This window comes from Thermofilum sp., from assembly GCF_038871435.1.
Classification (GTDB): domain Archaea; phylum Thermoproteota; class Thermoprotei; order Thermofilales; family Thermofilaceae; genus Thermofilum; species Thermofilum adornatum.
Window position 1 is genome coordinate 113,244 of the sequence record NZ_JAVZIC010000001.1, and the last position, 225,374, is coordinate 338,617.

General features: G+C 46.7%; 242 protein-coding genes, 6 tRNA genes, 1 rRNA gene and 1 pseudogene (2 of these 250 cut by a window edge). 105 read left to right on the forward strand and 145 right to left on the reverse strand.

The genetic code is table 11. The features are described 5' to 3' along the window. The 3 genes in view from QXT17_RS00610 to QXT17_RS00620 are tightly spaced (at most 28 nt apart) and all read left to right on the forward strand, a layout consistent with a single transcriptional unit that may run on beyond the window. Nucleotides 1–957: the 3' portion of a hypothetical protein gene (locus tag QXT17_RS00610; protein ID WP_148682085.1), read on the forward strand. Its footprint begins 930 nt before the window's first position; 957 of the gene's 1,887 nt are visible here — the last part of the coding sequence; its start codon lies beyond the left edge, outside the window; it ends in the stop codon at nt 955–957. Between the two features lie 5 nt (nt 958–962). Beyond that, nucleotides 963–1,592, forward strand: a complete 630-nt coding sequence (locus QXT17_RS00615; protein ID WP_020962740.1) for a hypothetical protein — start codon at nt 963–965, stop codon at nt 1,590–1,592. A gap of 28 nt (nt 1,593–1,620) precedes the next feature. Next, a complete protein-coding gene (locus tag QXT17_RS00620) occupies nt 1,621–2,745 on the forward strand; it encodes an NAD(P)/FAD-dependent oxidoreductase (RefSeq protein ID WP_020962739.1) in 1,125 nt (374 codons plus the stop codon). On the opposite strand, the gene QXT17_RS00625 is transcribed toward QXT17_RS00620, so the two are convergent. Together QXT17_RS00625 and iorA are read right to left on the reverse strand one after the other, a co-directional pair. Then, a complete protein-coding gene (locus tag QXT17_RS00625) occupies nt 2,726–3,316 on the reverse strand; it encodes an indolepyruvate oxidoreductase subunit beta (RefSeq protein ID WP_020962738.1) in 591 nt (196 codons plus the stop codon). The two genes, QXT17_RS00620 and QXT17_RS00625, sit on opposite strands and share 20 nt — an antisense overlap. Nucleotides 3,317–3,322: 6 nt before the next feature. After that, on the reverse strand, nt 3,323–5,194 hold the full coding sequence (gene iorA / locus QXT17_RS00630; RefSeq protein WP_020962737.1) for an indolepyruvate ferredoxin oxidoreductase subunit alpha: 1,872 nt from the start codon (nt 5,192–5,194) through the stop codon (nt 3,323–3,325). Nucleotides 5,195–5,227: 33 nt separating this feature from the next. On the opposite strand from iorA, the gene QXT17_RS00635 reads away from it, so the two are divergent. From QXT17_RS00635 to QXT17_RS00655, 5 genes are all read left to right on the forward strand, one after another. Next, on the forward strand, nt 5,228–5,629 hold the full coding sequence (locus tag QXT17_RS00635) for a hypothetical protein (protein WP_020962736.1): 402 nt from the start codon (nt 5,228–5,230) through the stop codon (nt 5,627–5,629). A 29-nt stretch (nt 5,630–5,658) separates the two neighbouring features. Next, on the forward strand, nt 5,659–6,540 hold the full coding sequence (locus QXT17_RS00640; protein ID WP_020962735.1) for a hypothetical protein: 882 nt from the start codon (nt 5,659–5,661) through the stop codon (nt 6,538–6,540). A gap of 72 nt (nt 6,541–6,612) precedes the next feature. After that, nucleotides 6,613–8,091 carry an amidohydrolase gene (locus QXT17_RS00645; RefSeq protein ID WP_342783018.1) on the forward strand — a complete coding sequence of 493 codons (1,479 nt, stop codon included), beginning with the start codon at nt 6,613–6,615 and terminating at the stop codon, nt 8,089–8,091. 56 nt (nt 8,092–8,147) lie between these two features. After that, the gene (locus QXT17_RS00650) at nt 8,148–9,002 is read left to right on the forward strand and encodes a type II secretion system F family protein (RefSeq protein WP_020962733.1); all 855 of its coding nucleotides are present in this window, start codon (nt 8,148–8,150) and stop codon (nt 9,000–9,002) included. Nucleotides 9,003–9,067: 65 nt separating this feature from the next. Then, entirely contained in the window at nt 9,068–9,814 is a 747-nt protein-coding gene (locus tag QXT17_RS00655; RefSeq protein WP_240366719.1) for a helix-turn-helix domain-containing protein, read from the forward strand. A gap of 2 nt (nt 9,815–9,816) precedes the next feature. Here the strand turns inward: QXT17_RS00655 and QXT17_RS00660 are convergent, their stop codons facing one another. The 4 genes from QXT17_RS00660 to QXT17_RS00675 all read right to left on the reverse strand — a co-directional run bounded on the left by QXT17_RS00660 (nt 9,817) and on the right by QXT17_RS00675 (nt 12,955). Continuing rightward, nucleotides 9,817–10,248: an Hsp20/alpha crystallin family protein gene (locus QXT17_RS00660; protein WP_020962731.1), complete on the reverse strand. Its 432-nt coding sequence runs from the start codon at nt 10,246–10,248 to the stop codon at nt 9,817–9,819. Nucleotides 10,249–10,259: 11 nt separating this feature from the next. After that, nucleotides 10,260–11,021, reverse strand: coding sequence for a proteasome assembly chaperone family protein (locus tag QXT17_RS00665; protein ID WP_020962730.1), 762 nt, complete (start codon nt 11,019–11,021; stop codon nt 10,260–10,262). Between the two features lie 49 nt (nt 11,022–11,070). Continuing rightward, nucleotides 11,071–12,300: a phosphoglycerate kinase gene (locus tag QXT17_RS00670; RefSeq protein ID WP_020962729.1), complete on the reverse strand. Its 1,230-nt coding sequence runs from the start codon at nt 12,298–12,300 to the stop codon at nt 11,071–11,073. A gap of 106 nt (nt 12,301–12,406) precedes the next feature. After that, nucleotides 12,407–12,955 (reverse strand): hypothetical protein, encoded by a 549-nt coding sequence (locus QXT17_RS00675; protein ID WP_020962728.1) that lies wholly within the window; start codon nt 12,953–12,955, stop codon nt 12,407–12,409. 68 nt (nt 12,956–13,023) lie between these two features. On the opposite strand from QXT17_RS00675, the gene QXT17_RS00680 reads away from it, so the two are divergent. Continuing rightward, nucleotides 13,024–13,257 (forward strand): hypothetical protein, encoded by a 234-nt coding sequence (locus tag QXT17_RS00680; protein ID WP_020962727.1) that lies wholly within the window; start codon nt 13,024–13,026, stop codon nt 13,255–13,257. A gap of 59 nt (nt 13,258–13,316) precedes the next feature. Here QXT17_RS00680 and QXT17_RS00685 read toward each other — a convergent pair whose 3' ends face one another. Then, on the reverse strand, nt 13,317–14,060 hold the full coding sequence (locus tag QXT17_RS00685) for a hypothetical protein (RefSeq protein ID WP_020962726.1): 744 nt from the start codon (nt 14,058–14,060) through the stop codon (nt 13,317–13,319). 111 nt (nt 14,061–14,171) lie between these two features. Between QXT17_RS00685 and QXT17_RS00690 the strand changes: the two genes are divergently transcribed. Together QXT17_RS00690 and QXT17_RS00695 are read left to right on the forward strand one after the other, a co-directional pair. Beyond that, nucleotides 14,172–15,017 carry a helix-turn-helix domain-containing protein gene (locus QXT17_RS00690; RefSeq protein WP_020962725.1) on the forward strand — a complete coding sequence of 282 codons (846 nt, stop codon included), beginning with the start codon at nt 14,172–14,174 and terminating at the stop codon, nt 15,015–15,017. 2 nt (nt 15,018–15,019) lie between these two features. Next, entirely contained in the window at nt 15,020–16,363 is a 1,344-nt protein-coding gene (locus QXT17_RS00695; RefSeq protein WP_020962724.1) for an RsmB/NOP family class I SAM-dependent RNA methyltransferase, read from the forward strand. Here QXT17_RS00695 and QXT17_RS00700 read toward each other — a convergent pair. The 5 genes from QXT17_RS00700 to deoC are packed head-to-tail and all read right to left on the reverse strand — an operon-like array spanning nt 16,360 to nt 20,105. Then, entirely contained in the window at nt 16,360–16,686 is a 327-nt protein-coding gene (locus QXT17_RS00700) for a transcriptional regulator (protein ID WP_240366718.1), read from the reverse strand. The two genes, QXT17_RS00695 and QXT17_RS00700, sit on opposite strands and share 4 nt — an antisense overlap. Before the next feature lie 10 nt (nt 16,687–16,696). Further along, nucleotides 16,697–17,101: a Zn-ribbon domain-containing OB-fold protein gene (locus tag QXT17_RS00705; RefSeq protein WP_020962722.1), complete on the reverse strand. Its 405-nt coding sequence runs from the start codon at nt 17,099–17,101 to the stop codon at nt 16,697–16,699. Beyond that, nucleotides 17,102–18,271: a thiolase domain-containing protein gene (locus tag QXT17_RS00710; RefSeq protein WP_020962721.1), complete on the reverse strand. Its 1,170-nt coding sequence runs from the start codon at nt 18,269–18,271 to the stop codon at nt 17,102–17,104. It lies immediately after the preceding gene. Between the two features lie 5 nt (nt 18,272–18,276). Beyond that, complete coding sequence (locus tag QXT17_RS00715) at nt 18,277–19,338, reverse strand: hydroxymethylglutaryl-CoA synthase (protein ID WP_052885660.1); 1,062 nt, start codon at nt 19,336–19,338, stop codon at nt 18,277–18,279. A 38-nt stretch (nt 19,339–19,376) separates the two neighbouring features. After that, nucleotides 19,377–20,105 carry a deoxyribose-phosphate aldolase gene (gene deoC / locus QXT17_RS00720; protein ID WP_020962719.1) on the reverse strand — a complete coding sequence of 243 codons (729 nt, stop codon included), beginning with the start codon at nt 20,103–20,105 and terminating at the stop codon, nt 19,377–19,379. A gap of 46 nt (nt 20,106–20,151) precedes the next feature. Here deoC and uppS point away from each other — a divergent pair, with 46 nt between their 5' ends. From uppS to QXT17_RS00735, 3 genes are all read left to right on the forward strand, one after another. Next, a complete protein-coding gene (gene uppS / locus QXT17_RS00725) occupies nt 20,152–20,937 on the forward strand; it encodes a polyprenyl diphosphate synthase (protein WP_020962718.1) in 786 nt (261 codons plus the stop codon). A gap of 118 nt (nt 20,938–21,055) precedes the next feature. Further along, entirely contained in the window at nt 21,056–21,490 is a 435-nt protein-coding gene (locus QXT17_RS00730) for a hypothetical protein (RefSeq protein ID WP_020962717.1), read from the forward strand. 2 nt (nt 21,491–21,492) lie between these two features. Then, nucleotides 21,493–24,084, forward strand: coding sequence for a carboxypeptidase regulatory-like domain-containing protein (locus QXT17_RS00735; RefSeq protein ID WP_052886408.1), 2,592 nt, complete (start codon nt 21,493–21,495; stop codon nt 24,082–24,084). 37 nt (nt 24,085–24,121) lie between these two features. On the opposite strand, the gene QXT17_RS00740 is transcribed toward QXT17_RS00735, so the two are convergent. Next, nucleotides 24,122–24,826 carry a hypothetical protein gene (locus QXT17_RS00740; protein WP_020962714.1) on the reverse strand — a complete coding sequence of 235 codons (705 nt, stop codon included), beginning with the start codon at nt 24,824–24,826 and terminating at the stop codon, nt 24,122–24,124. After that, nucleotides 24,813–26,099 (reverse strand): metallophosphoesterase, encoded by a 1,287-nt coding sequence (locus QXT17_RS00745; protein WP_187146997.1) that lies wholly within the window; start codon nt 26,097–26,099, stop codon nt 24,813–24,815. Before QXT17_RS00745 ends, QXT17_RS00740 begins: the two co-directional genes overlap by 14 nt. Nucleotides 26,100–26,330: 231 nt before the next feature. Between QXT17_RS00745 and QXT17_RS00750 the strand changes: the two genes are divergently transcribed. Both QXT17_RS00750 and gap read left to right on the forward strand, forming a co-directional pair. Continuing rightward, nucleotides 26,331–26,440, forward strand: a tRNA-Glu gene (locus tag QXT17_RS00750). 314 nt (nt 26,441–26,754) lie between these two features. Continuing rightward, entirely contained in the window at nt 26,755–27,783 is a 1,029-nt protein-coding gene (gene gap, locus QXT17_RS00755; protein WP_020962711.1) for a type I glyceraldehyde-3-phosphate dehydrogenase, read from the forward strand. On the opposite strand, the gene QXT17_RS00760 is transcribed toward gap, so the two are convergent. After that, entirely contained in the window at nt 27,780–28,049 is a 270-nt protein-coding gene (locus tag QXT17_RS00760; RefSeq protein WP_020962710.1) for a DUF504 domain-containing protein, read from the reverse strand. The two genes, gap and QXT17_RS00760, sit on opposite strands and share 4 nt — an antisense overlap. A gap of 114 nt (nt 28,050–28,163) precedes the next feature. Between QXT17_RS00760 and cyoE the strand changes: the two genes are divergently transcribed. Then, nucleotides 28,164–29,021, forward strand: coding sequence for a heme o synthase (gene cyoE / locus QXT17_RS00765; protein ID WP_052885526.1), 858 nt, complete (start codon nt 28,164–28,166; stop codon nt 29,019–29,021). A gap of 8 nt (nt 29,022–29,029) precedes the next feature. Here the strand turns inward: cyoE and QXT17_RS00770 are convergent, their stop codons facing one another. Together QXT17_RS00770 and QXT17_RS00775 are read right to left on the reverse strand one after the other, a co-directional pair. Next, a complete protein-coding gene (locus QXT17_RS00770) occupies nt 29,030–29,488 on the reverse strand; it encodes an 8-oxo-dGTP diphosphatase (RefSeq protein WP_020962708.1) in 459 nt (152 codons plus the stop codon). Between the two features lie 22 nt (nt 29,489–29,510). Continuing rightward, nucleotides 29,511–30,413, reverse strand: coding sequence for a UbiA family prenyltransferase (locus QXT17_RS00775; protein WP_020962707.1), 903 nt, complete (start codon nt 30,411–30,413; stop codon nt 29,511–29,513). A gap of 107 nt (nt 30,414–30,520) precedes the next feature. On the opposite strand from QXT17_RS00775, the gene QXT17_RS00780 reads away from it, so the two are divergent. From QXT17_RS00780 to QXT17_RS00800, 5 genes are read left to right on the forward strand one after another with little or no spacing between them, the layout of a single operon-like run. Continuing rightward, nucleotides 30,521–31,129 carry an energy-coupling factor ABC transporter permease gene (locus tag QXT17_RS00780; RefSeq protein WP_020962706.1) on the forward strand — a complete coding sequence of 203 codons (609 nt, stop codon included), beginning with the start codon at nt 30,521–30,523 and terminating at the stop codon, nt 31,127–31,129. A gap of 4 nt (nt 31,130–31,133) precedes the next feature. Beyond that, nucleotides 31,134–31,427 carry a PDGLE domain-containing protein gene (locus QXT17_RS00785; protein ID WP_020962705.1) on the forward strand — a complete coding sequence of 98 codons (294 nt, stop codon included), beginning with the start codon at nt 31,134–31,136 and terminating at the stop codon, nt 31,425–31,427. A gap of 1 nt (nt 31,428) precedes the next feature. Then, nucleotides 31,429–32,166, forward strand: coding sequence for a hypothetical protein (locus QXT17_RS00790; RefSeq protein WP_052885525.1), 738 nt, complete (start codon nt 31,429–31,431; stop codon nt 32,164–32,166). Nucleotides 32,167–32,175: 9 nt separating this feature from the next. Further along, entirely contained in the window at nt 32,176–32,907 is a 732-nt protein-coding gene (locus QXT17_RS00795; RefSeq protein ID WP_020962703.1) for an energy-coupling factor ABC transporter ATP-binding protein, read from the forward strand. Nucleotides 32,908–32,951: 44 nt separating this feature from the next. Then, the gene (locus QXT17_RS00800) at nt 32,952–34,217 is read left to right on the forward strand and encodes an MFS transporter (protein ID WP_020962702.1); all 1,266 of its coding nucleotides are present in this window, start codon (nt 32,952–32,954) and stop codon (nt 34,215–34,217) included. Nucleotides 34,218–34,254: 37 nt separating this feature from the next. On the opposite strand, the gene QXT17_RS00805 is transcribed toward QXT17_RS00800, so the two are convergent. Continuing rightward, nucleotides 34,255–35,052: an NAD+ synthase gene (locus QXT17_RS00805; RefSeq protein ID WP_020962701.1), complete on the reverse strand. Its 798-nt coding sequence runs from the start codon at nt 35,050–35,052 to the stop codon at nt 34,255–34,257. A 210-nt stretch (nt 35,053–35,262) separates the two neighbouring features. Between QXT17_RS00805 and QXT17_RS00810 the strand changes: the two genes are divergently transcribed. After that, nucleotides 35,263–35,547, forward strand: coding sequence for a hypothetical protein (locus QXT17_RS00810; protein ID WP_020962700.1), 285 nt, complete (start codon nt 35,263–35,265; stop codon nt 35,545–35,547). Between the two features lie 49 nt (nt 35,548–35,596). Next, a complete protein-coding gene (locus QXT17_RS00815) occupies nt 35,597–36,871 on the forward strand; it encodes an alkaline phosphatase family protein (RefSeq protein WP_020962699.1) in 1,275 nt (424 codons plus the stop codon). Nucleotides 36,872–36,905: 34 nt separating this feature from the next. Here QXT17_RS00815 and QXT17_RS00820 read toward each other — a convergent pair whose 3' ends face one another. The 14 genes from QXT17_RS00820 to QXT17_RS00885 form a co-directional block, all read right to left on the reverse strand. Beyond that, on the reverse strand, nt 36,906–37,370 hold the full coding sequence (locus tag QXT17_RS00820) for a GbsR/MarR family transcriptional regulator (protein ID WP_020962698.1): 465 nt from the start codon (nt 37,368–37,370) through the stop codon (nt 36,906–36,908). A gap of 39 nt (nt 37,371–37,409) precedes the next feature. After that, entirely contained in the window at nt 37,410–38,018 is a 609-nt protein-coding gene (locus tag QXT17_RS00825; protein ID WP_020962697.1) for a DUF998 domain-containing protein, read from the reverse strand. 67 nt (nt 38,019–38,085) lie between these two features. Further along, nucleotides 38,086–38,871, reverse strand: coding sequence for a phosphate ABC transporter ATP-binding protein (locus QXT17_RS00830; RefSeq protein ID WP_020962696.1), 786 nt, complete (start codon nt 38,869–38,871; stop codon nt 38,086–38,088). Beyond that, nucleotides 38,871–39,710 (reverse strand): PstA family ABC transporter permease, encoded by an 840-nt coding sequence (locus tag QXT17_RS00835; protein WP_020962695.1) that lies wholly within the window; start codon nt 39,708–39,710, stop codon nt 38,871–38,873. The genes QXT17_RS00830 and QXT17_RS00835 overlap by 1 nt, the downstream gene beginning before the upstream one ends. After that, a complete protein-coding gene (gene pstC / locus QXT17_RS00840) occupies nt 39,710–40,600 on the reverse strand; it encodes a phosphate ABC transporter permease subunit PstC (protein WP_020962694.1) in 891 nt (296 codons plus the stop codon). Before pstC ends, QXT17_RS00835 begins: the two co-directional genes overlap by 1 nt. A gap of 96 nt (nt 40,601–40,696) precedes the next feature. Next, nucleotides 40,697–41,857: a phosphate ABC transporter substrate-binding protein PstS gene (gene pstS / locus QXT17_RS00845; RefSeq protein ID WP_020962693.1), complete on the reverse strand. Its 1,161-nt coding sequence runs from the start codon at nt 41,855–41,857 to the stop codon at nt 40,697–40,699. Between the two features lie 125 nt (nt 41,858–41,982). After that, nucleotides 41,983–43,929 carry a molybdopterin biosynthesis protein gene (locus tag QXT17_RS00850; protein ID WP_342783675.1) on the reverse strand — a complete coding sequence of 649 codons (1,947 nt, stop codon included), beginning with the start codon at nt 43,927–43,929 and terminating at the stop codon, nt 41,983–41,985. Further along, nucleotides 43,910–45,130, reverse strand: a complete 1,221-nt coding sequence (locus QXT17_RS00855; RefSeq protein WP_020962691.1) for a molybdopterin molybdotransferase MoeA — start codon at nt 45,128–45,130, stop codon at nt 43,910–43,912. The genes QXT17_RS00850 and QXT17_RS00855 overlap by 20 nt, the downstream gene beginning before the upstream one ends. Before the next feature lie 6 nt (nt 45,131–45,136). After that, nucleotides 45,137–45,418, reverse strand: a complete 282-nt coding sequence (locus QXT17_RS00860) for an acylphosphatase (protein ID WP_020962690.1) — start codon at nt 45,416–45,418, stop codon at nt 45,137–45,139. A gap of 39 nt (nt 45,419–45,457) precedes the next feature. Then, entirely contained in the window at nt 45,458–46,345 is an 888-nt protein-coding gene (locus QXT17_RS00865; protein ID WP_020962689.1) for a pantoate kinase, read from the reverse strand. Then, on the reverse strand, nt 46,342–47,061 hold the full coding sequence (locus QXT17_RS00870; protein WP_020962688.1) for a hypothetical protein: 720 nt from the start codon (nt 47,059–47,061) through the stop codon (nt 46,342–46,344). The genes QXT17_RS00865 and QXT17_RS00870 overlap by 4 nt, the downstream gene beginning before the upstream one ends. Nucleotides 47,062–47,186: 125 nt before the next feature. Further along, nucleotides 47,187–48,758 carry a glutamine-hydrolyzing GMP synthase gene (gene guaA / locus QXT17_RS00875; protein WP_020962687.1) on the reverse strand — a complete coding sequence of 524 codons (1,572 nt, stop codon included), beginning with the start codon at nt 48,756–48,758 and terminating at the stop codon, nt 47,187–47,189. Continuing rightward, on the reverse strand, nt 48,733–49,827 hold the full coding sequence (locus QXT17_RS00880; RefSeq protein WP_020962686.1) for an amidohydrolase family protein: 1,095 nt from the start codon (nt 49,825–49,827) through the stop codon (nt 48,733–48,735). Before QXT17_RS00880 ends, guaA begins: the two co-directional genes overlap by 26 nt. After that, nucleotides 49,827–50,876 (reverse strand): IMP dehydrogenase, encoded by a 1,050-nt coding sequence (locus QXT17_RS00885; RefSeq protein WP_020962685.1) that lies wholly within the window; start codon nt 50,874–50,876, stop codon nt 49,827–49,829. The genes QXT17_RS00880 and QXT17_RS00885 overlap by 1 nt, the downstream gene beginning before the upstream one ends. 81 nt (nt 50,877–50,957) lie before the next feature. On the opposite strand from QXT17_RS00885, the gene QXT17_RS00890 reads away from it, so the two are divergent. Together QXT17_RS00890 and QXT17_RS00895 are read left to right on the forward strand one after the other, a co-directional pair. Next, nucleotides 50,958–51,905: a phosphate uptake regulator PhoU gene (locus tag QXT17_RS00890; RefSeq protein WP_052886406.1), complete on the forward strand. Its 948-nt coding sequence runs from the start codon at nt 50,958–50,960 to the stop codon at nt 51,903–51,905. A 115-nt stretch (nt 51,906–52,020) separates the two neighbouring features. Continuing rightward, nucleotides 52,021–52,425 (forward strand): ParB N-terminal domain-containing protein, encoded by a 405-nt coding sequence (locus QXT17_RS00895; protein ID WP_187146995.1) that lies wholly within the window; start codon nt 52,021–52,023, stop codon nt 52,423–52,425. On the opposite strand, the gene QXT17_RS00900 is transcribed toward QXT17_RS00895, so the two are convergent. The 5 genes from QXT17_RS00900 to QXT17_RS00920 form a co-directional block, all read right to left on the reverse strand. Then, complete coding sequence (locus tag QXT17_RS00900; protein ID WP_020962682.1) at nt 52,422–52,853, reverse strand: hypothetical protein; 432 nt, start codon at nt 52,851–52,853, stop codon at nt 52,422–52,424. The genes QXT17_RS00895 and QXT17_RS00900 overlap by 4 nt on opposite strands. An 81-nt stretch (nt 52,854–52,934) precedes the next feature. Continuing rightward, a complete protein-coding gene (locus QXT17_RS00905) occupies nt 52,935–54,071 on the reverse strand; it encodes a radical SAM protein (protein WP_187148164.1) in 1,137 nt (378 codons plus the stop codon). A gap of 47 nt (nt 54,072–54,118) precedes the next feature. Next, entirely contained in the window at nt 54,119–55,945 is a 1,827-nt protein-coding gene (locus QXT17_RS00910) for a threonine--tRNA ligase (RefSeq protein ID WP_342784360.1), read from the reverse strand. Nucleotides 55,946–55,998: 53 nt separating this feature from the next. Beyond that, entirely contained in the window at nt 55,999–56,340 is a 342-nt protein-coding gene (locus tag QXT17_RS00915) for a hypothetical protein (protein ID WP_020962679.1), read from the reverse strand. Nucleotides 56,341–56,418: 78 nt separating this feature from the next. Next, a complete protein-coding gene (locus QXT17_RS00920; RefSeq protein ID WP_020962678.1) occupies nt 56,419–57,327 on the reverse strand; it encodes a carbohydrate kinase family protein in 909 nt (302 codons plus the stop codon). A gap of 68 nt (nt 57,328–57,395) precedes the next feature. Between QXT17_RS00920 and QXT17_RS00925 the strand changes: the two genes are divergently transcribed. Then, complete coding sequence (locus QXT17_RS00925; protein WP_342784358.1) at nt 57,396–57,959, forward strand: hypothetical protein; 564 nt, start codon at nt 57,396–57,398, stop codon at nt 57,957–57,959. A 37-nt stretch (nt 57,960–57,996) separates the two neighbouring features. On the opposite strand, the gene QXT17_RS00930 is transcribed toward QXT17_RS00925, so the two are convergent. The 9 genes and pseudogenes from QXT17_RS00930 to QXT17_RS00970 form a co-directional block, all read right to left on the reverse strand. Next, nucleotides 57,997–59,808, reverse strand: a complete 1,812-nt coding sequence (locus QXT17_RS00930) for an ATP-dependent DNA ligase (RefSeq protein ID WP_020962676.1) — start codon at nt 59,806–59,808, stop codon at nt 57,997–57,999. 58 nt (nt 59,809–59,866) lie between these two features. Further along, nucleotides 59,867–60,838 (reverse strand): hypothetical protein, encoded by a 972-nt coding sequence (locus QXT17_RS00935; RefSeq protein WP_148684520.1) that lies wholly within the window; start codon nt 60,836–60,838, stop codon nt 59,867–59,869. A gap of 91 nt (nt 60,839–60,929) precedes the next feature. Next, nucleotides 60,930–61,571, reverse strand: coding sequence for a TIGR00296 family protein (locus QXT17_RS00940; protein ID WP_020962674.1), 642 nt, complete (start codon nt 61,569–61,571; stop codon nt 60,930–60,932). Continuing rightward, nucleotides 61,552–62,046: a Mut7-C RNAse domain-containing protein gene (locus QXT17_RS00945; RefSeq protein WP_020962673.1), complete on the reverse strand. Its 495-nt coding sequence runs from the start codon at nt 62,044–62,046 to the stop codon at nt 61,552–61,554. The genes QXT17_RS00940 and QXT17_RS00945 overlap by 20 nt, the downstream gene beginning before the upstream one ends. After that, nucleotides 62,043–62,741: a hypothetical protein gene (locus tag QXT17_RS00950; protein WP_020962672.1), complete on the reverse strand. Its 699-nt coding sequence runs from the start codon at nt 62,739–62,741 to the stop codon at nt 62,043–62,045. The genes QXT17_RS00945 and QXT17_RS00950 overlap by 4 nt, the downstream gene beginning before the upstream one ends. After that, complete coding sequence (gene rqcH / locus QXT17_RS00955) at nt 62,723–64,558, reverse strand: ribosome rescue protein RqcH (RefSeq protein WP_052886402.1); 1,836 nt, start codon at nt 64,556–64,558, stop codon at nt 62,723–62,725. Before rqcH ends, QXT17_RS00950 begins: the two co-directional genes overlap by 19 nt. Next, nucleotides 64,545–65,087, reverse strand: coding sequence for a hypothetical protein (locus QXT17_RS00960; protein ID WP_020962670.1), 543 nt, complete (start codon nt 65,085–65,087; stop codon nt 64,545–64,547). The genes rqcH and QXT17_RS00960 overlap by 14 nt, the downstream gene beginning before the upstream one ends. After that, nucleotides 65,080–65,748: pseudogene (locus tag QXT17_RS00965) on the reverse strand (AAA family ATPase); the annotation flags it as partial. The gene QXT17_RS00960 and the pseudogene QXT17_RS00965, both read right to left, overlap by 8 nt. Nucleotides 65,749–65,949: 201 nt before the next feature. Beyond that, nucleotides 65,950–71,094, reverse strand: a complete 5,145-nt coding sequence (locus tag QXT17_RS00970; RefSeq protein ID WP_342814413.1) for a carboxypeptidase-like regulatory domain-containing protein — start codon at nt 71,092–71,094, stop codon at nt 65,950–65,952. Between the two features lie 180 nt (nt 71,095–71,274). Between QXT17_RS00970 and QXT17_RS00975 the strand changes: the two genes are divergently transcribed. The 6 genes from QXT17_RS00975 (at nt 71,275) to QXT17_RS01000 (ending at nt 76,254) form a co-directional block, all read left to right on the forward strand. Further along, a complete protein-coding gene (locus QXT17_RS00975) occupies nt 71,275–71,763 on the forward strand; it encodes a class I SAM-dependent methyltransferase (protein ID WP_187146993.1) in 489 nt (162 codons plus the stop codon). Next, entirely contained in the window at nt 71,764–72,486 is a 723-nt protein-coding gene (locus tag QXT17_RS00980; protein ID WP_020962666.1) for a metallophosphoesterase, read from the forward strand. 125 nt (nt 72,487–72,611) lie between these two features. Further along, complete coding sequence (locus QXT17_RS00985; RefSeq protein ID WP_020962665.1) at nt 72,612–72,815, forward strand: hypothetical protein; 204 nt, start codon at nt 72,612–72,614, stop codon at nt 72,813–72,815. A 27-nt stretch (nt 72,816–72,842) separates the two neighbouring features. Next, on the forward strand, nt 72,843–73,298 hold the full coding sequence (locus QXT17_RS00990; RefSeq protein WP_020962664.1) for a type II toxin-antitoxin system VapC family toxin: 456 nt from the start codon (nt 72,843–72,845) through the stop codon (nt 73,296–73,298). A gap of 65 nt (nt 73,299–73,363) precedes the next feature. Continuing rightward, nucleotides 73,364–74,263, forward strand: a complete 900-nt coding sequence (locus QXT17_RS00995; RefSeq protein WP_020962663.1) for an RIO1 family regulatory kinase/ATPase — start codon at nt 73,364–73,366, stop codon at nt 74,261–74,263. A 5-nt stretch (nt 74,264–74,268) separates the two neighbouring features. Beyond that, the gene (locus QXT17_RS01000; protein ID WP_020962662.1) at nt 74,269–76,254 is read left to right on the forward strand and encodes a DUF460 domain-containing protein; all 1,986 of its coding nucleotides are present in this window, start codon (nt 74,269–74,271) and stop codon (nt 76,252–76,254) included. Between the two features lie 52 nt (nt 76,255–76,306). On the opposite strand, the gene QXT17_RS01005 is transcribed toward QXT17_RS01000, so the two are convergent. Both QXT17_RS01005 and QXT17_RS01010 read right to left on the reverse strand, forming a co-directional pair. Beyond that, nucleotides 76,307–77,527 (reverse strand): methionine adenosyltransferase, encoded by a 1,221-nt coding sequence (locus tag QXT17_RS01005; protein ID WP_020962661.1) that lies wholly within the window; start codon nt 77,525–77,527, stop codon nt 76,307–76,309. A gap of 63 nt (nt 77,528–77,590) precedes the next feature. Then, entirely contained in the window at nt 77,591–77,932 is a 342-nt protein-coding gene (locus QXT17_RS01010; RefSeq protein WP_240366717.1) for an LSM domain-containing protein, read from the reverse strand. A gap of 66 nt (nt 77,933–77,998) precedes the next feature. Here QXT17_RS01010 and QXT17_RS01015 point away from each other — a divergent pair, with 66 nt between their 5' ends. Then, nucleotides 77,999–78,202, forward strand: a complete 204-nt coding sequence (locus tag QXT17_RS01015) for a TFIIB-type zinc finger domain-containing protein (RefSeq protein WP_020962659.1) — start codon at nt 77,999–78,001, stop codon at nt 78,200–78,202. A 9-nt stretch (nt 78,203–78,211) separates the two neighbouring features. Here QXT17_RS01015 and QXT17_RS01020 read toward each other — a convergent pair whose 3' ends face one another. The 3 genes from QXT17_RS01020 to QXT17_RS01030 form a co-directional block, all read right to left on the reverse strand. Continuing rightward, a complete protein-coding gene (locus QXT17_RS01020) occupies nt 78,212–78,685 on the reverse strand; it encodes a ribosomal protein L13e (protein WP_020962658.1) in 474 nt (157 codons plus the stop codon). A gap of 54 nt (nt 78,686–78,739) precedes the next feature. Continuing rightward, the gene (locus QXT17_RS01025) at nt 78,740–79,072 is read right to left on the reverse strand and encodes a hypothetical protein (RefSeq protein WP_020962657.1); all 333 of its coding nucleotides are present in this window, start codon (nt 79,070–79,072) and stop codon (nt 78,740–78,742) included. A gap of 66 nt (nt 79,073–79,138) precedes the next feature. Then, nucleotides 79,139–80,206: a hypothetical protein gene (locus QXT17_RS01030; RefSeq protein WP_148682079.1), complete on the reverse strand. Its 1,068-nt coding sequence runs from the start codon at nt 80,204–80,206 to the stop codon at nt 79,139–79,141. Between the two features lie 130 nt (nt 80,207–80,336). Here QXT17_RS01030 and QXT17_RS01035 point away from each other — a divergent pair, with 130 nt between their 5' ends. Continuing rightward, the gene (locus QXT17_RS01035; RefSeq protein WP_342784285.1) at nt 80,337–80,567 is read left to right on the forward strand and encodes a hypothetical protein; all 231 of its coding nucleotides are present in this window, start codon (nt 80,337–80,339) and stop codon (nt 80,565–80,567) included. Here the strand turns inward: QXT17_RS01035 and QXT17_RS01040 are convergent, their stop codons facing one another. Next, nucleotides 80,568–80,795 (reverse strand): hypothetical protein, encoded by a 228-nt coding sequence (locus QXT17_RS01040; protein ID WP_148682077.1) that lies wholly within the window; start codon nt 80,793–80,795, stop codon nt 80,568–80,570. 137 nt (nt 80,796–80,932) lie between these two features. On the opposite strand from QXT17_RS01040, the gene QXT17_RS01045 reads away from it, so the two are divergent. Together QXT17_RS01045 and QXT17_RS01050 are read left to right on the forward strand one after the other, a co-directional pair. Further along, a complete protein-coding gene (locus QXT17_RS01045; protein ID WP_148682076.1) occupies nt 80,933–81,715 on the forward strand; it encodes a hypothetical protein in 783 nt (260 codons plus the stop codon). A 1-nt stretch (nt 81,716) separates the two neighbouring features. Next, nucleotides 81,717–82,229: a hypothetical protein gene (locus tag QXT17_RS01050; protein ID WP_020962654.1), complete on the forward strand. Its 513-nt coding sequence runs from the start codon at nt 81,717–81,719 to the stop codon at nt 82,227–82,229. Between the two features lie 8 nt (nt 82,230–82,237). Here QXT17_RS01050 and QXT17_RS01055 read toward each other — a convergent pair whose 3' ends face one another. From QXT17_RS01055 to QXT17_RS01075, 5 genes are all read right to left on the reverse strand, one after another. Next, nucleotides 82,238–82,564: a hypothetical protein gene (locus QXT17_RS01055; RefSeq protein ID WP_148682075.1), complete on the reverse strand. Its 327-nt coding sequence runs from the start codon at nt 82,562–82,564 to the stop codon at nt 82,238–82,240. Between the two features lie 80 nt (nt 82,565–82,644). Next, nucleotides 82,645–84,054: a helicase C-terminal domain-containing protein gene (locus tag QXT17_RS01060; RefSeq protein ID WP_020962652.1), complete on the reverse strand. Its 1,410-nt coding sequence runs from the start codon at nt 84,052–84,054 to the stop codon at nt 82,645–82,647. Between the two features lie 4 nt (nt 84,055–84,058). Further along, complete coding sequence (locus tag QXT17_RS01065) at nt 84,059–85,213, reverse strand: ATPase, T2SS/T4P/T4SS family (protein WP_020962651.1); 1,155 nt, start codon at nt 85,211–85,213, stop codon at nt 84,059–84,061. 5 nt (nt 85,214–85,218) lie between these two features. After that, nucleotides 85,219–85,587: a hypothetical protein gene (locus QXT17_RS01070; RefSeq protein WP_020962650.1), complete on the reverse strand. Its 369-nt coding sequence runs from the start codon at nt 85,585–85,587 to the stop codon at nt 85,219–85,221. Further along, nucleotides 85,587–86,306: a MinD/ParA family protein gene (locus QXT17_RS01075; RefSeq protein WP_342784284.1), complete on the reverse strand. Its 720-nt coding sequence runs from the start codon at nt 86,304–86,306 to the stop codon at nt 85,587–85,589. The genes QXT17_RS01070 and QXT17_RS01075 overlap by 1 nt, the downstream gene beginning before the upstream one ends. Nucleotides 86,307–86,413: 107 nt before the next feature. On the opposite strand from QXT17_RS01075, the gene QXT17_RS01080 reads away from it, so the two are divergent. The 5 genes from QXT17_RS01080 to QXT17_RS01100 are packed head-to-tail and all read left to right on the forward strand — an operon-like array spanning nt 86,414 to nt 92,445. Beyond that, nucleotides 86,414–86,965: a hypothetical protein gene (locus tag QXT17_RS01080; RefSeq protein ID WP_020962648.1), complete on the forward strand. Its 552-nt coding sequence runs from the start codon at nt 86,414–86,416 to the stop codon at nt 86,963–86,965. Nucleotides 86,966–86,971: 6 nt separating this feature from the next. Then, complete coding sequence (locus QXT17_RS01085) at nt 86,972–87,745, forward strand: tetratricopeptide repeat protein (protein ID WP_342783164.1); 774 nt, start codon at nt 86,972–86,974, stop codon at nt 87,743–87,745. Next, a complete protein-coding gene (locus QXT17_RS01090) occupies nt 87,742–90,324 on the forward strand; it encodes a hypothetical protein (RefSeq protein WP_020962646.1) in 2,583 nt (860 codons plus the stop codon). Before QXT17_RS01085 ends, QXT17_RS01090 begins: the two co-directional genes overlap by 4 nt. Nucleotides 90,325–90,379: 55 nt before the next feature. Then, nucleotides 90,380–91,396, forward strand: a complete 1,017-nt coding sequence (locus QXT17_RS01095; protein WP_148682074.1) for a hypothetical protein — start codon at nt 90,380–90,382, stop codon at nt 91,394–91,396. Next, complete coding sequence (locus tag QXT17_RS01100; protein WP_020962644.1) at nt 91,393–92,445, forward strand: ATP-binding protein; 1,053 nt, start codon at nt 91,393–91,395, stop codon at nt 92,443–92,445. Before QXT17_RS01095 ends, QXT17_RS01100 begins: the two co-directional genes overlap by 4 nt. Here the strand turns inward: QXT17_RS01100 and QXT17_RS01105 are convergent. Continuing rightward, nucleotides 92,440–92,898 (reverse strand): helix-turn-helix domain-containing protein, encoded by a 459-nt coding sequence (locus QXT17_RS01105; RefSeq protein WP_020962643.1) that lies wholly within the window; start codon nt 92,896–92,898, stop codon nt 92,440–92,442. The two genes, QXT17_RS01100 and QXT17_RS01105, sit on opposite strands and share 6 nt — an antisense overlap. Before the next feature lie 61 nt (nt 92,899–92,959). Between QXT17_RS01105 and QXT17_RS01110 the strand changes: the two genes are divergently transcribed. The 3 genes from QXT17_RS01110 to QXT17_RS01120 all read left to right on the forward strand — a co-directional run bounded on the left by QXT17_RS01110 (nt 92,960) and on the right by QXT17_RS01120 (nt 95,467). After that, nucleotides 92,960–94,120: an NAD(P)/FAD-dependent oxidoreductase gene (locus QXT17_RS01110; protein ID WP_020962642.1), complete on the forward strand. Its 1,161-nt coding sequence runs from the start codon at nt 92,960–92,962 to the stop codon at nt 94,118–94,120. Between the two features lie 119 nt (nt 94,121–94,239). Next, nucleotides 94,240–94,356 (forward strand): 5S ribosomal RNA (gene rrf, locus QXT17_RS01115). 85 nt (nt 94,357–94,441) lie between these two features. Then, nucleotides 94,442–95,467, forward strand: a complete 1,026-nt coding sequence (locus tag QXT17_RS01120) for a Gfo/Idh/MocA family protein (protein ID WP_020962641.1) — start codon at nt 94,442–94,444, stop codon at nt 95,465–95,467. A 2-nt stretch (nt 95,468–95,469) separates the two neighbouring features. Here QXT17_RS01120 and QXT17_RS01125 read toward each other — a convergent pair whose 3' ends face one another. Continuing rightward, entirely contained in the window at nt 95,470–96,462 is a 993-nt protein-coding gene (locus QXT17_RS01125; protein ID WP_020962640.1) for a hypothetical protein, read from the reverse strand. Between the two features lie 38 nt (nt 96,463–96,500). Here QXT17_RS01125 and QXT17_RS01130 point away from each other — a divergent pair, with 38 nt between their 5' ends. The 4 genes from QXT17_RS01130 to QXT17_RS01145 are packed head-to-tail and all read left to right on the forward strand — an operon-like array spanning nt 96,501 to nt 100,144. Then, a complete protein-coding gene (locus QXT17_RS01130) occupies nt 96,501–97,700 on the forward strand; it encodes a redox-regulated ATPase YchF (RefSeq protein WP_052885521.1) in 1,200 nt (399 codons plus the stop codon). An 18-nt stretch (nt 97,701–97,718) separates the two neighbouring features. Beyond that, a complete protein-coding gene (locus tag QXT17_RS01135; protein ID WP_020962638.1) occupies nt 97,719–98,606 on the forward strand; it encodes an energy-coupling factor ABC transporter ATP-binding protein in 888 nt (295 codons plus the stop codon). Further along, the gene (locus QXT17_RS01140; protein ID WP_020962637.1) at nt 98,569–99,435 is read left to right on the forward strand and encodes an energy-coupling factor ABC transporter ATP-binding protein; all 867 of its coding nucleotides are present in this window, start codon (nt 98,569–98,571) and stop codon (nt 99,433–99,435) included. Before QXT17_RS01135 ends, QXT17_RS01140 begins: the two co-directional genes overlap by 38 nt. Beyond that, the gene (locus QXT17_RS01145) at nt 99,413–100,144 is read left to right on the forward strand and encodes an energy-coupling factor transporter transmembrane protein EcfT (RefSeq protein ID WP_020962636.1); all 732 of its coding nucleotides are present in this window, start codon (nt 99,413–99,415) and stop codon (nt 100,142–100,144) included. The genes QXT17_RS01140 and QXT17_RS01145 overlap by 23 nt, the downstream gene beginning before the upstream one ends. A 24-nt stretch (nt 100,145–100,168) precedes the next feature. On the opposite strand, the gene QXT17_RS01150 is transcribed toward QXT17_RS01145, so the two are convergent. The 5 genes from QXT17_RS01150 to QXT17_RS01170 all read right to left on the reverse strand — a co-directional run bounded on the left by QXT17_RS01150 (nt 100,169) and on the right by QXT17_RS01170 (nt 103,789). Beyond that, complete coding sequence (locus tag QXT17_RS01150; protein WP_020962635.1) at nt 100,169–100,810, reverse strand: sigma factor-like helix-turn-helix DNA-binding protein; 642 nt, start codon at nt 100,808–100,810, stop codon at nt 100,169–100,171. 100 nt (nt 100,811–100,910) lie between these two features. Next, the gene (locus tag QXT17_RS01155) at nt 100,911–101,426 is read right to left on the reverse strand and encodes a TFIIB-type zinc ribbon-containing protein (protein ID WP_020962634.1); all 516 of its coding nucleotides are present in this window, start codon (nt 101,424–101,426) and stop codon (nt 100,911–100,913) included. Next, the gene (locus QXT17_RS01160) at nt 101,423–101,977 is read right to left on the reverse strand and encodes a tRNA (cytidine(56)-2'-O)-methyltransferase (protein ID WP_020962633.1); all 555 of its coding nucleotides are present in this window, start codon (nt 101,975–101,977) and stop codon (nt 101,423–101,425) included. The genes QXT17_RS01155 and QXT17_RS01160 overlap by 4 nt, the downstream gene beginning before the upstream one ends. A 40-nt stretch (nt 101,978–102,017) precedes the next feature. Next, nucleotides 102,018–103,316 (reverse strand): GTPase HflX, encoded by a 1,299-nt coding sequence (gene hflX, locus QXT17_RS01165; protein ID WP_020962632.1) that lies wholly within the window; start codon nt 103,314–103,316, stop codon nt 102,018–102,020. 2 nt (nt 103,317–103,318) lie between these two features. After that, the gene (locus QXT17_RS01170; RefSeq protein ID WP_020962631.1) at nt 103,319–103,789 is read right to left on the reverse strand and encodes a multiprotein bridging factor aMBF1; all 471 of its coding nucleotides are present in this window, start codon (nt 103,787–103,789) and stop codon (nt 103,319–103,321) included. An 86-nt stretch (nt 103,790–103,875) separates the two neighbouring features. Here QXT17_RS01170 and QXT17_RS01175 point away from each other — a divergent pair, with 86 nt between their 5' ends. Continuing rightward, complete coding sequence (locus QXT17_RS01175) at nt 103,876–104,370, forward strand: PUA domain-containing protein (RefSeq protein WP_020962630.1); 495 nt, start codon at nt 103,876–103,878, stop codon at nt 104,368–104,370. Between the two features lie 36 nt (nt 104,371–104,406). Here QXT17_RS01175 and QXT17_RS01180 read toward each other — a convergent pair whose 3' ends face one another. From QXT17_RS01180 to QXT17_RS01195, 4 genes are all read right to left on the reverse strand, one after another. Next, on the reverse strand, nt 104,407–104,736 hold the full coding sequence (locus QXT17_RS01180; RefSeq protein WP_020962629.1) for a hypothetical protein: 330 nt from the start codon (nt 104,734–104,736) through the stop codon (nt 104,407–104,409). Nucleotides 104,737–104,886: 150 nt separating this feature from the next. Next, nucleotides 104,887–105,363, reverse strand: coding sequence for a hypothetical protein (locus tag QXT17_RS01185; protein WP_020962628.1), 477 nt, complete (start codon nt 105,361–105,363; stop codon nt 104,887–104,889). Nucleotides 105,364–105,377: 14 nt separating this feature from the next. After that, nucleotides 105,378–107,210 (reverse strand): tetraether lipid synthase Tes, encoded by a 1,833-nt coding sequence (tes, locus tag QXT17_RS01190; RefSeq protein ID WP_020962627.1) that lies wholly within the window; start codon nt 107,208–107,210, stop codon nt 105,378–105,380. A gap of 111 nt (nt 107,211–107,321) precedes the next feature. Continuing rightward, the gene (locus QXT17_RS01195) at nt 107,322–108,416 is read right to left on the reverse strand and encodes a DUF1512 domain-containing protein (protein ID WP_020962626.1); all 1,095 of its coding nucleotides are present in this window, start codon (nt 108,414–108,416) and stop codon (nt 107,322–107,324) included. A gap of 470 nt (nt 108,417–108,886) precedes the next feature. On the opposite strand from QXT17_RS01195, the gene QXT17_RS01200 reads away from it, so the two are divergent. The 5 genes from QXT17_RS01200 (at nt 108,887) to QXT17_RS01220 (ending at nt 113,298) form a co-directional block, all read left to right on the forward strand. Beyond that, nucleotides 108,887–110,251, forward strand: coding sequence for a hypothetical protein (locus QXT17_RS01200; RefSeq protein WP_342783162.1), 1,365 nt, complete (start codon nt 108,887–108,889; stop codon nt 110,249–110,251). A gap of 40 nt (nt 110,252–110,291) precedes the next feature. Then, nucleotides 110,292–110,849: a hypothetical protein gene (locus tag QXT17_RS01205; RefSeq protein WP_052886369.1), complete on the forward strand. Its 558-nt coding sequence runs from the start codon at nt 110,292–110,294 to the stop codon at nt 110,847–110,849. Nucleotides 110,850–111,445: 596 nt separating this feature from the next. Beyond that, nucleotides 111,446–111,751 (forward strand): hypothetical protein, encoded by a 306-nt coding sequence (locus tag QXT17_RS01210; protein WP_148682069.1) that lies wholly within the window; start codon nt 111,446–111,448, stop codon nt 111,749–111,751. Between the two features lie 39 nt (nt 111,752–111,790). Further along, entirely contained in the window at nt 111,791–113,089 is a 1,299-nt protein-coding gene (locus QXT17_RS01215; protein ID WP_342783160.1) for a hypothetical protein, read from the forward strand. Nucleotides 113,090–113,142: 53 nt separating this feature from the next. Next, nucleotides 113,143–113,298: transfer RNA gene (locus QXT17_RS01220), tRNA-Pro, on the forward strand. Between the two features lie 275 nt (nt 113,299–113,573). Here the strand turns inward: QXT17_RS01220 and QXT17_RS01225 are convergent. Beyond that, entirely contained in the window at nt 113,574–115,103 is a 1,530-nt protein-coding gene (locus QXT17_RS01225) for a hypothetical protein (RefSeq protein ID WP_020962621.1), read from the reverse strand. Nucleotides 115,104–115,304: 201 nt separating this feature from the next. Between QXT17_RS01225 and QXT17_RS01230 the strand changes: the two genes are divergently transcribed. Beyond that, nucleotides 115,305–115,381 (forward strand) — tRNA-Arg (locus tag QXT17_RS01230). Nucleotides 115,382–115,383: 2 nt separating this feature from the next. Here the strand turns inward: QXT17_RS01230 and QXT17_RS01235 are convergent. The 3 genes from QXT17_RS01235 to QXT17_RS01245 all read right to left on the reverse strand — a co-directional run bounded on the left by QXT17_RS01235 (nt 115,384) and on the right by QXT17_RS01245 (nt 116,830). After that, a complete protein-coding gene (locus tag QXT17_RS01235; RefSeq protein WP_020962620.1) occupies nt 115,384–115,980 on the reverse strand; it encodes a PRC-barrel domain-containing protein in 597 nt (198 codons plus the stop codon). A 234-nt stretch (nt 115,981–116,214) separates the two neighbouring features. Then, on the reverse strand, nt 116,215–116,490 hold the full coding sequence (locus QXT17_RS01240; protein WP_020962619.1) for an elongation factor 1-beta: 276 nt from the start codon (nt 116,488–116,490) through the stop codon (nt 116,215–116,217). A 100-nt stretch (nt 116,491–116,590) separates the two neighbouring features. After that, nucleotides 116,591–116,830, reverse strand: a complete 240-nt coding sequence (locus tag QXT17_RS01245) for a zinc finger domain-containing protein (RefSeq protein ID WP_405054509.1) — start codon at nt 116,828–116,830, stop codon at nt 116,591–116,593. A gap of 34 nt (nt 116,831–116,864) precedes the next feature. Here QXT17_RS01245 and QXT17_RS01250 point away from each other — a divergent pair, with 34 nt between their 5' ends. Next, complete coding sequence (locus QXT17_RS01250) at nt 116,865–117,290, forward strand: hypothetical protein (RefSeq protein WP_020962618.1); 426 nt, start codon at nt 116,865–116,867, stop codon at nt 117,288–117,290. Between the two features lie 62 nt (nt 117,291–117,352). On the opposite strand, the gene QXT17_RS01255 is transcribed toward QXT17_RS01250, so the two are convergent. Then, nucleotides 117,353–117,532 carry a hypothetical protein gene (locus QXT17_RS01255; RefSeq protein WP_020962617.1) on the reverse strand — a complete coding sequence of 60 codons (180 nt, stop codon included), beginning with the start codon at nt 117,530–117,532 and terminating at the stop codon, nt 117,353–117,355. A 115-nt stretch (nt 117,533–117,647) separates the two neighbouring features. Continuing rightward, nucleotides 117,648–119,477, reverse strand: coding sequence for a phosphoadenosine phosphosulfate reductase family protein (locus tag QXT17_RS01260; RefSeq protein ID WP_020962616.1), 1,830 nt, complete (start codon nt 119,475–119,477; stop codon nt 117,648–117,650). Between the two features lie 414 nt (nt 119,478–119,891). On the opposite strand from QXT17_RS01260, the gene QXT17_RS01265 reads away from it, so the two are divergent. Next, entirely contained in the window at nt 119,892–121,427 is a 1,536-nt protein-coding gene (locus tag QXT17_RS01265) for a DNA topoisomerase VI subunit B (protein WP_020962614.1), read from the forward strand. Further along, nucleotides 121,420–122,565, forward strand: coding sequence for a DNA topoisomerase IV subunit A (locus tag QXT17_RS01270; protein ID WP_020962613.1), 1,146 nt, complete (start codon nt 121,420–121,422; stop codon nt 122,563–122,565). The genes QXT17_RS01265 and QXT17_RS01270 overlap by 8 nt, the downstream gene beginning before the upstream one ends. A 5-nt stretch (nt 122,566–122,570) precedes the next feature. On the opposite strand, the gene QXT17_RS01275 is transcribed toward QXT17_RS01270, so the two are convergent. The 22 genes from QXT17_RS01275 to QXT17_RS01380 all read right to left on the reverse strand — a co-directional run bounded on the left by QXT17_RS01275 (nt 122,571) and on the right by QXT17_RS01380 (nt 146,447). After that, nucleotides 122,571–122,798, reverse strand: a complete 228-nt coding sequence (locus QXT17_RS01275) for an Lrp/AsnC ligand binding domain-containing protein (protein WP_020962612.1) — start codon at nt 122,796–122,798, stop codon at nt 122,571–122,573. An 83-nt stretch (nt 122,799–122,881) separates the two neighbouring features. Further along, nucleotides 122,882–123,022 carry a hypothetical protein gene (locus tag QXT17_RS01280; protein ID WP_187147071.1) on the reverse strand — a complete coding sequence of 47 codons (141 nt, stop codon included), beginning with the start codon at nt 123,020–123,022 and terminating at the stop codon, nt 122,882–122,884. 3 nt (nt 123,023–123,025) lie between these two features. Beyond that, nucleotides 123,026–123,424 (reverse strand): hypothetical protein, encoded by a 399-nt coding sequence (locus tag QXT17_RS01285; RefSeq protein ID WP_342784282.1) that lies wholly within the window; start codon nt 123,422–123,424, stop codon nt 123,026–123,028. A gap of 11 nt (nt 123,425–123,435) precedes the next feature. Next, nucleotides 123,436–124,707, reverse strand: coding sequence for a hypothetical protein (locus QXT17_RS01290; protein WP_342783678.1), 1,272 nt, complete (start codon nt 124,705–124,707; stop codon nt 123,436–123,438). A gap of 1,483 nt (nt 124,708–126,190) precedes the next feature. Continuing rightward, nucleotides 126,191–127,354 (reverse strand): hypothetical protein, encoded by a 1,164-nt coding sequence (locus QXT17_RS01295; protein ID WP_342783679.1) that lies wholly within the window; start codon nt 127,352–127,354, stop codon nt 126,191–126,193. Then, a complete protein-coding gene (locus QXT17_RS01300) occupies nt 127,335–131,891 on the reverse strand; it encodes a hypothetical protein (RefSeq protein WP_342783680.1) in 4,557 nt (1,518 codons plus the stop codon). The genes QXT17_RS01295 and QXT17_RS01300 overlap by 20 nt, the downstream gene beginning before the upstream one ends. Next, nucleotides 131,891–132,709, reverse strand: coding sequence for a hypothetical protein (locus QXT17_RS01305; RefSeq protein WP_342783681.1), 819 nt, complete (start codon nt 132,707–132,709; stop codon nt 131,891–131,893). The genes QXT17_RS01300 and QXT17_RS01305 overlap by 1 nt, the downstream gene beginning before the upstream one ends. Nucleotides 132,710–132,839: 130 nt before the next feature. Next, nucleotides 132,840–133,235, reverse strand: coding sequence for a hypothetical protein (locus tag QXT17_RS01310; protein WP_342783682.1), 396 nt, complete (start codon nt 133,233–133,235; stop codon nt 132,840–132,842). A 12-nt stretch (nt 133,236–133,247) separates the two neighbouring features. After that, the gene (locus QXT17_RS01315) at nt 133,248–133,598 is read right to left on the reverse strand and encodes a hypothetical protein (RefSeq protein ID WP_342783683.1); all 351 of its coding nucleotides are present in this window, start codon (nt 133,596–133,598) and stop codon (nt 133,248–133,250) included. Then, entirely contained in the window at nt 133,579–135,363 is a 1,785-nt protein-coding gene (locus QXT17_RS01320) for a helicase HerA domain-containing protein (RefSeq protein ID WP_342783684.1), read from the reverse strand. The genes QXT17_RS01315 and QXT17_RS01320 overlap by 20 nt, the downstream gene beginning before the upstream one ends. Before the next feature lie 266 nt (nt 135,364–135,629). Further along, nucleotides 135,630–137,015 carry a helicase C-terminal domain-containing protein gene (locus QXT17_RS01325; RefSeq protein WP_342783685.1) on the reverse strand — a complete coding sequence of 462 codons (1,386 nt, stop codon included), beginning with the start codon at nt 137,013–137,015 and terminating at the stop codon, nt 135,630–135,632. 43 nt (nt 137,016–137,058) lie between these two features. Further along, nucleotides 137,059–137,739, reverse strand: a complete 681-nt coding sequence (locus QXT17_RS01330; RefSeq protein WP_342783686.1) for a hypothetical protein — start codon at nt 137,737–137,739, stop codon at nt 137,059–137,061. Next, a complete protein-coding gene (locus tag QXT17_RS01335) occupies nt 137,724–138,188 on the reverse strand; it encodes a hypothetical protein (RefSeq protein WP_342783687.1) in 465 nt (154 codons plus the stop codon). The genes QXT17_RS01330 and QXT17_RS01335 overlap by 16 nt, the downstream gene beginning before the upstream one ends. Nucleotides 138,189–138,193: 5 nt before the next feature. Next, entirely contained in the window at nt 138,194–138,994 is an 801-nt protein-coding gene (locus QXT17_RS01340; RefSeq protein WP_342783688.1) for a helicase HerA domain-containing protein, read from the reverse strand. Between the two features lie 876 nt (nt 138,995–139,870). Continuing rightward, entirely contained in the window at nt 139,871–140,212 is a 342-nt protein-coding gene (locus tag QXT17_RS01345; protein ID WP_342783689.1) for a hypothetical protein, read from the reverse strand. A 57-nt stretch (nt 140,213–140,269) separates the two neighbouring features. Next, complete coding sequence (locus QXT17_RS01350; RefSeq protein WP_342783690.1) at nt 140,270–140,605, reverse strand: hypothetical protein; 336 nt, start codon at nt 140,603–140,605, stop codon at nt 140,270–140,272. A gap of 4 nt (nt 140,606–140,609) precedes the next feature. Further along, nucleotides 140,610–141,278 (reverse strand): hypothetical protein, encoded by a 669-nt coding sequence (locus QXT17_RS01355; RefSeq protein WP_342783691.1) that lies wholly within the window; start codon nt 141,276–141,278, stop codon nt 140,610–140,612. Continuing rightward, entirely contained in the window at nt 141,265–141,576 is a 312-nt protein-coding gene (locus QXT17_RS01360) for a hypothetical protein (RefSeq protein WP_342783692.1), read from the reverse strand. The genes QXT17_RS01355 and QXT17_RS01360 overlap by 14 nt, the downstream gene beginning before the upstream one ends. Beyond that, nucleotides 141,573–141,890: a hypothetical protein gene (locus tag QXT17_RS01365; protein ID WP_342783693.1), complete on the reverse strand. Its 318-nt coding sequence runs from the start codon at nt 141,888–141,890 to the stop codon at nt 141,573–141,575. Before QXT17_RS01365 ends, QXT17_RS01360 begins: the two co-directional genes overlap by 4 nt. Then, a complete protein-coding gene (locus QXT17_RS01370) occupies nt 141,878–142,420 on the reverse strand; it encodes a hypothetical protein (RefSeq protein ID WP_342783694.1) in 543 nt (180 codons plus the stop codon). Before QXT17_RS01370 ends, QXT17_RS01365 begins: the two co-directional genes overlap by 13 nt. A 45-nt stretch (nt 142,421–142,465) precedes the next feature. Next, nucleotides 142,466–145,252, reverse strand: coding sequence for a hypothetical protein (locus QXT17_RS01375; protein WP_342784280.1), 2,787 nt, complete (start codon nt 145,250–145,252; stop codon nt 142,466–142,468). 64 nt (nt 145,253–145,316) lie between these two features. After that, nucleotides 145,317–146,447, reverse strand: coding sequence for a hypothetical protein (locus QXT17_RS01380; protein WP_342784279.1), 1,131 nt, complete (start codon nt 146,445–146,447; stop codon nt 145,317–145,319). Nucleotides 146,448–146,587: 140 nt separating this feature from the next. On the opposite strand from QXT17_RS01380, the gene QXT17_RS01385 reads away from it, so the two are divergent. Further along, a complete protein-coding gene (locus QXT17_RS01385) occupies nt 146,588–146,941 on the forward strand; it encodes a hypothetical protein (protein WP_342783697.1) in 354 nt (117 codons plus the stop codon). Between the two features lie 250 nt (nt 146,942–147,191). Here the strand turns inward: QXT17_RS01385 and QXT17_RS01390 are convergent, their stop codons facing one another. From QXT17_RS01390 to QXT17_RS01410, 5 genes are read right to left on the reverse strand one after another with little or no spacing between them, the layout of a single operon-like run. Next, complete coding sequence (locus QXT17_RS01390) at nt 147,192–147,491, reverse strand: hypothetical protein (RefSeq protein ID WP_342784278.1); 300 nt, start codon at nt 147,489–147,491, stop codon at nt 147,192–147,194. A 22-nt stretch (nt 147,492–147,513) separates the two neighbouring features. Next, the gene (locus QXT17_RS01395; RefSeq protein ID WP_342783699.1) at nt 147,514–148,728 is read right to left on the reverse strand and encodes a hypothetical protein; all 1,215 of its coding nucleotides are present in this window, start codon (nt 148,726–148,728) and stop codon (nt 147,514–147,516) included. Between the two features lie 16 nt (nt 148,729–148,744). Next, entirely contained in the window at nt 148,745–149,161 is a 417-nt protein-coding gene (locus QXT17_RS01400) for a hypothetical protein (RefSeq protein ID WP_342784277.1), read from the reverse strand. Nucleotides 149,162–149,211: 50 nt separating this feature from the next. Then, nucleotides 149,212–149,661, reverse strand: coding sequence for a hypothetical protein (locus QXT17_RS01405; protein ID WP_342784276.1), 450 nt, complete (start codon nt 149,659–149,661; stop codon nt 149,212–149,214). Nucleotides 149,662–149,686: 25 nt separating this feature from the next. Further along, nucleotides 149,687–150,022 carry a hypothetical protein gene (locus QXT17_RS01410; RefSeq protein WP_342783702.1) on the reverse strand — a complete coding sequence of 112 codons (336 nt, stop codon included), beginning with the start codon at nt 150,020–150,022 and terminating at the stop codon, nt 149,687–149,689. 249 nt (nt 150,023–150,271) lie between these two features. On the opposite strand from QXT17_RS01410, the gene QXT17_RS01415 reads away from it, so the two are divergent. The 4 genes from QXT17_RS01415 to QXT17_RS01430 are packed head-to-tail and all read left to right on the forward strand — an operon-like array spanning nt 150,272 to nt 153,070. Continuing rightward, the gene (locus QXT17_RS01415; protein ID WP_342783703.1) at nt 150,272–150,997 is read left to right on the forward strand and encodes a hypothetical protein; all 726 of its coding nucleotides are present in this window, start codon (nt 150,272–150,274) and stop codon (nt 150,995–150,997) included. 35 nt (nt 150,998–151,032) lie between these two features. Then, complete coding sequence (locus tag QXT17_RS01420; RefSeq protein ID WP_342783704.1) at nt 151,033–151,482, forward strand: hypothetical protein; 450 nt, start codon at nt 151,033–151,035, stop codon at nt 151,480–151,482. 6 nt (nt 151,483–151,488) lie between these two features. Beyond that, nucleotides 151,489–152,886, forward strand: coding sequence for an ATPase, T2SS/T4P/T4SS family (locus tag QXT17_RS01425; RefSeq protein ID WP_342783705.1), 1,398 nt, complete (start codon nt 151,489–151,491; stop codon nt 152,884–152,886). After that, on the forward strand, nt 152,870–153,070 hold the full coding sequence (locus tag QXT17_RS01430; protein WP_342783706.1) for a hypothetical protein: 201 nt from the start codon (nt 152,870–152,872) through the stop codon (nt 153,068–153,070). The genes QXT17_RS01425 and QXT17_RS01430 overlap by 17 nt, the downstream gene beginning before the upstream one ends. 60 nt (nt 153,071–153,130) lie before the next feature. Here the strand turns inward: QXT17_RS01430 and QXT17_RS01435 are convergent, their stop codons facing one another. Next, nucleotides 153,131–154,045: a ParB N-terminal domain-containing protein gene (locus tag QXT17_RS01435; protein WP_342783707.1), complete on the reverse strand. Its 915-nt coding sequence runs from the start codon at nt 154,043–154,045 to the stop codon at nt 153,131–153,133. Nucleotides 154,046–154,151: 106 nt separating this feature from the next. Between QXT17_RS01435 and QXT17_RS01440 the strand changes: the two genes are divergently transcribed. The 3 genes from QXT17_RS01440 (at nt 154,152) to QXT17_RS01450 (ending at nt 155,466) form a co-directional block, all read left to right on the forward strand. Then, nucleotides 154,152–154,475, forward strand: coding sequence for a hypothetical protein (locus tag QXT17_RS01440; protein WP_342783708.1), 324 nt, complete (start codon nt 154,152–154,154; stop codon nt 154,473–154,475). A 77-nt stretch (nt 154,476–154,552) separates the two neighbouring features. Continuing rightward, nucleotides 154,553–154,702, forward strand: coding sequence for a hypothetical protein (locus QXT17_RS01445; protein WP_342783709.1), 150 nt, complete (start codon nt 154,553–154,555; stop codon nt 154,700–154,702). A 2-nt stretch (nt 154,703–154,704) separates the two neighbouring features. Then, nucleotides 154,705–155,466: a hypothetical protein gene (locus tag QXT17_RS01450; protein WP_342783710.1), complete on the forward strand. Its 762-nt coding sequence runs from the start codon at nt 154,705–154,707 to the stop codon at nt 155,464–155,466. Here the strand turns inward: QXT17_RS01450 and QXT17_RS01455 are convergent. From QXT17_RS01455 to crn3, 6 genes are all read right to left on the reverse strand, one after another. After that, nucleotides 155,463–156,014 carry a hypothetical protein gene (locus tag QXT17_RS01455; protein ID WP_342783711.1) on the reverse strand — a complete coding sequence of 184 codons (552 nt, stop codon included), beginning with the start codon at nt 156,012–156,014 and terminating at the stop codon, nt 155,463–155,465. The two genes, QXT17_RS01450 and QXT17_RS01455, sit on opposite strands and share 4 nt — an antisense overlap. Beyond that, on the reverse strand, nt 155,987–156,367 hold the full coding sequence (locus QXT17_RS01460; protein WP_342783712.1) for a C2H2-type zinc finger protein: 381 nt from the start codon (nt 156,365–156,367) through the stop codon (nt 155,987–155,989). Before QXT17_RS01460 ends, QXT17_RS01455 begins: the two co-directional genes overlap by 28 nt. Before the next feature lie 208 nt (nt 156,368–156,575). Next, entirely contained in the window at nt 156,576–156,848 is a 273-nt protein-coding gene (locus tag QXT17_RS01465) for a hypothetical protein (RefSeq protein WP_342783713.1), read from the reverse strand. A gap of 15 nt (nt 156,849–156,863) precedes the next feature. Then, complete coding sequence (locus QXT17_RS01470; protein WP_342783714.1) at nt 156,864–157,364, reverse strand: hypothetical protein; 501 nt, start codon at nt 157,362–157,364, stop codon at nt 156,864–156,866. After that, nucleotides 157,361–158,335 (reverse strand): ATPase domain-containing protein, encoded by a 975-nt coding sequence (locus QXT17_RS01475; RefSeq protein ID WP_342783715.1) that lies wholly within the window; start codon nt 158,333–158,335, stop codon nt 157,361–157,363. The genes QXT17_RS01470 and QXT17_RS01475 overlap by 4 nt, the downstream gene beginning before the upstream one ends. 114 nt (nt 158,336–158,449) lie before the next feature. Then, nucleotides 158,450–158,749, reverse strand: a complete 300-nt coding sequence (gene crn3 / locus QXT17_RS01480; RefSeq protein WP_342783716.1) for a CRISPR-associated ring nuclease Crn3/Csx3 — start codon at nt 158,747–158,749, stop codon at nt 158,450–158,452. Between the two features lie 255 nt (nt 158,750–159,004). Here crn3 and QXT17_RS01485 point away from each other — a divergent pair, with 255 nt between their 5' ends. Further along, on the forward strand, nt 159,005–159,922 hold the full coding sequence (locus QXT17_RS01485; protein WP_342783717.1) for a hypothetical protein: 918 nt from the start codon (nt 159,005–159,007) through the stop codon (nt 159,920–159,922). Here QXT17_RS01485 and QXT17_RS01490 read toward each other — a convergent pair. Then, nucleotides 159,919–162,057 (reverse strand): helicase HerA domain-containing protein, encoded by a 2,139-nt coding sequence (locus tag QXT17_RS01490; RefSeq protein ID WP_342783718.1) that lies wholly within the window; start codon nt 162,055–162,057, stop codon nt 159,919–159,921. The two genes, QXT17_RS01485 and QXT17_RS01490, sit on opposite strands and share 4 nt — an antisense overlap. Before the next feature lie 51 nt (nt 162,058–162,108). Between QXT17_RS01490 and QXT17_RS01495 the strand changes: the two genes are divergently transcribed. Genes QXT17_RS01495 through QXT17_RS01505 form a run of 3 tightly spaced genes read left to right on the forward strand, consistent with a single transcriptional unit; the run spans nt 162,109 to nt 163,619 of the window. After that, on the forward strand, nt 162,109–162,429 hold the full coding sequence (locus QXT17_RS01495; RefSeq protein ID WP_342783719.1) for a hypothetical protein: 321 nt from the start codon (nt 162,109–162,111) through the stop codon (nt 162,427–162,429). Then, nucleotides 162,374–163,219 (forward strand): hypothetical protein, encoded by an 846-nt coding sequence (locus QXT17_RS01500; RefSeq protein WP_342783720.1) that lies wholly within the window; start codon nt 162,374–162,376, stop codon nt 163,217–163,219. The genes QXT17_RS01495 and QXT17_RS01500 overlap by 56 nt, the downstream gene beginning before the upstream one ends. Further along, entirely contained in the window at nt 163,212–163,619 is a 408-nt protein-coding gene (locus tag QXT17_RS01505; RefSeq protein WP_342783721.1) for a hypothetical protein, read from the forward strand. The genes QXT17_RS01500 and QXT17_RS01505 overlap by 8 nt, the downstream gene beginning before the upstream one ends. Before the next feature lie 33 nt (nt 163,620–163,652). On the opposite strand, the gene QXT17_RS01510 is transcribed toward QXT17_RS01505, so the two are convergent. Together QXT17_RS01510 and QXT17_RS01515 are read right to left on the reverse strand one after the other, a co-directional pair. Next, nucleotides 163,653–163,856, reverse strand: coding sequence for a hypothetical protein (locus QXT17_RS01510; protein WP_342783722.1), 204 nt, complete (start codon nt 163,854–163,856; stop codon nt 163,653–163,655). 298 nt (nt 163,857–164,154) lie between these two features. Continuing rightward, entirely contained in the window at nt 164,155–165,666 is a 1,512-nt protein-coding gene (locus QXT17_RS01515) for a hypothetical protein (RefSeq protein WP_342783723.1), read from the reverse strand. A 1,087-nt stretch (nt 165,667–166,753) separates the two neighbouring features. Here QXT17_RS01515 and QXT17_RS01520 point away from each other — a divergent pair. The 3 genes from QXT17_RS01520 (at nt 166,754) to QXT17_RS01530 (ending at nt 168,745) form a co-directional block, all read left to right on the forward strand. Further along, on the forward strand, nt 166,754–166,933 hold the full coding sequence (locus QXT17_RS01520; RefSeq protein ID WP_342783724.1) for a hypothetical protein: 180 nt from the start codon (nt 166,754–166,756) through the stop codon (nt 166,931–166,933). Next, nucleotides 166,923–168,077, forward strand: a complete 1,155-nt coding sequence (locus tag QXT17_RS01525) for a zinc ribbon domain-containing protein (protein WP_342783725.1) — start codon at nt 166,923–166,925, stop codon at nt 168,075–168,077. Before QXT17_RS01520 ends, QXT17_RS01525 begins: the two co-directional genes overlap by 11 nt. Before the next feature lie 296 nt (nt 168,078–168,373). Continuing rightward, entirely contained in the window at nt 168,374–168,745 is a 372-nt protein-coding gene (locus QXT17_RS01530) for a hypothetical protein (protein ID WP_020962603.1), read from the forward strand. A gap of 5 nt (nt 168,746–168,750) precedes the next feature. Here QXT17_RS01530 and QXT17_RS01535 read toward each other — a convergent pair whose 3' ends face one another. Beyond that, nucleotides 168,751–169,845, reverse strand: coding sequence for a TGS domain-containing protein (locus QXT17_RS01535; RefSeq protein WP_020962602.1), 1,095 nt, complete (start codon nt 169,843–169,845; stop codon nt 168,751–168,753). Between the two features lie 151 nt (nt 169,846–169,996). Between QXT17_RS01535 and QXT17_RS01540 the strand changes: the two genes are divergently transcribed. Beyond that, a complete protein-coding gene (locus QXT17_RS01540; RefSeq protein WP_020962601.1) occupies nt 169,997–172,162 on the forward strand; it encodes a CDC48 family AAA ATPase in 2,166 nt (721 codons plus the stop codon). A gap of 215 nt (nt 172,163–172,377) precedes the next feature. After that, nucleotides 172,378–173,415 (forward strand): hypothetical protein, encoded by a 1,038-nt coding sequence (locus tag QXT17_RS01545; RefSeq protein ID WP_020962600.1) that lies wholly within the window; start codon nt 172,378–172,380, stop codon nt 173,413–173,415. Nucleotides 173,416–173,422: 7 nt separating this feature from the next. Here QXT17_RS01545 and QXT17_RS01550 read toward each other — a convergent pair whose 3' ends face one another. The 5 genes from QXT17_RS01550 to map are packed head-to-tail and all read right to left on the reverse strand — an operon-like array spanning nt 173,423 to nt 179,062. After that, nucleotides 173,423–175,816: a tRNA(Met) cytidine acetyltransferase TmcA gene (locus QXT17_RS01550; RefSeq protein ID WP_020962599.1), complete on the reverse strand. Its 2,394-nt coding sequence runs from the start codon at nt 175,814–175,816 to the stop codon at nt 173,423–173,425. 2 nt (nt 175,817–175,818) lie between these two features. Further along, entirely contained in the window at nt 175,819–177,159 is a 1,341-nt protein-coding gene (gene truD, locus QXT17_RS01555) for a tRNA pseudouridine(13) synthase TruD (protein WP_020962598.1), read from the reverse strand. A 21-nt stretch (nt 177,160–177,180) separates the two neighbouring features. After that, entirely contained in the window at nt 177,181–177,543 is a 363-nt protein-coding gene (pth2, locus tag QXT17_RS01560) for a peptidyl-tRNA hydrolase Pth2 (protein WP_020962597.1), read from the reverse strand. A gap of 47 nt (nt 177,544–177,590) precedes the next feature. Then, entirely contained in the window at nt 177,591–178,088 is a 498-nt protein-coding gene (locus QXT17_RS01565) for an adenosine-specific kinase (RefSeq protein WP_020962596.1), read from the reverse strand. 44 nt (nt 178,089–178,132) lie between these two features. Next, entirely contained in the window at nt 178,133–179,062 is a 930-nt protein-coding gene (gene map / locus QXT17_RS01570) for a type II methionyl aminopeptidase (protein WP_020962595.1), read from the reverse strand. 42 nt (nt 179,063–179,104) lie between these two features. On the opposite strand from map, the gene QXT17_RS01575 reads away from it, so the two are divergent. Together QXT17_RS01575 and QXT17_RS01580 are read left to right on the forward strand one after the other, a co-directional pair. Further along, nucleotides 179,105–179,752, forward strand: a complete 648-nt coding sequence (locus QXT17_RS01575) for a hypothetical protein (protein WP_020962594.1) — start codon at nt 179,105–179,107, stop codon at nt 179,750–179,752. Further along, complete coding sequence (locus QXT17_RS01580) at nt 179,734–180,414, forward strand: endonuclease V (protein WP_020962593.1); 681 nt, start codon at nt 179,734–179,736, stop codon at nt 180,412–180,414. The genes QXT17_RS01575 and QXT17_RS01580 overlap by 19 nt, the downstream gene beginning before the upstream one ends. Here the strand turns inward: QXT17_RS01580 and QXT17_RS01585 are convergent. The 4 genes from QXT17_RS01585 to QXT17_RS01600 form a co-directional block, all read right to left on the reverse strand. Further along, entirely contained in the window at nt 180,411–181,094 is a 684-nt protein-coding gene (locus QXT17_RS01585) for a DUF357 domain-containing protein (RefSeq protein ID WP_020962592.1), read from the reverse strand. The genes QXT17_RS01580 and QXT17_RS01585 overlap by 4 nt on opposite strands. Next, the gene (gene dph5 / locus QXT17_RS01590; protein WP_020962591.1) at nt 181,049–181,891 is read right to left on the reverse strand and encodes a diphthine synthase; all 843 of its coding nucleotides are present in this window, start codon (nt 181,889–181,891) and stop codon (nt 181,049–181,051) included. Before dph5 ends, QXT17_RS01585 begins: the two co-directional genes overlap by 46 nt. A 44-nt stretch (nt 181,892–181,935) precedes the next feature. Then, nucleotides 181,936–182,904 carry a transcription initiation factor IIB gene (locus tag QXT17_RS01595; RefSeq protein ID WP_020962590.1) on the reverse strand — a complete coding sequence of 323 codons (969 nt, stop codon included), beginning with the start codon at nt 182,902–182,904 and terminating at the stop codon, nt 181,936–181,938. 109 nt (nt 182,905–183,013) lie between these two features. Beyond that, nucleotides 183,014–183,424, reverse strand: coding sequence for a PIN domain-containing protein (locus QXT17_RS01600; RefSeq protein WP_020962589.1), 411 nt, complete (start codon nt 183,422–183,424; stop codon nt 183,014–183,016). A 222-nt stretch (nt 183,425–183,646) separates the two neighbouring features. On the opposite strand from QXT17_RS01600, the gene QXT17_RS01605 reads away from it, so the two are divergent. The 4 genes from QXT17_RS01605 (at nt 183,647) to QXT17_RS01620 (ending at nt 188,169) form a co-directional block, all read left to right on the forward strand. Continuing rightward, entirely contained in the window at nt 183,647–184,987 is a 1,341-nt protein-coding gene (locus tag QXT17_RS01605; RefSeq protein ID WP_020962588.1) for a cyclic 2,3-diphosphoglycerate synthase, read from the forward strand. 72 nt (nt 184,988–185,059) lie between these two features. Next, complete coding sequence (locus QXT17_RS01610; protein ID WP_187147070.1) at nt 185,060–186,139, forward strand: DUF373 family protein; 1,080 nt, start codon at nt 185,060–185,062, stop codon at nt 186,137–186,139. Beyond that, nucleotides 186,132–187,217, forward strand: a complete 1,086-nt coding sequence (locus QXT17_RS01615) for a TRM11 family methyltransferase (RefSeq protein ID WP_020962586.1) — start codon at nt 186,132–186,134, stop codon at nt 187,215–187,217. The genes QXT17_RS01610 and QXT17_RS01615 overlap by 8 nt, the downstream gene beginning before the upstream one ends. Next, a complete protein-coding gene (locus tag QXT17_RS01620; protein WP_020962585.1) occupies nt 187,210–188,169 on the forward strand; it encodes an MBL fold metallo-hydrolase in 960 nt (319 codons plus the stop codon). The genes QXT17_RS01615 and QXT17_RS01620 overlap by 8 nt, the downstream gene beginning before the upstream one ends. Here QXT17_RS01620 and QXT17_RS01625 read toward each other — a convergent pair. The 3 genes from QXT17_RS01625 to thsB all read right to left on the reverse strand — a co-directional run bounded on the left by QXT17_RS01625 (nt 188,159) and on the right by thsB (nt 190,910). Next, a complete protein-coding gene (locus QXT17_RS01625) occupies nt 188,159–188,605 on the reverse strand; it encodes an RNA-binding domain-containing protein (protein WP_020962584.1) in 447 nt (148 codons plus the stop codon). The genes QXT17_RS01620 and QXT17_RS01625 overlap by 11 nt on opposite strands. After that, nucleotides 188,602–189,186, reverse strand: a complete 585-nt coding sequence (locus QXT17_RS01630; RefSeq protein ID WP_020962583.1) for an AAA family ATPase — start codon at nt 189,184–189,186, stop codon at nt 188,602–188,604. The genes QXT17_RS01625 and QXT17_RS01630 overlap by 4 nt, the downstream gene beginning before the upstream one ends. A gap of 65 nt (nt 189,187–189,251) precedes the next feature. After that, nucleotides 189,252–190,910, reverse strand: a complete 1,659-nt coding sequence (gene thsB / locus QXT17_RS01635) for a thermosome subunit beta (protein ID WP_148682064.1) — start codon at nt 190,908–190,910, stop codon at nt 189,252–189,254. 801 nt (nt 190,911–191,711) lie between these two features. Here thsB and QXT17_RS01640 point away from each other — a divergent pair. Further along, a tRNA-Pro gene (locus QXT17_RS01640) sits at nt 191,712–191,819 on the forward strand. A gap of 52 nt (nt 191,820–191,871) precedes the next feature. On the opposite strand, the gene QXT17_RS01645 is transcribed toward QXT17_RS01640, so the two are convergent. The 5 genes from QXT17_RS01645 to QXT17_RS01665 form a co-directional block, all read right to left on the reverse strand. Beyond that, a tRNA-Leu gene (locus tag QXT17_RS01645) sits at nt 191,872–191,959 on the reverse strand. Nucleotides 191,960–192,024: 65 nt separating this feature from the next. Then, a complete protein-coding gene (locus QXT17_RS01650; protein ID WP_187147069.1) occupies nt 192,025–193,146 on the reverse strand; it encodes a bifunctional phosphoglucose/phosphomannose isomerase in 1,122 nt (373 codons plus the stop codon). 39 nt (nt 193,147–193,185) lie between these two features. After that, on the reverse strand, nt 193,186–194,466 hold the full coding sequence (gene hisS / locus QXT17_RS01655) for a histidine--tRNA ligase (protein ID WP_052885519.1): 1,281 nt from the start codon (nt 194,464–194,466) through the stop codon (nt 193,186–193,188). Nucleotides 194,467–194,483: 17 nt separating this feature from the next. After that, nucleotides 194,484–195,494 (reverse strand): radical SAM protein, encoded by a 1,011-nt coding sequence (locus QXT17_RS01660; protein ID WP_020962579.1) that lies wholly within the window; start codon nt 195,492–195,494, stop codon nt 194,484–194,486. Between the two features lie 21 nt (nt 195,495–195,515). Then, nucleotides 195,516–197,666 (reverse strand): hypothetical protein, encoded by a 2,151-nt coding sequence (locus tag QXT17_RS01665; protein ID WP_342783306.1) that lies wholly within the window; start codon nt 197,664–197,666, stop codon nt 195,516–195,518. A 161-nt stretch (nt 197,667–197,827) separates the two neighbouring features. Here QXT17_RS01665 and QXT17_RS01670 point away from each other — a divergent pair, with 161 nt between their 5' ends. From QXT17_RS01670 to QXT17_RS01680, 3 genes are read left to right on the forward strand one after another with little or no spacing between them, the layout of a single operon-like run. Then, entirely contained in the window at nt 197,828–198,166 is a 339-nt protein-coding gene (locus tag QXT17_RS01670) for a prefoldin subunit (RefSeq protein ID WP_052887290.1), read from the forward strand. Beyond that, nucleotides 198,166–198,474 (forward strand): hypothetical protein, encoded by a 309-nt coding sequence (locus QXT17_RS01675; RefSeq protein ID WP_020962576.1) that lies wholly within the window; start codon nt 198,166–198,168, stop codon nt 198,472–198,474. Before QXT17_RS01670 ends, QXT17_RS01675 begins: the two co-directional genes overlap by 1 nt. A 12-nt stretch (nt 198,475–198,486) precedes the next feature. Next, nucleotides 198,487–199,485, forward strand: a complete 999-nt coding sequence (locus QXT17_RS01680) for a bifunctional oligoribonuclease/PAP phosphatase NrnA (RefSeq protein WP_052887289.1) — start codon at nt 198,487–198,489, stop codon at nt 199,483–199,485. Between the two features lie 5 nt (nt 199,486–199,490). Here QXT17_RS01680 and QXT17_RS01685 read toward each other — a convergent pair whose 3' ends face one another. From QXT17_RS01685 to QXT17_RS01700, 4 genes are all read right to left on the reverse strand, one after another. Then, a complete protein-coding gene (locus tag QXT17_RS01685) occupies nt 199,491–200,111 on the reverse strand; it encodes a 30S ribosomal protein S3ae (RefSeq protein WP_052887288.1) in 621 nt (206 codons plus the stop codon). A 71-nt stretch (nt 200,112–200,182) separates the two neighbouring features. Next, complete coding sequence (locus QXT17_RS01690) at nt 200,183–202,063, reverse strand: DEAD/DEAH box helicase (RefSeq protein WP_148684736.1); 1,881 nt, start codon at nt 202,061–202,063, stop codon at nt 200,183–200,185. 74 nt (nt 202,064–202,137) lie between these two features. Beyond that, the gene (locus QXT17_RS01695) at nt 202,138–202,845 is read right to left on the reverse strand and encodes a nucleotidyltransferase domain-containing protein (RefSeq protein ID WP_020962572.1); all 708 of its coding nucleotides are present in this window, start codon (nt 202,843–202,845) and stop codon (nt 202,138–202,140) included. Then, entirely contained in the window at nt 202,823–203,209 is a 387-nt protein-coding gene (locus QXT17_RS01700) for an Sjogren's syndrome/scleroderma autoantigen 1 family protein (RefSeq protein WP_187148158.1), read from the reverse strand. The genes QXT17_RS01695 and QXT17_RS01700 overlap by 23 nt, the downstream gene beginning before the upstream one ends. A gap of 53 nt (nt 203,210–203,262) precedes the next feature. Between QXT17_RS01700 and QXT17_RS01705 the strand changes: the two genes are divergently transcribed. Further along, complete coding sequence (locus QXT17_RS01705) at nt 203,263–203,808, forward strand: ZPR1 zinc finger domain-containing protein (protein ID WP_052887285.1); 546 nt, start codon at nt 203,263–203,265, stop codon at nt 203,806–203,808. A 9-nt stretch (nt 203,809–203,817) separates the two neighbouring features. On the opposite strand, the gene QXT17_RS01710 is transcribed toward QXT17_RS01705, so the two are convergent. The 3 genes from QXT17_RS01710 to tuf all read right to left on the reverse strand — a co-directional run bounded on the left by QXT17_RS01710 (nt 203,818) and on the right by tuf (nt 205,703). Next, a tRNA-Arg gene (locus QXT17_RS01710) sits at nt 203,818–203,894 on the reverse strand. Nucleotides 203,895–204,023: 129 nt separating this feature from the next. Continuing rightward, nucleotides 204,024–204,332, reverse strand: coding sequence for a 30S ribosomal protein S10 (gene rpsJ / locus QXT17_RS01715; protein WP_020962569.1), 309 nt, complete (start codon nt 204,330–204,332; stop codon nt 204,024–204,026). A 69-nt stretch (nt 204,333–204,401) separates the two neighbouring features. After that, the gene (gene tuf / locus QXT17_RS01720) at nt 204,402–205,703 is read right to left on the reverse strand and encodes a translation elongation factor EF-1 subunit alpha (protein ID WP_020962568.1); all 1,302 of its coding nucleotides are present in this window, start codon (nt 205,701–205,703) and stop codon (nt 204,402–204,404) included. Nucleotides 205,704–205,838: 135 nt separating this feature from the next. Here tuf and QXT17_RS01725 point away from each other — a divergent pair, with 135 nt between their 5' ends. The 4 genes from QXT17_RS01725 to QXT17_RS01740 all read left to right on the forward strand — a co-directional run bounded on the left by QXT17_RS01725 (nt 205,839) and on the right by QXT17_RS01740 (nt 207,471). Then, nucleotides 205,839–206,126: a 50S ribosomal protein L44e gene (locus tag QXT17_RS01725; protein ID WP_052885654.1), complete on the forward strand. Its 288-nt coding sequence runs from the start codon at nt 205,839–205,841 to the stop codon at nt 206,124–206,126. Between the two features lies 1 nt (nt 206,127). After that, nucleotides 206,128–206,325, forward strand: coding sequence for a 30S ribosomal protein S27e (locus QXT17_RS01730; protein ID WP_148682061.1), 198 nt, complete (start codon nt 206,128–206,130; stop codon nt 206,323–206,325). A gap of 135 nt (nt 206,326–206,460) precedes the next feature. After that, on the forward strand, nt 206,461–207,261 hold the full coding sequence (locus tag QXT17_RS01735) for a translation initiation factor IF-2 subunit alpha (protein ID WP_052887367.1): 801 nt from the start codon (nt 206,461–206,463) through the stop codon (nt 207,259–207,261). A gap of 9 nt (nt 207,262–207,270) precedes the next feature. Beyond that, the gene (locus QXT17_RS01740) at nt 207,271–207,471 is read left to right on the forward strand and encodes an RNA-protein complex protein Nop10 (protein ID WP_148682060.1); all 201 of its coding nucleotides are present in this window, start codon (nt 207,271–207,273) and stop codon (nt 207,469–207,471) included. Between the two features lie 222 nt (nt 207,472–207,693). On the opposite strand, the gene QXT17_RS01745 is transcribed toward QXT17_RS01740, so the two are convergent. Further along, nucleotides 207,694–209,904 carry an STT3 domain-containing protein gene (locus tag QXT17_RS01745; RefSeq protein WP_052887284.1) on the reverse strand — a complete coding sequence of 737 codons (2,211 nt, stop codon included), beginning with the start codon at nt 209,902–209,904 and terminating at the stop codon, nt 207,694–207,696. Between the two features lie 41 nt (nt 209,905–209,945). Here QXT17_RS01745 and QXT17_RS01750 point away from each other — a divergent pair, with 41 nt between their 5' ends. The 4 genes from QXT17_RS01750 to QXT17_RS01765 are packed head-to-tail and all read left to right on the forward strand — an operon-like array spanning nt 209,946 to nt 211,798. Further along, nucleotides 209,946–210,173 carry a hypothetical protein gene (locus tag QXT17_RS01750; RefSeq protein ID WP_148684735.1) on the forward strand — a complete coding sequence of 76 codons (228 nt, stop codon included), beginning with the start codon at nt 209,946–209,948 and terminating at the stop codon, nt 210,171–210,173. A gap of 42 nt (nt 210,174–210,215) precedes the next feature. Beyond that, on the forward strand, nt 210,216–210,554 hold the full coding sequence (locus QXT17_RS01755) for a hypothetical protein (RefSeq protein WP_020962564.1): 339 nt from the start codon (nt 210,216–210,218) through the stop codon (nt 210,552–210,554). An 11-nt stretch (nt 210,555–210,565) separates the two neighbouring features. Next, entirely contained in the window at nt 210,566–211,189 is a 624-nt protein-coding gene (locus QXT17_RS01760; RefSeq protein ID WP_148684734.1) for a hypothetical protein, read from the forward strand. A 24-nt stretch (nt 211,190–211,213) separates the two neighbouring features. Continuing rightward, nucleotides 211,214–211,798, forward strand: coding sequence for a hypothetical protein (locus QXT17_RS01765; protein WP_020962562.1), 585 nt, complete (start codon nt 211,214–211,216; stop codon nt 211,796–211,798). On the opposite strand, the gene QXT17_RS01770 is transcribed toward QXT17_RS01765, so the two are convergent. After that, nucleotides 211,785–212,639, reverse strand: coding sequence for a UbiA family prenyltransferase (locus QXT17_RS01770; protein WP_052887282.1), 855 nt, complete (start codon nt 212,637–212,639; stop codon nt 211,785–211,787). The two genes, QXT17_RS01765 and QXT17_RS01770, sit on opposite strands and share 14 nt — an antisense overlap. Before the next feature lie 100 nt (nt 212,640–212,739). On the opposite strand from QXT17_RS01770, the gene QXT17_RS01775 reads away from it, so the two are divergent. Next, nucleotides 212,740–212,940 (forward strand): preprotein translocase subunit Sec61beta, encoded by a 201-nt coding sequence (locus QXT17_RS01775; protein ID WP_342783728.1) that lies wholly within the window; start codon nt 212,740–212,742, stop codon nt 212,938–212,940. A gap of 1 nt (nt 212,941) precedes the next feature. On the opposite strand, the gene QXT17_RS01780 is transcribed toward QXT17_RS01775, so the two are convergent. The 5 genes from QXT17_RS01780 to aspS are packed head-to-tail and all read right to left on the reverse strand — an operon-like array spanning nt 212,942 to nt 217,056. Continuing rightward, nucleotides 212,942–213,712, reverse strand: coding sequence for a geranylgeranylglyceryl/heptaprenylglyceryl phosphate synthase (locus tag QXT17_RS01780; RefSeq protein WP_052885518.1), 771 nt, complete (start codon nt 213,710–213,712; stop codon nt 212,942–212,944). Next, nucleotides 213,675–213,992 (reverse strand): hypothetical protein, encoded by a 318-nt coding sequence (locus tag QXT17_RS01785; RefSeq protein WP_020962558.1) that lies wholly within the window; start codon nt 213,990–213,992, stop codon nt 213,675–213,677. Before QXT17_RS01785 ends, QXT17_RS01780 begins: the two co-directional genes overlap by 38 nt. A gap of 43 nt (nt 213,993–214,035) precedes the next feature. Beyond that, complete coding sequence (locus QXT17_RS01790) at nt 214,036–215,421, reverse strand: DUF2240 family protein (protein ID WP_020962557.1); 1,386 nt, start codon at nt 215,419–215,421, stop codon at nt 214,036–214,038. Beyond that, a complete protein-coding gene (locus QXT17_RS01795; protein WP_020962556.1) occupies nt 215,418–215,774 on the reverse strand; it encodes an SWIM zinc finger family protein in 357 nt (118 codons plus the stop codon). The genes QXT17_RS01790 and QXT17_RS01795 overlap by 4 nt, the downstream gene beginning before the upstream one ends. 16 nt (nt 215,775–215,790) lie before the next feature. Further along, a complete protein-coding gene (aspS, locus tag QXT17_RS01800; protein ID WP_020962555.1) occupies nt 215,791–217,056 on the reverse strand; it encodes an aspartate--tRNA(Asn) ligase in 1,266 nt (421 codons plus the stop codon). Nucleotides 217,057–217,216: 160 nt separating this feature from the next. Between aspS and QXT17_RS01805 the strand changes: the two genes are divergently transcribed. The 6 genes from QXT17_RS01805 (at nt 217,217) to QXT17_RS01830 (ending at nt 221,531) form a co-directional block, all read left to right on the forward strand. Next, the gene (locus QXT17_RS01805) at nt 217,217–217,480 is read left to right on the forward strand and encodes a 50S ribosomal protein L34e (RefSeq protein ID WP_148682057.1); all 264 of its coding nucleotides are present in this window, start codon (nt 217,217–217,219) and stop codon (nt 217,478–217,480) included. 85 nt (nt 217,481–217,565) lie between these two features. Then, entirely contained in the window at nt 217,566–218,132 is a 567-nt protein-coding gene (gene cmk, locus QXT17_RS01810; RefSeq protein WP_052885517.1) for a (d)CMP kinase, read from the forward strand. Nucleotides 218,133–218,153: 21 nt separating this feature from the next. Beyond that, nucleotides 218,154–218,483, forward strand: a complete 330-nt coding sequence (locus QXT17_RS01815) for a transcription factor S (RefSeq protein ID WP_148682227.1) — start codon at nt 218,154–218,156, stop codon at nt 218,481–218,483. A 91-nt stretch (nt 218,484–218,574) separates the two neighbouring features. Then, the gene (gene pcn / locus QXT17_RS01820) at nt 218,575–219,315 is read left to right on the forward strand and encodes a proliferating cell nuclear antigen (pcna) (protein WP_020962552.1); all 741 of its coding nucleotides are present in this window, start codon (nt 218,575–218,577) and stop codon (nt 219,313–219,315) included. A 13-nt stretch (nt 219,316–219,328) separates the two neighbouring features. Beyond that, nucleotides 219,329–220,387 (forward strand): hypothetical protein, encoded by a 1,059-nt coding sequence (locus QXT17_RS01825; RefSeq protein ID WP_020962551.1) that lies wholly within the window; start codon nt 219,329–219,331, stop codon nt 220,385–220,387. Then, nucleotides 220,368–221,531 (forward strand): DNA primase small subunit domain-containing protein, encoded by a 1,164-nt coding sequence (locus QXT17_RS01830; protein ID WP_148682056.1) that lies wholly within the window; start codon nt 220,368–220,370, stop codon nt 221,529–221,531. Before QXT17_RS01825 ends, QXT17_RS01830 begins: the two co-directional genes overlap by 20 nt. 7 nt (nt 221,532–221,538) lie before the next feature. Here QXT17_RS01830 and QXT17_RS01835 read toward each other — a convergent pair whose 3' ends face one another. After that, nucleotides 221,539–222,498 (reverse strand): MBL fold metallo-hydrolase, encoded by a 960-nt coding sequence (locus QXT17_RS01835; protein ID WP_020962549.1) that lies wholly within the window; start codon nt 222,496–222,498, stop codon nt 221,539–221,541. A 51-nt stretch (nt 222,499–222,549) separates the two neighbouring features. Next, entirely contained in the window at nt 222,550–223,221 is a 672-nt protein-coding gene (locus QXT17_RS01840; protein ID WP_052887280.1) for a phosphoribosyltransferase, read from the reverse strand. Nucleotides 223,222–223,326: 105 nt separating this feature from the next. On the opposite strand from QXT17_RS01840, the gene endA reads away from it, so the two are divergent. The 3 genes from endA to QXT17_RS01855 all read left to right on the forward strand — a co-directional run. Further along, on the forward strand, nt 223,327–223,884 hold the full coding sequence (endA, locus tag QXT17_RS01845; RefSeq protein ID WP_020962547.1) for a tRNA-intron lyase: 558 nt from the start codon (nt 223,327–223,329) through the stop codon (nt 223,882–223,884). A gap of 79 nt (nt 223,885–223,963) precedes the next feature. Continuing rightward, the gene (locus tag QXT17_RS01850) at nt 223,964–224,752 is read left to right on the forward strand and encodes an S-methyl-5'-thioadenosine phosphorylase (RefSeq protein ID WP_342783318.1); all 789 of its coding nucleotides are present in this window, start codon (nt 223,964–223,966) and stop codon (nt 224,750–224,752) included. Between the two features lie 77 nt (nt 224,753–224,829). Next, nucleotides 224,830–225,374: the 5' end (the start) of an adenosylhomocysteinase gene (locus QXT17_RS01855; protein ID WP_052887278.1), read on the forward strand. 754 nt of this gene lie beyond the right edge of the window; only the first 545 of its 1,299 coding nucleotides appear in the window; its start codon is at nt 224,830–224,832; its stop codon lies beyond the right edge, outside the window.

Consider the following 225,374-nt stretch of genomic DNA (forward strand, 5'->3'; position numbering starts at 1 on the left):
TATCTAGGTGAAAACACCACCCTGACCGTTAGGTTCTTTTCAGGAGGAATCTCTATAGGCGACCTAATAATTTATTCGCCTCCCCCAAGCTTACTTGTGCAACCACCAATCTACTCGCTGGAAATAAGATTCCTGGACCTTATGGGGTATCCCGTGAATAATACATCTTTCATAATATACTCACGCGGAATACCAGTTTACAGGGGGTTTACGCCTAGTGGCAAGGCAGTGGTCTGTCCTCTGCCAAAGGGAAGCTATGATATAGTTGCTTATTTGAGCTCTGTAGCTATAGGTAAAGGCAAAGTAGATGTTTTTTCTGACCAGAGCATGGATGTGCGGACAAATACTTCCACGGTGAGGTTCCAATTTGTTAGGCAGGGAACGGGCGAGATCCTCAAAGACTATACAGCTATCCTGAGGGGATACGTAACTATGAGAACAAACAGTAGCATGGACGGTATTGTTGTTTACCATGGGGTGCCGCCGGGAAACTATAAGTTGGATGTTCTCTGGAATGGTACTTTGCTGGCAACATATGATGTGTCTATAGACCTTTCTTCGGCAGACAAGGTTTTATCCATTCAAGCCTACAAGCTACAAGTTCTCGTGAGAAATTTACTCGACCAGCCGGTTAAAAATATTCAGGTACTTCTTGAGGGAAGAGACTTTTCAAAATCGAGGTTGACTGATGAAATGGGCAGAGTAGATTTCGGTTTTGTTCCAGCGGGAAACTATACATTGATTGTTGAACAAGCCCTTCCACAGAAACTAGAGGTCAGCCAAGACACTTTCAAAGTAGTACAAATCGACGAAGTAGCCAAGATATATGGATTCACGATTACTGGAAAAATTCTTTCACTGGCTGTGGGACTTATCTTCGTCTTTACTATGATTTGGCTGATAGCTAAAATAGTTAAAAGATTTATACATCGCGGTAAAGGTATAGAAGAAGTGTAACTCATATGGCAATTGATTCGGAGCCAGCAACAGGAGGGCATACATGGAAAAAAGGGGTGCTTGAGAATTTCAGGCTTGGAAAGGTCTACGAGCCAAGGCTTGAAGACTATATACTTTTGTTGCTCTATCTTGACGGCAGAACACCGATCTATGGTGAGGAAGTCGTACATTTCATATTGACCATTTATCCTTATGCCGAAGTAGAACTTTCGCCATCCTTCTTTCTCCCCTACTCAGCCATAATTGAAAACAAGCTAGGAGAACTTATAGAAAAGAAGCTCGCTTATAGACTCAAACAGAACTATAGGGGAACCGAGAAAAACATTATCAAAATAACTGAGGGCGGGAGCGACGAGGCAAGAAGATTATTCAAGCTGTTCTCAGAGAGCTGGCTCCTTGTCCACAACATTGTACTGCGCCAGGGTTCGGAGGTTCTAAACGAACTGGAGGCCCTCAAGAAAACATATAACGGGAAAAGCGTGACCGAATTGATAGGATTGCTGGCTTCTAAGCTCGATGCAGAGGGCACATTCTTTATACAGCATCTTTCGGCAAACAGTCCAGGCTGGATGAACTACGTATATTACCTGGCAAGGCAGATCTCCAAGGAAAAACACAGCATCAACCCATTTTGACATTTTATAGGCGCCTACAATGAGTAATATGCAGAGAGACATTCACATCCTTGGTGCTGGACCAGCAGGATTACAAGTGGCTAGATTTCTCCTTAAAGGTCATAGTGGCGATGTCTATGTCTACGAGGAGCATGAAAAAATTGGGCGACCCATCCATTGTACCGGTCTCGTTAGCCTTGAAGGCTTGAGAAAAGATATCGGCATTATAGACGAAAACTTAATTATTAATACTTTTAGGGGGGCTATTTTCTTTTCTCCTTCGGGGAAAAAGCTGATTGTAGGGAGGCCAGAAACTGTCGCTGTGGTTGTTGACAGGGAGAGGCTTGAAGAAAGGCTTTACGAAGAAGTTTTATCGCTAGGTGCTCACGTCAAGCTTGGTAGTCATGTAAACATTGCTGATTTTTCTAAACTTGTTAGAAGTAAAAATAACTTTGGCATTGTCGCTGGAGGAACAAAGTACTTAGACGAAGATAAGAAAAAACATCTTTTGCCTGCACTCCAATATGATATAAAGGTAAAAGACAGCATAGGCATAACAACTCATGTTCTTATATTCATGGGAGAGAAATTTTCCAACGGACTCTTTGCATGGGCTATCCCGCTTGGAGACGAAACATACAAGGTGGGTGTCGCAACCAAGGGGAAAACACTAGTTAGAATGAAGTATGTCCTAAAGACGCTTGAAAGAATAGGGATAACTCCTCTACATGTCATTAAGACCTATGGCGGCACAGTGTATACGGGTGGATTAGTAAAACACCTTTTACGCGGCGATTTGCTCTATATAGGTGACTCGGCAGGTCAAACCAAACCCACGACTGGGGGAGGACTTGTCTACCTCTCTATTGCTGCCAGACTACTTGCGAGTGCTCTCATAAGAAATGATCCAACCTTATATGAGAAAAATGTCAGGGCAACACTAGGCCATGAGACAACTCTACAATTTGCCCTGAGGAAAGTCCTAAATAATTTAAGCGACCCCGAGCTCGACGAGATTTTCAGGACAGTAAAAGAGATGCATGGAGAAGAATTAATTAGTAGGATAGGCTCCATGGATAGACAGGCATTCTTAATAAGAGAAATTGGTTTTAAATATTTATTTGAAAAGCCAAGCCTAGTGTTTAAACTTTTATCTAAAGTCCTCCTTGACTAGTGACGTATTCGTATCCCATCCTCAATGCATTCATATTGATCTCCAAGGTTTTGCCCTTGAAGCGCTCACTGAGAACATTTGAAACATCTTCAAGTGTAAGATCTACCTTCCCGGATCCTACAAGGGCCCCCACCATCACTATGTTCGAAGCTATCTGGGAGCCTGCTTTGAGTGCCAGCTCGTTTGCATTAATGAAAACAGTCTTTGTTCCAATGCTTTTCAAGGCATCTTCAACATCCTTTCTGCTAAGTGGCTTACTAGCAGGTGGTGGCAGGAAAAACTCGTTAACTATTAGTAGCCCATCCCGAGATACAAGGGGAACCCTTCGCAGGCTCTCAATCATCTCTAGCCCTATCAAGGCGTCCGCCTCACCGGCTGTGACGATGGATGATGGAACCCCTTTCCCGTATTTAACAAAGACTACAACTGAGCCGCCTCTCTGGCTCAAACCATGTACCTCGCCTACTCTTACGTTGTAGCCCTTTCTGAGGAGGGCTTGCCCAAGAATCGTCCCTATTGTTATCTGCCCCTGCCCACCAATCCCCGTAACAACAATAGACCTTATACCCATAGCTTTTCACCCTTTAATACCCTTTACGGGCTTTATCGCCTTTGCTGGACAGATTTGTGCGCACACCCCGCATCCCACACATAGTTCAGGGATAATAACGATCCTGTCTCCTTCTCGAACAATGGCTGGACAAGAGAACTTGTCCACACATATTCCACACTTTATACATTTTTCTTGGTCTATGTAGTAGGGAACTATTTCCTCGTTTTGAACCCTCTTTCTCCTGAGCTCCATTAATGCACACGGTCTACGGGAAACAATTACTGCAGGCTTCTTTTTCTCCTTTATAAATTTCAAGGCTTTCTCAGTAGTGCTTCTCACGGCTTCTACGTCGTATGCATCCACTACTTCTACAAATTCTACGCCTACTGCTTTAGCAATGTCCTCGATTCTTATTACTGGCCTTGTCTCGCCAGTTGGGCCATAGCCAGAGCCAGGATGGGGCTGATGCCCAGTCATAGCCGTGATGCCGTTGTCCATAACTATTACTAGAAGAGGTATACCGTTGTAGACTGCATTTATCAGGCCGGGAATACCAGCATGGTAAAAAGTAGAGTCTCCTATGAATGCTATCACAGGCTCCTCGCTGAACTTTGCTATTCCCATGCCTATACCTATAGCAGATCCCATGCTCCAAGTGAAGTCTGCCATGTTGAAGGGCGGATAGAAGCCCAGCGTGTAGCATCCAATATCGTTTGCATAGACAGGTTTTACGCGTGCCCGCATAGCAGCCAGCTTTACCGCGTAATAGGTTGACCTGTGTCCACAGCCCGCACATAGAACTGGGGGCCTGGAGGGGAGCTCTAAATTAACCTTTGGAGCATTTGGTGGAGAATAAGATATACCTGCCAGCTTGCTTATTGCGGAGGCAACAATAGAAGTGTTAAGCTCGCCAACGCGCGGTATCAGGTTCTTTCCAAATATCTGTGTTTTTAGCCCCTCTTCATAAGCGATGACCTTGAGCTGGTTTTCAACTATAGGTTCTAGCTCTTCTACAACAAGAACCTTCCCATATTTCAAAGCCTCTAAGGCAAACTTTCTAGGCACAGGAAAAGTGCTCGACAGTTTAAAGATAGTCGGTTTGACTCCTAGTTTCTCAACTGCTTCCTTTACGTATGCATAGCTAACACCGCTAGCGATCACTGCGAAGTCGCTTGACCCTTCTTCTACCCAGTTATACTTGAAGCCAGCAAGGTCTGCTTCTAGTCTCTCAAGCTTGCCTAGGATCTCCCGGTGCTTAGCCAAGTTATAGGGAGGAAGTAGGGCCCACCTCTCAGGATCCCTATGGAAAACTGGTTTCCTTCCAAGATTTTGAACCTCGCCCAGCTTTACTTCTCCCCTGCTATGGGAAAGCCTAGTAGTTGACCTCAGGAATACGGCGATGGCATATTTCTCAGACAAGTCGAAGAGGTCTTTTGTCATGTCCTTTGCTTCTTGCGGCGAATATGGCTCAAAGACTGGTATATAAGAGTGGATCCCATAAATCCTATTGTCCTGCTCGTTTTGGCTTGAATGTGCATTTGGGTCATCAGCGGTTACGATTACTAGCCCACCGACGACACCTGTGTACCCTAGGCTCATCAAGGGGTCTGAAGCTACGTTCACGCCTACGTGCTTCATTGCCGTCAGTGCTCTGAGGCCCATCATAGAGGCTCCAATAGCCATTTCGAGTGCAACTTTTTCGTTTGTGCTCCACTCAACGTATACGCCGTATTTGTTCCCCACTTCTGCCAATGTTTCAATGATCTCTGTTGACGGTGTCCCCGGATAAGCAGTAGCTATCGACACGCCAGCCTCCAAGGCGCCACGGGCAATGGCTTCGTTACCCATTAGAAGCTTTACTTCGCCCGGCGTACCTTCAATAATATTTTTTGCCACAATATTTTAATCTCTCAACATATTAAAATTGTTGTGAAGATCTCGCTTACCTATACATATATCCATGCAGAAAAACTTTCAGAGCAAGCTGAGGCACAGCTAAACGTTAATATCCAGGTTACCTTCCCCGTCTCAACGAGTATAAGTGGCGATGAATTAGTAGCAGAGTTTCTTGCAAATGTATCAAGCCTGCCCGCATTCTTCACAGTCTCGCTTAAAGGCAAGGTTTCTATATCTGCTCCTCCAAGAGAGCTACAGGATCTCCATGAAAAACTTAAAACCGGTAAAACAGACCCACAGCTCCTACAGATGCTTACCTCAAATATCTTCTTCGAAACCATGTTGCTCCTAAGAGAACTAGGCATCCCGCCATCAATACCTGTTCCCCAACCACCCCAGACAAAGCCAGAAGACACAACCAAGTATCACGTATAACTCGGGTTACCAACTGCGAGGTATCGAGAGTGCAAAACCCCGAAACAAGGATAGAAATACACTACGGAGAATCTCACTGCGAACAAGATGCCTTTAGGATCACTAGGACATGCGACTCGAGGCCAAGCATATTTTCGCCAGAATATCTCCTAGCCCAGGCACTCTACAAGGATCGATACCTATCTTCCCCCCACGAGCTTACTTTGCTTTTAAAGACCTCTGAGGGGCCTAACAACCCGGTAAAGGCCGCTGGCGTGTCTCCCACAAACTGGGAGGGAATTTTGTACCTAGCTACATTCACAGACGAGACTCCTCTAAAAAGTAACTGTGCCTGTCTCTTGCCTTTCGCGCCAAACGTCTCAGCCCTCGCCGCCCTGGGAAAAGAAAAAGTATGCATAGAGGCAGAGAGCTTAGACCCCGAATTCCTATCCAGCCTAATCCACACGCTGATAGCCACGGGGACACGTGAAATTATACTACTCAATCCACCATACATTGATCAGTGGAACAAACTACAGCTCAAAGGCCTCAAGGGCTACAAGATAGCCACGGCCGAAAAATTCCCTAAAGCAATTAGGGCTCCTATACTCACAACCATAGATGCAAACCTAGAACACGAAGAAGTTTATCAAACAGACATGTATAATTATAGGCTCCCCGAGCCTCGAAAACCGCCAAACATGCTTAGCACGGTGTTCCCGGGAAACGATAACGTTGTAAGCGAAATCTTGCAAGAGCTCGAGTCCACGGGACACGTGATGAGCTACAGAAGCTTTCTCGACATAGCACGCGAAATGCTTCCCCAAAAAGCGCTGGACACCACGAGAAGACTCATCCTTTACGGCTACATACAGATACGACAAGGCCAAGTAGAACTAACACGCAAAGGTCTATATGTTTTGTCCACCTGAGCATGCGGTTATATTTGGCACCTACATTCGGCTGAAAACATTAAAATAAAGGGAGAGTAGTTAGATTTCCTAATGGAAATAGCCATTGTAAATGCCAATATCCCGTGGCAGATTGACGCCGATGCCTTGTTGTTCTCCTTTGAAAAAGGAATAATAGAAACTGGTAGCTCAAACAGAATCTTAAGCAGAAAACCTGCCAAACTGATTGACGCCGAAGGAAGAATCGTTATCCCAGGGCTCGTCGATGCACATATGCATCTCTATTCCACCGCACTAAGCTTCGGTAGGCTGGATCTGAGAGAAGTAGAGTCGATAGAGGAACTTAAGGAGAAAGTAAAAGAGGCTACATCGAAAGTGCCGCCAGGAGCCTGGGTCATTGGAAGGGGATGGGACCAAGAAAAATTTAGGGAAAAAAGGTATCCAACACGTTTTGACCTAGACGAGGCTTCGCCAGAGAATCCAGTAGTACTAGTCCGGATATGTGGACATGTAGCCGTTCTGAATACAAGGGCTATGGAAAAGCTAGGGTATCTCTCGCATGCAAACGAGCTCCCCAGCAACTTGTTTCAAAAAGAGGACGGCAGGCCCACAGGTTTGATCTTTGAGGAAGCTGTAGAGTCAACAATGTCGAGGCTTCCCCCACCTCCAACTGGACTCGTAAAGGAGTGGATAAAGGACGTTCTCAAGGAATATTTTTCGCTAGGTGTAACCGGGCTCTACTCTATGTCGGTCGAACTTGAAGAACTCAAGCTGATAAAAGAAGTACTATGGCAACCTGACACACCGACAATAGACTATTTTGCCTATGTCGATTCATCCCTTATGGAAGCCGATTTGGGAAGTTTCAGAGATCTAGTCAAAGGAGTAAAAATCTTCGCCGATGGAAGCTTTGGAGGAAGAACAGCTGCTCTGCGAGAAGACTACAACGACTCTCCCTCAAGGGGGATACTCAGGCTAAACAGCGAAGAAATATACAGAGTAGCCGTGAAAGCCTACGAAAAGGGCTGGCAGACCGCTATACATGCAATTGGGGACCGAGCTGTTCTAGAGGTGCTTAAAACAGTAGAAAGGCTACCCAAGGGCGCCGTGAGAATCGAGCACGGCTCATTGGTTCCGCCAGACCTGTTAGACTATGTATCGAAATTGAAGCCAGAAATCGCTGTACAGCCACACTTTATCCTCAGCGACACGTGGATAGAGGAAAGACTCGGAGAGAGAACCAAGTGGGTTTACCCCTTCAAGACCCTCATAGAGAGAGGCGCGACCCTTATGGGCTCATCAGATTCCCCGGTAGAACCAATTAACCCATGGCTTGGAATTTACGCGGCTGTCAACCGTGGATGCCCAGAGAAACTAGCTATATGCAAACATACTATACACGAAAAGCTTAGCTTCGAGCAAGCACTAGAGCTATATTATCGACCAGCAAAGAAACATCCATCCCTCGTAATCCTAAATGTCACGAGGCCCCCAGAAACAAAGAAAGAATTCGCAGAGATAAAAGCGACAAAAATTATAAGCAGAGGAAGAATCCACGAACCCGCACCGTGAAAAGAGAAAATAAAGCATAAAAGTCCCAAAAAGACACTATTCTTAGTGCCTCAGTGATGAACAATAAGACAAGACCCCTAGAAAGCTACCTAAAGCCACTTATAGACGCTTTAGAGTCCTACTATTTCAAGTCGGGCTTGTCGACACCTTTCCCTCTTTACATGAAATACCTGAAAATTACTCTCTCCGTGGTAGCTACGCTGTCTTTTTTCTTAAGTTTCTTTCTCCACACCGTTGTGCTGAGGTACTCAATACCTATCTCAATAATTGCATCCATTATCTTGTCCCTTATATTTACACTTGTAGTGCTATTTCTCTTATTATATTACCCGGTTTACAGGGGATACTCTCGACGAGTGGAAATAGAAAGAGACCTTCCCTTCACTGTGTCATACATGGGCGCCCTTTCATCCTCGGGAATGAGCCTCGAACGTCTTCTGGAAAGAGAAGGCCTCTACGAGACCAACACGCAGATAAAGAGAGAAATCCTTCTCATACTCAGAGACATAAAAGTCTATGGCCTTGACACATTAACTGCACTATCGAGAGCAGCTCTGCGATCGCCCAGCAGGATGCTTACCACCCTGTGGCTCGGGTTACGAGAAACCTATATCACCAGTGGAAACCTCAAAAGCTATCTTTCCCACTACTCCTCTGTTCTCTTATCCGACAAGACACAGAAACTGCGAAACATAACTAACTCTATATCCATGATCGCCGAAGTATATACCACTCTAATGGTGGCGGGACCCCTGATGTTTGTCACTATGCTGATGATTATGGATCTGTTAGGCGGAACTGTTTTTGGGCTTTCTCCCGGCCTCCTTGTACTGATTCTAACGTTTATAGTTATACCTTTCTCGGCGATAGGGGTATACATAGCCGTCGACGGTATACTCTCAAAAGCTTGAACTCCATATTTCGACGCCTGTGAAAAATTTATATAGCAATTGACGAAAATATTTACGTGATAAAAATGGCTGAAGAAAATTTGATGTCTGATCCAGCTATCAGAGAAATATTTTCAAAAATAGCCGGAGAAATCATAATGTCTGATAATCCCGGCGCCGAGATGAAAAAATGGAGGGAAAAATTCAACCTTACCCAAGTTGAGCTAGCACAGATCATGGGGGTCTCCGCCTCTGTAATCAGTGACTATGAGTCAGGGAGGAGAAAGTCTCCCGGAGCTAGGTTCATTAGAAAATTTGTTAAAAGCCTAGTACTCAAAGACATGGAAAGAGGAGGAATAGTCCTAAGTGGCCTTAGACGTATACTTCTCGGCTCAGATCTTCTGCGCGAAGCTGTTCTCGACATGAGAGAATTCAGCATCCCCATCTCTATCGCAAGGTTTTGCGAAGCCATAGAAGCTGATCTAATCGTTGGCCATGCATTCTCTGCGACACCTTTGCTTGGATACACCGTGGTAGACAGTGTAAAGCTTGTGTTAGACGTGCCTAGCTATGACTACATCAAGCTTTACGGGGCAACCACTCAGAGAGCCGCTATTTTCACAAGGGTGGCTTATGGCCGGAGCCCGCTTGTGGCAGTCAAGTCGATGCAGGCGGGTATGGGAGGACTCAGACCTGCCTTAGTTGTTCTTCATGGTGTCAAGAAGGTTGACGAGCTGGGGCTAGAGATAGCTAAGAGAGAAAATATACCTTTAGCCGTCTCAAGGATCGAAGGTATAGACGCCCTAATCGAGAAGCTGAGGAACATTAAATAGACTTATTCTACGTTGACCTTTACTCGGCGTATTTTGAGCGGTATTTCTACTTCTAGGATGCCTTTCTTGAAGGATGCTTTTATGTTGTCTGTGTCTGCATTGTCTGGTATGGGTACTTCCAGCCTGTATTTTGTTATTGGTTCACGTAGTAGTGTAAAGCCTTCGAAGCTTATTGGTCTGTGTAGTATTGCCTCTATTTTGAGCGTGCCGCCTTCCACTGTGACGTTTATGTCTTCCTTGCGTTTAACCCCTGCGAGGTCAGCACAGACCACTAGCTTGTCTGAGTACCTCTTGACCTCGTAGAGTGGGACTTGGAGCTTTTCTTCTATGGGGGTAGGCTTGAAGAACTCTTGTTCCAGTTTTGCCATTTCTTCGCGCATTTTTCTTATTTCTTTAAAGAATTGTTCGATTTCGTTCCTGATCCATTCCTCCATTTAGGTCACCCCTACACATAGAGAGCTGGAATGGTGTACTCGTATTCTTTTCCGGCTTTCTGCATTGTCTCCATTGTTCTTTTCATCATTTCGCGCATTTTTACCCTTATTTCTTCCTCTTGTTCGAGAAGAGCTTTTACGTCCACGTCGTGACCAGTAAGCTTTGATAGGGCTTGTAGGGCCGAGGCAGATGCTCCTGGGTCTGGGTAGTTTAGGAAGCACTCAGCAAGCAGGGCTATTACGCTGTAGTTTTTCTTTAGGCCCTCTTTTAGGAGCTGGGCGTATATGCCGGCGATGAAGCCCTCTTTTAGGGCCTCTATGCCTGCATTCTTTGCGGCGCTAAGAGACTCTGAGTCTATTGTTGCGGCGTAGGTTTTCGGGGTGTCTATGTTTAGCCTGTTTGGAACGGCGATTCCTCCAAGCAAGATTACTTTGCTTGCCATGTTTGTTTTCGCCGTGTCGATTAGCGTGGTTGCCAGGCTACTTATAGCCTCGGGTGGTATAGCTATGTCTGAGTGTAGAACCACAATGTAGTCGTTTTTCTTGTAACCGCCGTAAAGCCTGACTGGCAATAGTGGTTTTTCTTCGTGGTATAGTATGACGGGCGCAATCATTTCGGAGTCTAGGTAGCCTATTTCGTGTAAGTCCCACTGCTTGACGAGGTGGGACGTAGATATTGGACCTACGAGACCAACGTCTGGAAGCCCGACAATGAAAATGGAGCCTTTTGGTATCGGCTCTTTTGTGGAGAAGACCCATTCCTGTCTATTCATGATTTCTCGAAAAATAATAGAAAAAAGGTTGATTTTAAGGTTTGTGCATTTATTTCGAGTATTGCTTTAGGACTTCGATCACGGGTAGTGTTCCCTTTATGAGGTACTCGATAAGGGCTCCGCCACCAGTACTCACGTGTGAAATCTTGTCCAAGTATCCGAGCTTTGATGCACTTGCAATTGTGTGACCACCACCAATGAGTGTAAAGGCTTTTGACGCCGCCATGGCCTCGAAAACCAGTTTTGTTCCAAGGCTAAACTTTTCATCCTCGAAGATTCCCATCGGCCCGTTCATTACGACTGTCCTAGACTCCTTTATGATCTTAGAATATTCCTGTGCTGTCTTCACTCCTATGTCTTTTATTGGTAGATTGGGAACATTGTCAACTGGAACGTCAACCCTCTTCCCGTCGGACTCGACTGCGAGATCTATTGGTAATACTATTCTTCCGGGGTACTGTTTGAGAAGCTTCTGTAGCTCGGGCTCCAGCTCTAAGAAGCCTTTCTCTTCTAGTATCTTGACGTTTAGTTCTCCAATGTTTTTGCCGGCCGCGTGGAGCAACAGGTTTGCTGCTAGTCCGCCTGTCAGGATCTTGTCGGCAATATTGTTTCCGAGAACATTTGAAATTATTTCTGCCGTGTCTTCTGCCTTCGCGCCTCCTATAACGTATATGCATGGTCTTTCAGGGTTGTTCCTTACCTTGTAGAGTGCCCTCAGTTCTCTTTCCATGACCCTTCCGGCAACGAAGTGTTTTACGACGGGCGCGAATCCGACTAGGGAGGCGTGTGGCCTGTGTGCAGCTGAAAAAGCGTCTACAACGTAGACGTCAAATAGTGGGGCCAGGCTCTGTACCAGCGGTGTTTTTGCATGATCCTCGGGAGAGGCGCTCTTCGTTTCTCCGTCCCACATTCTTACATTTTCGAGGACGAGGACTTCTCCTGGCTTTAGACCCTTAATCTCGTTTATTGCTTTCTCGTCGAATATTGAGTCTACGAATTTTACCTTTGCCGGTAAGAACTTGGCAAGTATGCTGGCATGTTCGCTTAGGCTCGCAAAGTCTGGGTCACCTTTTCTTCCCTGGTGAGATATAACCACCACTTTTGCTTTTTTCTCGACTAGCTCCTTTAGTGTTGTTTCCGCGTGTGCACGTATCCTTGTGTCGTCAAGGATCTTTTTCGTAGCTGGATCAATTGGCGAGTTGAAGTCTACACGTACGCCGACAGTTTTGTTAGAAACATTCACATCGTCCAGTGTCTTGATGTTTAATCCTTCAATCATTTTTATTCAGGGTAATTAATACGGTTTCACTATTTTAAATTTTATAATTAATCCAGTGTATTTCTTGAGGCCTTCAAGAAAACATAAACCGCGTGCCATGAAAGACCTAAATTAGCGTGGCGACAATAGAGGCTACTAGGAAGATTAGTGATGCCTGGAGAAGTAGTATTGAAATTGTTTCGCTATAGTTAATTTTTTTCTTCCTAGCGTAAATATAGGAAAGCAATAATCCCTCAGCTGTGGCAAGTATTAACGTGAACGACTCGATATAATTAACGTAGGATGGGATATCTACCTGGAAGCTAGAAACATTTCCCGAAATCATATATGCTTTGTCCAGCGTTCCAGAAGCATAGGCAAGGTAAATGGAGAGAGCAGGCCCTAGGAAGGGCGTATTACATGCCAGGACAACTGAGTATTCGTCTAAAAAGATGCGAAGCACTTTAGAGTCCAGGCTAGGGAGACTCTTAAGGGTTGAAAGGTAGGACGTGTTGTCTTGTATTAGACTGTTGGCTTCTGACGGCGAAAGATTCGCGTTGAATCCGACTTGGTACGATACAATGAAAATGACAAGTGAAGCAACTATAAGTAGACCTCTGAGTTTCCAATACGACACAGGTTCTTGGGTTTTTAGGCTGTTGGTATTTGTCGACATCAGTTTTCAGCTTATACCTGTAGAAAAACCCTTTATATGTGTAGCCTATGAAAGACGAGGTTTAAGGTATGGGGGAGAGAGAAACACCTAGTAACGAGGATGATAGAGAAGAAGACATAAAAATAGAGGTGTCACAGAAGAGGGGCATCCTGGTTTGTCCCTTCTGCGGTAGTGCAGACCTGGTTTTGCTGGGAGTCGCGGGGCTAACACCGCCGCTTTATCTCTGCAGGAAATGTGGCCGCACAACGTACACACCCCTAGAAATTTTCCCAGAAAACGATACTAAAGAATCCGGTACTTAGTAAACAATTCCTGCGTGTTGCTCTAAGGCTATTTGTTTTTCTTCGTTTTTATGCGTGGATTAGATCTGTATTCTTTCATAGGTGTTTTTTATAAATTCTTTTAGAGCGAGAACTTCTTTTAGAAGGGTTGGGGTATCGACAAGGTCTGGGTTGTATTGGACTGTTATCGAGCCGTCGAATCCTTTCTCTAGAAGTGTCCTTATTAGAAGTGGATTGTTGTAGCGTTTTGGTGTCAGGAGGGATGCTGGTGCATTCTGTTCATCGTAATTCGTTATGGTGATATTGTGTGTTAGTCCGAGGAATCTTAGGGCTGATTCCAGCATTTCCTCAGTGGTGGCATAGTGTTCCTCTACGTGTGAGAAACCGAGGGCGCCGCCGATGAGCCTCTTGATATAACTGTATTGTCTCATGGCCTGTCTTTTTGATTGTGGCTCTAACAGTGCTCTGACCTTATAAGTGATACACATGTCAACGATTCTTTTTAGATCTTGGTAGGTGTGGTTGAGGGGTTCGCGAAAGATCACAGTTTTTCCTGCAGACTCTTCGGCAATCATCACAAGTTTTTCTAACGTAAAGGAGTCTATAGAGCCGTTCATTGGAACGTTTACCGACATTACTTCTATGCCCTCGTCGAGGAGTGGGTCTAATATGTCTCCCACGCCAAGAGATTCAATTATGGGCCAGTCTGTGTGTAGCTGAACAGCTATACTGTTTTTAGCTAACTCCCGGAGGAGTTGCACTTTGCTCTCAGAGTAGTTTTCATCAGTGACTCTGAGGACAACTGCGACAGATGGCTCAGACATCCATTGCTCTAGTTAAATGTTGCAGACCAGGTATTTATTAACCTTCGTGCTCTATCTTACACTACACGAAACATAATTATATCACAGGTCATGGTTATCACCAAGCATATTATGAGCAATGAGGAAGCTTCACAGAACATTGGCCAAGAAGTAGTATTCGAGATACTTAGCAACCCAGTTAAAAGGTCAATACTCAGGATTCTAGGTGAAAGGGGCGAGGTATCTTTTACCGAGCTAAAGACAGAGCTAAAAACCAGCACTGGCAACCTTTATTACAACCTGGACGGCATGGCGGGCTTCGTTACTAAAAACGAGAAACGCAAATACATGTTGACTGAGAAGGGGCTAAAACTGTACAGGTTTATGATCGACGAGGATGCACGTGTCCGCTCAATGCTAATGGAAAAGAAGGGTTTCCTTGCCTACATTGAGAAATATGTTTTACCCGTTCTCGTTCCCGAAAACATAGTTGCCGTTCTCTATAATGAAAAAACCCTAAGCCTCATAGTGCTGGTTGCGGCTTTTCTGGGAGGCCTCGTTTCGTCTGTGGCAACATATCGTGCAATATTCATGCTCGACCAGCTTTTTCTACCAGCTTCGATGCAACTGCTAGGCATAGCCATATATCTCATCGGAGTCGCCATGCTTGTCGGGGTAATCGAGCTTGCCCAACGCATCCTTGGTGGACACACCAAGTGGAGTCTAGAATACATAGCGGCAGTTTTTGTAGCCACACTGCCCCTGTCCCTCTTTAACCTGCTGGAATCATTGTTGCCATTGGACGTTTTTATTCTGAACATACTCTTCAGGATTATACAAATTTCTGCTATGGGCTTGCTAACAGCCACCCTTTCAGTCTTCAGGGGACTACCAAAGGACAGAGCATTCATATGCGTATTTGGCGCTTACTATAGTAGCTTCATGCTTTCGCTCGGACTGCAGAGGATGCTACCTTAGCCATGTCCAAGAAAGAAGATAGAGAAGAGATTATCGAGGGTTTGAGCCCTAGAACTTTCCGTGCAAGTGCACTTGTACTCGAGAAAATATCGAGGTGGAGGGCATCTCTAGAACATGTTTTCAACGAGGTACGTGAAGAATTTAATTTGTCTTCACAGGAGTCCAGGACAGTTTTTTATCTGTCCAGAATAGCATTGCTGGATGTCGGGCTATCCATCTATGTCTTAGAGAGAATAGGCAAACATACTCTTCCTCTCCGCCGCAAAAGCTCTTTCATGGTTGCCGTCTCCCTTGTTAATCGCTACCCCCACTTCGAGAAGAGAATAGAGGCATTGAGAGGTGGACTTCTCAGCAATACACTCCTCAGGTATATTTCTTATGATTTCCTTGAGAAAAAGAAAGAGGAAATGATAAGTCTTCCTTGCGTCGAAAAAGTATCGTATAAATACTCTATTCCCCCACTGTTGTCTAGACGCCTTGTTGAATACTTTGGCTGTAGCCGGGCTGAAAATGTTGCTGTCTCATTTATGCGTAGACATGTTTGGCTACGTGCAACCGGCCCCGAGAAAATTGAGAAGGTCGTAGAATTCTTGTCTTCAAGAGGCATAAAGTATAGAAGGGATCAAGATTTCGACTTTCTATTTGAACTCTTGTTGCCGGAATACGAGCCTCTGCCCAGCATAGACAGCTCGATAGGAGTATACCAGGATAAAGCCAGCATAGCCACTGTGGCCGAGCTTACAGGCGAACTCTCCGACATGGAGCTGTTTATTGATGCCGCCGCTGCTCCCTTCATGAAGACCTCGCTTCTATGTGGTTCCCCGACGGGTCCAAAAGAAATAATAGCTATTGATGTTTCCCCGGGCCGTATAAGGGACTCAATGCACAACCTTAGACAATGTATGTCCCCTACACATGTTGTGTGCGCAGACGCCAGAATTTTTTCCATACGTATAGGAAAGAGTTTCGATGGGGCCCTCGTTGACGCTCCGTGTACAAATAGTGGTGCACTGGGAGCAGACCCTGGTCTGCGTCTTTCTCTCTGGAACCTCAACACAGAAGAGGTTATAAAGTATTCTGCAAGGCAATCATCTATCCTGTTAAATGTTTTAGCAATGCTTAAACGCGGGAAGAAACTTGTGTATTCTACTTGTTCTCTTTTGCCCGAAGAAGGCGAAGAGGTTGTTGCAAGGATCCTGTCCGAGAAAAAGGCGGAACTTCTACGTCCAAAGCTGTTTTTCGAGCCCGGGTATCCAAAGTACGATTTCGCCAAGAATGTCACGAGGCTTTTTCCCGAGAAACAGAGGTCAGAGGCCTTCTTTATTTCTGTGATGAAGAAAGCCTAAGCTTTTTCTGTTAGTAAGAATATTGGTGGACTAATTCTTTCACTTCTACAAACCGGACACTTACTAGGCAATCTCGCTTTTTCCATATCCTTAAACACGTAGCCGCAGTTTTTGCAGATGGGTGGTTGCATTAGAAGCACGAGCCTTCCATTGGTCTTCCTGTAAATAGTTTTAGCCACATGGTTTATATCGTCCAGCACACGTTTGTAGTCTGATGGTTTTAGACCCAAGTGAGTAGTAAGCTCGTATAGACTAATTTCTCTATCTTTGTTTTCGAGGAAAAAAGTCAATATTTTTTCTCGTGTGGTGGATTCTTCTCCCAATTTTTTCATCCTATTTTACAGGTCTAAACTTTATTCCGTATTCTATGATGCCGTTTGGGCCCTGCTCCCTATATTTCCTGAATACAGCCTCGACCTCCATTCCCTCGTAGACCTCGTTTGGTTCTACGTCTGTTATTTGGGCAAGAACTTTTGTGCCGTCTTCTAGCTTCACTATGGCTAAGACGTATGGGGCATACTCCTTGAACTCTGTAGGAGGAGTTCTGACAATTGTAAAGTATTCAATTACGCCTTTTTCCGGAAGCTTTACCTGTTCAACGTTTGTTGATCCGCATACTGGACAGATCTGCCTGTAGGGATAGAAACTCTTGCCACAGTCTTTGCATTTTCCTCCTAACAGTTGGTACTTTATTTTTCTTTCCCTCCATGCTCTGGGGACACTTCTCATGTATGCCATCTATCTCACCCTCTTCAAAATGTTAACTGCAACCGTACCACCGACACCACCTACATTTTGGGTCAGTCCAACCTCCGCGCCATCTACTTGGTTCTTGCCGGCCTCCCCCCTAAGCTGTGTAACAACGTCGTATACTTGGTATACACCTGTCGCTCCGACTGGGTGACCCCTCGCCTTTAGCCCACCCATCGTGTTTGTAGGAATCTTTCCGTCTTTTTCTAGTTGTCCCTCCTTTAGAAGCTTCCATCCAGACCCTCTTTCGGCGAAACCTAGGTCTTCCAGGTGGATGACTCCTAGAACAGTGAAGGCATCGTGAACCTCTACCACATTTACGTTTTTAGGCTCAACGCCCGCCATCTGGAAAGCCTTCCTAGAAGCCTTAACTGTCGCACCGATACTTGTTAGGTCTGTCCTGTCATGTACGCTAAAGATCTCCGTGGACAGACTGCTACCAGCAAGCTCGACCAATACATCCCCGTTTTGCAGTTCTTTTAGTTTTTTCTCGGAGCATAAGACAAGTGCCGCGCTACCGTCGCCGAGCGGGGCGCTTTCAAGCAGCCTTACAGGGTCTGCAACCATTGGGGACTTCAGCACCTCTTCAAGTGTAATTGGCTTTGGATACTGGGCCAGCGGATTGTTGGCGGCATATTTATGGTCGTGTACCGCGAAAAGTGCGATGTCTTCCTGTTTTGCTTGGTACTTCTTCATGTAAGCCTTGTATACAAACGCATTGAGCGCGACAAAAGATGCACCCGTAAAGGCCACGTATTCCTGGTCCTCTGCCATGATCAACGCGTCAGTTGCATCGCTCGTAATGGCATCTGTCAGCTTTTCCACACCTACCACAAGGACGCAGTCATAGACCCCGGACTTTACAGCGAGGAAGGCATTGTGCACAGCCGCGCCGCCGCTTGCACACGCAGCTTCGACCTTGTTTGCGGCGACCCCAGGTATGCCCAGCCATGTTGCAAGTAGTGAGCCCAGATGTTCTTGTCCCTGCAGATAACCCGAAGACATGTTTCCAACAAAAATTGCCTCTATCTCTTTCTTTTCTATTCCTGCATCTTTAATAGCGTTAAGAGCCGCTTCAACCATTAAGTCTCTTATTCCTTTTTCCCAGTGTTCATCTATTTTTGTGGCCCCTATACCTGCAACATATACCTTACTCATAATTTTCACCTCAAAATGAACCCCTTATATTTCAGGTACACAGCGTAGTCTACCAATTTGTACCTATTGAGATAATAACTCGTTGGCCTTGCAAGCCCCTTCCGTTCCTCGATTCCATCCTCTACGACAATACTGAGAGCATCGCTTCCCGCGCCGCTTCCAAAAGATACTACGAGAATCCTTTCACCGGGCTTGGCATTGTCGAGTACATTTGTTAGACCCATAGGCGAGGCAGCGGCATAAGTGTTCCCTATCTCGTTGCTGAGTAGCCCAAGCTTCATTTGTTCAGGCTTGAACCCCAGCATTGCGCCCATTCTCTGTGGAAACTTTACGTTTGGCTGGTGAAATACAACATGGTTAAAATCTGATGGCTTTAGACCAGTCTCCTCCATCAATAGCTTTGCCGCATTCTCTATGTGGTGGAAGTATGCGGGCTCCCCAGTAAACCTAAACGTGTGCATAGGGAACTTTTCTCCTTCACGCCTCCAAAAATCTGGCGTGTCAGTCACATATGACACTGCATGCTCTATCGTGGCTGCCGCATCTTTACGTGTTTTTGATATGAGGAAGGCTGCTGCTCCTGCCGCTGCTGTGTATTCAAGCTCATCTCCCGGCCTTCCCTGGGCAGTGTCAGTACCGATAGCCATTCCATAGCTGATGATTCCTGAGTTGACGAGACCTACAACGCTTATCATTGCTGTAGTGCCTGCTTTGCATGCGAACTCCATGTCGATGCCGAACAGCTTCCTGCTAAAGCCTAGGGCCTCCGCTATAATTGTTGCAGAGGGCTTCACGGCGTAGGGTGGGCTTTCTGAGCCAATGTAGAGTGCTTCTACAAGCTTTGGATCGATCTTTGCCCTCTTGAGGGCGTTCTTTGCAGCTTCATACGCAATTGTGAGCGAGTCCTCGTCGGGTCCCGGTACGCTTTTACGCTGTACTGGGGCTTTTTCTCCTCCCTTTGTATGTATACGTGCTATCTCAGCGGTCTCTATTCTGTAGATGGGTATGTATGCTCCCCATCCTAGGATTGAAGCGAGGCCACTCATTTTTGTCAAAAGTTTTTCAATGGGTGTGGTAAATAAAGCTTTCACTAATTGTTTATCCTTTATTCGACATTAAACGAAGCCTCCAAATCCTTTACTATCTTGATACTGCTCGACGTGCCTATCCTGTCTACTCCCAGCAGGTAGAATAGCAACGCCTGCAGTCCTGTCCGTATTCCTCCGGCAGCTTTTACTTTGGTGGCTGTTCCTTGGACTGCCTTCTTAAGTATGAGTACGTCTTCGGGTGTTGCGCCTCGAGGACCAAAACCTGTACTTGTCTTTACGTAGTGTACGCCTATGTTTGAGAGTTCTCTTGCGATCCTGTATATCTCTGCTTCAGAGAAATAGCCTGTTTCTATGATTACTTTTAATACGCCGCCGTAGCTTTTCGATATATCAAGGATACGCTCCACCTCTTCTATTGCTTGAGAATATAGCCCAGACTTGAAGAGGGATATGTTTGCCACGACGTCGACCTCATCTGCCCCGTTGACGTATGCTGTTTCAACCTCTTTGACCTTGACTGTGGAAGCCATGTTGCCATGCGGGAAGCCAGCTACCGTCGCAATCTTTACTTGGCCCGCGAACTGTTTAGCGATATTCTCGACGTAAAAGTTCGGGATGCAACACGCATAGAAGCCATGTTCGACTGCCTCACGACAAGTAGATTCTAGGTCTTTTAGCGTAGCCTCGGGCTTGAGATTTGTATGGTCAATGATAGATGAAATTTCCTTTATTAGCTGATGGGGATCGGAGGGAAGCTCTCTCTTGAACATATTTTTTAAAGACATGATTTTATCATTTCATAGACGCGTAAAAACTTAGTGGCATGATACCATGTGGCGCAGAGTTGCAGAGATGCTTGGAGTCTATAAGGTTTACGAGTGGCTGCTTGATCGGGAAGTACGGAAAGGCTCTATCCCGAAGCATGTAGCATTCATTCTTGACGGTAATAGGCGATGGGCAAGACGCCGCGGGTTTCCCCCGTGGCTTGGCCACAGGTTTGGCGCAGACAGGGTGGAAGACGTCCTCGAGTGGTGCTATGATCTCGGCATAAACACTGTCACTCTCTATGTCTTGTCTACGGAGAATTTAAAGAACAGGTCAAAGGAGGAGCTAGAACACATATTTGACCTACTGGATCAGAAGCTAGATGAAGTAGAGTCTTCTGAGAAGATTAAGAAAAGAGAGGTCAGGATAAAAGTAATAGGCGACACTAGTCTTTTGCCTGAGAGGCTTAGAGAGAAAATTGCAAGAATTGAAAAGAATACTATCCACTATAATAAAAGGTTCCTAAACATTGCGCTTGCTTATGGCGGACGGAAGGAAATAGTAGATGCAGTAAAGAGAATTTCCAGCGAGGTATGCTCGGGGAAACTCTCAATAGATGATATCGACGAGAACTTGTTTTCCAGGTACCTGTATACGGGCGATATACCATATCCTGAGCCTGACTTGGTTATACGTACATCAGGAGAAGTTAGGATAAGCAATTTTCTGCTTTACCAGATAGCCTATTCTGAACTAGTGTTTCTCGACGTGTACTGGCCCGAGTTTCGCAAGATAGATCTGCTTCGAGCAGTGAGAACTTACCAGTCTAGGAAGAGGCGTTGGGGAGGATAGCCGTCGCGAAACTGCAAAATATATTTGTATTATTTTTATTACAATTTGTAATGTTCCACTGCTACTTTTTAGCTAAGTTTTTTAAATAGAAAAACAAATAGCTATTCAGGTGTGATAAGTGTCCTATAGCCTGTACCAGTTTAATAGTTTCGACGATCTTTTAAGGTACATTGACGCACAAATAGCTAATCTACAGAAGGTTATAAGCCAGCTGGAGCAGAGGTATGAAGCCGTAAAGGCTAGGGCTGAAAAAATGCGGATGATCGAGAAAGTTCTAGAAGACCTCATGGGTGAAAAGCTTACCACTCTAAACGAGATAGACTACATGGGGTTGAAGGTTGTTGTTAATGCCAGAGCAATTGACGAGCTAAACGTACTAGAAGAGACTCTAGAGTCACAGAAAGATACGCTGGAATCTCTGACAAGTGTTAGGGAGGCTATATACAAGCTCAGTAGTGCGCTGTCGTCTAGCTCTGAAACCGAGGGCTTACCTATTATTGTCCAGATGCTTAATGGTATTCCGGTAAGGATTCTCTTGAAGGAGACAGAATAAATATGCGGAAGGTCGTAGGCCTCGTAGCATTTCTGCTTATGTTAGTTTTGACGCTGAGCCCAGCGTATGCTCAGCCCAGCTATAATTTCATTCAAAAAGCCTTCTCAAAGAGAATAACTTCTATGGCGGCGCTTCCGGACAACAAGGCTGTTCTATGCTTCGGCGATGGGACGTGTAGCCTCATGGACAGTAGCGGAAACACCTTAGCAAATCGACTCATCAACCCAGACAAGGAAATTTTTTACATCAAATATGTGCCTCCCTCCCGTATTTTAGTCGGAGTTGACAGATCTGGAAACATCTATTTGCTGAATTCCTCGACACTAAACATAATAGATGCCTTTCTAGCAAGGAAAAACGATGAAGAATCTTTTCTCATGGCTTCGCTAAGTAGTGATGGCAGATACCTGGCTGTTAGTTCCAGGTATTATGTAACTGTAAGTGGTAAGCGTTATCCCGAGACAAGGCTTGTTGTTTTCGACACCCAGTCGAAGAGCAGGATATTTGAGCGAGACTTGGATACCAGCAATGATATCTTGGTTGATGTTTTTTCGCTTGATTTTTGGGGCTCTTATCTCATTGCCGAAACTATTGATACTAAGTGTGAACTATGTCAGCTGACGGATAACAAGATAGAAGTTTACAGAATTGATGGTCAGAATGTTAAGAAGGTTGCGTCTTTCCAGAGTGGTTTAACCTTGAAGAGTGTCGTTGGCAATTTTTTGGTTGCTCAACGCGTTCAGCAGAATTCCACTGGCAACTATTTGACCTATGTATTTAATTTGCCAGACCTAAACATCAAGGTAAAAAGAATGTTGGACAAGATCCAGAGTTTTATTCCTTTTACCAATGATACATTCCTCGCAATTTTCTCGGACGGAACACTGAGAAGGTGTAATTTAAATCTGGAATGCAACAACCTTGTTTCTGTCCCCCTGGGAAGAGTAGCTGTTGCAAGCGATGGCTCCTCTATTGCCATCTTTAAAATCGATGAAGTAGAGATATATTCTTATAATGGCGGACTTTCCAGGACTGCTTACTACCAGGTTTCCTGGGATATCGCACCAAGTCCGCCTAAAACAGCCGTCGCTTCTCGAGGAGGATTTTACAGTATATATGGCGACAATATGCTTGTCTCTGCCCTACAACTAACCACGATAAAACTAAGGTTGATTGTTGTAGATGACCAGGGACGGCCCGTCCCCGGCGCCGTAGTAGAAATAATTTCATCAGGAGGGACAAGCCAGTCTCTTATTACTAACAACAATGGTCCAATAATATTTGAAGTGCCGCCGGGAACATATAACATCAATGTTAAAAAGGAAGGCTTTTCGCCTAAATCTCTTACGCAGAGCTTCACAAGCGACACCCAGATCATGTTAAAACTTGACCGTAAAAAGGAAGAGAGGCGAGATATCCAAATAAACGTGCTTAGTCAAGATGACCAACCCTTGCCAGGGGCCAGGATAACAATTACTGGAAGAGAAAACATTACAACACTAACAAATGTGAATGGCAAGGTCTCCGTTAACCTACCACTCGGCAACTACACGATTCTCATAAGTGCCCCCAAGTATAAACAATTGCAGAGCACATTCGAGGTAAAAACAAACACAACCGAGGTGTACTTTAAGCTGGAGCCAGAAAAGGTCAACATAATTGTTGAAACATTAAACTTTACACCTGTAGGAATCAATGTTTCCTTGGCATCCATCACCACCAACAACACCCTTACCGTAAAACCAGGCGAAAATGTGTCCCTGCCTGTTGATGCCTACCAGGTACTCGTCAACGCGCCAAAGAACTACGAGTGCTCAGCTTCACCCCCAATAGTCAACGCACTAAATGGAACTACAAACGTCAACGTCAAAATCACATGCAAGCTAATAGTAACACGTGCGACCTCTATTTCAGACGTCATAGGCTTCCTAGAGAAAAAGATGATCCAGAATGTCAAGATGAACATGAGCGTTGATAAAACCTTGGGGAAGCTCCCCTCCATCAACATGTTAAACTCGTCAAAACTAGACCTCGATTTCCAGCAGAGAAACAAGATACTCGTCATTGAATTTTTCTATACTCAGTGTACCGGTTGCAAGTATCTTGTACCTGCCCTTAGAAATCTTTCAAGGCTTCCTGGAGTCACAGTTGTTTCCCTAACAGTGTCCCCAGTTGATACCCAGGCTGTTCTAGAGAGATATGTGAAAGAAAACAACATTACATGGATCGTTGCACGTGATGAAGAAAATCTCTTCTACAAACTTAACGTAACAGTGTTCCCAACCGTTGTTGTCATCAGTGATGGAAAAATTTTGTATAAGGGGGCTGGCGCTAGAGAAGAACTTGAACAAATGAACAATACACTACCTAGCATAGGTGGACTTCCCTCATTACAGAACGTTCCGTTGGGGTCATTACTCAGACCAGAAACACTAATATTTTTAGGCATGTTTCTAATCATGACTTGGCTAATGATTGGTGAGAAGAATGAAAAAAGCGACTCTGAAGAGGATAGCATCTATAATAATACTGTTACTTTTCCTGATTTCGGCAGTAGCCTACATAGCCCTGACTTTCAGACCATAGAAGAATAATGCTAAGTTTTTTTCTAAACATTGTGCTATTTGAATTTCAAAGAGGGGGTTTAAGGGGCATTCCTACAAAAAGGGCCGCTAGTGTTGTCACAAAGGGAACAGTTAGGTTATCTTCTGGAGAAATGTACTCAGTTATACAGGCAATAATTGATAGTAAGAAAGAGCTAAGAAGAGGGGAACCAACCAACACCAAGATAAAAAAGTATACTATAAGTGCGAGGAAAGAACCCCTGAGTGATTTCTGCCTATTGTTAAAAAAGAGGTCATGAAGTGCAGAAACAGTATCAACAGTTGCAAGCGCCAGTAAACCATACACAGTTGTCTCGGGAGAGACAAGTATACTTAGCGTGGCCCCAATCATCCCGTAAAGCAAACCGACATAGCCCTCCCGCTTCTCATAGTCTCTTTCAAGCATGGAAATTTGGGTGGAAATTATCTCCTGAAGCTTTGAGACGGCCTGCTCAACAAGGAATAATGGTTGTTTTAATTCTTTGTTTGTCTTCTCGATAATCCCTTCGATGTTTTCTCTGAATTTTTTAAGTTCGCCTAAAACTTTGCCTCTACGTGCAACAAGGCTGTTTATAAATGCCGCTAAGAAAAGCCCCGTTGCATAATAATTGTTCAGTGTAAGCGGCCAGGGTAAATGGATTAAGTATGGTAGAAGCAGGATAATAGTGAGTAGAATGTGTACCGATTTCCGGTAGAGTTCTTTTCCTATTAGATTCATTTTATTGTTGGACATGCTGGACAGGCTCTAGGCTATATGTTAAAACCTTGAATCCAGACTCGGCTAGCTGGCTTACTAAGAAGTTTAACGCTTGTGCAGGCTCGTTCTTAAAGAGTATGTATTGTTCAAGGGTTCTTTTACCTGTCTCTGAATCCTCTTTTATTTTCCATAGCACATGTGCCCTCTTATCTGCGGAAAACACACGCATAACTAGGCATAACTGCTTTCCACTAACTTTATCATTGCATGCGAAGAGATATTCGCTGAAGGGAGTCATTCTTTTATTGTTTACTTGGTTATAGAATTCAAGGACCTTATCTTTGGGAACCTCGACTACTCTCGAATTATCGCTTGAAAGCATGTTTCTCGCCTCTCTGAGCACCAATGCATCGAGGAACTCCTCGTACGTCGAGTAGTCCTTAAGCGTGTGGAAAGGTATTTTTACCTGTGGGGATGCAACTTGTAGACCACTTGTCAGGTCTCTGAATATAAGCTTTGCAACGTATGGTACCCCAGTGATCCTGGCGAACTTTAGTTCTGTGCGGTGTGCACATTTGCGGCATAGAGACCATTTGTCTGGTATGTGAACTATTCGGCCACAGCTTGTACATTTTTTCCAGGCGCCATTGATAAATCTCCATTCGACTTTTACTTCTCCCGTATCAGAAACATCTATTATTGCATAGTTTCCAATAGACTCTCCATTCTTCAGCAATCTGTCAAGCCTGGCCACATTTACATAGACGACCCCATTGTGTTCGACATCAAGCCCTCCGAAGCTGTGGCTGTGCCCAAAAATGTGTACCCGTGGCTTGTAGTAGTCAATGAGATAGTTAATATCAATGACTCCCGCATGGAGAGACCTATGATTGCTGTCTATCACTTTCCCCCTGTCAAGGATGCTGAAAGGAGGATAATGAGTGACTAGGACTGATACCCTAACTGTGCTTGGTATCTCGTAGGGCTCAGCTATTCTTCCGTGGCCAATGAGTGCAATGTTGCCAAAAATCAGCGGACCAGTATCGTCTAGATCCAAAACACTCTTGTCTCCACATGTCCCTTCAATGTCCCAATTACCCTTAACATAGTAGACGTTCTTCTTAAGTGTTAAAGAAATCTTTCGTAGAATTCTGCACATGCTTCCAGCGCGCTGCGGGTTCCCAATATCACCGGCTGCCACTATGAAGTCATATGCCAAGTTTTCTTTCTGCACCCACTCTAGGAACTTGTCCACCAGATCCTCTTTGCCGTGGACATCCGATATAGCCAGGAAACGTATCCTTGCCACTTCCCAATTCACCTGCTCGCCAAGCGTAGACAAGGACTTAACAGGCCTGAAATTATAAAACCTTTGCTTGAACAAAAGAAAACCTTTTTCAGAGAAAAAAGGCTTCCCAGCCCTGAGACAAGCTAAAAAATGCACAGTCTTCCTTCCTTTATTCCACCCAATGAAAAGTTTTTAAATCTAGATTCATTTTACATTTTGCACCTTTCCATCAAAGCCGTTAGCGCGCGCTAAGCCCCGGTCGTCTAGCCCGGTCAACCTGCACGAGCTGGAAGATGCAAGGCCGCAAGGATATCGGCCTCTCGAGCCGAAGATCCCGGGTTCAAATCCCGGCCGGGGCACCATATTTTGTTGCATAGGGGAGTCTTCGGGAATTAAGCCTAAAGAATTAAGGCTTTTATAGCCCTGAGTTTCGCAGAAGCTCGTGATAAATGATAATTAAATATTACGTGGCTAGAACCATGAAGTTTATATTTGTGGGCATGACTAGGTTTTTTGTAATGATGACGCTCGGAAGGACAGATATGTGAAGAGCTCGTGCAGGTCTGATACGTGAAGCTTCACTTCTTCCCAGAGAACAATTTAACAGGGTTTTGTAATATTGGGCTTTTTTAATCGGAATTTATATGTATAGGCAACATTATTAATAGTGACCAGTATGACCATAAAGGTTGGACTAAATGGTTTTGGAAGAATTGGCAGGAACTTTTTACGGGCAGCTCTGAAAAACGAAAAATTCTTCGACAAATTTGAGGTTGTAGCAATTAACGACCTAGGCTCTCCCCAGATGCTGGCCTACCTATTTAAATACGACTCTGTCTTTGGACGTCTCCCGTACAAAGTAGAAGTCAAGGACAACAAGCTCATAGTAGAAGGACACGAGATGCTCATTCTGAATGAAGCTAGCCCCGACAAGTTACCCTGGAAAGATCTAGGAGTAGACATAGCAATGGAGGCTACTGGCAGATTCACCGATAGAGACAAGGCCGCTCTTCACCTCAAAGCCGGTGCCAAGAAGGTTGTCGTAACCGCCCCCTCGAAAGGCGCAGACGTCACAATCGTGATGGGAGTAAACCACCACATGTACGACCCAACGAAACACCAAGTCATCTCAAATGCATCATGCACTACTAACTGTCTAGCGCCAGTTGTATATGTTCTCCTCAAAAACTTTGGTCTCGAATGGGGATTCATGACCACGGTCCACGCTTATACCAATGACCAGAGGATCCTAGACTTAATACATCCAGAAGACTTTAGGAGGACGCGTGCAGCTGCACTAAATATTATACCTACAACGACTGGAGCAGCTAGGGCATTGCACCTAGTGATTCCTGAGGTGAAGGGTAAGCTGGACGGAATGGCTATGCGTGTACCTGTGGCTGACGGCTCTGTTGTTGATCTGGTTGCTCAGCTAGGCAGAGAGGTTACAAAGGAGGAGCTAGATGCGGCTTTTAAAGAGGCTTCTGAGACCTACTTGAAGGGAATACTTGAATACGTGGATGACCCGATAGTCTCCTCGGACATCGTGGGGGACCCGCACTCCTCGATATATGACGCGCAGGCAAGCATGGTGCTTGGTGGGAAGAGCAACAAGGTAAAAGTCGTAGCTTGGTACGACAACGAGTGGGGCTTCAGCAACCGTCTCGTGGATCTTTTGCTCTACATGGCCGAGAAGGGTATCTAAACAAAATATTTTTCTTCTTTTTTGTTAAATACTGTTTTTCCCGAGTATGTTATCTCGAGTATCCTGTGGTAGGGAATATATTTTTCTGTACCGCTTTCTGTGAGTATAATTACTCCGTCGCGTGAGACCCGGACAACTTGTTCTCCAGTAAACATGTCTGTTTGCGTAGATGTTCCTCTAGACACGAATTTTACTTTGACCTGTTTCTTGTCTACTGTCTTGTCCCAGAGGAGTTTATTGAAGTATTCACGCATTGGGTTCTTCAAGCCGCTTTCACAGTTTCTATGTGTACGTGGAACTAAAAAGGTTTGGTTAGGAGACACAGTTTATGTACAAGTTTTGATAATAAAGATATAAGGGGCTCATTGGTCTCCTTTACGATGGGCAAATTAAAAGACTTCATGGAGGTTTTTAAGGTAAAGCAGACACTGCTATTGTTAATAACTGGGATTTGTTCATACCTGGAGGGACTTAGGATAGCTGGTAAACCTTTTGACGCGCTGAGTTTTCTAGCTGTCTCGTTGTCTATGTTTCTAACAATTTCTGGGACGACAGGAGTCAACATGGTTCTGGATGCAGACATAGATTCACTAATGTTTAGGACCAAGAATAGGCCAATCCCAATGAACAGGCTGACCAAGCGTGAAACGCTGGTGACCAGCATGCTATTGATTGTGACGGGTCTAGTATGTGGGCTCCTTGTAAATGTTTACGTTGCAACCTCGGGACTTCTAGGATTCCTCATAGACATAGGAGTGTATACATGGCTCCTCAAGAGGAAGAGCCCATGGAGTGTTGTCTTCGGCGGTTTCGCCGGCGGGATGCCTGCGCTGGGTGGATGGGCAGGAGCAACAGGCAGTTTTGGGCTGGGGGGAGTAATGCTTATGCTTCTCGTCGCGGTGTGGAGCTCGCTCCACATATGGACCCTGGCAACGTACTATGTTGACGATTATCGCAAAGCTAACGTCCCCATGTTGCCAGTGGTGTATGGCGAAAAAAGAGGTGTGCAGGGATCTTTCTTGGTAGCCCTCATTGTCCTCTTTATCTCTTCGGCAATTTACTACCTAGGCCTCATCTCTATTTGGGGCTACGTAATTTCAGTAATTCCTCTGCTCTTGGCAATTGTTTTCCTAGCTATGTCGTTACGCAGGGGCAACTATCGTGATGCATCGTTTAGAGCCTTTAAAATGGTCAACATGTTTATGGGCTTGTTCTTCTTGCTACTGGCACTCTCTTAGCAAAAACGTTACTGGTAGACATCTAATTTGTAGCTCAACATTTTTGAGTAATCTTTCTTAAACCAGAACCTTCCATAGATAGTTTTTCCAGCAAGCACGTGGGGTAGCCATATCTTGTCGTCTTCCCACATCAGGTCGAATGGTAGCTTATCAATTTTGAACCATTGTGGGATTGCTTCTTCAGAGGGCTTAGGGTCTCCCCTAAACCTTGTAGAAGTAAATACGTGGACAATTATGTCTGGGACATCCTCTTCGGCGTAAAATTCTAGTACTCCTTTATAGGTGACCTGGAGAAGCTCTAGTCCAACCTCTTCTTTGACCTCTCTCTTTACACCAGTCCACATGTCCTCGTTTGGCTCTATTTTGCCTCCAACCCCATTGTATTTGCCTGCGCCAAATCCTCTCCGCTTGTAGATAAGCAGTACTTCGCTACCTCTCATTGGGTAGCAAAGAGTTGCCGTCCACATGTGGAAGACCAATTGTCTCTGCTTAAAAAACTGGGCCTTGTTGGATGACTGCTCCAATCAATATGCCAACGACGTATAGTATTCCAAAGTTCTGTACAAGTGCGGCAGTCATTGGATCAGCTGTCTCCGGAACTTTTGTCTTGAACGTCTTGTACAGCTTATAGGCCTGAGGCAATGTTAGGTAGGCAACTAGTGACGCGATGGGGACAATGTTTAATAGTGCCAGTAGAGCTAGGGAGACATAGGCTAGTATGATTTCTCCAAAATAGAAGTAGAGCCCCCTCCCCCTGCCAAGAATCGCGACAAGTGTCTTGGCGCCTCTGCTTAAATCGAACTCTATGTCACGTAGATTGTTTGCAGTAAGGACAGCTGCAACAAGTAAACCAATCGGGGTTCCGGCTAGGGCTGGCAGGAGTGAAAGTTGACCCGTAAGCACATAGAAGGTTCCAATCCACATAAATACGCCCCAGCTTAGGAAAACACCTATTTCTCCCATGGCCTTGTATTTTAGCCCCGGGGGACCGGAATAAGTGAATAATAGAACAACTCCCACAAGAGCAAGTACAATAACCAATATCTGCCTAATTGCTATTAAAACAAAAGCACAAGCCAGTCCTGAAACCAGTAATACCAATCCAAAGTTCCTGACCTGCTTTGGAGTCATTATGCCAGCTATGACTGGATGCGGCCTGTAGAGGGTTGTGGGTGCTCCTGGAACATCTACTCCTCTGATTGTATCATAGTAGTCATTTAACACGTTTGCAGCCGCATGCAGTAGCGTCACGCCCAGCAGGGTCACAATGAAGAGGAGGAGATCAAAGGTATGCAGAGCCAGGTATGTATATGCCGCTGCACCAGTAATGGATATAATGGTCATAACAAACGACCATGGCCTTGTCACAATAAACAGTTCCTTGAGCTTCATACGTGGTTTTTCTGAGGCTGGCAATTAAAAGGTTTTTTTTAATACAAGATGATTGAAATATATTACTAGGCGAAATGCTTAAATAAAAAAGCCAATAATCTATTACTGTGCACATCCCAGACGGTTACCTGGATCCATACATTTGCATAGCAACGTACCTAGTCGCAGTAATTGTTGTAATTCTTTCCTTTAGGAAAATCAAAGATCTAAGCGACGAGAAGAAGACCTTAATTCCCGTCTTGGCGGCCGCGATATTTGTTGCACAAATGCTGAATTGGCCTATTCCGGGAGGCACCTCTTTACACCTCGTTGGGGGCGCGCTGGCAGCAATACTTGTGGGCCCCTGGGGAGGAAATATCGTCCTAACCCTTGTACTGCTGGTCCAGGCACTTGTGTTCCACGACGGGGGGATTACAACCCTAGGTGCAAACATACTCAATATGGGGATTGTGGCTGTCTGGACTGGCTGGCTAATCTATAAATATCTCCCGAACAAAAGACTCGCTACTTTTCTTGCTGGATGGCTAAGCATAACTTTTGCGGGTATCGTTGCAGGATTAGAGCTTGGATTATCCAAGCAGTTTCTCTATGGGCTTTCTATAACTATCCCGGTAATGGGCGGCTGGCATGCAGTACTCGGTATCATTGAGGGAATAATAACTATGGGTGTTTACATGTATCTGGCTAATAAATATCCAGGCCTGGTGAGCGGGTGATATAATGAAAGAAATTGTTCTTAGGTATAAAAAAGCCTTCATCTTAATACTTTTTCTCATAGTTATTAGTCCAATCTTCGGAGTAATACTAGCAAACCTCCTTGGTTACCACGAGCCCCTAGATATAGCGGCTGAGCTTCTAGGTCTCAACGAGACGACAGAAGAAACCAATTGGACGCCATTCCTAGATTACTCTGTGCCTGGACTTCCACCTGAAGTGGGATACATTGTTTCGGGTCTGCTTGGAGCCTTAGTGGTCCTCCTCCTTGGCTACATCATTATCAAGCTGAGGAAATGAAATGATGAAAAGCTTGGACAATATTTTAAATGATTATTTTTTTGAGCTGGGCGATGTTCTAGGTAAGCTTCTTGACTCTTCCCAGCCTAGGTTCACTCCCAGCATTGGCATTGTCCTATCCATGCTTGTAACGGGTATTGTTTCTTTTTCTCATACACTTCATACATTTATATTGGCGTTAATTTTCGCGTCCATCATTGCTTTTGCCACAAAGAAGACCAGGGAGTGGTTATATGTTACTTTTATCTCTATATTCTTTGCTCTTGTTGTTGCTCTACCTGTAATTTTGCTTGGGGAAACTAGAGAGCCAGTAGTGTTCATATTGAGAGTGGCGGCTTCCGCTTCATTGTTTACTTCTATGCTTGGCGGATTGGGCTGGTTGGGTGTAGTAAAGGGTCTAAATGCTCTCGGTTTTGTTGAATTGTCAAAACAGCTTGGCGTTTTGATCAGATATATTCCCGAGTTTATTAGGAAAGCCCAGACAAGCACCCTTGCCAGAGAGGCCAGAACATTTACTGTGTCAAGAAAGAATAGATGGATTATTGGTATGTCGTTGGTGGGGGACTTGATATATGAAGGCTTTAGAACCTCTTACTGGCTATCATTATCCACAAAGTCAAGATATTTTGGAGAGGCTACAACAAAGGGGAATAATGTCCTGCACTGGAGACCTACCCCCTTAGATTTGTTCGTACTATTTTCAACAATCTTATTAGCCTACACTGTGTATGCAGGCTAGGAGAGCACTATGCTGGAAGGTAGAAATCTTACATTTTCTTACCTTAAAGATGACTTGGTGCTTGAGAATGTATCTATCCAAGTAAAGACTGGAAGAATCCAAACTGTCTTGGGACCAAATGGTTCTGGCAAAACCACACTGTTACTGCTTGTTTCTGGTCTTCTGAGGCCGCTTTCTGGCGAGGTTCTACTTGATGGCAAAAATCTGTTTGAAATGTTGCCAGGCGCTAGGAGGTATATTGGTGTAATGTTCCAGAACCCAGATGACCATTTATTCAGCCCAACGGTCCGAGATGAGCTTCTCTTTACGTTAAGCCAGTTAGAATTGACACGCGGAGAAGTAGAGGCAAAGATCCAACTTGTAGCTAACATGCTCCATCTAGAACATTTGTTGAATAAACCTGTCCATGCGCTAAGCTTCGGTGAAAAAAGGAGAGTGGCGCTAGCAAGCATAATTATATACGACCCAACATATCTCCTCCTAGATGAGCCGTTTGCTAACCTTGATCCCAAGACCACTGCCCTCTTCCTCAAACTTTTATGCGACCTCAGAAAATCGAGGGGAATACTGCTGGCTAGCCAAGATGTAGCCCTGGCTGAGAAAATAAGTGACTATGTCTACATTCTTAGCAATAAGAAGATTATTTGGGAGGGAGAACCTCCCATCCCTAGGAACATTCTTGACGAGGCTGGTCTACAGACTGAGATAGCTCCATGCAGCTTCGGGCAGAGTACGCGTTAAGAATCCTAAAAAAGATTTAATTGTGTCCTGCTTTTTGCATCATTGTGGCTAAGTGGCTTGCAAAGGTAAAAGACTCCTTTACGAAAATCCCGAAAAACATACGGGTACTGGCATTCGGCTGGCTAGTTTGGTCACCTGTCCAGGCAATGGCCGGACCATATACACAGCTATATGTTAGCAAGCTAGGCGCTTCCCCAGAGGACATCTCGCTTGTGCAATCAGCCACACAGATCGCTAACTCTTTTTCAAGGCTTCTCGGCGGATTTCTCTCCGATAAGTATGGCAGAAAGAAGATTCTCTGGATTGGAACACTCTTAGTAGCTGGGACATACCTATTAATGGCGATAGCTCCAGACTGGCAAACATATGCTATCTCAAACGTCCTGAATGGCATCTCACTTTTTTACCAGCCGGCCCTTGAGGGGATACAGGCAGACTCTGTACCAATATCATTGAGGGGCAGGATGAACGCGATTCTCAGTCTAGTGCCTGGACTTGCCTCGTCGCTTTCACCGCTTGGCGGTGCCTACCTTGTGAATATATTTGGAATAGTTGAGGGCGTGAGGATAATCTTTTTCCTATCTTTTCTAACAGGCATCATCACGGCCCTTTCGCGTCTTTTCTGGATAGAAGAAACCATAACCACAAAAGACACAATAAACGCCAGTGGAAACTTTTTGTTCTCCTACATTGATGCCCTTAGAAAAATCAGCCATGAAACATACCTTTTGATGACTACCGATATTTTGCTCAATCTTGTAGGTGCAATGACTTTTCTTGGGAACTATTATATGTATTATTATCTAGAGGTTGACAAGAATGGTCTAGCTATCCTAGCTACAGTTGGAAGCGTTGTGAATCTATTGCTTCTTCTACCCGTTGGGAAGATTGTTGATACGCGTGGAAGAAACTTTTCTATAACACTAGGCTTTCTTCTAGGAACATTAAGCCAAGTAATCTTCGTTTTGGCTCCACCGTCTTCCTGGCTCACTCTTCCTCTATTGCTCCTGTCCACCACTATAGGCTCAGTTGCAGGCGTATTTTATGGCCTGGCTTATTCTTCTTTGAGGGCAGACCTTGTCCCAAAGGAGTATAGGGGGAGAGTCTATGCCCTCTGGGGGCTATTCCCGTCGTTTACGTGGAGTCTAGGAGCTCTGATAGGTGGCTGGATGTATAATAACCTGGGACCTACATCTCCTTTCGTTTCAAGCCTTCTTTTGAGGCTTCTTCTATCCCCTCTCCTTCTTTTTTGGTACCGCCAGCTAACCTATAAAGTGGACGAGGTAATTAGGAGCTTTGAGGGTAGCTAGAGCGAGAAGGCTTTCATCGAAAACGCAGAACTTTCTTTTAATGTCTGCTGACCCTGATTATTTTGGGTGGATTCCGTTTATGTTCACTCCTCTTGTAAAGCTCCATGACGCGATCTACGTATTTTTTCTCTATGTGAAGGTTTTCGGGGACTTTCTCAGGAGCTATACCCATCTCAAAGATACTGTAAAGGATCAGGTCAGCTATTTCATAGCTTAGCCCAAGTTCGCCCTCGGCGGTTTGTCCTGGCCACAGCCTGGGGCTACTAGGCTTAAACGCTATTCGTTCTGGAAGCCCTAAGAAAACTCCAAGTTTTCTGACCTGTGTCTTGTATAGATCTCCTATTGGCAATATATCTACTCCACCGTCACCATACTTTGTAAAGTATCCGAGAAGAAGCTCACTTTTATCCCCTGTCCCTATGACCAAGGCGTTTTTCCTATATGCTCTTTGGTGCAGAATGCACATTCTGACACGGGCTGCAAGGTTTCCTCTCTCCTCTTTGGTTAAATCTCCCAGGTTTTTCTCAAAGCTCTCCAAGATTGGTTCAATATTGATAACCTCTATGTTTTCCTTGGGGACCCTTGCCAATTCTAAGACAGAAAAAGCATCTTCAAGATCTTCTTTGGGTGTAGTCTTTGAAGGTAGAATCAATGCATGTACGTTTTGTGCTCCAATAGCCCGCACAGTTAATAGCAGTGTCACAGCGCTGTCGACCCCTCCGCTAACTCCAATTACTCCCCCGCTTTTACCTGCCTCTCGGACAATGTAATTCCGCAGTTCTCGAGCTATGTGTTCAGTTACAGCTTCCCAATTCATGTCTGGTATGGTTTGCATGATGGACCCCTTAAGTCTCGTTATTTTGATGGCTTTAAGTCTTAGCGTATTAGTCGTGTGTAAAAATTTAGAGCCATAAATTGGTCAGATTAAGGATATTTTTGAGAACCCTCCTAAAAAACAAAAACATGGATCGCCTTAAGAAAAAATATGTAAAACTTTTACTGATAAAAATGAAAGATTTATCTTTGTCTTTTTTACTAAACCCATGTGATAAGAGTTAGTATTGACAAGTTGAGGATGTTTACTTCGAAGGCGGGGCTTTACAGTTGGGACGAGTCAGGAGAGAAAGTTATTGTTGCTTTTTCTTCCTTGTCTCTCGAAGAAGTCCTGGGAGAAAATGCAGAGATAAGGATTATTGGGTCGAAGGAGGGAAGCGATCTTGTTGTTGAGAAGGTTATATTGAGTAGGGGAGGTGTCCGTGAAGAAGTTGACCCAAAGACTCTCGAGGGATGGTTTAAATATATCGAACAAAGCGAAGTAGCGAAAAAGTAATGAGCAATATATAGCAACGTTTTTATCACAAGATCCCTATACTTGACATGTGAAGCTGATTTATCTTGTACTAGATGGTGTTGCAGACAAGCCTGAAGATGGTCCTACATCTCTAGAGCTAGCAAACAAACCGTTTCTCGATAAGGTTGCTTCGCTCTCTAGATGCGGTTTAATGTATACTGTTGGAAAAGGCATTGCTCCCGAAAGCGACGCAGCTGTAATGTCAATCCTCGGATACGACCCACATAAAGAATATACTGGCCGTGGACCCGTTGAGGCTGTGGGTGCAGGGTTAGAGCTGAGAGAAGGTTACGAGGTTGCATTTAGGGCCAATTTTGCTACCATAGACCCAAAGACGAGAAAAATCCTTGATAGGAGATGCGGAAGAAACCTTTCTAGCGAAGAGGCCCACGAGCTTGCCAAGGCAGTAGACGGTTTGGAGCTAGGAGTCTACGATGGGTATGCACGTGTAGTTGCGACTGTTGGACATAGGGCTGTAGTGATTATCGGAAGCAAGACTCACAGGGTGTCAGACAATGTCAGCAATACAGATCCTGCTTATGAGAAGCATGGTTATGTCTCGATTGCAAAATCTTCATTTGAGCCCTACGTAGCAGAGGCAAAACCACTGGACGGAACAGAGGAGGCAAGAATCATGGCTACTCTCGTCAACAAGTTTACCGAGAAGATAATCCAGATACTTAAAGACCACCCAATCAACCAGGAAAGAATAAAGAACGGTAAGATGCCTGCAAACGTAATTTTACTGAGGGATTCTGGGGGAAGACTTCCAAGGCTAGAAGAAATAAACAAGAAATTTGGCTTAAGGTTTGGCGCTGTAGCCGAGATGCCTGTGGAAATAGGAATCGCGAGAATATTGAAAATGGACATGGAAAGTGTGCCGCCTCCTACAGAGGACAAAGCCGTGGATTACAAGATTAGGCTTGAAGCCACCATGAAGTTGTTGGAGCGAAACGATGTCGTCTATGTTCATCTAAAGGGGCCCGATGAGCCTGGACACGATGGAGACGTGAAAAGAAAAGTAGAATCTATAGAGCTAATTGATAGATACTATGTTGGTCCTCTCCTAGAACAAATTAGCGGCAAAGAAATTGCTTTGCTGGTTACAGCTGACCACGCCACTCCTTATACTCGTAAATCTCACACAGATGACCCAGTACCCGTAGTTTTAATGCTACCTAGAAACAAGCAGGACGGATTAAAAAGGCTTACAGAAAAGGAGTGCAGTCGAGGTTCGCTTGGAGTATTCCAGCACGGCTATGAACTCCTTCCAAGGATCCTTGAAATGATTAAAAGTCCTTAGAGTGTCTTGATTATTATTAGTATTTTTTCCGTGGCTACCTGTTAATTTTTGCGTTCATGCTTCTCATATTTTTCAGTGTATCTAATAGGAAAGTCTCCTGAAGCTTCTCGATAGCTTGGTTACATTCATCCATCAAAGACTGGATTTTTTCACGCTCTTTGGGGAGCTTTTCAAGTTCCCTTGCAAGAGGCTTCAGGTCTTTCTCAATCATTTTGCGGGCTATCTCTCCCAATAACTCGTCGATGCCCTTATCTGAAAAGTATAACTTTTTCCTTCCACTTTTAACAAAGGATACTAAGCCAACGCTGACAAGCAAGGAAAGTGCGGAGCTTACTTGGCTTAAACTGTATCCAGTCAGGTGGACAATTTCTGTCTGGGAAAGTGGAAACTCGGATAGAATAAGTGTTGCAAGAACCTTTGAGGCCGCTTCTCCTAGCTCAAGCCTTGATACAAGCCTAGACACCAAGTTGATAAGCGTCTGGGGAGGCGTTGAATGCATTGTGTGTCTATAATATATAAAAAACTATGCTTATATTCCTTATGTTGTTTTTGCTTTCACGATTCTAAGGAAATAGATTGATGCCGTCAAAGCGCTGGCTTCAATGAATAATGCCCCGGCGAGCTCCAGAACTGCAACGGAGGGCCACCCTATGGTTAATTGTATTAAGTAGCCGAGAGGTACTGGGAGAATACCCAAGAGAAACAATATTGAACCAAAAAGTTTCTCCTTCTTTGCGAGAAGCGCTAGACCGAGAAATGCTGAAGTCAGGAAGGACTGAAGGTAGAACCACGTGGATACAAATGTGTGGGGTTTTGTTCCGCTGGGATAATATCCTATTAGGAACAGAAATATGCCTGAGACAAAAAGGAGGCCGGAGGCGAAGCCTTCAAGCTTTGTTTCGACAGACCAAAGGATGCCTAGGGAATATAAGGCAATAATTGTTCCCATAGTCATAAGGCCAATATTAAATATCCATGGATTCGTGGCCCTAGGCGAGCCTAGGTCGCTAAATGCACCTTTAAAGAAATTCCACCACGGGTTACAAGAGGCTGCGAAATAGACTGTAACAAGGAAGACTAGGAAGCTGAGGGGACCAAGGACCAGTAACAGTGTTCTGAGTATCTTCAAAGCTTTCATTTTGATCATTTATAGGACGCAACAACACTCTTAAAATTTTAGTCTTAGTATACAGTCATAAAGTGAGAAAAATTATCTATCTTTTTTCCTGTAATGCTTCAATTATCATTCTCTCTTCCAGTGTTAGTTTTTGTATTAGGTCGTAGTAGGGGACAGCGAACAAGCTGTCGATAAAGTTTTCTTTTACTATTTTTCCTTTGAAGATAATTGCTCCTCTATTTGCGACTCTCTTGGCTTGTTCCGGGTCATGGGTAACAATTATTATTGTTGTTTCACGTGAAAGCTTTCGTATGAGTTCTTCTATTTTTGATTCATTAACGGGGTCTAAATTGGCTGTGGGCTCATCCATTAGTAGAACCGGCGGACGCAAGGCAAGCGCCCTTGCAATGCACAAGCGTTGTTGTTGTCCGCCACTAAGAGAAGTTGCCGGCTTTTTCAGTTTGTTTTTAACTTCTTCCCACAATCCTGCCTGTTCAAGGGCTTCTCTTACTATTTCATCTAGTTTTCTGCCTTTAGCTACTCCGTGTAGCCTTGGTCCCAGCGCTACGTTGTCATATATCGAGAGGTGAGGCAACGGGTTTGGCATTTGGAAAACCATTCCAGCTAGCCGTGCCACTTGTTCGCGGGGGAGCTCCCTGTAAACATCTATGCCCATTATCTCGACTTTTCCTTCAACTCTGGCCTCTGGTCTAAGCTCTATTAATCGATTTATCGTCCTTAGCAGGGTAGATTTTCCACATCCAGAGGGGCCCAATATGGCGTATACGCTGTTTCTTGGAACACTGAGGTTGATGTTAAAAAGAACTTGTTCATTTCCATAGTAAACATTTAAGTTTTGGATTCGGACAGCTGGATTTTCCATTAGAATCTCACCTCTTTTGTAGCTTTCCTAATAATGAGAGATAAGGAGATGCTAACAAGTGCAAGTATAGAGCTCGCGCCCCATGCCAGTTTTTGCCAGTTTTCATATGGTGTCTTTGCGAAGTTCCATACGAGGAGAGGCAATGTGCTTGAGGGGCCGTCTAATCCATAGAAGCCATAAAATGCTGCTCCAGCAGTGAAGAGCACAGGTGCTGTCTCGCTGAATGCCCTGAGAAAAGCTGAGAGAAGCCCGACAAGTATACCCCTCAAATTCATTGGAACAAGTACAAAGAAGACAGTCTTCCACCTAGGTAATCCTAAACTGTGTGCGGCCTCCCTATAAATGAAGGGGATAACTCTCAGAGATTCCCTCACCTGAACCACTGTATATGGAAGTATTGCCAAGGAAAGACTCAACGCACCGGCAATTAGCGATGTGTTCTTAGTCGCAAGAACGTATGTTGCATAAATAAATATGCCGAGGATTACACTCGGAACTTCGCTTAGGAAGTGTGATGCACTTTCTGCCAGTATTGCAAGTCTGGTCTGTGGATATTCATTTATGTATACACCTGTCAAGAAACCTATAGGAAAAGCGATGGCTACTGCTAGTGATATCATTACGAAACTACCTATGAGCGTATAATAGATTCCTCCGGGAGACCCTTCACCTGGAGCGGCAGGTGCCGTAGTAAAGAATGCTGGTCCTGCTTCGATTATCACTTTGAATCCAAGGATTAGGGGTACAATTATTAGGGAAAAAATCGCCAGTAGAATAAATCCAACAGATAAAACGATCAATAAGAAACCAATTTCATTTTTTATGGAGCGAAGATTCACTATTGCTCACCTCTAACAATTCTGACACTTCTGTTGGCCAGCCTTAATCCAATATAGGAAAAAAATGCGCTGGTAATCAAGAGAACGAGGGCTGCAAACATTAATGCACTATATTCGTACTTGTAATAGGTAGCCATTCCAAAATTATTAGCAATTAGGCTTGTAACAGTTGAAGCAGGTAAAAATGGATCCAAGGGCAACCTGTAGGCATTTCCTATTACTAAGGTAACTGCAGTGGTCTCTCCAACAGCTCTGCCAAAACCAAGGAGAAGAGATGATACTATGGCGGGAAAAATCATCTTTAAAACGATGATGGCCCGCTCGATCTTTGTAGCACCTAAACTAGCTATTGCCTCTATGTATGATAAAGGTACAGATGCATATACGGATTTAATTATCGCCGTGGAGTATGGAGCAATCATGATAGACAACACTAGTCCAGCCGTTACAATGCTCGCTCCTGTGACATTGACATATCCAAGCTTTACAGCTAGCTGTCTCACCAGTGGCACAATAAGTGTAAGACCCCACAAGCCGTAAAGAACTGTTGGAAAAGTAGACGCGACATTAATTAGTTCTTCAATTGCAAAACGCGCCCTGTACGGAAAAATTTCCTGGATAAAAATAGTTAGAGAAATCGAGAAAAATGCTGCAAACATGATCGCAAGAATAGCCACATACAGAGACCCAACTAGGGGAGGAATTATTCCATAAACTTCTTTTGCTGGATCTTCTGCTGCATTCCATTGAAATTCCGTGAATATGCGAAGTCCCTCGTAAGTGAGGACTGGGATAGATTCCTTGAAGAGAACAAGAATCAAAAGAATATCTATGCTCAATAGTAGAACTCCTGGTATAGATAGCATGATCCTTAACATGTCTCTATTCATAACTTACACTCACTAAGTATTTCGTAGCCAAGTATATATAGTTTATGTTTATGATAAACATGAAAAACAAAAATATATAGAAAGAAAATATTTTATTTATTTACCAAAAAGTTGAGATAGCTGAAGTATTTTCTGTGAAATACTTTGTGGTATTGGCGCATAACCTTCTGCAATATTTTCTGGCTTCTGACCGTCTGTAGCTATAAACTGTAACCATCTTGCAAGTGCCTTTCTCGTGTTTAGGTCGTAGTTGTCAGGAGACTTGAGAAACATGTAAGTTGGGGAAGAGATTGGATAGGCATCTGGATCTGTTGTTCCAAAGATCTTCGATAGAAGGTCTAAACTGTATATATCACTAGTAAAATCGACATCCAAGCTTTTAACGGCTAAACTGACCCTTTCAGGAGAAGGTTGTACGAATTTACCTGCATTGTTTCTTAAAGCTACCACACCCATTCCCTTCATATATGCCAGTTCGACATATCCCATGGAGTACGGTGTTTGCTGAACCATGCTTGCAACACCTGTATTTCCTTGTGCACCTTGTCCTCTTCCCATCGAGTCAAGAGGCCATTGAACCGTTTTCCCAGTTCCAACTTTTGTTTTCCATTCGCTCGAGACAAAGCTCAGGTAAGACGTGAAGACAGCTGTTGTTCCACTGCCGTCACTTCTATGAATAAAGTATATCTCTTTGTGCGGTAAGAGATTCGCGACTTCAGGGTTTAGTTCCTTTATCTTTGGGTCATCCCAATAATTTATTTTTCCGAGGAGGATGTCTACGAGAACTTCTGGTGTAAGCTTGAGTGGTTGTTTGTCTTTTAGCTCCGGTACATTGTACACTACCGCTATTCCTCCGAGAAGGTAGGGAACTTGATAAACAATCCCATATTTGTTTTTAGCCTGGTTCAGCTGTTCAATTGTCAGTGGAACATCCGAGCAACCAAAGGTCGTAAGACCATTAATGAAGTCGCTTACTCCTTGGCCACTACCTACAGCGCTGTATTCAATCTTTATATCTGTATTTGTAGAAGTAAAGACTTGTATCCATTTTCTGAGCTGGGCCTCGGGAAAAGTTGCACCACTTCCCTTTAGGAGCACTGGCTGAGAAGCTTGTTGTGATGATTGCTGGGATGGTTGCTGTTGAGAGGCTTGTTGTTGAGCAGGCTTGTTTGCAGAGAAGATGAATAGTCCAGCCAGTACTACTACTATCGCTATGGCGATTACTATTATTTTTTTATAGTTTTGTCTTTGACTCATACATGGTTACATAGAATTGGCTATCTTATGTACTTTTTGCTTATAACTATGTAATGAAATCGTAAAAACTATAATTCTATATATGATTTAATTAGTGCCTTCGTGTTTGATTGGTCCTTGTTCCTTTACAACTCTATTATTGTTCCAGTTTTCGTGTCCAAAGAATATCCTGCGGGTAGCGTCGCTTTGTCTAGGTTCCTGATTTTTTCTATTATTTGGCTCACTAATTTATTTGTATAGGCTTCTCTTCTTATCACGATGTCATATCTCTCGCTTGTGATAGGTTTAAACTCTAGACCATATCTCTCAGCAATATATTTTACACCTATTCCTACGTCAACTATTCCCCTGCTAATGAGGTAAGCTACTGCCTCGTGGGTTTTAACCTCAAAGGTATAGCCAGTAAGCCTTTTCTTCATCTCTTCAGGCGATATTCCTAGTTGACGTGATTCCTCTTCTAACATGTGATCAATGAGTACACGTGTACCGCTTCCGGGATTCCTGTTGACGAAGCGTAGATGTTTATCGACTATATCTTTAAATGAAGAAACTAGTTCTGTGTTTTTCCTATATATGAAGCCCTGTTCTCGCTTATAGCCTATGAGAACTAGTGCTTGTTTAATGTCGAGCTGTCTTATAATTGGTAAATTGTATTCTCCCGTAGCTGGGTCAAGTAGGTGTGTTCCAGCCATGTCTGCTACTCCGCTTTTTAGTGCTTGGAGCCCTGAGAGCGAGCCGACGTTGACCATGCGTACTTTGTCGTAGCCTGGCAGATTTGCAACTATGGATTGTAACAGTGGGTCATGGGAACCAATAATGTTTAGTTCATAGTTTTTCTGGAATGGGTTTAATAGCACGTCGACTTCTGTCCCTTCTGGAAGGTGTTCTGTGTCCTCTGGAACAATTATATAGCCGTCTAATAGTGACATTGCCGACACACGTCCGCTGTGACCCGTTAGGGGGTAAGCCTTCATTTCTCCGTTGTGCTTCAGGATTGCGGGCACAAATACCCTTATACCTGGTTCTCCACGGATAGGTGTCTCTATGCGTGCCTTTATTGTTGGGACCTCACTTTTAGGCGTGCCTTGAAGCTTTAGTATTACGGGAAGAAGGTAGAGGTTGACTGTTAGCAGACATGAAAGTGGGAAGCCGGGCAACGCGAAGACTATCTTGTCTCCGTGGACGGCTACAGCGAGGGGTCTGCCGGGCTTTTCTCTTACACCATGGAGTATGATTCCTGGTTCGAGCCTGCTTAGAACCCTGTAGGTTTTATCCTCTAGGCCGGCAGAGGTTCCGCCAATCGTTGCTACTATATCGTTTTCATTTAATGCCTTGTGTAGAGCTTCTTCTATTTCTTCAACTACATCGTGTACGCGGGGATATATCTTGGGCTCTGCTCCTATGGACTTTGCATAGGCATAGATCATTGTTGAGTTGGAGTCATAGATTTGTCCGTATTCGAGCTTTTCTCCTGGAGTTTTCAGTTCGTTGCCTGTGGGAATTATTCCTAGGCGAACCGGCCTATATACCCATACCTTGTCTATCCCTACAGCTGCTAATACTGAAACTAGAAGTGGGGTGACTATAGTCCCTTTCCACGCGACAACTTCTCCTTCAGCAATATCGGAACCAGCAATGTCAATGTTTTCACCTCTGGCTACCGAGCGGTAAAACTCTACTTCGCCATTCCTCGCGTGCGTATGCTCAATTAACACGACGGCATCTGCAGGATAGGGAACAACTGCGCCAGTAGAGACTTCTACACATTGTCCTCTTTCTAGTCTAAACAACTTGGTCTCTCCGGTAGCCACTTTCCCGACAAGCTTCAAGGTTTTTGGCCTATCCTCGTATACTCCCGCTAGGTCTTCACTTATTACAGCGTAGCCGTCTACTGTTGCCCTAGTGTATGGAGGATAATTGGAGGGTGAAAAAATGTTTCTGCTTAAGACCCGCCCTATTGCCTCCTTCAAGGAGACTTCTACTTCTCCTAGTGGATTAAGCGGCCTGTAAGACTCTATAAGTGGGATTACTTCGTCGACGCTTACCATTTTTCTAAATATTTTTCTCTCCAATATTTTCCACCTCTCGGTACAAATTAACCTCTACAGTTTCGCCTTCATCGTACCCCTCAACCCCTTCAGGCACTATGACGTAGCCGTTGCCCCTGAGGAGACTTGCCAAAGCACCAGACCCCCCTAGCATTACTGGTTCAGCATAGTACTCTTCGTTTTCCCGGTAAACACGCACCCTGGCAAAGCCTATAACACCCATTTTCACCGAGATGCGCCTTGTAAGTTTAGCCCTTATCGTGGGTAATAGCGGAACCTGCATCCCTAGCTTCCTAGCAAGAGGCCTAAAGAAAACCTCAAGAGTTGATAACGCAGCAACAGGAAGCCCACTAATAGCCAATATGAGCCTGCCGTCCTTCACAGCCACGCACGCAGTTTTCCCCGGCTGAAGGGCCAAGCCGTGAACAATGTATTCCGGCTCTAGCTTGTTTATAGCTTGCACTGTCAAGTCGTGTCCACCCATCGATGTCCCACCTATAAGTACGGTTAGCCACTCCTTCCTTTTCTTTAACCAGCTAACTATATGTTCCACAGAGTCCGGCGAGAAGTCTATTGAACTAACGTTCACGCCCAGGGTTTTTAGCCATGAGGCTACAAATATGTGCGTGTATGGTCTGAAGAATGTTTGGGAGATTATCTCGTCGCCTATGTTAAGTATACTGGCGCTGAAATCATAAACATTTACGGTTTCTTTTCCTTCCAACATGAGGCCTGCAACGCTGTGTGGCTGTATTCTTTCGCCCTGTCCCACTATCCTTATATCAGTATCGTATTCTTCGCCAGGCAAGGAGACATTTTCCCATTGGGCCAAACGTTTGTAGATATATACTCGATCCTCTTTTTCTACTACATCTTCAATAGGCACCACGGCGTCTGCGCCCTCTGGTAGAAGAGCTCCAGTTTCTATCTTGGCGGCGTAGCCTTCAGGCAGAACCATTTCCTCCTTAGAACTTGGCCTTATAACGCCCTCGATTTTCCTGAGCACTACTGGAGTGCTAGGTCCGGCGGCCTCTACATCGCGAGACCTAACCGCGTAACCGTCGACAACGGTTTTAGGTCTTGGGGGAAGCTTAAAGGATGAATAGACATCCTCGGCTGAGTATAGCCCAAGAGAGTCTGTTACGGGCACCTTGATAACGCTGGGTAACCTAAGGAACTTTAATGATTCTTCTATAACCCTGCCTACACTGTGAAGCTTCCTCAAAACTTATCACCAACGAATATAAAAGTCCCTAAACTCTCCCCTATAATCCTCCCACTTTACCTCAACATTTTCTACTCTTGCCATTGGGGGTCCACGCCAAGCCCATTCTATAAGTTTTTTTACGGCTTCCTCGTCTCCCTCGGCAACGGCTTCTACTCTCCCATCTGGTAGGTTACGTACCCAGCCAGTTACTCCCAGACTCCTTGCAACCTCCTGCATGGTTGCCCTATAGAAAACTCCCTGGACAAGGCCAGATACAATAATGTGAGCTCTTACAAGTCTAGTCATGTGGTAGATATGCACTAGAGGACTAAAAATGTTTACTGCCTAGACGAGTCTTGCGGGTTCCCAGCTTATCTCCGAAACAATAGTTTTTGCTTTGAGGTTATTTAAGACCTCTACTGCCTTATCTACTTGCTCGTCGTGCACTACGGTGAATACAGCGTCCCCTATCTGTGTCTGCCCTGCGTATGGTATTCCTGCCTCTTCTAGGGCATTGAAGGCTCTCTTAACGTTCTCAGTCGCTAGCCCTGTTTCCAGAGAAAATCTCTTGGAAACCTCAAGTAGTTTTTCTAACGATCTTTCACGAATAAGCTCGTCTATCAACCTCTTTCCAACGGCGTCTATTAAAGGTAAGCTAGCTGAAGACAAGATCTCCGGCTTGCTTCGGCTTCCAAAAAAGCCTATAATCGCTTTCATGTCCTTGTCAAAGAGGAGCCTATCTACTAGATCGTTTCCAGGCGCTCCTGGTCTAACAACAATAACAACGCCACCTGCAACAAGCCCCGAAACCGTTCCTAGTCCTGTCTTGCATTCCACCTCTGCAACATGTGCAATTTTTGCTAGATCTAGGTAGCTTAGCCTTAATCCTAGTAGCCGTCCCAGAGCGAGAGCCGTGGCTAGAGCACTTGCACCACTTGTGCCTAGTCCGCCACCAATTGGAACAGATACATCAACATAGATTTCGACTCCAAGCTGTCCAGGGAACATAGACAACAGCTTCTTCGCGACGGTACTGACTGTTGGGATTATCTTGCCGCCGTCACTAATACTGATTTTGACTCCTTGTTGCTCGCTTTCACAAGCTGTAACTGTGACACCCTTTTTCAGCGCTAATCCTGCACCTCTGGCCCCCGTTAACAATGGATCCTCGACTATGTGTGTCTCAAATATTCCGCTAAGGCCAGCCGGGCTCCAAGCAGAGGCACATCTCATTTTTCCTCGCCAAAAGTTATGCCTGAGCTTTTTAGAACCTTTACGACTGGGGGTGTTAGAATCGCGATAAAGGGTATCTCTGTCAGATATGTCCACAAGAACCAGACGAGGGCAGCCCAGCCTGGCAGATATGCTTGTCCACTGGGTAATGTAAAGAACTGGCTGAAAACCCAGACACCTATACCTATGTAGGCTGACCCAAGCATGAGTCCAGTAGATCCTGAAACCACTATTCTCCTATCTTCGCCCTTCAGTAGAATCGCTGGCAGGGCCGTTGCAATTATGGCTATAATTGCCGCGAATAGGAAAGAGTAATCTAGGAGATTGAAGTAGAGCAATGCAACAAGGATTAGAGTAGTTAGGAGGAGTTCTGAGAAAATAAGCATTATAATCTTTTTTTCGTCTCTCAGCTTCCTATAAAGGTAGCCTATTGTATAGAAGCCCAAGAAATTTGCTGGGACGCCTACGGTTAGACTCAACAGAGGATTCCCGTGAACAACCATGTCACTGATAAAAATTCCTATGGCTGCGCCAACCCCACCTATCATAGGCGAGAAAGCGATCGAGAATATTGCTGGCACAAATACGGAAGGCCAAAAGCGAACAGTGCTAAGGATAGGGGTAAATAGACCTAGGTAGGTAGCTATGCCGAGGGCCGCATAGAGCGCTGCGCATATTGCAATCAGTGTTATTTCTAGAGACCTTTGTATCTTCACGGGCTGTTCGAATTAGGGAAAATTTAAAATTTTTTAGTTTAACTAATTTAACAACTACATGAGTCAACATTCTTGACAAGACAATAAGGAGAAAACTGATTCATTTGGGATGAAAAAGCTGTCCCCTATTCGAATTCGATTGTAGCTGGCGGCTTATTAGTAATGTCGTAGAGAACTCTATTCACTCCTTCAACCTCATTTGTAATCCTGTGCGATATTCTGTCGAGAAGTTCCCATGGTAGCTTAACAAAGTTTGCAGTCATAGCGTCTTCGCTTTCAACGACTCTTAAAGCCACCACGTATTCATAGCTTCTGACGTCGCCCTTGACACCTACAGTCTTCAACGAAAGTAGAACAGGGAATGCCTGCCACACTTTACGGTACCATCCACTTTTCAGGAACTCTTCTTCAACGATTTTTGTCGCTTTCCTTAAAATGGAAAGTTTATCCTCGGTCACCTCGCCAATTATTCTTACTGCTAAACCAGGCCCAGGAAACGGGTGCTGGTACACTATCTCTTCCGGTATTCCTAGTTTAAGAGCAATTTTTCTGACCTCATCTTTATAGAAGTCTGCTAGGGGCTCTAGGATCTCTATGCCTGGGAGCTGGCCCATTACTACATTGTGGTGGCTCTTTATTTTCGCTGTTGCTCGGCTTGTTTTTCCACTTTCTACTCTGTCTGGATAAATTGTTCCTTGGGCCAGATAATTTATCTGGCCATATTTTTTCTCGACTTCCATGACTGTTGAAACAAAGATTTCACGAAATGTTTCCGCAATAATTTTTCTTTTCTCTTCTGGGTCCGTTACACCTTTTAGCCTTGAGAGAAACAATTTTTTGGCGTCAACAAAGTGGATGTGCTCAAAGCCAAGAGATTTTAGGGTTTTAAGTACCCTTTCAGGCTCACCTTCACGGAGTAAACCCGTATCTACGAAAACTATGTGAACACTGTTTGAACCAAAAACTCTTAACATTATTGTTGCCGTAGTTATTGAGTCTACTCCACCACTAACAGCGACTAGTACGTTTCCACGAGTTTTTTTCTTTAGCTCCTTTATTTTTTCTTCGACGACGTCTTCTACAAACCAGTTTGGCTGTGCCCCCGTTATTCTTGCTAAGAAGTTTCTCAGAATCGTCATTCCATGCTCGGTGTGCTTGACCTCTGGATGAAACTGGACACCGTATATAGGCTTAGCTATGTGTCTAAATGCCGCTACGTAGGAATAGTTTGTTTCAGCTAGTCTAATAGTGTCGGGCGGTAACCTTACAACGGCGTCCCTATGGGACATCCAAACGGTTTGCTCTTTTGGGGTCCCGCGGAAGAGTTCGTCGTCCTGCAACACATTCATTTTGCTTAAGCCATATTCCGCTTCATCTCGCCTTTGAACCTCTCCACCAAGCATGTCTGCCAACAGCTGGTGGCCGTAACATATCCCTAGAACTGGTACCTCTCCACTTAGGAGCCAATGCGAAACCTCTTTGCTTGGCTTTGGCGCGTTGGCCTCGTATATGCTTGCGGGTCCACCTGACAATATGACGGCGACGGGATTTAAACGCTGTATCTCTTCTAGGCTGGCATCGTACGGCAAAAGCAATGAGTGATAGTTTAGTTCACGGATTCTCCTGGCTATTAAGTGTGCATATTGCCCTCCAAAGTCTAGGACAACTACGCTATAATCCGTATTTTTCGAATGCATAATTGACCCTTTCCCTAACAATTCTCTCTACGTCTGTCCTGGATAAACCATACGGATCAATTATCTCGTCTTTTACTATAGGCTTGCTCTTTACGAAAACATATACAGGTCTAGATTCGCCCCTTAGCACTTTCTCAATAGGATCATCGAAGGTCACTAGGTCGCCTTCTGGCTTGATGTTGTATATTTCGTATCCTCCAAGAGTTGCCTTTGCAAGGAGATCCATAGTAGCGCCGTGCAACTTGACTGCATCCTGAAAAGTCCTAAAAAGGTTACCCGTTACTAGAGGCCAGTCACTACCAAGCGAGTCAAAATGTTCTATGCTTCCAAGAGTCCTGTTGTAAAGATATATGTTTGAAGTTGGACAATGTACAACTTTTAACCCCGCTTTACGACATTTCTCAGGAGAAGCTATACAGTGGACAGCTATTACCCTGTCTAGTTCTTTTCCAAGAGCCTCGACAAGTGCATCTACTTCGTCAATACCTTCAGAGAGATGCAACGCGAAGGGTAGGTGAAGTTTTCGGGAGATATTATAAGAGGCCCTGAGCATCGAAATATCTGCCTTTTTGATAGAGTGAACAAAAAATCCTAGAGAGAAATATCCATCCCACAGGAAACTATTTTCCACATACTTGACAAATATGTTTTCTGGGAGGCTCCAACCATCAAGATTCATTACGGTTGGCAAAAGTACGACCCTGGGAGTTGCTTTAAGTTTTTTAACAGCTTCGATATTACCCTCGAGGCTCCCGGTCAGTGAAAGCATTGTTACACCATCAATTATGGAGGAGAGGATTGTTGCCTCTGCAAGTAACGCTGAGAGCTCCTTGTCTTTTCTTATGGCTGCCTCGTTTACCCTCAGCTTTCTATTCTCAAGCCATTCATATGAGTCTCTCCAGTGTCCACCTTCCCCCACATCCACAACTTGTGGATGTGCGTGGGCGTCGCTGAAGCCAGGAGAAACAGCAGACTCGAAATACATATCTTCGGACGTTGATACCTCTAATCTAGCGTTCTCAATTAGCTTGCCATGTAAGACTAACTGTCCTATCTCTACTGTCCCCATTAGTATTTCACCTCGAAGAGGCCTCTAGCCTGGCTCTCGTGCAAGCCTGCATTAGTCAATCTAACAAACCTGGACTTTTTCTTCAATTCTTCTAGGTTTACGGCTCCAACGTAGCCCATCCCCTGCTTTAATCCATTAACTAGGAATTCGACTACGCCTTCTACTGGTCCCCTACATGGTACTAGTCCCTCTACACCTTCCGGAGCCTTCTTGAATTCTCCATAACGTTGCGATCCACTTTGGAGTGCCCCCCTGCTTCCCATGCCTCGGTAAACCTTGAAGCATTTGTCATCCCTCTTTACAATTTCTCCCGGTGCCTCGTCTGTTCCTGCAAGTAAGTATCCGAGCATTACTGCATCTGCACCTGCGGCTAGTGCCTTTACTATGTCTGCAGGCTTCTCGATTCCGCCGTCTGCAACCACCGTGACTCCATATTCTCTTGCCACATCTGCCACCTGTGCAATGGCAGAGAGCTGTGGATATCCCACTCCTGCAACTTCTCTGGTTACACATGCATGTCCCGGTCCGACCCCAACCCTAAGGGACGAGGCGCCTGCATGTATCAAGTCTAGGGCAGCTACTCCTGTAACTATGTTTCCAGCCATGACCTCTGCTCCGATGCTTGAATACCTTTTTGTTGCCTCGACAACGTTTTTGCTGTGCCCATGGGCAGTATCTATGACTATCAAACTCGCGCCTTTATCTAGAACCTTTGATACTCTCTCGTCGTCGAAGGGCCCAACAGCTACACCTATATTTATTCCTTCATCGGCAAGAGTCTTAACATACTGTAACAAGTTTTCTTCAGGGAGATTTCTGGGAAAAACGCCCAGTCCCCCCAACTGTCCAAGTTTTCGCGCCATCTCGATGCCTGTCACAGTGTCCATTGGACTCGAAACGATGGGTATTTTTAGTAAAAGTTTTCTAGTGAGCCTTGTAGAAACATCGATATCGCTGAGCTTTACGTCCGAATAGGCTGGAACGATTAAGACATCATCGAAGCTCAGTCCTATTTCTGTGTTTTTAATTTTCTCGACGTATATACCCATACAATGTCAAACAGTATCTAAAAATAAAACATTTTGTATAGACAGTTAATATTTTATACCAAGTGTATATACATTTAAAACATGCCTTTGGCAAGGAAACTAATAAGACTTGGAAAAGCAAGCCTAGCAGTCACGCTTCCATCAAAGTGGCTGAAGAAACATGACTTAAAGGAGGGCCAAGATGTTTACATTGAAGACAGAGACGACTACTTAGAGATATGGCCGAAACCCCGTGAGGCAGAAGAAATAAAGCAAGAAGCACAGGTAGAAATTGAGCCAGGCGAGGAAAAATCGGCCGAAAGAATAATTATCTCCTATTACTCAGCTGGATACACGAGCATTCGCATATCTTATCCTAAGAAGACAAACAAGACACTTCTAAAAGAAAATATTAGAAGAAGCTTACTCCGTCTAGTTGGACTAGAGGCATTTGAAGAAGAAGAAAACTACTTTTTGCTACAAATGATTGCAGACACTTCCACTATTAGCATTGAAAAGATTATATCCAGAATGGAGCTATTGTTGAAGAATAATCTTAGAGACCTAGAAGAATATGCACGCACAGGCCACATGCAGTACTTGAAAAGCATCATTGAGAGAGATGAGGAACTAGACAAATTCTATTTCCTGCTAAGCAGGCAGGTAGCATTATCACTAAAAAGCAGTAGCTATGCAGAAAAAGTAGGAATACCCCAGAGACCACTATTACTTCCATATTTCAATTATGCCAAAACTCTTGAGAGATTGGGCGACGTATTTGTGAGCCTTGCAAGAATTCTTCAAAGAGGTCAAACAGTCACAGAAGAACAAGTTGAAATTATAAAGAAAGCTGTGACCTGTGGGATAAATGCGTTTCAGAGAGGAGATAAAGTTAGCAAAAAGGAGCTGGGAAAGCTGTATTCCAGCTTTTTTACTCAAGGAAAAGAGTTGACCCTTATAACATATCTTATTGGAAATGTTCTTTCACTTTCGTTGGATCTCTTGGAGGCACGAGTAGACTTTGAGGCTCTGACACCTGTTCAAAAATAGTCAAAAAAGAAGATAAATTTATATTTATGAAATGTTTTGTTCATATATGCATAAATTTGTGACAAGGATAGCTATTGTTAATATTGGAGATATAAGACCTCATGAAGAAACTGATATGATGCATACATATGAACTGGTACGTGACATTTTAGCCAGGGGCGTCCTTGTAAAACCAATTGTGGTTGATGAAGCAAGCATGGTAATTCTTGATGGACACCATAGGTTCGAGGCACTGAAGATGATGGGTTTTAAAAGCATTCCTGTAGCTATGGTTGACTACTTTTCAGATGCAATCGTTGTTGAGTCTTGGAGAAACAATATTAGACCTACAAAGGCAGAAGTAATCGATCATGCCCGCAGTGGCATTCTATATCCATACAAGACGACTAGACACATGGTTATTCTCGATGGAAAGAGATATCATATTTCTGAAGTAGTTCCCGAAGTAAACTACAAGGTTGTTGCAAATGCCTCGAAGCCTGGTTCTGAAGTCGTAGAAAAACTGGTGAGAATAATTTAGGCAGAACTGGAACTTGTAATGCCTGGTTGCTTTATCAAATTTATAAGGGAAAGGGTATCGTACCAGGAACATCCACTTGTCCTCTCGATGTCAAAATTTCCCCTAATCTCTATCGAGATTTCCTCGTCCCGCAGTGGGAGGTTAAGTTTTACCTCTCTGTATGTATCTGAGGGTACCAGAACTATAGAGTACCATAAGCCGCCGAATGTTTTTACTCCTTCGAGCCCGCTTGGACCGTATTTTGCATGGATAACTAGGGTCCTTGTAAATTCTACTTCTCCGTCTCCCCCGTAGTCTCCTCTCGAGTTTTTGTCAACGAGGTTGCGTATCATTCGTCCATCGGAAATGATTACAAAGTATGCCCTGTATACGTTTCTACCTATCCTTTTCTTAGCAAACAATGTTCCGCTGATTTTGACCCGAGCCAAGCCTGTTCAGTGCATTCAGAAAAGACCTCGCTAATAAAACTTTCTTTCCATGGGAAAATCCAAAAGCTCATGCTGTTTATGTCAGCGTCTAAAGACGACCCTTCTACGGAAGCCTATTTCAAGCAAGTATCTTTGATGATCCTTAAGCCTGTCCTTCACACCATAAATAAAAATGTACTTGTCTTCTACCTCTATTTTTAGGTTTTTCATGTTAAGGAATTTCTCTACATATTCTTTTACCTCTCCTTCATCGACCTCTGTTTTCAACGCGGGACAATTCACTGGACAAACCGTACAGAAGTCTCCTTTGATGTAGTCGAGCCCTGGACAGGGTACCCTCTCTCCACTATAGAGGTAAGCCACATAGTTGCTGGCACAACAGGCAGACAAAAACGGTATGAGACCATTCTGTCTCGAGATTTGGATTGCCTGTTCCTTGTATTCTCTCATTGGAACAGAAACCTGCTTACCAGGCTGAAGAGACTTGTCCCTTATTCTGTCTTTTATTTCTCTCGTGTTTACTCCGAATTTCTCAAGACGTGTGAGTATTAGTGGGGTTACTCTTAGACTTCCTATGACGACTCCTTCGGCTCCATGGTTTTTTGCCTCCTTAATTATATCCTCTAGCTCTTCTGTCGTTGTGCCCGGAATTATTGGTCTTAGGAACAGCATGGGATGTAATCCGTGTTTCCTCATTTTTTTCATCGTGTCAAGCCTATCGTATGGGTCTGGGGCCTGTGTTTCCAGGATCTTTGCATGCTTCAGAGTCACTATCGTGATTAGTGGATTTATTGGTATTTTTCTTTTCGAGAGCCAGTTTATAACCTCCTCTGGAACTATGGCTTTTGTCGAAAACTGTATTGGGTTGCCGAGGTATCTCTCAAAGGAGGAGACGTACTCCATTGTTCTTTGGGCGCCCTGTGGGTCAACAAAGGGTTCGCCGACGCTCCCTATTGCGATAAGCGAGCCTTTCCGTGTAGGTAGAAAATACTTGTTTCTAAGGAGGGCATATGTGATTTCTTCCCCGTTTAATCCATAGATCTGTGGGACGGTTGTGCTGATACCCATGTCTGGGAGGTAGCAATAGGTACAGGCAAATCTACATCCAATAACAGTGTGGACGGTGAATCCGCATGGTCGTGGTGGCTTTTTTGCATGATAATCCGATGACGCCTTCGACTTGCTCTCTTGTCCGAGTTGCTGTTCGAGCTGATTCAATAAGAGGTACTTTTGGAAAAGAAGTTCTCTTAGAGACAATTTCATTTCTATGCACTATACCTGGGGCGCCTGCTTACATACCTCGGTAAGGACGTATATATCCGTGGGTATCCCTTAGTTTCCTCAAGGATCCTAGAGACAAGTTCATCAACCGTAAGCTCTACTTGACCTTTACCCCTTATTCTTACACTAAGCTTGCCTGACTCGACCTCTTTTTTGCCAAGAACAACAATGTAAGGTATCCATTTAACTTCCGCCTCGCGTATCCTCTTTGCTAGGCTCTCTTCTCGGTCGTCTATGTCCACTCTAATCAAGTTTTCTTCTAGTACCTGTGCTATTTCATCTGCCCTTTTGAGAAATTCTGCTGAGAAAGGTATTATTCTGACTTGGACAGGAGAGAGCCAAACTGGCAGGGAGGGTGTTTCTCCCTGTTTTGCCTTCTGGACAACGGTATCGAACACAGCGAAAATATAGCGCTCTAGAGAGCCGATGAGTGCTGTATGAATAATAACTGGGTACTTGCGTGTATTGTTCTCGTCAACATAGGTTATTCCGAATCTTTCAGCATTTCCTATATCTATCTGGAAGGTTCCTATTTCTCTCGGCCTCCCCAGCTCGTCAATTATGTTGTACTCTATGTTGAGAACCCAATAATATTTGCCTTCCGGAACAAAATGCAGTAGGACTGGTTTTTGTTCCTTCTCAAGGAGCTTCATAAGGTAATCTTTGTTCTTTTCTAGGAAAGACCGGGTCAAGTTGTATATGCTTACATAGCTTCTGCCCAGCTTCCCCATTTCCTCGTAGATCTTCTGGTGAACCTTGAAGGATATCTCCATTGCCTCCTGTAAGTCACGGCAGAAGATGTGTAGATCCGGCATGTGGAATTTTCTAAGTCTGAAACAGAGTAGTAGCTCTCCTGGCTGTTCAAACCGATAGCTGTCTGCAACCTCGAAAGCTCCGAATGGAAGATCTCTGTAGCTTATGTCCCAGTCCCTGACCATTGCAAACTGCTGGTGACAGGCCGCATATCTGAGTATAAGCTTCTTCTCGTCTACTTCGAGCTGGTATAAACGGTCTCCAAAGAGTTCTGCGTGTTGCTGTACAGGCTTAAATGACAAATTGAAGGTATTTGTCCCCCTAACCTTGTAGACAGGTATCCCTAGGCTTTTGGCACAGAGCCAGGCATATTCAGCTACAGCCTCCAGCATCACTGTTGCTTCGGGGCCATAACGCATGTGTCCAAGGTCGCTCATGGGCTCCCATTCAAACCCAAACTTCTTGCAGTACTCTAGGTACTTCGGTTCTCCCCCCTCACGCTTCGCCTTAAAAACTTCCGCCTCAAGGAGTGCTACAAAGTCCCTTGGCAACTCTTTTTCGTCGAGTTCCTCGATGCTCACTATCCTGCCATCTGGGAACATTACGGCGAAATCAGCGTAGCCCCGTTTAGGCTCTACTCCTGGCAAAATAGACCTAGATAACTCGGACAATGGGTGACCATAGCAATCAATTACAAACCTTTTGTACCATCCGAATGGCGCCCTTGAAACCTGAACCCCTTTCTCTGAGATTTTTTCTGCAACCTGGACGAGAACCCTTTTAGCTTCCTCCGGCGGGGCGAGGTTACTAGATAAATGTGCATATGGATACACTACAATGCCGGATGCGCCTACTTTGCCATAGACATCCAAGATGTCTGAGACAGCTTTCTCTACAACATCCGGTGAAGAGCCGTCGCCTTTTTCTACCGTGAGAAAGACAACGAGCACGTTTTGAAACTTTCCTGCTTTGTTTTCGCCGAGTTCCTCTGCAGCTTCTAAGGCTTTTTCTTTAGCTTCATATTCAAATGTTTTTGCATGGATCAGTAATATTCTCAAATAGACCCCCCTCGGTTTACATATTGTGACTCATAAATCAATCCATCGCTTTCTTATTCAATGTCATCAATCCTGGCTCCAAGCTTTTTAAGTTTGTCCTTGATCTTGCCATAGACCTGTTTTTCATAGACTTTTGCCTCTTCCTCTATGGAAAATTCCTCTTCCTCCTCCTTCTTGCCTGAAATCTTTTCGAGCTTAAACTTACATGTGCCATCTGGCAGAAGAGCATGCTTGGAGCACCCTGCAAACTGGCATTTCCAGCCTATACATGGCTCGCCTGTCCACGTGCAGAAGGCCTCGAGTCCACGTTTAGTCTTCCTGTAAATCAGCGCGTTCTTGTAGCAAGTGAAGGCGTGGAACGGACAAATAGGGGTACAGAACACGTCTTTTTGCATTTAATCCCCCAACGCGACAATCCATTCCGTCAAGCATTCAGTATTGTGAAACTAGTGGAATATATGTTTTTCTCTGGTTTAAGGTTTAAAAAGCCTTGCTAGATCTTCTCTTCCATTTTTTTCGAGGAATTCTGCGAGTTCGCTAGCAGTGGGAGACGAGTGCGCACCAAACCTTGTAACCTTTATTGCTCCGGCAGCATTGGCTATAACAAGGGATTCTTTTAGACCTATTTTCCTTTTCCAAGCAACGAGAAAAGCCGCGTCAAAAGCATCGCCTGCACCAGTAGCGTCTAAGGCTTTAACTCTGAATGCTTCAGCCTTTATCTTATACTGGGGCGCCTCAGAGCCTTCACTTCCTTTCTTGATAATAATCAAGGGCTTCTCAATGCTTGCCGGGTCGATTTTAAGGGCTTCATTCTCGCGTTCATTCAAAAACAGGACGTCCACGTATTGCAGAACATTCTTGATGCTTTTGAACCCCCTCAGACAGATGGTCATGCCTGGATCCCAGCTTGTCGAAATGCCCATCTTCTTCGCCTCCCTGAAAAACCAATATGAGTATTCCGGGCTCGTGCTACTTAGATGCAGGTGGTCAATGCCTCTGAGGGTTTCTTCTGGGTTAAAGGCTCCTGGTCTAAGCTCGCTGTTGGCGCCTCTATGTGCGATCATTGCTCTTCTACCTTCTTTGTCGAGGAGGACAATTACGCGTCCAGTCTGTTTGCTCGAAGACTTTACGTAGGCTACGTCTATTCCTCGTTGTTTAAGCTCGGATAAAACTTCTGTGGCCTCTGGGTCGCTTCCCACAAATCCAATAAATCTCGCGTAGTGACCAAGTTTAGATATGCCTGTAGCAATGTTTGTTGCCGCTCCTCCTAGGGATGTCCTGATCTCCAGTGCTTCCACTGCTTCGTCTGGCTGTGGTATTTTTTCGACAAAGTAGTATATGTCTATGTTTGCATTGCCTGAAACAGCGAATTTTAGAGTCATATGTGTTAGATGATTATCTCCGCTAAATAAATATGTAGGCGCTTCTTTCCTTTTATTAGTGGTAGGTTGTGGCAAATAGTACGAAGGAGCTGGCTGAGCTTAAAGCTTATTTGGAAAAGAAGCTAGAGGAATTGCGTCAAGAAGAAAAAATACTTGAAACAATGATAAAGCTTGTTAACGAGGCACTGGGATCCTCGAGCTTTGTCAAAGCTTCTGAGCTTGTACAAAGACATACCGAAAAAATGGAGCAGGAGAAGCCCGCTCCAAGCACTAGAGAAGAAAAACCAATCGAGGAATCACTAATAACGGCTATGCAGTCAGCTGAAAAGCTTGCCAGAGTCATTGTTTATCCGAAAAGAATAGAAATAGTTTTCTTGAAGGACTTTAACATAAATACTCCTCCTTTCCAGAACTTTTTCGTAAGGAGACTACTGGAGGGCTTTAAAAGACAGGACGAAGACCTAATAGCCAGAGGTGAGAAAAGCCCGGACGAGATAATTACCTATAATATTGAGGAAGAGGAGGGAACACTTAAACGGATTATTATTGAAAACTATGGCGACAAAGGCAGGATCCGAGAGATAAAAGGCTCCCTCAGATGGACCCTGAATAGGATGCTTGAAAGGACATAGAAACTGCATTTTTTAGTATGGGCACGGCGTAAGTAGTCTAGGACTGCTGGATTATTGTTTTTCTCTGGGACTTATACATCTCGATTAGCTCGGCCTCGGTTGTAGCTTGTTCTGGCTTCTTGTCAAACCTGTATCTACCAGTGAAGCGTGGAAACCTTATGGCTAGACCTACGCCTTCTTCTATTTTGTTTAATGCACAAGTATGTAATGGGCTTAGAGTTATTTCCGCGCCAATTATTTCAAGGACAACGGCTGGAACAAACCAGACGTCTGCCTCCATTTTGGAAAATACTCTTGGATGCCTATGCGGCAAGATGTATGGTTCAAGCATTTTAGGCAGGTTTGCTAGATCCTCATCTGTAAAGCCTGAACCAACCTTGCATACAGTCTTGAAGGTGTCTGTTTCAGGATCGTATGCTGCCATGAGCAACGCACCATAAGTCCCCGCTCTTTTGCCTCTTCCCTTGAAGGCGCCGACAACGACCAGGTCTACAGTGTCGGTCATCTCAAGCCTATAGTCCCGTTTGAATTTTATCCATAGCCAGCCTCTTGCACCCATCTGGTAGACGCTGTCCGGACCAATGGATTTACACATTATACCCTCGCATCCATCACTTATAGCCTGTTCAAAGAAGTGCAAAAGATCCTTGGAGTTGTCAATGATTTTAGCGCTACTTAACAAGAGGTTTTCCTGGCCTTCTGGAACTATTTTTTCAAGATTCTGTCTCCTGTCGGGAAGAGGTTCATCAATGAGTTCTCGTCCAGACAAGTAGACGATATCAAAGAGATAGACCCTTACAGGATACTCTTTCATGGCTTTGTCTACGTCGTATTTTCGTCTCCTGTGCATGAGTTCCTGGAAAGGTAGCATTTCGCCTGTGTCAGGGTTGTAGGCTACTATTTCTCCTTCAACTATCGCTTCGTCCGCTTTAAGTTGCTTCATATATTCTACGACGTCCGGATAGTGATGTGTAATGTTTTCTAGGCGTCTGCTGAACAGCCAGACCTTTTCGCCTTTTTTGTGGGCTTGGACTCTTTCCCCGTCATACTTGTACTCTGCAAGACATTTGCCGCCAAGCTTTTGCAGTATTTCGTCTGGGTCGCTTAGTCTCTCTGCCAGCATTGGTAGTATTGGGACACCTACTTCTATCTTGAGCGATGCCACCGCATCTATTCCCTGTGAGGCTAGCAACTTTGCTATGTAGCCGAGGTCGGGATGCTTAGTGTATGCCTTCTCGACTATGTCCCTGGTATTTTTAGACCCTGTAAAGGCTATTGCCAGTGCGTCAAGTATCGTCATGTCAGCTATGCCTAGCCTTAGTCTTCCCAGGACTGTTCGAAGAATATATCTTGCTTCTTTTGGCTTAGCATCCTTAAGCAAAGATACAAGCGTATTTATTTTTGTTTCCTGGGCTCCTTCACCGGTTGCCTGCGCAATTCTTAGGAGCGCGTTGTAGACTTGTGAAACTGTTAGCTCTTTTTTGGGCTCCATGGTTCCAATGAAGTCTAGTAGTCCACCGGTGCGGGAAGTAGACATGAGTTTTTCGGCGAGAAGCCCTATGTCCCCAGTTTGCTTATACATATCTTCTACGTCTTTCACATGTCTACCGGTGGCTCTTGCCAAAGCTCTTAGAGCCAGTTTCTCGGCTACTCCTAGCTCTACGCCCTCATAGTCTGGACGGAGCTGTCCCTGAGTCAGGTATATGACCTTGTCAATTATGCTGGGGGGTGTTTTCTTGAAAAGTGCAACAAGGTAATCTGTCATGGCAATCCTGCTGGTTATAGACTCGATTTTTTCGTAGAAGTCTGCTAGAACCGAATATGGTAAATCTTCTCCGGTTTGACTCATAAAATCCCCTGATCTATATGTTGTATAACGATGCTTATAAGCACTATTTTTCCTGCTACTATTTGGGTCTTCTCCTTCCGCAAGGTGGATTGTAGGGGTCTTGAACAGCGATGTGCAGGAGTTTGCATTTTGACTTATCCTTGTCATAGAAGAGACAGGTAAAGCATGTTCCCTTGAGGTCTTCTTGAACCGTTTGGGGTTTAGCTTGTTGCTGAACGGGAGGCTTAGGTAATGCTTCTTGTGGAGTTTTTGTTACGAGTGCTGGGGGCTTCTCGATAGGTTGAGGCAGTGTTGGAGGCGGAGGTAGAGTTGGAGCTACCTGTGGCTTTGGTTTCGCCTCTTGGGCAGCTTTTGGCGTAGGCCTAGCAGTGATTGGCGCTTCTTCTTGTGGCTGTTCTTCTTGGAGGGGCTCCTCTAGTTCTATTGGCGTGGAGATTTCTTCTGGTTGTCTTCTTTTGGACATAGCTGGCTCTCCAAGAAGTGGAACTTCGGGTTGCTTGGTCACAACTGGAGATTGGACCGGATGTTGCCGTGCAGGCTTTTCTGGAGTAACAGTTATTGGTTTGGGTGTTTCTGGTTCCTCGAGTTCTATTGGGAGGGTTATGGGTTCGGGCTCTTTTTTGGGCTGTGGTTTTGGCTGTGACGTTATTGGTGCTACTTGGGGTAGTTCTTCTTCTAGTGATACAGGGGGTGTTGGCCCTGCTTCTATTTTTACGGGTAATCCTAGGAGGTCTCTTATCTCCTCCTTGCTGAGATACTTGCCCTCAGATACTTTTTCGCCGTCGACGACAATAGCTGGCAATTTTTCGATGTTTAGCTTTTTAAATTCCAGTGTGTATACGCCCCCGTAGAGCTCTTCTAGTTGCTGGAGGAAGCTTGGAAAGTCTCTTGGGTCATTTATTTTTACTAGTTTTACCTTTAGCTTGGGCCTGTCAGGCTTTGGCAACAGATTCAACTCGCTTTGAAAATCTTGGAGCATCTTTTTTGACTGTTCGTCCCTGCATAGGTATAGCACGATTTCTTTGGGCAAAAGCCCCACCGTCTCTAATAATGGATTGATAAGCCACGTAATTAATTTATTGTTTTGGAGATGCTTGTTGAAGCTTTATAGGTAAAGCTGTTTAGACAGCTTCAAGAAGCCTCTCTACGACTTCGCCTTCTGGCGTTGCTTCAACAAATATCTGGGACTGGAATACGTAGACTTTTACGCGTCCTTTTCGCCACTCATCTTCTCGTAGACCTGCCTTGAGACATGCATAGCTTAGGAACTCTTCTGGCCCCCATTTCTCGTCCACAGCCACCTGTGGTAAAAGTAGGCCTCTAGCTATTCCCTGCTCTATTATTAGTCCATCCCTGCCAATCTTTATCTTTTCAGGGAGTTCTTCTGGTGACGTGTACTTAAGCTCTTGTGGCTTTGTTAGGATGCTTACCTCGAATACTACTCTGTCTAGCTCTTTAGGCGTCATCGGTGGGAATCGTGGATCCTCAGTGGCCGCCGCGATGGCGGATCTAATCGTGGCTTCAACCATTGGGAAAAATGGCTCTGGATACCCTATACAGCCCCTCAGCTCTCGCCTAGCCCTCCTTAATATAGGGTCTACAAATATTTCTTCTATTGTCACGAATACGCCTGCTTTTTCGAAGAGTTTCTCAGGTGTATCTGGGGGCGGCTGTATTATGCGTGCATTTTCTAGATATTCTTTGACGGCTTTCCTTGCTAGTTTAACCAGAAAGGTTCCCTCTTCAACACTCAACTTTACCATACATTATCAGCCTCACTTTTTCAATTGTTTTTTCTATTTCATAAAAATGTGTTCCACGCCAATAAACTTGTCCACAATTCATACATTTGTAGAACTCTTCGTATCTATCTAAGACACCCCTAGGAACCTCCTTTACCACTTCCTCTCGCGATACTCTCACAAGTTTTGACCCGCATAGGGGACACAAGGTGCGAGACATGTCTAATACGGGTTCGATGTCAAGCCTTTTGAGGACGAATGACAGTTGGTCCTCTATGGGGGCCTCCGGGACAAACAGGGCTGAATAGCCCATACTTATTGCATGTCTGTAAAGTTCTCTGTCCCGCGTTAACAAAACAGTCTGGGAGTGTTTCTCTAGTTCTCTCTCTATTTCATTGTCTGTGAGAGTTCCTGCATAGAGTGTTTTTATGCCCAAGATGCGGAGCCACTTGGATAATTTTCCAAGCATGCCATCTACGAGTATTATTGGTGTCATAGCATGTTTCCTGATATTCTTGCTATAAGGTACTTCCTAAGAGAAGATTCATCAATGAGGAATTCTTCGTTTCCTTGGATTAGTGCCGCACCATAACGTTTCAGAGCATCTGTGATGTTTGACGCTAGGTCTCTCGTATCTCTGATGACTATGGGTCTAACCCTAGAAACAGGCGTGTCGTCGAGTAAAATTTCACGGTTACAGTAGCCTTTTTCGAGGGAATAGTTGAGGAAATCAACTATTGTTAGAACCTTGGAAATTTTTCCTCTAACCCTTATGCCCACAGCTATTGAGTTGTTTTCATGCATCAACATGATAGTCTTTTTCACAGAGGTATTAGGAGCGACAACAACCGCCGGGAACCTTGCTAGCCTGTGCAAGGAAAAGGAAAAACGTATTCGACCAGTTGTGTTGAAATATAGAAGGATACTCCTATAGGTTACAGCCTTCATTTCTCTCTTGACGACGATATATCTGTCCTTTAGGAGCTCCTTTAGGGCTCTGTTGAGTCCCGGTCTAGAGGCTAAGAGGACTACCCGACGCCCCTTCCTGGTGAAACTAAATAATGAGTCGAGCGTGTAGAAATTGTCTCCAAGTGCATATACAAGCCCTATGCTTGGCTGATCAATTGTTGCCTTGACAATATCTTCTAGGCTGTCAACGTGGATTACTTCCTCTAGGTACTCGGAATCCATGGTCTCCACCTCTCAATGTGGAATCCTCCGTCCGGTAGCAGTTTGACTACATCTTCCTCTCTGGCCTTAAAGTTACATTCTCGTTTTAGGAATTCTATTATCTTCCTTGTTGCTAGGTCTTTTCTATAGGGACCGGGCGTAATCTTTAAGAAACAACCATCTGACGGGTTGCGTTCAGCAGGCAAAGCCAACAGTTCACCTTTCTCGCTAACACCTATCAGTAATTCGAGTTTAACGCCCCTAACATAGTTCTTTTTCCCATAAATCATGAAGCTTCCCTTTGCCAGGTATTCTCCGCTTGGGGCTTTAAGAGACACCTGGCTGGCTGGAACCCAGTAAACGTCTATCGTGTAGAGTCCCCCCCTCCAAGCAGACGAGTAGCATGCGGCGAACTGCGCCGCCTCTAATATGTCTTTTTCAGGGACATCTTTGCCGCCTGTCTTTACTACGACGGCAGCTGCCCCATGTATATCGGCGTGTAGAAAAATATCTTTGTCTTCCAGGTATCTCCGGACAAGAAGCTGGTTCTGTCCAGCCGATTTACCCGCAACCACTAGAAAGCCATTTGTAGTCCAGAAATAGCGGAACTGCGTGTACCAAGGCCCGGACGCGGCGATTTTCTGCTTGACTTGTTTCGGCTTTGCTTGTTCCTCTTTTGTCTTTGCTTCGCTTAGCCTTTTCCTGATAGACTTGATCTTGTCATAGTGTAGTTCTATGTTTGCATAAGCGTTCTTGCTTGGATCTATTTCTATTTCTATACCTTCGAGTTCGACTACGATGAGCGGGCTCGATGGGTCAACTTTTTTTATTGACGGGTATTTTTCTCTCAGCGTGGACTCTATAAGGCTCCAAGGCTTTTTGTCCTCCACCAGTGCCCTGTAATCATAGATTATCTGCTCTATCTGGGAAATGTTCTCTTCTAAAAGTTTCACTTTTCGCAAATAGTCTTCCAATGTTTTTTCAAGTACAGATGAAACTGTTTGCTCCCTTGGCGTAATATCAGCGATTATGCGCCTTAGTAATTCTTCTGGAAATGCTTTCTGGAATTCAACCTCAACAAAATCTGTAGTTACATGTGTCGGTTTAAACGAATAGACCCAGCCTCCGGCATGGTAACCCCTAGAAGGGTCCTTTAGGGACTCTAAAAAAATTTCGATTCCTTTCGTAGCTACTGATCTAAAATGGCTAAATAATAGAGAGCCGGCCTTCGCGTCGAGGCTTATTCCCTCCCTATACATGGCCTCAGCAACAAGATCTGGGGGTAGCGAGGTCACCAAGGAAAAGGCGACTATTGCTCCTCGTTTAGGCATGGACCTGAAAGACTCGTAAAGCTTCTCAATGTCTTCAGAAAATATATCTCCAAGCCTAGGTGGAGGCCTATACGTTTCACCTGGCTTCAGTGTCCTGTCACGCATCTCCTTGGGCTCCAATGCATATACGATTTTTGATTCGCCGTCGAGTAGGACCAAGTTTCCCTCCCGAACCCACTCAAGGACAACTTTTTCTTTCTCAAAGTCTAGACATACAACCCTGTCCCCCGCTATCTGGGCAACGCTCTCAAGCCTCTTGCCTTCTATCCTAGAAGACCACCTGGTTTTTCCAAACTCGACTGGAAAAACTGAGTCGCTTTCTGCGGGCACAAGCCCCCGCCTAGGTGAAAAAACAATTCCACCCTCGCGGAACCTGAAATAGAAGACGTTGCCGCGCTCCGACACCTTTTGAAGCCTGGTGCCCTCGAACTCTCTTATAAGAGGCCAGATCTTAGCAAGATCAAGGATGCTCATAGACTTGTCGTTGACGGCGCTAAAAACGGACATATGTTAACTCCTCCTCGAACGGATATATTAGTTTAGCCCTGACTCCCTCACTGTCTTCCTCGAGTGTAACCCTGTGAGTAAAATAGCTGGCAAAAATGTTTTCTCCAAAGCTTCGACCCCTCGAAGCATAATTTATCGCTATTAAGCCTCCCCCCTCCCTCGCAAACCTGAGACCCAAAGCGAGCAACGAGGCAACTATGCCCCACTTTTCCCTATATGTTTTCCCAAACCTCATAAAGAACCTTGGGATACTATCCAAAACAACGAAGTCGTGCTTCCCAGCTAAAAGTTGAAAAGCATCATCAACCGCTGTAGGCATGGTAAAAACAACTTTGTCCAAGAAAGATTCTTTGCGAGATAACTTGGAGGCCCTCCAAAAGGTCGACGCGTAGTCCATGTATACAGTATTGCTACCTTCTTTCACCAGCTTCGACAGGAGACTGAAAACATATACTCGTCTACCTGTCCCAGTCCTGCCAGAAACTTCTAAAGCAAACCCCCCGCGAAGCAAATCTACAAGGTCAGACATCTACGACCCCCTCCTCAGAGATCCTGTAATATGCAGTTCTACGGCTCCATGGACTACTTAGAGCCCTCGATTGCCAAACGTCGCCCTTCTTAGACAGGAACAACGATAGATGTGCAAAACCGTCGAAAACAACAGCCGAGGCTGGAATAATCCCATCGCTGTAAACAACTTGGCGAGTATAGACAACCGATATGCTGGACCTGGAAAACTCTTCGAGAAATGAGAGAAGCCTCGAGTATGCGGAAATCCTTTCTCCTGTCCTTAGGAACTCTGTCCTGAAGAGACGTGTAGCCTCATCAAGGATAATGAGGCCTATATCTCTCTTTACAGCTTCTAGCTTAGATCTCTCGAGAACCCTAAAAACATCTTCCACGCTGTATGCCCTTGCGTAGATTATGTTTTCTAGTGCCTTTTCTGGGTCTAGTTGTTTTGCTCTTGCTATTTGTATTATTCTCTCTGGCCTGAAGGTGCCCTCTGTGTCTATGTATAGTGCCCTAGCGTTGAGGCCTCCCTTCTCCTTCGGTAGCTGGACCATGACAGCTAGCTGGTGGCAAATCTGAGTCTTACCAGCACCAAACTCACCAATCAGCTCAGTAATACTACCAACCTCGACACCACCCTCCAACAAATCATCCAAACTATGAACACCAGTACTAAACCTTGTTACAGAAGACATACCAAGGGAGGGAACTATACCGGGACTTATTTCATAGAAGCCCAAGACTCCTAAGAGATATTCTAGACTCAGCATCTGGCTTCAAAAAGGAAATATAGAAAGAGAAATATAAAGATGTGTAAAGAGAAGAAGCACAAAAAAAGAAAAAAATATTATTTTTTGGCTTTTAGGCTTAATGTTCTCTGTTTATTTTACCTGTGTTCCTTCAGCTGGAGCAATGACTTTTGCGAGGCGGCGGCGTCTGTAGACAGCGTATTCGTGTGCAATTATGAAGAGGACGAGGACGAGTAGGACGAGGAGCAGTATGAGTCCGAGGAACTCGTTGCTACTCATCTCCCAGCCTGCGAGTGTCAGGAAGATGTCAAGCTTTAGCTCTGTCACGGTTTCTTTGCCGTCTGTTACAGTTGCAGTAGCGCTGGCAGTTCTTCCGCCCTTGCTTGCAGTTACGCCGTAGCTTCCGCTTGGGAGCTCGAGGCTTACAACGCCGCTAGCGTCAGTAGTGAATGTGCCGACCTTTTCGACTGCAACGGTTGCGCCGTCAATGCCTTGTCCTCTTGCGCCAAGCACTTTAACAGTGAGTTTGCCTATCTTCCTGACTTTTACTCCGATTTCGCCTGCACGTGCATCGCTACCGCTGAACTGGACTGGTAGACCGTTCCATTCCGCTACAGTGTACTGCAGGTTGCCTGGTGGTACTTCTTTTACAACTATGCTACCACTTGCGTCGAGAGTGTCAGAGACAGTGGTCCCGTCTGGCTTGGTTATTGTGACTTTTGCGTTGGCGAGAGGTGTGCCGAATGGAGACACGAAGGTCAGTTTGACATCGAAGATGTCGAGCCTTACTTCGAATATCTGTGTGCTTGTCTCGAACCTGCCCTTCTCGATCTTAATCGTCTGCTGTGCAAGTGTGCCTACTCCAGCAAGGTTGACTGTTACCTTGTAGGCGCCTAGTGGTGCCTGGCTTATGTCTCTTGGGTCTGTGTCTGGGCTCCTGTTTGCGCTTGCGTCGAGTGGCCATGACTTGGCGGTGTTCTTGTTGAGTATTATTGGTACTCTACCGTCGTTTTCTGGCTTGTGGGTTGTTACTACCTGGTCTGGCCACTGTATCTCTACAGTTATCTTGTTAAGTATGTCTGGTGAAAGGGCCTGTCCCTGGGCATTCTTGAGCATAACTATGCCTACGTAAACGAAGGTCTCAAGTGTTGTACCGCTTCCAGGCTTGTAAGTTCTTGGCGTGTCGTAGTCAGTTACAGTGTCAAAGATCACGATTTCTCTCGGAATCTGGCCGGCAAGCCTGAGCAAGTAGCTGTCACGCCAGTAGACGAGGAGCTGGTACTTGTTCTCCACGCTTGGTGGTACGTAGAGTATGACGCTTCCGTTTTCAGCTGTGAAGCCTGCTACGCTTGGTATTGCCTTTGCTCTTGGCTCCCTGAGTATAGCTGCGACCATCATATTCTTTAGTGGCTTGCCGCTCCAGTCGAAGACTGTTACCTTTATTGCATCCCACTTTAGGGTTACGCATGTGCCGCCTGGCATGTTGTTGTCAAGTGTGAATGATATCTTCTGTTCTAGAGTATCTGGGTCGAAGGCCTTGCCTGTGTCTAAGCCATAGTTCTTTAGGCCGAGCGCGGCGTCGAGGTTAAGTGTTGTTGAGCCTTCATAACTGAGGCCTGAGATTCCTAGGAAGACGAGTTTGCCTGTGAAGACTGTCTTGCTTCCGACTGGTGTGGCTACGGTTGAGCCCTTGTCTGGGTATACTGGGAATGTGCCGTCATTTCCAGTGCTGCCAGAGGCCACGGTGGCTGTGGCACCTGTACTGCCATATACTGTGAGGGTTACTGGCTGGTTTGCAAGTGGTATCATGTTGTCTCTGAAGTCTGGCCCGACTACCTGGAGGCATACGCCCTCCATGGCAGTGGTGTAGACTACTTTGGCTGCTCCGCTCCACAGTGTCATGTTCCAGTTGGCTCCGATCCACGCCTTTGGTCCGCGGAATGGTCCTACCCAGCTTCCGCCGTACTGCTTGTACCAGTCTGGGCTCTGGCTGACGTCGTTATAGCGCGCGCGCGCGCTCATGTTGTATGGCCCGACGTGGTAGCCATATAGCGTGCCTATGCCAGTAATTGTCATGTATGATGGTGTGTCTGGGACGCTTGGTGTACCGTACTTCTTGCCTGCAAGCACGTAGACGTTTGTGATGCTTGCTCCGAACTTTATGCCGCTAGGCCTGACGCTTGCCTTGGGCACCCATATTGCTATTGGTAGGCTTGCTTTGCCGTCCTGGCCAGTAACTGCGCTCCACGCGTAGCTCATACTGGCAGACTTGGTGTATTCAGTTGGCACTGTGATGTTGGCGTAGAGGTCGCCCTTTAGCTGTGTCTTCCAGTTTACTGCGTCGTTCCTGATTAGTGTGACGTTGAGTCCTGGGACTAGTCCTCCGCCTGCCTTCGTCAAGGTGTAGATGTCGAGGTTGACTACCCAGGTTACGAGCTGGAGCTTGTTGCTGTATTGGCCGCTGTATGCTGGTGCCGCGTAGAAGCGGACGATTGGGTGCTCGATTCTTCCGCCACTAGCGAGTAGCCATGTATAGGCAAGGCTGTCGGTCTTCTGTAGGGTCATCTTGCCGCTTGTCTCGTTGTAGAGTATAACCTGTGCAGTTATGACTTTACTGTAGTCGAGCATCTCGCTTGGCCTTGGTAGTGTGAAGTTGTAGTTGTAGACCATTACTCCTCCGTACCACACGACGAAGCTGTAGTTGGCTCCAGCAATGAATAGGTGTGGATAGTTGCTGTTTGCCCACTGTGTACCGGTGACCTTGAACCTGGCCTCGGACAGGCCGTTGTTCCATGGCCCTGCTGGGCCGGACTTAGTGGTGTTGAATATCTTGTAGTTTACGTTTATGAGTGGCCAGCAGAGGCAGCCGGGTCCACCCTGGCATACCTGTGTCACGTTGTACTGGTTCTTTGTGTAGGTGTCGTTTATGGCGACGATTACTGGTGCTGCGCCGTTGCTTGTTGGGAGCTCTTTGAGTATGTTGCCGTTGTGGTCTACTGCTTCAAGTGTGAAGCTGAAGACCCAGGTCGGCACGTCGATTGGCCCGACTGTGCATCCTGGACTGATTCCCTTCAGTAGGCCTGTAAGGTTCCATTTACCAATTAGTAGGCCATCGTCCTTCGGGTGGCGTATGTAGGGGGTGTATGGAGTTGTCTTTATGGTCACAGTTACGAGGTTGTTGGGTCCAACTACGAAGGGCACCTTTGTAAAGGTTACTTTGCCTTCACAGTCTGTGAGCTTTGGTCCCTCGTAGTATGTTCTAGCGCCGGCTTTAAAGTATTCGAGGAGCACTGAAACGTTAACGAGGGGTTCCTTGACGTCCCATGGGGTTATCCTCAAGATGAGGTCGCCGACAGGGAATGTGTAGGTGGCTTTGCTAATGTTTCCGATGTTCCCGCTAACGACTAGTGGGTTGGGTCCACTTACGGGATCCATTCTGACTCCTTTGAAGAAGAGGCTTACAGTAAATGTTCCTCCTGGGACGAAGGCCATGAATGTTGTTCCGTTGGGTCCGAGTCCTGCTGGGAAGTTAATGGTTGTCCCGTCGGTGGACTTGTAGGTTAGGATGAATGTGGCGTTGGGGTCGTCTGCGCTGGTGAGTGGGCGGCCGCATAGGTCGACTGCTTTAAAGTTGACAGCGTAAACCTTTGCGGATAGGTTGAAAGACTGTACTGAGCACTGTACAATGGCTTTGGTTAGGTTTAGTGGTATTGTGTTCTGGTCTGGAGTTACATCTACGAAGTTTTCTGTTCCTGGTAGTGCCCATAACACGTTAATAGTGTAGGTGTATAGTTTGCCTGTTGACCATAAACCATATGGGACTGGCAGGTAGCCTGGGGATGTGCCCTTCCTTGTGATTATTGGCGTGCCAGAGGTTGTTGTTCCGCCGCCAACTATCTGGAATGGCATTAGTGCTACTTGTCCGTTAGCGTCAGTATAGGTGTTGGGGTCGAAGACTCTTGGGCTTATCTGGACAATTGCTCCCTGGAGTGGCTGGACGGCTACGAGTCCACTGGTCTTGATGGTGATCTGGGTCTTGACTATGCTTGCCTTTATTGTTAATGTTACTATTCCATTGCTAGTTGATACTGTGAGCGGCTGGAAGGTGAATGGTTTATTGTATGTTACGCTTTGTGGTTTTGTTGTGTTGAAGGCTTCTGCAAATACCTGTATACCTCCTATTTCGGCAGCGATGCCCATTTTTTCATTGTAGAATAGGGATATGTTTGGTAACCAGAAGTAGTAGTGACCACTTAACTGGTATCCTTCTTCTGGAGCTGTCCCGTTCGGGAAGGCTTTTCCTACTCTGAGCTTACCATATGTTGGAGAAGTGAATTCGATACCTATTGGTGGGTATTCCCAGTTGGAGATCGGGTTGCCGCATGGGTCTGTGACAACTACTTGTGCTAGGAAGGTGTGTGCAACGTCGTTCAGTGGTTTTTTGCCCCAGTCGTTTACTATGTCGAAGGTCTGTGGAGATGTTGTGCCATCTGCCAGGTCTTTAACATTTGCAGTGAGGGTTGTTCCAGAAAGTGAGAATGTTACGTTCTCTTTGCCTACCATTATTTTCAGTTTTTGTCCTCCGCCCTGGTCGAGGAGCCAGTATACCTCCTTGTAGAGAGTCACGTTCTTTTGGCTTTCAATGTGGTAACAGTTAGGTGTAAGTGTCGGCTTTATGTTGACCTCAACTAGTGGAACTACAACACTTCCCTTTGAAATAGCATTGTTGTCTCCTTCTACTGCCAGGAGTTGTGGCCCGTTCTTGTTGTATAAGTATACCTGGAAGTAGGCAATGTCTTTCCTGCCAGAAACCTCTGGGTCAGCAAAGTATAGCGGAACCTGCTGACCGCCAATCGTTGTTAGAGCCTGGAAGGTGAAGTTCATCATGTTTGTAAGCTGAATGGTGGAGTTGAGTAGGTTGAGGGCGTTGGTGCGTGTTGAGTATACTAGGAATGTTTTGCCGTAGACTTGCCAGAATACTGACATGTTGTAGCTTGTGCCAGTGTTTGGAGTATTTATTACTCCTCCGGGCTGGGCAATTGTTAGGGTTATGTTTCCTGCAGAATTTGTTGTTCCAACAGCGTATGCGAGTAGACAGTTGCCTGTCTCGTTAAAGTAGACAATGATAACGTTTTGGTTCTTGAATGGCTGACCATTTGGATACTGTAGCACGTTCCATGCCCTGTGGGCTGGGAACGTAGGTGCAGCGTATGCTTGCAGTGTCAGTGCGAGTATTGCTACTAGGGCTATTATTCCTAATAGGTATTTTCTACTCATATGTTTGTTTCCCCCCTTTTCGGGGTCGGGGTTTGTGTTGGTGGCGGGGTATTTATCTGCGTTTTTTTCTGTTAATTAGAATTCGTTTTTGAACGGGTAATACGTCGACTTTGGGCTAATTTTTCCATTGATGTCGAATCTTGAGGCAGGTATATATTCTCACTTGTGAGGATAAAAAATGTGTCTATCGACTACGACACTATTGCAGAGAGGTATGACGAGCTTTATGGACTGGAGCAGTCAGGCAAGAACCTTGCGGCCTCGGCTTTCCTCTATGGGAAGGAAACTGTGCTTGACGCTGGCTGTGGCACTGGCTTGCTGTCGGTCTTCTTGAAGGGCTCTTACTACATTTGTCTTGACTTGAGCATTGGGATGCTAGAGGTTTTCAGGTCTAGGCGTAGGTGTCTGTGTGACGCTGTTATGGGTGACATAAATATGCTTCCCTTCCGCGACGAATGTGTGGACGGCTTGGCCTGTATAACCGTTATCCACGAGGCTCCCGGCTCGATCAGCGGCCTTGCCCGCGTCTTAAAGCTGGGCGGCGCAATGGTTTTAGGTGTGAAGGAGCGCCTGCTTAGAGAGCCCTTAAAGTTTCCCATGGAATTGCTTGTAGAAAAGATTTTAGAAAGCTCAGGAGATACCCTATACGTTTTGAGGAGGGTTGGGTAAGTGTCTACTGGGTCTCCCAGGGTTGTGGCTTTTGGCGATGTGCATGCACCCCTCTACGTGAATTATTTGTCGAGCTCTCTAGCTAAGCTACAGCCTGACGCCAAGCTTGTACTTGTAGCTGGCGACGTTGTGGCTAGGGGCGAGTGGAGGATGTGTAGGCAGGTCTCGGAACTGAGTGAGAAGTTTCTCCCAGAAGCGACAGTTGTAGGAGTTTTTGGAAACGAGGACTACGAGGAGGCTAGGGGAAGGATGAGGGAGGAGTGTAGCGGTTTCATGTGGCTTGAGGACGATGCTGTAGAGGTAGAGGTTTACGGCTTGAGGGTTAGGGTTGTAGGCTCGACTGGCGTCTTGGATGAGCCTACTCCTTGGCAGAAGCGTAATGTCCCGGGGATAGTGGAGACGTATAGGAGGAGGCTTGAAAGGCTGGGAGAGCTTTTGGATAAGAAGAGTGGGGATTTGACTATACTGCTTACGCATTATCCCCCCAGGTGCCGTACATTGATGGGGGAGGACGAGAGGTTTTGGAGGCAGATGTCTTCTGAGGGGCTGGCAGAATTAGTAAAGAAGAAGGGCGTCGACGTGGTTGTTCATGGCCACCTGCACAGGAGCACTGTTCACAGAGACTATATTGGTAGTACTCCTGTCTACAATGTTGCTCTACCTGCAACTAAAAGTGTAACAGTAATCGAGCTCAGGAGACAAGGGTTGTTGCAGTTCCTGTAGAATAATCAGCATTCGAGTCGCATCTTCACATTTCAAATGCGAGCTGCCTCATCATCCTTATATGTAATACAGTGCTTCCTTATATTTTTGGTTTTCATATTTATGATGAGATTTCGAGAGAGAATGTGGATAAAAAATGGTTTTTAAACAATAATTTTTATGATTTCGAGGAAAACAGACCAGTCCGCGAGATTGTTATTGAAGCTTTACTCGAGTATTTTTCTAAGCCTCGCAAAAGCGACAGGAATAGACTTATCCAACTTCTCACTACACCAATCGAGGGAGCCTCTGCGGAAGATTATAAGGAATACGAGTATGATGACATATAACCTTTCGGGGTCTTGTTCTTGAAGGCTATGATTGATACAGAGATAAGGTCTATAGCGAAGAAGAAGCCTTCAGTTAGCAGTTTTAGTTCGCAGGAGGATTATCTAAAAGCTTTAAGAATGCATGAGGAAGCGCTGAAATTCTTTCGTGAAAAATTCCCAGAGTTAGAAGTTTATATTTCTACCCATCAAATTGGAGAAATATATCACGTTTTAGCCTTTAGAGGTACTAAGGTACCAAAGGAAGAAGCCAAGAAAATCGTTTGGGCTATACTAGAAGATGATAAAATAATTAAGGTTCCACTGTTGCCTGGGCATCTAAAAGATGCACTCGAAGAAAGTGCAAAGACCGGTATACATATATGGGATTACCTCTGTTTTCTTCCAGTGAAAGATTACATTGACGTGGTCTTTTCATGTGACATTCATTTCCAAAAGATTGGAGTAGAATTAAATGTAGAGGTGATAAATCCTCTTGGAGGCTGATATTTCTTGTGATCTGTTTTGAAAGGTTTATTTTTGCTGGTTTTCTTTCCTGAATAGGTGTTGTTGTGAGCGCGCGGTTTGCTGTTGATGCCTTGAAGCAACTGGGGGAGGATGATTACAGGTTGTTGGTGGCTGTGGAGAGGGGGATGATTAATCATGAATATGTGGATGTAAAATTGGTTGCCAGTATTAGTGGCTTGGAGGAGGACTTTGTTAATGCTAGGTTGAAGAAGCTGAACAAGCTTGGGCTGGTTCAGAGGTTTAAGGGCGGGTTTGTAGGATTTGTCCTGACTACTAGGGGGTATGACTGCTTGGCGCTCTATGTTTTGGTGAAGAGGGGGACTTTGTCTCAGCTTTCTCTTACTCCGTATGGCGAGGGGAAGGAGAGCGAAGTATATCTCGGGAAGACTGAGGGGGACAGGATTGTGGTTGTCAAGTTTCACCGTGTTGGGAGGACGAGTTTTAGAAAGGTTAAGCTTGTAAGGGAATATGTAGCCGACAAGAGGCACTATTCCTGGCTGTATGCTGGGAGGCTTGCCGCCATGAGGGAGTTTGAGGCCCTGAAGATCTTGTGGAAGAGTGGTGTCGCGGTGCCAGAGCCCATTGACTGGAATAGGCACGTTATTGTTACTGGATACGTGGAGGGCGACGAGTTATACCTTCTCCCAGTGCTGACAGACCCAAAGGCTTTCTTTGAAAGTGTGTTGCAGGAAGTCGAGAAGAGTTTTAAGGCTGGCGTTGTTCACGGGGATCTCAGTGAGTATAACGTGTTGGTCGCTAGGGGCGAGAAGCCTGTCCTAATTGATTGGCCTCAGTGGGTTTCCAGCAGTCACCCTATGGCCTCGTTTTACCTGAAGAGGGACATAGTAAACATTGCTGGGTTTTTTGCCAAGAAGTATGGGGTAGACGTTGACCCAGAGCAGTTGGGGGAAGATTTTTTAAGCCGACTATCTGTTAATGGTTAGGACACGTGTTGCTAAGGAGAATACTTGGCCTTGACGTGTTGCCCGGAAGCTCGCCTCAGGGGGCTAGCCTCCTATTCGCGGCTGTCCTTGTAGTCGACGGGAAAGTTGTTGAAAAGTGGAGAGAAGTCAATTTGGATAAAATAGTTGAGATTGTCTCTGACAGAAACGTCGACGCTCTGGCTCTCGACAATGTATACGAGCTAGCAGCGAACATAGACGAGTTAAGCAGGTTTCTAAAGCGGTTCCCGAGGAGCCCCCGCATAATACAAGTAACATTCATAGATGGTGAAACAGTAAGTATCGAGGCACTCTGCGCCTTGACAGGGATTTGCAGCGGGAAGCTAGACCCCCTCCAAACAGCAGAGGTCTGCGCATTGCTTGCTTATAATGGCGTGGGTGCAGAGGCACTTGTATTTGAGGAAGAAACACTGATCCGTGTTGGCCGGGGAAGGGTTCCTGGCCAGGGTGGAATGAGCCGCGAGAGATTCAAGAGGAACATAGAGTTGCAGGTGAAGAGAAAGGTTCGAGAAATATCCGAAGCCCTGAGGAAAAATTCTCTCGACTATGACCTCTTCATCAGGAAGAGCGGCGAGGGGCTTACAGGTGCGACATTCATAGTTTATGCTCCACGAGAGAAGCTAAACGGTCTAGTAAAGAACGAGGATGGGCACGAGTTATTTGTTAGGATTGAGCCTGTCGGCCGCGAAAAAATAGAGTTTCAGCCCCTGGGGGCGAAGGTTTCCTATAAACCTTTGACAGAGAAATATCTAATCGTCGGCATTGATCCTGGGATGAGCACTGGCTACGCAGTTCTAGACTTGAATGGAAGGGTTCTTTCACTAGAGACTGGTAGGCTTCTGGGGAGGGGGGACCTTATGCGCAGGCTCTATTCGATCGGGAAGCCAGTAGTTATAGCTACGGACGTTAACCCTCCCCCAGCCTATGTTAGGAAAATAGCTGCAACGTTGGGGTGCCAGTTGTTTGTTCCTAGTAGGTCTTTAAGTATCGATGAGAAAAGGAGGCTGGCTTTAGAGGCTGCCGAGGCGAGGGGATTAAAGGTTAAAACTTCGCATGAAAGAGATTCCCTTGCGGCTGCATACAAGGCTTTCCTGTATTATAGACCCCTATTCGAAGAAGTCGAGAAAGAGGGTGAAAAGTATGATTTGCCTGTTCCAATAGATGAGGCAAAGCTTTTGGTGATTAGGGGTAAGCCTGTCTCAATTGCCATCCAAGAGGCAATGAGGAAGCATGTCGGGCTTAGGTTGCCTTTGGAACGGTTTGATAAGTTTTCGTCAGGCACAGAGATAGAAAAGATGCAGGGAGAATTAGAGTTCCTGAAAAGGGTTGTCGAGGAACTTGTCCATGAGAATACCCTGCTTAGGCATGAACTTAGGAAGGCAGAGGAAAGGGCTCAAAGAAGCGAGGAGACTCTAAAAAGGCTTCTGCAGTTAAGGGAACTTGGGAAAAGGCTGAATCCTGAATTCTCGAAGATGGAGGCTAGAATTGAGATGCTTCAGTCCGAGATTAATTCTTTGAAGAGCGTTCTCGAGAATACTATTCTAGAGGAGAAAAGGCTCAAGGAGACCATGTACTCAGTTGTTCTTGGTGAAAAAATCGCAGTTCTGAAGCTTTCGCGTTTACTAGACAAGTCTGGGTTAAGAGCCCAGTACTTATTTGTGGACAAGGAGCTACCTGAGGACTATTTGTTTAGGGTTCTAGGAGAAATTAAGCCTCCCAGCGCTAATCTATACGTGTTTTTCAGAAACCAACATGAGCTACAGAGGGTTAAAGGTAAACTGCCCATTGGGACTATTCCACTTTCGATTGACTGGGTCAATGGGGTTGAAGATATAGGCGACTTTGTTGTTTTGCCTATAGAGGAAATTGAGAAAGCTGTAAACAGGCAGAGCGAGGATGTGGAGAAGGAGAAGCTTAGAAGGCTCCTTGTGGATTATCGAGAAGAAAGGAGACGTAGCATGGGAAGAATTTGAGTTGTTATATGGTATGAATTTTAAGAATTTATTGAGAAAAATATCGCTTAGGCTAGAATATTGTGACTTCTCCTTTGAGGAACTTCTCCCAGAGAGTATTTATCTTGTCTAGGTGATTGGAGAGTATTTCTTCCGCTTGATGCTTTACGCGTGTAGCTACATCTTCTGGAGCATTTATAGCAATGTATGCCAGTAGAGGCTCATTGATGGGTTTTCCTATTTGGCTTATCAGTTTGATGTAGACTTCTCCGACGTGGTCCAGGGTGCATATTTCGTTTGCGGCTTGGAAGGCGACTACATTGTATAGTTTTCCTATGTGGCTTATAGGGTTTTTTCCTGCTGTGGCTTCTAGTGACATTGGTCTAAATGGTGTTATGAGTCCGTTGGTTCTGTTTCCTCTTCCTGTTGCGCCGTCGTCTCCATGTTCTGCCGAGGTTCCCGTAACTGTGAGATAGACTCCTCCTCTGTCTGCCCTGGATGGGTCGTCGCCTGTATTGACGTATATTTCTAGGTCTAGGTCTGCCAGGCTAGACGCATGTTCTCTTACTAGTTTCTTGACGTTTTCCTTGACGTCTAGGTATTCCTGAACATTGTGGACGAACCTTGATACGGCCGCCATTGCAATGGTAAGGGTTAGCTTGTTTCCCTTTCTTACACCCATAACTTTTATGTCTTCTCCTACTGCCGGTAGCTCGTTTTTCACCTTTGGAGAGTTTAGTAGTCTTTCTGTTTCGAATACTATTCTCTCTGTGGGGGAGAGAGGGGCATACCCTATACCCATGGACGTGTCGTTTGCACCTGGGTATTTGCTTTCTCTGGTATAGATATCTACTAGGTCAGCTGAGCCTTTCCCTATCCGGTAGTCGATGATTACATGTGTGTCTGGGTCCAGGAACCTCATGTTTTTCTTGATCCAGTCCCGGGTGGCTTTCAGGATAATTGGTCCTATCGGTATGTTTTCTTTGCCGCCCTGCGTCGTAACTTCTGTTGTGGCTCTCCCAGAAACAAGGATATATATTGGCTGAACCACCTCTCCGCCGCCGAATTTGGGGCTTGACTGTCCGCCTACAACTAGGACTTTGTCTAGGTTGTGGTGAAGTATGGCTCCATATCTTTCTAGGTAGTATTTTGATAATTCTCGGCTTGAGGCTTCCGAAATTGAGTCTGCAATGTAGTCTGGATGCCCTGTACCTTTACGCTCAACTATTTCTACTGGGAGCTGTGCAGGCGGTATATAGTTCGATTTTTCTATTATAATGTTCTTTCGAGCCATCAGGTAGAAGCTTTGGTCATATTGATTTATAATGTTTACTGAAAATTACTGCTAGTAATAATTTTACTCGTCATCATTTAGGTCTTTTGATTCTTCCTGCGGCTGAGTCTGTTGCTGCTGATTCTGCTCAAAGAACGTAACCTTTTCAGGCTCGATGGAGACAAACAATAGGTTGCTCCCCCTAATAAAGACCGTTCCTAGCTGTGCCACTAGCTTGTTGAGTTCTGTAACCATTTTGGTCTCGTCCATCACTAGGTTCATCGCGTTGTCTGTTAGGCGTAGTTTCCCTGAATACTCCGTTCCATCCTTGAGCTTTACGAAGACGTTCTTGCCAGTATAGTTTTTAAGGTAGTCTAGGGGCTGCATGTACCTTATTCCCTTCATAGTTTTGGGTTGTGTTGTCATCACTGCGTGTGCTTGCAGAAGCATATTTATGGTTTTCCATTGTTTATACCATTAGAAAAATAAAATATGGCCTCGAAAAAAGATGCAACAGGCACTACAGCGTCTAACACGGATTATGGTGAAAAGCCAAAGTGCAGTATATGTGGGAGTACAGATGTTGTGGCAAAGATCGAGGGCAAATACTATTGCTTTAGATGTGGCTCAAAAATTGTTCTAGAGCATTCGACCAAGATTGTTAGGGAATATGTCGAGAAATATATAACTGAATAGGGAGGTCTATTAGTCTCCTCCCTTGTGCCTTGTAGCTTCGTGTCTTCTTTTATGTATTCTTTCAAGCTGTTTTTTCTTCCATTTTCTGTGGTGAGTATGTCTATATTTTATGGCCAATAGGCCACGCATTTTTCTGCCGGACATGGTTTTTCCCTTGAAGACCCTGCCAGGGTCTGGCTTTGCCTGGAGGGTTAACGCGAATGCCGGCTTCGGCGGGGCTCCTCCAGCCTCCAGGTGCTCTTTTAGTTTTGCCAGCCAGGCTCGGAGCAAGTTTATGTTTTCTTCGTGTGTGGTTTTCCTGCGTGTGTCGACACGTATGCCAAGGAGTCTAGCCTCTTTCACTGTGAGCCCTAAAGCGTTTATCTCGCCAATGCTGAATCCTTTTCCAATCTTAGTTTCACGCGGTGGAACGCCTCCATATATTCTTAGCTTTACTGTGTTTACTGTGGGTGTAGGTGTCTGTAGAGGTTCTTGTCCGGACATAATTGCACCTATTCCTGGAGACTTGTTTTTTAGATAAATTTTTCGCAACGAGAATCATAATGCTGTTTTCAATGACTCGGTTGCCTTCTTGACTAGGATGCCGACGGCTATCAGGCCCCCTATCAGGCCTACTATTGTTGCTATGGGTGAAACACTGAGGGCAGAGGAGATAGAGTAGTCGTCTAGGGCTCTCCTCATGTAATATACCAGGATCAGCGAGGCGATAGATGTTAACAATAACAGCAGAGCTATGTATGTGTCGAGTCCAATGTGCTTTGAGAAAAAAATGTAGAGAGGCCAAATGAAAACAACGAGTGAATTTATTATTATGGCTTTAGCTAGGTAGCTCTGCGCAGCTCTAATGGCATCTTCACGTTTTACGAACATAGTTTTGCCCTAACCCAACATTGCTTCTAGATATAATTGTTTTGTTGACGAGAATGCTGAGAATTCTTAACCTACCAAGAGAATCTTAGAAATGATGCCTATCGCATAACCAAACAGGAAAAACCTAGCAATCTCACTATACATTTGACTGTGCCTTGATAGGACGAGGCGCGTTACAGACAGAAGCAATGCTAGAAGTAAAAGTGGGAGGGCTTCATTTCTGGGAACAAGGATCGATACAGCTAAGCCGAGCGGATGTAGAGAAAATAGTAGTGTTGGCTCTATTCTGCGCGGGATTCTGCCTTTCATTGACACTTGTTGTACTGTGGAATATATAAGTGCTAGTACAGGTATAAGGTAACTTATGAGAGAATAGCTAGTAGATATCGTAAGGGATGGAGGTGTTATTGTTATGTTTCCATAGAGTAATGCCGCCAAAACGAGGGGAACAAGCAAAAGAAGAGACTCGAAAAGTAGGGTTCCACATTCTTCATCTATGTGTCTGAGGGATATATCCAAGTATAGAGCTGAAACTATAAGCGGCGACGCCGACAGGATAAGAGGAAGGAGAGCATCGGTATAAATTGGTATTGAGCCATTTGTGAAAATTTGAGAAACAAAGAGAAGAAGATAGGGGGAAAGCGCTATACCTTTAGCCTCAAGTTCAGTTATTGCATAGCTCACTATGAGAATTAAGAAAGTTGCAGTAACAAGGTACATGGTAAATTGTGCACCGAAGAGAGTAAAGAATATAAGCAGAGAGACAAGGATGTAAACTCCTGTCCCAATTATGAGAGACGCTGGTCTGTAGGTACCAATTTTCCATAGTTTTCTCCAAATCTCGGCGTAGAGAATGAGAGAGATCGCTACAGCCATAGGGTTGAGACTTATGCCTATGATGGATAAAAGTAGTCCCATTAGTGTCGATGTCTGTAGTGGTAATGGAGCTAGCATTATAAAAGGGAGGACTGCTATTGTAGATGCAGATGCATTGTATAGGTAGGGGGATAGGATCCCTAGAGGTATCGCTAGGTAGGATACTTTGTATTGTGGCGGCTGGATGTATTCTTCGGCGAGAGTCTTGCCGCCTTCAAGAGTTAAGGCTTTTACTCCTGGAAGTACTAATGCCTTCACAAGGAGGTATGATGCTAAAGAGAATACTCCCGCTATTAAGAGTCCTACCGTTATAAAGCCGTTACCCGTTTTGTCCAATAGCTCTGCGATGAATGGTGAAGAATATTTTCCCTCTTTAGCGTAACTCTGGATGAGGCTTGCTGATATTACAAGTAGTAGGGGTGTAGAGAGGAAAAAAGGGGCTACCAAAGAAATTGTAAGGTGTGGATTGGTATGTTTTCTAAGGAGAGTTAAGAGTGTAAGGGGAAATATTATTATGGTGGAGATTACAGCTGGTGGAAGAAAAAAAGTATTTTGCCTGCTATATAAGATAAGGGATAAACCCGTTGCAAGGAAGATTTCCCCAAATGCGAGGAGATAGTCAGCCTTCTTTAAGCAGACCATTTGCACCTACCTTGAGGAAGCCGTTCTTCTGGGAGGATATTTTAAGCGAGATACTTGCTAGGATAGGGCATCCTGCCCCTCCTTGTCTGCAGAATTGCAGATACTTCTCCGACATAATTCGCCACTCCTTTACTCCTATGAAGATGCATCTTTGACCTCTAGATGTAGGTCTAAAGTAGCGGCATGCCATTTCTTTGCTAGACATGCAAACCCTATGTTGGGGAATTCAGGGTCTTGATTAAAGTTTTTTATGTTGTCGATTGTTGCCTTTTTCTCGATGAGGTATGTTTAGTAAAGCATACATATAAATTCGAGCTAGTAAGTATTTTCCATAGGTAAGGTATGTCGCGTGCAACTGTGTGTCCAGGCTTATACAAGGACGAGAAGGGCAAGTTTTACTGTAGGTTTGCAGACAACGCCGAGATTGACCCGGCTTTTATGCCGTGCCTGTTAGAATACTGGGAATGCCCGTTCTATATTAGGCACAAGCAGGCCGAAAAGGCTTTAGAAGTCGAGAAAGAAGAGATTAAACAGCAGGAAGCACCTCCAGCAACTGTCCCTACTGTTGAAATGCCAACCCTCATTGTTTCTCCGACAGAAGTCTCCGCGGAGCGCTTCACAGACGAGGTGGACAGGCTGATCGATAGGGCTAGCGAGCTCGCAAGGCTATGGGAAAGTTATGAAAGTGAAGCTAGGAGAGTCGTAGAGGAATGGGAAGAGCTTAGGGACAAGATAAAGCGGGAACTGGCAGGTCTAGAGGCCGTTATCAATGCATATATAAGTGAGAAGGGACGTCTAGAAAAATTACTCGATGAAGGAAAGATCAGCGAGGAAGAGTATATTGACTTAATCTCGAGATTAGAGAAAAAGCTGGCGGAAAAAAATAGCGAAAAGGAGGCCTTGACGAAGAAACTCGCGGATCTTGATAGAGTTGTTTTGCCGCATTATAAGCGTGTTAAGGTTGCAGAGGCGAAGCCAGAGTTGGCCAAACTGAGGCTTGCCTTGTCAAAACTAGAGGAAAGATTCAAGAGTGGGAGCATCTCTGAAGAAGTCTACATGAGGCTCAGGGCCGAGCTTGAGGATAAGATTCAACGTTTAGAGAAAATAAAGGAAGAGGTGGAGTGACATGGAACACTTACGTGAACAGTTGGAAAGATTTAGAGAGAGTTTTCTCAAAGCGGAGGAGCTCTGGAATAACTACTATACCTTTGTAAAGACTACTGTGCGTGAATGGGAGGCTTTCAGGATAGATTTACTGGATAGGCTTAGCGAGGTCAGGGTCAAACTAGAGACAGATCTGAGGACTACAGAGGAGCTAAGTCTCAAGCTTGATCTCGGCCTTTTAAGTGAAGAAAAAGTGAAAAAGAAGCTTGACGAACTACAGGAGGAGATAGCTAGACTCAAAGAAGAATATCAAACACTGTGGCTGGCCTACGAAGAAATAACCCTCATGTATATTACTCACTGCGTGAAATCTGGACTGCCAGTTAGTCTTTCAGCCGGGGACATAGAAGAGAAAAAGGAAGAACTAAAGAGTGCCGTAAATAAAAAGATGGTTAGCGAGGAAGTGGCCCAACAGCTAGAGAAGATACTCTCAGACGAGGCTTCAATGCTCCTACATCTACACGAAAAAGGGTAGAATCATCTCTACTTTTTTGTTTTCTTCGAGCTTTTTGAGCGGGCTTTTCTCCCTTTCTTGCTCTTTCCCTTTTTCTTGGTACCTTTTTCTTCCTCTTCTTTCTTCTTTTTGCTACGTGTCTTCCTGATTAATAGTTTTACTTTTCCATCTTCCATCTTTACAAGCTTTATCCTGGAAGGATATGCCGCCCCGCTTCTCTCTGCAACACGTGAAAGACGGCTGATAAGTCCCTTGAAATGCGTCCTGCAGAGCACTAGTTGCTGACCCTTCAGTTCTATGATTATGTCTGCCGCCGAGTTGCAACCCTGTATCATGCATTGCGTGGTCTCAGACATAGCAACCTTCCACTTTGTATCTAACCCCATTTATTAGTCTTTACATATAAGAAAAGTATAACCGGTTGCCACAGCAAATGTTAGCTTGGATGGGAAGCTTTGTATTTTTGTATCGCTTTATCTAACGAGTGTAGATCATCCGTCTCTATGTTTGTATAGTATCTATCTAGTGTGGGTTTCAGTTTTCGAAAACGATCGTCAGCTAGTATGATCAAAGGGTTGTTTTCAGGATGCCTTAAGGTGCGCCCAATATTCTGTATCGTCGTGATTGTTGCCACATCATCATGAGTTAAACCAAGTTTCTCTACGTGTATAAAAGGTGGAAGATATGGGGCTCCTGCTACGACAACAACTTCTGATTCTATATTTACTCCTTCACCTTTTTTACCACGGGAAAAAAGTAGAAATACACCTTTCCAATCACTGGGGGCTTCTTCCACGTAGTCCGCCCTTAGGCTACGAGCTACTCTTTTAGTAGCAAATACAACTATTCTTTGGAAATGTTTTCTGAGGAGAAAAATCAAATCATTATATTCCTTAGCCATCTTATAGTCCCATTCATGAAATCTAGTCGTCATCCACGTTGCAATGAGTGCTTCTGGTTTTCTCTGAACAGGTATTTCTAAAACAGGTATATTGTATATTTTTTGTAAAGGTTCTAGTGTTGCACTTACGAAAATCGTTCTTTTCCTTGGTCGAATAAATTTCAGAATGTGTATCTCTCCCTCCTCTCGCCAAATAAAGGTTCCCCTGGCAAGCATTGCTATTACTCTTCCCGCAATGAGTGGCATTTTTCCCTGTTCGAGTAGCTCTACGATCTTCATCTGGGCAGTCTCAATGAATGCTTGCTGGATTAGGTCTCCTGTGGGTTCGTAGTGAATATCCAATTCAGCTAAGGCTTCTCTAAGTTTTGCCTCAGGAATACTATAAACATCAAGTACCATATTATGTGCCTCATCAATTACCTCTAAGTTGACGTCGAATGACAAACCTAGACTATAGGGAATAATGTAGACGTGAGCTTGCTGATAGAGCTGAGCATAGTAAGGACAAATCTCTGTGCCCTTTAGCTTTCTTAACAACTGGTCATAGTCGACACTAAAAATGTTTTCTGGTTTGATACTTGACAAACCTTTAAAGAATGGACACTTAAATTTTAGAAACCTGCAAAAATAGTAGGTGTTTGATTTATATTCTTCTTTTAGAGGACAGAGTTTTTCGCGTCCAGCAGCTATATAGAATGGAAGTCCTAAGAGCGCGCAGTCATCAGAGACCCGTTTCGCTATGTCGAATGTTCGGACTCTCCAAGTTACTGGAAACGCGTCTGCAAGTGATATCGCGGCTAGAACTGTAATTGTTTTTCCGAAACCGGTGGGAGCCTGGAAGCCTACTGAACCTGTGTCGATCATTTCGGCGAGCTGTTTGGCTGCTTCTAGCTGTAGTGGTCTTGGTTTTAGTCCTGCTTTTCTGAAGAACTCTTCCGGGTTCAAGGTGCTATGTGACCTTTGCTTGGACTCTGTTGTCTACGTGGGTTTTTACGAGGTGCCTGAGGAGGGTTTCTTCTACTTGTTTTGTGTCGCCTATGTAGAGTTTGTCTGGGAGTGCTTTTTCGAGTAGTTTGTCGTCGACTGGTTGGCCGTCGAGGTATATTGGTAGTATTCTCTGTCCGTCTGAGATGTATATCGCGTTTACGAATCTTTTTACACCGTCAATGGTCACAAGTTTTTTTGTGTTTACTATTATGTCGAGGTATGTGTAGACGTTTGGAGAGCCCTTGAGATGTACCTGTAGCGCGTCGCTGAGAGTTCTTACGGCTTTTTCGACCGAGGGAGCATGGAAGGTAGTTAGTGTCGGGATGCCTGCTCTCGATGGCTCGAGGAGGCTCCAGAAGTCCTCGGCCATTATTTCTCCGACGACTAGTAGGTCTGGGCGGAGGTACCGCATTGAGTACCTGACTCCTTCGGCTATATCTTCGCTTACAACGTGTGAAAACCATCCTCCTTGAAAGTCGAGTTCCCTGTATTTTTCGACTATGGCTATGTGGAGCCAGGGGAATAGCTGACCTAGAGTCCCCACTATGCTACTTAGTAATGTTGTCTTTCCGCTTCCTGGGGGCCCACTAATAATAACTGTGCTAGGCCTTAAGATCAACAAGAGGAGTTTTACACTTATCTCTGGGGGAAGGATCTCCGTGATTGGCGGCACCTTTTTTATCTTTGTAGCTACAACGTGTAGTTGTCCGCCGGAGTGGAGCTGTATAGCTATCCTCCAGTTACCGTACTCGGCGACGCCGCGCGGGTTTCTAAAGGAAACATTTACACCTGTATGAGCAATTAGACGAGAAATTATGTCCTCGACCCGTATGTCGAGATTGTCTAGCGAGAGCTGTATTCGACCAAGATTACTGAGCGTCGCAATTATTTTGTCTTTGAATATCCAGGCTTCCTCAACCTTGTCGGATGCGAAGAGAGCTCCCAATGGGCCCCAAACGTCGTCATCCTTGAATGGAATCACAGACAGTGTGGAGTCCCGTATAAACAGGGCGCCCAAGGGATTTTTGTCTATAAGTATCGAGTCTCTTGGAATAGAGTCCTCTACTGGGATAAGTTCTTTTTCTTTTTTATCTTTGAATCTAAACTTTATCTTCATGTTTTTCAGCTTCTTATTTCTGAAAACATTTTGAGGAGTCTGGTCAGTTTCTCTTTGTCTGCTAGGAGCTTGTTTCTTTCCCTTTCTAGTGAATCTATTTTCTCGTTTATTTTCCTGATTTCCTCATCTATTGCAAAGTATTTTTCTTCTAGCTTTGAGGCTAGCGAAGAATCAAGCCCCAGAGACTGTAGAACCGCCTTGAAACCCTCTAGACCTTTTTGGACGAAGTCTCCACTTGTATTGCCGCCACTTCTGTCTGTCCTTGTTTGTAGAATTGCAGGTCTAGGCGTTGATAACTGTGGCTTGCTGGAGGTTTCTTCTCGAGGCTTCTCTTCTAGTTGACCTTCATTGACTAGGGGTCTTTTGTGGCTCATTATCCAGTCACCTTTAGGAGGGGCTTGTTTATTCTCTGTACAAGTAGCATGACCTCTTCCCTGGTTCTTTTACTTATTAGGCTGTAGGCTTCCTTTATTCTCTCTGTAAAAGTAAATGTCAAAGCCGGGTCAAAGCTTATGGGAAATACTACACCGTACTCCTCTCGCATCTTGTCCAGCCATTTGTGCAAGAGAGAGTGGTATTTGTTCAAAACAGGAATTTTTAAGATATTGTTTTTGGCAAAGGGACGCGTAGATATCCAGTTTTTTACAGCAAGTATAGAGAGCCTATCTGGGTTGGTTACAAGTACAATTATGTCTGCTAGCAACACTATGGGGTCAAGAAGTGTCCCTGGATAAGACGGCAGGTCGAGTATTACGTAGTCCACATATTTACTAGCGTTGTCCAGTAGGTATTCTAGGCTTTCCGCGTCTATTGGTCCTTGTTCCTTGGAGCTTGGAGCTATCCAGAGGTTGGACGAATAACTGCTTTCAACTATGACGTCTCTCCACGTGGCTTTTCCCCAAAAGAAATCTGACAAGTATGGGGGTCCGGGATCTTCCTCTAGGCAAAGGTTTGTGCTACTACCGTACTCGCCCAAGTCGACTAGCAGAACCTTTCTCCCATTCACAGCAAGCGTATATCCAACCAAACTCGATAGTACACTTTTTCCTGTTCCACCTTTATAGCCACTTCCAAAGGCAACAATATCGCTCATGATTTTTTACCCCTCAACCTTTACCTGAGGGAATATATAGCGATGCCAGAGGAGACTTCCAATTTGTGCCAACTTATATTGTTCCAGCAAAATCTTGCCAGAGAGTTATGAGTCGGCTAAAACTGATTCTTATCAGGGTGCTCTATGAGTATAATTTGAGGAGAATTGCTAAATTTGATAGAAAAAATTTTTCCGACAAGGAAACTTTCAGGAAAATAAAACTCGCTATAGAAGAGGCCTTGCATGACAACAAAAAGCGTCTAAAATCGTTGCTCCTGCTATTTTTCATTCAAATCGTTACTGTAGACACAAGAATAATTCTTGCACAGCCTTCAGACCTCATAACAAATATTTTTAAGCCATTTCGAGACGCTGTTGCACTTCTCTTTGCCATAGCTTTTGGCATTGGCTTGCTCGGCTTCTTCTTCATAGTTTTTGACGCAGTTGTTTCCTGGGTCACAGGTGGCAGTTTTGGGAGAAGTCTTGCCGTAAGCAAATTTTTAAGAGCAGTCGAAACACTCGCCATTATTCCCTTGCTTTTCCTACTCGTGAACATCATGAAAAATATTGGAATAAACGAAATATCTTCAATTGCCGAGATTTTTAATACTCTGCTGAACGAGGGCTGGAAAATTATTATTTCAGTATTCACGGGGTAGCTCCCAATGGATATATTCATAATTGCCTCCGGCATTGCAGCTTATCTGGCCCTTGGTTCTATTTACTGGAGCCTTGGACAGAGGCAGACAGCTTTGAAATATTTCGAAGATGCCACTGTATCCCTCGCCTTAATCTTTATCGTGCAACTGATTTTTTCTATAACCTCTGAATTAGCCAGCATGGCCGGGTTAAATATTAATCTCTGGAACAGTTTGGAAGTCAGCAATATATGCTCGACTGCCTCAGGAATTTTCTGGGATGCAAGCAGAAAAGCTGTAGACATGATCTTTTTTGTAGAGACCGAAAAAGCTATTCTCGCTAGTACACCACTAACGGCTCCTCTTGTCAGCGTATTGTCTGGAGCTACTGGCTGGAGCCTCTCAGAGCTAAGTCTAGTAGCAATATTCTACATGCATTTCTCGTTCGTTGCACAGGTATTTTCCATGGTCTCTTCTTACTTGTTTGCTCTTGGCACTACCTTGACACCTATACCAAGGCTTAGAAAAATTGGAATATCCCTGGTATCCCTCTATCTTTCTACCTCGCTTGCAATAGCTTTTTCCTCTCAGGTAACAGCCGAGGCACTCTCGAAGATAAGGGTACCTCAAGCCATCAATCCTACGGACTGGATAAATATTGCTGGAATCATTGGCGACGCCGCTGTTGAGCTTGGGCGTTCACTGACTCTTAGCATTTTTGCGTCTACTCTAGCAACGATTGGCGGGATAGGCTTGGCCTCGATATTTGACACGGTAATGATTAGCGTCTTGAGAACATGAACGAGGAACTTGTTTGGTTCGGGTTGGCTTTTTCTCTGGTCGTTGCCGAGGCTCTCTTCTACTGGTTTACTCAGAGACGGAAACAATCGCTAAACGTATTGTCGCAAAGAGTTGTAGAACTGATCCTCTATGCAGGAGTCGTTGTGATACTGCTAAGACTTTACTCACAATATGCAATGGTAAGCATAGATTGTTCTATTAAGAAACTTAAAGAGCTTGAGGGAAATTTGTACAAAGCCTATACTGGAGCTTTGCAACTACTCTTTGGCAGCGCAGTTGTTGATTCAATTATAAGCTTGGCCGCAACACTAGGTGCACCCGAGGCAACAATCGCCCTCGAGTATTTTGACCTGTTCCGACATACGGTTCTTGCACAGCTTGAATACCTCTCAGTTCAGACAGGCGCAGCCTGGCTCATTACAAGCATTACAGGGTTCCTAATAGATTCTTTAAGAAATCTAAGAAACGTAACTAGAACCATAATTCTTCTAAGCCTGGTACCGAAAATTAGGAAGTTTGCTTTACCAACTTCTGTGATACTGTTGGCTTTTTCTTTAGCTCTCCCATACACTATTTCTGAGACAGAGTCTATACCTACATCAATGCCTCCATTCGGAGCCATGCCTAGTCCTACTGGAACCCTTAGACTTAAAGTAAAAGACTTTTCTGATACCCCTACACTTGACACAATACTTATAGGTCTCCGAGATGCCAACTCGACGCTCTTTGTTGTAAAGGGTAAAAATGGTGACCAGCTAGTTCTACCTGCGGGGAACTATACAGTCCTCTGGATAATTAACTATTGGACAAATTTCACTTTACATCCATGTTGCTATGAAAAATCTCCCTATTCATACTGCAGCTGCTACGCCTACCCAGCAAAGTTCTCTCTCAAGCCAAATCAAACGCTAGAACTCAACGTGTGGCTACCCATATTCCTCATTACGTCTGAAAAAGGAACTATGGGCCACGTTGTGGCATATGAAGGCGTTGTGCCCTTACGCCCTTCGAGAAACGAGAATGGCACTGTCGAGTTTGCCTTGGAGCCCAGCACATCTGTTAGAGAGTTTTTTATCCGGGGGGGAGACTTCCAGCTTGTCTACTTGAATGAATCCCTTATAAGTAAGAACGGGACTTGCTGGACTCTATACTACAGGGTAACAAACGAAATGCCTCCAGGAGTTATAGCAGACCTCGGAGCATTAGACAGTTGGAAAAAGAGCTACGATGACTGGGTTGAACGTATCCGCAACGCGATTCCAGGATTCTTATCAGACAAGTTGGTTCTTAAAGATGAAGTACCAAACTTTAGAGAGTATGGCATAAAGATATGGTTCGGCAAGAAGAACTGCTCCGGAGTCTTTTCCGGGAACGTTTCCTCCCCGAAAATCATAATACACGGGATAGGGTATTGGAATCACAGCTCTGCACCAACATACCTTTCATTGTGGCAAAAGGTGTCACACATAGATGGGTGGCTTAAGGAAAATTTTAACAGTTTTATCTACCCTCTCTTAGCACTCTACAAGAGTTTTCTCTTGGTCTTCATAATGTTTAGCGGGATCTTGTTAACGGTTGGGTATTATTCAGTGGCTATTTTTTCACCGATAAGCATTCATTTCAGTTCTCTTAAACACTCAACGCATTTCAGTTTTGTGTCTCTGGCTAAAAAGCTTAAAAGAATTTGGTCTCTAAACAGTAACGTTATAAAAATTGATTGGCGACCTAGTACCCTCTATAAGGAGCTAGTTTTAAGTAGAGAAGTAGAGAAGGATCATCCCGTAGTCACCATCGGCAGACTCTCTAAGAGAATAATACGGGAATCTCCAAAATATCTATCCCATAAACCACTTCCAGCGATATTAAGATTCACAAGCGCCACACTAATGAATCTCGGAGATTTTGCGAGGCAACACTACAAAGAAAGCAAAGCAAGAAAACTGTATATGTTTGCTTCAAAGGTAGAGAAAGCAAGTAGGTTTGCAGATCAAAGCCTTCCCGTAGCAAGTGTAAATGCAATTCGATACCTGCATAGAGAAAGCGGGTACCTTGCCAAAAGATTGCAGAGCCGCCTAGAGGATAGCTACTCCAATCTAAGGCTATACCTTATGGGCTACGACCCTAGGCTCAAAAGGATGCGTGACGATAATGACCAGGTTCTCCAGGTATATTTTCCAGGAATTTACAGAGACTTTCTTGAACGCTATAAGGAGCAGGCAACCACACATCTAGAGGAAGTTAGGAAGAGCTTGGAGAAGTCTGGAGAGAATACTCAGATAATAGACAAGGTCATAGACAAGGTAAGAAAGGCTTCGAGCCTGCGGGAAGTAGACGAGGCCCTTTCAAGTCTCTCTCTAGACCCAAAAAGTTTCGAGATTCTTGCCAGGAAGCTTAGAGTCCCTCTGAGCTTCTTTGCAGACAGAGATGTAAAGAGAATGCTTAGACTTAAGGCACTTGATATACTTGAAAGAGAGGAAAGAATCGAAGTTGAGGGGCTTAGAAGGTTTTATCTCGGAGAAGGCAGGTTTGATTCTTTAGAAGGGCTTTGGAAGAGAATTAGGAGAAAATTTGGTGAATGATGTGAAGACAAGGTATCTTTTTGTTCTTCTGCTTTTTGCTCTGGGAATATTTCTCATGAGTAGACCAGAGGAGAAGCTAGTAGGACAAGCCATAATTAGTTTATCTCTTCTACTCTTCTTCCCAGAGATATACGTCTGGTCGCTTATTTTCGCTTTGGGAGGTTATCCGCTTAGAGAAATCTCGATTGATGAGGATTTTTGCATGGAAGCTAGGAAGCATGAGACATGCATCTACATAGGGTTTGAGCTCTTTGATGTACGCCACAACGTTAACGACTTGAGCGAAAAGAGATTCTGGTTTTATACCCAGAGTTTTATAAATACAACTTTTACAGGAAATAATACCTATTTTATAGTAGTTGACAGGGGAAGATATTTCATCGTCACTAGGATGTGCACAAACAGATTCGAAGCTTTACCTGAAAAAATAAAGAGCGAAGTTTATAGACTTAAACGTTCATTTGAGAGACACGGTTTAAGTTTCAGACCTATGAGTGGTTCAGAAGTCTATAGAATTCTGCGTCCAGATTTCATAGAAAAAGCGAAAAGAAACAAATTGAGAAAATTTTTCCTAGCAATCCTTGGTTCAATCCTTTTCTTTAAGACACCTGTTTTGTTTCCCGTCTCCTCAGCACTCCTCTTAGCAAGTTTTCCAGGAAATCTTCACGGATACAGGAGGAAGAACTCTACTGAGCTCTATACGCTAGACTCTATTCAAAGTTTCTATTCGTATCCCTCAATCTTCGATATCTTTTCCCGAGCCCAATTGATCTACAGCATTTCAGACAAAATATTCTTACTACTACGGCTAACGCCGGGCCCATTACACGTAGAACACGAAATAGATTCGAAAGCCTATAGAGATTACGAGCTTGGTACCGCGCTCGACAAGCTTTCCGTCATCCACAGCAGTGCAAAGTTTTTTGCAGCAAGCAGACGAAGATGGGAGAGAAGAGAAAGCTTATACCTCGTATCAGGCCTCTTAGCTGCTACACAAAACGAGGTAAAAATCCTGAAAACTGTGGGTTTCATATTTAAAAAATCCCTGCTTCCTCTAGGTGTCCTAGAATGAGCGAAACCCTTTATCATTACATGAGAAAAGCCTTTTCACGCGAGGCTTTCGGTCTATCAGGCGACCTAGCAATATTCACCCCTTTCAGTATACTGTCTCCCCCAGAAGAAACTCATGGGTTTATACTAGGCCGAGACGATAGAGGAAGAGAAGTCAGGGTTAACCCCTCCAAATTGCCTAACATGCATGGAGTAATCGTAGGATCCACTGGTTCAGGAAAATCAACACTTGCTAGACATATCCTCTTGCAGGCCCAGAAAATGGGCATAAAGGAGTGGGTAATAGACCCACACAGCGAAAAATCCTATACAAGCATAATGGACACGAGACTAGAGCTCACCGTGGAAAAAATATACTTCATGGAACACCCTGGCTGGAGCCCCGAAGAGCTTGCCAGCGAGCTTTCCTATTACCTCGAGAAAATATATGCATTTCCCGGGTATAGGAGCATTCTAAGAGAAATCCTAGCTAAATGCTTTGAAGAGAAAAGTCTGTATCCGTTCGAAAGAGTAAAAAATGAGGATCCCAACCTCAAACGTATATATGATGATCTGCGAAAACTCTATTCCGAGGACGGCTTCAAAATAAGAGAGCTCGCTGAAAAGAACCTCCACATTACGTTTCCGACCTTAGTCTCGCGAGAGCTTCATGCCACTGCTTCACAGATTTTACTTCTCCTACTAGAAGGATATATGAGGAGTCTTGGTTCTAGAAATAGGGTGGACCTAATAGTTGTCCTAGAAGAGGCACATCTGCTAAAAGACTACTTCCTAAGACTATTCAAGGAGATACGAAAGTTCGGCCTGAGCATACTTGCCGTCACACAGCTCCCCCGAGAATTTGACCCAAGGATCTTCCAGCTAGCAGGATACGTGGTGGCGCTCTCTGGACCCGAGAGCTACATTGCTGACATAGCTTCCCTATTTTCGCTTGGCAGAGAAGAATTTGACCACATAGCTTTTGGAACCAGGGGGAACGCTCTTCTTTTTAGGTCTGGAGACCCAAGGCCTAGGAGAATAGTTCTTGAAATAGATCCTTTTGTTCTATAGCGAGTTATGGAGACTAGAAGATTTATGCATCTTCGATATGTAGTAGATAAGGGGGATGGCAAGGAGCGCCGCAGACCTCCCCTTCTCTGTCAATACATAGAGAGTCTTTCCTTGCCTCTCCCTGTCGACCGTCTCTATATATCTAGTTATCATTGCTTCACGTTGAAGCTGTTTCAGCCGAAAAGAGAGCGTTCTGCGATTTACCTTTGAGGATTCTAGAAGCTCTGTAAACGTGCATGGTCCCAGAAGCAACAATGTGTATAGAATCTGCAGAACACCTTTTCTAGCAAGCAGGGAAAAACTTGGAGCAAGAGAATCCAAGATTTCCTGTGCCTCCTCAACTGTTAACTTCTTGTTTTCAAGCATGACCTTGAGTGTCTCTTCTACCCCATCGATGACCTTTTTCACTCTTTTCTCGACGTCTTCCCAGAACATGTCCACATCCATGTACATTTCCCTTGAAGTATAATTTTTATACCGCCCCTTTAAATATTACCCTGCAAGGGGGACTAACATGTACGACGCATTAGTGGTTGGAGCTGGACCAGCCGGTCTCATGTATTCCCGTGTACTGGCCGCCAAGGGTTTTAAGGTTGCCGTCGTGGAGAAAAATGAACAGCTAGCCGTCAAGCCTTGCGGCGAGGGCATAAGCGCACGTGTCCTCAAAACTGCCGAGATAGAAAAATCTGACTATAACCGATTCATTTCTCATGTAATTAAGGGGGCAGTGATTGTTGCTCCGAATGGAAAAGAGGTCATTGTAAAAGAAGAGGGGGAAATGGGCTACGTAATCGATAAAAAGAATTTTCTCAGAGTGATGGGCGAATACTCAGCCTCTACGGGAGCAGAAATATACATGAAAGAGCCTGTCAAAGAACTCACATTCCAAAAAGACCACTGGCTAGTCAAGACGCGTACAATGGAGCTCGAAGCAAAGCTTTTGGTGGGCGCAGACGGCTATTTATCCTTCGTCTCGCGGACCTTGGGCCTGGAGAAGCCGGGCGAGAGAAAAGTCATCCCAGCCATTCAGTACGTGATGCCTAATGTTGATGTCCACGACCCAGACATGACCTATTTCTTCCTTGGCAACGATGTGGCACCAAAGGGCTACGTGTGGATCTTTCCAAAGGACGGACGCCTAGCAAACGTTGGCATAGGCGTCCAGGGGGCAGCGCCCAAGGCGTATCTAGACAAGTTCATCAAAATGCATCCAGAGATCTTCAAGAAAGTCGACATACTGGAGTTCAGGGGCGCAGCCGTGACAATAGGTGGGATGCTAAGCGAAATCGTGACAGACCACGCGATACTAATAGGTGAGGCCGCGGGACAAGTCATTCCTTTAACCGGTGGAGGCATTCATACCTCTATCGCTGGAGGAAAAATAGCCGCCGAAGTCACAGCGAAGGCCCTTGAAGAAGGCAACCTGTCCAAACAAAGGCTGTCAGAGTACAAGGACAAGTATAATGAATACTGGGGTAAGCGAATAAAGGACAGCCTTAAAGGCCTGCACGCGATTGAGAAGCTTTCAGACGACGAGCTCAACCAGCTAGCAGAAATATTGTCACCGGAGGACGTGGTAAACCTAGCAAATGGGGAAAACGTTGCCTCGGTAGCTGTGAAACTACTTAAGCATCCACTATTCAGTATAAAGCTGGCCCGAGCCTTGCTTAGCTAAATCATTAAAATTTATTCAACATTATTTTTCAATTAACATTTTTAAAATCCATGTTGTTTTTACTGAAACAAGGCAAAGAAAAAATTTATATTTGCCTTTATTCGATACTTTTTAACGCCGCGTACGCTCATAGTGCCGAGGCAACACCGGATCCCATCAGAACTCCGAAGTTAAGCTCGGCACGCGCGTCCAAGTAGTGGGGTCTGCGGCCCCGCGAACGGCGCGTGGCGTACGCGGCTTCTGCCCATCTATTTAGGTCTTCGCTTTATAAGAACAAGGATAGGTTTATTTTGTTCTTTCTTCTTAGAGGCTGGAAGACCCATGAGCCTAAGTGTTGGAGTTATCGGTGTTGGGAGATGGGGGCGCAACCACGTGCGTGTGCTTTCTTCTCTAAAGGATCTCGTAGACAGGCTCGTCATAGTTGATGCCGACGCTGAGCGTGCTAAAAACACAGCTAACATGTTTAAGGCAGACACATACTATGTTTCCCTAGAAGATTTCCTTAAAAATGAAAAGGAACTTGACGCGGCAGTAGTAGCTGTCCCTACTGTTTACCACTTCAAAGTTGCATCTAGAATCCTGGAATACACGAATGTGATAGTAGAGAAACCATTGGCGGCAACACTTGAGGAGGGGTATAGTCTACTTGAAAAAGCAGAGAAACAAGGTAGAAAGCTGGCAGTCGGACATATCGAGAGATTCAACCCCATCGTGGAGGCAACATACAGTCTCGTCAAGGGAAAAGATATACTAAGCATAGATGCAAAAAGGCTTGGTCCCGGACCTGCGACAAACTATACGTTAAATCTAGGGGTCGCCCACGACCTATTAGTCCATGACATAGATGTCTCAAATATGTTTATGGAGAATCTCCCCACAGGTGTTTTTTCATACAAGTTTCACAAGGAGGACTTCCCCTACGAGGTCGAGATAGCGGCTTTCTACAGCTATCCAGACGGAAAATTTGCCTCCCTTATTGCAAGCTGGAGAACAGCGCCAAGCTACAAGCACAGAAGCCTCACAATCAGAACAGAAGACAAAGTGCTTAGGGTAGACTACATCTTGAGGAGGATTATCGTCGACAAGGGTGTTGAGCAGATTCCACGGGATGGGCTTGAAACCTCTGTTTTTTCTGAGAACAGCTACATTGAGATTTCATATTTGCAGGAGGAGCCTCTAAAGGCAGAGCTAAGAAACTTTCTGGAAGCTGTAAAGAATAACAAAAAGCCAAAGGTGGACGGCTTAATAGGCTATGTCGCACTCAAGTGCATAGTGAAGGCTCTAGAGGCATCAGAGAAAGGACAAATAGTCAAAATAGATTGGAACGATATACAGCGATTCCTATAGTGCTAGCCCCAGCACAGCTTGAACCAGGAGGCAACTAGAGCCCTCAGCAATTTGTTTTCTTTGAAAAGCTCTGACTCTGTAACAGCTATCTCCGGCATCATCTTGCAAGGCTCACTTTTCTCTACGAAGCTGGAGTAAATATCTCCTAGAAGAGAGGGTTCCCGGGCATCTATGCTACAGAATATGCCTGCTATCCTCTTGGTTCTTTTTGAAAGCAGTAGCCGGCAGTAGCTGTCCCGCGTCAAGGAAACTTTTACAGAGGACTCGGTGCGTGGAGACCCCTTATAGAGGAATATTCTTTCTCCAGGGTCCTCAATTACCCAAAGACTTTCCGGTCTACCAATGTTTTCTCTCATACCTACGACAAGAAGGGAAAAATAGGCTGCCCACTGAGTTATGTTTTCGTCGAAGTAGGGATAAATTTTTGCCTCAGTCTTCCAACCATAGGGAGCTTCAAAAATTACATGTCCAGGCTTACATATGTCTTCCTGTCCAACGCTGACAGGCTCATCTGCGATAAGTTTTTTCTCGTTGAGAACCAGGTTGACTTGTTCAAGAAATTCCTTCGGGGCCTCCTCGTTTAATGACCCACTTATCTTTAGGTCTAGGCCAATCTCGTTGCCATAAAGAGCTAGCTGTGCAGTGTGGATACACGCTGGAAGAACGACTCTCCCGCTTTTTTGTATTAATTCCAATAATTTTTGGCATGAAGAAAGGTGTACTCTTTCGAGACTTGGTTCTTTTATCCTGATCCGGAAACACTCTTCGTTTGGCTCTTCAATGTTCATCCTCGGGTAGTAGAGCCTGCTAAAGACCTCTTGTGACATAGCTGGGATGCTCTTTTTACCCATGTATCTAAGCATTCGAGGGCTCGTTATTTCTTTCCCTATCTCGTCTTGGATTACAATGTCAATTCTGGGGGAAAGGTTTCTCAACCAAAAAGAGAAGACCGAGGCAAAATAGCTAGACCCTGAAATAGCTATGCAGGGCCACATAAAGCCACAAGATATTTGTGTCACTTTCTTTTTAAAAAATTGTGATTCAAGTTGGCATAGTAGGGAAGCCCAACACTGGTAAGTCAACATTTTTCGCGGCAGCTACACTGATAGACGTAAAGAGAGCACCCTATCCCTTCACTACCATAAATCCAAACATTGGCATTGGCTATGTAAAAACCCAATGCGTCTGCCGGGAACTAGGAGTCAAAGACAACCCCCGCAACTCTATATGCATCGACGGGTGGAGATTCGTCCCAGTCGAACTCATCGACGTGGCCGGCCTTGTTCCTGGAGCATGGCAGGGAAGAGGCCTAGGTAACATGTTTCTAGACCACCTTAGACGCGCACCCGTACTCATCCACGTGGTCGATGCAAGTGGGTCCACCAACGAGGAGGGACAGCCCGTCCCGCCCGGCACACATGACCCCTTGAAGGACGTTGCTTTCCTTGAAAAAGAGCTCGAAATGTGGGTCTACCAGATTCTCAGCAAGGACTGGGAGAAAATATCTAAACTCATAGATTTCCAGAAAAACTATGAGGAGCTGTATGCAAAGTTTACAGGCCTCGGGATAAGCGCAAGCATTGTTGACCAAGCAATAGACGAGCTTGGGCTGAGAGGTAAAAAGGCAACTAGCTGGTCGCAGGAAAACTTGCTAGACCTTGTAAGGTTTCTGCTTAAAAAAGCAAAACCCATCGTCATAGCTGCGAACAAGGCGGATATTGATGTTTCCATTGACAATATAAAAAGGATGCAACAGGAGCTAGGAGACAGATACATTGTGGTGCCTACATCTGCAGAAGCAGAACTAGCTCTGAGAAAAGCGGACAAGGCTGGACTAATCCGATACTTGCCTGGAGACGGCGACTTTGAGATAACTGGCGACCCAACAAGCGATCAAAGGAAAGCACTCGAGTATATACGTGAAAAAGTCCTCAAGCGTTGGGGGTCCACGGGTGTCCAGGAAGCAATAAACAAGGCCGTCTTTGAGAAGCTCGGAATGATAGTTGTCTTCCCAGTTGAGAATGAAAAAACCTTTTCTGACTCTAAGGGAAATGTGCTACCCGACGCTTTTCTCGTAAAGGGAGACGCTACCCCGAGGGATCTCGCCTTCGAAATCCATACAGAGATAGGAAAACGCTTTGCCTTTGCCATTGACGCTAGGACAGGCAGAAGGCTTTCAAGCAACGATAAACTGACGCACAGAATGGTAATAAAAATTGTAACCTCCCATTAATAAAAAGTAGAACGTGATATGAGAGAAAAGCTCGTCTATCTAAGGGACGTAAGCTACCGCTACCCAGACTCAGAGACTCAAACCCTGAAAAACATCAACTTCGATGGATACAGAGATGAAATCATACTATTAATTGGCCCGAGCGGTTGTGGCAAAAGTACACTTGCTAGAATATTTAACGGGCTTATTCCAAACTTCTATGGGGGCCAGCTTCAAGGCGAAATAGATATAGCAGGCTATGACCCGAGAAAAACCCCTACAGCTAAATTCGCGAAAACCGTTGGCTTTGTCTTTCAGAACCCAGAAAACCAGCTATTCTTCAACACAGTGGAGCGTGAACTAGCTTTTGGGCTTGAAAACCTCGGTGTGCCGCCAGCCGAGATAAGAAAAAAGATAGACCAGGTTCTGAGGGAGTATGGAATCGAAGATCTACGTCAAAGGTCGCCATTTGAGCTTAGCAGTGGGCAACAACAGAAAGTTGCATTGGCCTCGGTAATGATTATGGAGCCACAGATACTTATTCTAGACGAGCCTACAGCAAACCTTGATCCCTTATCCGCGCTAAAGATGCTTGGACTTATAGCAAAAAAGACAAGGGAACACAGGATGCTCACGATACTTATCGAGCACAGGCTCGAAATAGCACTACAGTTCGCAACCCGGGTCGTCGTGATGAACGAGGGACAAATAATAGCTGACGGTCCGCCTCTTGAAACAGTACTCAAGACTGACTACATCGTGGGGGTGCCGCCCATGGTTCAACTGTCCAAGAAGTTGCAAAGTAGCGGTTTCCCCGTAAATATTGATAAACTTGTTCCAGAAGCTATGGCTCTAGAAATTATCCGTAAATTGTCTAAAGGTGGCTTGGATGAGCGAAAGCGAAGAGAAGATAATAGAGATAGATAACGTTTACTACGAGTATCCAGAAGGCATACAGGCGCTCAGAGGCGTAACAAACTATGTGCTAAGGGGAGAAATTGTAGCAATCATGGGTGAAAACGGTGCAGGAAAAACAACATTAATCAAGCATTTCAACGGACTGCTTAAGCCTACGCGTGGTAGAATAAAGGTAAAAGATAAAGACACACGGGAGACAAGCGTCGCTGAATTGTCTAGAATAGTGGGGATTGTTTTCCAGAATCCTGACCATCAACTCTTCGCCGAGACTGTTTTCGACGAGGTTGCCTTTCCTTTAAGAAACTTTGGATTCCCAGAGGACGCAATCGAGAACAGAGTAAAATGGGCACTGAACATTCTAGAGCTCTACCAGTACCGTGATAATAGCCCGTTCATGTTGAGCGTTGGAGAGAGGAAGAGACTGGCGATAGCCTCTGTATTAGCTTATGATCCAGAAGTCATCGTGCTAGATGAGCCCACAGCTGGACAAGACTATCTACAAAAAGAGAAGATTTCCGAGATAATTAAGCTACTAAAGCTAATGGGCAAGACCATTGTTCTCGTAACGCATGACGTCGAGTTCGTGACGATGTACGTTCAGAGAATAATTGTTATGTCGCAGGGAAAAATAATTGCCGAAGGCCCCCCGCATCGAGTCCTGACAGACTACAACGTTATTAGGAGAGGTAATCTTCTCCCACCTCAATTAGTGAGGATATCGAGAGCTCTTTATGGGAAATCACTGCTGGATAGATATGATTATTTGTCGGTGGAAGACTTGTCTCGGGAAATCATCTCAAAAATGAGGGAGACAAATGGAGGCACTTCGAGCATTTAAAACGATAAAAAAGGACTCTCCATACGACAGGCTTGACCCTAGGACAAGGTTCTTCCTGAGCACTGTTCTCGCCTTCCTAGCCATATACTCTTCTAGGCTGGACACACAGTTAATAGTGCTAACGTGTGTACTTATCTTGTCCTTTATGGCTAAACGTGTACGAGTCATACTTAGAGGCCTTTATGGCTCCCTTTTCTTACTTGTCCTAATCTTCACGCTGAACTTTGTTTTCACGCCTAATCTTCAGGGAGCAATCTATGCCCTCGTAATGACTCTTCGCTTCACAACGCTCATAACCTCGTTTGCACTTTTCTTCAATTCTACTTCGCCAGAAGAGATTGGAATAGCTCTCGAGGGGGTTGGTGTTCCAAGAGATTTTTCCCTTCTCATAAACATGTCTTTCAGGTTTGTCCCCACACTAGCAAATGACATACAAATAGTCTCGGATGCCTTGAGAAGTCGGGGTCTCGAACTAGAAAAAGGCAGGCTCTATAACAGGATAAAAAACTATGTTTACCTACTTGTTCCCTTAATAATCTTCGAGGTAAGGAGAAGCATGATGATTGCCGAGGCCCTCGAGGCAAGGGGATACGGGCTAGACGTGAAGCCCACGAGGCTTGTTTCTCTAAAGTTCACGTGGAAAGACTACTTGGCTATAGGGCTAGCACTACTGGGGACATTTCTATTATATTCTTTCGGATTCCTTTAAAAACACGATTCGAGAATGGAATCTTTAGGGAACTCTTGGGCGGGACAGTATATCGATCCAAGGATTTCCCTGAACAAAACTTGGTAGCGAGGTTTCAACTGTGTATGTTTCCTGGCTCCATGCGCTAGAATTGCCACTGGATTGTCTAGGAACGTCTAATTTATCTATCTTCTGGTTGAGTTTCTCAATGTTTGCATTTAGTTTTTCAAGGGTCTCTGATAGTCTTAGGAAAACATATTCTAGCTGGCTTTCCTGCAAAGCCATGTTCTTTGGTTCATCTTTTCTCAGTGATAGGGACGCTTTTTGTTCCGAGAGAATCTCTTCGAGAACGCCCCTAAGCGATTTTTGAATACTCTCCTCAATTATCCTGGTGATCTCTGCTAGTAATTGTTCTTTCATCTCTTCTATGACGTCTGGCGATATTGACTGTTTTTGTGGGGCACTTGAGACAACGGTTTTCCTCAAATAGAAGTTTGATGGATCAATTCCCATTTCGAGAGCGGCTTTCCTGTACTTGTAGAGGGCCTTATATACTGTTCTCTCTGAAACATTAAGCATGCTAGCGATCTCTTTTGCTGATCCACCCTTCTGGATGTATGTCTCAATTATCCTTTTCTCCGTATCTGTTAGGTTGGAAATTATCTCCTTAAGGTCATAACCAGCCATACGTATTACAGATGTAATACGGTGTTAAATTATCTACGCAATGGCCCGAAAGTAAAATCAACATCTATTGTTGGATAAATTATCTTGTCACCCGGAAAAATTAGCTTCCACTACTAGCTATTGGCTCGTAGTTCTTCAATGCCTGAATGGCTTCTCTGATCTTTCTTATCCTCTTCGAATTATCGTATGGCTCCAGGACTTCTCCACAGTTGGGACACGTGTAGCCATAGTCCTCGGCCTCCACTACAGAGTAGCGCGCCCCACAGCTCGGGCAAACATAGATTTCTGCCTGTTCCTCGAGGCTGAGAAGCTTTTCTAGAATAGTGAGAGTAAGCCTTTTCCTATCATTGAGTAGTACTTCTAGGGGTTCATCTGTTATTCGCCAGTAATACTTGTACCATCCAATGTTTTCGTCCCTTGCACGCCTGTATTTTACGAGTCTTGCCTCGAATAGGTCGTTTAAAATTTTCCTGAGCTCTGCCTGATCCATGTCGAGTTCTTTGGCTATTTCGTCGTCCGATATTTCGACGTGGTTTGAGAGAAGTATCATTATCTTTTTTGCTTTTTCTCCAAATATTTTTTCTGCGAGTTCGGCTAAGACCTCGTTTTGGCTCATTCTTTTTTCACCACTTTTTTGCCTCTCTTCTGGGGGATAACAACTAGTTTTGCGTCGTGGAACTCTCTTGTAAGCTCTTTTCCCTTGAAAAGCCTGTCCAGAAAGATCGCTAGGGCTGCAACTTCGCTGTGAGGCTGATTGCCTATTGCAATGTTATAGTCGGATTCGTAGTAGAGCCATGACGGCACTTTCTCGCCCCCCACAACCACTAATATATCTTTGTTTTGGAACAATATAAGGTTTAGCAATTCATCAGAAATGTTTTCACCATACATTGTCAGGTGTACAACAATTCCGCCGTTTCTTTTCCACTCTCTCACTGTATGTCTAGGATTCACCGTTTTCACTATCTCGAAGGGTCCGCCCCAGGTCTCTACAACTTTTTCGAGGGACTTTATTATGCTCTCCTCGACGTGTCTCTCTAAAAATATGCCGTCTGCCCCGAAAGCCCTTGCAACTAGCCCAACGTGGGTTGTTACTCTGTGGTCTCTTACAGGTCTATGGCCTATCCTAAGCACGTAGACTTTTCTGTTTAAGGACGGGCACCACATCGTCTTATCTATATCTAATTCGTTTTACACATTATTATTTTTATAAGGCGCGAGCACTTAAGGCGTCCTGAGGGTTGTTGCTCCTCGCCTTTATTTTTGAGATTATGGGGCGCCTTCCTTCTATCTCTAGTAAAAGTCTTCTATCTGCTAGTCCCGTGAAACTAATTACCTTACATTTTTCAAGTATTTCTTCAAGTAGGTCTCGTGATTGATCTTCACTGATTATGATTTTTTCGCGGAGCTTGTCTGGAAGCATCTCCACAACTTTTTCCACAAGACTGTGTATCCCTATCCTTTTTGTCGCAGAGACAAGCACGTATTCAAGCCCTGTATTTTGTAGCAGTTTTTCCTTTTCCCGGAGTTCTTCTCCTGTAGCCTTGTCTATCTTGTTTCCCACGACTAAAACCTTAGAAATGTTGATGCCGAGGCTAAGCAACGTATCTATACTTGTAGAAAGCTTTCGCCTGATTTCCGGAATAGGATCCGTTAAGTCGACGACAAGTAATATTACGTCGGAAATAATTGTCTCTCTGAGAGTCGTATAAAAAGCGTCGAGGAGGCTTTCCGGCAGACTGTCAATAAAGCCTATTGTGTCCGTGATTATGACTGGATAGCCTTGTAGCTTCACCTTTCTAGAAAGAGTAGATAGTGTAGCGAATGGTTTTCCATCTACATAGCCTTTCTCGTTTGTGAGAGTATTAAAGAGAGTTGTTTTGCCTGCCCCCGTATACCCCGCTAGAGATACAGTGTAAAGACCCACTTCGACTCTCTTGTTATATCTCATGTTCTTTATTTTCCTAATCTTGTCTAGCTCTTCCTCTATCTTTGTAATCCTCGAAGAAATATAGGTGTAGTACGAGTCGACTGCGTATTTTCCGCCTCCTAGGAAGCCGTGTAGTTCTCCTCTTTTAGACAAATTGATATATTCCTTTGCGAAGCTAAGTTCCCTCTTTAGTTTTGCTAGCTCGATCTGGAGTAATGATTCCTTGCTGCCTGCTCTTTTAGCGAAGATTTCAAGAATAAGTTCATATCTGTCTATTACCTCTATGCCAAGCTCTTTGGCTAAATTGTATGCCTGGCTGGGCTTTAGATTGTTCAGAAAAATTATCTTGAGGGGTTTCTTGTCTTCCACGAGCTTCTTTAGTTCAGATATTTTTCCCCTGCCAATGTTGTATTTTGGGTCCTCACGTTTTCTCTTCTGGATAATTTCACCGACAATAATGTAGCCGGCCGCATTTGCTAGTTCCCTTAGTTCTCTAAAAAGTGCTAAATCGCCTGGCGAATTTATTCTTCCAGCGATAACTACTGAATTTTTGTCAGAAGCTTTTCTATCAGACATTTCTAGTCCTTAAACTCCGCTATGTCCCCGAGAGTAATATCGTAGTTTTTCAGGTCTCCACTCTCCATTTCGTAGTCGATTATTTCCTCTACAAGCTTGATTTTCAGCACCTTCTCGAGTTTCCTTGCAAGTTCAATTGTTGGCTCAAGTTGCCCCGCCTCTATCCTTCTTATAATTGACTCTTTTTCACCAACCATGGCCGCTAGCATGTCACGTGTGAGACCCATTTTTTCACGAGCATTCCTAATGATGTCACCATAGTTTTCTACTATTGTTTGTTCAACCTCTACAGGTTTCTTAGGCTTAGGTGCAGTTTTAATTTGTCTTGGTGGCTGCGTCCTTGAAAAATTAATAGTACCTACAATTGTTTTTCCTCTCGCACATGCAGGACATACGATTAGCTCTGCCCCTTCGAGACGGATCCTATATGCTAAACCTTGCAGCTCCCTTCCGCATAGCTCACACTTAGCCATCCTGCCTTAACAATGCTACCTTGTTTAAAAGCATTTCTATTTTATGAGAGACAAAGTTAAAAAGCCTATGTCACGCTAGGAAAAATATGAAGTCTGAGACAAGGGAAAAACCAAACGGGTGGGATATAAAGGTAATAAAGACACTCCTAAGCTATCTCTATGGTTACATATTTGAAGAAGACTCTTTGCGTTCCAGGGTTATGGTTTCTAGATCACGGAAGACTGGGAGGCTGAAAGAAATCTACCTTGATAATGTTCTTTTCGCCACTATCAGGCTGTCCGATGGTTTTCTTGTGCCTACGTTACATGGATGGGAACTCTTAGTGAGTCAAGGAAAAAAGTACTTTGTAGAGGTTCCGGAAGATGTGGCATCGTTTATTGCTGAGGGAAAAACGGTTTTTTCTAAGCATGTAACAGGCGTATACGAGGAGACTCTTCCAGGCGATGAAGTCGTCATAACATCCAAGTCAAATTCTGGGATCAAAGTTTACGGGAGCGGTAAAGCAGTTCTGCCGGCTTCTTCTATGGGAAAAATAAAGAGAGGAAAAGCTGTAAAGACAAGACATGGGAAAAAACAATAAATTACCTAACAGGAGTTGACAGCCTTTTCACGCGCTTTATCTCCTAGAAACTTGTTGCTTATTGAACACTACGTACCTAAACTGTCGTCTATTCTCTATCTTTGCGTTGAACCTGTTTCTCAATAACATCTCGATTTCCCGATAGTAGTATTGATTTGTCAGCCACGCGGGAGGCCTAACACGTGGGACAAGCCCCCGTATCACATTGATGTCGGAGGTCTTTTTAACATATGAGACATACGCGTATCTGAGAAGTGTCCGCAACTTTATGGATATCTGAGCTGATTTAGTGTTTTTCAAGAGTTCTTCGACAACAGACACAAGATGATCTAAAAGTTTTTGTTTTTCCTCATGTATATGGGACATATGGGTCATCTCACCTTTATCATGGTTTAAATACTTAATGATAAGTACGTGGAAAAGTTTTTATGTTTTTCTATGATAAAGATTTTTTACTCGACAATTGTCTAACAGGCATTGCAAAAAGGTAGAAACCCCAAAAGGATGATCCTCTTGCTAAGCTAACTCTCTAGCAAGAGTTACAAGCTGTTTATATTCTATTCCCAGTTTACTCGACAAGTTTTTAATGATGGATTCCATCTTCTCGGACTTTGAAAAGTGGTCGCTATACAGCAGGCTAACCCTCCCATTGGAAACTTCGAGGGCAATAAACCTTAGGATTATTTTCCCATTTTTCTTGTCTATGATTCTGTAGACTTTAAGCGCTTTCTTACATTCGGGTGAAATGTTGAAAGATAATTTCTTCGCGTAACCTGTACCATGAAGAATCTCGTTATACGTTAAACCAACAATTGTGCCCATCTCGTTGTCGAAACTTGTAATGTCTTCAAAGCTTTCAGGAGACACCTCTTTTTCTTCGACAGGCATTAGTTTGGAAAGTTTTCCCTGAGACAAGCAAAAGAGATACGAATCTACCTTGACACTTACAGGCTTTGGGTCACTAGCTTCTAGCTCGAGCGCAAAGGTCTCCATGAAGAGACCCCCTGCTATTCCTCTATAACGGGGATTCCGAAGCGCTGGCTTGCCAGGACGTGTTGCTCGTATGGAATAGAGTCTATGTCTATCAGTTTGGAGTAGTGTCTCTTATAGGGCTCGCCTGATATAAGTTTCTTTATATTTCTCTTGTAGTGGTCTGCAATTAGCTTCTTTCCTGTGATCTTCTCCCACTCTTCAAATGAATATGAGAATGCTTTCTGGGCTCTGTCTCTATAGAGGTCCGGGATAACGTTGAATGAGCAGAAGGGTACCTGTCTCCCGTCCGGCATAATATAGTGTATGTCGCACCTCATTACTCTAGCTACATCGTGGTTGTACAGGTCCTGGAAATGCATCATTCCAAGGAACAGTGCATTGTAGTGGAACTCTCCTAGACTGCTATAGTCGTGTCTTGCGAATATCTTGTAGAACATCTTGACTAGCTTGTTCCCTTCGCGTAGGCGCCGAGGAGCCTTAGACATGTCGACAAACTTTCTAAGGTTTACAAGCAAGTCGAGCATGACAATGTATTTGTTCTTTCCTTTCTCAAGCTCTTCAGCCTTCTTGTCTAAATAGTCGAAGAATTCATCAACATGCACGAACCGGGTTATGGGTATTATTTCGCCGTCGTCTTGGAAAACATATGTAGCAGCTCCGCATGCAAAGTGAGTTGTGAGAGTTAACTGTGGTTTACCAGTTAGAGCTTCTACAAATCTTGAGATTGGAGCAACGCTTGGAACTGGGTACCAGTCCTCCTCCCTTATCTGCCCGTTTGTCTGCTCCTCTATCTTTTTAATAACATCAGGGATGGTTACTCTTTCTTTGTCTCTTTCCTTGCGGGGCATCCTGCCAACGATAGATACTGGCTGGAAATTCACGCCGCGGACAATGTCGTTGTTTTGTAGTCCGAACTCTATTATTTTACCTACCTCCGACAAGTTGTAGTGCTTGATAACTGTTGGGACAAGTACAACGCCCAGCTTCGCCTTGCGAAGATTGTCCAATGCATAGGGAACCTCCCAGTGGTTCTTCGGGTTTGTAAAGGGGGACACTCCGTCAAAACTCATATAAACAGTGTTTACTCCAGCCTGTCTGACTTTAACAGCTAGATCTGGGTCAAAGGCAAGCCTAATCCCGTTCGTGTTTAGCTGTATATGTGTAAATCCCTCTTCCTTGGCTATCCTAATTATGTCTAGGAGATCCTCTCTCAGGGTAGGTTCTCCTCCTGTTAGCTGGATAGCCGGGGGCTTGACTGGTTCGGTTAGCCTGGCCTGCCTGAACATGTAGCGTAAGTGTTCAAGGGACGGCTCATAAACATAGCCCGACTTTTTGGCATAGAAGAAACAGTAGAAACAGCTTAGGTCGCACCTATTAGTTAGTACAACGTTGATTAGCGCTGCGTGTGAACGGTGACGCGTACAAACTCCACAGTTATAGGGGCATGGCGCTGTAACAGGTAAATGGGCAATAATGTTTCCCCTGCCGTCTACCTGATACTTCCTGTATCGTTCATACATCTCTACGCTTCCAAAATAGAGCTCCTCGAATTCTCCATGCTCGGGGCAAACCTTTCTGATCCAGACCTTTCCATCTCTCTTGAAAACAGCCGCTGTAAGCAACGAGTTGCATTCTGGACAGGCTGACTGAGTATAGGTGATTAGTTCTTCGCCTTCCCTTAGCGGTGGCCTCTTAGACAAGTAAATCTTGTAGTCTACTCCTGGCTTCGGGAACAGTTTGGCTCGGGCCTCCTCTGCGATTTTGGATATTTCTTCTATACCCAGGTTAGCTATTCGAGAATAATTAATATGGAATTCCTCTTCAACAGAGACATTTTTCTGTGCCATAACGCATCACTAATGATTTTACGATAATTCTGAAAACATGAAAAAACTTATATTTCTTACGATATTCCACCGTCATAAAAATAAGGAAACAGAAAACAAAAGCCTATTCTTCTATGCGGGCACGCCCAAAGTGTTGCCAACCCCAAGCACTATAATCGTTGAATTCTCAGGGTATTGTCTAATAAGATCGGTAACTATGTCAACTGCCTGCAAGGTTCCCCTGTAAACCTTCTCTGTCATTGTTGAAAGAGCTTCTGCTTCAGACATCTTTATCAGGACAGCATAGGTGGGTATACCATGCTTCGCCGCCAACTCTTCAATCTCAAACCTCTCCACACCAACGCCGCCCATAGCTATACCAAAGCCGTGGGCAACTAAGCCGGACTCCTCGCCCTCATACTTCAACGCGGCGTCAATAGAGATCATTAAGGAGGCTTTTTCCCGCGACAGAACCCAGGCAACTGCTTCTTCAAGTCTGCCAGTGGTGCCTCCTGGACCCTTAGCCCTCACCACGTAGACATTCCTGTTCTCTACATTAATCTTTGACACATATGTGTCCTTAACGGGCTCGATATATGTCCCCTTGTACCGCCTAACAAGAAGCGACGCCACAAAGGGGCCAGCAGAGTCGCCTATAGGCAAACCCTTCGAAAAGGACTCCAAGGCGCCCTCTACAGCCTTCACCTCCTCGAGCACAAAGGGCATCTGTGCATTCAGCTGGAGAATAAGCCATAGACTCTTAAACTTCCTAGCTATCAGGTAATAGTGATTAACAAGCTTGTAAATTATGTTCAACTCCCTAGCAACCTCCACGAGATTAGCCAGGTTCTGAACATCCGCCGGAGACGCATTCCTGGCTAAAGCAGCAACCTCCTTCTCGATCCTCTCCTCGCCAGTCCTCAATACATGCTTTATCTTCTTCACGATACCAAACGGATCCAGGTCTACCGGAAAAATAATATAGGTCTCTATAAGCGAGGACAGCCTCCTCTCAAGTTGCGCCTCAAACTCCTTCGAGCCATCACCACTATACCTCTTAAACTGCGAAACAAGGACATTCACAGCCTTATCCCTAGTACTCTTAAAAAACGCTATGTAGGTCTCAATCTCACTTATAGCTCTAAGAATCTGCATCTCCTGCGACAAGTAAGAAAACAAAGTCAATATTATCAGCCAAAGCACCAAGTCAAACGAGCTACCATCCATCACCCATCAACCCAAATCACCTAAAACCACACCTTATATAATTTTAGCACACATCCACCACACAACCCACCCGAAAAACACAGGACGCCATAAAACTCGTAGCTCTAAAAATTATGGAAATGTACAAAGACCAAACTAAGAATCTTTTTCTCGCCACAAGGTAGTCCAACCAATGACATACACCCTACGCAAGGCAACTAACATATTATCTTATTTTCTTCTTAGTAGTAAAACATTGAATGATAGTTTAAAGAATGCCCAGAATCACGCAGAAACCTTAAAAATTGATACAAAAACATCACAGCCCAAAAAACAAAACATAAGCCAAAATCAGGAGCCCAACATGTTCCTTGTGATAACCATTGCCCTTCTCTTAGCCTTAGCTCTCCTAGGCTACACATTCTATGAGAGGAGTATCGATACATCTCGTAACGCTAACTTTTTGTGCTCGCCAGAAAGCCGTTTTATACATGCAGTGGAAAATCCTTCTAGCTACACTAGTAATCGTTGGAGCTCTGGCATCGGCGCTCTTTTTCTTTGTGCTCCAGCCCAAGTTGCCGGGCCTGGCACAGCTAGCACAGAACTTTTCACAGCCAAAGCCCTCGCTGTTTACGGCAAGGATTGAGGCGGGCCAGGGTGGAAGAGTCATAGTAAACGGCACAGAGACTGCTACATGGAGCTCCACTGGGCCGTTCACGCTCAAGCTAGAAGCCAAGCCTGGAGAGTGCCACGTCTTTGACCACTGGCTCGTGAACGGCACGAGGCTCGAGGGTGAAATGCTGAGCCTAACCATAAAAGGCAACACCACTATCAAAGCGGTATACAAGCGGTTCAGCTACAGGCTTTCTGTTGTGTCCAACGCTAGCTGGGGCCTCCTAGCAGTGAACGGTAGCGTCGCAAAGCTACCCTTCGAGGCAGAGGTTCCCTGTGGCACAACAGTCAGGCTGGCACTGCTCCCCGGGTCGAATGAGACCCACAGCTTCACGCCGTCCGGATTCATTATTAATGATAGCCCCATGCCAGGGACGGAGACGAAGCTCCGCGTCCAGGGCAACCTAAGCGTCGTCGCGGTATACAAGGTCGAGACCCACGTCCTCCTCATCGAGACGAACGCGCCCGGCGTCAAGGTCCTCGTGGACGGCCAAGAAGTCACGCTGCCAGCCAAGATCCAGAGGGCTAGGCCCTTCACTGTGACCATCCAGGCGCCCCCACTCGTCAAGGTAAACGACACGTTCGCGTGGGGGAGCCCAGAGTTCCAGGCGCAGGACTACATAAGGGGCGTGCTCACCTGGGTCACCTTCGCCACGGATCATACACCAATACACGTCGAGGAGGCAGAGAAGACCATCAGGGTCTACTACCACCCCTACTACAGCCTCGGAAAAGACACATATGTCACCCCGCTCTACGGCAAGGCCTACGTGGAGGGCAACACGATAGTCGCCGAGCCCGACAAATACTATGTCTACACCGTCAACATCATCCTGCCACCAAACTGGATCAAGGCAAGGGTCAGGGTAGAGGCCAGCTTTAGTCTAGGCGCTGTAATAATGTTCCCATACAACAAAGACGGCAATATATACGACGGGGTTTATGCAAGTGTCGGCGCCCAGCGCGGGGCATGCACCAAACTCACCGCGGAGTTCGAGGTAGTCAGGAACCCGCCCTCTGCCCGCGTCCTCTCCTACTACTGCGACGCTAAGATTGCGCCCAGCCAAGACTACTCACAGGGCCCATGGAACTATGGCCAGGGAAACCAGCAGTACCTGGGCCGCCTCATCGTAGTGAGCGGTGACGGCTCCATTGTCCGTATCCAGGTGGAGGTCGAAGGCTAGGCGAGATAATTATTTATGGCCCCGCTCCCAACCATCACCGATGAAGCAAACCAGGCTCCTAGCAGTCCTCCTACTCCTACTCCTCTTTCTGGTTGCTCAGCGAGCAGTCGTGGCCTGGCCGTTTACAGCAGAACAATACCAACCTGTTTACTCCTCACAAAATGGCTGGTATTTTTCCATTAGCGCCAGCAAAAGCGACGGCGGCGAGCTCGACGGCGGCTACGGCGCCGTCATCGAGGCCAAGGTCGCGCCTGCAACCGGCGCCCCGGCTTGGAAAGCGAACGGCTCTGTCTCAGTGTATATAGATAACGTGGACTACACCATCACGGTCAAGGTGCTCTACATCAACCCCTCCACCGGCCTCGGCGCCTGGCGAGTACTCGACACCGTGACGGGTAGCACTTATTCAGAGGCCCCCTCTAATTTCCAGGTCTATGTGCCAACCAAAGATGTCGAGTATCGCAAATATTACAGTTGGACGTTGCCCAGTAGCGGCGACTACCCGGCCAAGGTACGCGTAGAGTTCAGCATATCGGCCAGCGGCTCGGCCAATCCAGCCCTCACCAGTGGCTATGCTACAGTGGGGGGCGGCTGCTAGGCGAGTTAATTATCTATGGATCCCCTCCTAACCATGGTTAATGAAGCAAACTAGGCGCGCACCCATAAGACTTCCGCAACACCCATATACAGGTACACTAGCCCCCACAGCTCAACATCGCGTACGTCATGCTAACAGTTGTGCTGTGAAAAAAAGCAGTAGAAGGGGTCACCTAGTTCTCCATGAAACGTGACTTAACTAGCCTTAACTATTGGCATGCCCATAAAGGGTTCTCCCATCTACAAGGCTTCGCTGTTTTCAGACTAAGTTTCGTTTATACAATTCAACGAAAAAATTTGATGACTTTACGTTTCAAAGATAAACGACATTTATGTATTTTCCGCTAGCATAGTAATGTTTTTTAACGACCCCATTACATTATACTATGATGAACTCCGTGACCGATCGATGACGATGAGCCCAGACATAGGTCACGGAGGGAGGGTGAGGAAGGGTGGGACCCGCAGAGGGCCGAGTAGCCTATAGACTGCGTGCCCGTCTGCCAGAAAAACAAGTCTTTTTTTCGTTCCCTTTCTCCCGCTCTTTCCCGAATCCATCCCCCACCCTAGACGGGTGGCGCCCCCTAAGAGGGGGTGGTGCGAGGCCCTAGGGCTTTGCAGAGCTGTGAGGCAGGTCTTTGGGCGATGAGGGTCGCGGCTTGGGCTGGAAATGTGAAGGCCTGGGCCGCGGCTAGGGGGAGCGGGAAAAGGGGCCAGCCAACAACAGCCACTGATGACCATGAACCACACAACCATACATCACTTAACAAAGGATCCACGACACATGTGAATCCACGGATTCTACGCTTATACACAACTCTTCACTGCCTCCCCCAATGCCCAAAGGATAGCCTGTACCGCCGGCCCCTGGGACCTAGCCGTCTCCATGCCTCCGCGCCCTAACAGGGCGCCCCCGGAACCAAGGATCCGGGGTGAGAGGCTATGGACATGGGGACGGCTAGCCCCGAGGGCTGGCGGACGGGCCCCACCGACCTACTAGCAGAACTATACACCAGAGCACAGCTGGCAAACAGGGAACTACCTAGCCTAGTAGACGGGCAGAAAAAGTACTTCTACGTGTCGACAGAGGCTATAATTGACGTATTAGACCTCCCAGCAGACAAGGCAGACATGCTACGGGACTTCGCGGAGAAAGCCGTCAACCTGCTGGACAAGGCATACCAGCAAACAGAAACAAAGCTACAGAAACTATTGACAGCCCTAGAAAGCAATAACGTCAAAGTCGAGCTGGGACCACGTGCCAAAAAGACACTACACATCACGCCGGAAGGGGAAAAATGGTACGTCAGTGCACATTTCCGAGAAACATGGCTAATAAGCCTACCAATCTACAGGGTAAGCGCCGACGCCGAGTTCCCAGACATACTCAACGTGTCCGACCAAGACCTCTACTATCTACAGGCAGGATGGAGGGCTAGCGATGAAAGTTGCGACCAGAACAAACCCCGGATGGGGACGACACAGCCATGGCAAGCACTTGCATGGGCAGCCGTGCGCTACGGCTATCTACGGATATATCTCAGTGCATTAAACCTAAACATGACTGAGCCAACCTTCGCTTGGACCATAACAAGCAAAAGCTGGAATCAACAATGGCCCAAGCGTGAGGGCAAAAAACTGGCACAAAAGATAGCAGAGCAACATCCCTTAGGCATGTTGACGTGGTATTTAGGAGACGGCGAGAAACATCCTGAAGTACTTAGATTTGCGATTCAAAACGATGAAAAATACGAGCCGAAACACCTAGCACAGCAAATCCTGCAAGTCGCATACCAGACAAACTATGGTATATTGCTAGACTTGCTAGACAGCGAAAAGTGGCAAATACTAAAGAAACTTCAACCAACAAGAGACCCTGTCTATGCAACCCTTCTAGGCCACACCTTCTGGCTAAGTTACTCCGCAAGAGCACAGCAACTATTGGCGCGCACAGTGCTAAAAAGCTTGGAAGAAGCACAAAGACTAATACAAGCATTACTACAACAAGGTGTCCAAGCAAAAACATACACTTGGTACGACCCAAAAACGGGGAAAAATTATTACGTCGTACAGCTCAACGGAACAAACATAGCTAGAGCCGCCCAACTCTATCCAGAGCTACGACCAGCACTCAAAGAGCTGGCACAAAAACACAACATACAGCCAAAGACCCCACTCCTACGCAGGCTACTCGAGCTCGCGGAAAACCCACCCCTCCCCACAAAAAATTTAATATCTTGACAGGTTTCATTCTTTTCGGGGCCGTTGCGCAATCAAGAGGCGCAAAGGCCTTTGGAGCAGGGGTACCGAAAACCCTGTAAAGATGGCCGTAGTCTAGCTTGGAAGGATGCCAGCCTGGGGGTGTACCCCGTAAACGGCACTGGAGCGCTGGTTCACGGGCTTGTGCCCGTGCGGCAAGGTCCCGGGTTCAAATCCCGGCGGCCCCACCATTTTGTGTTTTGTTTAGCTGTTGCACACTTTTCCGAGGTTCACGGTTGCCGCAACATTCCTGGAGCGGTATTGTTGCTGTGCTTATGATCCAGCTAAGCCATCTGCAGACATTCATGTTTAGAAACATTTTTGGAAGATTAAATGATCTCACAGCCTCTATCTCTTCTAGACTCCGCTTAGAAATTTAATATTCCAGGAAGATTTATCTTCTATTTTGTTGAGCCAGCAGATTTAGAAAAAGTCTCATTTACTGTGTATTTCTTCTTTAGCCTCTTTAGGGACCTACCGTCGCACGTACATAGCTTGCAGGTATATAGTAGTAGTTGTTATTCCACTCGTACTTGACAGGCGTCTTGTAGTAGTAGCCGTTTAGCGTAGTGCTACCATCGGTATATTGGTACTTCAGTTGTAATAAAACATCAGTCATCGTAAAAGAGCTTGTCTGAGTGGAGAGGCCTACTGAGGCTGAAATACTGGTTGAAACAGGGGCTTGTACTAATAATGGTATGGATGCCGAGAGAAGGTCTATGCCCCCTGTCTCACGCACTATGTCGTAGGAGTCAAAATCTAGATAAGACGTACTTGTCCTATAGCCGGTGGGAGTCCAACTATTGGCTACCACGTTAAAGACTGGGTCTAAGCCGAATCCGTCATATGGGTATGTATCTGTATAGCTCCAGCTAAGCATCTTATTGTTGCTTAGCACTGGAACAGCAAGCGCCATTGTGGCATTATTGCCTGTAGGATAGCATTGAGCGAAAAATAAGTAATAAATACAGTAGTATTCCTTGTACCTGCTTATACTATAGTTGCCCCAGAAACCAATAGCAGTTATAAATGGTAAATTGCTAAACTGCTCAGGATAAATAAGATTAGAATAGTCTAGATATACATTATTGCCCCCAAGGGTGAAGGTATAGACGTCGCTACTAAAGACGTGTGAAATTGTCGCGCCACTTTTTACTTCTAGCTCTGCGCCAGCAGCAAAGTTCACATATAAGCCAATGCTGGTTTGGGCAACAACTTTCTCCTTTAAGAAAACACTTCCCAGCTTTGCGAGGTTTCCTGTAACGTATGCCATTGCGAGGGGTATCCCTCTGTTTGTCGAAGAATATATAACCTTGTCTAGTCTCCACTCGAAACATCCCCTGCTTCCATCAGAAAAACTCCAACAGTAATCAGTAATACCGCCTGGAGGCCATTGCTGTGTAGCTACGGTAGAACCCTGCTCGCTCGCTGTATTTTGCTTTGCCTGCGTTACTATTTGCTGTATCTGTGTTTTGGATATTTTCGGCATGTTCCTCGTGTTTAGCTTTATCTCTGTGGTGACTGTGTAGCCCCTCTGTACTAGGCCCGTGTCTACGGGTATGCCTTTTATGAATGGGTATGCGGCCTCCGAGTCGAGGGCTGTGCCCAGCAGTATAAGGCCTGGCTCAACGTTGTCCGGGTTGTTGCCCCTGGCCGCCAGCGCGCGCCGCCACAACGAGGCATAGCTCTTAACGGAGCCATAGTCCAGGCTTACACCGCCCCTGCCACAAGTATAGCCGAGAAAACCCACGCTGCCGTTAGGCATCAATCCATAAACATTGACACAGACGTCCAGCCCGCGTCCAGACTCATTCACGAAGCCTACAAACATATATGGAGAGGTAAACGGGAGACTAGGCCTATAATAGACAACAAGCCCCCGAGATATTTCCTCCCTAACAGTCGACACACTTATATATGCAACAGAAGCCACAGCCACACAAAGCAAAGCCAAAAACAAGACCACAGCCAACCGTACCCAATTCCCCCTCTCCATACAAATATATAATCAGCAAACCCATATATATATATATATCGGTAAAAGTACACACTAAGATTCTTAGAAAAACTGCCCAGAATGTCACAGGGCAGTCGAAAAAGCAACACAAAAATGCAATAAACAGCTTTAAGGCTACTTGACCCCGCGGAAGACCCACCCCAAAAAATTTAAACACAGGCAAAGTTCTTTTGATTCGTTGGGCCCGTGGCGTAGCTAGGAAGCGTGGCGGCCTGCGGAGCCGTTGGTCCCGGGTTCAAGTCCCGGCGGGCCCGCCATGCTAGGTTTCTATTTGTGTAGCTTGTGTTTTGTTTGTGAATATTTTTTCTAGTTCTTTTAGGTGTATTGTGGGGAATGTTAGTGTTAATGCGTCGATGATTTCGTAGATTTTTGTTTCTTCTTCTTTGTCTAGGAAGTTGTCTTGCTCGATGAGGTGGTTTAGTGTTTCTAGGAGTGTGGTTGCTTCTATACGTAGCTGGAGTCTTTTTCTTTCTATGTTGCCCCGCTTTGACTGGTATTCTTCTGGCGTGATTTCGCTGGAGATGTATTTTTCGTCGAGGAGGAGGAGTGTGTCTCGCAGGTTCCTGAGTTCGGCTACTATTTCTGATAGCCTGTCTATTATGGCGCGTGCCGCTTCGTGTGTCTGGTCTAGTAGATATATTTTTCCCTTTTCGATCCTGATCCTCTCGGGGGACGTTGTTATTTTTTGGTTTCCATGCGTCTTTATGACAACTTTGAGTGGGTGCTTGTCTTTTTTGGAGATGTAGATTTTCCAAATTATGCCTATGTTTTCCCCTTTCCTGTTGTAGAGTTGTTTTCCTACTACTTTTTCGAGGATTTTCTTGTCGTTTATTTCGCTTAGAAGTAGCCCTCTCATATACTTCGTTTATTTTTGCTTTGTGGGTTTTTATCAAGGGTATGTTTGTTTATGTTGGGGTTTGTCGAATGAAAAGTCTTTGTATTATTTTTGTCATACGGAAAATTCTGTATCGAGGAGGGAAAATAAGCGTTTAAAAGTAGTAAATAGAGTGTAAATATGGGGATGATTGTTCAGAGTTGCTCTGAGGGGTGAGGAGAAGGCATTTGTATGACCCATAAAAACCGGGAAACTTTATTCTTGTAGTCTGGTTACGTTTAGGACGTCTAGTTGGCTTACCCCTGGCACTGACTGTATTATTGTTTCGAGTTCCTCTGTGCCTCCCTCGGTTTCTTCTGGCATGAAGATTACCATGCGTAGTGCCTCGAGGCCGAATGCTATGGGTTCGGCCTGGTATTGGGCTATTTGGTATTTTTGCGGTAGCTTTTCGGCTATTCTGTTTTTTAGCTCTTCGGGTTTCAGTTCTGCGTCTTCTGGTAGCACTCTTATTAATACTGCTACTCGGGCCATATTGACCGTGATGTGGTGAGATTGGTGGGTAATAATATTTTCGCTTGGAGAGTTTTTTCTCTAAACATCTAACGTAGAAAAAATATTCGTGGAGAATGGTTTATGGTCCTTCAAAGCCACATTTTGGACAAACGTATCTGTTGCCCTGTTTTCTGCATTTTTCGCATCTCCATATTACGGCCTCTCCACAGTTAGGGCAACGGAAGCTTGTGGCCCTCATGGATGGTGCTATTGGCCTCCCGCAAGATGTACATTTGGGTAGAGCTATCGTGGTAGCCATATTGACGCCTTTTGCTTTTCGTTTATCTTTTTTAATAAACTTTTCGCGCGCGGTGAGCATAGAAAAACTAATTAGGTGAACCCTTGCAAGTGGAGTGGGGATACACACGTCTAGCGTTGATGAGACAATAGTTAATCTGAAAAAGAAATGGCTACCAATCTACGTGGTTGCCCTTGTTGCTTCTATAGTTATTCTCGTAGCCCTACTATACCTCTATTTCTCGACAAACTACGACCAGTATATGTCTGGCGCCTTGCTAGTAGCCATGCTCGTAGCGTATATTTCTTGGTCTCTTGGAAGACTATTAAAGATCAGGCCCGCCTCGACACAGCTCATCACTCTCCTAAAATGCGACACCTGTGGCTATGAGGAAGAGAGAAACTATGCTGAGGGCGATGCTTTATTCCAAGAAAAGGGAGTCTGCCCAAAATGTAACAGTGGGAAAATGGTGGTCATGGGGATCTTTGTTCGAAAGATTGAGGGGCAAAAGTCTAAAGGATACTCCCTTTTCAAAATGTAGCTAGTCACATAGCAGGTTTTGTTTGATATTATTGAAGAAGAACCTTAGAAGAATACGTTCCCTTATGGCTTTTTCACTAGTGGCTTCCCGCACACTGCACATTTTCCCTGGAGCTTTCTAGTGCAGTCCGGGCAGTAGCTTATTCCGCAGTTCTGGCAGTAGTAATACTCGTCTCCTTTGTAGATCTTCTTGCCGCACCTGACACATCTCCCTAGCACCATTGTTTTGGGTATGTATGCCAAATGGATTCACCTCAAGGCCTTTTGTCTTTGTGAAATACGATGTTTATAAACATTTTCCCACGCATAAAACACCTCCCATGAGAAATAATGACGGGGTTAAGGCTTCAGCTATCCCCTAGCTTTGTCCGCGCGTCTTCAACGTATATTCAGCGACCGGGCACTTGAGATTACAAAGATAACACTGTTTACATGCATCACTATTTATCTTTACCCCGCCATTCTTTTCATCGATACTGATGGCTCCAACTGGGCAGTTCGATGCACATTCTAGGCAACCAGCACAGTAATAGGCCCTCATGAAGACCCTTTCTAGCGTCTCCATGTCCCTAGGAGTAAGCACACGCTCTGGCTCAATGACCAGCTTGTTGTCTTCGACTTGGACTTTCTTTAGCTTTATTGTGGGGCTCGAGATGGACAAGTTGAGAAGTTTTTCTGGGACGAGTTTCGTTGTAGGTCTAGCTAGGAGTATAAATTCTAACTTGTCTTCTTTCTTGCTTACTTGGTACTGTGCACCGCGCTGATCCTTGTAGCTGGCTGGACATTCTTTCAATATGTCTTTTGGCGGCTGTATCCACCTCCAGAGACCACAATCGACCCATTCGCTTGGTAGACCATGTTTTTCTGCATAGGACTTGAGATAGTTTTCCCATTTCCTGTAAAGCTCTGGCTTGGCCTTTTTTGCTATTTCTATTTCTCCAAGCTCTGTTGCGGGGCACAGCCAACAGCCTAGCCTGTCAAAGCCCACGTAGTAAAGCTTGTTTACGGGAAGCTTTTCGAGAAAAATGTAAAGCCAGATGTCTAGAGCAGTCCAGTCCTGTATCGGGCTTGCGGCAATTATGCTGGGAAGCCATTCATTTCTCCATATCCGCGGCGACATGGCCCTGGCACTTGACTCATATTTTCTCTGCCCAACCAAGCTTATTGCTCCCCCTGGAAAGGCTGACTTGAGCGTCCTGGCTAGAACCGAGAACTTTGTTACCTTACAGCACCACCGGTAGTCGCGGGCCGGTGGACCCATTATTTCTAGCCCTCTCCAGAAATTGTCGCCCGCATCGACCTCGATGAAATCGACGCCATAGTGCTCGGCAACTTTTCTTGCAAATTCGACTGTTTCATCGAATTCTAGACCCGTATTGTTGAAGATAGCTGTCACGTTCTCTTGGCCGAGGGCTTTAACTGTAAGGTGCAACGTGACTAGGCTGTCTTTCCCGCCTGAAAGGGACACAAAGACTGGAAGGTTGTACTTCTCCTTTAGGCTCCTGATAAACCTTATTGCTTCTTCTTCTTTCTCTCTAAGAGCCGCTTCATTGAATTTGACTACCTCAAGCATAGATGGGTCTTTGTCGAGCCAAGAAGACGGCTTTGCAAGCCAGCTTTTCAGGGTGTAGATCCTGTTGGATCTCACCCTCACGCCTATGCCATAGTATCTCCCGTTCGCTGTACCAAGCATTATGTACTCGTCCCTGTCTGATGCCGGAAGATTAGATGAAAGAATAGAATCTTCCTTGATGGTGAAGCCTCGCGAGAGCCTTGGGAGGTCGACAACCGCATAGTAGCCGTGTCTGTTCTTGACCGATTCTTCAACGAGAAAATAGAGAGGCTTAAACCTGAACCTCCTTTGCTTCAGGTCATAGAAAATGTGACCCACAACTTGTCCGTCAAGTATCACTTCTTCTGCGTAGTCTGGGTAGGGGACCTTGTTAAGAAGTATAGTTTTCCTTTTGGGTAGCGGAGGCTTTGACGGGTAAAAGTACCCCTCTATTATTTCCCATACAAACTTGTAGTAGTAGCCTACAAGAGGCCTAGCGTCTCCAGGCGGGGTTAGTCTTACCTCAGTAAACATGCCGCTTGAGGGCTTGGAGATAAAGGGGGAATTGTTCTCAAGGCTCCACCAAAGCCTAGCGCTATGAGTCTTTAGGACTTCAAACTTGCTTCTGCCAGTCAATTCGGCTTCTAGCCAGTAATTGCCCCTTGTATTTTAAAGGTTTGTTTTAAAAGGAAATATGATAAAAGTATTACGCCCGTAATATGATCGTGGAGGGTATTGTTGCCCTATCGGCAACAGCATCTATATACGTGTTTAACAAGAGGCGGCAAAGCAAAAAGAAAGTCAAGTACCGTGTCTACCCTGCTAGAATAATTCTGTAGCACATTGGAGCGGCTTTAAACACAAAAAATAGATATTATTTAAAGAATCCTGGTAGATGTTTGTAAAATGATTTACTTTTTGTTTTAAACCTAAAAAAATTAGAACTTAGATTTATTTGTTTATTTTATTTTGTTAAATGGTTAAATATGGCAATGCAGGCTACAAGTATCCTCATATACGTCCCCGCATGTAAAGGAGGGGTGGCTATATATGAGCGAAAAATATAGAGGACTCTCCCCGGCAGAATTTTTCCACAGAAACAAGGAGATAGCCGGCTTTTCTAATCCCTCTAGGGCTCTCTACCAAACCGTCCGAGAGCTAGTCGAGAACTCGCTAGATGCAACCGAGACCCACGGCATCTTGCCATATATAGATGTTGAGGTTCGGCTTCACGAAGACAGACCAGAATGGGTAACACTTAGGGTCGCCGACAACGGTATCGGCATTCCAGCGCACGAGATACCGAATGTCTTTGGTAGGGTCTTTTATGGATCCAAGTACGTTGTCAGACAGACGCGTGGCGTGTTTGGGCTAGGCGTGAAAATGGCTGTACTCTATGCACAGATGACTACGGGCAAACCAATATATGTCAAAAGCTCGACGAGGGACTCGGACGTTGTTGGAGAATACTTGCTATACATAGATATCAGCAGGAATATTCCACATGTCCAGAAGATGAGAATAAAGAAGAAAAACAAGAACTGGCACGGGACCATAGTTAGGCTGACCCTCGAGGGGGCATGGCTACAGTCAAAGAAAAGAATAGAGGACTATATTAGGCGTACAGCCCTCATCTCTCCATACGCCACTATACGGTACCGCTCTCCAGACGGTGAACTTCTCTTCGAGAGAGTCTCTAAAGAGCTGCCCGAGCCGCCACAAATAGGCAAATACCACCCGAAAGGAGTCGACATCGAGATACTAAAAGACCTGATTAGACGGTCAAACAACAATGACATGACGCTGGCGGGATTCCTGGAAAAATACTTTGAGGGAGTTGGCGAAAAAATAGCCCAAGAATTCCTCACATGGGCTGGATTCCAGCCTGACACAAAGGTCAAGGAGCTAAAACTTGCAGATCTCGAGAAACTGGCAACAGCCATGAAAAACTTCCCCAAGTGGCGCAGGCCGAGACCACTTACCCTTTCGCCCCTGGGACCCGAACTCCTCAAAAAGGGAGTAAAAAGCATACTGAAGCCCGAATTCGCAACAGCAGTGATTAGGCCTCCATCTTCATATGGTGGACACGCGTTTATCGTTGAGGCAGCGATAGCGTATGGCGGCGAGATACCGCCCCAAGACAACGTGCTCCTGCTTAGATTCGCCAATAAGATGCCCCTCCTATACGACGAAGGCGTAGACGTATCGCGAAAAATCGTCGACTCAATAGACTGGAGCATCTATAAGATAAAATTCCCAGCCCCAGTGGCAGTCGTCACACATGTCTGCTCCACGAAGATACCATTTAAGGGAGTCGGCAAGGAGGCCATCGCAGACGTGCCCGAGCTTGAACACGAACTAGAAATAGCTATTAGAGACGTTGCGAGGAGGCTACGCATATACCTATCAAAGCTGGAAAAAATGTACGAGGTCAAGAGGAAAGAGGTAACGATCAGGAAATACATGGGGGAGGTTTCGTCATCCCTTGCCTATGTCCTAAACATGGACCCAAACAGTATTTCCTCGCTTCTAGAGGAACTACTTAAGAAAGAGCTCGAGAAAAAAGAGGTGACGGTGAATGCCTAAGAATACTCAACAAGCCGGCAAACCCATCTCTCCCAGTTCAGAGGAAGTCCTAGCAAGGCTGGAACAGCTCGCCAAGTCCATCTACGACCAGATACAGTCCGGCAAGCCGCCCTACCTTGACATACCCGTCAGAACCCTCGCTAATACAATTTGGGACAAGAAGAGGAAACTCCTCGTCCTCGGACCAAAGACTGCAAAAAGAGAGTTCTTCGACATTGGGGAGTCTAAACGCTTCATGCAGACGATCCTCATGCTCTCCCTCATTGTCAGGGCTCGCAGAGAAAACGACTACCCAACAATCAGAGATCTATATTACACTGGCAAGCACACAATCTACTATGTAAATGAATACGGAAAGAAGGTCAGCGAGGAAACGTGGGACGACCAACGGGAATCCAACGCCGTAATCCAGGACATAGAGGTCGCAACGGGACTTCTAAGGGAACATATGGGAATCATGCATGACGCAAAGGGACGTATAGTCGGAAACATGATCATAAGGAGTAAGGGGACAGAGATCGACCTCTCAAGAATGGGTAGCGGTGCCTGGGGAATACCCAGCAACGTTGACCAGCTAGAAATTACAAAGGTAGAAGCTGACTATGTCCTAGTTGTGGAAAAGGGCGCTATATTCGAGAGATTGAACGAGGAAGAATTCTGGAAGAAGAACAAATGTATACTGGTGACGGGTAAGGGCCAGCCTGACCGCAGCACTAGGAGAATGGTTCGTCGACTTTGGGAGGAGTTTGACTTGCCGGTGTATATATTGACGGACGCTGACAGCTATGGGTACTATATTTACAGCGTTTATAGGAGCGGGTCTATCTCTTTGAGCTACGAGAGTGAGAGGCTTGCTACGCCTGAGGCTAGGTTTCTAGGCGTCTCTACGTCTGACATTGAGCGCTACAAGATACCGAAGAACTATATTATCAAGGCGACTGAGCGCGACATAAAGCGTGCAAAGGAGCTGATGAACTACCCGTGGTTCAAGGAGTCAAAACGCTGGATGGAGGAGCTTCAGCTCTTCATAGAGCGCGGCGAAAAGATAGAGATAGAGGCTCTTTCGGGCCACGGCTTCAAGTTCCTCAGCAACGTCTATATACCCGAGAAAATAGCGAACAAGGAGTGGATAATCTAGTTAGGCTACTCGTGTGAGACAAGGGTAACTGTCTGCTCTACTTCTTTTAGACTCCTTATCATTGATATGACTTTGTCTAGCTCGGAGAGTGTAGGTGGCTGGACACGTATAACTATGTCCCATAGGCCATATGTGACGTCAACGTCGTTCACGAATGGAAACTTCTTGACTTGCTCGGCAACATCGTATTCTTTTCCGGGCTTGGTTGTGACTAAGATGTAGCCCTTTACCATTCTTCCCGCAGTGTAGAAAAAATCGTGGATATATATTTCTTTCTCGGTTTATTTTGTAAAAGATATACCCATTTTATAGCTAGCTATCCTTTAGCGATTACGAGGTGACAGGTAGAATTAATGTAGATGGTTGGTGCTTCACGGGTGACAGTTGTCTCAATGAATAGTAATAGTAGGACAAGTAGAGCTAGGATAACTATGAAGCCGTATAGTGTTTTATCCACTGGTTACCACCCGAGAAGCTTTTTCCCGGAGATGAGACCTGCAAGTGTCGTGAGTATGCTTAGCGGCAACCAGAGGGGGTAGAAGGATGGTGAGCCTAGGGATAGTAGGGCTAGGCCAAGTGTATATACGATAGAGGCATATATGAGGTAGAGCTCTATCCAGGTGTATAGTTGGGCAGGGTCTATTATTATTCCTAGTGATGCCAGCATGTCTCTTGAGGCAAGCGTTGAGAGTAGCTGTGTTATTAGGCTTGAGCTGAAGCCGAGGAGGAAAAGAGAGACCAGGTTGCTTAGTGCGCTAATTGTTCCACGGGCACGTATTGCTTTTAGTGTTTTGAGTATTTCTTCGTAGATGTTTTTGAGTTCTGCTAGACCCGTCCTTTCCGAGCCGCGCGCGCCCACACCTGTTACTATTAGCTCGCTGGGGGTGGGTTTTCCGCGAGCTCGAGTAGCCTGCGTAGCATTGGTGTTTTTGGCTGTAGGCCGTGTTTTTCTGCTAGCCGTTTGAGTGCTTTTTGCCATTCCTGGTAGTTTTCTGCTAGTTTCAGTAAGTTTTGTCCCGCGATTTCCACTATGTAGTAGCGGGTTTCAACTGTGTATATTCGTCCCTGTATTCCCATCTCTCCTAGAAGCCCTAGGAGCTTCTCCGCTTCACTAGGGTCTTTTAATTGTGTCCGTGCTCGTAGGCTTTGACTTTTGTTGTTGTAGTTTAGCCAAAAGGTGTATCCATTAAATGTTGCATGAATCGGAAATTGTTGTTTCTGATTTACAAAGCTCTTCAGCAGTTTCCATTTATCACATTCAAGAACATCCATCAGTTTTCCAATACCTGTCTTATATGCAAACTCAAGCATTATCTTTGCTTCTTCGCGCGTTATTGGTCTCTTTTCTCGGCCATCGAAGAATTCAGGTCTTCCCTTCTTCTTAAGGCCGTCCCCTAGGAAAAACGTTAGCTGACTAAGAGGGTGCTGTATCTGCTTTGCCTGTTTTTTGCCGTCGGTTCCAGGCCATTGTTGCTCCCAACTCTTACTTATAAGTAGCCATTGGATGGTTGGACCCTTCTTGTTTAGATTTAAGGAGTCTACGTAAACCCATAACGAGCCGGGTCGCGTGACGGCCCAGGCGAAAAACTGCCATGCTTTGGTCGTGGTCATACTAGCGCGCGCGTGCCTGTCGTGTCCCTCATCACTTGATCTCCATCCCGCCTGTAGATAGTAGAGGTCTTGGTCGGATACGTTGAGTATGTCTGGGAACTCTACTTCCGTGCTTATTCCACGTATTGGCATACTGTATATCCATGTCTTTTTCTGAAAATGTGCACTAATATACCACTCTTCGCCAAATGGAAATAGGTGTAGTGTCTTCTTACCGCGTGGTTCTACTTCGATTGTGATGTTGGTATTTTCTAGTGCTTTCAATAGTTTCTGTAGCTTAGCTTCTGCTTGCGGAAAAGCCTTGTCTAGACACATAATCAGTTTTTCTGTGAAGTCCCGTAGCGTGTTGGCTTTGTCTGTTGAGAGACCTAGCTCGTGTATGAGGGCTTCTGACGTCTTGTAGAAGAACTTCTTCTGTTCACTTACGAGGTTGTCCAGCCGACTTTGTGCTAGCTGTGTTCTACTATATAGTTCTTGTAGGAGCCCTTGGCTCGTCCGCCAGCCCGAAGGGCTAGCCGTCCCCATCTCCATGCCTGCTCACCCCGGATCCATGGCTCCGGGGGCGCCCCTTTAGGGCGCGAAGAGGCATGGATCCGGCTAGGCCCCAGGGGCCGGCGGGACGGGTGGCTCATTGTGTATCATGGGAGATAGTGAATAGTAGCATATAAGCGTAGAATCCGTGGATTCACATGTGTCGTGGATCCTATGTTAAGCGATAGATGAACGTGCGGTTCATGGTCATCAGTGGCTGTCGATGGCTGGCTCCTTTCCCCGCTCCCCCTAGCCGCGGCCCCCCGGGGCACAGCCCCAGGCACGCCGCGACCCTCACCGGCCCATCACGCAGGCAAGGCACAGCCATGCCCGCGGGGCCTCGCACCACCCCCTCTTATGGGGGCGCCACCCTGCAAGGGTGGGAGTGGGATAGGGGAAGAGCGGGAACAAAAAAAGACTCGTTTTTCTGGCGGACGGGCTTGCATGCCTTAGGCTACTCGGCCCTCTGCGGAACCCACCCCTTCTAGCGCGCGGTCATGTAATTGATCAATTTAATTTAAGGAGTCCTTAGAAATATTTGAAATATATTAAGAGACCTCCCTCATTAAATTAAATATTTTCGATGCGCTCAGCTAGTAGTGTTAACTCTTGCATTATTGTTTATCCTCCCCCCTCCCTCTGGGGACCCCTAATGCGGGCTCATCGTCACCTTTGTCCCCAGAGCTCATTCATTGATTTGAGGTGGCTACGCTGAACCGTTGTAGCGTAGCCCCCAAACGCGTGTCTTCCTCGCCCCACCCTGTGTGGGGCTCGACACGGCCAGCCAATAATAATTATTACTAGCCCAAAAATATAATTTTCTACTTTACATATGCAAAACCTCCTGCCACACGTCAAGCCCTGCCTAGAAAAGGGTCTTCTCGGCTAGCTACAGCCCCGGGAGGCTCTGGAGCCAAAGCATGCGGAGGCTTTGTCTCTTGGAGATGGAACCCTCGGTGCTCTGTGCCGAGATAGAAGTCAGAGAGTTTAAGCCTTGGATGCGCCCAAGCTTCAAGTAGTGAGGGCGAGGTTTAGAATTATCTTCATTAACTATCATTTGAAACAAAAGCGCCCCAATTCTTTCTTAGTTGCATCAAACTAAAGGGCTACTATGCAATCTACTTCGAGTTAATGCGCTTTCAATTCTTTCTTAGTTGCATCGGAAGGATTGATACACCTAGTAATTTACGCGAGGTGAGCCTTTCAATTCTTTCTGAGTTGCATCCGAATTGTTTTGCCCGGGTGTGGTTTATATGTTTAACGTTTAATTTTGTCAAGAAGTCGGCAAAACTGCCCTAGCACTCAAATTTACCCGTTGGAAGCTTCTGAAACCTCCCATTCGGGAAGCTTCCCGAAACATCCCGTTAGAGATTAGGATGTTTTCCGTGTAAACTTGAATTTAAAATAGTCTTCCCATTTAGAAACTTCATAAACAACTTTTAGCGCTTTTGGAGACTTGGACAAAACGGTTTTGTCTTTTAGGCTACCCCTGTGTCTTGTTTTGTGCTTGTCGCTGTGTAGTTTGTTTTAGGCGCCTAGCCTTGAAGCTGTTGAATACCCCAGCGACAACGGATTGTATCGTCAAGCATGGGCTTCCCGGCGTGTAGTCCCCGTTCTCTTTCAGGGCTTGCCATGCAATATTGCCTGCTTTCTCAAGCATTACCCATGTCAGCGCATCCATCACCGGGTAAAGCCATGGATCATTGCCCATCCCGGCCAGCACTGCCGGGTATAGCTCTAGGGCGCGCAACACGTAGATCCTCAAGAGCCCCCAGCGGGGCTCAAGCCAACCCCTCCAGTACCCGGCGAACCCTGGACACGCAACGAGGGCATGTAGGAGGCTTGGCGGGCCCCACCTCTTCCTGGCACGCTTGTAGCCCTCATAGTTTGCAGGTGTCATGAGCCTCCCAAGGATGACCTCCAAGTTGGAGCTGTAAATGCACCGCGGGGATCCGGCCCTCTCGAGCATCGCCAGGAAGGCCCCATACTCGAGGTACTCACACACCGTGTCGAGTGCCGTGGCGGCGACGTATAGCGGGGAGGGAGTCTGCTCTGCAAAGTGGCCTGTCACTCGCATCATGAGGACGTTTGACATTTGGAAGGCCCTCAGCCCGCTCGACACGTAGCGCTCTAGCTCCCTGTTCGGCTCGAAGCTCATCCCGGCGAGGCTTGACAAACTTTTGGTCCTCCCAGCAATGAAAAAGTACTGGTTCGCTAGGTCTACGAGTTCCCGTAGCGTCTCGACCGGCCCGAGCTGACCAAGCCTCCCGACGCCGTCTTTCCCCAAGAAGTGCTCTGGCACGTGGAGTAGCCTGTCCAGTGACGCGTGGAGTATCCCTGCGTAGTAGCAGAGACCCCTAGGAGCCACATGCGGATCCTCGTTAGTACACCTTGCCAGTATGTCCGCAAGCTCCTCGTAGCTGGATGCGCCGAGGACCCTAAGCATGCAGTCCACGTCTAGGACAAGCGCCTCTTGAAGAGCATATGCGACCCTCTCCAGTGCCTCGGCATAGCTCTTCTCCAGCTCCCGGGCTATCCTCCAGGCCCTCTCCGATGCGTTCTTTGCACGTGGAAGCATCTTCAGGCTCTGCTCAAAGTATATTCTCCTGGCCTCCAGGGCATCGCCTCTAAGCTCCTCCATGCTCATTCATCTCGCCCAGAACCCTGTCTATCCAGGATATGATTTTGCCAAGAGCATCCTTTAGCTCATGTATCTTCGCCAAGACCCTCGAAGCCTCATCTCCAAGCCCATACTTATAAGTATTTTCTGAGACAGCGTGCAGAGTCACTTCTATCTCGCGAAGCCTACCCATAAGGTTGTATGCACTCTCCCGTGCAAGCTCAAGCGCCTCCTTTTTGGCCAAGCCCTCTGCGAATCCTCCAAAGCCCTCCCTCAGCGGGCCTAGCTCCTCCCAAAGGCCTGTAACCTTCTCTTCTATACTATCGACCCGCCTCACCGCATAGTCAATTACCCGAGCAACGTCCTCGGCGCCAATGTAGGCCTGCAAAGCCTTATGGAATACCTCGGCCTCTTTCTCCCTCGCGCTGGGATACAGCCCCACAATCCATTGGTTCGCCTCTTGCTCGCCGTACTCAACGAGCATAGCCGCGTAGCCAAGCCCAGCCCAGTAGTCCCTGTCCTGGGGCTCCTCCATGGCTTTTACACCAGCCTCCATTGGGTCAATCGAGCGCCCATTAAGCACGGCGTCAATGTAGTCCTCTACGCCCGCGAGGAACCTGTCCAAGTCCACGCCTCCCAGGTCGATCCCTGTCCCTTCGAGGGCCCGGGGTATCTCGTGTATCCTTAGGTAGAGGTAGCCGGCCTTTCCAACCTTTGTCCCAGCCTCGTCGATGTTGCTTGCTAGTGCCCCCTCGAGGAACTCCCTAGCTCCCGTAAAGCTCTCGAGCTTCTCCCTAAGCTCGCCAGGCGTCAAGAGACCTAGTCTGAGCTGGTCAACTAGCGCAACCGCTCTGAGGTACTCTGCCTCGCGCCTAGCCTCCTCCGCCTCTTTTGAAGCAGCACCGGCGCGCGCGTGAGCTAGCCTCTCAAGTGACGAGAAGTAGTCGGCCAATACGTCGCCAAAAGCGTCTCCCCTCTTGTCGAGCTCCGCTAAGTCCAGCTTATAGAGCTCAGCCCTGAGGCCCATAGCCAGCAAAGTCGCCCTGTAGCTGTCCAATAGCTCCTGCTTGACCCGCTCCAGCTCCTTCTGGTCTGCACCGATAGCCCTGAGGTAGATGTAGTCCTCCACCTTCTCGACGAAGCTCTTGACCGGCTCCTTGACGCCCGGATCAAGCGAGTCTACAAGCCTGTCGAAAGCCTCGTTGAACTTGAGGGGTTCTCCCCCAGACCTCCACAGCTCCCTGAACCTCGGGTCCACTTCGCCAAGCATCTTGGCTATTTCGCCCCGCGCGCTAGCACTGGCCCTGAGCCAGGCGTCGGCCATGTCGTAGAATACCCTCCTGACCTCCTCGCTGTAGATATCCCTAATTATTGCCACGTCCTGTCTAAGGGCGTCGGCGTACGCCTTTAGCAGTGGGCTACCGGTCTTATCGAGCTTTTCGGCCAGGGAGAGCGCCGCAGAGCTGTACGCCTCGAACTTCATTCTTTCTGCCGAGGTGCCGAGGGCATTGACGTATTCGTCCCGCTTGAACGAGAGGTTGTAAATGTCTTTGGCTATTTCCTCAGTAAGCCCAGCCTTTAAGAGCTCCTTGCCCAGCGCCTCGCGTATTAATTTCCTAGCTTCTTCAAACAAGCCCTTATTGTTCTCGAGGACTTCAAGCACCCTGGAACCAGCCCTTATGCTCTCGCTCCACACGCCTGCATACTTCTCTACAAGCTCGCTGGCCCTAGAAGCATAGCCCTTGGGCCCAAGCTCTCTAATAGCTGTTAGTAACGCGTACTCCGTGAAGAACTCGTGCCATGCAGTGTTTAGCTCTCTAAGGTACCTCTCTGACTCCGGCGAGAACAAGCTCTTCTCTCGTAGCGCGATAGAGATGCCGACCATCAGAAGAACCCTGTGGTATATGGCGTATGGGTTCTGGACAACGCGTACAAGCTCCAGCCAGTCGCTGGCCTTCAGGAGCTTGCCCGCTGTCGGGTGTAAATATGCGGGGATGCCGCTCCTCTCGGAAGTCCTCATCGCCTCCCTACGTAACACGCCAGCAACCGCGCCAAGAAAAGCATCCACAGTATGCCTATTCCTGCTGAGCAAAGCGTCCTTCATTATCTCTAGGCTAAGCCTAACAGCAACGAGCGGCCTATGCTCGTACGACGCCTGCACCAGCCTCCGCGCCAAGTTCTCCAGCCTGACTGTTAGTAGCTCGCGCTCCTTCTCTGGGATAATCGGCTGTTTCGTAGCCGCGTCGAGAAGTATGGGCACATACTCTTTTCCCAACAGCTTCTCGATCCTTGCACGTATAAAGTCTTCTAGCTTCGCCAGGTTCCTCCACGTGATAGTTGCCTTTACAGCCTCCAACGCCCTGTCTCTGACGATGGCCAGCGGCATCTCTCTGCGCCACCTCCTCAGATTCTCGTTTATCTCTTTGACTACCGGCGAGAGGCGTTCACCTAGCCACGGGACACTTGGAACATTGGCCCCGGCAAGTGCCAGAACTACGTCTCCAATCCTTGAAACCACGATGTCCCAGTATGCCTGTCGGAACCTGCCTGGGAGGAAGTGTATCGTGATGCCTGCGCCCCCGAAAAACCCACTAATCGCGTCCATCGAAAACAGGCTCAGCGCGAAGGCTACACCAAACATGAAGATGAAGGGGTAAACGCCGAAGATGAAGTTCCTCGCCTCCTCCCTGAAGCTGACGGTTAGGGGCGTGTTGTCCACGAAGGGCTGGACAAGTGGGTCGTAGCTTAGCATCGTAATTGTCTCTGCCTTGACGGGGTAGCTGCTGAACTGTGCATAGTTGACTGTTAGCTTGAACGTTGCGGGCCTGACGACTCTGCCACAGTAAGTAGCAATGGCAAAGCCCTGGGGAGCACGGGGCGGGGAGACCCAATAGAAGTAGGGGTTGTAAAAGGACGCTACGGGCCTTGTATGTTGCCCCTCCACCTTGATAAATGTAACCTTCCTGATAGTGTTGTTTACCTTGTCGAGAGACACGTATAAAAGGTTCCTATCGATGAACGTGTTGTTAATAACTCTTGCTGTCTGATTGAACCACTTGTTGAACGTGTCGCTGGCTAGCTTTCGCCACGAATCTACGTTCCATACGTAGTAAGACCTCGATGATGTTTCGACCTCAGGTCTCATTGTTGTCCCGTTTATCTCCACGAGTCCCGGGTCGATGACCTCAACTTTTTCAACGGAGCCGTATGCCTTGCCAATGACACGGGTACAGTTTACGGTTACTGTGTAGTTCTTGCCGTCCCTTACTATGGTCACGTTTTTAGTGAACGTTGTGGCTTCGCCTACGCCCCACAGCCTTGCAATCATCACGTTCTGAGGGAACAGTGGGAAATAGGTGTAGTTGTACCACTTCGCCGTCTCTCCGCTTGTATGCTCAACTAGTATGCCGCTACGGCTATACCACGGCGTCGAGACATTGATGGGTACGAGGCTGAATGCATCCGTAGCCACATAGGCATAGTAGCCCTGGTATGGATCCCAGAAAGCAACAAACCACTTTTCCCCGCTGGGAAGGGGTCCCTGTATAACTGTAAAAGTAAAATTGTTGCCAGCTAGGTCGGCAAGCCTCGCCAGGTCTGGGTAGTGTATCTTTTGGAGAAACATGTCGTCGTAAGTGTTGAATGGCGAAGATGCATTGGGCGGGAGCGGCTTGACCGTGAATTTCGCGTTGTAACTTATGGGCTCCGCCCCAATAAATATTCTTGTAACTCTGTAGCGTCCCGTTAGCTCGGCAAAGCAGCCAACAGGGCGAACCACTGTACGGTTGGCCCTATCGATATCTTTGTATTCAATCACGGCTGGGAAACCCGCGTATACGTATGTGCCGTTGGGGAGAGGCGCCCCCGTGACTATGTGAATACATATTATGCTAGGAACACCTGTTGGAGGCGGCTCTACTGTTACGCCTTTCACCTCGTAAGCCACGTTATTTAGCGCAAACGGCAAGATATAGCCGAAGCCGAGACCCATGGCTAATATTGCGCCTCCGAGAGGCCTCGTCCTTTTAGAGACAAGGAGCGCGAGGCCGATAGGCACGAGTCCCCTAGCATATAGCCCTAGCTTGCCCAAGAACTCGTAGAACTTTCCGACCACGTAGAGTGCCTCCGCTATGCGTAGCGTAGCATCTGCAACGCCCTTAATGAGGCCGATGCCTGCGCTAGCGCCGTATCCTATAAGGAGCGAGGCACCACCAGTAAAAATCGCGGCCGCCCACGCTATGCCCTGGACAATTATCTGTCCAAGGGCGGCGTAGCTACTTATCTGGAGGGCTATCGGCATCGTCCTGTTCGCGGCCTGCTGTGCCTTAATGCCGAAGTCTAGTGTAAGCGCGGGGCTGAAGAGCGTGTATTGGACGTTGAAGTTCTTCGCCGCATAGTCTGCAATGTCTATAAGCATGAGTGGCAAAGCCACCACGAGGACGCCCAGCGAGGTGTAAAACCTTTCCTGGGCCTCCTTCGTCTTTTTTCTCAGGTACAGGTAGTAAGAGTATAGCGCCTCAAGGAAGAAAAGGACATAAGCTATTATTACGGCCTCCTCGAGCATCAGATTCCCCGAACCCTCGACACAAAAGTGTCTGCAAAGCCTCCCGCCGCCCGGCTCGCCGCGGCGGCGAGAGCAATAACTATGGCGCTCGCCACGGCTACGACGGTCGCAACTTCTGACAATAGCTTTCCATCGTTTACGAGATCCATGAGCCTGTTTGTAAACACCTGTTTAAACGCCTCGCTGAAGACATCGATAATCCCGCTTGTATAGTTGAACTTCAGCTGGTACACAGAATCCAACACATAGTGCACGGTCCCGCCACTTATCGCGGCAATCGCTAGGACGCTGAAGACCAGGTAGGGGCCGATACTCCTGAGCCGCTTTACACTAGTCATTGCGATTCCTATGCTTACGAGGAGGGATCCATAGTTCTCGACGAACTTCGTCAAAAAGAGCATTGCAACGCTGAAATACAGGAGAAACTGCGCCATGAACCGTGCAAGCATAGCCGCACTAGACACGGTGCCAGCAAGAGGGCTAAATATGACAGTCAATGTGAGGTCACGCTCAAGTAAGGCAATACTCAGAAGATAATTCACAAGCTTGCGCACGATAAGGTCCCAGTAGACCTCTGCAGTCCCAGGGGGAAGAATATTGATGTTCACAAGTGCCGCGGCTTCGATCCCGGCTATAGCTCCAAGCAACAAGATCCCGTGGCCTAAACTTTCAATGCTTTCAAATAGAAGGGAATAGCCCTGACTACGCTTCTCGGGGCTAGGCAGGTTCATGAGATATAACGCGTACGCTACCTCTATAACTATCGCGGCGAATGCTATACCGTACCATTGCCAGTTTATCGTGAACCACTCGATCATATGGAAAATAATTATTTTTCATGAATAAATAATTTTTCCAGCTAGCAACCAGCCATAAAAACAAAATTTTTGTTAGCAATGCGCGCTGGCTACGCAGGCATCTACAAGAAAAAAATGTTTTACAGCCGTGCTAGGGCTTGAAGTTTAGGATTTTGTTTATTGTGTCGCTGAGAACGTTATAGATTGGCTCTGAAACCAGCCCCCAGCCAAACAGCAAACTTGGTATCCATACGATGAGGAGAAATATTAATGCAACAATGAATAGCCCCTTTATCCCTTCATGAATTTCCCCCCATCCCTTTGTCCCAGCGTAGGGACCTATGCCCAGAACCAAAAGTATGCCTCCATAGCCTGCCTTAGCAATTGCAATTGCAATAACTATTATGAAGAAAACCAGGGTAGCGATCTGGGCCCACGAAATAATGTCACTCTTTATTTTCTCCACGTTTGGCGTTGGGAGCTGGGCGTAAACTGTGGCACTGTGCAGTAAAGCTACCATGACAAGTATTAATAATAGCCGCTTCATCAGTAAAAATAATTATTTTGCATCCTTATATTCTTTTCGGCTGAGCCCACGCAAGACTTCCTCCTCCAAGACTCGGACATATATGTGTAGCCTCCCCCTCGAAACCCCCTTCCCAGCAACAACACACAGCAGAGCACCGTCAAGCCTCGAGACAACAAGATAGTAGTCGAGGAACTCTGCCTCAACCCGCCTCACCCTCTGCAACAATACGTCCTCAACTGGCCTAAAGCCACCAAAAAGAACAGCCCCAACAACACTGACCAGCTCGCATTCCCGCGGTGTCCCAGCAAGGCACCTAAGCGGCACGCCGTCAAGGCTAGAAACAACTATTACCCGCGCCTGCCTAGCCACTTCCTCCTCCACGCCTGCCACCATACAGCTCGGCTAACGCATGTATCACGCGTGCCTCGAGTCCCCTCGACCGTACGAGTTTCACGTCCTCGGGACTAGCACTTTTTTCTGCGAACCGCACGATGCTGTCCCTGATATCCATGTTCACTACGTACTGGCGCGCGAGCTCCAGCTCGCTTAAATTGTATTTCCTCGCAACCTCATACAGGGTTGGGCCATGATCCCTAACATAATAGCCCTTCCTCAAGGAAAGATACACAGAAACAACCTGCGGCTGCCTGCCACGCTCGAAGAAGACAGCCTGACCAAAGCCAAGGTAGGGTATCTTCTCCACGATTTTCTCCGGGAGAAGCCTGCCAGCGTAAGCCAGGTTGTCCGGATCCTTAGTGCCAAAGATGAACGTCCACCTCGCGTCGCGCATTCTCGGGGGAATTCTTGCTACACTGTGCCCCACAGCCCACAGCGATACATTGTACTTCCTCAGCTCGTCGGCAATGCGGTCCATCACGTTGCTGGAAAACCTGTCAGCCTCGTCAACTACGATTATCCCGCTCCACTCGCCCCTCGTTGCCAGCCCATATACGCTGTAGAGAAAAGTAAGCACAAACGCGCGCTTAGCCTCCTCCGTGTCTATCCAGCCCAGGTCTATCACCACGCGCCCCCCTGGGACAGGCGACGAGCCCAGCAAAGCCGGGTGTATGATCGGCCTAAGCCTCCTCAGCAGCGCCGAGCTGGCCGTGAGCTCGTCCTCCCTGCTACTACTCTTCAATATCTTCTCCACGTTGGACACGACTTCCATCAACGTAGAGGCCCCCTCCAGGGCGCGCTGGAGTATACTGCTCTGTATTGGCGTGAGCGCCTCCTCGCGCCAAAGCTCGCTAAGTGTCCCACTTATAACGTCGTAGCCACTTACACGCGGTAAAGCAACTGGATTAAGCATTATGTCCTTGCCTGCCATCAGAACCCTCCATCCCGCAAACGAAAGCCGGAACGCATGCTCCCCAGTAGGATCAAGAACAACAACATTAACGCCTCTCCCCGAAAGCCTCTCCAAAACCCAATCAACAAAGAGACTTTTCCCCGTCCCAGGCGCCCCCACGACGAGCATGTTTGCGTCCTGCCTAAGCCCGCCCCTGACCTCGAGGCTGAGGCCGTCGGCTACAGGCACGCTGAACCCCAGGGCATCCTCTACAAGCTCCGCAAACCGGGGCTTAGCCTGAAACATCCCGCCCTCGACAAGCCTACTCGTCAAGTTCACCAGGTCTTTTGGCGTCAACGCTACACTGCTAAGGCTCCACGCCAAGCCAACGAGGAAGGGCGGCTTCAGCCTGAGAATTTCCCCGCTGAGCTTCTTGCTCCCACGCTCGCTAAACCCGAAAACAAAAGCCTTAAAGACAGCGTTGTAACGCGCCGCGCTGAAAACATATTCCTCAAGCTCCCGTGGAGGCCTATTATTCCAATACCTATACACGCCAGCAAGGAACCTCCCAGCTCCAACCCTCTTCGCGAGCACTCCCCCACCCCGCAACGCGTAGCTCACGGGATACTCGTGCAACCTAAGAGGGACAGCAGGCGGCAAATCCACAGCCCCGAGCGCCCGAGCCCTACCGCCACGCTCAACAACACGCTCAACAAACTCGTCCGCGCTAGAACTATCTACGCCGACCAACAGCCCCCTCCCAAAATTCACAACGGCAAACCTCTTCACACGCGCATGTATCAACGCGTCGACAAGCACGTCGCTACTACTAATACTAACACCAAACCAGGCAACCATAATAATTACCACACACCACGAAAATAAAAAGCTAGCGGGCCCGAGGCGGGAAGAGCCCAGCCCCTCCCCAACCCCCTCCCTCCCCCTAGCCGCGGCCCCCGGGGCACAGCCCCAGGCACGCCGCGACCCTCACCGGCCCATCACGCAGGCAAGGCACAGCCATGCCCGCGGGGCCTCGCACCACCCCCTCTTATGGGGGCGCCACCCTGCTAGGGTGGGGATGGATACGGGAGAAAAAAAGAGAGGAGGTTGGGGGAGAAGAAAGATCATTTTTGGTTGGAGTTTTGTTGTCGTTGCCGCAGGATCTCGTCCAGCTCTTTTAGACTATTGAGTTCGTGCATATCGAAGTATTCATGCAGAACCTTTAGTTTCGAAAACCTTTCGTCAGCCATTATGACAAGAGGGTTGTCATTGGGTGACCTTATTGTACGCCCGATATTCTGTACAGCAGTAATAGCTGCTATGTCTTCTCTTGACAGACCCACCTTTTCCACTCTAGCGTAGGGGGGCAAGAACGCTACACCTGCCAGGACAACGCAGTCGGCTCGCAAGTTAACTCCTTCACTTCTTCTTCCTCTTGACTTGACATAGTAGACACCTTGCCACTCCTCCACATCATCCTCCTCCGAGTAATTGTAATTTAAGAAGGCAGCTACACGTTCAGTAGCAAAGACGAGAATTTTTGGACAATATTTCCTGAGCAGAAACAGTAAGCCATTGTACTTTTCTCCCATGCGTATATCATACTCCTCGAACTTTGTGTTCAACCACGTAGTGACATACGCTGGACGCTTATCTGACGGTACTTTGACTATCGGGACGTTGAGCACCTTTGCCAGCGGACTCAGGGTGGCGCTGACATATATAGCCCTCATCCTGGGCTTCAAGACCTTCAATATATATACCTGCCCCCCTTCCACCCAGCCGACCTCGCCTTGAAGCCTTGTAAATACGTTGCTGATCAGCTTGCCCCTCTCAAGTCTCTCAATAAGATGGGGCTCCAGGGTCTCAAATAACATACGAGGAGAAAAAGATTCAGGAACATGCGGCTCAAGTCCGAGCTCCTTCAATGCATCTTTGAGCTTAGTGACCGAAAAGCTCTCTATCTCTACCACATTATGAGCTTCGTCTATGACAGTGATATTCGAGTTAAACCTGAAGCCGAGCTTGTAAGGCGCTATATACACATCGGCATCCACGAGCATCTGCGCATAGTAGGGGCAACCGTCCCTCAGCGACCTTCTCAGATCTTCGTATGTGAACACATGTGGAACAGCAGTGGATCTGAAGAAGGGACACTTATGCTTCAGGTACTTGCAGAATAGATGCACATTGGTGCCGTACTCCCGGCGTAACATACAAAGCTTCTCCCGCCCCGCCGCGATATAGAACCTCAAATTCGCCAAACTGCAGTCCTCGGCGATCCTCTTAGCTATCTCGTGCGTCCTCACCCGCCATGTTACAGGAAACGCGTCTGCAAGATAGATTGCAGCTAGAGTTGTGAGAGTTTTGCCAAAGCCGGTAGGTGCCTCGAAACCTACTGCAGAACTGTCAAGAAGCTTTGAGAGGCGTTCCGCCGCCTCCAGTTGCTGTAAGCGGGGCTTCAGCCCCGCCCTCTCGAAGAACTCTTCAACCTTTCTATACTCTACCATTCCCGCCCCGGTGCTTGTGTTGCCCGGGGTTTCGGGACCACCATTACAGTAGGCTCAATAGGTCTGCGTTGTAGCCAGGGCTGGGGGGAATTTGCCTCTTCCTGTGGGTTTCTTTAGTCTCAGAATCGGTTCTTATTGGTAGGTACGGCAGGCCTGGATCCAGGTTTTTTAGCTGTTCTTCGAGTTCTTTGTCTATAAATGGACTTCTCTCGGTTGTAAATATTCCATGGATGCGGATGAAGGTCTTCTCATCTATAGTGACCTCCTCGTCATATGACGAGGCCCAAACCATTGTGGGTCTCGGAGGCTTGACGACTATTTCCGCCTTTTTGCTGTAGGTCTCCATGGTAGCGTCTGTCATAATTTTCCTCTCTCTCCCCCAGAATCTGTCTTTGAGATTCAGGATGAATCTAATTGGTATCGCCTTCTTCACCCACTGAAACTCGAAGGCATAATAAGCGTGGAAAACACTGACATCTACAGGGAGCTCTCCCCCAGTAAAATAGTCAAAGAGCATAGCCTCGTCAATAGTCTCTACGCATGCGTCCTTGACACGTATCAGCTCCAGAACCTTGTCAATAAAGCTCGGATGAGGGGCCGGAAACAGAATAAACGCACTGTACTCTATCCTCCCCGTGACAGTGTATAGCATTACTTGCCTATCAACAATGACGCGTAGCAATGGAACCTTCACCACAGTAAACCACTTCATGTTCTCCTCCACGCTTTCACCCCAACCGTTCGACGCTGAAAGACACCGTCTTCGCATAGCCAAATGCGTCCAACATCGTGGGAAAACTCGCGTATGCCTATTTCTCTACACTCTGGTTTCTCCTTAGCTAGTGTTAGCTCATAATATGTACTCAGCTCTAGAGCTGTAAGGTCATTCTCGGTGAATAGTTTAAAATACACGGGGACTTGTAAATAACGTGTTGGTGCTCTAGTCTCGTACACATACGCTATTCTCAATTCGCTAATCTCAGTGGAGGTTAAACCTAGAGCCCTCGTTGTTAGTGTGCCGCTGTTATTCGATAAAACCAGCCAAAGCTGGAATGTTGCAAAGTCAGGGTCAAGAATATGGGAAGATGGAACAAAGGAATTTTTGCCGGGAACAAAAAAACGAAGACCATTCTTCACTATAGGCACAACTAAAACGGTGAAACTTGTCTTCAAGAAAATCACCACAGGTGCTTCAGGCGGTGAACCCCCAAGCCCCCCACCCACCAGGCTCCTTTGTCTGTACTAGGGCTGACGGGTAAGGGGAGGGGGAACGTTCTCAGGTTGGTGATATAAGGCGTGAATAGCACCACCTCGAAGTTCTGAACCTTATCTGGAAGGCTTTGCGAAACAAAGATCAGCCTTTTTCTTCGACGCCTAGCCATGACGAGAAGGTCCTCCATCCATGCACCGCTCACACCCTCCTCGATTACCATGTAGCGCGCGTTACTATCCATTGTGAGCAAGGAAGCCAGGACCTGTTGGACAATCTGTCTTTCTCTCACATTCATGCTTGACAGATCGTACACGGCACTGGAGAGCAATGTCGCACCATCGTATACGAAGTACTTTTGTAATACAGCCAACCTCCACAACGTGGCGAAACGTATCGAGGCAGGCACAGTCCAATCTTGCTTGATTCTAGAAATAGCCTCGCCAACGTCTTCCGTATCCAACAAAGTTACCAGCCCAGCAATGCCATAACCTCCCTCCTCGGGTCTAATAGCCTGACTGATCAGCCATGCAAGAGGAACCTTGGGAACATGGAAGGGCGGGGTAAGCAATGGTATTGGCAAGTCTCCGTATTCGCCATCGAAATCGAGAACAGACACATTCTCACCTCGCTCCAGCAAGAATAAGACAATCTTTTTACAAAGAGTAGTCTTACCCGCACCGGTTCTACCAACGATACATAAATGCGGCGAAGCATTTTGGTCGCGCTGAATCCATCTCTCAATTAAACCTTTTTTATTAAACAACACTCCCGCCCCCTGGCCTCTCTAAGCGGAGATGGGGAGCCCCGGTTAGACCATGATGGGACCTGGCTTGGCCAGGGGGTTTCGGGGTCACCCTCTAACATTAAGAGTTTTCGTTCCTCGAAGTCCCCAACCTCCGTGCACAAATGCCCCTGGGAGCGGCACTGGGGGCATGGCCGGGGCGTGCCAGCCCCTGTCACTGAAGGCAATTTTCGCGGGGGCTCCCGATCCCCGCTAATGGGGCCAGGTCCCATCCTGGACCCCCTCGCACCAAACGTGGTTGCGGGGCCCAGGACGGGGTGGCCCATGGGGGAGGGAGCCCCTCGTAACGCTTGTAAGGCATGCGAAGATCCGGTCTTTGTACTGGTACCTGTGAGCAAGAGAGGGTAAAGGTAGGCTGAACAACATCGCGATTCTTACTCAGCGCGCGCTCTGAGTAGTGCACGCCAAGGAGCGTTAAGTTTATATTTTTGGGCGCTGTGCTCAGCGAGGGGCAAGGCTTATATACACCCCTCAGGTATAAGTCATCAGCCAGCCCAGGGCCAGCCTCGGCTTGGAATCCCCTCATCACGTCGGCGCCCACTGCATTGTTCTGCGGGCGCCGCCACTCCGCTCATCCCAAGCTGGCCGACCCAGGGCGGCTCGCTGGACAGCTGTGCGTCTTAACGAACATTACGGCTGTTTTCTGCGCGCTGGCTGGCAGTGCGTGCAAGGGTAGGCTGGGCTCTTCCCGTGTCCTCCCCCGTCCCCCCACGGACTTACTGCCCGGGCTCATCGCCATCTTGGTCCGGGGGTTCATCTGGTAATTATTTTTTTGACAAGCTAAAAAAGGTTTCTTTTTTACATTTTTCTTTGTGTTTGGGAGGAATGTGTTGAAATTTTTTAGCCTGGGCGTGTCGCCCTGTGGATTCTGCTCTTTATGTATCCTAGGATGTCCCTGTGCAAGTCCAGTATTGCTATTTCTTTTAGGTGCCTCTCTATGAAGCCACGCGTGAAGACTGTCTTCATCGCGTTGTAGAGGGCGTGTTCCTCGTCCTCGTCTTCGCCTAAGGCGCGCATGACTTCTACCCAGAAGCCCATGAGCGCTCTGAGGAGGACTGGCTTATACTCGCTTGGGATGTTTATGATGCTGTCTACGTCCCTGATGTATGCCTTGGTGAAGTACATGAGGCTGTAGGTCTCGTAGAACGCCTCCTTCTCTATTTTGCCTTTGTCCCGCATCATCGATAAAATGTTTCATTTTCTATTTAAGCCGGAAAAAGGGAGAATGGCCAGGTTACGCTAGCCGTCCCTCTGCAAGGCTATGTTGCCCGTGGAAGCGTTTACTACGAGCCTCTGCCTGCCGTAAAGGACGGTGTCGTTAAGCGTCGGCACGTTTACATTGACGAGGCACTCTTGGCAGTAGACGCCGCTAGCGTTCACCACAACGCGGTAGGGGAAATAGTAGGTTCCCCTTATCGCGGCCCGCGTCATGAATGCTACTTGGGCGTCCCTCGCGAACGCCCTGACGTCACTGCAGGTCTCCCTAGCCAGGCTGTATGGCCTCGTTGAAGAGAACAATGATAGAATCATGGAGACCGTTGCCACGATTGCCAGGTAGATGAGCACCCTCTCCACTGCCTTACCCCCTTACAATGACTTTTACAGGTATGCCGAACTCGTCTCGGAGGGTATAGTTTCCAGGAATTGCTACGGCCCATGTGCAGGGACCTATTTGCTTGATTTCCGCTACGCCGCTTGGGTCAAGTATTTTGGGACAGTAGACCAGCCCAGCTATTGGTTGCGAGAGGGGGCATGGGGGTGCGCTCACTGGGATGGGAGAAAATGGGCTCGCGTAGACGTGGCAGTAGGTGAGCGTGGTGTTCTTTAGCACGTAGGTGAATCCGCGGTAGCTCTTGGCGAAGACGTTGAGGACACTGCCCGACTGCGCGGAGACGCCCAGGGCGACAATCTCGTAGCCTTTGAGGGTCTGGATAGTGAAGAAGGTGTAGTTCTCGACCCTATTCGTAGACGCGGAACACCTGTAGTATGCCTGAACCACGGGGAACATGAGGAGGGGCTCCGTGGAATTGTAGGCCTGCAGGCTTGAGACAAGGCTTGCTAGGGTGGCATTGCTACAGCCAATAGCTAGGCAGAACCTGGCCAGGTGTATGAGCTGGGCTGACTGCATGGACCCGCGCTCGAAGGCGAATGCTGGCTCCGCCGGCCTCTGGGCCAGGATGGCAAGTATTGTTACCGCGAGGACAATGATACCCAATAGGGCGAACTGGCCTCTCCTATGGCTTTGCACAGGTCCTCACCCTGGTTACTGTCCTGTTGAAAGTGTCATAGACTATGGCTGAGTAGCATACCCACGCGTCTCCACTCGTGACGGGGGTCCCGTTCACGTACAACGCGCTCACGCTAACGGTCTGGTTCAGAGTATTAAGCAGGCACGGGGTTATCTGGCACTTAAGCAGGGCGTATGCCACCGCGCGCTCGGTGCTGACCTGGTGCACGGGCGTAAACTGCCTCAGGGCTAGAAAATACATCAGGGAGACTGTTACCGCGTATACGAGTGCTATGGCTAGGGCTTCGAGGTGCCTCATCCCCCTCCCCTTGCAACCTTTGCTGTAGTAGTGTTGTATATGAGGAGCCAGCGGTAGGCCTTTCCCTCGACACGTGTAAGTGTGGCTATACCCGCCCTTTCGCCCTTGAAGCTGACATAGCTGGCCTCGACGTGGACAGGCTGCGGTAGGATGATGAGCGTCTCGGCGTAGGGCGCGGTGGCGTTAATGGCCTTAGCCACCATGACCTGGTAGGTCTCGCCTTTGCCAAGCCAGAGCCTGCCAGCCAGCACTGCGAATCCTGTCAGCATGACTATCTCCGCCAAAACGATTAAGGCCTCGTCTATTGCCGGCACGGCATCACCTTTACTTCGTAGATTTTTATCTGTCTGGGACCCGTGAAGCCGTACGCCTCGACGGAGCCCGAGCTCCTGGCGTAGAATGAGTATGTTGCCTGCCCAGCGCTATAGGTGCAGATGCTTGCCCCGCTGTAACTAGAGGCATTGAAATAGTATATGTTAATTGTATAGCCATTGTCCTCCAGCTTAATGTAACTTACAACTCCTGCATGACTACCGTTACTCCAAATACGCCATTGTTCAAGGGTAGGCTCTTCGTAGACCGGGCCTGTAGCCCTAAAGATAACATAGACCCTTGTGGCGCTCAACTGATACTTGACGCCGTCAATCGTCATGTTGATCATCATGGGTCTAGACATGACGCTGGCTACGACCCCGCTGAGCCTGCCAGCCAAGAGCCCTCTCTTAATTGTATAGGCTTCCTCAAATCGCCGTGTCTGCTGTGCAGAGAGCAAGCGGGTCACGGCGTAAAACGCTATGCCTACGGCTACAACTATTGCCAGTATCAAAATTATTTCCCGAATCATCAATAAACATAGAAAAAACAATTATTTATTTTTTAAGCTACGGCGCTACGCCCTAGGCGGATAAACCGCCGGAATCGGGACTACAAGCTTGTCTTTCTGTGGAATGGGCAAGGCGTAGATTGCTAGGACATACTGTTTTGTATTTGGCATGTCTATGGTTACCGTCGCCTGCCCCGGCACATAGTAGGGGCCGTATGTCGCAACAACAGAGTAGGCGCGGTTGTCCCTCAGCTCTATGTAGATGTTTGCGCTATACGGCTGGTTTGTCCTGACGTCCAGTATGCTTATTGTTGCCATCAGGGATTGGCCTTCGCTAATGCTGTCTATGTGGGGCATGACGTAGACGATGTTGAGCTGTGCTGGGTCCTGTTGGGCCACGGGTCCCTCGGGCGTCCCCATGCTTGATAGCCAGTAGGCAGAAGCAACAATGCTATTCACGCCCTTGCTGTAGAGCGTCCAGGTGTCGTCCGTGATCTTCACCAGGAAGGTCTTGGACGTGGCGTTTGCGTCGATGAGCGTGCCGTTGTAGACCCTGGTGCCTATTACTGCTACTCCGATGATGCTGGATGGCGGGTTTGGCTGTATCCCTGTCTTGGCTGGTGGCAGGTACTTCCACTTCACTGTGATCTGCAACAATAGGGATTGTTTTAGATTTACGTAGCCGTAGCGCGGGCTAACAGCAACCTTGAGGCTCGAGACGACTACCAGCTCCTTGAAGACTACCCTGGTCCCGTTCTTGAAGGTGTAGGTGTAAGTGAGGTTGTAGACCGCTAGGGTTGTGCCGTTTGCGAGCCAGCACGAGGTGTCGTATCCGCCACTGAACTGCTTGTAGGGGTTCCACGCCGCAAGGGCGACGAGGTACCATGTCTGCCCGTTGATTGTGACGGACGGGAACATACTTGTAAGTGTGTTCTTATCGTTAGGTATCTGTGTTATCTTTACCTGACCCATTGCCTTGACATACTTGTTGTTCTTCCAGCCACTGGGCAGGTAGACCTTTATGCTCGTCCCGTTGGTGAGGTCTATGACCTTGACGTTGCTACCGTCAGTCAACACCATTGCTATGTGCTCGTTTACCCTGTAGAGCTCCATAACGCTTAGCGTCCAGGTGCCGTTCCATGACCAGCCAGACGTGTTTTCTAGCCACGGCGTGGCGATGCCCTCTCCTGGTAGATACATGGTGCCCACATTGATTGTGATCGTGGGGTTGCCTGTCTTCGCCACGAAATACGCCGTGATGGTTATGCCCATATTGGGGTCTATTCCTGGGGGCGCAGGGAAACTCAGCGTGGGGTCTGTAATGTTGAGGACGTGTTTACCGAGTCCGTCATAGTAGACTACTTGCCAGTGGTCAAATACAAGAGATGTCTGGCTCGCGTTGTATATCCACCACTCTATTTGAGCGTTACTGAAGGTGTAGGCCAATATGTATGGTTGCTGGTTGTTTAAGTATTGGAAGCTTTTGCCGTAGTAGTCGTAGCCAACGTTGGTTAGGGCTACCGGTAACCTGGGCCACTGTCCCGAGGTAGTTCTGCCATAATAGTTAAACCAGGGGAACCCATAGGTAGGTGCCGGGACTATCCAGAGGTGGAACTTTACGAGGTATGGACCGGTCAGGTATTTACCGTAGCCTGCTGTTACATATCCACTTCTTGGGGTTAGGGTTTGTTTGGGCATGTAGTCTACCAGCTTATCTGTAATGTAGCCCTGTATAGATGTAGTGAGCATCGTGGCGTTGATGATACGTGCTGTAACTGAGAATGAAGAATTGTAGAGGCTGTGGAGGCTGGCCATGTATGGTCTCCAGACGGGTCTGCCCTGCACGTAGTCCATATAGCTTCCCTGTATGCTAGCCGTGAAGTTGGTGGCCTCGGCCTGGTTGAGGACTGCTATGCTGACTGTGTACTTGACTGGACCTACATAGTATGTCGTCGTCGCGGAGCTAGGAAGGAAAAGGCTGTCGCCCGGGAACCACGCCGTATAATATATCGTGTAGTTTCCCTTGTCCCTGATTATGGCGTAGCCCAAGGGGTCTGTCGTGGCGTTTCCAAGTCGTATCCAGTGGACGTTATCAATGCTACGGTTGAAGTAGATGGTCTTGTTGAACAGGGGGTTCCCATTGTTGTCAGTGAGCCGTGCAATAACATTGATGTTGTCGCCACCAGTATTTACGGCTATGAGGCTGAGCTTTGTGGGGATCTTAGAGCTACCCCCACCTGTTCCCGAATACGAGTAAAACTCAGACGTGAGGCTTGCCACATAGACTTGTGCGCTCTGAGGTGCGGTAGCGTTTGGATTAGTGACTTGCCCGGTAAAATACGCATAATCATGCCTAGGGGGGATCAGCTCAAAATATTGCACGCTGGCATACTGATAGTAGTAGTTTTTGTCATAGTAAGTAGAGTTCACATAGGAGCGTTTAATCGTCTCATAGAGATATTTGTTCGGACCTAGTGGCGGGTCTTGACGTGTATCGGGATAGGTGGTGTTTATGGAAGATACGAAGGCATCTTGGAACCAAGCGACGGCTTCGCCGTAACCAGATAAAACCGGCTTCGGTCCCGGACCCTCATACTGCATAACAGACTGCGCCCACCCGTGCCAAAATCTTACATACAGAGTGACAAAGTTAGGCGAGAGGTTGTAGATAACATAGTTGCCACTATATACGGTAAAGTTATACCAGCCAAGCGCTACTGGTTTTGATTGCCCTGGTTTTAGGTCATACCATAGACTGAAGACAGCGTCCGTCCAGGTGAAGTCGTCAGCGTAGACGGTAGTTATGGCTAGGATGCAGAGAATCAAAGGGAGGGCGAGGAGTCTCTTCTTCATAAATATCGAAAATAATTACAAAGAGCCTTTATTTAAAGATAATGCCACATGTAGGGAAAAGTCTTCATGGGCTTGCTTCTATCTTTATCCATGCTTCACCGTGAAGGTCTATCTCGATAGCCCCGGGAAGTTCCACGTTATATCTCCTGCCAGTAACTGCAGTGTTCCAGGGCTGTGTATAGCACCCGGTGAAGACTATCGTGACTTTTTTCACATGTATTGGTACTACTTTACCATAGGCGAATGGGCTGGTGCCCCAGTCACAGTACCTTATGACTTCTATGGGTGCTGTCAGGCCTGGGTTGGTTGGTGGCGGGGCAACGTCCCTTACTGTGACGTTTACATGTGTATAGTTAGGGGGAATATAGATGAAGAAAACTAACGGGTTTCCGACGAGGTGTATCCAGCCGTCGCTGGTGACTTCTATCGTGCCCCTGCTCTCGAAGAACGGGTCTCGCCACGTTTTTGCTTCTGTAAGTGTGCCGTTTATGTAGACTGGCAGGCTCCCGAGGGGCTGGGCTTTGAGCTGGAAGAAGAGCCTCAAGGTGGTGTCGCGCTCTACGGTGACTTTGAGGGTGCCGTTTAGGGGTCTCAGCTCCTGGGTCTCCCACGGCTTCACGGTGATTGTTGAACACGCGTTTACGCGCAGGGTTACTGGGAGGGTGTAGACTGCCTTATTGTCGACGGTGACAATGGCTACCGCGTTGCTGGAGTTTGACGTTATCTCGACGGTGTAGGTCGTCGCCTTTGTGAAGAACGCCTTGATAGTTGTGTTGCCGGCGATGGTGAGGTTCAGCCTGTCCCCGGAGAGCCTCGTGTCGTTCACGAGCCAGTAGTCGAGGGCCATGCACCTCTCTGGCACTGCCTCTAGTACCAGCTTGAAGGGCTTGGTCGAGTTCCATGTTGTCGTGTCTGTACCGTTGGCTAGAACCCTGCCACCCTGGCTTGCCTCTATCGTTGCCATGATCAGCGAGGGCTTTGGCTGGGGCTGTGTAACATTCTGGGCTGGCAGTTGTGGCTGGACCTGAGTAGCGTTCTGAGACGGCTGTGGCTTAGTAGCGTTTACAACGGGCTGTGCTGGCTGTGTCTGGACCGGAACCTGGCCCGGTGTTTTTGGCTGGAGCAAGAAGTAGAGGAATACAGAGACTATGATCGCAACTATGACCAATGTTACTAGTAGGGTTTTTCTCTGCATGTGTAGAATTGTTTTTTGGCGTGGTTAAAAGTTTAGCGTTACGAGATGCAACATTTCACCATAGCTTAGATTGTCGATAAGAGTGATATCTATGCATTACTTGAAAGAAACAGATAAATGAACAAAGATTGTTGCCGTGTTTGCAACTCTCCAGGCATCTATTCATCTCTGATTTGACCCATTCTGCATCCGTAGATATTGTTGATGATTCGATCATACTTGTAAGGATTTTGTCAGTAAACGAGACAACCGCTGTTACTACGAATACAATCCCGTTGGGACCCAATACAATGATAGAGCCGATAAGAACTAATGATGCCGAGAACAACTCACAGAGGGGGTCTGGTTTCGAGCTTGCCATATTAGTCAGGAGACCCAACAGGAGAATGGAGGCCCCTACGGTTACCCTCTTATGTATAAGCGTTGAACGTGAAAACTTTATTCCCGGCATTCCAGTCGAAAAGATTTGTTTCTTGGTGTTCTTAAATATTTAATGATAGAAAAGCCACGAGTTATACCGTTATGCGATGTACCGGTACTTCTTCTTGTAGAGCGTATAGCCTAGAAGTGCTAGGGCTATAAGGAGGGCAATGGGCATCACGAAAGACATGTTGAACCCCTGGTTTTGACTTGTGTCGCGCGCGCTGCTTGCTCGGACTGTAGCAGGCAACCTGGTGTATGACGACTGGCTGAGAGAGGGGCAGGGCTGGAAGGACGGCCAGAAAGAGGAATAGGATTGTCAGGCTAGCCCTCGACCTTGACAAGGACTAACCCACCCGTGTTATCGCTAGTGAGGTAGTACGTGTAGCTCTGAACCCTAGGCATGCTTGCGCCTCTCACGACGGTGGTGCCGTTACTGTAATAGTACGTGACACGGAACCGGTTAGACGTGTAATTGTTTGGGTTGTCCACGTAGATGGCCGCTGTCAATGCCTCGTTGTTTACAGAGCGGTAGCAGTCGTAAGCCCCGGCGTAGCCCCTCTCCAGCCTTGTATAGGACAAGAGTAGCAAAACCACCGCGACGACTGCTGTAGCCCCGACCAATGCGGCGTCTATCCTCATCGTGTCACCTGAAGAGCCCTGGGGCTAGCGTAAGTGTTAGGAGATATGAGGCGAAAAGCGAAAAACCGATGAGTGGGAGATACATGGTGAAGAATGTTGGCTTGCCCTCCCTCGCGCTACTTGTGGCTATGCTTAGCGCGAGAGCCGTTGACGCCAGGATGAAGTCCATATTCTGTTCCAGCTCTAGTATGCCTGCGGCGCTCATTCCAGCCTGCCTGAGCACCTCTCCGCCTTCCGAGAATAACGGCAACATTGTTACTAGGAAGCCGTATATCGCGCTGACAATGACTGTCTCTAGGACAGCGTATAAGAGGAAGACTCTTGTCTTCGACCTCAGCCGGAATATGAAGTCGACTATATTCGAAAAGTAGTCGTTGAGTTTTTCTAGAAACTCGTACCCCCCATGCAAAAGTATTTGGTACAAGCCTAGGCGCGCAGCCGTAGCGATGCTTTCCTCGCGTGACAAGAGGTCTCCTGGCTCCTTGATGAAGCCCTGCCGCACGAGGGCTTGGTAGGGGTTGCCCACGCTACGCGCCGCAACTCTAACCATCTCGCGTGTCCTCTTTATTTTCTCAATCTCCCTTTTAGTGTAATAAAGGTGAACTATTGCTGGAAAAATTGATGCAACGGATAGAGACAGTGTGAGGGGGAGGGGGACTCTAAAGTATGTAAGGGCAAGATAGACTACGGGGAATAGCAGGAGCGGTGAGTAGCTTTTCCAAGGAGGCGTCGAAAGACTGAACTCCAGCGGGTATATTGCGGCTCCCGCGAGCGCGCTTAGGAGGGCGGCAACGAGAGCCATGCCAATTGCTACAGTGCTTGCGCCAGAACTGACAAGCGCCAACGTTGCAACGATCATGCTTGACATTGTGCTGACAAAGGTTGAGACAAGTGTATACAGGTTAGAGATATTAAGGTCGCTGAGCTCAAGCGTAGTTCTAAGCTCTGTAACTACGTCGCGCAGTTTGTCCTCAAGCGCTTCCCTGCTACCACTTCTCTGGACAGCAATAGCGGCCTCCAATACGCGTTTCATTCTTCCCGAATAGCCCTCGAGAGCCCTGTCGCTATCCCTAAGCAGGGTCTCGAAATTAGGCAGGTATGTGTAGAAGCCCTTCTTCTGGAGCTCTTCTAGTGTTGTCAGAGGCAGCTGGGGAGAGGAGAGCATGATGAGTGCTAGTGGAATAGCGTCTGCCTCGCTACGAAGCCACTTAAAAAACAAGAAAAACACCCCCCGCTTAGGGCTTTACCACGCGGAAGCTGAGTGTTAGGCTGGAAGATGGCGACGAAAGAGTTGCCTGGGCTACACAGAGATCCCCGTCATTGACTGTCCCATTCATAGAAACCTTTATCGACTGGGATGCCCCCTTAGGAATTGATGTAGAAGTAGCGTTGCTACCAGCGCCCCCGCTCTGGCAAGTTACGGAAATCGAACTTATCGTTACGTCTACAGATCCAATGTTTCGCACAGTAAAGAAGATGCTGTTGGATAAGTAGTATGAATCTGTAACCTCAAGCATAGGCTGGTTTACTGCACTCTTAGTAGTGGAAATCATGAACCAAACTACAAGGCCTGTTGCAACTATGGCAGCCATGATCACTAGGACGATGATTATTGGGGGTAGCGAGCCCCTCCTCTTAACTGTCCCCAACATACAATAATTAAAAGAAAAACAATTATTTATTTTTTGCCCTAGCATGTGATTTAGGGCTTTGCTACGGCGAAGCTAAGCTGATAGCCATCGGTGGTCTGCAACGTGGCGAGTGCTCCGTCCGGTATGTTGCCGAAATTGAAGGAGTTGCCTGTGAAATTGAAAATATAGCTGGCGCTTTGCCCGGGGTTCAGCGTTGCGGGTCCTGAGGAGTAGCTGAAGGGCACAGGATTCTTGTTTACGTCCTGCACGACGATGGTGGCGTTCTGGAGAGTCACGCTGGCTGTCCCGTCGTTCTTAAATGTGACGTAGATCTGGCCGTTAGCGTAGAGCGTGGGCTGGCCAACTACGCTTACTATGGGTGTTCTCACACTTTTTGACGTAGTAGTTGTCATAAACCAGACTACGAGGCCTGTAGCTATGACTGCAGCAATTATAATGAGGACGGTAATGATCGGTGGCAGTGCTCCACGTCTTTTTTGAAAGACCTTTTGTCTCATCATAATAATTATCTTGATAGAGTCTTATTTATTCTTTTTGTTCTAAGATTGCGCTAGCCTCCTCGTATATCCTGGCTATCAGGGGGTTTAGCCTGCGCTCTATCCATGCGAGGAACCTTTCCAGTTCTTCCCGGTCTCCGCTACGAGCCTTTTCTCTTGCATGCTGGTAGAGGCTGTTAAGCATCTCTAGGATATCGTCTTGGCTCATCGTGGTTGTTTCTTGTCCGCGGGAGATTATACACCTCTTAATGCGGCCGTGGTCTACGTGCTTCACAGCGGTGTAGACGTAGGTGTGCCCCTTGCTTTTCACAGTGTGTCTTACGAGGACACCCTCCTTGCCACATTTCGGACACTTGACTCTCACAGTTACATGCTAGACAAAACTCCGAAATAAATTTTGCCCAGCCAGGACAAAACCGTCTCCACAATTTAGACTCGTTGCTGGACAAAACCGGACAAAACCAGTAGTAGCCAGTACCCCGTTGGACAAAACCTACAGCCACTGCTAAGGCTGAGAGGACAAAACCATGCATAGAAACGCAAAGTAGCGCGGGCAAAGCTTGGTGGGTAAAAAATAAATATAGACGACGTGATGTTCAAAACAGGAATAATTATGATTATAAGCACGTTTTCGGGAAGCAAGGGAGGCGTTGGGAAGACTACACTCGCCATAAGCATAGGCATAGTCTCTGCTATACAAAGAATCCCAACGCTTATAGTCGACAGCTCGAGCGAGGGCGGGGCTACTAGCTACCTTCTCGGTGCCAGCGCTGAGCCACCATTCCTAAGCGACCTGGATCCAGGTAGCGACGACATTGCGCGGGCGCTGAGGAGGGTGCCCGTCCTAGACGAGGACGCTGGAGTAGAGCTAGTAGTGGCTGTAAACAGCTCGCGCGGTATCCGGGGCCTAGGAGACGTGGACAAGCTGGCAGAGAGGATACGCGCGCTGAACTACCCGGTGACCATCATAGATGTTCCAGCGCTTACGGACAGGGACGCTGTGCTCCGCTACCTCCCCTTCTTCGAGATATCCGACACGGTCCTCGTTGTAGCCGAGCCTAGCACTGCTAGCATACGCTCGGCAATGGTGACTTTTTCGGGGAAAAGAGTCGTGGCGGCGCTGAACTGCCCTAGGCCATATACCCAGATGGTGGTCGAGCTCTACAAAAAGTACATGGACGTGTTTGCCAGGCGGTATAACATTCCATATGTTGTCGTCCCGTACAGCAGGGCGATAAGCTTGTTGAGCAGTGACAGATTGAACATATTGAGCTACGTTGAGCCGGGCTTTGTCCAGGCAGTTACAGAGCTTGCGAAGCTAGTGCTGAGTAAAAAATAAATAATTCTTTTGAGCCTAGAATAGATGGATGAGGTATGCACGTTTTTAGGAGAGACAAAAAGGAAGACAAAGACGTAGAGGCAATAGACTTCTTCGAACAAGTGCAAAAGTGGAAGTCTAGCCAGCCTGCACAGCCCGCGGCAAACCAACCGCCAGCCCCACTCCAGCCTTTACAGCCCTCCACATCTACGCAACCTGCATCAGCCCAACCGCAAGGAGTTGCACCTTCACAGGGACAGATGCAAACGCCTCAGGTCTCTAGGCCTATCCGTAGCCCCATCGAGGAGCTCTTGGAGCTCGCTAAAACCCTAAACATTGACCTTAAGCCTCTCGAAGAACTGAAAAGATTCGCTCAGGACCTCGACTCTAAGGTTGCCGGGCTCGAGAAGGAAGCCGCACAGCTTGAAAAAGAGGCAAGGGAAAAAAGGAGGGCTGTCGAGCTTTTAAGGCGCCTCCGTGAACAACTAAGAACCATGGGTGTATAGAGAGCAATGAGGAAGGGGCTCTTCAGCGCCAAGCTTGACAAAAACCTCGCGAAAGAAATCATAGGAGAGGGCGCGGTTAAAGAGAAGCCTGAACAAGTATCGGAAGACAAGAACAGGCGACATGAAAACAAGTCCAGGCTGAAGCTTCCAAGCCTGAAGCTGGGAAAGCCAAAGGTTCCAAGGCTAGAGGTTAAGCTTCCCAGCTTGAAGCCCATTCCTCGAGCTAAGACTTCTCGTGGAAGCCTAGAGGGGGCAGAGACGCTCGAGATGCCTTCGGGGCTTGGGAACATTGTTAGGACAAGCTCTGGCTCCCTGATGTTCCTCGACGACGTTATAGCTGTCTATCCAAGAATCGAGGACGGGGCCTTTGGACCACTCCAGCCATTGACAGAGATCCCTGGCCTCCAAGAAATCTTCATCAGCGAGGCTGATGGCCAGGCTAGTATAATCGCAACGGTTGCTAACAAAAGATACAAGGTGGTTTTGCCGAGAGAGTTGCTGGTTGATCGGCTTGCTGAAAGGATAGCGATCACTAGCGGAATAAACATCAGCGAAAAGAACCCCCAAGCGGCGGGAGAGTACCACGGGTTCCGGGTGAACCTGTCGATGCCCCTTTTGAGCGGGGGCTGGCAGATAACACTGACCAAGCTCTCTCCCCCAGAGAACGTGAACTTCGACCCATTGCTGACTGCTCGACTCGTTACGCTCCTAGCTATACCGTCTAGCTTGCTCATATATGGCCCGCCCGGCGCTGGCAAGACAACATTCTTAATACACCTCGTAAACACGCTTGCCAGGATTTTTCCCTCATTGGTGATAAGCATCGTAGAGGAGCAACCAGAAGTAGCCCTTCACGTGGCTAGCAATGTCAGGAAGTACTTCAGCTTCCAGCGCACCGTAACCGATAACATCCGTGTCACGCGAAGATTTGACCGACCAGACCTCTTAGTCGTCGGGGAACTACGAGGTGAGGAAGTCATATCTTGGTTTGAGGCAGCCGGGAGTGGAATTCCCGTCCTTGCAACAGTGCATGCAAACAGCCTAAAAGACGCAGTCAAGAGGCTTGACACAATAATCGAGAGCGCAGGGATACATGCAAGCATACTAGACGTGATAGGTCTCTTTGTCGAGTCAGGCAAGACTTTTACAGACCAGGGTATAAAGAGAGGGGTCAACGCTGTCTACTACTACGGTGGCGAGGAGTTACATCTACTGTTTAAGGGCGGGCTCCATATTCCGGAGGAAGACTTTGTATCCTTGCTTCCTCAAACCCTACAATTCACGTTCCGCGGCGAGGGCGCCGGCGAGACGTATAGAGAAATAAAGGAGAAACTGGGCACCAGCCTGCAGGGCTACAGTTTTGTGAAGCTTGGAAAGGTGGCGCTACATGAGCTTCCTGAGTAGGGTTCTCGAGAGGCTCCTGTCGAGGAGGGAGGACGAGGTCGAGAAAATGCTCAAAGAGATGGAGAGGCTTGCAAAGCAGAGCATAGATGAGCAAGAGAGAATACTCCGGCGAAAAAAGAGGGAACGCACGGACTGGAACATGGAGGAAGAGAGCGTTTTTCCAGAAGAGTTTTTTTCTCATTGAGGACAAGCTATAACTGAAAACACTCGTGTTTTCCGTTATGACCTGTTTTCTGGTATTAATTTAGCTCTTCTGTTTTTTCCTCATGTTTTTCAAGGCTTCTTCTAGGAGCTGGTTTACAGCCTCGTCGAAGGTTATTTGCCTCTGTTCGGCGTATTGCTCAACGTCTCTGGCTATGTCCCGCCTCAGCGCTATGACCCTGGAGACGGTGTCCATCTGGACTACTTGCTCTATTACTTCTCTAAGCTTGCTGGTGTCTTTGACAATCTCTGGAAAAGTTTCAATCTTCTTCGCAACTATCTCGAGCTCGCTCGTGCTCAGGGGCTTCGTCTGTGCAACATTCTTCACCACTTCGAGGACGCGCTCCTTCTCCTCGGGCCTTATCTCTCCCCTCTTCTCCTTCTTCTCCAGGACGCTTAGAAGCGAGGCCACGCCGCTCCTACTGATGCTCTTCTTTGTGCCGCTCTTTACGGGGGGCCTGCCGGGCCTGCTACTTGCGACGAGGTTTGACATGGCACTGACGCGCCTGTAGATCATGAGGGCCCTGCGAACCATAGCTATGTCTAGTAGTAGCCTGGTGCTTATCTCTTCCTCTGTTAGTCCGAACTCTGCGAGCCTCGCGAGGCCCTGGCCTACCTCTTCCGGCGTTAGGGTGTTCTGGCGTAGGTTCTCGCTTAGGCTCAGCTCGAGCGCCTCTAGGTCGTCTAGCTCTTTAACAACGCAGGGGACTCCTTGTGCGAAAAACCTTTCGAAGGCTTCTGGCTTTTCTTTCCTCAAGAGCCTTATAGCTTCTAGGCGCATCCTGCCACAGATTACTCCGTATTTGTCTCCTTCTTTTCTAACGATGAGGGGGTTGATGAGGCCCCTAATAGCTATGTCTTCGGCAAGCGCCCGGACTCTTTCTTGATCCACGTGTTGCCTGACGTTTATCCAGCTAGGCACTAACTCATCTATACTTATAAGTGTGATTTGTTCCATACTTATTCATCTATACCAAGAACACCATGGAATAAATAGGGCTTGCTATCCTAAAAATATTCTACAAATATAAACAATATGTTTAACCTGTCGGCGTTAATAGTGTATGTCTAGCGACGAATATATTGAATGCAAAGTGAAGCAGATAGTAGAGGAGCTTATAAACGGCGAAAAGGACGACGAGATCGTCACCCTAATTTTCATGTCGAAGTATGACGCGGTATTATTTTCACAGGTAAGCCTTGCGCTTGGTAAGGGCAAATATTTTGCATCCTCAAAAAAGACCCTAGGCGTATTAGATTCTCTACAGGAAAGGGGTCTTGTCAGGAAAATCACGCTTACATACAGGTCGAAGAGGATCACTGCATACATCTTGACTGAGTGCGGGCTACGCGTTGCAAAGGAGCTTGCAAGGATGTTTGGCGTATAATTTTACTTTCGGTCTTCACCCCTCCCGACACATTATTGTCTTCATTGTTTATAAGAGTGAGAGAGGAGCATCTGCACGTGGCGCTGGAAGAGAAGCGTAAGCAAAAGATAAGGAGATGGGTTAGACGGGCATGGAAAGCAATGGAGGAGATAAGACTCATTGGGCTGTTTGTGGAGACCTATAGGAGGAAAAAGAAGGCAAAGAGAAAAGCCGTAGCAGTGGCTTAGAGATGGCGTGGCTGGAACTTAGGTGGCGCCACGTAAGGCTACGAACTCAATGTGGCTGGGTTAAGGTCAAGCGTGAAGTGAAGAGTGTCAACGAGCTTGAGCGCTATAGCTACGTAAAGGCGTATGTCAGCCTCGCAAGGTATGTCTTTCCATGGAGGGTTGGCCCGCTAAGCTCGTTGCACCTAGCATATCCGATTGGAACGGATTTCGGCGTAGATATTGACGGCTATATGTCCCGTAAGCCTCTGGTGAGGCGCATATTCCGCGGGCTGGAGGGATTCTACGAGGATGAAATTGAATATGCTAGGCTACTCGCACTTGGGGCTCGGGACGTGCTGAGGCAGAACTACACAAGCATAAAGGCCGTCTTCACGGGTAGAAGGGGCTACCAATTATGGGTTCTTGACTTCGACTGGAGGGACTGGGTAGGCAGAGAGCCGAGAGAACTCAGGGACCTTGTCTGGCTTATGGCGCAGGCAAAGGCCCGCTACACGAGGCTGTTGGTTTCACAGTTAACGTGGATAGACAGGGCGCACTACAACGTCTTGCGGGACCTTACGAGGGTATTCGCCTTGCCGGGGACAGTAAACAGGTTTACAGGTATGGCTGTGATAGAGGTTGATCTAGACAAGCCTGCGGTTGAGCACATTTACCAAGCGGCTAGGCTGGCGGCTCGGGAGTGGGGGCACATGCGACGACAAGCCCCGCTCTGCGGGGACGTGGGGATGAGCAGGGCGCTAAGCCCCCGCCGAGAAGCCGCCTAGAGGTAGCCTGCCAGGCACAGTAAAGCTACGCGGACGTTTCCGCCGGCCATGCGGCCTTTTTCTGCACATTTCTCTATTTCCCTGTCTTCTACGCGTAGGTTCGCCTCCACAACTCGCTCTACGAGTATCTCGAAGATCTCCTGCTTGGTGTAGGGAGGCATCTCTATAACTCTCAATTTTCCAAGCTCTTCTGCTGTGAAGCCGGTGTTTACGGTTGCTATTTTGAATGGGAGGCTTGAGACTAGGAATGCCAACTCTGGGGTGCGCCTTACGAGGGAATAGTCGTCTAGAACCACGAGTCTTCCAGGGTCGAGCCTTCTCTTTATGCACGTGTATGTGCGGCAGTTCATGCATTCGACAAAGACATGTGGAACTGTTGTCCTTGAGAGGGCCATCCTGACGAGAGTGGTCTTCCCCGTGCCAAAGGGGCCCATAACCACGAAGCTTTCACGCCTCTCTATGAGCTTCACAGCCTCTTCTAGCTGTCTCTCCCTGAACAAGAGGCGCCTAGGAAGACTTGTCAACGTCTTGAGAGTATTTTGAGCCATGGGTTGTCCCTAGCGAAGGAGGGTAACTCCTCGCTTGTCGGCTGGCTAGTTTCCAGCCTCGGCATGGCGGCGAGGCTGTTTAGGGTCTTTTCTATTCTGTCGAGCCTCTCTTCAAGCATGTCGAGCCTCTTCACTATTTCCTGCAAAGTGTCGAGGACTGGGTCTCGGCTCTTCTCTCGCTCCCTCTTGTGGTACTTCATGTGGCCGCCAAGTTGCTGGGGCGAGAAGAATGTTGCCCCGCATATCGGGCAGGCATAGAACTCTGTCCCACACTGCTCGCACAGGAACCTGTTTTCGCCTATCAGCCTGCCCTGGCCGCCACATTTTGGGCACCTTGCACCGCTACTAGCCACGCTATCATGGCGCCTTACAAAATAATAAATTTTTCCCATGTAATTGCTAGCAACTCTTCCCATGCAACTTTTCCCAGCATTTAGCTTCCCCAGTGACTGCTAGCTATTACTAGCAACAGCAAGCGACTGCTGGCGAGCAACTGCTAGCTACTGCTAGCAACCACTAGCAACTGGTAATAGGCAAATGCAAGCAACTGCTGGAATAGGGTTAGGGGCAAGCGGGCGCACGTAGGCTCTGTTTATCTGTTAGCGCCCGCCGGCATAAATCTGTGCATATGTCTAGGTCTGAATTGCAAGTGGCTTTGCATTTTTCGAGATCTGCGTTGCATTCTTTTATGCATACCGCGACTACGCTCCTGAATGATGAGTCATCGGCGCTGGCAAGGCAGTCTTCTAGACAGTAGCCGAAACGGGTCCTGCAGTCATCTAGGCATTCGCCGTACTCGGATCTGCATGACTCTTCGCATTCTATGCATGACATAAAATGTCATAATAATTATTTTACACGGCTTTTTAATTGTTTCCTGACCACGCTCAGGGTTTGGAGCGCAAGATTTTCCCAGTCTGCCACCACGACCATGCCCTTGGGGGTCTTGACGCAGACCTTTGGCTTAACGGCAAAGTTCAGCACGATTAATAAGCCGTAAAGGCTTGCCTGTGTAGCCTCATACGTTTTTACGGCGTCATAGCTTTTGACCTCCACGACTTCTGTGGGGATAGCATTCTTGAATGTGACCAAGTCTGCGACGCCGAGAAGCCACCCGAACCTGAACCTCCACGCGAGGGGAAATGGGAGGCTTACCTCTTCAGTGCCGAGTATAACCTCGGGATCCAGCCCCCAGAAGGCTTTGTGGACTTCTCTCCCGATGTCTGCCCCGAAGCCTCTGCCCCTGCTACCTCTGGCCACCTCGGAGACGTAGTACATTTCCTTGCTCTGCTTGGCGCGCTCGTATCTCAGCAGGGCCTGCCTGAGTAGCTTGTACTTGTACAGGCTCATGCATCCCAAATGCCGTCGTCCTTGATAGTGAACTCCGCTGTCGCGCCTTTCGCAAGCCTGGGCGAGTCAAGAACCTCCATAAGCCACGTGTCCCCAGCCTTTTTCATGAGGAAGCGGTGCGTCGATGCGTGCGCTATAATGTTCCCGCCTGCTGGTAGCTTGAGGGCTATCCCGCTCGGCAGGGGGTGTGTGAGAACCTGGTTTGTTATGGCTATGACAGCGCTGTACAGCCTAGCCCACCTCTTCAGCCAGTCGAGGACATAGTTAATGGCCTGTTGCCTGCGCGCTAGCCACTCGATCCCCCGGAACTGTGCCCTGTAGAGGACGATGATGCTGTCCACGACAACCAGCCTTGCGCCCTGGTCTAGATACGTGTTTAGAGTGAACTTGACAAAGCGTTCCAGTTCGCCCGTATTGAGCGGCCTATACACGTAGATCCTTTCTAAGGCCCCCTCAACGTTGAAGCGCTTCGCGATGCTTGCTATGCGCTGGGGGCTGAATGTACCCTCCGCGTCAATGTATACGACGCTGGCGTTTAGTCCGCCCTTTTCTTCTGGAAGCTGGGCCGTGACGGAAAGCTGGTGGCAGATCTGTGTCTTGCCCGTGCCGTATTCGCCAGCGAACTCGTAGATCTCGACGGGGTAGAGACCTCCGCCTAGGAGTGCGTCTAGGCCCTTAACTCCGGTGGTTAGCTTTGGCTGTTCCTGCTCGATGATCTGGAGCAACTGTCCCGCAGTTAGAACCCTGTCGTCGTATCCTATTATCTTCTTTGCGTTCTCCTGAAGCCTGCTGGCAGTTTCATAGCTACCAAGCGCGAGGAAGTCTACGAGCTCGTCGCTCGTTAATGCGACAATGAAACGTAGCCCCCTCATGCTGAGGAGACCCTGAGCCTTCAGCTTCTGAATCACTGTGTGCCCTACGCCGCTTTCCCGGAGTTTTTGCTCAAGTTCTTTTTCCTCCTCTTTTTCCATCCCAATCAATAATAATTTTCATGTGCAAATATATATTTGTTTAGGAGAACGAGGATGTCGACCAGAAACACCCAGAAAAGATTACACAAGAATAATGCTACAAGTTTAGGCGCGCTATTGCTGTACGGGTATTTGGTCTCCTACCTTGTATGCTGGGTCGTGTGTTGCTACGACTATGCACTTTGAAAGCCTTGGCTCGAACACCGCAACTGCTTTTGTGTAATGATACATGTGAATTAGGGAGCCGTAGAGCCATATGGACCCCCTACCGCTAATGCAGACCAAGCAGGTGCCCTCGACCTGTGGCGCGCGCTGAACGGCCTCGGCGAGCTTTGCAGGGTCAAGGACTCCGCCCTCAATGACAAACTCGACGAGAGACATGTTGCCCAGCTTTTTGACTGTATATGTTATCATGGTGATCAGCAAAATGTTGCTAGAACACATTAATAATTTTTACTCAACTTGCTTCTTATCTCATTTCAATATGGCACGCTGGGATGTTTCTTGAACGCCGAGCACGCCATAAATGAAGACATCTCTAAACAGCACTTACTGTTCTGGTGGAATCTTGCAACGTTTAGCGCGCGAAGGATATGTTACAGGAATATGTTAATAATTTTTTGAAACGAATCCTTAAAAACTGTTTTTTCTTCCTGGCAAGTCGAGAAAATGATGACCTCGATCTTTAAGTTTAAGAAAAAAGTAAAAGCACCACGCATGTTAATAATCGAGCTAAAAGCACTTAAGAATATCCTTAAAGCACCTGAGCAGCTACGCAAGTATGATCCCGAAATTGACGACCCTGAAGTAGAAGTGGTTCTGTATCAACTGGAAGTAAAGGTGGAGGAGACAATAGAGAATATTGAAAACAGAGACTCCGTTTCTTTGGAAGAGATTATGAATAGAGAACAAAAGATTAGAGAGAAAGTTTCTAGAGAAGGTCTAGAAGGCCTAGCAGAACTTGTGGAAAATGTAGCAAAATTACTTAGAAAGATAGGGCAGACAGATCTTGCAACAAGTTTCGAGAGTCTTGCATCACAATTAAGACAAAGTAAAGGTATGGGCGTGACCAAAGTTTATGTGGAGTCAGGAGCTGTGGACACAAAAAAGAAAAATAGAAGCATTAAAACTGCTACAGGAGAAGTTTTGGTTGAATACAAAACTCCTGTTAAAACGTTGGAGGAAGAAAGTCGGAAAGATGTGCCGACGCCGCAGGGGTCTCCAGCAATGGAGAAAAGTTCTCCAGAGTCTTTAAAGCAGTCCACAGGGTCTGGTGCCGGTGACCAGCATAAATGCAAGCTTACTGTAAAGGTAGTTATGGTTAGCGATAAGGGTGAGGAAGTGGTTCAAGGTGTAGTTGTAGAAGTTAATGGAGAGGCTTTGGAGACAGACCAGCAAGGAAAGATCGAGAAAATGGTGGACTGCGGTAGCCAGGTTACAGTGGAAGTAAAGGATACAAAAGTGGGGAACAAGGTTTACGTTTTCAAACACTGGGGAGACCAGCACAATGATAAAAAGTACGTTGTAACAGTCAAGAGCAACGTCGAGCTAAAGGCGTATGTAAACGCCAACGATGCGAAAAATTAGCGTTTCTCTGTTTTTGCTATTTCTTCTGGCTCGACCTCGAGAAGTATATTCCAGGGCTCAATTCCTCGCCTAAGTATCGCCCTGCCTCTTATGCCCCTACTGAACCATGTTACCTCTTCCGGACGTAGGGAGAAGTAGTGTTCTGCGTCGTTGACGTACCGGGGGTCGGAGTGCGACATCGCTATGCGCCAGCCAGCTTGCGTGAGGAAAGTGTCGTCTATGTCCTTGAAGTTGTGGGCTACGAGGACGATGGCGAGACCGAATTTCCTTAACATTCGTGCCATTGTTGTGAGCTCTGTTTCGCGCTCGAGGTGCGGGGGCTTAGCGAAGAGGTGTGCCTCGTCCACTATGAGGAAGAACTTCGGCTCGCTGAGGCCACGGTTAAGGACATAGTCCTTCATTTGAGCAAGGAGGACGCTTAGCGTGAAGCGCATGATGTCGATGGGGACAGGGGCGTATTTTCCTTCTTTTGTGCTTCCGAGGCACAAGATGAATGGTTTTTCGGCGTCGAGTAGCTCCTCAACAGTTATTGATGGCTTGCTGAAATAGTCCTTTATGTACTCGAGCTTTTTTATGCGCGCTGTGAAAATGTCTCCAGCTTCAAGGGCACGCTTGAGCTCAAAGTACTCGGCGTCTGAGAGGGGTGAAATGTAGTCGAAGGCTGTGGCTAGGTCGCTAACTCGCATGTGTGATATGTCGAGTTGCCTGTCCCAAAGGTCTATGATTTCCCATCCTGCTAAGTTAGCAAACTTGCGGTACTCACCGCTTGGATCCACGACCAGAGGGACAAGCCCCTTCTCCAAAGCTCGTAGAGCGAGGGTTCTAGCAGTGGTAGACTTGCCGCTACCATATGGACCCACAATGTAGCCGTGGACATTCTCCAGCCTGTCGATTTCGAGCCACACTTCTTCATCCCTTCGCAAGCCGTGTCCAAGGAAAATCGCTTTGGATGTTTTACTGGTTCTTGGTCTGTTGTAGACCTGGGGGGCGAGGAAGACGAGCTGGTAGGATACGTAGAGGCTCTTTGCCGTGTCGAGGGATAAGAGACCAAACGAGCAAAGTGTGTTTATACGCGAAGGTAAGCCTAACGCCAGCCCGCTTGTCTGAAGGGCGCGGGCTATTTCAGGCGTTGCCGAGGAGCATGCAAGGAAAGGCGTAGCCCCGCTTTGCAACGCGCGCCACATAGATATTGTGCGCATAGCGTCGAACTCATGCATGACCTTTGAGACACCACCCCGCGCGCTCTCTACCACCTCCATGGCGTGTTTTGCTCTCGCCTCGAGGAGCGCCGTGTCAACCGGCTTCAGCGAAGCAATAATGTAGCCGCTCTGGGCTGTGAGCACCGTTGTCCTGGCGCTTGAAGCCATGGTCTCGGCCTGCGCCTCGCTGGCGGCGATGTTGCTCCTCAGCGAGAATGTTGGCTCCACCGCGAACTCGGTCTTTCCTTTAAGCATACGGGGCTCGTAGAGTGCTAGCACGAACAGGGGTAGGGCTAGGACTGCTGGTAGCGACGTGCCGAGGAGCGCGGAAGCCACGAAAAAGGCGACAATCGCGGTAGTAAAGAGCGGAACCGTGAGCTTGAACTCTTTTCCAGGCTTCAGTATGACTGAGGTAACCTCTTGGGGGTCGGCAGCCTCAACATAGACCCCGTGGGCTAGGAGCTGTCTGCGGATGTCCGCTAGCGCAGCCTTAAGGATCCTCCTATCCCCTGCCTTAACGTACACGTAGTAGTCGTAGCCCCCCTCCCTCAAGACGCTGACGACGCCTGTGTCAACGGCTTGGTGGTACAGTGATGCCAGTGCGCGTTCGGCGGCTTTGCCAAGCGTGGGCGTGGGTGGGTCGGTGTCCTTTACCTTTAAGAAAGCCACGAAGTAACTCCGCTTATTCTCCTTGATTTCTAGGTGGTCTCCCCTGCCGTCTACCTGTTTTACTTGGATGCTTAGGGGGAAGAGGAGGAGTATCCTGTCCCTGTAGACTAGCTCGAGTATGAGGAGCCTATTTGTATAGGTGTAGTATGTTGCTAGGACTGCTAGTGCTAGTAGTGGGGCGAGGGGGGACTGGGTGACTAGGGCTATAATTGCTAGTAGGACTGCCAGGAAGAACAGGACTATTTCCTTTATGCCGGGGATGTACATGTGTATGTATATGCGTAAAGGATAAATAATTATTTCGCTCTGATTACATGTATGAATAAGCTAAACGACTTTCTCAGGGAGCTCTTGTCCAGTGTAAAAAGCAACAGCTATAGCTTCGACATAGCGAAGATTGCCAGGCTTATGCGTATGCATGGCTACAGTATTAGTAGCCACGCGAGGCTAAGCAGGGAGCTCGGCGAGCTCATAGGCAGGGGTCTAACGATAATTGACGACTGGAACCGGGTGTGGCTTGTCAAGATGAACGTTGAGGGCTCTGGGAAGGAGAGGAGAAAGTTCTACGCCGTGGTGGTTGGAAGTGAGGATATACTTCAACAGGCCCAAGGACAAGAAGGACTACGTGTTGACGTATAGGTGCGGCGGCAAGCTGTACATCGACCCCAGCCTATGCCACGAGTTCTCGCTACTCGTCCAGCCGTACGACGCAGACGTAAGAATGTCAGAGCTGGAGTTCGGGTCCTGCAGGCTCGAGGAGCTGGCAGTTGTTTCCCTTGAGAGGTACCTTTACTGGTGGAGCCTAGCTAGAAACGTGACCTATGATAGGCCTCCAGAGCAACCAGTCATGCGCTACCCGAATGTCGCGCTTGGTGTTCTAGGGGCCCTGAGCCTCGTGAAGGGTGCAAGGGAAAACCGGGAAAAGCCGAGCATACTTTTGGAGTTGCCCTTCTTGAGCGACGAGGTGGCATCCATGCTGGCAGGGCTAGAAGTGGACGTAGTTGTGACCGGAGCGCCGAGCGTCTTTTTTGACGAGGCTGTGCCGGCAAAGAGGTCGAATTATATAAGGAGTATGATGCTCCTTGGGCTCGGGGGTAGCTATGCATCTAAGACGGGCCTGCCAGATGTGGGTGACACTATAAGGTTTGAGGAGTATGTCTCGCCCTGCAGTGACGTGGGAGACATTAAGCACGAGCCGAGGAGGCTTGGAAGCCCGCTAGAGGTTCTCTTCCGGGGCGAGGAGCTGGAACATGCAAAGGGGATACTGAGCGACGTGTTCAGCAGTGGGGCTGTGCCTTTCAAGAGCTTTAGCCTCGGAGACAGGGAGCTGGCGCGCGTTTTCCAGAAGCTCCTGCTCTACGGATTCCTGGAGGGCAGGGAGACAGTCAGCATCACGAGGAAGGGTGTGTGGGCGCTTCTTAATGGGTAGGGTCTACCTAGACGAGAGGGCTGTAAAGTTTGCACTCAAGAAGGCGAGGGAAAAGGTAAGGAGGTGTGTAAGGGGCCTTGACAGGGACAGCGTATGCGAAGTCGTGAACGAGCTTACAGTCAGCTTCGCGGGCAGACCACAGTGGGTCGCCAGGGGCCTAGCGCGCTACATGCTCCAAACCGTCAAGCCCCTAAACCTGAGAGTCAAAGCATGGCTAGTCCAAGGCGTCCCCGCGCTAGGGGACAGACACGCATCTTACCTAGTCTGGCTCGACGGCGACAAGTACAAGTGCACGTGCTTCACACACGCATACGGATACGTAAGGCAGGCAAGGATATGCACACACATAGCGGCAGTCATGTTCTACCGCAGACAACGGCGCCTAGGGGAAGAAGAGTAGCTTATAGCGCACTAGAGAAAACTTTATCTTATTCTAGTTAGCGCGCGCTATGATATACTCTTGAACCAGCCTCTCATATGCCCCGTGTTTAAGGGCTTTCGTCCAGTCCTCCGGTGAAGTATGTTTTTCACGACAGCACCCAGCATCCAGCAGACTTTCCAGCTCTCCCCTCTCAACACCTCTAAAGATAATAATCACGCTCTTGTTCGCAGTGGCGAAAAGAGGAGTTCTATTCATGTTGTAGTGGTCTAGAGCTAGAGCAGCGTAACATAGTGCCTGAGCTATGGGCGCTTTCCCCAGAGGATCATAAATATCCTCATATTTGACATCAGATTTCCTCTTTGTTTCTATTATGAGTTGTGGGACTCCCTTCTCATCTAGAATAACTATATCGGGTATCTTACCAGAGTATTTGGGGCCCTGAAAGCTAGCTTTTAGCTTTACGCCTCCTACAGCGCGTAGCGCTTAGCGCGCGCTTTTGCTAATTGCCAATGATAACCTAGGTTTACTTGTTTCGGGCCGCAGAGAGCGGTGTCTATGCGTTTAGTGCCTTTTGGATTTTGTCGGGCTTTATGTTATGGAGCCACAGGTAGAATGGGAGGCCCTTCTGCTGGAATGGCCAGCTGGAGACGAGCCACTTTGCCACGTCTTCTCTCTTCTTTATCATTGCCTCGAAAGTTTTACCTGCGAATGCTGAGTAGAAAGAAAGGAGGGGCTGGAGGTACTGGTACACGGCCATGGCGCCCGCCGCTAGGGTGAGAGTTCCCCCTGCGATAAACGTTCCTTCCACGATTTTGCTCCTCCTATAGTAGCTCCTCGTCTCCTTGGCGATCCTCTCAGCTATGATTTCATTGATGGTTTCATTTTTTTCGCGGAACTTCGCGAAGTCGTAGCTCTGGAAAGCCCTCATTGCTTCAAGCATGTTCTTCTCAAGCTCCTTGTCCCTTTCCCTCTTCAGCGCGTTTCTCAGGTCATCCACGTCGAACCTCGCAACGATGGGGAGCTCGACCGCACCCCCAACTACGCTGAAGTCGGCAGGAGACAATATAACAGTCTCTTCTTCGAGTGGCGTAGTGCCCCTCTCCTCTTTTCTAATGGTTCCTAAGAACCTAGCCACTAGGTGTCTCTTTCTGAGAATTCCCAATATTGTCATCACTTCTAAATCAAATCTGTCGTATGTCAGGAGCCCGCCTAAGCCAATTGAGTAGCCGTAAAGCAGGTAGGTATCGTAAGCCTTTAAAGTCTCAAAACCCAAAGGGGGATCTTTTTTGAGAAGCTCCAGAGAGAGATTGACTAGGCTGGAAAAGCCAAATATTGACAGGTTATGGGCACTGGTTGCGATAATAGAAGCCACATATTCCTTATTCCCGTGCGGGAGACGATATTGTTTCTGGATATTTTGTATTTCTTTATCAGGGAGAATACTCATTACCTTCTCTAGCCATAATTTAAATTCGTATTCCGGGTGTTTTTGCAGAACAAGATCTTTCCATCCTTCCTCTGGTGGGATTCCCTCCTGGATAGCTGATACAGAAAGCGAGAACTTCGCCATGAAAAGCGATACTCTAGCCGGTAAAAAGGGAGGGGGCTGTTGTATTTCTCCTTGTTCACATGCCCTCAGTATCTCTTGATATAAATCTGCCCTGTATTGGGTAGGATTTTCAGTGAGAATTGGGAGAATTCTTCCCTCCCTTATTTCCTGGAGAAAAACATCATAGGAGAGGCCTCCTTTCTCTGGCACAAGCCCGTAGTACTCAATAAAATCCGCTTTGCTCCTGCGAGCCTCTAAGGGGACGAGGAGAACCGATGGGACGGGCTTTCCCTTGTCAAGCATGCTGGCCAAATTTGCCACGTGTCTCCGAAGCATAACTTGAATATCACCGGGAGGCCTCCACATGCCGTATGTTTTGTCCCTCAGGATCTTCTTGAACTCCGGCGCAAAGTCCAGAAATGATATTTTCTCCCCTTTTCCCACTTTCTCGAGCAATGAATTAACAGCTTCTGTGCCCCTCTCCAACTCATCTTCATCCCACTCCTCCAGATTCACCAAGCTGAGCCCGCATATCCTAGTGGATAAACTTGTATTTATGTTTTAGAGACGGCGCTTGGCCCGCTTTAGCCCAGAGCCTCCTAGGCTTGTGACAAGCCGAGAAGACCCTTTTCTAGGCAGGGCTTGACGCGTGGCAGAAGGTTTTACATATGTAAATAGAAAATTATATTTTTGGGCTAGTAATAATTATTATTGGCTGGCCGTGTCGAGCCCCACAAGTGTGGGGCGAGGAAGACACGTGTCTAGGGGGCTACGCAATACAGGTCTCTTTGTAGCGTAGCCCCTAGATGGATGAACTCCGCGGGGGATGCGCCTGCACTGGCCCCGCGAGTGGCCCCGTGGAGGGATGTGGGGCACCAGTGAAACAGTGATGCATCGATGCTAAAACGTTAGGTGGGATCTTGGGCGCGCATAACAGCGAGAGTGGGGCGAAAGTGTCGCCGGGCCCCTATCCCTAACCATTTTCAACATTGATCGAGTAGGAAATCAAGTAAAATACATTATTACACGGCAACCTATAATAATCTTTGACCCACCCACCCGTCTAAAATTATCTTTTTTTCTTTTCCCGCTCTTCCCCAAATCCATCCCCACCCTCACAGGGTGGCGCCCCCACGTGAGGGGGTGGAGCGAGGCCCCGCGGGCATGGCTGTGCCTTGCCTGCGCCGAGTGTAGGGGCTGTGCCCCGAAGCCGGGATGGGCCAGTGAGGGTCGCGGATCCGCTGAGAAGGATGAACGGTGGATCCGTGGCTAGGGGGAAGCGGGAAAAGCGGGTGGGTGGCTACGCCTAACTTGCATCTCTGAAGACTCTCTGATTACTATGCACATGTATGCCTAGACTGCAATGCTTAGGGGGTGGGGCCGGGCGGTGCCGCTGGGGTACCCGTCCCCGGCGCGGGTACGCGGTGAGCCGTGGCAAAAGCCACGGGGAGCCGGCCTATGGGTGGACGAACCCGAAGAGGGTAGGGTGAAGCCGACGCGATGAGCCCCGTATGGGGTGACGGTCGCCCCTAGCGTAGCAGTGCCCGGGAGCCGGGCCCGGGGTATTGAGCCATGGGGTGCTCCCGCCCCGTGGCTTGCGGATGTGGCTTCGAGCCGAACCGTTACTGGGAGGCGCGCGCCCAGGGTCCCGCGTGCAGGAGCCCTTAGGGGAACGGGGAAGCAACAACCCAACACTCATCGCCAGACCCTCCAGCCACTCCTGCCCAGCGCGCCCGCACAGGGCGCCCCACCCACCAACGAAGGGTGGGATTATGGACAATAAAAAAAGGCAGGAGGGGTGGAGGGTCTGGAAAATAAAGATTGGCACGGAGACAAAAGGGAAGCTAAGGCAACTCTTCCACGATGTCATTAATGGTCATGCCAGAACTAAGGGAACACTGTTGTACAGGGAAGCGTGGATATCTGAGTGGCAAAACGTATTGAAAATGGTCAAGGAGGCTGGGAAACGGACGATGCCCAATCCGCCAGCAGTGTATTTGCCACTGCGTTTCAAAATGCCAGATGGCACCATAAGGGGGAATAAAAGCTCGCCCTGTGTCATCGACCTGTCCAAATGTGAATTGAACATCCCCAGCTACGACGTGAAAGTACCGTTGCGAAAGAGCGTCTGCAGGGAACTAATTGAGGAGAATTGTATCGAAGCAAGGCCCGACTTTGTAGTCCAAATTACAAGGAAAGGTTTTCTTAGGTTAATCGCCAGACGGGAAAACATAGGGCGAAAACAGGATATGGAACAACAAAGAACCTTGCTTATCTGTTTCGATGAAAACACTAGTCATGGATTAGTTACAACACTAGTTAGCTTTGATGGCGAAAACATAAAGGTGGCTAGAGGGCCTACCTTCAAGCCGCCGAATGCCACATTCCTGCGTAGAGTTTCAGCCAAACTTCAGAGCATAGCCGGAAAAAAGACCACAGACCAAGTATTTGGTCTGTGGCTGACGCCAGAGAGGGCCAAAGACTTTTACAGAAAATGCCTAAGCAAAGAGAAAAGATTGAATCAAGAATGGAAGAGAAGGGTAGCTGCTTGGATGAGAAAAACAATCAGAGACGCAATAAAAGAAGACAGAGAAGTAGTTATTCTAATTGACGAAGTCACATATTTCACAGCACATAACGGCCTAATACGAAGAGTGTCAAAGTTACTAAGGAATTTGTCTCTTTATGAGGGGGCTCAGTTCCTGTCGCTCCGCGCCTCCGGCAAGTTCTGCCCGAAGTGCGGATCCAAGGGAGTAGAAGTAGCCAAACGAATCTTTCGATGCCAAAAATGCGGGCTGGAATGGAACAGAGACAGGATGGCGACGTTCGCGTTGGCGCTTGCTTACGCCAAAATAACAAAGAACGAAGCGCTTCCTAAAGCGCTACTGAAGTGGCTGGAGGAGCACCCCAAAGCGCTACTATCCTAGCTTCTCCGTTCCCCCGGAACAGCCCGCAAGGGCTCTTCCGGAACCCCGCAAGGGGACACCTCCGTTAACGGAGGTGTGGGCTCCCGCGCGCGGGACCGAAGAGGGGATGAAGCTACCAAGTCTCCGCCTTAAGCGGAGGCAAGGTAGCTGACCCCATGACACCCCAAGCGTCCTCCAACTCCAACACGGGGACGCGTTGAAGGGACGCTCAGAAAAAAAAGGATGACGAGCGGGATGTGGGGGCGCGCGCACGAGACAAGTGGGGGGCAGAGATACTGATACCCGGTGGTGGGTAAATGGAAATTTCAGAGGCACTATTCAGCATTCTTCTAATTGCAACCGCATTGATTGTTTTTTCTTTCTGGGTCTCGTATGTAGCTTGGTCTCCGAGTTCCAATGATGAATTCGCCAGAGACCTATGTTACATCTGGCTTTCTCCACCAGGAACAGTAATCACAAACGTCTACAGTCTGGACGTTTGCTTTGTGAATGGGAAAATAGTTTCTGAGACGCCCATTTTTCCGTATTGTTTTTCGCAAAGCAACACTACAAGTATTGACGCTCGCATTGTTCTTGAGGGCTTTGAAGGTAAAAACATATGTTTTCGGGGAAAAATAATATTCCGCATAGAGAGGGGTAGCGATAAAATAATCATAGGACGAGGATGATGATATTATGCAACAATCTCAATTATGTCTCCGTCCTCCAATTGGAAATCTCTACCTACCTTCTGTGGGCTGAAGACCAGTCTCGGGCTCCATATCCTTGCATACTTGAAGTTCTTGTATAGGTCTGAGTGGATTTTCCTAGCAACGTCAATCACTTTCGCTCCCCTTTTTATCACTATAGGTCTTTTTTCTACTTCTCCTGTCTTTGGGTTACGCGTATAGACTTTTATTAGGTCTAGTTCCTTGAATATGTAGGATGCTATCTCCTCGACTCTGAGCGAGCTACATTGTGTGCTTGTAAAGAGGTGTACTGGCAAGCTAGTGGACTCCATCAGCTTTTCGGCCATGCTTTTCAACGTGTTTCCGTCCAGGAGGTCTACCTTTGTCAGCATTACGACTGCTGGCTTGTAAGCATACGAGCCAAAGATTGCCTCTTCTATGTCGTCTAGTGTTGCCTTGCCCTGTATCCGTACAATGGCGTGATATATGTTGTATTCTCTGAGGAGTGAAATCACGTCCTGCGTGGTGGCGTTTATCAAGTCCCCAATTATTGTTACGCCGCCCGTTGCCCTCTTCTCGATCTCAACTATCGCCTTGGGCTTCTCGACCGTTATCCTGTTGTCGTCCAGTAGCTTCAAGAGAGAGTCTAGCTGGAGGTAGACATCCATCGTTGAATCAATAGTCAGAATCAACGCGTCAGCGTTACGCGCCAGGGCCATCAGCTTTCCGGAGCTAGACTCGCTCAGGATGGGCGGAGTGTCTACCACCTGGAAATAGACACCGTTCCAGGCAAGGATTCCTGGAGCAGGCTTCCTAGAAGCCCCTGGTGGTTCCTCTTTTCCAGTTAAGCATCTAAACAGGGACGTTTTCCCAGAGCCAGGGAAGCCAAGGATGACCAGCTGGACATCTCCTTCCTTCTCAACAAAGAACTGCTCACCGCCTCCTACTTTTTTCTTTTTCCTCTCCTCCAGCTCTTTCTTGAGGGCTGCCATTTGCCGCGTAACCTGCATCCTGAGCCTCTCGGTACCTTTATGCTTGGGCACAGCCGAGAGAAATTCTTGTAGCGCCTGGAGTTTTTCCTCTGGAGTCCTAGCTTCCATAACTTTTTTCCACTTGCTCTTCGCTTCCGCAGGTAAATTTGTCGGCATAGTCCACACAGACAAGCATTGTTTCTAGCTTCAATTCCTGATTCAAAGGATACGGCAAATATTTTTATAATTTTAGTGCATGATAGTTGACCGGTGGAAATTTATGAGTTCTGAGGAAAAAGAAGTTGTTCTACGAGTAGCAGAGGCGCGTTCACGCGACGTCGGAAGAGGCATCGTTAGAATAGACCGGGCCGCAATGAGCAAGCTAGGAATAGAGCCTGGAGACGTTGTCGAGATCGAGGGAAAAAGAAGCACCGTCGCAATTGTATGGCCACAGGCAATAGAGGACGAAGGCGCAGGGATCATCAGGATGGATGGACTCATACGTAAAAACGCCGGTGTAAGCATTGGAGACACCGTCAAGGTTCGAAAAATAAAAATCTCTCCGGCCAAGAGGGTCGTGCTTGCACCTTCCTATAGGATAGGGCTCGAAGTGACCCCTGACCTAGTCGAGTACGTGAAGAGCAAGCTAATAGGACGTCCAGTCATAAGGGGCGACGTCGTAGAGATTCCCATATTTAGTACGGCTTTACAGCTAACAGTAATAACTACGATGCCTGCACAGGCCGTACAGATAACAGACGAGACAGAGATAGTTATCAGACCGGAGCCTGCCACTGGAGAAGTGGCCCTGCCTCGGGTCACCTATGAAGACATCGGAGACCTAGAGGAGGCCAAGCAGAAGATACGTGAAATGGTCGAGCTGCCCCTCAGGCACCCCGAGCTCTTCAAGCATCTAGGCATCGAGCCGCCAAAAGGAGTACTGTTCTATGGCCCGCCAGGCACAGGAAAGACTCTGCTGGCCAAGGCTGTCGCAAATGAGACTGGGGCCTATTTTACCGCAATCAACGGTCCAGAAATAATGAGTAAGTTTTATGGCGAAAGCGAGCAGAGGCTGAGAGAAATATTCGAGGAAGCAACAAAGAACGCGCCAGCAATAATATTCATAGACGAGATCGACGCCATAGCCCCAAAGAGGGAGGAAGTAACAGGAGAAGTAGAAAAGAGAGTAGTAGCACAGCTACTAGCACTAATGGACGGACTAAAGGAAAGAGGACAAGTCATCGTCATAGCTGCAACCAACAGACCCGACGACATAGACCCGGCCCTTAGGAGGCCTGGCAGGTTCGACAGGGAAATAGCTTTCCCCGTGCCAGACAAGAGGGCCAGAAGAGAAATACTTCAAGTACATACGAGAAACATGCCGCTGGCCGACGACGTGAACCTAGATGAACTCGCAGAGATAACACATGGGTATACTGGTGCAGACTTAGCAGCACTCTGCCGCGAAGCAGCCATGCATGCCCTAAGAAGATTCCTGCCGAAGATAGACATCGAGAGCGAAAAGATACCAACAGAGATACTAAAGGAGCTTAAAGTCACACGTGAAGACTTTATGCAGGCCTTAAAGGACGTGCAGCCCAGCGCACTCAGAGAAGTCTACATAGAGGTTCCAGAAGTGCACTGGACCGACATTGGTGGACTAGAAGAAGTAAAACAGCAGCTCCGCGAGGCAGTAGAATGGCCGCTAAAGCATCCCGAGTACTTCAAGGAGATGGGGATTGACCCGCCTAAGGGTATCCTGCTGTATGGTCCACCTGGAACGGGTAAGACTCTTTTGGCAAAGGCCGTAGCCACCGAGAGCGAGGCAAACTTCATAGGCGTCAAGGGTCCAGAAGTGCTCAGCAAGTGGGTAGGAGAAAGCGAGAAAGCAATCCGGGAAATATTCAGGAAAGCCAGGCAAGCTGCCCCCTGCATAATTTTCTTCGACGAGATAGACTCGATAGTCCCCCGCCGAGGCGGCAGATTCGATTCGGGCGTCACGGACAGAATCGTCAACCAGCTACTCACCGAGATGGACGGCCTGGAGAGACTTGAGGGCGTGGTCGTGATTGCCGCCACGAATAGGCCCGACATTATTGACCCGGCTTTGCTTAGGCCTGGAAGGTTTGACCGCTTGATATATGTCCCGCCGCCAGACGAGAAAGCCAGGCTAGAAATACTCAAGGTACACACGAGGAGAATGCCCCTGGCAGAAGACGTAGACCTCCTAGAAATAGCCAAAAAGACAGAAGGCTACACAGGAGCAGACCTGGCCGCCGTCTGCAAAGAAGCTGCGCTTGCCGCTCTACGTGAAGCCGGTAAACCAACAAAGGTCACAAAGAAACACTTCGAGCAAGCACTCCAGATAGTAAAGCCGAGCGTCACCAAGGAAGACATAGAAAAATACAAGAGAATGGCTGAAGAATTCAAGAGAATGCTGAGCTAGACAAAAATATTTTTTAATTTTTCAGCCGAGAATTCTCCAATCATTGCATATGCTCATCTTTGATACCCAACATCATCTATTTTCCTTTATGGACAACGTAAAATATATTTTTGGCTGTGTAGCGAGTGCTCGAGACTAAAAGATATAAGTAAAACTTAGAAATATTAAACCTGTAGATAGCGGGACAGCTATACCCGCATATAAGAGAAGAGAACATGCTGTTCGCAGGGCTAAATCTACATGGCAAATGGGGGATAAGTAGCGAAGACGTAATCATAGTTAAGAAGCTTTTAATCTTCGGCAACGAACAACAGGAGCCTCCCCCAATCATATTTCTCCCAACAGTTGCCCATGACACGAGAGAAAACCCCTCTCTAACAAGAATTTATATTGCCAAGTACTCTTCGGCTTTGGACTACTTAGCAGTGTCACGTCCATTCTCGTTCAGCCTAGAAGAAGTCCTCGCAATGGCTAAACGTCTACGTGAAAAATTTCCAGAGACAAAGATAGTTGCCTCGATGGCTCCTTCAAAGCTCTCAGAGCTAAAAGCACTCTCATCGAACTTTTCAAATCTTGTAGATGCATACGAAGTTGACCTCGGCCTCATGGGCCTGCTACACCAGTACCCAAGAAGCTTTCAGGCCTACGCAGTTGACATGCTGGAAGAATTCGTATCTATTGCCCCTAAAACCGTCCTGGCGAAGGTCACACCCAATATCCCCTTTTCAAGAGACCTGCTCGAATTACTAGTAGAGACAGGAATAAACGGAGTTATTTTCTCGCCGCACCCAATCTATACGATAGGCAGAGACCTCTTCAGACTGCACAGCCCATTACTCTCAATAGTGTACGCCTCCCTTTGGGCAGGGCTCATAGCGGGGTTGGAAGTCTCGACAGCATTCATAAGTGATAGGGCCCCTACTTTGCTCACGGAACATGACATAGAAAACGCCTACGACCTACTACTATACGATACAGCACTCGTCTTTAAGACCGAGATTGTTCCCAGTAATAAAATCGGCCCATTGCCATTAAAATGGACAAACATTGCACCGGGAATGGTGCCCGCAGTAGACATCGAGAAAGAACCCTTCTGTCAGCACGTTTGCCCCCTACAAGCCTTCAAACAAGAAAACAGCACCATGCTACACACATCAATCGTTACGGCAAACAAAAACTGCGACAACTGTGGGCTATGTCTGTCTCTATGTGAAACAGCTAGGCTTATTCGGGAACTATCTCCAGAAGAATAGTTCGCGCTCATGGTTCAATCTTGTCAACGTGGAGATAGAAGTATTTTTCAGCCTCTGTGGGGCTTCCTATCCCCAAATAGTGTCTGGAGAATGTCTGGGCAGTCTCTTTTAGAAGGCTTGTCGCTTCGGTCAACGTCATGTTTAACTCATCGCATGTGAGCCGCCAGCTTTTGGCCTGGAGGATCTTGGATACGAGGAGAAGCTTTTGTTTCTCTGTGAGCGTTGGACGACTCGAGGAAAGGAAATAGTGCTTAGTCACCATGTTGAAGACGTCCATGCAGTTTTCGACGGTCATGTCGCTCCACGCATAGGTCAGAAACCTTGCCAACTGGAGCTTAGACAAAGCCAGCTTTGGATTCGGGTCTGGCAGTGCTTCGAGTAGGAGTAGGGCTACCTCTGGTTCGAGGTCAAAGTACGGCGAAGCTAAAGAGCCTAGCAATTTCTGCTTGAATTCCTTGGCTATGACGTCGACTATTTTCTTGGCCTCTTCGCTAAGCGGCTTCACAACTATTATGCTGTACTCGCCGCTTACTGGGTTTCTCTCTGGGCTCATGTGGACAGGCACGAAGCCATTTTTCAGCCAGAACCTCAACAGCTCGTAGGTAACCCCGAAGCCGGCCCCAACCCAGTCAAAACCCTTCTCTTTTGCCTCTTCTTCTAGCTTTGCCAGAGCAAAACTGCCGAGTCCCTTGTTCATTGCCGATATGTGTGTAGCTATTCTCACTACTCGTATTCCCTTCAGTTTCCCGAAGTCTAGTATCTTGTAGTGCTTGATTACCCTGTCTGGAATGATGTTCCCCATGAGCCATGCCCCCCTTGCCGACTCTCTGCAAAGGTCTTCGTCCATGTTTCCCTCTACTGCCAGCTCCATGGAGACTACGATTTTCCCGTTTTCGAGCCTAGCCATTCTGACAAAGTGGTGTGGAGCGTCCATCATGATTCCTAGGTCGTTTGGATTGTTCCTGTAGTGGGCCATGACATATATTCCGAAGAACTGCCGTAACTCATCCTCGTTTTTCAGGAACAGCTCTTCTTCGTCTGGAGCCACGTAAACAACTTGCTGAGACTCTATCAAGGAGAAGTCTTCCTGGGACAGTTCCTTAGGCTCGGCGTCAAGGAGTAGGGTGTCGAATGTCCATCTCTCTACTGGGTCGTCCCTTGCATAGCGTATAGGCTCTTCCATCTCGTATTCGTAGAGCTTGACCCCTTTCTCGTTTCTGATCCTGTGCAGGAATCTAATAGTGAAGCCTCTGCCTGAGCCCTCGTAGCCGTGAACGGTAGAGGAGTATATTACCTTGTTGTACCTTTCAAGCAATTTGAAGAGCAGGGGAACTGGTATGCTTGCTGCCTCGTCTACGACGAGCAGGTCTCCCCGAGTCCTTAAAGCTTCAAACGGAGTAACATATTCTATTTCTATACCTTTAGCGGTAACCTTGTGTATGAAGCCTTCTTCGTCCTCATGAGAGTCAACTTCATGTTTAAAGAGCTCGAGAACTTTTCTTGAAAATCTGAAGACTTCTTGGACGTTGGAGGGGGAAGGAGAAGTTACAATAATGTTGCATCTACCCTTAGCCCGGCGCAACCTATGAGCAAGCCAGCCTACACCTATCCCTATAGCAGAAGACTTGCCCCTGCCACGGTCAGCTGTCAGAACAAATATCATCTTTTCTTTTTCGGCCTTCGAGTAGAAGTTTTCAATTATCTTTAGGACTTCTACCTGGTCCTGTGTAACTGCGAGTCTAAAAACCTTGAGGGGTATCTTGCTTTTTTCTGGAAAAACGAGTTTGGGCTCCTCGTAGAGCCTAGAGGCTACTTGCCCAAACTTTTTGACCCAGTACCTATTGTCAGCGTCGTATATAGCGATGCCTTGGTGCTCCATCAGCTTGTTGAGGAGGCGCTTCTCGAAGTATCTTTTAAGATCTTTGTCCGTATAGCCTGGGACGATGAGGTTGCTCTGAAACCTTGTTACAGTGCTCATGAGCCTGTTGGGCGTGGGCATGAGGAAAATATAGATGCCGCCACCTCTAACAACGCCCATTATTTTGCCTAGGTCGTTTGGCTCGAGGTTGTTGATGAAGTCAGCGATGCATGCCCCATAGGTTCTTCCTAGAACGGTGTCCAGCTTATGGTAAGAAACGTATTCTATTGTTATATCCTTGGGGGCGCCTTTCTCGAAGAACTCTCGCCTCATAGACCCGTCAGAGTAGAATGAGTGATAAGTGTAGAGAACCTTTTCGGAAGCAATGAGGTCCTTTACCTCGTAGAGGAAGTCTAACAGTGTAGCCATAAGCCTCGAGTCGTCATCGCCCATAATTACAAGTAGCCTCCGATGCTTGCTTTTCGAAGCCTTGACGAGTTCCTCCCGTACTTCGTCGAGATGTTCCAAAGGTACAAGCGGCATAGCTAAAACCCCTGTTTAGCTGGGTCAGAAGGCTTAATAAACTCTCTGAGCAAGACCGTGGCGTACATCCCCTTGTAAAGCCTAAACTTTATCTCGTAACCGTTGCCGAAAACTTGGTGCTCTAGACCTATTGGTTTGAGAGCAGCCATCCTGTAGGTTCCAGCTGAAGAGGCTTCTGGGATAGATTTCAGCCTGAAAAGTGAAATGTCTATTTCTTCTTCTCGTAGAAGCTCCTTTTCGATATCGCCTACTCGTCCCAGCGAGAGCTGGCTTCTGTACCCAAAGACCGGTAAAACCAGCGCCGCTTGTCCCCTGTCGATCCATTCCCTTACTTTGGACAGATTTGTCTCGTTCACCCTCAGGAGCCCCGTGATTACTGGCTGAGAAGTGCTTCTAAAGATGCCAACAGAGTCTCCAGGGGATGGATAAATATACGACAAGCCATACTCCATACGCTTGCTCAGCAACCTGTTGAAGAGGTATGCCTGGTAGGCCCCTATAAACAGTTTTTTGATATAGCTACTTATTGATCTCAAGGCGCCGACATAGTCGCCTGGATGCTTGGCGAGATACCTTATAATTGTTCTTTCACTCCTCAACGTCTTGGGAAAAATTTCCAGGGCCTGCTGGTAGTCCCCTGTTTCCTTGAGGAAGCTCCTAGCTTTCTGGGAATTTTCAGATTCTCCCGGAAAAATTCTCAGCAAAAGCTCGTCTATTGCCTCTTTATACTCGCCTTTCAAAATTTTTTTGCCAACTATGTGTGTCACGGGCCGTATAGACCCAAACCTCTGGTATCCGTAGTAGTTTGGAACCATCTTTTTCTCTGAAAGCTCCTCAACTAAGTCTTCTAGGCAGTTGAGACAGTCTACTTCCCGCACTTTGATCGTAAAATAGTTTCCATAAAGCAAGCCGGGACGCAGTGAAAAAGGCCTCTTCATGGGACAATGCAACTTGATGTAAGAGTGTTTAGAGTTAAATTCCTCAATCATTTCCTTTGTAACGTCGGCCTGCAGGGAGATAAACTGGTAAGTAACAGCATTCGTGTCTTTGAGCCCCGCTATGCCTACGTCTTTCAGCCTGAGACCAAAATGCTTGGCGACTATCTTAACAGCAGCGACCGTATCTATCTTTCTCTTCTCTAGAACAAGCCAAGTGTATTGTCCCCCACCCTCCACATACGAACATTTAGGCGAAGCCACTTCGCCATCTATTGAGACCTCCTGCACGAGGAAATCTTCCAGACTCTCTTTCAGCCTACCCCCTGTACCAGGGGACGCCAAGGCATAGAATTCTAGACCCAGATATTTGTCAAGATCCGAGCTTGTCCGCGTATACGAAGCCATAGGCTATGGCTCGACGTCCATCTATAAAAGCTTGAGTTTTCCCGTTATCTTGTCGAGGACTTCTGCAGGTGCAGGTCCCAGTCCGAGAGCTGTAACAGTGTTTGGGGGTAGCTGGGTTAGTCCCTTGTCTACAACTAGGACAGCAGTAATTCCAAGCTCCTGTGCCCTGCGATATAGATCCAGGAGCTCTTCCTCGCTATCGACCCGCAACACTATCTTTTTCTGTCCCTGCTCGAGCCATCTCTCTACCAATTGTTTGTCTCTTTTCATAGTTTCCAGAACCGCCTCTACAGCCGCGTGACATCCCTGTGCAACCATTTTTCCTTTGCCCATTTCCAGGTCTCTCCTCAGCACAATGACCTGCTTTAATTCCTGCTTCTCCAAGCTGAAGCACCGCTCGGTACAAAGAAAAATAAAGTTTATAAAAAGTTCTATCCTCTCTTGTAGCCTATTCGGCGGAGAAACTCTATCCTCTTCTTCTTGTCTTCCTCTTTCTCGACGCCGACCACTGTGTAACCGTCGACAACGCCGAGGACGCCTCTCCCCTGTGATGTCTCTATAACTACGACCTGTACTGGGTTCGCCGTGGCGCAGAAAACGTGTGCGACTTCTTGGACATTTTTGATCTGATTCAGTATGTTTATGGGCCATGCGTCCCTCAGGTATAGAACAAAAACGTGTCCAGCCCCTATACGTTTAGCCGATTCGATTGCTAGCTGGACAAGTTCTGGGTCGTTTCCGTCGAACCGTACGAGTCTATCGCCTGACGCTTCGTTGAAGGCTAGGCCAAACTTGGCGTTGGGTACACTTGTAGCTACGACTTCTGCGATGTCCTCTACACTCTTGATGAAGTGTGTTTGCCCAATTATGACGTTTGTTTTTTCTGGTACAGGAACATCTATAATTAGAATCTTATACTCGGTGCTCATCAGTTAAGAATAGCAGGATCCCCAATAAATTTTACGCTAGCTAGCTATTCGACAAGGTACTGGAAGTTCTCTGTGACCTTGACAATTGGAGTGGCTCCGCTATCCGTGATAATAAAGGTGTCTTCAAACTGTGCAACCATTCCTTTCTGAATCTCGACCAGCCTCGGGTAGTGGTACAGACGTTTATGTTTCACTAACATGTCCAGGTCTTTCTGTGAAAAACCCTTCTCGATTGCCCAGCGCGCAGCAAATGGTAGGCTCTTGAATTCGCGCCAGAGTTCCTCTAAAGCATCGTTGAGTTTTGCCTCACCTGGAACCCTCTTGACAGACACGACACGGTAGATATTGCTCCATCCCTTGTCTTCTACTATTCCTCTCCCATTGGTCGCGAAGGGCTCGACTGCAAATACTTCTCCCTTGTCCACGAGACTGAGGCGATATTCAAACATTGGAACATTTGGTATGCTTTTCCCGGCATGGAGGTTGTATCGCTCAACCTTGTGTCCCGTGAGGTTTTCTATTGGTCTATATTGATGCCTCGCTATGGCTTCACTTATCGCCTTGGAAACGTCATAGATGCTCCTCTTTGGTCTCAGCGTTTCGCCAGCTGACTTTAAGGCATCGAAGGCTGCTCTTGATAGTTTTTTCCATGCAGGGTCAAACGCGATCGTTATCGCTGTGTCTGCTATGTAGCCGTCCACGTGAACGCCTATGTCGATCTTTAATACGCTTCCCTTTGGAACAGCTAGGCCATCGCTTGGGAGAGGTGTATAGTGTGCGGCAACCTCATTTATCGATATGTTTACGGGGAATGCTGGGAAAGCCCCCCTAGAGATTATGAATTTCTCTATTTTTTCTGCTATGTCTAGAAGGGGGGTCCCCTCGTTCGCTACATTGACAGCCAGCTTGTGGGCCTCTAATGCTATTTGACCTGCTTTCCTGTATTTTTCAAGTATAGATGCTTCCATAGACATAGCCAACAGAAACAATATTACTCTTCGATGTAATAAATTGTTATGCAAAACTTTGCACAGAAGATAAAGCTAGAACTCTCTGGAGTAAACCAGGTACTCGAGAGGCTAGACATGGAAAGGGAAAAAATGCTACAACTTACACGTGAAATGTCTCGGAGATGCCGCGAGGCAATGTTTGCACTACATAGGGAAGACTTTGTACACGCCGAGGATGAACTCTCAAAGGCAAGGGAGATACTTGAGGAGATAAATAAGCTTAAGACCGAGAGCCCCCAGATATACTACTCCGGCGCTGTGTCAAGCGCACAGACAGAATATGTTGAAGCTAGCCTTCTCTATTCTATCCTACGCCGACGGGAGCCACCTGGGCTAGGAGAATTGAATGTCGACCCCCAAGCATACCTAGCTGGTGTTGGAGACTTCATTGGGGAACTGAGGCGGTATATACTGAACCTGCTACGAAAGGGAGAACTCAAGGAGGCATGGAATGCGTTCGCTATAATGGAGGAGCTATATGTTGAGCTAAGCAAGTTTAGTTTTCCAGAAGCCTTGACGCCTGGACTAAGACACAAGGTAGACGTTGCAAGGGCATTGCTAGAAAACACGAGGAATGACATAATGTTTTTTGAGCGGAGCCAGGAACTCATAGAAAAAATCGAGAAGGCTGGAAAATGGGCTGGGAAAGAGTAAGGCACTCCGAGATTCCTAAAGGCTTCTTGGTTGAGAGAGCTCGTTACGCCCAGCGTAGGATAGCCGAACTTGTTATTGAAGAGGACTTTGTTGGAACCCATGTTCGCAGAGCCGCGGGTGTAGATGTCTCTTTTAGAGAAAACTATGCTATAGGTGTTGCAGTTGTAGTTGATAGAGATACGTTTTCTGTTATAGATGTCTCGATAGCTAAGACCGAGGTAAGGTTTCCATACATTCCTACACTTCTCGGTTTCCGGGAGACGTATCCAGCATACAAAGCCTTGAAGGGTCTCCGGGAGGAGTACGACGTTTTATTCGTTGATGGAAACGGTAGACTGCACCCCTACAGGGCTGGATTCGCCTGTCAGCTGGGCTTGGTAATCGACAAGCCGACTATAGGTGTGGCCAAGTCCCTCTTGATAGGGGAAATAGGCAACTGGAACAATGATGTTGCCCCAGTGATTTATCAAGGCGAGACGATTGGCGTCGCTCTGAAGACTTCTCCACGTGCCAAGCCTATCTATGTAAGTGTTGGCCACAAAATTTCTCTCTGGAAAGCGGTCCAAGTTACACGTGATTTCACAAGGACTGGACTAAGGGAGCCTGAGCCGCTACGTCAGGCGCACAATTACTCGGTAAAGGCGCGTAGAGAAATATGCTAGCTGTTTTTAATTGACTGTTTAATCCTCGTGGAAGAATAGTTTTCCAGCCTCTTGTCTAGTTGCTTGATTTCTGCACTGATGCCTGCTTCTTTTAGGGACTTCTCGATTAGGGGTACAAGGTAAGACTGGTCGGGGCCTAGAAAAACTATGTCCGGCTTTACTTCTTCTAGAATTTTCTTGAAGTCTGGGGGATAAGTTCCTATAATAACTTCTGTTACTGTTTTTAGTTCCCTCAGGATCTCGGCCCTCTCGTTTTCAGAGAGAACGGGTGGCCTGCCCTTGGATTCTAGGACTGTTTGGTCCTTGGCGAGAACGACATAGACTCTGCCTAGTTCTCTCGCCTTTCTTAGAAAATAGATGTGTCCTGGATGCAGGATGTCAAAGACACCACCAACAAGCACACGCTTTGCGTGGTGGCCTTGCTGGGGCCAACTAAAGTCGACCTTTCCTAGGAGCCTTAGGGCGTCTAGGAGACCCTCGGCATAGGATGAGCATGCTATAGATGTTAAGCAGTCGTTTTGTGAAAGATAATAACGTGCGTCGCTAAGGTAATCATTTACGAGACGTATTATTTGTTCAACGGTTTTGTCCTCTTCTTGTATCTGCAATGTTTTGGTGGCTTCTTCTAGGTTTGCTATGTATTTCTCTGCATTATTCTTGCACTTAGCTTCTTGTTCCAATCCTTGAACACCCCTATCGCTGTTCCCGTTTTATAGTATAAAAACTCTATTTCCGAGTCGTGTAAAAGCCCAGGGATAACAAGTGTGTGCGGTGGCTCCCCGAGATCCCTGGCTGCAAGTTCCGAAAGTTTACCGACATAGACCTGTTCATTGTCAGCCGTAGCCCTAGCGACAGCTATGGCAAGTGTGTCGTCGTCTAGCACGTTTTCTTTAAACTTTTCTTCTATCTTTAAGAGGAGCGAGGCGGCTTCGGGTGCGAGTAGATATCTTCTCTCCTCTTGTCTAATATCTAGGAGAAATATGGTGTGAAGACCTCTAGATAAATTGTCGCATAGCGTCTGGTAAGGCGTGTAGGGATAGTTTTTCAGCTCTTTGTCTTCTGGGAATACAAGCGTTACTATTTTTCCAAGTTTGTACGCGTGGAGACCAGTAGAGACTATTAGACCGTCTATAACTGAAGCCGCTGGGATAACTTTGACTGTTATGCCTAGCCTATATGCATCTATAATTATGGATGCATGTGTAGTGGCTAGGAGCGGGTTTCCAACGACAAGCAGGATAACTTTCTCGTTTTTAGCTTTCTCGAGAATAATTTTTGCGCCCTTGTCTTCTATTTCTGCCCGGACAAGCTGGATAATTTGTCTGTTAAGGAGCCTGGATAACTTATCCACCGAGAAGCCTGGAAGCACGCTGGTGTAAGTTTCGATAAACACTGCAGAAGCATCCTTCACTTCTTCCAGCAATCCAAGGGGAATGTCCCGAAGATCGAAGAGCCCAATGCCAGCTATGACGAGCATAAGCTACAGAAAACCTTTTTTCCTAATTTGTTTTATGCGTAAAGTTACTTTTTCGTTATGGGAAGCTTTATGTCGAGCCTTTTGACAAGCTCCTTGTATCTGTTCCTAACGGTGACCTCGGTGACCTTCGCTGCTCTGGCGACCTCTTTCTGTGTCCTCATCTCCCCGTTTTGTATTGCTGCTATGTAGATAGCTGCTGCAGCAAGCCCTGCTGGATCTTTTCCAGCAGTTAGACCAGCATTTCTCGCCTGGTCAATTATCTCCATTGCTCTTTTTATGGTAGCTCCAGACAGGCGTAGCAGGGAACCGATCCTAGGGACAAAGTCGGCAGCATTTGGAAGGGGAACCTTTATGGATGCTTCTCTCAACAACAGCCTATAGCACCTTGCCACGTCTTTTCTGCCTGCCCTCGTGTAGAGAGCAATCTCGTCTAGGGTTCTAGGTAGACGCATTTCTCTGCAGGCTGCATATACCGCGGCTGCCATAACTGATTCAATAGACCTGCCCCTGACAAGATTGCTGTTTAGAGCGCTTCTATAGATCTCAAGCGCCCTGTCAAGAACCGCTTTGGGCAGGCCCAGCTGGGCTCCCAACCTTTCAAGCTCAATTACTGCCTGTGCCAGGTTTCTCTCCATAGAGTTTTGTGCTCTGGCTCTTACCTGCCATTTTCTCAGTCGGAGCATTTCTAGGCGTTTCCTCAGGCTTATCTCTCTACCAGCAGCGTCTTTACCAACCCAGTCGATGTCTGTGACCGGGCTTTCGAATCCATACCTGGATATTGGTGCGCCAACTCTACTTCTCTTTTCGCGTTCCTCGGGAGTAAAAGCCCGCCACTCTGCGCCTTGGTCAACTTCTCTCTCACTCATTACGTAGCCACAATTTGCACAGATAATTTCGCCTCTTGTCGAGTCGTATATCAGCCTTGTGCTACCGCACTGTGGACAACGTAGTTCTCCCTCTTCCTTTTCGCCTGCTGTATTTAAATCCTCCCTTTTAACGTTATCTTTAAACATTTTTCCACGCCCGAAATCCATTTAAATCTTTCCAATATTTTCTTCTTTTATTAGTATTTAAGCTTTTTGGTTTCCCTTGTAACTGGGAGTTTTATATTTTTAATGTTATCTATGTTAGCTTCTTGCTGGACTTTCGTAAAAATAGAACATCTATGCCTCTCTTAGCCGCCTTATTCTTTAAAATTTTGTCTGCCGTAAGTAGAATGTATTTCCCGGAGGCGGCGACTTCTATCAATAGATCGTCCGTAGGAAGTTTTAATGGGTAGTGTCTAAGCGTAAACAAGGCTGGGTGGAGGCTTATTTTTTCCCTTAGCACGTCGAGGGCAACTCTAGCTTTTCGTGACTTGTCTCCCCTAGCGGTGGTAGCCATGTATTTTAATTCTTCTAGGACATGTGTAGTGATTATTAGTTGGCAGATTTCATCTTGTAGGAAGAGTTCTAAAAGGTCTATATTTTGTTCAACAAAATAAATTAGTATACTCGTGTCGACTAGAGCTTTCTTGCAAGGGCTTGAAGGCACGTCGTTGTTTATGCTCCGTTATATAAATACTCGACTCTGCTGGCAGATAGACCGAAGAAAACAAAGTAAAAATACGAAATGTAGTGAATTCAAAATTAAATATTGTTCATCTTTTTTCTTAGTGTTTGTCTAATTATGTTTTGACAAAGTTATCGTAGAGTTCTTCAACATTATTTATGAAAATTAATTTATCCAGCTTTTAAACAATTTTTATCGACTCTAATGACGCAGACTACACGTGAGAGAGTTATTATCATGGGTGCGGCTGGACGCGATTTTCACAATTTTAATGTTCTCTTCCGTGACAACCCAAAGTTCGAAGTTGTCGCATTTACAGCTACACAGATCCCATTTATAGATAATAGGAGGTATCCCCCTGAGTTGGCTGGTTCTCTCTATCCTGAGGGTATACCTATCTATCCAGAATCCATGCTTGAGGAACTGATAAAGAAATACAACGTAGAAAAAGCTATGCTTTCCTACAGCGACTTGACCGCAGAAGAAGTTGTAGACAAGGCCAGCAGGGTGATAGCGGCTGGCGCGGAATTTGTGTTACCAGGAGTCTTTGAGACAATGATAAAGTCAAACAAACCTGTGATCGCTGTAACCGCTTCGAGGACTGGCGCGGGTAAAAGCACTGTGAGCAGGAGAGTTGCAAGCATTCTAAAGGGTCTGGGTGTTAGATTTGCAGTCATTAGGCATCCGATGCCGTATGGAGACTTAAGGAGAATGGTCGTCCAGAGATTTGCCACGTTTGAAGACCTGGAGAGGCATAATTGCACTATCGAGGAAAGGGAAGAATATGAGCAACACATAGAAGAGGGCAACATTGTTTATGCAGGTGTTGACTATGAGGCGATAATCCGTGAAGCTGAGAAAGAATCCCAAGTTGTGATATGGGACGGCGGGAACAATGACTGGCCTTTCTATGTTCCAGACCTCTGGATCACAGTAGTTGACCCAACTAGACCCAGAGACGTTTTGTCGTCTTATCCTGGCTTCGTAAATGTGAAGCTCGCTAACGTGATAGTTATCAACAAGGTAAATGTTGTGGATCAGAGCAACGTTGAAAATGTTGAGAAGGCAGTCAGGAAGGTTAACAGCAAAGCCGTCATAGTTAAGGCACACTCTGAAGCCACAGCAAGCACTCCAGAACTTATTAAGGGTAAAAGGGTTCTAGTGATCGAGGACGGGCCAACTGTTACACATGGCGGACTAGGCACGGCCGCCGGATACTACGCGGCAAGGAAATACGGAGCCGCAGAGATAATTGATCCGAGGCCATATGCCGTTGGAACAATTAAAGAGGCATACGAGAAGTATCCACATATCGGTCCGGTTTTGCCAGCTCTTGGATACAGCCCACAGCAACTCAAAGACCTCGAAATCACTATTAATAATGTCCCAGCAGAATCTATTGTACTTGGAACCCCAAGCAACATAGCGAGATATCTCAGGGTCAACAAGCCGGTGACAAGGATAAAGTTCGAGCTGAGAGAGATTTCAAAGCCTGACCTCCGAGACATTATTACTGAGTTTCTAAAACATAACATGGTAATCTAATAGACTTTTTCTTTTTCAATGGAAAGAAACTGTAATAAATGAGCAAGTAGCATAAAAAACAAGGAGATGATTGTGGAACACCCGTCTAACACCTCAATACTGGTCCTATGTGTAGACCGCGACAACGACGTAGGAACAGTTTTGAACATAAAGACCCCCCTTATAGGAGAAAACGAGCTACTCAGGGCGGCAACCGAATACATACTTGTCCGCCCAGAAGACTCAGATTCAAATGCAATGTTTGCCGCGATACAGACGTTGAGAGAACTAAGAAAACAGTATGGGAGCAACGTCGAAGTGGCTCTTATCGCTGGCCTCGAGTCAGAAGACGTGGAGGCAGATATGAAGATCCTTAAAGAGCTCGACCAAGTGCTAAGCCAGAAAAAATTCGACGGAGTAGTATTGGTATCAGACGGCCCCACAGATGAACTGGTTGCCCCCCTGATACAGTCAAGGCTACCTATATTCTCTATTCGAAGAGTAATTGTCCAGCAATCAAGAGGGGTCGAGGAAACATTCGTCCTCCTAATAAACTATATAAAGAAGGCGCTGACTGAGGAAAAATATAAACGCTATTCCCTAGGTCTAACAGGCTTATTCCTGGTTTTCTATAGCGTCCTCTCAGCCTTTGCACCCCAATTTGTTTGGCCGATAATCATTATTTCCCTTGGAAGCTTCATGTTCATTAAGGGGTATAATGTTGAAGAATACTTCTCGAAAATCTATAGGTCAAGACCAGTCACTTTCGCAACATACTTGTTGGCAATTACTATATCTTTCCTCGCATTTACGCAAGGCATATACGCTCTGCTGAGAACAAATGTTCCAGACATTCTCTGGGCACTAGGATACTTCCTTTTGGCGCCAGTAGGAGCACAACTCCTCGTCCTAGATCTATTTATACTTGCACTTTTGTTACCGATCCTCGGCACGTTAATAGATAACGCTATAATCGGCAAGCCAAGCTCTTACAGCGATGTACTAATTATTGGGACAACCCTGCTATCACGGCAACTCGTCTTCGAGGTAGGCAGATTCATAAGTGGGAGTGGAGACATACGTAACGTTCTCACCTGGGCCTTCATAGTTCTGGGTAGCGTGATAGTCTCTATTATTGTAAGAACAATCGAGAAAAGAGAAAAACATGAATAGAAATGACCCCCTCTATGCAATCTACGTGAGGTTTTGCCTCTCAAAGTGCAATCTCTACGAAGTTTTACGGAAGATCGAGAACCTATTTACGAGTAAACCGACCATTTATTTTGATCGATTAATACTCTTCACGGCAAGCGATCTGGGTCTTCTCATTGAAAGACTCTACTCATCTTCGTGCACCGAAGACCTCTACTGGGTTATTGCTAGCGAAAGGCTAGACTCTCTCTTGTCGGATAGAGAGACGCAAAAAAGAATTGCAGAGATTCTTGTCGAGAACATAAAGTTGAAAAAATCATACAATGTCGATTTCTTGGACATAGGGAGACTAGTTCCCCCCAGTATAAAAAATGACCTTAGATCCAAGCTAATATTGGACGTAAGTGAAAAGCTGTCTCCCGGTAAACCGTATGTTTCAAGGAGCAATCCAAGCATCGACTTCAGGTTTATTTTTCTCGACGACAACCATGTCTTGGTAGCAATTTTACTGAAGAAATACAGGAAAGACAGGTTCCAGTACAGATGGACAGAAAAGAGACCCTATTCACAGCCCAGCGCACTTACCCCATACCACTCACTTGTTTTGTTCAACTTGGCCTCAGCTAAGCCATGTGGCAATGATTCATGCATTGATTTCAGCGAACCTTTCCTTGACCCTTTTGCCGGAACCGGAAGCGTCCTAATCGAGTCGGCTCTTCAAGGTGTCTACAGCATTGGTATTGACTTGAACTATAAACAGATAAGAGGCTCGAGGAGAAATATAATCCAGCTCGGCCTACATGCAGTAGTTGACCTCGTTATATCTGACTCTGTATACATGCCTCTACGTGGAGACTCCTTCAGAGCAATAGCGTTTGATCCCCCATATGGTCGATTGGCCTCTACGCATAGGCGTGATCCTAGTCTTCTTTTAGAAGCTACACTTGAAACTGTTAGAAAAATCTTGAAAAGAAATGGCAGAGCAGTCTTCCTATCTATTGACAAAAATAAAATAAGTGCCAATGAAACCAACAGGATTTGTGAAATACTGGAACACAGTTCTCTAATAAGGCACCTCTACGTGATGAAAAATGTCTGAAATCTCAATGATCAGAATACTGCTTTGGGGCGCGGGGGGCTCTGTTGCTCAGGGACGCCTAGAACAGCCATGTAACGCACTACAACTTAACGAAAAAATCATTTTGCTCGACGCAGGCGAACACTGCCAAAAAATGTTTGAAGTATTTAGACTGGGAAGCAACTCTCCTCTATATATCTTCATATCACATCTACACAGTGACCACTACAACGGTCTTAACCCCCTACTAGAAAGCTTCTCGCTACTTGGCAGAAGAAGACCTGTATACATCTATGGACCCTTTGGTCTCAGAAGAATTGTGATGCACAACTTAGAAAAACTAAATTTTCCAGTACATGTCACAGAGTTCCTCTCTGAAGAAGGTACATTTCATCTAATAGAAAACATCCTATCTATCAGGTACGTCTCTGCCCCACATTCTCTCAACGCACTTTCATACATATTCGAGACAAAAGAGAAAATCCGGCTAGACGAAGAAAAACTCAACACTGCGAAACTTTCTCCTATACAACGTAAAAAGCTCACACAGGATGGACTGGTAATAAAAGACGGTATCCCTTACGAGCTGAAGGATTTTGTCAAACAGGTTGTGCCCGGGATAAAAGTTGCCTACAGCGGCGACACACTGCCAAACTTTAGATTTGCCGCAAAGGCTTTAGACTCCGACGTCCTGATTCACGAAGCAACCCTACTAAAAAGCGACTGGTACGAAAAACCTTACATGGCACATACAAGCCTAGAAGACGCTCTAAATCTAGCCAGAAAAATAAGGGCTAAACTAGTTGTACTCACTCATTTCAGCTCTCGTTACCGAGACAACGACAAACTAGAAATAGCGGCAAGAACCCTTTTCCCAAGGGTAATTTTCGCAGAAAAAGGACTAATCATAAACATCTTATTCAAATATCCTAGGATCTTCCACGTTGAACGAATAAGCCTCCTCAACAATTAAGCTCTGCAACCTCGTTAACTGGCTTTCCATCAACCGTTCTTGGAGCAAGCCAATCCAAAACTTGTTCGGGACCACAATTCTCAAACTCTATGCTGACAACAACTGCTCCCAATGGGCTTTCGCCTGTTTCATAGGTGCAGAAACTAACCTTACCCATAAAGGCGGCCTGCTTATTCAGGTAAAACACAGTTCGGGTATCTTCCATCCCACGCTCAATATAGGATCTGGCGGCATCTAGAATGCGCTGTTGCCGCAGCAAGTTTCTAAGCTTGTAGAGTGGGCTACCGGACTTAGCAACACATATAATATATTCCTTTTCGCCGCCGGATGCTCTTTCACATTCAGCTTCTTTGAAATCAAAAAGGTTGAGTATAGATTTTAAGACTTTTTCGGGGGATTCTGTTGGGTTTAGAGACGCTCTAACTCTGACGATCATGTTGATAAACCTTGGCTTTTTGCCAACAGTTTTCTCAGAATAACTCTACATTCATCCATAAATGTTTCTATGGTTTTGCCGTCATTTATAAGTATAATATCTGACAGGGCGATGACTGTTCCCAACCCCAGATTCAACTCTCTCTGGTCGCGTGTGAGGAAATCCTCCCATCGCGAAGGATCGTCGCTTCGCCCTCTTTCCCTGAGCCTTGCATATCGGGTATTGGGTGAGGCATGGATCGCAACCAAGACAGTGTTTTGCGCCTTTTCCCTAAAGAAAAAGAACTCCTCGACGTTTCTCAGCCCTTCCACCACAACTATGTCTGCATTAGTACCCATAATTTTCTCAAAGGTTCTTTCCGCTATGACCGCCCTCCCGTACCTCTCGCGTAACTCCAAAGACAGTCTCCCAAGCGTCTCGTCTGTGGTGTCTAGACCCTTCTCAACAGCATATTCTCTGAGAACATCACCCATCCTGAAAACGAGGATCCCCATTGTCTCGGCAACCTTTGAGAAAACAGTTTTCCCACTGCCAGGAAGCCCAGTAACCATTATGATTGTTTTGGCAACACTTCTACTCATAAACTACCAAGAAGATTGCAGAAAAATAACCAAATAAATTAAACGTTACCTAGTGAAAAAGACTCTTAGTCAAATTCGGAGGACTTTTCTTCCTCTTCTCCTTTCTTCTCTTTCTCGCCTTTCTTCTCCTCTAGCTTTGACGCAGAGATTATGTCGTCGATCCTAAGTATCATTGATGCAGCCTCTGTCGCCACCTTGATGGCGTGATCCTTCACTGCTAGTGGCTCGAATACGCCTAGAGATATCATGTCGGCAACGCCACCATTGACAACGTCGACGCCGTAGCCCCACTTCGAGGAGTCTTCGTGGGCCGCCCTGAGGTCAGCAATTATGTCGATGGGGTCTAGACCCGCGTTTTCCGCAAGTGTCCTTGGAATGCTCTCAAGGGCATTTGCGAATGCCTCGACGGCCAGTTGTTCTTTTCCTCCTACTTCTGGAGCGTATTTCCTAAGCTCCCTGGCAAGCTCGGCCTCGATGGCTCCTCCTCCCGGCAATATGTAGGGGTTCCTGAGTACGTCTGCTACGGCATAGAGAGCATCCTTGATCGCTCTTTCTGCCTCGTCGACTGCCCTCTCGAATCCGCCCCTTACTAGTATTGTGACGCTCTTGGGGTTGGGGCATCCCTCTACGAAGACCATCTTCTCGTCTGCGACCTTCCTCTCCTCGACGAGCTCAGCTGTTCCGAGGGTCTCGGGCGAGATGTCCTCTACACGTGTAAGTATCTTCGCTCCAGTAGCACGGGCAAGCTTCTCCATATCACTCTTCTTAACACGCCTAACAGCCATAATACCGGCCTTAGCAAGATAATACTGAGCAACATCATCAATACCCTTCTGACAGAAAACAACATTAGCACCACTCTCCTTAATCTTCTCTACCATGTCCCTTAGTATCTTTTCTTCCTCCTCTAGGAACTGGTGCATCTGTTCTGGAGACGAAATCCTGATCTCGGCGTCGATCTCTGTCTTTTCAACCTCGAGCGGGGCGTCCAGCAAAGCGATCTTAGCATTGACAACTCTCTTGGGCATCGCAGGGTGAACAACTTCCTTGTCAACTACAACGCCGTATATCAGCTGTGTGTCTAGGAAAGCTCCACCCTTCTTCTTGATTATCTGGATGTTGTCCACGTCTACCCTTATTTGTCCATTTACCTGCTCAGCTACCTGTGTAACCGCCTTGACTGCAATCTCTGCGAAATAGTCTCTAAGCGTCGCTATAGCCTTGCTACGCATGGAGGTTGCAGCGACCTTCTTGAGAGTATCCATGTCTTTCAGGTCAACCTTGATTGCCTTGCTCTTGAGTATCTCCCTTGCCTTTTCAGAAGCCTTCTTGTATCCAGAAACAATGACTGTTGGGTGAATGTTCTTCTCGAGAAGCTTCTCGGCCTCCTTCAAAAGCTCGCCAGTTAGAACGACGGCAGTGGTTGTTCCGTCGCCTACCTCCTTGTCCTGGGCCTTTGCCACCTCAACCATCAGTTTCGCGATCGGGTGCTGAACGTCCATCTCGTCTAGAATAGTCGCTCCATCATTGGAAATAGTAATGTCTCCAAGAGTGTCGATGAGCATCTTGTCCATTCCCTTTGGACCAAGAGTAGTCTTGATTGTTTCAGAGATAGCTTTGGCAATCATTATGTTTAGGTGAAGCGCCTCTCTACCTGCCTGCCTAGACGTTCCTTCCTTAAGTATCAAAACCGGTACACCACCAACCTGCGCCACCGACGCCATACTACCACCTTCTAACGTTGCCATTTTTATGCGCCTTCGGACAAGAATAAATTATCGCTTCTATAAAAACTTTACTCACGAGAATGCTCCCATCTACTATTTAAAAAATGAATGAGAGTTCATATAACTAAGGCTGAGAACAAAAACACATAAACCCTGAAAGATTTATGACAACTTTCAATTCATTTTATTTCTGCCGAAAAGAGTACTACTAGAGCGACTACATGCATGGTATAGCACTTGTCCGCGCGCGGAGCAAAAACAGAGGGGGTAACCTCCACTCTGATGCAGTGGTCACCGCTGGTGCCACATATTTACCCCCTGCGTTAGACTCTAACTTTTAATTTATTCGTTCCCGGTACAGATAACATTTCAACAGAGATATCCACGGGAACTCATTCCTCACCGTCCTATATCACGATAAAATTCTCTGTTTTTACTTTTGCAAAGATTTCTGGCTTCAGGTGCGAGGAAATGTTCTTCAGATTTCACGACATGTTTATGGGTATTGTAAAGAAAAGGCTTCACGTTGCACAGATATATAACAATGTAACAGAGACATGAAGAGACACAAAGAAATATCTATTCTTTCCTTAGTTGAATTACGATGAGGAATTTTCCCATAACCGCTTTTAATGACCATCCCGAAGAGAGTATATAAATAACTCTTGTACCACACACTGAGAAGATGTTAACAAATAGGCAAAAACTGTTACTATGCGAGTTCGCGGAAAACCGCCCTCCCCACAAAAAATTTAAACCTCGACAGATATTTTTCCTTCTTGGACGTATGCAAATCATGGGGCCGTAGTCCAGCCTGGAAGGATGCCTGGCACGGTTAACGCAGGACTTGGGATCTCGAGACGAGAGCCCAGGTGGTCCGGGGTTCAAATCCCCGCGGCCCCACCACTTTTTCCTGAAAAATAGAGGCTTCTTGCTATTATCGTCAAAGAATAGGGGTTGGTGCGGGGGCCGGGATTCGAACCCGGGCAGGCCTACGCCAGCGGAGCCTAAGTCCGCCCCCTTTGTCCTAGCTCGGGCACCCCCGCCAAGCTTGTGACCAGAAATAATCTTAGTAGATAACCTTTAAGGTTTTCGCTTTGTCATGGATGTGTTATGGTCTTTCTTGGGGAAACAGTTCCTTTTCGACGTCGATGTGTTTTTCTAGGTGTTTCTTCAGCTTGGTGATTGTGTCGACTGGTGTTGGGTCTGTTTTTAGCTTGAGGGCGGTTGCGACTGAGATGAGGTCCAGCCTGAATACTAAGTCGAGCAGTTCGCATATTTTCTTGCCGCTGTACCGTGGTTCGGGTAAGAAGTTTATCGTGGGTATGTTGTTGGCCTCTAGGTGTTTTATGAGGAACTCTATTCTCGTTGTCATATAGTATTGTTCCTGGCTGCCCCTGATTATTGTCGCAAAGAACTTGTCTGAAGCTTCTTGTCTCCAGCCCATTATCTCGTTGTGGTTTGCTTCTGGGAGGTCCAGGTAGAATGCGTGGATTTTTGCGTTTTCGTTTAGCTGTGTTTTGAACCTGTAGCCTACAGAGATGTAGGGTCTATAGGAGTATATGAGGGGTGTTAGTCCTTTTTCTATGTTGCTGAAAAAGTCTTTAGCATCCTCGATTGTCTTCATGAGGGCTTCGTCTCTGGTGGCTTTCATGTTTTCTGCGCATTCTGAGAGCTGTTTGAGGAGCCCGACATCTCCGGTTATGGTTTCTGTGATTGATAAGAGGGCTGCCGCCATGTATGGGAAAGCCGCCCTTGGCTGGAAGCCTTGTGGCAGGGAGACCACTGGGACAGAGTTCTTTTCCGAATATTTCTGAAGAAGGCCTCCCGATGTTACAGAGATTATGGGGATTTTCCTTTGGAGGGCTTCTCCGAAAACCCTGAGTGTTTCTTCTGTGTTTCCAGAGTAGCTTACAGCTATCAGGAGGTAGCTACTATCTACGAACTGTGGAAGGATGGAGTCGCGGACTAGGAATATAGGAAGATTGGAGGTATCATAGAGGACGTCTTGTAAAAATAGGCCGCCGATGAATGACCCACCCATTCCACTTATCACGATGCCTTTGATGTCTCGGGGGATTTTCTCTAAGAGTTTAGGCACACGGAAATAGGCGCCCAGCGCGTGGAGCAATGAGTCGGGGAAGGTCGCAACGTTTACCAGCATGCGGGACTTGTCGACGTTGCCTGAGCCTGGAGATATCTTCTCATATAGCTCGTTGTAAATCTTAGACATGTGGATGATTGCAAGGAACATGTATAAAAAGATAAAGATTTACGTTCGGGAATTAATTATCATTTCGAGGGCCTTTTCTTCTTGAAGCTTGTGTTCAACCCATTCCTTCATATCCCTAATGGTGAGTGTACCGCTGGAGAGCTCTTTCTCGCCAATAATGATGACGAAGCGGGACCCCTTTTTCGAGGCATATTCTAGTGCCTTTGCCAGGCTCCTATCTGTGCCTTCTACTATGACTTTTAACCCTTCCCTTCTGAGCTTTTTAGCTATCTCGACGGCTTTTGCTACTGTTTCCTGTTTTTTGGCTAGGGGTATGATATACACGTCGACTTCGTTGTATGTTATCGTGGGTTTCCCTTGGAGCTTTAGAACCTCGAGAAGCCTGTCGACACCTATAGCCATGCCTGTTGCCGGCAGCTTGGGGCCGCCCAGCGTGCTTACAAGATCATCGTATCTTCCTCCACCCGCTATGCTACCAACGTCGCTAGATGTTTTTGGCTTTACCTCGAAAACGAAGCCCGTGTAGTATCCTAGCCCTCTTACAATCGAGTAATCAACTTTTACGTTGACGCCGTAGACACTTTTCAGGAGATCGACAACCCTACTTAGGTGGTCTAGCCCTTGTTTGCCTTCAGGGGTACTGAGCTCTATGTCGAGTCTCGACTCTTTTAGCTTGATGAGCATTTGGCTTGACTTTTCCCTGGCGACACCTATCTTTTCGAACTCATCTATGATGTAGGACTCTCCAAATTTGTCTAGCTTGTCCAGTATCCTGAGCGCGTCGGGTAGTCTTTCTTGTGCTACACTATTTGACAATAAAATGTCTTCGACAACCCTACGATCATTGACGCTTATCTCAAACTCTTGGACACCGCTCTCCGTCAGGGCGTCGTACGTCACTGCAACAACTTCGGCGTCACCTTCCGGCCCAGCCACCCCGAAAAGCTCTATCCCAGCTTGCCAAAACTCTCTTAGTCTGCCCCTCTGTGGCTCCTCATAGCGCCAGACAGGCTGAATATAGTAGAAACGTATAGGCTTCGCCAGGTCTGGCTTTGATGCAACTATCCTCGCTATAGGCGTAGTCATCTCGAATCTTAGTCCCAGCTCTCTGCCAGCCTTATCCTTGAAATAGTAGATTTGATTTACTACTTCCTCCCCCGCCTTCGCCTTTAAGAGTTCTAGGTACTCAAATGCCGGCGTAATTATCTCGCCATAGCCATAGCTCTCAAAAACCTTCCTTATCTTTTCTGACACCAGCCTTTTTACGTAAGCCTCCTCTGGAAGCCAGTCCCTGGTACCCCTCGGCGACTGAAGTAACATACCCCCCACTTAAACAGCTACAAAACAATTCTTCCTACATATATATTATCCTTGTTTCGCAGGATCCTGACCTTGACCTTTCTTCCTATAGGCGGCTCGCCCAGTACACCAACAATGCTTACAACCCTATCACGGGCAACCCCGAGCCACTGCCCCCTAAGCCATCCCCAATAAACAACTTCGACACTTGTCCTTTCGCCTACCTGGAAAGCTATTGGAAACTGTTTGGCCTTCCTAATGCCGAAGTCCCTCGGCGATAACTTTAGGCGAACCCCGAACTGTTCTTCCCACTTAGATAGCTCCCTATAGAACTCGCTCCAACTCAAAGGCTTGACCCCGGGCGGGCGCCTACCATACTTGTGGGCTTCATATTTTTGTACCCCAAGCGGCGGAACTCTCTTCCCCGCGCCAATCCTTAGTGCCCATTCAATTATCTTTGGTATTTCATGGTCATTTATGCCTGGCACCCATACGGGGGCAACTAGCAGATCGATCTTCGTAGATGAAGCAATATATTCTGCAACATCCACTATTCTCTTCACATCGAGCCATGGTGTATCAGAGAGCCGTTTTGCGAGTTCTGGGTCTAGCGAATCTACAGAGAGATTGATTCTGTCGAGGCCAGCCTCGTCAAGCTGGTCAACCAGTCGCCTGTTTAGAAGGGCACCATGGGTCTCAATTGCGATTGTCTCTGCTAAACCCGACTCTCTCAAAAGTCTTACAAGCTTAACGATGTCCCTGTACGTCAATGGATCCCCTACCGCATCGATATATGCGTGTGCTTTTTCAAGCTCCTTTACCCTTGTAACATGTTTAAACCACTCTACTAGGTACTCTGCGTCCACCACGAACTCTGTTTGCCTATTAGTTGATTTTGGACCTGCATTTACGCTACAAAAAATACAGGAAAGTGGACAAAAAGAAGAGGGTCTGACTTGCAGAAGATTTGTTCCTCTGTCGACTATTCCAAAAGCTATGTGTCCGATAAGAGGGATCCCAGAAGATATTTCATGGAAGTATCTGGCCATATAGTTTCCCGCCTTGACTACTCATCCAAATAAGTCGAACTCTTCTCTTTCTTCTTCCTCTTTTTCTTTCTTCTTCTTAAACATCTCTTTGAATTTCTGGAGTAGCCCCTCTTCTTCTCCCTCTTCTTCAAAATACTCTGCCTCTTCAAACATAGATTTGAGGGTCTTGATATGAGACAAACGCCTAAACACGAAGAACCCTATAGCCAGGGACAAAGCCAAAAAAACTGCGATGGAGACTGTTTGGTAGAGACCCAGCCTTAAGAATCCAATATCGAGAAAAACGTCGAGAAAAATGTCTATATTGGGTTCTCCCTCGTATACATTTTTCTTGAAGACAAGCCCCCCATAGCTAACAATTATAGTTATGTTGCTTCCGAGGGGGATAGGTATATTTCTGAGTACACCTGTCCCAGCAGCATCAGTAACAGTTGAACTTACAAACGAGTTTCTACCAGAAACAACCGTTATTGTAACGTTTGCCCCAGGCAAAGCCTTGTCGAACCACCCGTGAACCTTTACTGTGAAGGTTTTAACCCTGGCTGTGACATTTATAGAGCCTTCTTCAACTTGTCTGGGGAGAAGCTGTATCGATGCTACCTCTAGCCCTTGACACTTTATCTTTAGCTGGGCGCTGTCCTGTGGTATGTATCTGAACAGTGCCTGTCCACTACTAATCTGTTGGACATAAGAGAGATGCCCTACAGTCAGGTTTGCCACGCAACCATATAGAGGCTTCCCGTCAAGGTCTTGGGCATTAAGCTGGACATCAAAGACTGGAACAAGGAGGTTCATTTTTCCTTGAACTATGCCATCAAAATTATATGTCCATTTGTATCCAGAGTATTCCACTGTAGCTGTGAAAATGCCATTTGATGGCAAGAACCCAAGAAGCTCATTAACTGTCGGGGCTGGGCTAGAGGTTTTCAGATATTTTATAACGACGGGACCGCCACCCCCCTGGTAGAGCACAGTTATAGACATGTTTGCAGGAAGCATAGAGGCGCCTTTGGGCGCCACATACAGGTAGGAATTCCTAAAATTTGTCTGGATGTCTACTTGCTGAGAGTTGATCGCGAATTCATAGCTGAAGACATCGTTCAAAATGCTACTTTTTATCTTTAAGATGTAGCGGCCGAAATCCTGCCTAAAACCATAGTTGATGATAAAAGTGCCTTCCCGTGATGGAGCAACTTGGATAACCTCGTTGAATGGGGTTACAAGTGTAAAGGAGAGATCCTGTGAATATAGGGGCTCATAGTCGATACTTGTTACCTTTACGACTACGTTCGCATATATAGGGAGAACCACCTCCACGTTTCTCTGTTGCGCATCCACCTTGACGTCCTGCTCCAAAATTTTCCTACTCCCATATTTCGCTTCCAGTTTCAAAGTGTCTAGCGGGGGCTGATTTATCACCAGTTTATCTGATCTAAGGAGTGAAAGATTACCTAGAATCTTGCCCTTGTAAAGCACATTAACAGTTGCATTGAGCCCAATGGGCGACAGGCCATTCAATGTCTTGAATAGAAGCGTTACCTGGCTTATTACTGGTAAAACCTTCTCTAGCCTAGAAGATGAAGGGGTTACCGAGAATTTGTCATTTATCTCTACTTTTGTCGTTAGCCCAGTAAAAATAAGATAGTAGTCAAACGTTCCAAAGGGTAGATATACAGTGGGCTTATCCCAGCTGAACGAGACCTTACAGTTTCCCACAGTAAAGTAGCCACTATAATTGGTCAATGGAAATGGGGGACTGTCACTAGTATATACCCCGACAGTGATGCTTGTAATATTTACTCGGAGAATAAGCTCGCCGCTAGTCACGTTTGTAGGACGGTTATACACCAAGACATCACAATACTTCACGGAGACATTGTATACGCCGTAGCCCGTCAGGTTCGCGACAAAGTCTATGCCTCTCTTCGATATGCTTACATTCCCATAGCTAAAAGTGGTAACTATAAGCTGTGGATTCAGTATGTCAAGCCGAAACTTGTTGCCATTAAAATCCAAGACGTGAACCGTTATGTTGACATATGTTATGTTTCCTGCCAGCTTGTCTGGAAAATTTCCCCTAGGAACATATACACGTGCAGATATAGAATACATGCTGAGCAATACAAAAACGACGAGACAGACTTTTGGCATCAGTGAAACTTTTGTTTTCACAGCAAGATGTAGAAGTCCATTTCTAGGTATAAATTAATAGCGTAAGGTAACAGGCGCTTTCAGCGCACCCGCTAGGACAAGGATAGAACATCGACTTTTGCAAAGACTTTTATATACATGGTTTACATGGGTTTTAGAGAATACAGGCACGGTGAATACATATGGCTGTTGACCAATCTGCTTTGGCAAAATACCAGCAAACCCTAGATGAACTAAGAGGAGTCTCCCTCACACTCCAACAGTACAAGGCTAGACTCCTCGAGATCGAGAAGACCCTCAAAACCCTTGAACAATCGCAGTCACAATTTGTATACAAGGCTATGGGAAGCCTGCTTATCCAGACCCCTAAAGATGAAGTAGTAAAGGAGCTGAGTTCCGAGAAAGAGTTGCTTCAACTTAGGATAGACGAGTTTTCCAAGCGTGAAAAACTTCTCCGAGAAAGGCTTGCCTCTCTTGAGAAGCAGCTAAGATCGCCTGCAACGACTGGAGGAGCAGGATAATGGCTAGTCGTGAAACAAAGGCCCAAGTAAAAGATCCAAAGCTCTCTGAGTTGGAGGAAATATCTCTAAAAATGTTGGAGAGTATTTTGACAGAGATCTACGGCATGTTTCCCGAAGACGAAAGCCTCGAAGTCACACTTAAGGTAGAGATAGACGAGGACTGGCCTTACCAGTTTGTAGTAAACGGAGAGGTCAGTTCAAGAATTCTGGACAAGAAAACGCTGGAAAGTACGCTCAACAAGGTAATAGACAAATACGTTAGCCTTGCAGAAGAAGAACTACGCAAAAAGGGAGTAAAAAGCATATAAAAATGGATAAGAATGTCTCTGAAAGACCAGCTGGCAAAGCTTGAAAAGATTCTCGTAAATGTCAACGGAGAAGTCACTGTAACCTCTCATACCAACTGTGACCCCGACGGGGTCGCATGTAGCTTTCTAGTAGCCGAGCTAATTAGGAAAATAGGTGTCTCCGCAAAAGTCTGTTTTCCAGAGGGGGTAAGCAAAGTCACAAAAAGAACGCTGGATAAAGTTGGGATCAATTGGGAGAAAGAGTGCCCTGCAGAGTCTAAAACGTTCGTTCTCTGCGACTTCTCTAACCCCCTCCTCTTACAGCATCTCCGGAACAGGCTCCTGCAACCAGAGTCCCAGCTGATAATCATTGACCACCACTTTCCCCCTGGGCTACTTGTGGAAAAAGCTGTTTTGACATTCCTTGAAAATGAGCCTGCAAGTACTATTATAGCTACAAAGCTATTGATGGAGCGCAAAGCCAAGATATCTGGTCCGTTGGCGTCCCTGGCAATAGCTGGGATCCTCTTCGACACGAAGAGACTCCAGTATGCCACGATTGGAACCTTCAAGGCGCTTTCATGGCTCCTCAGCATGAACGGCGACTACAAGCTAGCCTACGATTCCATCTCTGAAGAAGTCGTCGACAGGTCAGAAAAAATTGCTCGACTAAAGGGGCTTCTCAGAAGCTCTGTTATCGATGTCTGTGGATACATTGTGGCATATACTGAAGTCAGCGCAAATGAGGCAAGCGTCTCCAGGCTACTGATCAGTGCAGGCGCAGACATTGCTATTGCTGTGGGCGGAAAAAAAGAGCTCAGGGCAAGCATGAGGGTATCTGATGAGCTTCAAAGGATTGGAGTTGACGCTGGAGAAATTGCGAGAATCATAGCTGAAAAAATTGGCGGAGAGGGGGGTGGCCATAAAGGCGCTGCAGGCATAAACAAAGCTACAATAGAAAAAGGCGAAAAACAGTTAATACTCAGTGAAACATTGAACTATGTTTCTAGAAAACTATGCAGTAAAACCTAGGAAAACTACGCAACTATCTTTTCTGGAGCGGCTACTGGTATCTCATAGGTTGGCGTTAAGACCTTCAGCTTGTAGACCTCCACCTTCTTTATTGGATAAATCTTCTTGGCCTGCATCTGTATATCCGTGGCTATTGTTCCCAGGACAACCTGCTGAACAAACGTTGCAAAGTCAAGCTGAGAGGCTCTTTCCTCAATAATCTGGAACATTATTTTGCGTATAGCCTTCTTCTGTGAGGTCTTTATCCTTGAAAGCGTAACAGCCATAGTCATCACGCGTAGTTTGATCCCGTCCTTCGTCTGGACATCCATAATGGCGTCTACCCTGCTCGTGCCCCTGCGTACAAGGCTCCTAATGTAGTCCCTCGTGATTTCCATCTGCTTGAGCTGTGTTAATGCGATTCCATCGTCTACCTTGACGATTTGGAACTTTAGCTTTATGTGGAGCTGGGAAACGTCCTTAGTTATATCATAGAAGCTGACCTCGATTGTCCTCCCGAGAGCCTTTTCTGGCTCATCCGCTGGTATAAGTCCTAGATTAGCAAACCCGAAGTACTTTGGCGCTAGGACTCTGATCCATTTCTTCATTGACCATTTGTCCTTTGTCCTTGGCTTCGCGCTACTCATAACACTATCCTTTCGAAGACAACTAACACATCTTTATTAGTTTTTTGCTAATGCACGCTTTGTAATCTAGTTCAGAAAGAGTCTAGGTGATACTGGTAACTCGGCTTAATCTTGTCTTCTCTCCCCTCCTTAACCGCCCTAACTATTTCCTCAAGGTTCCTGGTACGGTACAGCTCGAGAACCCAGGATCTACGCCTATATGCTGACTTTTCCCGTGGATTTGTCACGTCTATGATCTCGTAGATTTTTGCGGTTTTCCCGGGAAGATAGCCCAGAACCCTCCCTATACGTTGAATCATCTGCCTGCCTTCGCCTGTCCCCTCGTATATAACGGCTACGTCCGCGTCTGGAACAGTTATTCCCTCGTCAAGGACAGTAGTAGTTACGATTATGTTTGATCTTCCATCGACAAAATTCCTGAAGGAATTTTCCCTCTTTGCTTCCGGAGTCTCGCCTGTTATAAGTTCAGCCTTGTAGCCTTTTTGTCTCAGCACTTCGAAAAGTTCGTTCGCTGTCTGGAGATACTGTGTAAAGATGATGATTTTCCCATTTTTGTGTCTCTCCAGCAAATCTAAAAGCTTTTTTATTTTCTCCTTTGGCCCCTCTACAAAAAATGCGTCCATAACCTCGATTGGCGCCACTACCTTTAAAGATACAAGATCCTCATAGGTGAGCTTGTACAGCAGTTCTCCGCAAAGCTCGAAGAGAAGAGCCTCGTTTCTGTCCCTACGCTCAGGAGTCGCGGACAGTGCAAGCCTATACAGCGCATCTATTTGTAGGGCGACCTGTTTAAACGTCGATGCTGGAACGTGGTGCGCCTCGTCAAATATGGCCAGCTCAAAACGTGACCTTAACGAATCAATATACTTAGTAGCACTTGCATATGTCGCCACAGTTATATCCCGGATCTTTTGCTCGCCAGCACCAAGCACGCCAATAAAGCTACGCGGAATACCCAGATACTTTTCAAAATAGGTTATCCACGTCTCCAACAGCTCTTTCGTAGTAACAAAGACAATAGTTGGGAGACGCAGATCATGGATTGCCTGTAGAGCAATGAAAGACTTTCCACCCCTAGTAAAAATGGCTACAGTGCCTCTACGCTTCCTAGACCAAAGCCTGTAGACCTCTTCCTGATGCGGCAAGAGAGAGAAATTACGTTGCATATTGATCGAGATAGGGGACCTTTCCTCGAAAACCCTTGTCACCGAAAAGCCAATATCATGGAAAAACTTCTCAAATTTGTCGAGAAGAGCAACAGGGGTAAAGAACTCTTTCTTGTGCCAGTCTACCCGGACAACCCTTATTCTCCTCTCTACAAGCTCTGTGCCCTCAAACTCGCCCTCACCGCTTAAAACAGCTTTCTCAATATAATATTTAAGCGTGCCAAGCTCGGAAACCTTGGAAAAAAGCAACTTGTCCAAATAGCTAAGCTTCCAGACAAGTTCACCATTTTCCCTTCTAACCTCCACCTTTAAAAGACCCCTGTCAAAATCCACCTCTAAGCCGTACTTCTCACGGAGAAGCTCCACCACCTTTTGGACAAACATCACAGACTTCAGCCTTAGACTCCCGCCATCAAATACCACGGCCTCTCCTAGCTCACTGTCACCCGCTAGCTTGTCTAACAGGCTTCCAGGAATACCCAGAAGCCTCAAGTCAGGACCAATCCTAGCCTTCTGTTTAAAGTCATCCAACATGGACAATACAAGGGACACTTCCCTATCCCCAAGAGTAGATAGTCTTTTAAGCCTAGCCAGAATTCTTGCCACTTCTCCCTTATCCTTTCTCTCCAGTTTTTCAGGAGAAATAGACCAGCTTTTTTCCTCTGGGTTATAATTGGCAATTTCCCTTGCCAGCCTCAAAAATTCCTGGAACTCCTCCTCGGACAACCCCCTCCTCTTAAAAAAGGAAATATTGGGCGCAGTCAGCCCCCCATAGTTAGTCGTCATTTTTGTCTGAGATCACCTCCCTCATCATCTAACTTCTCCATAGACATTTAACGTTAAAAAGCCTTCGCAACTCCTCATAAAAATTTATCCGAAATTTTTCTCCGCAGAAGCGAATTTTTCTCTGCAAGCTCCCTCACAGCCTTCTCTACCGGATAACTTGGGTCAAATTTTCCATGCACAATAAAGCCGCTTTTACCCTCCCTCAACCTTTTTAGGCGGAAATGCTTCCTCTCAAGCACCGTCGCAAGAGAAACGCCAAGCCTCCTGGCAACCTCTTCTTCCCGTCCAACAATATACCACTCGATGTGGCCCTCCCTCGTCGGCTGGATAAATTGAAGAAACTTGTTAACCCCGGGAACCCTCTGACCCCTCCGTATATCTGCTAGAAACACCCTACCAGCATATAGAGGAAACTCTTTCTCGGCTGGCGTTAAAGGGCTCAAAGGAACTGTAATCTTTACATTGAATTCTAGCTGGAAAACAAGCTTCACAGCCGTAGATGGACTCGCCCAAATAACCTCGTACCATAACAGCTCCAGTCTACAAATGTCCATCCTAGTCAGTACAATGGAGGGGGCCACTTCTTCCTCAAAGAATATATCTATGTCGCTATCCTTGTGAACATCGCCCCTAGCCACACTTCCAACCACACATGGCTCCGGTCGCAGAGCCTCAAGACATGTCAAGACCTCCACTGCTCTCCTACGCAACGCATTGAGGATTTCCCAATGCTCCTCGCTATAAATCACATATCTCTCGCTATTTCCCCTTCTCTGCCACACCCTTCTCAGCTCCCCTAATCTGACGTGAAAGCTGTATAACCTGCAACAATGTTATCAGGGCCCGACCAATCTCCGTCAGCTCTTCAAAGGTCTCAGAAGTCGACAATGACATGATCAGAGAATTAATCTTCTGTACTGCGGCCTGCTCTAGGCTTGACAGCACCATGTCAGCCTTGACCCGGCTCTCCTCTTCGTCGCTAGACACGATAACAAATCTTTGTCCACACTTGGGACAGACAACTTCCCCAGACTTCAGCTTGAAAAGTGGAACCTTGCAAGTAGGACACATCATATCCAGCATTGTTGCTCCAGACTTTAACAGAGAAGCCATCTTCGATAGTAACTCTTTTTCATCCTTCGCCATGACCATGCGCCAAGATATTTAGGCAACAAGGCTATAAAATAAGTGGTGATGAAATGGAGGACATAACAATCTATGGAAAAATCATAGATGAATACGAAACAGAGTGCCCCATATGTATTGTGGGCAGAATGCACGTAAGAGAAGTTGAATACGAGCTACCTCACATCGGAAAAGCATTGATAATCTCGAAAAAATGTACACGCTGTGGCTACAAGAAAAACGACATAATACCACTCAACATAAAGAAACACCAGCGGATATACATAAGAATAGAGAAAAACCAAGACCTCTACACAAAGATCCTAAGATCCCCAACAGCAACAATTTACATACCAGAACTAGGCCTCGAACTCAGGCCAGGAATAGATGCCGAAATGTTCATAACAAACATAGAAGGCATTTTACATCTCTTTATCGATGCACTCAAAAGAATAGAAATACTCGCACAGATCGACACCTCCCAGGCACAAGAAAAAATAGCACAGGCACTAGACCCAGGCACGTCCTACACAGTAATCATAGACGATCCACAAGGAACAAGCACAGTCCTAGACAGGCCAAACAGCGCCACACAGATAACCATTGAATATGTAGAATAACCCGCCGAATGGCGGGCCCGCCGGGAATCGAACCCGGGACCTGCGGCTTAGGAGGCCGCCGCGCTTCCTGACTGCGCTACGGGCCCATTGATTATCTTTCTACAAGTCTTAGAGATACTATTAATTTTTTTCGCAGTACATTGACGTTGACTGATTATGGGATTCGGGGAAAATTTCTCCGGAACGACTAGAGAATTTTGTGTTAGATTCGCTGGCTAAATTACCTCTATTTCTACCCTGACAGATGGAGGAACACGGGTTCTCAGCAGAAGCCTCGTAGCCCTCTCGTCCGCATCCAAGTCTATCAGTCGCTTGTGGATACGCATCTCGAACCTGTCAAAGGTTTCATAGCCCTGCCCCGAGGGCGCGCGGCGCGTAACCACCTTAAGCTTTTGGACGGGTAGCGGTATTGGTCCCCTCATCTTTACACCAGTCCTCTGCGCTATCTGCCGTATCTCTTCGCATACGGCGTTCAAGTCTTCTATGTTTGTGCTACTGAGACGGATACGAACCTTGCTCGGCATACAGATCGCCCAAAAAAGTGAAAAACATGTATTTATTTACTTTTCGCTAAAAAGAAACAGCCTGGATGTTTAGTATCCTTCAGCCTTCTTGACGTCGATGACTACTCCAGCAGCGATTGTCCTGCCAGAGTCTCGCACTGCGAAGCGGCCTAGCGGTGGGAACTCGCTGTATTTCTCAATCACGACGGGTTTTCTTGGCTTGAAGCGTACAATGGCAGAGTCGCCCTGTTTTATGTACTGTGGCTTCTCCTCTGCAACGCTACCGGTGCGTGGGTCTAGCTTTTGGAGTAGCTCTTCAAAGGTAACTGGGACTGTTGCTGTGTGGACGTGGAGCACTGGCGTGTACCCGGCGGCTATAGCTGTCGGGTGGAATAGGACAAATATACGTCCAGTGAACTCCTCGACCACGGTTGGTGGGTTAGTTGTGTGACCAACTACGTCTCCACGCCTTATCTGAGCCTTCTCAACGCCTTTAACGTTAAATCCAATGTTGTCTCCAGGTATGGCTTCCTGTAGCGGTGTGTGGTGTGTCTCGATAGACTTTACTTCGCCAACTACCTTGGGCGGGTTAATGATAACCTTGTCGTTGACGCGGAGGACACCTGTCTCTACACGTCCAACTGGGACTGTTCCTACACCTTTAATGCTGTAGACGTCCTGTATTGGAATCCTGAGCGGCTTGTCGATGGGCCTCTGGGGCTCTTTGAACATGTCAAACGCTTCGAGTAGGCATGGACCATTGTACCAAGGCGTCTTCTCAGGAGTCCTCTTAGTTATGTTTACTCCCTCCCAGGCAGATGTTGGCACGAAGGGTATCTCGTCAACTTTGTATCCGACCATCCTCAGGAGCTTTACAAGCTGATTCTTAATCTCCTCATACCTCTGTTGGCTGTAGTTAACAGTGTCCATCTTGTTTATTGCAACAACCAGCTGGTCTACTCCCATCGTCTTGGCGAGGAACACGTGTTCACGTGTCTGACCAGCAGGGCTGATGCCTGCTTCAAACTCTCCCTCCTTTGCAGACACGACAAGCATTGCGACGTCTGCCTGACTTGCGCCAGTGATCATGTTCTTTACGAAGTCCCTGTGTCCGGGAGCGTCAATCAGTGTAAAGAAGTACTTCTTGGTCTCAAATTTGTAGAAACCAAGGTCAATAGTGATGCCCTTTTCACGCTCCTCCTTCAGCCTGTCAAGGACCCATGCATATTTCCAGGTCTCTCTGCCGAGCTTTTTGGCCTCTTCTTCGTACTGCTGTAGCAACCTAGGGTCTACTGCTCCCATTTCGTATAGGAATCTACCCATCAGTGTACTCTTACCATGGTCTATGTGTCCAATCACTACTAGGTTTAAGTGGGGCTTCTTTTCCGACATATCTTGCACCCGTTGCAAAAACTGTGTTGTAACTGAAATATATAAGTTTCTCGCCCATGGTGGCGGCTTAACCGTCATGTCACAATAAAAACGTTTTTAAACTATTATGGCTTGAAACTGTTTGAGGCTGGTCGGATGAAAGTTCCCAACGTTATACGTACATACTGTCCTAAGTGCAAGACCCACACGGAGCACGAAGTAATGCTGTATAAGGCTGGGAAAAGGAGGACTCTTGCTGAGGGACAGAGGCGATATTTGAGGAAGCAGAAGGGGTATGGATCTAAGCGTAAGCCTGAGCAGAAGAGGACAGCGAAGGTAACCAAGAAAATGGTGCTGAAGCTGAGATGCAAGGTTTGCGGGTACACTTATCACAAGGAAGGTATACGCCTTAAGAAGCTCGAGATAATTGAGAAGGTGAAGTAGCATGGAGAAATACTCCAACCTGATACCTCAGCCCCAGACAAGATTTGTAAAGATACGATGCCCCGACTGTGGCACAACGATGGTTACGTATAGCCATGCATCAATTGCGGTTAAGTGTCCTAAGTGTGGGAAAGTCCTTGTGGAGCCTACTGGGGGCAAAGCGCTGATAGTGGCAGAAATTGTGGAAGTTCTTCGTTGAATCAGGGTATCTGTCCTTCTTTAGAGGAGAACCTCAGAAATATTCTAACTCTTTGAGGATAAAAGTCGCACAAATATAAGCACTGCTACGAAGTACATATATACTCTTTTACAGCCCATTGTAGAGGTGGTTGATGTGGTTCGGAGACGTGAGCCAGTACCAGACGTAAATGAGCTAGTTGTTGGGACGGTTACTGAGATTCAGGACCACGGTGCATTCGTGTCGCTTGACGAATATGGAGGTTTGAAGGCATACATACCGCTGGGTGAGGTTAGCCATTCCTGGTTTAAGAATATCCGTGACGTCTTGAAAGTTGGGCGGAAGTATGTCCTTAAGGTCATTAGGGTGGACAAGAACAGGAAGCTAGTGGATGTTTCTTTGAGGAGGGTCTCCGATAAAGAGCACAGGGAGAAGCTAATTGAGTGGAAGAGGGCTCAGCGTGCGGAAAAGATGCTTGAGATTGCGGCGCAGAAGCTGAAGAAGAGCCTTGACGATGCCTACCAAGAAGCTGGCTGGAAGTTAGAGGACCACTATGGCGAGATTTTTAGGGGGTTTGAGGAGGCGGCTGCGAGAGGAGAGGAGGCGCTTGTAGAGGCTGGGGTGCCTAGACAGTGGGCGAGAGTGCTGGCTGAGTTGGCAAAGCAAACAATTAAGCCGAAGACTGTAAGGATAGCGGTGGAGATTAAGCTTCAATGTGTGTCTGGCGGTATAAATGCAATAAAGGACGTGTTGACTGGATGGCAAGAAGAGATATCTGTGCCGAACAATGCCACAATTAAGGTTTACACTCTTGGTGCCCCGAGGTATAGGCTCGACGTGGAGGCGTCGAGCTACAAGGAAGCGGAGAAGCTCCTTTCAGAAATACTTTCCCTTATAGAGAAAAAGGCTCAGAAACAGGCTTGTACTATTGCCCACAAACGGGTGACAGCAGACTAGGGGACGGGCATGACGAGGAGGGGTGTGTTACGTTACTGTCCGAGATGTCAGCTTTACACGTTGCAACAGGACAAGTGTCCTAGGTGTGGGGGCCCGGTTAGGGTACCGCACCCGGCAAAGTTTTCCCCCGAGGACCGGTATGGAGAATACAGAAGGAGGGCAAAGCTAGAGCTTCTTAGGGGCCAGTCTCAAAACAGGCCTGCCGGCTAAGAAAGTAGTGTAGTAACTAGGCATATCTTTTGTTGTGTGTTTCCATATTTTAGTATGCCTGATTATCTATTGGCCAAAGATAAAAGAGGATCTATTGGGAGAAAAGGTGTTGTTAAGGCACTATAGACGTCTGTGCCAGCGTTATTGTTCTAGAAGGTTCTGTCCCTATTCGTGTCTGAGTTTGTAGAACTTAGCAGAGAAAAACAACAAAACCGGGCTGTGCTAGCCCTTTACTTTGAATATTTTAACCCACCCGTTGGGTTCGGAGACGTATACTAGTTCGAAGTGTTCTAGTTGTGGGATGTTGTATGTTGGTCCGTGGTAGCCTTGTAGTCCTCCACCAAACATTTGTAGGAAGGAGTCGAAGATGAAGACTTGCTGTTTAATGTTCCTGGCATATATCATCTTGTAGAGTGTAGCGTTTAGGGCTTGTGGCGTGTTGGCGGGGAGTATCATGTAGATGGTGTAGCTACCCTGCTGTATGTATGCGAATGTGCCGTTGTTGTAGCCGTAGATGTAGTCTTTAGGATCGCGGCCTATCCATTTCAGCATCTGCGGTGATTTCGCCATGTCTCCGCCCAGTGCGGGATGCATCATTGTGAACCATACTTGGATGCCATTGGAGAGTTGTAAGCTCTGGAGAGGCTCGAATATGACTACATAAGTGACGTTGAGCTCCCTGAATATTTGTAGCGCTGTGGCTTCATCGCTCATGAATGCTGTGGCAATTTTTTGGATCTGTTTGGTGTCTATGGTTGCATTGTCGCATGTGGTTTTCCTGCCTGTGTTGACTGAGATCCAGTAACCGTAGTCCCACCATGTAGCGATAGTGGCGTCTCTAGGGACATTCTCGGAGATCCAGTTTAGTGCCGACATCCAGTCCATATATTCATAGTTGTATCTGACCACGGGGACTGAGGAGGTGAGTATGAGGGGTGGCTGGTGGCTGTTGAGCGGAATTTTTGAAGCAAGAATTGACGGTGAGAATACAAGGACAAGGATTATTGCCACTAGAAGTATTACTAGCCTATAGTTTGTCTGAACCCCCCTTGTGCGTCTCCGTTCAAGAGTTGTGCCGGCGTCAGCTAGCCTGTCTAGAATTTCCATTAGACCAAGCGAGGCTGTGACTGCTACGGCTGGGCTGAGTAGTAGTAAAAGCCTGACAATTGAGGCTGAGAAGTATGCCGCCGTGAATATAAATAATGAAGTGAATGCGCTAGAGAAGTCTTCACGAGATCTTGTGAAGCAGATGTAACCAGCGAACAGTGCAAAAAGGATCGATGTTTGAAAGTCGTCGAAGACCTGGTTCCATGTGGGGACCTGGTGTTCTGCTACGGTTGTTACTCCTGCTTCTCTTGCTAGTGGTATGACTACTGCCAGTATTCTTCCCGCGATTCCCCTAAAGATTCCTATGTAAGTTCCAGCGATAAAGAGTGCTAAAAGTGCAACAATGAAAAGTGCCATGATTTTCTTGTTTTGTCTTAGGTGTAACTGTGATGGTACGCGAAGACCGGTCAAGGGTAGTATGGCTATGAGTGTTGTAGCTAGTGGCAGAAAGCCGGTGAGCGACAGGAATGCTGTTGTAGGTCCGAATCTCGGCGTGGTTGCCACAAAGACTGTAATTATAATGTTTGTTACAAGGTATGTTTTTTCTAGTGCAGTGTCTCCTGGGTGGAAAAAGAGCCAGTAAAGTGTTACTAGTGCGAGTAGGTTCCATGGGTAGAGGTACGCGCCCCAGGAGAGCACGACTATGCCTAACGAGAGCCCTGCGAGCACTGAGAGCAATAGAGAGTTTTTCTTGTATGCCTTCAGGAAGAGGTAGAAGCCGAGCAACATGAATGGTATTGCTATGGCTTCGTGTTTTGCTCCTAGGTTTGTCCTATACATGTATGCCCAGCTGAGGGCTATAAGCACGGCGGAGAGGACGCCTGTACGGTTATCTTTTAGCTCTTTTCCTAGGAGATAGGCCGTGAAGACGGCAAATGAGGCCGCTATTGGAACGAAGAAAGCATGGACATCGTATAGCGATACTTGGAAGCCTAGAGCGTTGAGGAGGCTGTAGATTCCTGCGCCAAAGAACGCTGGTCCAGGCTGGCTGGAGCCTCTTAGGTCTCTTCCCTCGGGGTACCAGAAAAGTGTGTCACGTGGCTTGGGGTTTTCGAGCCACCAGTGGTACCACCAGGCGACGCCTGAAAAATAGTTTCCGTTGCCGTGCTGGAGGAGTTGCTCGGAGAGATAGTACTCGTAGTATGGATCGAACTCGTTTAAGTATACGCCCCAATGCATCGGTGTGAGCCTTGCAAGTAGGGTTATAGTGAAGGCTGTAAGAAGTATCACGGCTGTGACGATTCTAGCGTCTCCGAAGAATTCTAGGGCTTTAATTGTGTAGGTTGCAGCTTTCTGGAGGAGTTCTGCGGCTCTTGACGTAGACATATGAAAAAGGGTTTTATGGGGCAGTAAATATCTATTTCGCTTTGGGTGACGTTAGGTTTATTTCAAGCCTGTCGCCATGTTTCTTTCAGGAATTTATGTACATCGTAAAGTGCTCTAAGTGTGGATACGTATTTTATCGTGGAGAAAAGATACCGAACTTGTTTAGGATCTATTCTTCTGTTGGCGGCAAGTGTCCCAGGTGTGGAGCCGAGATCGACTGGGTGCCAAAAGGTGTGGCCGTGTCTAGGAAGGATAAATGTAGCACCTAGCGTGGAGCAAAGTTTTTATTCTGTATGGTTTTTAGGGTTTGTATGTCTCGGGTACGCGGGATTAGCTTCGAGTATTTGGCATGGGCTGCCGTCTTCGTGATTTTGCTTATTGCCAGCGGGATCTTCTATGTTCTTGTCGAGCACCCACCGTTTTCGCTTGGTGTCCAGCTTGTTTATCCCTCTGCAAGTGGCCAGACTGTTTCTGAGACCTTGATCGTCTTCTTCTTGTATGTTTTTGCCCTCGTGGGTCTGTACATGATATATAATTCTGCAAAGTACAGGCACCGCTCTTCAGTTTTCTACTCTAGCCTGCTTAGCGGCGTTCTAGTGGTGATGGTTGCTCTGCTCTTGCTGATGTTTATCTATAACAATATGAAGTAGTGAGTGGGGCTTTGAGTAACAGTGACCCATTTAGGTCGTTATTGAGGACGGTTTCTAGACCTGGTGTTTATGTTTTTTACGGGAGACCCGGCTCCTTTAAGACTTTGAGTGGTCTTGTTCTGGCTTCTATGTGGCGTTCTGGGGCTTTTTATGTTGGTCTGGGGAAGCATGCTTTCTATGATTCTGGAAGACTTTCCCGGCTTGGCTTAAAATTTTATGGTGTTTTGAGTTTTCGCGAGGAGCTTGAGACATTGCTTGAGCTTGGGATTTTGGTCAATGAGAGGGACTTGATTGTTTATGATGGTTTTGGTTCTCTTATTTTTCCCTTATATGCATATCCCAGGGGCCACGTAATTTATAGTGCTGGCACGCTTGTTGTAAGTCTCCTCAGTAAGTTGTCAATAGACAAAAGAACGACGGTCATTATTGTTTCTGGGGAGGGGGCAGAGGGGAGACCCCTCCTGTTTAGCGTGTTAAGGGCATATGTTCGTAGATATTTCTGGTTTGTTAGGGAGGGGAAGCTGGTTAGAATAATTGTAAAGGATGCCGAACTTTCCCAGGTAGGGACGCTTAGGCTGGATGCCGGAGAGGTATTGGAGGAGGCTCAGAGTAGAGGTATTACAAAAGGGTTATAAGCTGGCTGGAGTTGATGTTTTTAGATGGATGGATTCCTAGGTGTGATGCCTTCACGTGAGTGCCCTGAGAAGAGGGGGCTCCTCGCAAGGTTGCTGTCTGAAAATAGTTCTAGGCTGGGAGACCTCTATTTTGAGGGGATCCTGGAGGTTCCATGCGAGCTTATCAGGGAGGACGTTGGGGACATTGTGTTGCCTGTCTATATCTATTCGCGTGTAAAGGGTATTTCAGGAGAACTTGTGATGGGCGTTGACCCCGGCGAGAGGCACGTCGGTGTGGTTGTCTTTGTAGGCGGGGAGAGGATAATTGGTGAAACGGTTTCTCCCGAAGTTTTGCCAATTATTATCGACTTGTTTAGCAGATTTTTCAAAGGAATTACCATTTATACTGGAGACTACCCGTGTAAGAGGCTAGAAGAGCTAGGCATCACTATTGGCCGGAATGTGGTTGTTAGAAAGATTCGCGAAAGGGATGTAAAAAAGATTTTGCGGGTTGTTGGTGAGGGTGGGGAGAGGCTGGGCAGACACGTCCGCGATGCTTATTTTCTCTTGCTTTCGGGTGTGTCTGAGACGTTTAGGAGCCGGCTTTATGGCGACACTAAGGCAGGGTAAAGGCTATTATTGCGTTTAGCATTGCTGGTAGCGTGAGTTTTCTGGCTTTTTCGGCCGTCTGGGTCGACGGGTTATGGATGAGCTTTACGGCTACGTACGTAAATATGGCGTCAGTTACAAGTATTAGAACCAGGTAGACTGGTTTCGTTTTAACGTAGTTTGCCCCGTAAAAGCTTAGAGCCACTGCCATCAACATAAATATTCCAGCAAGTTTTCCAGCATTGTTTGTGCCTATTTCGCATGGGAGGGTACAGATGCCTACTCTTGTGTCTCCCTCTAGGTCACGTATGCCCTTAGCAATCTCTCTTCCTAGGTTTGCGAGGAAGGCTATCATGAAAAATAGGAGGGATTTTTCTGTTAGGGTTCCTGCGATCGATATGGCTCCATAAGGAAAAGTGAACGATGTCAATCCTGATACAATGATGTTTCCGAAGAATGCGTGCCTTTTGAAATAGGAATTGTAGAGATTACCAACGACGAGTGCGACAATAATTACTACGAGACAGGCTGTGTTCACCATTGCTGAGGTTAGTACTGCTATGAGACCTGTGATAAATGTAAATGCCACTGCTTCTCTTGTTGATAATTCCCCGGCAACTATAGGTCTTGTCGGGTTGTTTATTTTGTCTTCTTTGATATTAAATATGTCGTTTGATGCGAATAGCGACATTTCCACGAAGAGTACAGATGTGACTGCGAGTAAGAGTGAGGAGTTAGATATACTCTTCAAAGTGTTTTCTACAGAAAAGGCTCCAGCTACTACTGCCAGGCTTGCCATGACGCCGTGGTCGATTCGTGACAACTTTGCATAGCTGGACAACTTTCGAATGAGGTCATCCATATGTATCGATACATGTAGCATTACGAGTAATTATTATATTTTGACACGACACACAACAACAATTTTATATTGATCCCGCTCAGCATGTTTGTGAGGAACTATGTCTAGCAAGGCGAAGAAAGGTTCTAAGAAGGAAAAATCTAGCGAACGAAAGCCCGCAACAATGCCAGCAGCTGGTCTATTGACGTTTTACGAGGAAGACATAGGCGGGATAAAGATTAGGCCAGAAATAGTTGTTGTTGGAACTTTCCTCTTCGTTATGTTAGTTATACTTGCGCATGCGGGGGTCTTTGGGTCATAGGTTAGGCGGTCTGCTGGTTTCTGTTTCTCGCTCCTTCCTCAATTGCTTTTACTATCTGGGCGATAGCATCTTGAATGTCTTGGGTCTTTTCGACTAGGGTCCCTGTAACTATTATGTCTGCACCGGCCTGTGAAATTTTTCTTGCTGTCTCAGGTCTCCTTATGCCTCCACCAACTACTAGGGGCACAGAAACAGTGCCTCTCACCATCCTTACTATTTTTGGCGGGACGGGTTTAGCTCCTGAGCCGCCTTCAAGGTAGATAAACTGGAAACCCATGTATTCTGCCGCCAACGCATAGGCGGCGGCGACATCTGGTTTTCCGAAGGGTAGAGGCCTAGTGTAGCTTACTATTGATACAGTGCCGCCCTCTCCAACTATTATGTATCCGAGGGATAGCGCCTCTAGTCCATACTTCTTGACTATGGGGGCTCCCTGCATCTGTGCACCTGTTATAAAGTAGGGATTGGCGCTGTTTAGAACCGAGATAAACCACACAGCGTCAGCATACCTGCTTAGAGCGGACGGCGTTCCCGGAAATAGTATCACAGGTATGTCAGTTACTTGTTTTATTGCGAGAACTATGTCGTCAGTCATTCTTTCACTTACACCTGTGCTTCCACCGATCATTATTGCCGCGCTCCCCGCCTTTGATACTTCGCGGGCTATCTTTGCGGCTTGGTCTGGGGTGGTTTTGTCTGGATCTATCAGTGTCATGTGTATTGCTCCGCGTTCCCTAATTTTCTCCATTATGTAGTTCTTCACTTTCCCCATTTTCCCCACCTATATTTTCCTCTTGTGAGGAAATCTTCCCTTCACCATAATCATCTAGGAACCTGCTGAAATAATCTACTGGCTCGAGGTACTCCTTATAGTCGTAACGCATGCTTAGACCACAATTCGAACAACGAACCAAGACATATTTTTCTTCTTTTGTTTTCTTAACCGTCACGCTTACTGCCTGAGCTCCGCATCGTGGACACTGAAAAACTGTTGGTAGCTTGCGCTTGACTACGGCTACTGGACGTGTACGTCTCCTCTTCCTCCTGCCCATCAACTGTCACCGAATACTCTTTCAAGTTCTAAATAAACCTTATTTATACGGTTGGTGATATCTCTACCAGAAAGCTTACCCGTTGCCGACGGCTTATGTATCCCCTTATTGTCGCCTCCTCTCCCCCAAGCTCATCTTGCCTATAAGCTATAATTTCCTCGATAACATCATTTGTATAGTCGCATAGTTCTTCCTGTGACATGGAAAAGACTTCATGAAGGATCTTGGAGGAGTTTGAAAGAAACTTTATTGTAGATGTGCCGTCATCTAGTGTCACATAGATCGAGAAAAGGTTGTATGCACCTCGGCATTTACGGTTAAGATCTATGCTTACTATGTTTGCACGGGTCTCTATGAAGCCTTCTACCTCTAAAAACCTCTTGTTTCTTTCAAATGCTGGAAATATCTGTTCGCCGCCCTCAAGCTTCGTATAGGCGATTTCACGTAACGCATCATCAATCTTCCTGTAGCCCCAAACAAGTGTTCCTCTAAGTATAAGGTTGGAGGCCTCTGCCAGTAACTCGTCTCGGAAAAAAACAATACTTTTGACCCCCGTGTTCGTCAAGAGGTAGATCTTTCCACCTTCCCTCGAGAAAACTTCATAACCCAATAGAATTCCGCTGATAAATAGCTCCTCCATGTCTCTTTCAAAGCAAGTTTGTTTTTTATCTAGTTTCTGGAGGTAGGAGGAGGGGCGACATGTCACCTGAGAATAGTTGTCGAACGTGTTTATAGTACAGTTGGATAGAAGCAGTGTATCACCTTCACTTATCTTTAAACGTGGATCTTTGGACAAGACCCGCACAGCTGAGGGTCTACATTCATTGTTGTAGCCGTATAGAGTTATACCCGTATCGTCACTAAAACTTTTTACAACCTCTACAAGCGTCAGCGGGAATCCCAGTTTTCTAGATAATTCCATGATTGTTGAGGTGTCTATGTTCTCGAGCATCCTAATCGTAGAATTCTTGTCTAAGACGATTTCCTTTTTGTCTCTGTATTTCCTGACTGATGCTCTCGACAGGAGTATTTTCTGGCCTATTTTTAGTTGTGGATCGAGCTCTAGGGCTTTTTCACCCCACGCTATTACCCAGATGGCATCATTTTCATCTGCAAGAGCAAAGCGTAAATACTCTTTACCGGCGGAGCTCTTCAACAATGGTTGCCGACTGATAACTATACCTTCAACGTCTATTCCCCTAAATCCAACAGCCAAGTCTTTGATTCTCAACGCGGATAACTGCTGTGAGAAGTTTTCTCTCGGAATTGGGATGCCAAGCTCCTTTGCTAGGACTATAAGGGCAGCCTCTCTCTTGATTATGCCCCCGAATTCCTCTATTTTTTCCTGTATCTTTCTTTCTAACTCCTCTTTAGAGATGTTTGTGTGCTTCAAAATTTCATTTTCGATGATGTCTTCGGTTTTGCTCATTTGCGCCTCCCCTTGGATCCTCCAGGAGCTTTGCCTAGCAAAGTGTTTACTATCCTGCTTAGAAATGTATCCTTATCCATTTCTATCTCTTCGTATTTTCCTTCTTTCAGCGCTATGTCTACAGCCATCATGTGGTAGCATTTTTCTTTTCGCTTCCGGAACCTTACACTGAAGAGAAAGTCTGGACACGAACAATAGAGGCCAGGTATAACTAGATAGAATTTCTCCTTCTGAGACCCCTCAACAATAAAGAAATATGTTTCCCCAGAACCTGTCTTGACCTTTACCTTTTTTACCCTCTTTTCAAGCACTGCTTTTATAGCCCTGTTTTCCCTCGGATCCCGTGTCTGCATGGGTATCGGCTTTATTCTAGGGGACTAGACGGAACCTGTCGCGCGGGAACAAGACTGCTTCACGTATGTTCTGCAGTCCCAGCAGAACCATGACTAGCCTGTCTAGACCTAGTCCAAAACCTCCGTGTGGTGGCATTCCATATTTGAATGCGTCTAGGTAGAACTTGAAGTCATTTGGGTCTAGGCCTTTGTCGACGAGGTTCCTGTAGAGTTCACTGTAGCGATGCTCCCTTTGTCCTCCAGAGGCTATCTCTATTCCCCGAATGTCCAGGTCAAATGCATAACTTTTTTGTGGCCCATTCCGCATAATGTAGAAAGGCTTTGAATCCCATGGGTACTCTGTTATGAAGTATGCTGGTGTGCCTTGTTGCTGGAAATACTCTCCTAGGAATTTCTCTGCCTTAGGGTCAAAGTCTTCTCCCCATTTTAGATCGAAGCCGTTCGAGTTGAGGATCTTTAGCGCCTCGTCGTAAGTGACCCTTGGAAATTGCTTCATGTCCTCAATAATATTGAAACCGAGGCTTTTGAGTTGGTCTCCCATAGATTCTACTAGCCTCTTGTTGACGTGCGTAACTAGTTCTTCAAGAAGAGAAAGTACATCGTTTACATCGTTTATGAAACCCATCTCCACGTCTAGCCCCCAACCCTCGTTTAGATGCCGAGTGGTGCTGAATTTTTCCGCGCGGAAAAATGGCCCAACCTCAAAGACCCTTGGAACTCCACACATTAGCATCTGTTTGTATAGTTGTGGGCTCTGTGCGAGGAATGCTTTCTCGCCGAAATAGTCTACTGAGAATAATGTAGCTCCGCCCTCTGCCCCTGCCTTAACTATTTTTGGTGTGTTCACCTCGAGGAAGCCCCTGCTTGTTAGGAAGTTCCTAACCTCTTGGAAAATTATGCTTCTAGCAACGAACACTGCACGGATCTTGGGCAACCTCAATGCAAGGTACCTGTAGTTGATGTAATCGTCGAAGCTTGCTGGTGTCTTGCCGGTTACGTCTATCGGTAGTAGATCTTGTGGCTCAGCTAGTATTTGTACTTCTTCTGCGTGTAGTTCTCGTCCCTTTTTACTTACTACTTGTTGGGGCTCTTTTCCCTCGATTTTTAGGGCTGAGCCTAATTTTACCTTGCTGACTAGTTCCCACAGTTCGCTGTTAGTTTCCTTCTTTACAACAATAGTTATTGGTGTCAGGCTTAGGTCATCTATAACCTCTATGAAAGCGATTTTACCAAGAATCTTTACATTGGAAACCCATCCTGTAACTTGTCTCGGCTCACTCATATCTAGCTAACACCACTTAGATACTTTCATTAATGCCATCCTTTTTCAATAAAAAGTTTGGTGTTTCTCATCACATCGATATTGCGGTCGTTCGCCGGGCATTATTGAAAAATTTATAAACCTCCTATAAGTTTCAGTGTAAGGCTCTGGGTGCGAGGTTATGCCTAGACCAGCTTTAAGATCCAGAACAAAGAAACGCAAATTAGTTAGAACGCCTGGAGGACGACTATCCCTACACATAATCGACAAGAAACACGACTATCCAAGATGCGCCATATGTGGCAGACCTCTTCATGGTATACCTAAGCTTACTGCACGCGAAGAAAGGCGTGGAGTCAGAATGCCTTCTAGACCATATGGCGGATACCTGTGTCACGAATGCCTACAGAAAGCCCTAAAGATATCAATATACAAGGCAATCTAAAGCATCATATTGGTTCTTGCTTTATTCTTTTGTCCAAAGTTCTTCGGGCCCAAAAACTTTTAGAAGCGAGAGAACTATAAAAACCATGGGCAACCTCACAATTGCAGTTAGCGGTACACCTGGCAGCGGAAAAACGACATACGCCAGATTCCTTGCAGAGAGATACGGGTTACGTTTCGTATCCAATGGAATGCTTTTCCGCGAACTCGCAAAAGAGATGGGGGTGGACCTCTTAGAGCTGCATAGGCTAGCCGAGCAACGAGAGGACATTGATAGAGAGATAGACGAGAGAGCGTTGCAAGAGGCAAAAAGAGGAAACGTGGTAATAGAGGGACACCTAGCTGTGTGGATCCTAAGGGACATAGCCGACATAAAAATAATAGTAGACGCACCGCTTAGGATAAGAGCCGAAAGAATAGCACAAAGAGAATCCATCTCAATAGAAGAGGCTCTCTCGCAGATACAGCTTCGCGAAAAAAGCAATGCTGAGAGAGCCATGAGATACTATAAGGTTGATATCCGGGACTATTCAGTTGCAGACCTTATGGTAAAGACATATCCTCTCGATGTTAACTCTGTAAAACACGTCATTGCAAGCTTTGTAGACGCATATCTCCATGTCAGAAAACCTTTTAAAGACGTTAAAGCATAGACTGAACTCTAGGTGACTGCAGTGGAGTTTTGTCCGAAGTGCGGAGGAATAATGGTTCCAACAGTACTAAATGGGAAAAAAGTGCTCAAATGTACACATTGTGGATATATAGCTGAGGGAAACAATCCAAACACTTATAAGCTCTCCCAGAAGATCGAGAGAAATCCAAAAGACACAGTTACACTTGTAGACGTTGATGTATCAACTCTACCAGTTGTAGAATTCAAGTGTGAAAACTGTGGGAACGATAAGGCATACGTCTATGAACTTCAGACCCGTGCTGGAGACGAGCCCGCGACAAGGTTCTATATTTGTACACGTTGCCGCAAGGTCTACAGGGAATACGCCTAGAATTTTTAGACACCAATCCGTTTTGTATACTTCACAGTATATTACGCAATATCCTTTTAATTTCGAAGTTAATAATTATCCTGGATGAAATATGAAATTCGTGTTCCCAGATGCAAGAGAATGGAAGTATATTATCGAGAGCATAGCCACAATCGTAGATGAGGCCAACTTTGTGGCCTCTCCAGACGGCTTGAAGCTTAGAGCCCTAGACCCTGGCAGGGTAGCGATGGTCGACCTTTATATCCCCGCAAACTTGTTTGAAGAATATAATGTAGAGCAGGACACAAAAATCGGCGTGGTTCTTGACGACATAAACGATGTCCTCAAGCGTGCAAAGTCAGATGATAAGATTTCCTTTGAAGTTTCTGGTGGACGCCTTATCATTACACTTGCTGGTAGAGCTGAAAGAAGGTTCAGGTTCCCCCTTTTAGATATTTCTGGGCAGGAGCTTCCCAGCCCAAAGCTTAACTTCACCGTTGCGGCTAAAATGCTGAGTGACACATTTAGGGATGCCCTAAAAGACGCTGAACTTGTATCTGAAACTGTAAAAATGAGGGCTGAGAATGAGAATCTCTGGCTCATCGCAAAGAGCGATAAAGGCGAAGTCGAGAGCAGGTTCTCAATCGAGACCGGAAGCCTCGTAGAGATAGACGTTAAGGAGACTGCAGAGGCAAACTACGGAATAGATTTCCTAAACAAAATCGTTTCAAAGGCATACAGAGTAAGCGACATACTTGGTCTACGCTTCGCAACAAACATGCCTCTCGAATTGACCTTTGACATAGCCGGTGGAGGCACCCTGAAATACCTGCTTGCGCCCAGAATGGAATAATAAAAGGAATTTTATGGAGACTAGAACACTCAAGGTTGTTTTAGACTACGAGGACTACAAAAAGTATCCTTTTCTACGCGAAGCTATCAACGACATAAGGCTTTTCGGATTAACCTTGGAAGATATTGGGAACACCCCTCTTGGATCCGAGCTCCTGAGAAATGCTCGCGAAAAGATACTCACAGTCATAGAGAAGGGTCAGTACCCTATACATGGAGACGACTATCGAACAGAAGTCGCGTCATTTTTGACTACCCTGATACTACTCTCTGAAATCGGCGATGATGCCCTAAATGAAAAATTCGCGATCGCTTTCTCTAAACGTATAGGCGCCGAGCTAAGCAAAGAGCCCATAGAAAAAGTCCTCCACATAGCGATCAACACGTTGGGCTGGAACATTTCCCTAGACAGCAATGGGGACAGCCTTGTATACTACAAACACTATCTCCAAGGAGTACCCGAGTATACCGAAGAATGGAAACTAGTCAATAGACTTTTGAGTAAAGGCTTCGTCAGAGTCCCACGAGAAAAATTTACTAGGCTAGTAGAAACTGGCATTAAGAAATATGTCTTGAACCTCATCGAGAAGACACGCATAGAGGAAAGCAAGATACCCGAAAGTCTTTACAAAACCGTCGAAGACATCGCCGCTACCTGGACGAATCTAAGGAGAGAATTAGTTGCATATGCTCGGAGCGCGTATAGTGGCAAAAAAGAGGACTTATTCCCTCCCTGTATACGCTCATTATTAAGTGAACTTTCTAGTGGTAAAAACCTACCGCATAGCGCTAGATTTGCATTAGCAAGCTTTTTGCTCAGCATAGGCTTCAGCGTGGATGAAGTCCTAGAAGTCTTTAAAGTTACACCAGATTTCAGGGAAGATATAGCTAGGTATCAGATTGAACACATTGCTGGGCTCAGAGGATCAAGGACAAAGTATCTCCCCTACAAGTGTGAAAATATGCGTTCATACGGACTTTGCAGATGGAAATGTGAAAACATAAGACATCCTTTACAGTTCTTCTTTAGAGCAGCTCGGGGTAGACCTCCTCGTGTCGCAGAAATACAGTAGCGAAGAGTATCGAATCCGGATAGCGAGAAGACTCTTTGCCTCGTATTATTCGAGAAACAGTATAGATCCACCTACTAGTCTTCCACAGCGAGAGTTCGCATTTTCTAAGTTTGACTCCTCAACTATGATTAGACATATATCGTTTAATAACAAAGAAGACCTAAATGAGTATATCAAGGCTAACGTCCCTCAGCACATCTATTATTCCTCAGCATATTATCAGAGGCCATCTGCTGAAAATATGGACGAGAAAGGATGGCTAGGAGCCGACCTAATTTTTGACATTGACGTAGACCACATACCAACAAAATGCAAAGAGCTACATGATTACTGGAAATGTCTCAACTGTGGGGCAAGCGGGTGGGGCTATACGGAAAAGTGCCCTTCATGTGGCAGTGATAAACTAGAATGGGAAAAATGGGTATGCGACATTTGTATAAATTATGCACGCGAGGAAATTATCAAGCTCATAGATATACTTGAGAACGACTTTGGATACAGCAGGTCAGATATGTTTGTAACGTTTTCGGGACACAGAGGCTTTCACCTCCACTTAGAGAACGAAGACGTACGGGATCTAGATCAAGATGCACGCAGGGAGATATCTGACTATGTTAGAGGCGTAGGGCTAGAGACTAAACTGTTTTTGACAAGGGACGGGAAAAACTACCGCTACAGGTATAATGTGGTAGCGCCGGGCTGGGCTGGAAGAATAGCGAAATACCTTTTGTTGAACAATGAGACAGATGGAGGCGTAGACCTTGAACAATTAAGCAAGCCCTTTGAATGGTGGCATCAGAACATAAAAGCCGCCATTAACGAGTTAGCAGTAAAAATAGATGAGAAGGTCACTATTGATATAAAGAGGCTTATAAGATTGCCTGGAAGCCTACATGGGAAAACCGGTCTAAAGGTATTCACTATAAGCCCCAACGAAGTAGAAAACCTCGATTCCGAGACTATTCTTAAAAGAGCCATTGTTTTCTCAGAGGAAAGAGTCAAGGTGAGGTTGTCACCTCTCCCCAGAAAAATTCTATATTACTATTTTAACAGTGGTGAAAACGGGATCATAGAGGTTCCAATGTACTTAGCAGTTTACATGATGCTCAACGGCAATGCCGAACCAGTTAGCAAAATTGGTTAGTACACCTTCAGATCCTAGTTTTATCTGCATAAGATATCTCTATCCCCAACTCCCTAGAAACCGCGTCGGCCAGCTCTTTCCGGAAACCACAGAATGGAATGACTAGGCTGGCGTTGCTTTCTTTTATGTATCTAAATATCTGGTCGTAGTCGGCATGGCTACTTAGGGGGAATGCAAGCTTTCCCTTTACCCATCCTGTACATATGCATTTGGGGATTTTCCCTCCAGATCTTGAATTAAGGCCAGCAATAATGGGTAGGGGCATGTCTGGGGGCTGTCCATTCCAGTATGCATACATGCCCAACCATTCGCCATGCATCTCATATACCGAGTTGTGCCTAGCTACGACTTCTTCCACCAGAGGCAAGACATCTACCGATGCATTCATTAATGCAACTAGTTCCTGTGCAGTCCCAATTCTTCTCCCCTTAAAAATTATTGGCGACCCCTCCTCGAAAAACCTCTTTGCTACAGCTACTATCTCTCTGTATAGGTCACTACGTTTGGGAAAAACATATCTAGGAGAACCATACGTAGCATCGACTATCAGAACATCGCCCTTTAGTATCTGGGCGGGCTTGAGAATTAATCTTTTCTCGAGGTTAAAATCTCCCGTAAAAACAAAATCTTTCCCGTCGAAATTGAAGGAAAACTGAAGACTACCTATTATGTGCCCAGCATTGTACGCGCTGAATTCGATTCCTGCAACTTCTATCGTCTCGCCGTGTTCTACATATACTATGTTTCTGAGCTTCTTATTTGGGTCTATTATCTCATGTGTCGCCCTACTCATTATCTTTGGAACATCTGGGTAGGCCTTCAAAACCTTTAAAGAGAAATGATCGCTATGGCCATGAGAGACTACTATAACGCTTGGAGACCTCTTTGGCATGCGAGTAGGATCTAGCAAAATTACTTTCCCATCTTTCTGTAGTGTCACACCGTGGTCCACAGTAATTTCAAGCATAAAGCCTATCCTCGGTGAAGCAGAGTGCTTTGAAAAGAAATACAAGAAGCCCTATTTAATTTTGACCCAGTCTCCTACAAGTTCTATAACTCCTTTCCCTGCAAGCTTCCTGAAGGCCAGACTATAATAGTGTTCCCCAACGTCTATCCCATAGATGTCCCTAAACCTCTGAAGTATCTCTCCTCTAGGAACTTCATTTTTGCCCTCTTTTTTGAGCTCAGAAATTATTTTCTCAAAAAAGTTTGTAGTGTCCTCTAGCCTTGTCCAGGGATACTGGTACCATACCCACTCCTTTACTTCTTCTACATAGTAGTCTGGCTTTATCTTGGCCACCGGAGATATCCACTGCATGGTAGCAATCTTTAGCATGCTGGGTCTCCACTTTGAAAGTATATAGTCCCTCGCGACGATGACAGAGTCACCTGTATCAACAATATCGTCTACAAGGAGAACCTTTTTTCCTTGAAGGTTTACCTCGTATGGATATTTTACGTGGGCAACCGCGGTTATTTCTGCGGCCTTCCCCCAATGGAGTATCTGTATACTCAGCAAGTCATGTATGTCGAGGAAGTCGCATAGAAGCCTTGCAGGTACATAGCCACCCCGCGCAATTGCTATGACCAGATCCGGGATGTAGCCAGAAGCCTCGATTTTTTCGGCGAGTAGACGGCTCCACTGGACAACTTCTTCCCATTGGACTAATTTTGTGTTAACCTTATTCACATATGTGATTGCTGTGAAAACAAAAAAATTTTTCGTTGTCCCATTTTATCTTTAACAACTATAACTTTAAAAAAGTAGGCATCCCCTAGAGAAGGGGTGTCTAAGATGGAATGCATTAAGGCCAACGCTGTCCTCCTAGGCAACAGGGTCGTTGTACTTGATGTTAAAGAGGGGCACGACCTATACTTTAGGGGCGGATTCTATGGTAGATTCTTTACTGTGCCCAAGCCCAAGCTTCCCGACGTCGAAAAGGAACTTGAAATTTCACTTTTTGATGCAATGTACCTCTTAGAGCAGGGGTGCCTAAACCTAACAAACGAGAGGGGAGAACCAATAAAGCCTTCAGAGTTTTTTTCGATAGCTTCAAAGCTTTATGACAACTTTTACGACGCATATACCGTATACAAGGATCTAAGAAACAGGGGCTATGTCGTAAAATCAGGAATGAAGTTTGGATCAACCTTCGCTGTATATCAGTTTGGACCGGGAATAGACCACTCAATATTTCTAGTAGAAGTTCTGAAGTACGGAGATAAACTTGACCCAATACAAATAATCAGGGCAGGACGTCTATCACACTCCGTAAGGAAAAGATTCATATTAGCCTACAGAGACCCAGCAACGAATAGGATACAGTATTTCTCGTTCAAATGGCTCATGTAGAACCGGCCTTAACAGACTTATAGCTTGCTTTGATTTCTGGAAAAAGGTTAAATTACTTGACGAAAATATTTCATACGTTATGAAAAAGATAAGAATCGGAATAATTGGTGGAAGCGGACTTTACTCTCCGGACTTTCTCAAGAATACACGAGAAGAAAAAATCTATACTCCATTCGGTGCCCCCTCCTCAAACATTATTATTGGAGAAATCGCAGGAGTAGAAGTAGCATTTCTGCCTAGACATGGAAAGAAACACGAATACCCACCACACAAAGTAAACTACAGGGCAAACATATGGGCATTAAAGGAACTTGGCGTCGAGAGACTAATATCTGTCTCAGCCGTTGGAAGCCTACGTGAAGACTACAAGCCCGGAGACTTTGTCTGCACAGACCAGTTCATAGACATGACCAAGAAAAGAGAATACACTTTTTATGATGGCCCTGTCGTTGCACATGTATCCATGGCCGACCCCTTCTGTCCCGAGTTGCGAGAAATATGCCTCAATACAGCCAAGGAGCTCGGCATAACGACACATGAAAAAGGAACATATGTGTGCGTAGAGGGACCCAGATTTTCTACTAGAGCCGAGTCAAAGCTTTGGAGACAGTTCGGCGCTGACATCGTTGGCATGACGCTTGTCCCAGAGGTAAACCTGGCACGAGAGGCTAGAATGTGCTTCCTAAACATTGCAATGGTCACAGACTATGATGTATGGGCAGAGAAGCCTGTCACAGCCCACGAGGTTGCAAGGGTTATGGCCGAGAACACAGAAAAAGTAAAGAAGCTCTTAACAAGCCTTATCCCAAGGATACCTGTAGAGAGAAAATGTCAATGCGCTAGATACCTTGACGAGGCCCTGATCTAACCTTATCTCAAATTCTGGTTTTTTGGTCTCTGCCACAAAGTTATTTAGTGAATCAAATATCTAACAGGTGACCAAGAATGGAGTATAAAGTTAAGGATATTTCCCTTGCGCCAAAGGGCAAGCTAATGGTCGAATGGGCTGAACAACACATGCCAGTCCTTAGACACATCAGACAGAAATATTCAGAGGAAAAACCCCTAAAAGGCATAAAAATCGCGGCATGCATGCATGTCACTAAAGAAACAGCAGTCCTCATGCTGACACTTCGCGACGCAGGTGCAGAAGTCGCGCTCTCAGCCTCAAACCCGCTCTCAACACAGGACCCCGTGGCCGCTTACTTAGCAACGGAGGGAATCAGCATATTTGCATGGAGGGGAATGAAAGAGGACGAATACTTCGAGGCTATAGCTAGGGCTGCATCCATAGGCCCAAATATCACGATGGACGACGGTGGAGACCTCACAGTCATGATTCATAAGCTGGCACACGGTATAACAGAGGGCATAGACTACAGGATCGGTAAGGAATTCCTTTCTAGCGACATAGCTAAAGGGATATATGGTGGCACAGAGGAGACGACGACTGGCGTTATACGGCTAAAGGCTCTTGAAAAAGACGGCAA

What these genes read in the sequence shown, in the direction of transcription:
- QXT17_RS01120 (WP_020962641.1), top strand. Translation starts at nt 94,442, where the DNA reads ATGAGCCTAAGTGTTGGAGTTATCGGTGTTGGGAGATGGGGGCGCAAC.
- QXT17_RS01615 (WP_020962586.1), top strand. Translation starts at nt 186,132, where the DNA reads ATGAATAGAAATGACCCCCTCTATGCAATCTACGTGAGGTTTTGCCTC.
- guaA (WP_020962687.1), bottom strand. Translation starts at nt 48,758, where the DNA reads ATGCATTCGAAAAATACGGATTATAGCGTAGTTGTCCTAGACTTTGGA.
- QXT17_RS01070 (WP_020962650.1), bottom strand. Translation starts at nt 85,587, where the DNA reads ATGAGCCACAAAAGACCCCTAGTCAATGAAGGTCAACTAGAAGAGAAG.
- QXT17_RS01135 (WP_020962638.1), top strand. Translation starts at nt 97,719, where the DNA reads ATGAGAGAAAAGCTCGTCTATCTAAGGGACGTAAGCTACCGCTACCCA.
- QXT17_RS01035 (WP_342784285.1), top strand. Translation starts at nt 80,337, where the DNA reads ATGAGGCTTGCTGATATTACAAGTAGTAGGGGTGTAGAGAGGAAAAAA.
- QXT17_RS00670 (WP_020962729.1), bottom strand. Translation starts at nt 12,300, where the DNA reads ATGATTGAAGGATTAAACATCAAGACACTGGACGATGTGAATGTTTCT.
- QXT17_RS01205 (WP_052886369.1), top strand. Translation starts at nt 110,292, where the DNA reads ATGAAGCAAACCAGGCTCCTAGCAGTCCTCCTACTCCTACTCCTCTTT.
- QXT17_RS00660 (WP_020962731.1), bottom strand. Translation starts at nt 10,248, where the DNA reads ATGGAGGAATGGATCAGGAACGAAATCGAACAATTCTTTAAAGAAATA.
- QXT17_RS01550 (WP_020962599.1), bottom strand. Translation starts at nt 175,816, where the DNA reads ATGCCGCTTGTACCTTTGGAACATCTCGACGAAGTACGGGAGGAACTC.
- QXT17_RS01040 (WP_148682077.1), bottom strand. Translation starts at nt 80,795, where the DNA reads ATGTCTAGCAAAGAAATGGCATGCCGCTACTTTAGACCTACATCTAGA.
- QXT17_RS00945 (WP_020962673.1), bottom strand. Translation starts at nt 62,046, where the DNA reads ATGACACCAATAATACTCGTAGATGGCATGCTTGGAAAATTATCCAAG.
- QXT17_RS01380 (WP_342784279.1), bottom strand. Translation starts at nt 146,447, where the DNA reads ATGCAGAGAAAAACCCTACTAGTAACATTGGTCATAGTTGCGATCATA.
- QXT17_RS01105 (WP_020962643.1), bottom strand. Translation starts at nt 92,898, where the DNA reads ATGTACATGGATGTGGACATGTTCTGGGAAGACGTCGAGAAAAGAGTG.
- QXT17_RS00940 (WP_020962674.1), bottom strand. Translation starts at nt 61,571, where the DNA reads ATGGTAAAGTTGAGTGTTGAAGAGGGAACCTTTCTGGTTAAACTAGCA.
- QXT17_RS01440 (WP_342783708.1), top strand. Translation starts at nt 154,152, where the DNA reads ATGTCTAGCGACGAATATATTGAATGCAAAGTGAAGCAGATAGTAGAG.
- QXT17_RS01625 (WP_020962584.1), bottom strand. Translation starts at nt 188,605, where the DNA reads ATGATCGTCAGAGTTAGAGCGTCTCTAAACCCAACAGAATCCCCCGAA.
- QXT17_RS01525 (WP_342783725.1), top strand. Translation starts at nt 166,923, where the DNA reads ATGGACAATAAAAAAAGGCAGGAGGGGTGGAGGGTCTGGAAAATAAAG.
- QXT17_RS01765 (WP_020962562.1), top strand. Translation starts at nt 211,214, where the DNA reads ATGGATGGATTCCTAGGTGTGATGCCTTCACGTGAGTGCCCTGAGAAG.
- QXT17_RS01095 (WP_148682074.1), top strand. Translation starts at nt 90,380, where the DNA reads ATGAGTAGACCAGAGGAGAAGCTAGTAGGACAAGCCATAATTAGTTTA.
- QXT17_RS01475 (WP_342783715.1), bottom strand. Translation starts at nt 158,335, where the DNA reads ATGGAAAAAGAGGAGGAAAAAGAACTTGAGCAAAAACTCCGGGAAAGC.
- QXT17_RS01485 (WP_342783717.1), top strand. Translation starts at nt 159,005, where the DNA reads ATGATGACCTCGATCTTTAAGTTTAAGAAAAAAGTAAAAGCACCACGC.
- QXT17_RS01530 (WP_020962603.1), top strand. Translation starts at nt 168,374, where the DNA reads ATGGAAATTTCAGAGGCACTATTCAGCATTCTTCTAATTGCAACCGCA.
- QXT17_RS01025 (WP_020962657.1), bottom strand. Translation starts at nt 79,072, where the DNA reads ATGTTCGTAAAACGTGAAGATGCCATTAGAGCTGCGCAGAGCTACCTA.
- QXT17_RS01850 (WP_342783318.1), top strand. Translation starts at nt 223,964, where the DNA reads ATGAAAAAGATAAGAATCGGAATAATTGGTGGAAGCGGACTTTACTCT.
- QXT17_RS01155 (WP_020962634.1), bottom strand. Translation starts at nt 101,426, where the DNA reads ATGAGCCAAAACGAGGTCTTAGCCGAACTCGCAGAAAAAATATTTGGA.
- QXT17_RS01495 (WP_342783719.1), top strand. Translation starts at nt 162,109, where the DNA reads ATGAATAAGCTAAACGACTTTCTCAGGGAGCTCTTGTCCAGTGTAAAA.
- QXT17_RS01100 (WP_020962644.1), top strand. Translation starts at nt 91,393, where the DNA reads ATGAGCGAAACCCTTTATCATTACATGAGAAAAGCCTTTTCACGCGAG.
- QXT17_RS00880 (WP_020962686.1), bottom strand. Translation starts at nt 49,827, where the DNA reads ATGGGGACAGTAGAGATAGGACAGTTAGTCTTACATGGCAAGCTAATT.
- QXT17_RS00950 (WP_020962672.1), bottom strand. Translation starts at nt 62,741, where the DNA reads ATGGATTCCGAGTACCTAGAGGAAGTAATCCACGTTGACAGCCTAGAA.
- QXT17_RS00705 (WP_020962722.1), bottom strand. Translation starts at nt 17,101, where the DNA reads ATGGCATACATGAGAAGTGTCCCCAGAGCATGGAGGGAAAGAAAAATA.
- QXT17_RS01290 (WP_342783678.1), bottom strand. Translation starts at nt 124,707, where the DNA reads ATGGAGATGGGGACGGCTAGCCCTTCGGGCTGGCGGACGAGCCAAGGG.
- QXT17_RS01775 (WP_342783728.1), top strand. Translation starts at nt 212,740, where the DNA reads ATGTCTAGCAAGGCGAAGAAAGGTTCTAAGAAGGAAAAATCTAGCGAA.
- QXT17_RS01270 (WP_020962613.1), top strand. Translation starts at nt 121,420, where the DNA reads ATGCCTAAGAATACTCAACAAGCCGGCAAACCCATCTCTCCCAGTTCA.
- QXT17_RS01185 (WP_020962628.1), bottom strand. Translation starts at nt 105,363, where the DNA reads ATGGAGACCTTTGCGCTCGAGCTAGAAGCTAGTGACCCAAAGCCTGTA.
- QXT17_RS01740 (WP_148682060.1), top strand. Translation starts at nt 207,271, where the DNA reads ATGACGAGGAGGGGTGTGTTACGTTACTGTCCGAGATGTCAGCTTTAC.
- pstS (WP_020962693.1), bottom strand. Translation starts at nt 41,857, where the DNA reads ATGAGTCAAAGACAAAACTATAAAAAAATAATAGTAATCGCCATAGCG.
- QXT17_RS01375 (WP_342784280.1), bottom strand. Translation starts at nt 145,252, where the DNA reads ATGAAGAAGAGACTCCTCGCCCTCCCTTTGATTCTCTGCATCCTAGCC.
- QXT17_RS01435 (WP_342783707.1), bottom strand. Translation starts at nt 154,045, where the DNA reads ATGGAACAAATCACACTTATAAGTATAGATGAGTTAGTGCCTAGCTGG.
- QXT17_RS01195 (WP_020962626.1), bottom strand. Translation starts at nt 108,416, where the DNA reads ATGGATGGTAGCTCGTTTGACTTGGTGCTTTGGCTGATAATATTGACT.
- crn3 (WP_342783716.1), bottom strand. Translation starts at nt 158,749, where the DNA reads ATGATAACATATACAGTCAAAAAGCTGGGCAACATGTCTCTCGTCGAG.
- QXT17_RS01510 (WP_342783722.1), bottom strand. Translation starts at nt 163,856, where the DNA reads ATGAATAGAACTCCTCTTTTCGCCACTGCGAACAAGAGCGTGATTATT.
- QXT17_RS00625 (WP_020962738.1), bottom strand. Translation starts at nt 3,316, where the DNA reads ATGGGTATAAGGTCTATTGTTGTTACGGGGATTGGTGGGCAGGGGCAG.
- QXT17_RS01745 (WP_052887284.1), bottom strand. Translation starts at nt 209,904, where the DNA reads ATGTCTACGTCAAGAGCCGCAGAACTCCTCCAGAAAGCTGCAACCTAC.
- QXT17_RS01595 (WP_020962590.1), bottom strand. Translation starts at nt 182,904, where the DNA reads ATGTTTAAAGATAACGTTAAAAGGGAGGATTTAAATACAGCAGGCGAA.
- QXT17_RS00960 (WP_020962670.1), bottom strand. Translation starts at nt 65,087, where the DNA reads ATGTCTGACCTTGTAGATTTGCTTCGCGGGGGGTTTGCTTTAGAAGTT.
- QXT17_RS01780 (WP_052885518.1), bottom strand. Translation starts at nt 213,712, where the DNA reads ATGGGGAAAGTGAAGAACTACATAATGGAGAAAATTAGGGAACGCGGA.
- QXT17_RS01225 (WP_020962621.1), bottom strand. Translation starts at nt 115,103, where the DNA reads ATGGAGAGGGGGAATTGGGTACGGTTGGCTGTGGTCTTGTTTTTGGCT.
- QXT17_RS01305 (WP_342783681.1), bottom strand. Translation starts at nt 132,709, where the DNA reads ATGATCGAGTGGTTCACGATAAACTGGCAATGGTACGGTATAGCATTC.
- QXT17_RS01835 (WP_020962549.1), bottom strand. Translation starts at nt 222,498, where the DNA reads ATGCTTGAAATTACTGTGGACCACGGTGTGACACTACAGAAAGATGGG.
- QXT17_RS00680 (WP_020962727.1), top strand. Translation starts at nt 13,024, where the DNA reads ATGGGGGAGAGAGAAACACCTAGTAACGAGGATGATAGAGAAGAAGAC.
- QXT17_RS01790 (WP_020962557.1), bottom strand. Translation starts at nt 215,421, where the DNA reads ATGAGCAAAACCGAAGACATCATCGAAAATGAAATTTTGAAGCACACA.
- QXT17_RS01065 (WP_020962651.1), bottom strand. Translation starts at nt 85,213, where the DNA reads ATGAAGATAAAGTTTAGATTCAAAGATAAAAAAGAAAAAGAACTTATC.
- QXT17_RS01400 (WP_342784277.1), bottom strand. Translation starts at nt 149,161, where the DNA reads ATGTTGGGGACAGTTAAGAGGAGGGGCTCGCTACCCCCAATAATCATC.
- QXT17_RS00970 (WP_342814413.1), bottom strand. Translation starts at nt 71,094, where the DNA reads ATGAGTAGAAAATACCTATTAGGAATAATAGCCCTAGTAGCAATACTC.
- QXT17_RS01465 (WP_342783713.1), bottom strand. Translation starts at nt 156,848, where the DNA reads ATGTCATGCATAGAATGCGAAGAGTCATGCAGATCCGAGTACGGCGAA.
- QXT17_RS01575 (WP_020962594.1), top strand. Translation starts at nt 179,105, where the DNA reads ATGCAAAACTTTGCACAGAAGATAAAGCTAGAACTCTCTGGAGTAAAC.
- QXT17_RS01425 (WP_342783705.1), top strand. Translation starts at nt 151,489, where the DNA reads ATGAGGAAGGGGCTCTTCAGCGCCAAGCTTGACAAAAACCTCGCGAAA.
- endA (WP_020962547.1), top strand. Translation starts at nt 223,327, where the DNA reads ATGGAATGCATTAAGGCCAACGCTGTCCTCCTAGGCAACAGGGTCGTT.
- QXT17_RS00860 (WP_020962690.1), bottom strand. Translation starts at nt 45,418, where the DNA reads ATGACTAGACTTGTAAGAGCTCACATTATTGTATCTGGCCTTGTCCAG.
- QXT17_RS01725 (WP_052885654.1), top strand. Translation starts at nt 205,839, where the DNA reads ATGAAAGTTCCCAACGTTATACGTACATACTGTCCTAAGTGCAAGACC.
- QXT17_RS00620 (WP_020962739.1), top strand. Translation starts at nt 1,621, where the DNA reads ATGCAGAGAGACATTCACATCCTTGGTGCTGGACCAGCAGGATTACAA.
- QXT17_RS01015 (WP_020962659.1), top strand. Translation starts at nt 77,999, where the DNA reads ATGGCCTCGAAAAAAGATGCAACAGGCACTACAGCGTCTAACACGGAT.
- QXT17_RS01670 (WP_052887290.1), top strand. Translation starts at nt 197,828, where the DNA reads ATGGCTGTTGACCAATCTGCTTTGGCAAAATACCAGCAAACCCTAGAT.
- QXT17_RS01630 (WP_020962583.1), bottom strand. Translation starts at nt 189,186, where the DNA reads ATGAGTAGAAGTGTTGCCAAAACAATCATAATGGTTACTGGGCTTCCT.
- QXT17_RS01505 (WP_342783721.1), top strand. Translation starts at nt 163,212, where the DNA reads ATGGGTAGGGTCTACCTAGACGAGAGGGCTGTAAAGTTTGCACTCAAG.
- QXT17_RS01170 (WP_020962631.1), bottom strand. Translation starts at nt 103,789, where the DNA reads ATGGCTAAGTGTGAGCTATGCGGAAGGGAGCTGCAAGGTTTAGCATAT.
- QXT17_RS01770 (WP_052887282.1), bottom strand. Translation starts at nt 212,639, where the DNA reads ATGGATGACCTCATTCGAAAGTTGTCCAGCTATGCAAAGTTGTCACGA.
- QXT17_RS01160 (WP_020962633.1), bottom strand. Translation starts at nt 101,977, where the DNA reads ATGTGGTGCCCGTCCTTAAACAGAAAAGTCTACGTGCTTAGGATAGGC.
- aspS (WP_020962555.1), bottom strand. Translation starts at nt 217,056, where the DNA reads ATGAGTGAGCCGAGACAAGTTACAGGATGGGTTTCCAATGTAAAGATT.
- QXT17_RS01175 (WP_020962630.1), top strand. Translation starts at nt 103,876, where the DNA reads ATGAAGTCTGAGACAAGGGAAAAACCAAACGGGTGGGATATAAAGGTA.
- QXT17_RS01240 (WP_020962619.1), bottom strand. Translation starts at nt 116,490, where the DNA reads ATGGCCCGAGTAGCAGTATTAATAAGAGTGCTACCAGAAGACGCAGAA.
- QXT17_RS00770 (WP_020962708.1), bottom strand. Translation starts at nt 29,488, where the DNA reads ATGTGGACGGCAACTCTTTGCTACCCAATGAGAGGTAGCGAAGTACTG.
- QXT17_RS01150 (WP_020962635.1), bottom strand. Translation starts at nt 100,810, where the DNA reads ATGGCTGGTTATGACCTTAAGGAGATAATTTCCAACCTAACAGATACG.
- QXT17_RS00885 (WP_020962685.1), bottom strand. Translation starts at nt 50,876, where the DNA reads ATGGGTATATACGTCGAGAAAATTAAAAACACAGAAATAGGACTGAGC.
- QXT17_RS01685 (WP_052887288.1), bottom strand. Translation starts at nt 200,111, where the DNA reads ATGAGTAGCGCGAAGCCAAGGACAAAGGACAAATGGTCAATGAAGAAA.
- QXT17_RS01045 (WP_148682076.1), top strand. Translation starts at nt 80,933, where the DNA reads ATGTCGCGTGCAACTGTGTGTCCAGGCTTATACAAGGACGAGAAGGGC.
- QXT17_RS00795 (WP_020962703.1), top strand. Translation starts at nt 32,176, where the DNA reads ATGCTGGAAGGTAGAAATCTTACATTTTCTTACCTTAAAGATGACTTG.
- pstC (WP_020962694.1), bottom strand. Translation starts at nt 40,600, where the DNA reads ATGAATAGAGACATGTTAAGGATCATGCTATCTATACCAGGAGTTCTA.
- QXT17_RS00690 (WP_020962725.1), top strand. Translation starts at nt 14,172, where the DNA reads ATGAGCAATGAGGAAGCTTCACAGAACATTGGCCAAGAAGTAGTATTC.
- QXT17_RS01245 (WP_405054509.1), bottom strand. Translation starts at nt 116,830, where the DNA reads ATGCTCACCGCGCGCGAAAAGTTTATTAAAAAAGATAAACGAAAAGCA.
- QXT17_RS01075 (WP_342784284.1), bottom strand. Translation starts at nt 86,306, where the DNA reads ATGAGCGATATTGTTGCCTTTGGAAGTGGCTATAAAGGTGGAACAGGA.
- tes (WP_020962627.1), bottom strand. Translation starts at nt 107,210, where the DNA reads ATGGCACAGAAAAATGTCTCTGTTGAAGAGGAATTCCATATTAATTAT.
- QXT17_RS01345 (WP_342783689.1), bottom strand. Translation starts at nt 140,212, where the DNA reads ATGATGCGGGACAAAGGCAAAATAGAGAAGGAGGCGTTCTACGAGACC.
- QXT17_RS00735 (WP_052886408.1), top strand. Translation starts at nt 21,493, where the DNA reads ATGCGGAAGGTCGTAGGCCTCGTAGCATTTCTGCTTATGTTAGTTTTG.
- hisS (WP_052885519.1), bottom strand. Translation starts at nt 194,466, where the DNA reads ATGTTACTTCAGTCGCCGAGGGGTACCAGGGACTGGCTTCCAGAGGAG.
- cyoE (WP_052885526.1), top strand. Translation starts at nt 28,164, where the DNA reads ATGGGCAAATTAAAAGACTTCATGGAGGTTTTTAAGGTAAAGCAGACA.
- uppS (WP_020962718.1), top strand. Translation starts at nt 20,152, where the DNA reads ATGTGGCGCAGAGTTGCAGAGATGCTTGGAGTCTATAAGGTTTACGAG.
- QXT17_RS01660 (WP_020962579.1), bottom strand. Translation starts at nt 195,494, where the DNA reads ATGGCCAGATACTTCCATGAAATATCTTCTGGGATCCCTCTTATCGGA.
- QXT17_RS01680 (WP_052887289.1), top strand. Translation starts at nt 198,487, where the DNA reads ATGTCTCTGAAAGACCAGCTGGCAAAGCTTGAAAAGATTCTCGTAAAT.
- QXT17_RS01080 (WP_020962648.1), top strand. Translation starts at nt 86,414, where the DNA reads ATGAGTCGGCTAAAACTGATTCTTATCAGGGTGCTCTATGAGTATAAT.
- QXT17_RS01785 (WP_020962558.1), bottom strand. Translation starts at nt 213,992, where the DNA reads ATGGGCAGGAGGAAGAGGAGACGTACACGTCCAGTAGCCGTAGTCAAG.
- QXT17_RS01125 (WP_020962640.1), bottom strand. Translation starts at nt 96,462, where the DNA reads ATGTGGCCCTGCATAGCTATTTCAGGGTCTAGCTATTTTGCCTCGGTC.
- QXT17_RS01620 (WP_020962585.1), top strand. Translation starts at nt 187,210, where the DNA reads ATGTCTGAAATCTCAATGATCAGAATACTGCTTTGGGGCGCGGGGGGC.
- QXT17_RS00830 (WP_020962696.1), bottom strand. Translation starts at nt 38,871, where the DNA reads ATGGAAAATCCAGCTGTCCGAATCCAAAACTTAAATGTTTACTATGGA.
- QXT17_RS00740 (WP_020962714.1), bottom strand. Translation starts at nt 24,826, where the DNA reads ATGTCCAACAATAAAATGAATCTAATAGGAAAAGAACTCTACCGGAAA.
- hflX (WP_020962632.1), bottom strand. Translation starts at nt 103,316, where the DNA reads ATGTCTGATAGAAAAGCTTCTGACAAAAATTCAGTAGTTATCGCTGGA.
- cmk (WP_052885517.1), top strand. Translation starts at nt 217,566, where the DNA reads ATGGGCAACCTCACAATTGCAGTTAGCGGTACACCTGGCAGCGGAAAA.
- QXT17_RS01005 (WP_020962661.1), bottom strand. Translation starts at nt 77,527, where the DNA reads ATGGCTCGAAAGAACATTATAATAGAAAAATCGAACTATATACCGCCT.
- QXT17_RS01470 (WP_342783714.1), bottom strand. Translation starts at nt 157,364, where the DNA reads ATGAGCCTGTACAAGTACAAGCTACTCAGGCAGGCCCTGCTGAGATAC.
- QXT17_RS01050 (WP_020962654.1), top strand. Translation starts at nt 81,717, where the DNA reads ATGGAACACTTACGTGAACAGTTGGAAAGATTTAGAGAGAGTTTTCTC.
- QXT17_RS01490 (WP_342783718.1), bottom strand. Translation starts at nt 162,057, where the DNA reads ATGTACATCCCCGGCATAAAGGAAATAGTCCTGTTCTTCCTGGCAGTC.
- QXT17_RS01215 (WP_342783160.1), top strand. Translation starts at nt 111,791, where the DNA reads ATGGACATGGGGACGGCTAGCCCCGAGGGCTGGCGGACGGGCCCCACC.
- QXT17_RS01085 (WP_342783164.1), top strand. Translation starts at nt 86,972, where the DNA reads ATGGATATATTCATAATTGCCTCCGGCATTGCAGCTTATCTGGCCCTT.
- QXT17_RS01690 (WP_148684736.1), bottom strand. Translation starts at nt 202,063, where the DNA reads ATGACGACTAACTATGGGGGGCTGACTGCGCCCAATATTTCCTTTTTT.
- QXT17_RS01730 (WP_148682061.1), top strand. Translation starts at nt 206,128, where the DNA reads ATGGAGAAATACTCCAACCTGATACCTCAGCCCCAGACAAGATTTGTA.
- QXT17_RS01540 (WP_020962601.1), top strand. Translation starts at nt 169,997, where the DNA reads ATGAGTTCTGAGGAAAAAGAAGTTGTTCTACGAGTAGCAGAGGCGCGT.
- QXT17_RS00990 (WP_020962664.1), top strand. Translation starts at nt 72,843, where the DNA reads ATGATTGATACAGAGATAAGGTCTATAGCGAAGAAGAAGCCTTCAGTT.
- QXT17_RS00805 (WP_020962701.1), bottom strand. Translation starts at nt 35,052, where the DNA reads ATGCAAACCATACCAGACATGAATTGGGAAGCTGTAACTGAACACATA.
- QXT17_RS00825 (WP_020962697.1), bottom strand. Translation starts at nt 38,018, where the DNA reads ATGATCAAAATGAAAGCTTTGAAGATACTCAGAACACTGTTACTGGTC.
- QXT17_RS00685 (WP_020962726.1), bottom strand. Translation starts at nt 14,060, where the DNA reads ATGTCTGAGCCATCTGTCGCAGTTGTCCTCAGAGTCACTGATGAAAAC.
- QXT17_RS01455 (WP_342783711.1), bottom strand. Translation starts at nt 156,014, where the DNA reads ATGGCTCAAAATACTCTCAAGACGTTGACAAGTCTTCCTAGGCGCCTC.
- QXT17_RS01650 (WP_187147069.1), bottom strand. Translation starts at nt 193,146, where the DNA reads ATGTCTAAGATTTACAACGAGCTATATGAGAAGATATCTCCAGGCTCA.
- QXT17_RS00655 (WP_240366719.1), top strand. Translation starts at nt 9,068, where the DNA reads ATGGCTGAAGAAAATTTGATGTCTGATCCAGCTATCAGAGAAATATTT.
- QXT17_RS01110 (WP_020962642.1), top strand. Translation starts at nt 92,960, where the DNA reads ATGTACGACGCATTAGTGGTTGGAGCTGGACCAGCCGGTCTCATGTAT.
- gap (WP_020962711.1), top strand. Translation starts at nt 26,755, where the DNA reads ATGACCATAAAGGTTGGACTAAATGGTTTTGGAAGAATTGGCAGGAAC.
- QXT17_RS01795 (WP_020962556.1), bottom strand. Translation starts at nt 215,774, where the DNA reads ATGCAGACACGGGATCCGAGGGAAAACAGGGCTATAAAAGCAGTGCTT.
- QXT17_RS00695 (WP_020962724.1), top strand. Translation starts at nt 15,020, where the DNA reads ATGTCCAAGAAAGAAGATAGAGAAGAGATTATCGAGGGTTTGAGCCCT.
- QXT17_RS01545 (WP_020962600.1), top strand. Translation starts at nt 172,378, where the DNA reads ATGCTGTTCGCAGGGCTAAATCTACATGGCAAATGGGGGATAAGTAGC.
- QXT17_RS00710 (WP_020962721.1), bottom strand. Translation starts at nt 18,271, where the DNA reads ATGAGTAAGGTATATGTTGCAGGTATAGGGGCCACAAAAATAGATGAA.
- QXT17_RS01145 (WP_020962636.1), top strand. Translation starts at nt 99,413, where the DNA reads ATGGAGGCACTTCGAGCATTTAAAACGATAAAAAAGGACTCTCCATAC.
- QXT17_RS01580 (WP_020962593.1), top strand. Translation starts at nt 179,734, where the DNA reads ATGGGCTGGGAAAGAGTAAGGCACTCCGAGATTCCTAAAGGCTTCTTG.
- QXT17_RS00930 (WP_020962676.1), bottom strand. Translation starts at nt 59,808, where the DNA reads ATGAGTCAAACCGGAGAAGATTTACCATATTCGGTTCTAGCAGACTTC.
- QXT17_RS00915 (WP_020962679.1), bottom strand. Translation starts at nt 56,340, where the DNA reads ATGCAAAAAGACGTGTTCTGTACCCCTATTTGTCCGTTCCACGCCTTC.
- QXT17_RS01055 (WP_148682075.1), bottom strand. Translation starts at nt 82,564, where the DNA reads ATGTCTGAGACCACGCAATGCATGATACAGGGTTGCAACTCGGCGGCA.
- QXT17_RS01360 (WP_342783692.1), bottom strand. Translation starts at nt 141,576, where the DNA reads ATGAGGCACCTCGAAGCCCTAGCCATAGCACTCGTATACGCGGTAACA.
- QXT17_RS01825 (WP_020962551.1), top strand. Translation starts at nt 219,329, where the DNA reads ATGGAGACTAGAACACTCAAGGTTGTTTTAGACTACGAGGACTACAAA.
- QXT17_RS01275 (WP_020962612.1), bottom strand. Translation starts at nt 122,798, where the DNA reads ATGGTAAAGGGCTACATCTTAGTCACAACCAAGCCCGGAAAAGAATAC.
- QXT17_RS01020 (WP_020962658.1), bottom strand. Translation starts at nt 78,685, where the DNA reads ATGTCCGGACAAGAACCTCTACAGACACCTACACCCACAGTAAACACA.
- QXT17_RS01010 (WP_240366717.1), bottom strand. Translation starts at nt 77,932, where the DNA reads ATGACAACACAACCCAAAACTATGAAGGGAATAAGGTACATGCAGCCC.
- deoC (WP_020962719.1), bottom strand. Translation starts at nt 20,105, where the DNA reads ATGTCTTTAAAAAATATGTTCAAGAGAGAGCTTCCCTCCGATCCCCAT.
- QXT17_RS01180 (WP_020962629.1), bottom strand. Translation starts at nt 104,736, where the DNA reads ATGTCCCATATACATGAGGAAAAACAAAAACTTTTAGATCATCTTGTG.
- QXT17_RS00865 (WP_020962689.1), bottom strand. Translation starts at nt 46,345, where the DNA reads ATGAGATGTGCCTCTGCTTGGAGCCCGGCTGGCCTTAGCGGAATATTT.
- QXT17_RS00820 (WP_020962698.1), bottom strand. Translation starts at nt 37,370, where the DNA reads ATGCATTCAACGCCTCCCCAGACGCTTATCAACTTGGTGTCTAGGCTT.
- map (WP_020962595.1), bottom strand. Translation starts at nt 179,062, where the DNA reads ATGTCTATGGAAGCATCTATACTTGAAAAATACAGGAAAGCAGGTCAA.
- QXT17_RS01700 (WP_187148158.1), bottom strand. Translation starts at nt 203,209, where the DNA reads ATGGCGAAGGATGAAAAAGAGTTACTATCGAAGATGGCTTCTCTGTTA.
- QXT17_RS01755 (WP_020962564.1), top strand. Translation starts at nt 210,216, where the DNA reads ATGTCTCGGGTACGCGGGATTAGCTTCGAGTATTTGGCATGGGCTGCC.
- QXT17_RS01310 (WP_342783682.1), bottom strand. Translation starts at nt 133,235, where the DNA reads ATGAAGCGGCTATTATTAATACTTGTCATGGTAGCTTTACTGCACAGT.
- QXT17_RS00775 (WP_020962707.1), bottom strand. Translation starts at nt 30,413, where the DNA reads ATGAAGCTCAAGGAACTGTTTATTGTGACAAGGCCATGGTCGTTTGTT.
- truD (WP_020962598.1), bottom strand. Translation starts at nt 177,159, where the DNA reads ATGGCTTCGTATACGCGGACAAGCTCGGATCTTGACAAATATCTGGGT.
- QXT17_RS00665 (WP_020962730.1), bottom strand. Translation starts at nt 11,021, where the DNA reads ATGAATAGACAGGAATGGGTCTTCTCCACAAAAGAGCCGATACCAAAA.
- QXT17_RS00785 (WP_020962705.1), top strand. Translation starts at nt 31,134, where the DNA reads ATGAAAGAAATTGTTCTTAGGTATAAAAAAGCCTTCATCTTAATACTT.
- QXT17_RS01140 (WP_020962637.1), top strand. Translation starts at nt 98,569, where the DNA reads ATGAGCGAAAGCGAAGAGAAGATAATAGAGATAGATAACGTTTACTAC.
- QXT17_RS00645 (WP_342783018.1), top strand. Translation starts at nt 6,613, where the DNA reads ATGGAAATAGCCATTGTAAATGCCAATATCCCGTGGCAGATTGACGCC.
- QXT17_RS00920 (WP_020962678.1), bottom strand. Translation starts at nt 57,327, where the DNA reads ATGACTCTAAAATTCGCTGTTTCAGGCAATGCAAACATAGACATATAC.
- QXT17_RS01235 (WP_020962620.1), bottom strand. Translation starts at nt 115,980, where the DNA reads ATGAGAGGGCTACTTCTAAGCGAAATAAACGACAAGAAAATCCTCGAA.
- QXT17_RS00615 (WP_020962740.1), top strand. Translation starts at nt 963, where the DNA reads ATGGCAATTGATTCGGAGCCAGCAACAGGAGGGCATACATGGAAAAAA.
- rpsJ (WP_020962569.1), bottom strand. Translation starts at nt 204,332, where the DNA reads ATGCCGAGCAAGGTTCGTATCCGTCTCAGTAGCACAAACATAGAAGAC.
- QXT17_RS00650 (WP_020962733.1), top strand. Translation starts at nt 8,148, where the DNA reads ATGAACAATAAGACAAGACCCCTAGAAAGCTACCTAAAGCCACTTATA.
- QXT17_RS01605 (WP_020962588.1), top strand. Translation starts at nt 183,647, where the DNA reads ATGACGCAGACTACACGTGAGAGAGTTATTATCATGGGTGCGGCTGGA.
- thsB (WP_148682064.1), bottom strand. Translation starts at nt 190,910, where the DNA reads ATGGCGTCGGTGGCGCAGGTTGGTGGTGTACCGGTTTTGATACTTAAG.
- QXT17_RS01565 (WP_020962596.1), bottom strand. Translation starts at nt 178,088, where the DNA reads ATGAGCACCGAGTATAAGATTCTAATTATAGATGTTCCTGTACCAGAA.
- QXT17_RS01405 (WP_342784276.1), bottom strand. Translation starts at nt 149,661, where the DNA reads ATGATGAGACAAAAGGTCTTTCAAAAAAGACGTGGAGCACTGCCACCG.
- QXT17_RS01420 (WP_342783704.1), top strand. Translation starts at nt 151,033, where the DNA reads ATGCACGTTTTTAGGAGAGACAAAAAGGAAGACAAAGACGTAGAGGCA.
- QXT17_RS00895 (WP_187146995.1), top strand. Translation starts at nt 52,021, where the DNA reads ATGATGCATACATATGAACTGGTACGTGACATTTTAGCCAGGGGCGTC.
- QXT17_RS01450 (WP_342783710.1), top strand. Translation starts at nt 154,705, where the DNA reads ATGGCGTGGCTGGAACTTAGGTGGCGCCACGTAAGGCTACGAACTCAA.
- QXT17_RS01430 (WP_342783706.1), top strand. Translation starts at nt 152,870, where the DNA reads ATGAGCTTCCTGAGTAGGGTTCTCGAGAGGCTCCTGTCGAGGAGGGAG.
- QXT17_RS01295 (WP_342783679.1), bottom strand. Translation starts at nt 127,354, where the DNA reads ATGAGCATGGAGGAGCTTAGAGGCGATGCCCTGGAGGCCAGGAGAATA.
- QXT17_RS01325 (WP_342783685.1), bottom strand. Translation starts at nt 137,015, where the DNA reads ATGGTAGAGTATAGAAAGGTTGAAGAGTTCTTCGAGAGGGCGGGGCTG.
- QXT17_RS01370 (WP_342783694.1), bottom strand. Translation starts at nt 142,420, where the DNA reads ATGATTCGGGAAATAATTTTGATACTGGCAATAGTTGTAGCCGTAGGC.
- QXT17_RS01415 (WP_342783703.1), top strand. Translation starts at nt 150,272, where the DNA reads ATGATTATAAGCACGTTTTCGGGAAGCAAGGGAGGCGTTGGGAAGACT.
- QXT17_RS01805 (WP_148682057.1), top strand. Translation starts at nt 217,217, where the DNA reads ATGCCTAGACCAGCTTTAAGATCCAGAACAAAGAAACGCAAATTAGTT.
- QXT17_RS01200 (WP_342783162.1), top strand. Translation starts at nt 108,887, where the DNA reads ATGCAGTGGAAAATCCTTCTAGCTACACTAGTAATCGTTGGAGCTCTG.
- tuf (WP_020962568.1), bottom strand. Translation starts at nt 205,703, where the DNA reads ATGTCGGAAAAGAAGCCCCACTTAAACCTAGTAGTGATTGGACACATA.
- QXT17_RS01705 (WP_052887285.1), top strand. Translation starts at nt 203,263, where the DNA reads ATGGAGGACATAACAATCTATGGAAAAATCATAGATGAATACGAAACA.
- QXT17_RS01535 (WP_020962602.1), bottom strand. Translation starts at nt 169,845, where the DNA reads ATGGAAGCTAGGACTCCAGAGGAAAAACTCCAGGCGCTACAAGAATTT.
- QXT17_RS01320 (WP_342783684.1), bottom strand. Translation starts at nt 135,363, where the DNA reads ATGGTTGCCTGGTTTGGTGTTAGTATTAGTAGTAGCGACGTGCTTGTC.
- QXT17_RS00790 (WP_052885525.1), top strand. Translation starts at nt 31,429, where the DNA reads ATGATGAAAAGCTTGGACAATATTTTAAATGATTATTTTTTTGAGCTG.
- pcn (WP_020962552.1), top strand. Translation starts at nt 218,575, where the DNA reads ATGAAATTCGTGTTCCCAGATGCAAGAGAATGGAAGTATATTATCGAG.
- dph5 (WP_020962591.1), bottom strand. Translation starts at nt 181,891, where the DNA reads ATGCTCGTCATAGCTGGCATTGGGCTCTTCGATCTTCGGGACATTCCC.
- QXT17_RS01675 (WP_020962576.1), top strand. Translation starts at nt 198,166, where the DNA reads ATGGCTAGTCGTGAAACAAAGGCCCAAGTAAAAGATCCAAAGCTCTCT.
- QXT17_RS01265 (WP_020962614.1), top strand. Translation starts at nt 119,892, where the DNA reads ATGAGCGAAAAATATAGAGGACTCTCCCCGGCAGAATTTTTCCACAGA.
- QXT17_RS00675 (WP_020962728.1), bottom strand. Translation starts at nt 12,955, where the DNA reads ATGTCGACAAATACCAACAGCCTAAAAACCCAAGAACCTGTGTCGTAT.
- QXT17_RS01090 (WP_020962646.1), top strand. Translation starts at nt 87,742, where the DNA reads ATGAACGAGGAACTTGTTTGGTTCGGGTTGGCTTTTTCTCTGGTCGTT.
- QXT17_RS00890 (WP_052886406.1), top strand. Translation starts at nt 50,958, where the DNA reads ATGCCTTTGGCAAGGAAACTAATAAGACTTGGAAAAGCAAGCCTAGCA.
- QXT17_RS01300 (WP_342783680.1), bottom strand. Translation starts at nt 131,891, where the DNA reads ATGCTCGAGGAGGCCGTAATAATAGCTTATGTCCTTTTCTTCCTTGAG.
- rqcH (WP_052886402.1), bottom strand. Translation starts at nt 64,558, where the DNA reads ATGTCCGTTTTTAGCGCCGTCAACGACAAGTCTATGAGCATCCTTGAT.